This is a genomic window from Delftia sp. WSY_16 (assembly GCF_043104415.1).
Taxonomy (GTDB): Bacteria; Pseudomonadota; Gammaproteobacteria; order Burkholderiales; family Burkholderiaceae_C; genus Comamonas; species Comamonas tsuruhatensis.
Map to the genome: position 1 here is coordinate 114,030 of NZ_JBICKS010000019.1, position 227,772 is coordinate 341,801.

Here is a 227,772-nt window from a genome sequence, read left to right on the forward strand (position 1 = left end):
CGACCAGTGGTTCACGCGCGACGAGGCCGAGGCTGCCCTGGCGCGCGAGCACTACGACGCCGTGGTGCTGGACATCGAGCTGGGCCGCGAGCGCCATGCCGGCGTGGCCCTGATCAACGCCATCAACAAGCTGGGCCAGGGCACGCCGGTGCTGGTGGTGTCGGCCATGCCGGCCGCCATCTACCGCAGCATCATGAAAGCGCTGGACGCCTGGGACTACCTGCAAAAGACCACCTTCGAGGAGGCGGACTTCATCGAGACCTTCCTGGACATCCTGCGCACCACGCAGCGCGCGGCGCCCGTGGCCGCGCAGGCCGCCGCAGCGCCCGCAGGCGATGCCCTGGTGCTGGACCCGCTGTGGCAGCGCACGCCCACCTGGCGCGGAGAGCGCATCAACCTGCCGCTGACGGCCCAGCGCATCCTGGCCACGCTGCACCAGCGCAGCGGCGAAGTGGTGTCCTACGACGAGCTGTTCGAGGTGGTCAAAAGCGGCCGCAACCGCGACAACGTGCGCAAGCACGTCAGCACCATCCGCGAGGCCCTGCGCGAGGTGGACCCGGGCTTCGAAGGCATAGAGAACGTGCCCATGCGCGGCTTTCGCTGGGTGGGCCAGGCCGGCGCCGCCGCCCGCGCATGAAGCGCCTGCTCAACCCCAAACTGGAGCTGCCCCGGCTGGAAGTTCCGCGCCTGGGCCTGGCCGCCTTCCGCCAGCGCATCCTGCTGCGCGGCGTGTTCGTGCTGCTGGCCGTGGCCACGGTGGCGCTGAGCGTGGTGGTGCTCAAGGACGAGAAGGAACGCGCCTGGCAGGCCTACCAGCACGGCTTTGTGCGCAGCCAGGCCGAGGTCATGGCGCGGCTGCGCCATCCTTCGGGACGCTTGGCCCTGCTCAATGCCGGACACCTGGGCCAGGGCGTGACACCGCTGGCGCCGCTGCTGCTGCCCTACGCGGCCATCGACTTCGACGATCCGCAAAAGTCCCAGCAGGCCGTGGAGATGGCCGGCTGCTCGGTGCAGTATCCCGATGGCGCCTCGCTGTGCGCGGCCATCGGCAACAATCCCTACGCAGGCGGCTTCATCTATCTGGTGGGCAGCTTCTTCGCAGGCGAGCTGACACCGCGCGAGCGCGGCTCGCGCGAGCCCGCCCAGGCGCACCGCACCCGCATCACGCTGGACATGCGCGGCAGCACCTACCGCTGGATCGCCCCCTATGAGGCCATGCCGCAGCAGGGCAACAAGTCCGGCAACGGCGAGCACGGCCGGCTCACCGGCTTTGTGGACAACGGCACGCCCCAGCTTGACGCCCGCGCGCGGCCCGTGCGCGATTTCCGTGGCTGGCTCTGGCAGAACGGCCATTGCCGCGACCTGCCGCCTGGCGTGCAGGGCCATGCGGGCAATGACAAGACGCCCCCTGCAGCCGATTGCCTGCGCCGCACGCACTACTCCATCCGCCTGCCGGTCGAGCTGTTCCGCGAGGCCCTGTTCCGCAGGGACGTGCGCCCCGTCTGGCCGCCCGAAGACCTGGGCAGCATGCGTGTGCGCGTGGAAATGCTGGCCCCGGGCGAAGCGGCCGCGCCCCTGTTCGACAGCAATGCGCCGGGGGCACAGCTGGCCGCCTCGCTCAACGACATCTCGCGCAGCCTGCTGCCCGGCGAGCGCGTGCAGATCCGCAAGGTGGGTGCCGACGAAGCCAGCGCCATCACCCTCAAGGGCGTGGATGTGCAGGCCGCGCCGTCGGCGCCCTGGCTGCTGCGCCTGATCAGCTGGCTGCCGCTGCATGCGGCCGGCGTCTCCGCCGCCACCATGACCCCGGCCGTGCCCACGGGCCAGGACATTCTGGACACGCCCACGGGCAACTACACCGTCAGCTTCACCGGCCACCCGCGCGATGTGGAGCAGGGCCTGGCCGCCGTGGCCACGCGCCTGTCCTGGTACCTGGGCGCCATGCTGGCCGCCATTGCGCTGGCCTGGCTGATCGTCGAGCTGGGGCTGATCCGCCGCGTGACCGCCCTCACCCGGCGCGCCGCCGCCGTCTCCTACAACGTGCAGGACGGCCATGTCGGGCCACGCCTGGGCGATCTCGAAGTGTCGGACCTGCGTGGTTCCGACGAGCTGGGCATTCTGGCCGGCGGCCTGGCCGACCTGCTGCAGCGCGTGAAGGACGACCTGCAGCGCGAGCAGCTGCGCGCCCAGCAGGAACGCGACATGTGGCATGCCGTGGGCCACGAGATCATGTCGCCCCTGCAATCGCTGATGGTGCTGTACGGCCCCGACGACCCCGGCCACCGCTATGTGCAGCGCATGCAGCAGGCCGTGCATGTGCTCTACGGCACGGCATCGCCGGCCGAGGCGCTGCAGGCCGCCACCGTGCCGGAGGGCCGGCTGGACCTGGACGCCTTCCTCAGCCACGTGGCGGCCAACGCGCACTATGCGGGCATTGCCGATGTGGTCTACGAAGGCGGGAACAAGAGCGGGAGCGCGGGAGCCGCCGGCGCCGTGATCGTGCGCGCCGACGAATTTGCCCTGGAGGACGTGGTCACCCACATCCTGCGCAATGCCGACAGCTACCGTCCGGCCGGCACGGCCATCACGCTGTCGCTGTCGGCCTCCGAGTCCACCGCCAGCGCCACGCTGCACAACCAGGGCGCCACCATTGCGGAGGACCTGCTGGAGCGCATCTTCGAGCTGGGGGTGTCCGCGCCCCAGGAGCCTTCTGCCGCCAGCGGCGCCGAGCACCGGGGACAGGGCCTGTTCGTGGCCAGGACCTACATGGCCAAGATGGGCGGCACGATCAGGGCCCACAACACGCGCGATGGCGTGGCCTTCACGCTGACCTTCCAGCGCCTGGGCTGAGGGCCGGGCGCTGCCGGCCAGTGCCCCCGGGGCACGGCCGGATGGCCCCGCGAAGGCACAATACGCGGGTGTCCATTCCCCAATCGTTCATCCAGGAGTTGCTCGCGCGCGTCGACGTGGTCGACATCGTGGGCCGTTACGTACAGCTCAGGAAGGGCGGCGCCAACTTCATGGGCCTGTGCCCTTTCCACAGCGAGAAGTCGCCTTCCTTCACCGTCAGCCCCAGCAAGCAGTTCTATCACTGCTTCGGCTGCGGCAAGAACGGCAACGCCATCGGTTTTCTGATGGACCATGCCGGCATGGGCTTCGTTGAGGCCGTGCAGGATCTTGCCGGCCAGGTCGGCCTGCAGGTGCCGCAGGACGACATCAGCCCGGCCGAGCGCGAGCGCCAGGCCGCCCAGAAGCAGAAACAGGCCACCCTCACCGACGTGCTGGAAAAGGCCGGCGAATCTTTCCGCAAGCACCTGAAGGCCTCCCCCCAGGCCATCGAATACCTCAAGCGCCGCGGTGTCTCGGGCGAAACCGCCAGGCGCTTCGGCCTGGGCTATGCGCCCGCCGGCTGGCGCAACCTGGCCAGCGTCTTTGCGCATTACGACGATCCGCAGCTCGAAGAATCGGGCCTGGTCATCGTCGGCGAGGACGACGGCAAGCGCTACGACCGCTTCCGCGACCGGCTGATGTTTCCCATCCGCAACGTCAAGGGCGAGTGCATAGGCTTCGGCGGCCGCGTCTTCGGCGACGAGAAGCCCAAATACCTGAATTCGCCCGAAACCCCGGTGTTTCACAAGGGGCGCGAACTCTACGGCCTGTTCGAGGCCCGCACCGCCCTGCGCGACATGGGCTATGCGCTGGTCACCGAAGGCTATATGGACGTGGTGGCCCTGGCCCAGCTGGGCTTTGCCAACGCCGTCGCCACGCTGGGCACGGCCTGCACGCCCGATCACATTCACAAACTGTTTCGATTTACTGACGCCGTCGTTTTCAGCTTCGACGGCGACGGGGCGGGCCGGCGCGCCGCGCGCAAGGCGCTCGATGCGGCCCTGCCCTATGCCAGCGACACGCGCAGCGTCAAATTCCTCTTCCTGCCCGCCGAACACGACCCGGACAGCTTCATCCGCGAATACGGCAGCGAAGCCTTTGCCCGCTACGTGGGCGACGCGCTGCCGCTGAGCCGCTTTCTCATCGAGGCGGCCAGCGAAGGCTGCGACCTGGGCCAGGCCGAAGGCCGTGCCCACATGGCCAGCAATGCCCGCCCCCTGTGGACAGCCCTGCCTGACGGCGCGCTCAAGCGCCAGCTGCTGGGCGAGATCGCCGAACTCGTGCAGCTCGATGCGCGCGACCTCTCCGACCTGTGGTCGCAGGAAGCCGCCCGCAGCGGCCCGGCGCGGGGCTCCATGGCCGGCGGTGCTTCCCATCCGGGCCAGCAGGCCGGCCATGCACCGGCCGCGCCCGACTGGGGCCAGCCTGTCGAATACGGCGCGCCTTCGGGCTGGCACGAGCGTGGCGGCCATGGAAGCGGCGCGGGCGGCTGGCGCAGCGGCGAGCCCGGGCGCGGCGGCAAAAAGCCCTGGCCGCGCAAACCCTGGGACAAGAATGGCCGGGCCGACTTCAACCCGCCCCCCATGGGCCCGCGTGGCGCGCCAGCCACACGCACCGACCAGGCGGCACGCCTGCTCATGGCGCACATGGAATTCATGGAAGAACTCACCCACGAGGACTTCGAGGCACTGGCGCACTGCTCAGGCGAACATGGCGCCATGTTCCGCTGGATGGAGGCACAGTTCCAGGAATCCGGTGCCCGGCCCTTTGCCGTGCTGCGCGAACAACTGCGCGGCCTGCCTCACGAAACGCTGGCAGACAGGCTCATGAGCGGCCCCCACGCGCATCCCGAGGGCGAACTGCCCGAGCTGCGCCGTGAGTTGCGTGATGTCCTCAATCGCATGGTCATCGTCCACATCAAGGCCCAGATCGACGAAGCCTTGCGCGACATGGCACGGGACCCCAGCGCCGCCCAGCGCTATCGCGATCTCTTTGCCCGACAGCAGGCCCTGGAAAACCAGATGCGCACTTCCTCTTGAAATCGAGGTAAGCAGATATAATTGGGGGCTATCGGCAAGAGCGACAGCAGCACCTCCGGACCGGGCCCCGTGACGAACTCACGTGATTGCAGCAACTGCACGGCCCAATTTCCCGCAAGGACTGCACACCAAATGATCGCCCAGACATCTTGCCTGGAATATGTACGCTTCCCTGGCGGGCCTAGTCCGTCCGCGCGCGCTTAGGCGGCGCTTGTTTGAGTTTCCCTTTGTGTGTGTTCGCTCCCGACCGTGAGGTGCTCATGCCCGTTTCAAAGTCCGTGAAGTCCAAGCAGGCCCCCGAAGCTCCAGCGAAGCCCAAGACTTCGACAAACTCTTCAGCCCCGGCCGTCAAGGCCGGTGCCGGCAAAGCCGCTGCAGGACCGAAGAGCGCCGCATCTGCGGCCAAAGCAAAGAAAGATACCGACGTGGTAACCAAGTCCCAAGCCGAACTCAAAGCCATGGCCGACGAACTGCTCGCCGCCGCGACGCCCAAGCGTGGCCGCAAGAAGGCAGCCGAAGGCGACGACGCCCCCGCCCAGACAGAAAAGAAGCCTGCTGCCGCCAAGAAGGCGCCGGCCAAGGCCGCCACCTCCACCGCTGCAGCCAAGACTCCCGCCAAGCGCGGCCGCAAGCCCAAGGCCAAGGAAGCGGGCGACGACATGGACGACGCCGACCTGTCGGACATCGATGGCGACATCGATGGCGAAGTGGAAGGCGAAGTCGAGACCGAAGTGGAAGTCGAGGTCGAGGCCTCCTCGGCCCCGGCTGAAAAGGTCAAGCCCCTGCGCATGAAGATCAGCAAGGCCAAGGAACGGGCCTTGATGAAGGAATTCGGCCTGGACGAAACCGTCCTGACCGAAGAGGAAATGTCCACCCGCCGCCAGCGCCTGAAGGCGCTGATCAAGCTGGGCAAGACGCGCGGCTACCTGACGCACAGCGAAATCAACGACCACCTGCCCGACAAGCTGGTCGATGCCGAGACGCTGGAAGTCGTGATCTCCATGCTCAACGACATGGGCGTGGCCGTCTACGAGCAGACCCCCGACGCGGAAACCCTGCTGCTGAACAACACGGGCCAGTCCGCCACCACCGAAGAGGAAGCCGAGGAAGAGGCCGAAGCCGCCCTGTCCACGGTGGACTCCGAATTCGGCCGCACCACCGACCCCGTGCGCATGTACATGCGCGAAATGGGCACGGTGGAGCTGCTGACGCGCGAAGGCGAGATCGAAATCGCCAAGCGCATCGAAGGCGGCCTGATGGACATGATGGAGGCCATCTCGGCCTCGCCCGCCACCATCGCAGAAATCCTGGCCATGTCCGAGGAAATCCGCGAAGGCAAGGTCGTCATCTCCACCATCGTCGACGGTTTCGTCAACGCCAATGAGAACGACGACTACGTGGCCGAAGAAGACTTCGACGAATACGACGAAGAGGACGACGACGACGGCAAGGGCGGCTCCAAGGCACTGACCAAGAAGCTCGAAGAACTCAAGAACGAGGCGCTGCGCCGCTTCGACGCCATGCGCGAGAACTTCGACAAGATGCACAAGGTGTACGACAAGGAAGGCTACGGCACGCCCACGTACATCAAGGTGCAGAAGGCCCTGACCGAAGAGCTGATGACCATCCGCTTCACGGCCAAGACCATCGAGAAGCTGTGCGACCTCGTGCGTGCCCAGGTCGATGACGTGCGCAAGAAGGAACGCGAGCTGCGCAAGATCATCGTGGACAAGTGCGGCATGCCGCAGGAAACCTTCATCGCCCAGTTCCCGCCCAACCTGCTGAACCTGCAGTGGGTGGTGGAGCAGGTCGCGGCCGGCAAGCCCTGGAGCAGCGTGCTGGAGCGCAATGTCCCGCCCGTGCAGGAACTGCAGCAGAACCTGATCGACCTGCAATCGCGCGTGGTCGTGCCGCTGGACGAGCTCAAGCGCATCAACAAGCGCATGAACGACGGCGAGCGCGCCAGCCGTGACGCCAAGAAGGAGATGATCGAGGCCAACCTGCGCCTGGTGATCTCCATCGCCAAGAAGTACACGAACCGCGGCCTGCAGTTCCTGGACCTGATCCAGGAAGGCAACATCGGCCTGATGAAGGCCGTGGACAAGTTCGAATACCGTCGCGGCTACAAGTTCTCGACCTATGCCACGTGGTGGATCCGCCAGGCCATCACGCGCTCGATCGCCGACCAGGCGCGCACCATCCGCATCCCGGTGCACATGATCGAGACCATCAACAAGATGAACCGCATCTCGCGCCAGCATCTGCAGGAGTTCGGCTTCGAGCCCGATGCGTCCATCCTGGCGGCCAAGATGGAGATCCCGGAAGACAAGATCCGCAAGATCATGAAGATCGCCAAGGAGCCGATCTCCATGGAAACGCCGATCGGCGACGACGACGATTCGCACCTGGGCGACTTCATCGAGGACACCAACAACACCGCTCCCGTGGACGCCGCCATGCAGGCCGGCCTGCGCGACGTGGTCAAGGACATCCTCGACGGCCTGACCCCGCGCGAAGCCAAGGTGCTGCGCATGCGCTTCGGCATCGAAATGTCCACCGACCACACGCTGGAAGAAGTGGGCAAGCAGTTCGACGTCACGCGCGAACGCATCCGCCAGATCGAGGCTAAGGCCCTGCGCAAGCTCAAGCATCCGAGCCGCTCGGACAAGCTGCGCAGCTTCATCGACTCGCTGTAAGGCGCTGTGGATGCCGCCCCCCGGGCCGGCAACCGCCCCCTGGAAAGCCCCGCACTCCACTGCGGGGCTTTTTTGTTTGTGGCCGGCCATCTGCCGGGCAGGGCGATGGCGGCGCGATAGACTGCCGCCTTTGTCTGCAAGGGCATCAGCATGGCTCTCGAAATCGAACGCAAATACCTTGTGGCCGACCCCGGCGTCGTGACCGGCCTGACCGGCGTGCGCATGGCGCAGGGATACATCGCCGACAACGGCATGTGGGTGCGGGTGCGCATCGCCGGGGACACCGGATTTCTCACGCTCAAGGGGCCGGCACGCGGCATGAGCCGCGCCGAATTCGAATACCGGATTCCGCTGGCCGACGCCGAGACGCTGCTGGCCCAGCACTGCGCGCATGGCGCACTCGAAAAGGTGCGCTACATCGTGACGGTGGACGGCTTCGACTTCGAGGTCGATGTATTCGAAGGCCCGCTGGCCGGGCTGGTCACGGCCGAGATCGAACTGGCCAGCGAGGATATCCAGCCGCCCTCGCCCGCCTGGCTGGGAGCGGAGGTCACCGCTGATCTTCGCTACAGCAACGCGCAACTGGCCAAGACCCGGCAGGTGCCTTCACCGGCCGTGCTGCCGGGCTGATGCAGGACGGCCTTGTGGACGCCCCGGGGCTACGGGGGGGCTACACGGAGCCACCAGGGGGCGACAGAGGCCGCAGGGACTGACTGCCGGAACTTCCTGCGCTGTGCAGCGGCTCAGCCGCCGGCCCGGTCCAGGGCCATCGTCTGCACGCGCAGTTCGCAGCCCTCGCGCAGCGGCTGCAGCCCGCCCACAGGCCGGAAGCCGTTCGCCAGGTACAGGCGCATGGCGGGGGAGTCGGCATCGGTCACACCCAGCCGCACACGCTGCATGCCCTTGTGCCAGGCCCAGGCGACGGCCTGGGCCAGCAGGGCCTGGCCCACACCCCGGCCACGCACGGCGGGATCGACCCACATCTGGAAGAGATCGGCCACGCCGGGCTCGGGGGCACACAGCTTGCACCAGAGCAGGCCGCAGGCCTGGCCGCCGTTGACGGCGAAGAGCACCCTGTCCCTGCCGCCGGCAACGGCGGCCTGCAGCCGCGCAGCCCAGTCCGCGTCAACCCTTGCGGCCTCCGACTCCCAGGTGCTGCCGAAGGCGTCGGGTGCATCGCGCAGGGCACGCAGGCGGATATCCCGGTACTGCGGCCATTCATGGGGTTCAACGGGGCGGATGGAGATCATGGTGCGTCCTTAGGCAGACAAAAAAGGGTTGGCGTCGGGAGCCAAGGCGGCGCCTGGCCGGGTGGTCCGGCCCGGGCCTCAGCGCCGGCCATGCCGGGCTCCGAGCACTGCCAGCATGCGGAAGAAGGCTGCGCCTATCTCTTCCTCGGAAACGCAGGCGTACCCCAGCAGCAGGCCACGCCGCCGGTGCGGACCCGCGTAGTAGCGCGACAGCGGCTTGACGAAGATGCCGGCCTGCCGGAGGTCCTCGGCGAGCACGACATCATCGTCCTGCCCGGGCAGCTGCATCACGAAATGCAGCCCCGCGCCGCTGTCCACCCAGGGCAGGTGGTCGGCGCCCAGATAGCGCTCGATCAAGGCCATCAGCATGCGGCGGCGCTTGCCGTAGAGCAGGCGCATCTTGCGGATGTGGGCGGCGTAGTGGCCTTCCACGATCAGTTCGGCGATGACCTGCTGCGGCAGCTGGTGACCCTCTCGGTACAGCTCGGAATGGATGCGGCGCAGCGGCTCGGCCAGGGTCGGGGGCAGCACCATGTAGCCCATGCGCAGTCCCGGGTAGAGGGTCTTGCTGAAGGTGCCTATGTAGATGACGGGCGCGTCCTCCTCCATGCCCTGCATGCTGGGCACAGGGCTGCCGGAGAATCGGAATTCGCTGTCGTAGTCGTCCTCGACGATCCAGGCCCCCACCCGGCGCGCGTAGGCGATCAGCGCGCGGCGCCGCGCCATGCTCATGACGGCGCCCAGCGGGTACTGGTGCGAGGGAGTGACGAAGATCAGCCGCGGCACGGGCAGGCCGTCCGGCAGATGCATGCCCTCCTCGTCCACTGGCACGCTGTGCAGGCTCAGCCCGTGCTGCATGCGCAACACGTTGGCGATGCCCCAGTAGCCCGGCTCCTCCATCCAGACGCAGTCGCCAGGGTCGGCAAGGCTGCGCACCACCAGGTCGATGGCCTGGTGCACGCCTTCTGTGATCAGCACCTGGTCGGGCGCGCAGTTCACCGAGCGCGCCACGCGCAGGTGCTCGGCCAGCGCCTGCTTGAGCGCCTCCACGCCGCCGCGCGTGCCATAGGTGAGCAGCTGCGGCCCGGCGTGTCGCAGCAGGCGGTTGTGGATGCGCGCGTAGGCGGCGCGCGGGAACTGCGTCACGTCGGGCACGCCAGGCATGAAGGCGCCCCATTGCTGCTCCGAAGCCTGGGCGGTTTTCAGCAAGGCCTGTGCCTGCACGGACAGGCCGCCGCCAGGCGCAGGCGCTGCGGCGGCAGCGCGGCGGGCAGGTGCACGTCCGCCGCTCAGCAGCATGGCCGCAGGCAGGGTGTCGACCACCTGCGTGCCGCGCCCGACCTGGCTGCGCACATAGCCCTCCACCTGCAGCTGCTCATAGGCATGGTTGACGGTGTTGCGCGACACATCCAGCTCGCGGGCCAGGTCGCGCGAGGCCGGCAGGCGGCTGCCCGGCAACAGGGCCCCGCTGTCCACGGCCTGGCGCAGCGCCAGGTACAGGGCCCGGTTCAGGCGGACGCGGTCCCCGCCCAGCCCGCGCCAGTCCATCTGGAGGATGAGGTCCGCGCACACGGAGGGTTTTGCCATGTCTGCCTTGCCTGCGTTGCCTGCGTTGCCTGCCTTGTGGAAGCGATGGTGGCGAACTCAATTGGCACCATCATCTTTTCAAAAGATGGCTCCATTCATGGAACCAATCGCCACTATAACCGTAAGCATTGCAGCCACCTCAACGGAGACCTTCCCATGTCCAGCGCCGCCACCAACGACACCACCAGAGCCTCGTCCGTCAACCAGCAACTCCAGAGCCGGCGCACCGCCGCCATGCCGCGCGGCGTGGGCGTGATGTGCGGCTTCCACGCCGTGCAGGCCGACAACGCCTTGCTGACCGATGCCGAGGGCCGCCAGTACATCGACTTCGCGGCCGGCATTGCCGTGCTCAACACGGGCCACCGCCATCCGCGCGTGGTGCAGGCCGTGCAGCGCCAGCTGGAGTGCTTCACGCACACGGCCTTCCAGATCGTTCCCTATGAAAGCGCCATCGCACTGGCCGAGCGCATCAATGCACTGGCGCCCATCGACGGCCCGGCCAAGACCGCCTTCTTCACCACGGGCGCCGAGGCGGTGGAAAACGCCGTCAAGATCGCCCGCCATGCCACGGGCCGCTCGGCCGTGATCGCCTTCCAGGGCGCCTTCCACGGCCGCACCCAGCTGGGCATGGCGCTGACGGGCAAGGTGGCGCCCTACAAGCAGGGCTTCGGCCCCATGCCGGGCGAAGTCTTCCACGCGCCCTTCCCCAGCGATGTGCAGGGCATCAGCGTGCAGCAGTCGCTGGACGCCATTGCCATGCTGCTCAAGACCTCGGTGGACCCGCAGCGCGTGGCAGCCATCATCGTGGAGCCCGTACAGGGCGAAGGCGGCTTCAACCCCGTGCCTGCCGCGCTGTTCACGGGCCTGCGCCAGCTGTGCGACCAGCACGGCATGCTGCTGATCGCCGACGAGGTGCAGACCGGCTTTGCACGCACGGGCAAGCTGTTTGCCATGGAGCACTACAGCGTGCGGCCCGACCTGATCACCATGGCCAAGAGCCTGGGCGGCGGCCTGCCGATCTCGGGCGTGGTGGGCCGCGCGGCCGTCATGGACGCACCGCACCCCGGCGGCCTGGGCGGCACCTATGCCGCCAACCCGCTGGCCGTGGCCTCTGCCCATGCCGTGCTCGATGTGATCGATGAAGAGCGCCTGTGCGAGCGGGCCCTGGCACTGGGCAGCCAGCTGCGCTCGCGCCTGCAGGCATTGCAGACGCAGGATGCCGGCATCGCCGAAGTGCGCGGCCTGGGCTCGATGCTGGCCGTGGAATTCCACATTCCCGGCAGCGGCGAGCCCGACGCGCAGCGCGTGGCCGCCATCGTCCAGCGTGCGCAGCAGCAAGGCCTGCTGCTGCTGACCTGCGGCCTGTACGGCAACGCCATCCGCTTCCTCTATCCGCTGACGATTCCAGAGCCGCTGTTCGGCAAGGCGCTGGACATCATCGCCAACGCCATCACCCAGACCGCGCCCCAGCCGGTCGCGGCCTGAATCCATTCCACAGCCTGAGCCTTCCCGCACCATGAGTCTTTCACTGCAACGCCCCGATCTGTTCCGCCAGGCCTGCCTGCTTGCCCAGGGCTGGCACCCCGTGGGCTCCGGCCCCGCCATCGATGTCTTCAACCCCGCCACAGGCGAGCGCCTGGGCCAGGTACCCGCCCTGCAGGCCGGCGCGGCCGAGGCCGCCATCGCCGCCGCACAGCGCGCCCTGCCCGCTTGGGCCGCGCTGACGGGCAAGCAGCGCGCCGGCATCCTGCGCCGCTGGTTCGACCTGATGCTGGCGCACCAGGACGATCTGGCGCGGCTGATGACGCTGGAGCAGGGCAAGCCCCTGGCCGAGGCGCGCGGCGAGATCGCCTATGCGGCCTCCTTCATCGAATGGTTTGCCGAGGAAGGCAAGCGCGTGGACGGCGAGCTGCTGCAGTCGCCCAACGCAGGCCAGCAGCTGCTCACGCTGCGCGAGCCCATTGGCGTGTGCGCCGCCATCACGCCCTGGAATTTCCCGGCCGCAATGATCACGCGCAAGGCCGGCCCGGCGCTGGCCGCCGGCTGCACCATGCTGGTCAAGCCGGCCGAAAGCACGCCCTTCACGGCCCTGGCCCTGGCCGTGCTGGCCGAGGAGGCCGGCATTCCCGCCGGCGTCTTCCAGGTGCTGACCGGCCATCCGCAGGACATCGGCCAGGCGCTGACGCAAAGCCCCGTGGTGCGCAAGCTCAGCTTCACGGGCTCCACGACCACCGGACGGCTGCTGATGCGCCAGTGCAGCGACACGGTCAAGAAGCTGTCGCTGGAGCTGGGCGGCAATGCACCGTTGATCGTGTTTGACGATGCCGACATCGACCAGGCCGTGGCCGGCATCGTGGCCTCCAAGTTCCGCAACGCCGGCCAGACCTGCGTGTGCGCCAACCGCATCTATGTGCAGGATGGCATCCACGACGAACTGGCCCGCCGCCTGGCCCGTGCCATGGCGGGCTTCAAGGTCGGCAATGGGCTGGAGCCCGGCGTGACCCATGGCCCGCTGATCAACGAGGCGGCCGTGCAGAAGGTGGAAAGCCATGTGGCCGATGCGCTGTCCAAGGGCGCGCGCCTGCTGGCGGGCGGCAGGCGCCCGGTGCCGGGCCAGCTGTTCTTCGAGCCCACGCTGCTGGTCGATGTGAACGACAGCATGCAAGTCTGCGAGGAAGAGACCTTCGGCCCGCTGGCGCCGCTGTTCCGCTTCCATGACGAGGACGAGGTGGTGCGCCGCGCCAACGACACCATCTACGGCCTGGCCGCCTATCTGTTCACCAACGACAACCGCCGCATCTGGCGCGTGTCGCGCGCGCTGGAGTACGGCATGGTGGGCATCAACACCGGCCTGATCTCCAACGAGGTCGCGCCCTTCGGCGGCGTCAAGCAGTCCGGCCTGGGCCGCGAGGGCTCGCGCCACGGCATCGAGGAATACCTGGAGACCAAGTACCTGTGCCTGCAGACGGCATGAGGGTTGCCTGACGTCCGCAATGGCACCCGGCAGGGAAGACGGCATGGGCCTTCGACGGCAGCCTGGCTAGACTGGGCGCCATCAAAGGCCCATCCGATCTGCACCATGGACGCTTCTTCCGCCCGCCTCCCCTCTCCTTCCGAACCGCTGCGCATCGCCGTCATGGGCGCAGGCGCCGTGGGCTGCTATTTCGGCGCACTGCTGGCGCGCGCCGGCCACCAGGTCACGCTGATCGGCCGCCCCGCCCATGTGCAGGCCGTGCAGCAGCATGGCCTGCGGCTGGAGACGGCGACGCTGGACATCCAGGTGCCCATGCAGGCATCGACCGAGGCCAGCGCCGTGCGCGATGCCGATGTGGTGATGTTCTGCGTCAAGTCCACGGCCACCGAGGAAGCGGCCCGCGAGATGCAGCCGCACCTGGCGCCGGGCACCCTGGTGCTGACCATGCAAAACGGCGTGGACAACGACGAGCGCGTGCGCGCCGTGCTGGGCCCGTCCGTGGCCGTGGCCGCCGCCGTGGTCTACGTGGCCACGGCCATGGCCGGCCCCGGCCATGTGCGCCATTTCGGCCGCGGCGAGCTGGTCATTGCGCCGTCTGCACTCAGTGAACAGGTGGCCCTGCAGTTTGGCAAGGCAGGCATTGCCGTGCAGGTATCGCCCGACGTGCGCGGCGCGCTGTGGGCCAAGCTGGTGATCAACTGCGCCTACAACGCGCTGTCGGCGCTGTGCCAGCTGCCCTACGGCCCGCTGGTGCAGTCGCCCGGCGTGACGGACGTGGTGGACGACGTGGTGGCCGAATGCCTGGCCGTGGCCAGGGCCGACGGCGTGGCCCTGCCCGGCGACGTGCCCGCTGCCGTGCGCGGCCTGCCGGCCACCATGCCGGGCCAGTTTTCGTCCACCGCCCAGGACCTGGCGCTGGGCAAGCCCAGCGAAATCGATCACCTCAACGGCTACGTGGTGCGGCGCGGCGAGGCCCTGGGCGTGCCCGTGCCGCTGAACCGCACGCTGCAGGTGCTGGTCAGGCTGGCCCCTTCACGCATGCAGGCCAGCCAGGCGCCCCGGAACCCGCCTCAGAACTCGTAGTTGGCAGACACCCACAGGCGGCGGCCTTCCTGGTTGTTCGCGTAGCGGTTGCCAAAGATCACGGTGCCCTGGACCTGGCCCGGTACGTTGTAGGGCTGGTAGTCCACGAAATCCTTGTTGAACAGGTTGTAGATGGCCGCGTTGATGGTGAACTGCTTGCTCACGCGGTAGCTGCCGCCCAGGTGGAACTGGGTATAGGCCTTGTAGTTGCCCAGCGCGGCCTTGGCGGCCTGGGAGCTGGCGCTGGTGCCGGGGTCACGGTAGCGCTCGCTGCGGTACTCGGCGCGCAGCCACAGGTTCCACTGGGCACCCGGCTCCCAGTTCAGGCGGGCGTTGAGCGCGTGCCTGGGTGTGTCGCTCAGCGGGTTGCCACGGTTGGGGCCGCTCTTTTGCTCGCTCTTGGTGAAGGTGTAGTTGGCGCTGGCGTTCCAGCCGCGCGCCAGCGGCATGCGCGCACTCAGCTCCAGGCCGCGCGTGACGGCCTCGTCCACGTTGATGGACTGGCCGAAGGCATCCACCAGGGGCCAGTCGCCGAAGCTCACGCAGCCGGGGCGGTTGGGCGCTGCCGCAAAGTCGCAGTTGATCAGGCCCGGGCCGCTGGTGATCTTGTCCTTGAACTCGTTGTTGAACACCGTGGCGCTGCCCGCAAAGCCCGTGGGGCTGTCGAAATAGACGCCCAGTTCGGTGGTGCGGCTGGTTTCGGGCTTGAGGTTGGGGCTGCCCACCAGCGGCAGGCGGCCCTGCTGGCCGAAGCCGTTGATGCCGGGCGCCAGCTGCTCCACGCGCGGCGTCTTGTAGCCGTTGCTGACGCCGCCCTTCACGGTCCACTGCGGCGCGGCATTCCACACGCCGTAGATACGCGGGCTGAGCTTGCCGCCGAAGAGGCTGTGGCGGTCATAGCGCGCGCCCATGGTGAGCTTGAAGGCGTCGGTCAGGCTCCATTCGTCCTCGGCAAACAGGGCCTTCTGCGTGAAGGCGAACTTGTTCGGCGCCACGCCGTCCTTCATCTCGGCATCCCACCACTGGCCGCCCAGCGTGGTCAGGTGGGCACCCCAGGGCAGGACCAGCTTGCTGTCCAGCACCTTGCTTTCCACCTCCAGCGTGCGCGCGGCACCTGGCGTCGCGCCCGGGGTTCCCCGGGGAATGGTCCGGCCGATGGTCTCGGTCCGGTTGACCATGAAGCTGGTGTCCCAGGTTCCGAAGCCGTAGCGACCGGTATGGGCCAGCGTGAGCTGGTCACGGTTGTATTTCTGCTCGGGGCTGTAGCCTCCCGTGCCCAGCGTGCCCAACTGGCCCTGCGAGTTGTCATAGGTCTGGCGGCCCGAGTCCAGGTCCAGCGTGATGTCGTGGTGCCTGTTGGGCGTGAGCGCCAGGCGCAGGCCCAGGTTGTTGATCTCGGACTTGACGGGGTTGCCGCCCATGATGGGAACGGCTGGCTGGCCGTTGGCGCCCGCATAGGTGATGTCCGAAGCGGCCCGGCGCTGGGTGCTGCCGCGGATCGACAGGCCCAGCAGGTCCTCCTTGATGGGGCCGCTCAGGTAGAACTTGCCGGACTTGATATCACCGAACTCCGACTCTTGCTGCAGCGTGTAGTCGGCGCTGACGCTGCCCGTCCAGGTCTTGCCGACCTTGCGCGTGATGATGTTGATCACGCCGCCCATGGCGTCGGAGCCGTAGAGCGTGGACATGGGGCCGCGGATGACCTCGATGCGCTCGATGGCGCCGATGGGCGGCATGAAGCTGGTCTGCGTCTCACCAAAGCCGTTGGGCGTGACATTGCCGGCCGAGTTCTGGCGACGCCCGTCGATCAGCACCAGCGTGTAGTCGCTGGGCATGCCGCGGATGCTGATGTTCAGGCCGCCGGTCTTGCCCGCGGGGGCGCCTACGTCGATGCCTTCCACGCTCTCCAGCGCGTCGGTCAGGCTACCGAAGCGGCCCTTGGCCAGTTCCTCGCGCGGAATGACGGTGATGGAGGCCGGCGCCTCCTTGATGTCCTGCTCGAAGCCCGATGCAGAGACCACGACTTCGCGCAACTCGGTGGCGGCAGCCGCATTGCTTTGCGATGGGGTCTGTGCCGATGCGGCACCCGAAGCACAGATGGCGGCCACCAGGAGGGCCAGAGGGGAAGGACGCGACGGAAGAACGCCGCGCAGATCGCGATACGACATGCAAACACTCCAGAAACGGAAAACGGGCTGTGAGGCCCGTGCAACTCGCTTTGAAATCTTTGGTTATGCGATGGGATGGGGATATGTAACGAAATTATATGAACATTGAGAATCATTTCCATTCTCATGATCACAATAGGATTTATCTGTCGCACGGATGCTACTTTCCTAGGAGCAGAAAGCGCTGACGGCACCAATGCTTGCGCTGGCGCAAGCTGCTCTCACCACCTCAATACACGTCACGCCGGTAGCGGCCGCTGCGCACCAGCTGGTCCATTTGCGCCTCACCCAACACGGCGTGCAACGCCTGGTCCACGCCCTGGGCCATACCCTGCAGGCTGCCGCACACATAGATGGCGGCGCCCTGCGCCACCCATTGGCGCAGCACATCGCCGGACTGCGCCAGCAGGTCCTGCACATAGGCGCGCGGCGCGCCTTCGCTGCGGTCGCGCGAGAAAGCCAGGTCCAGGCGCTGCAGCACGCCGCCCTCGCACCAGGCCTGAAGCTCGTCGCCGTACAGCCGGTCGTGCGCGGCATTGCGCTCGCCGAACAGCAGCCAGTTGGGCCCCAGGCCTGCTGTGGCACGCGCACGCAGGTGGCTGCGCAGGCCGGCCAGGCCCGTGCCGTTGCCGATCAGCACCAGCGGGCGCTGCAGGTTGTCTTCCAGCCGGAAATTGCGGTGCGCACGCAGCCTCAGGGTGATGGCTGCACCCAGGGGCGCGCCCTGCGTGAGCCAGCCCGAGGCCAGGCCCGGCGAGCCATCCTCGCGCCGCGCCTGGCGCACCAGCAGGTGCACGCAGCCATCCTGGGCGATGGAGGCGATGGAGTACTCGCGCGGATGCTGCGGGTCCGCAGGAATGCAGACCTGCGCCAGGTCGCCGGACTCCCACAGCGCCGGCTCCGTTGCAGGGGGCTGCAGCTCGATGTGGAACACCGGCTCGCCTGCGCTGCCCGGGTTCATATGCCGGCGCGCGGCCAGCGTCCATTCGCTGAATACCGGCATCTCCCACGCAGGCATGTCACCCAGGCTGCTGATCTGGGTCAGCTGGTGCTGCCAGGCGGTGAGCGCCTGGGGCGCGCCGTTGTCCATTTCAATGCGCTCGAACCAGGGGCTGGCGCCTGCGGCGCGCAGCCAGCCGTCCAGCGCGCGGCCAAAGCCGCAGAACTGCGCGTACTGGCGATCACCCAGCGCCAGCAGGCCGTATTGCAGATGGGACAGGCCCTGCGCCTGCGCCATGGAGTGCGCCAGGAACAGGGCTGCGTTGTCGGGCGGATCGCCCTCGCCATAGGTGCTGGCGATGAACAGCGCCCTTTGGGTCTGCGCCAGCAGCTTCACATCAACGGCATCGAGGGCGCACAGATGCACGCTCTCACCGGCCGTATGCAGCAGCCGCGCAGTCTCGCGTGCCAGCTCCTCTGCCTGGCCCGTCTGGCTGGCATAGGCCACAAGCAGGGGGAGCGCGCCCTCGCGCGCCGAGGCCAGCGCCGCGGCTTCGTGCTGCGCCCGCGCGCGCTGGCGGCGCTCGCGCCACCAGATGGCGGCGCACATGGCCACATACAGCAGTACCAGGACAGCGGCTGCGAGTATGCGCAGCCCGGATTCGGACAGGAACATGGCGTGACCGGAAAATCTACACGGCGCAGAAAAGGTTAGGGGCGCTCACGGCGCCAGCGCGGCAAACGCCGTGGTCATCGCCATGGCAGGGCCCTGCGCCGTGCGCTCGCACAGCAGTGCGGCCACGCCGTGCTGCTCGGCAAAGTCCAGGCCCGCACGCGGCCCCAGCACGGTGAGCACGGTGGCCAGGGCGTCGGCCTGCATGCATTCGGCATGCAGCACGGTGACGCTGGTCAGGCCGTGCGCCACGGGCTCGCCGCTGCGCGGATCGATGGTGTGGGAGTAGCGGCGCCCGCCCTGCTCGAAGGCATGCCAGTGGTCGCCCGAGGTGGCGATGGCCATGTCGCGCAACGGCAGCGCCAGCGGCGTGGACTGGTCCGCCATGCTGGCCACGGCCACGCGCCAGGGCTGGTTGCCAGGGCGCTGACCGCAGGCCCGCAGCTCGCCGCCCACCTCGACGAGGAAATCGGTATGGCCCAGCGCCTGCAGGCGCTCGGTGACCAGGTCCACCGAATAGCCTTTGGCAATGCCGCTGAAGTCCACATGCACGGCGCCGGGCTGCAGCGCGCGCCGGCCTGCCAGGTCCAGCACGATGCGCTGGTAGCCCACGCGCTCGCGCACCCGCCGCAGTGCATCGGCATCGGGGATGCCGGCGCCCTGCGCCTTTTCCGCACGCGGGCCGAAGCCCCACAGCTCGACCAGCGGCCCCACGGTGGGGTCCCAGGCGCCGCCACTGGCCTGCGCCCAATCGAATGCACAGGTCAGCACGGTGAAGAATTCGGCAGGCAGCACATGCCAGCTGCCCGCCTCTGCGCGGTTGAAGCGCGAGATGTCGGAATCAGCCTCCCAGTTGCTCATCTGGCGCACGACCAGGGCCAGCGCAGCCTCTATGGCCTGGCGCGCCTCATCGAGCGGGAGGAAACCCGGGTTGTGCAGGCGCACGCTCCAGGTCGTGCCCATGGCCTCGCCGGTGAGTGTTTGCAGCGCGGCGGGGTCTGCCCGCCGCACGGCCTGCGGCGCGTAGCCGGAGACGGCAAAGGACGCCGCGCCCGTGGACACAGGCGCGGCGAGGCTCCGGCCTGCGCTGCCCTGCAACAGGGCGGGCGCGAAGCTCACGCGCACGGGCGCAGGCGCGGGCGGGGCCCCGGGTGGGGACGCAAGGCTCAGGGCAGCACCTCGAACGTGCCCACATAGGACAGGCGGCGCTCCTTGGCCTGGGGCAGCGAGGTCTTGTTGTCCTGGGCGTCGGCGTCCACCCAGTACATGCCGGCGGTGGGCCAGGTCACGCTGAACTCGCCCTTGGCGTCGGTCGTGGCCTTGATCTCGCCCTTGCTGTCGCGGTAGCGCGTGGCGCCGGGCACCAGCACGACTTCCAGGTTGGCGGCGGGCTTGCCGTCCACATGGAAGGCGAAGGTGGCCTTCTCGCCCTTGACCAGATCGTTGGGATGGGTCACGGGCACCAGCTCCAGCCCCTTGCCCGAAGCCTTGACGGCGCTGGGCTTGCCCACGGTCACGAAGGTCTCGATGCGGCCCACGGACTGGGTCACCTTCAGGTCCTGCGCGTCGGCGGGCACATCGGCGGCGAACTTCTCGGGCGAGCCGCGCCAGCGGCGGTTCTGGCCCGTGGCCTTGTCCTTCCAGGAGGCGAACAGGCCGTCGTTGACGATGGCCAGGCGGTAGGTCCCGCTTTGCTGCAGGTCCAGGTCGAACACGCTGCGCAGCTTGCCGCGATGGGCATTCTGCGGCGCGACGGCCGAGCCGTCCGGTGCCGAGACAACGAGGTTGTCCAGGCCCAGCGGCACGTGGTTGAAGAAGAACAGGTCGTTGGAGACGGCGGCATCCACCGTGATCCATTCGGCCTTGGACAGCACCGTGGTCGAGGGCAGCAGCCACAGGTTGTGGGCCTGGGCGGACTGGAAGGCGCCGCAGGCAATGGCGAGGCTGGCCGCCAGACGGATGGCAAAGCGGGTCTTGGACTTCATGAAGATTCTCCTTGGTTCGTGGATGGGGCTGGCACATGGGTGCCCCGCAAGATGCGTGGCCCGCCCACATGCGGGGCCCAGTTCAGGGATGCCGGGCAAGGGCCTGGCCGGCCGCGCCGCCCCGCAGCAATGGCGTCACCCGCCTCGTGAGGGGGAAGACGCGCAAGGCCTCAGGGGGTTTCAATTTCAAGGCTTGAGCTCGACGCTGATCTCGCCCAGCTCGCTGCTGCCCTTGGCGCTCAGTTGCTCGGCCTTGGCGGCAGGCCACTTGAAGGGCACGGTGACCACTTCGCGGCCGCCGACTTCGCGCGCGGCCTCGACCACGAGCTTGTACTCGCCGGGCGGCAGCTTGGCGAAGGGGTTGGCGCCTTCGGTGAAGCTCAGCTGGTGCTTGCCCACGGGACGCGTGGGGCTGGTCACGCCATCGATGGGCAGCGTCAGGTCGCGGCCCGTGCGGCGCCACCACTGGCGCATGTCCTTGAGCCACTTCGTGCCTTCGGCATTGCGCATCTTCACGTCGTACCAGACCGACAGCGTGGCGGCCACCGAGGCGTCGGCGCGCTCGATCCACACGGCCACATAGGGGCGGTGGTACTCGGCGACATCCAGGCGCGGGACCTCCACGCCCACGTTCAGGCCGGCGGCAAAGGCCGGGGCCGCGCCCAGGCAGGCGCCAAGCGCCATGGTGTAGCGCAGAGAGAAGTGCGGATTCATAGGCAAGGCTCTTTCGGTTCTCAGTGGATCAACAGGAGGGCCAGCAGCATGGGAATCACCAGCCCCATGCCGACCATGGGCCAGGTGAAGGGACGGTTGCCCGCGTGCATCTTCAGGATGAACAGCCCGGTGACGGTGAACACCAGGCAGGCTGCGGCAAAGATATCGATGAACCAGCTCCAGGCAGCGCCCGTGTTGCGGCCCTTGTGCAGATCGTTCAGATAGGCGATCCAGCCCCGGTCGGTGCGCTCGTATTCGGCCTCGCCATCGGCCAGGGCCACGCGCACCCAGGCATCGCCACCGGGGCGAGGCAGGGACACATACAGCTCGTCGGCCGTCCATTCGGCATCGCGGCCCTCGGCTTCAAGCCCCCACTGGCCGCGCACCCAGTCCGCAAATGGCGCAGGCACGGGAGCACGGTCGCGCGACTGGCTGGCCTGCTGCCGGACCAGCTGCACGCGCAGCGCGTCCGGCAATGCCGCCTCGCCGCGCACGATGCGCGGCTTGGACTCGATCTGCCCCGCATGGTTGAGCGTGAACCCCGTGACGGCGAACAGCAGCATGCCGATCAGGCACAGCGCAGAGCTGACCCAATGCCACTCGTGCAGTGTCTTGAGCCAGTAGGAACGGCGCCGAGGGTCCGGTTTGGGGGATGTCATCGCAACAGAGGCAGGCGGCAGCACCACGCGGCCACAACCATCACGGCGGCGGCCACGGGGAGCACAGGAAAGAAAAAGGCCGGGGGATTCTACCGCCCACGAATAAGAATTGATCGCATTTACACAAGCTTTACCGGCTTAATCGACATCTGTGTCACGGCGCTCCATCTCCGCTCCTTGCCCCCGGAGCGCGCATGCCCCCACGCATCCCGGGACAGCGATGCACCGTCGGTGGGCCCTCGCCTGAAGCATCTGGCACCCATGCCGCCAGACAGCCTGCGTTATGTCAACTAGCTGACGCACATGCTTACATAATCTGCTTTTCTGATTCATTTGCGCCCACAATGGCGCGCGAACCCGATTGGAGACTGCATGCGCCTTCCGAGCTTTTCGCAAACCACTGCCAACGCCGCCCCCTCCGGTGACGGCACGCGCCAGAACCGCCGCCAGCTGCTGGCACAGGGCGCAGCCCTGGCCATGCTGTGCTCCCCGCTGGCCCATGCCGCGCCGCCCACTGCAACGCCTGCGGCCCATGCGCCGCGCGCTGCCGCCGGGGGCCAGCGCGTGGCCGCCAGCCTGCGCATCGTCATTCCGGCCAATGCCGGGGGCGGCTGGGACCAGACCGGCCGCGCACTGGGCGCGGCCCTGGTGGCCTGCGGCGCGGCAGATCGCGTGGAGTATGAAAACCTGGGCGGCAAGGGCGGCACCATCGGCCTGGCACAGTTTGTCGAACGCCATGGCCAGGACCCCGATGCGCTGCTGATCGGCGGCATGGTCATGGTCGGCGCCGTGGCGCTGCAAAAGCCGGCCGTGAACATGTCGCACGTGCAGCCGATTGCCCGCCTGACCAGCGACTATCTGGTAGTGGCCGTGCCTGCCGACTCCCCCATCCGCAATGCCAAGGACCTGGTCGCCGCGCTGCGCAGCGATCTGGCCCACCAGTCGTTTGCGGGCGGCTCGGCCGGCGGCGTGGACCACATGTTTGCCGGCCTGCTCACGCGCGCCGCCAAGGCGGCGCCCGAGCAACTGGTCTACAAGCCCTTTCCGGGCGGCGCCCAGGTGGTGGAGGCCTTGCTCAAGGGCGATGCGCGCATGGGCGTGTCCGGCTACAGCGAGTTCAGCGAAGCCCTGGCCAGCGGCAGGCTGCGCGCCATTGGCGTGTCTTCGCGCCGCAGCCTGTTCGGCCTGCCTTCGTTCCGCGAACAGGGACTGGATGCCGACATGGCCAACTGGCGCGCCGTCTTCACGGGCAAGCAGGTCAGCACCGCACGCGCCCAGGCCCTGCTGGGCGCCGTGGAGCAGGCGACCCAGCACGAAAGCTGGCAGCGCGCCCTGCGGCAGAACCGCTGGGAGCCTTCGTGGCAGGCAGGCCGCGATTTCAGCGGCTTTCTGGAGCTGGAGCACACCACGGCCAGCGTCATGACCTATCTGCTCAAACTCAAGAGCTGAGAAACCGAAGTCCAGCGGGCAGGTTGCGTGGCGGGCCTGCAACACTGGTTCGGAGATTCGCGTATTCCTCTAGCGAAGCGCATTGCCGCTGTGGGTTTTGAGCTACCAAACTTGTAGCAGAATGGATCCAGAGCTATAGTTCCCCGGGACTTGGCTCGGCGCGCGTCCCACCCGGATGCCCCCGCCGGCTCACACACACCATTGCGCAAGGAGAAGCGTCATGAGCTCCAAGGAAAACGCCGCCATCAACCAGCTGTTCGAGAAACTCGAATGCCGCTACGCGTTGCGCGTGCTGTGGGCTTTGCGTGACGGCCATCCTCAGACCTTTCGACTGCTGCAAGACAGCGTGGGCGGCATCACGCCCAACACGCTGAACACCCGCATCAAGGAACTGCGCGAATGCGGGCTGCTGGAGCATGGCTCCGACGGCTATACCGTGACGCTGGCCGGCCAGGACCTGCTCAAGCGCCTGTCCGATGTGCAGGCATTCGCCAACCGCTGGGTGGCCGCGCGCGCTAAGAAGTGATTCTTGCGGCCAGGCCCTTCGCCCTCTTGCCGCCGGACAGTCTTTTTCCCCCACCGTTTCTCTCTCAAGGAATACCACCATGGCTTTCACCACCACCGCATCCGGCCTGCAGTATGAAGACACCGTCGTGGGTGACGGCGCCGAGGCCCAGCGCGGCCGCAGCGTGACCGTGCACTACACGGGCTGGCTCTACAACAACGGCGTGCAAGGCGCGAAGTTCGACTCCAGCAAGGACCGCAACGATCCCTTCGTCTTCCCCCTGGGCGGCGGCATGGTGATCAAGGGCTGGGACGAAGGCGTGCAAGGCATGAAGGTGGGCGGCCAGCGCACCCTGATCATCCCGGCCGAACTGGGCTACGGCGCACGCGGCGCTGGCGGCGTGATCCCGCCCAACGCCACGCTGAAGTTCGATGTGGAGCTGCTGGCCGTCTGAGCCTGCACCCGCTGGCCCACGCAAGGGCAAGGCGCGAAGGCGCCTTGCCTTTTTTCATTTCCGGAGCGTCCAAAGAGCCCCCAGGAGCATCTGACCTTGCGCGGCAAGGACAGCGTGGGGGCGGCTTCTCGCTCAGGGGGCTTTGCCGAACAGCGCCTCGTGCAGCGGCACATAGCTGGCGGGGCTGGCAGCCTCGCGCAGGCGCGGGGCCAGCGCCACGAGCTGGTCGTAGCCCATGGCCGCCTCCACGGCCAGGTTGAGCCGGAATCCCTTGAGCCCCATATTGGCCGTGATGGCCACCGCCAGCGGATAGGCGTTGCGGTAGCGCACGGCCAGCGAAGGCTCGGATGGCGCAGACGCATCGCCGGCAGGCTGGGCCGGCGATGCGGCGGCAGCAGTGACGGCGGGCGCCGCAACGGCCACCACGCCCAGCCGGGGTTCGGCTGCATCGCGGGGCGCCAGCCATTCGCGCTCCACCAGCGCCAGGATTTCGTCCTGGGTCACGCCCATGCCGGCAACGGCCTGCAGCACCTGCGCCACGCTGCGTTGGCCGTCAAACAGCAAAAAGGCCGAGCGCAGCCGGGGAGAGAGATCGGCATGGCGTTCCTTGAATGCCTGTTGGCCGGCGGACGTTTTCACAAGATGCATGGCGGACGCAATTCTCTGCAGGGGATCGGATCGGACACGGCTCGCAGCGTGTCATGAGCCTCCGGCTCCCAAAAGCGGGTTTTCCAGCACGCGCGGGCTTCAGTTGGGCCGGGACTGATCCAGATCTGCCATCAAGACAAAAATTGGCAATTTCGTTGGCAATGACGTCGGCCCATGGAGCCCATGCCGCGTCAGGCCACGCGCCCTGGCACGGAGCGCGCCGCAGCGCGCCGGCGCGGGTCCAGGCAGCTGACCAGCCAGGTCACCAGCAGGCCCGCCGGCACGCCGAAGACACCCGAGGAAATCGGCTGTATGCCCCACCACAGGCGGGCATGCAGCGCCTCGGGCAACACAGGCTGCAGCGCGGGCACGTGCGAGACCATGTAGTAGACGGTGATGCCCAGGCCGGCCAGCATGCCGGCCACCGCCCCGCGACGCGTGGTGCCGCGCCAGAAGATGCCCAGCACCATGGCCGGAACAAAGGCCGATGCCGCCAGCGAGAACGAGGCCGTGACCATGGGCAGGATGTCCGAGGAACGGCGCGAGGCCACGAAGGCGGCCGACAGCGCCACCACCAGCAGCGCGAACTTGGACAGGATCACGCGCTGCTCGGGCGAGGCGCGGCGCCGCCGCGCGCGAAAGTACAAGTCGCGCACCAGCGCATTGCTGATGGTCAGCAGCAGGCCATCGGCCGTGGACAGCGCGGCGGCCAGGCCGCCCGCCGCGACCAGGCCCGAGACCACGTAGGGCATGCCACCCAGCTCGGGCGTGGCCAGCATGATGAGGTCGGCGCCCATGCGGATCTCGCCGAACTGCAGGACACCGTCGCCATTGACGTCTTCCACGGCCAGCAGCGAGGCATCGACCCGGGCCCACTGCGCCATCCAGGTGGGCAATTCATCGAAGCGTATGCCCACCAGGTTGTTCATGACCTCGAACTTGACCAGCACGGCCAGGGCCGGCGCGCTCATGTACAGCACGCCGATGAAGAACAGCGTCCAGCCCACCGAGGCCCGCGCCCCCGACACCGAGGGCGCCGTGTAGTAGCGCGTGAGCAAATGCGGCAGGCCTGCCGTGCCGGCCATGAGACAGAACATCAGCGCCAGGAAGTTGCGCCGGCTGTCCTCGTAGACCTGACGTTCCTCGGCCGATCCATCGGGGTTGCCGGCAAAGGGCAGGCTGTGCAGCGGAATGCCGCCCAGCGGCTTCTCGCGCTCGCGCATCTCCTGCAGCTGGCGTGTCCACAGGGCGCGCGCAGTCGCTTCGTCGCGCGGCATGGCGGCCAGTTCGCGGCTGGCCGCCATGATGGCGCCAATGTCGCCGCTGCGCGTGCGCAGATCGCGTATGCGCTCGGAAAGCTGCTGGCGCTCGGCGGCCAGCACGCGCGGCACGTCCTTGAGCTTGTCCTCCAGCACCTCGGCGCGCAGGCGGTAGGCGGCGACCACTTCCTGTTCGGCCGGCGAATCCAGCAGGCGCTGCTCCATCTCCGCGATCTGGCCGAGCTGGGCCGTATAGGCCAGCGGCGCCACGGGGTTGCCCATCTGCCGGTAGGCCAGCCAGGACACGGGGATCAGAAAGGCCAGCAGGATGACCACGTACTGCGCGACCTGGGTCCAGGTGATGGCACGCATGCCGCCCAGGAAGGAGCACAGCAGCACGCCGCCCAGGCCCAGCATGATGCCGATCTCGAACTGCACGCCCGTCAGCCGCGAGGCAATCAGCCCCACGCCGTAGATCTGGGCCACCACATAGGTGAACGAGCAGGTCACGGCAGCCAGCGCCGCGATCACGCGCGGCCAGCGCCCGCCGTAGCGCTGCTGGAAGAAGTCGGGAATGGTGTAGAGCTTCATCGCCCGCAGGTGCGGCGCGATCAGCATGGCGACCAGGCAAAAGCCGCCCGTCCAGCCCAGCAGGTAGGCCAGTCCGCCGGCCTGCCCCGGCACGCCGGCAAAGCCCTGCAGGTACAGCGCCCCCGACAGGCTGATGAAGGACGCCGCGCTGACCCAGTCCGCCGCTGCCGCCATGCCGTTGTAGAAGGGCGGGATGCGCCGGCCCGCGACGTAGTACTCCTCGGGATCGCTGGTGCGCAGGTACACGCCGATGGCCGCGTAGACCATGACGGTGAAGAACAGGAAGATGGGGCCTATCCAGTGGCGCGACAGGCCTTGCTGCTCGGCCCAGAACATGAGGGCCAGAAAGCCGAGCACGCCCAGCGTGTACAGGGCCACGATGCGGTGCAGCCGCCAGCGGGAGGCGGCCGTCAGCAGCGAGCGCTCAGCCATGGCCGGGAGGCGACGGCGGGGCGGGCGGTTGCGGGGCGGCGGGTTCAGACGGGGCAGCGGCCCGGGCCTCGCGGCGCTCGAAATGGTCCATGGACAGACAATAGACGATGACGATGGCCAGGAACATCAGGACTGCCCCCTGGGCCGCGAACCAGTAGGCCAGCGGCCAGTCGGGGACCAGCGCCTGCAGGTCGCGTGCGTAGTAGCAGGCACCGAAGGAGACGGCGACCCAGACCGCGAGCAGCACGGCCTTGAGCCACAGATGGTGGATGTCGTGCAGGTCGGGGGCGAAGGTCTCGCCTTCGGACGGTCCCCCGACTGCGTCGTCATGCAAGTGCGCGTCCGGCGTATGCATGGCGACGCTGCCAGCCCTTACTGCGCCAGGCGCTGCCAGGTGGCGACCACGCTGTCGGGATTCAGCGAGATGGAGGCAATGCCTTCGTCAGCCAGCCATTGGGCGAAGTCCGGGTGATCGGACGGGCCCTGGCCGCAGATGCCCACGTACTTGCCCTGGTCCAGGCAGGCCTTGATGGCGCGCGACAGCATCTTGCGCACGGCGGGGTCGCGCTCGTCGAAGTCGGCGGCCAGCAGCTCCAGGCCGGAGTCGCGGTCCAGGCCCAGCGTGAGCTGGGTCAGGTCGTTGGAGCCGATGGAGAAGCCGTCGAAGAACTCGAGGAACTCGTCCGCCAGGATGGCGTTGGAGGGCACCTCGCACATCATGATGAGCTTGAGTTCGTTGTCGCCGCGCTTGAGGCCGTTGGCCGCCAGCAGCTGGGTGACGCGCTCGGCCTGCTTGAGCGTGCGCACGAAGGGAATCATGATCTGCACGTTGGTCAGGCCCATGTCCTCGCGCACGCGGCGCAGTGCCTCGCACTCCATGCGGAAGGCCTCGCCGAAGTCCTCGGAGATGTAGCGCGCCGCGCCACGGAAGCCCAGCATGGGGTTCTCTTCCTCGGGCTCGTAGCGGCTGCCGCCGATGAGCTTGCGGTACTCGTTGGACTTGAAGTCCGACATGCGCACGATCACGGGCTTGGGCCAGAAGGCGGCGGCAATCGTCGCCACGCCTTCGGCGACCTTGTCCACGTAGAAGGCGCGCGGCGAGGCATGGCCACGGGCCACGGACTCCACGGCCTTCTTGAGGTCGGCATCCACGGCGGGATAGTCCAGGATGGCCTTGGGGTGCACGCCGATGTTGTTGTTGATGATGAACTCCAGGCGGGCCAGGCCCACGCCCTCGTTGGGCAGCTGGGCGAAGTCGAAGGCCAGCTGGGGGTTGCCCACGTTCATCATGATCTTGGTCTTGATGGCGGGCATCTCGCCGCGCTGCACCTCGGTGACCTCGGTCTCGATCAGGCCGTCATAGATCTTGCCGGTATCGCCTTCGGCGCAGCTGACGGTGACCAGGGTGCCGTCCTTGAGCAGATCGGTGGCGTTGCCGCAGCCGACCACGGCCGGAATGCCCAGTTCGCGCGCAATGATGGCCGCGTGGCAGGTGCGGCCGCCACGGTTGGTGACGATGGCCGAGGCGCGCTTCATCACCGGCTCCCAGTTGGGATCGGTCATGTCGGTCACCAGCACGTCGCCGGGCTGGACCTGGTCCATGTTGGCGATGTCATTGACCAGGCGCACCGGGCCCGTGCCGATCTTCTGGCCGATGGCGCGGCCTTCGGCCAGCACATTGCCCGTGCCCTTGAGGGCATAGCGCTGCTCGGCCTGGCCCTTGGCCTGGCTCTTCACGGTCTCGGGACGGGCCTGCAGGATGTAGAGCTGGCCGTCCGTGCCGTCCTTGCCCCACTCGATGTCCATGGGGCGGCCATAGTGCTGCTCGATGACCAGGGCATAGTGGGCCAGCTGCTGCACGTCCTCGTCGGACAGCGAGTAGCGGTTGCGCAGCTCATGGGCCACGTCGGTGGTCTTGACCAGGCGGCCGCTGGCGGCCTTTTCCTCGGGCGAGGCAAAGACCATCTGGATCAGCTTGGAGCCCAGGTTGCGGCGGATCAGGGCCTTCTTGCCGGCCTTGAGCATGGGCTTGTGCACATAGAACTCGTCAGGATTGACGGCGCCCTGCACCACGGTCTCGCCCAGGCCGTAGCTGGAGGTGATGAAGACCACGTCCTCGAAGCCCGATTCGGTGTCGATGGTGAACATCACGCCGGCCGCGCCCAGGTCGGAGCGCACCATGCGCTGCACGCCGGCCGACAGGGCCACCACGTCATGGGCAAAGCCCTTGTGCACGCGGTAGGAGATGGCGCGGTCGTTGTAAAGGGAGGCGAACACCTCCTTCATCTTGTGCAGCACCGACTCGATGCCCACCACGTTCAGGAAGGTTTCCTGCTGGCCGGCGAACGAGGCGTCGGGCAGGTCTTCGGCCGTGGCCGAGGAACGCACGGCGAACGAGGCTGCCTCGTTGCCGCCCTGCAGGCGCACGAATTCCTCGCGGATGGCCTGCTCCAGATCGGCCGGGAAGGGCTGGTTCTCGACCAGGGCACGGATCTCGGCACCGACCTGGGCCAGGGCGCGGACATCTTCCACGTCCAGGGCGGCCAGCTTGGCAATGATCTTGTCGGCCAGGCCGTCGTGGGCCAGGAACTGGCGGAAGGCATGGGCCGTGGTGGCAAAGCCCGTGGGCACGCGCACGCCCTGCGGCAGCTGCGAGATCATTTCGCCGAGCGAGGCGTTCTTGCCGCCTACGGACTCGACATCGGTCATCCTCAGTTGTTCAAACGGAACGACGAGGGCGGTGGCCTCGAACAGTTGAGACATGGGAAAGCTCCAGAAGTTGAAAACCGTAGTGCGCCGCCCCGGCTGCCAAAGCCGGGCACGGTCGATCCACCCACGCAGGCGTGCGCGAGGCTTTGCTGTTCTGGTTGGAGGCCGGCAGCGAGCATGGATGGGAAATTGGGAATAATGGGCGCCATTGTAGGCGTTTGCCGTGAACCGACGGCAGCCCCCTGTCCAGAGCCCGACCACCATGCACACCCACACCATCTTCGTCATCTCCGATGGCACTGGCATTACAGCCGAGACCTTTGGCACGGCCATCATGGCCCAGTTCGACACCAAGTCGCGCCTGGTCCGCATCCCCTTCGTGGACACCATGGACAAGGTCCACCAGGCCGTGCGGCAGATCAACCATGTGGCCGAGTCGGAAAGCCACAAGCCCATCGTCTTCACCACCCTGGTCAACCAGGACATGCTCGACCTGATCGAGAGCCAATGCAAGGGCAAGGTATTCGACATGTTCGGCACCTTCGTGCGGCCGCTGGAGCTGGAGCTGGGCCAGAAGTCGCTGCACCGCGTGGGCCGCTTCGCCGACATCAGCGAAAGCAAGGAATACCTGGAGCGCATGGAGGCCATCAACTACACGCTGGCCCATGACGACGGCCAGACCCACCAGGACCTGACGGGCGCCGACGTGATCCTGGTCGGCGTCTCGCGCAGCGGCAAGACGCCCACCAGCCTGTACCTGGCCATGCAGTTCGGTCTCAAGGTGGCCAACTACCCGCTGATTCCCGAGGATTTCGAGCGCAAGCAGCTGCCGCCCGCCCTGGTGCCCTACCGCAAGAAGCTGTTCGGCCTGACCATCGACCCCCAGCGCCTGTCCAGCATCCGCAACGAGCGCCGGCCCGACTCCAAGTACGCCAGCCTTGCCAACTGCCGCTACGAGGTGGCCGAGGCCGAGTCCATGATGCGCCGCAGCGGCATCCAGTGGCTGTCCAGCACCACCAAGTCCATCGAGGAAATCGCCACCACGATCCTGCAGGAAGTCCTGCCGCAGCACCTGGGGCACTGAACCCTGTCTCAGGCCGAGGCGTTCCAGCGCAGCATGGGCTGCTGCGGCAGCGTCTCGACCAGGTAGTCCACCAGGGCACGCACCTTGGTCGGCACGTACTGGCGGTCGCGAAAGCAGGCGAAGAAATCCAGCGTGGTGTCATCGAAGTGCAGCTGCCCCTTGCGCGCCGGGCCCAGGGCCAGCGGCTGCAGCAGCCCTTCGCGCATGTACCGGTGGGCGATGAAGCTGCCGATCCAGACGATGCCGCCACCGGCCACGGCCATTTCGGTGAGTGCATCGACATCGCTGGCGATGGCGGTCACGCGCAGCTGCGGGTCCACGCGCTTGCCGTCGCGCGAAAACGGCCAGCGCATGAAGCGGCCATCGGCCTCGCGCCGGTACAGCAGGCAGGCATGGTCGAGCAGGTCCTGCGCGGTCTGCGGCCTGCCGTGGGCCTGCAGGTAGGCCGGCGAGGCGCACAGCACGCGCGGCACGGCCGCCAGCTGGCGCACGGCCATGCCGGGCTCCAGCACATCGCGGTAGCGCACGCTGATGTCCACGTCTTCCTTGAGCACATCCACCTGCCGGTCCACCACCAGCAACTCCAGCTCCAGCCGGGGATGCCGCGCGGCAAAGGCCGGCAGCAGCGGCGCCAGCACATGGCGGCCAAAGGCGGCCATGCAGGCGATGCGCAGCCGGCCCTGCAGTTCGCCATGCAGCTGCGACAGGTCGGACTGCGCTTTTTCCAGCTCCTGCAGCACAGGGCCCACACGTGCCAGATAGCGCTCGCCGGCTTCGGTCAACGCCATGGAGCGCGTGGTGCGCGTGATCAGGCGCGTGCCCAGTTCGCGCTCCAGCCGGGCGATGTTCTGGCTGGCCGCTGCAGGAGAAATACCCAGCTGGCGCGCGGCCGAGGCGATGGAGCCGCCTTCCAGGGCTTTGACGAAGGTCTCGATGGAGCGCAGATTAGGCACAAAAACCTATGGATGAAAAATCAATTCATCAATATAGCTTACGAGTGCACCAAGCTGCAGCCCTCTACACGGCGGTCCGGGCCTTGCCTACAGTTGCGCACTTGCCGCGCCGAATCGACAAGCGGCCTGACCGGATACGCCTTCATGCCCGATACCTCTGCCTCCATCGCTCCCGCAACCCCTGCGGCGCCGCGCAGCCGCAAGCTGCACCGCCGCTTCGCGCCCATCGTCTTTGCCTTCTACATGTCGGCCATCATGGCGTTTCTGATGTGCTGCGCCATCGTCGGCGCCAACAGCGGCCTGGGCGCCGACTACCTGCGGCGCGTGATGCAGACCTATGTGCTGGCCATGCCCGTGGCCTTTGTCTGCGTGATGGTGGTGCGTCCGCTGGTGGGCAGGCTGGTGGCCGCCACCGTGCATCTCTGAGGCGGCCCGGCCGGCTCTTTCCAGGGCCTGGGCCGCTCAGGCCAGTGTCTGCACTGCCAAGCGCGGCAAGCCCGCCACCAGCTCGCGCCATCCCGGCAGTTCGGCTAGGCCCGGTTTGCGCTCGCCAAAGAACATGGCCATCAGATCGCCCTGCGCGTCGAAGGCCTCGACCGAGGTGACCACGCCATCGGCCGTGGGCTTTGGCACGGCCCAGACGCTGGCGATCATGTCGCAGCGCAGATGCAGGTTGAAGCCCGGGTCCAGCACATTGATCCATTGCGCGCCGCCGGGCGTGCCCATGGGCTGGATGTTGTGCACGGGGCCGGTATGGATCTGGATGCAGCCGCCGCTGTCCACGAAGACCATGATGGGCAGCCCGTCCACCGCCGCATCGCCCAGCAACTGGGCCACGGACTCGGGTGCCAGCCGCGCGCAATGGCCGGGGACCAGGCGGAAGGCTTGCTGGCGCTCCACGCCGAACCGGCGCAGCAGGTCGAAGAATTCATGCGTGTCCTGAAGGGCATCCCAAGCGGCGCTCAGGCCGTGCACGTCGATGACCTTGTCGGACTGCGGCAGCGCTCTGGGCCGGGCATGGCGAAACAGGTATCCCGCGCTGGGCTCGGCAAAGCGCCGTACCAGCGCATCCCACGCTGCCATGTCGGTGGACTCGCGCGCATGGACCTTGTGCACGGCGCGGCCGTGGGCATTGAAGAACTGCAGGCTGTGCGTGGCCGGCCTTCCAGCCTGGGCGGGCTGCTCGGTCACGGCATAGCCGGCATGCCATTGGGCAAAGAACAGGCGCAGGTCGATCTCGCGGCCCAGCGCCAATCCCACGCCACCGCTGGCCGAGAGCTTCTGGTACACGCCCGTCTTCTCATGCACCGTGGACTCATTGCGCGTGAGCGCCATCACGGTGCCGCAGTCCTGCAGCGCGCGCAGCACCTGCAGCCACTGCGCGCGCAGCGGCACGACCTGCAGGCCGCCGTCATGCAGGCCCGCGTGGGCGCCGATGGCGGCGCCTTCGGGCAGGCCCATGGATTCGGCGGCCTCCTTGGCACGCAGGCCGCTCTGGCGTGCCTGGGCAAAGCGCTGGCGCACGTCGGGCGCATTGACGGGAATCAGCAGGTCATCGCAGGCTGCGGCGGCGGTGGTGATCATTGCAGGGTCTCCAAAGGGGCATGCCAGAGCGCGTGGGCAACGGAGGGATGGCGGGTCTCGGCCGCCGCCTCGGCCCGGGGTGCGCGCTGCGCGGCGCTGGCCTCGGAGACCGCCTGCCAGCGCCGCTGCAGGCGTTGCAGCAAGGCCCGCATGTCCGGCGAAAAGCTGCTGTCGCCGGACAGGCCCTGCAGTTGATCGGCCACCTTGCCGGCAATGGCGGGCCGGTGGGCCTCGCAGCAACCGTGGCCGAAGCCGGTCATCAGCGCCAGCGTGGCGGCCAGCTGGGCCTCGCCTTCGGCCAGCAGGTATTCCTCGTCACGGGCAAGGCTTTCACTCTCGGTACGGTGCATGGGGCTCTCCTTGCGTTGCAAAACATCGTTGGGACACGGGTCGCGGCACCTGGCCTTCAGGCGCCGGGCTTCAGAAATCCTTGATCAGCGAGACGCGCGCATGGCGCCCCGGCTGGCTGTAGGCGTCGGCAATCGCCGTGGTGGCCAGCAGGCCGCGCACATCGGACCAGCGCCAGTACTTCCTGTCGGTCAGGTTGTAGATGCCGGCGTTCAGGCGCAGGTCGGGACGGATGCGCCATTGCGCGCTCAGGTCCAGCACCGTGGCCGAGGGGCTGAGCCAGGCCGTGCTGCCGTTGGACACGTCGCCGGCCTTCTTGCCGCTCCAGTGCGAGACGTTGAACTGCACGCCCACGACAGAGCGCTCGTAGCGCACGCCCAGCACCAGTTGCTGGGGCGAGATGGTGTCCAGCGGCTTGTCGGACTGCGTGTCCTTGCCGTCGGTGTAGCCGTAGGCCAGGCGCGTCTGCCAGTCGCCGCCGGCCCAGCGGCCCCAGTCGTAGTCGGCCTTGAGTTCGAAGCCGCTGATGCGGGCGCGGCCCACGTTGATGGACTGGTAGATGGCGGGGTTGGCCGCGTTGCCGGGCTGGCCCGCAACCAGTTGCTGGTCGACGATGAAGTCCTTGTAGCGTCCCGTGAACACGGCGGCGTCCAGGCGCAGCCTGTCCATGCGCCCGCGCAGGCCCAGCTCGAAGGTCTGGCTCTTTTCGGGCCGCAGGTCGGGATTCGGAATGTTGCGGTAGAACGCCACCGGGTTCTCGAAGAAGGCGTTGATCTGCCCGGCGTTGGGCGCCCGGAAACCTGCCGCATAGTTGCCATAGACGGACCAGACCGGGCTGGCCTGCAGCATCACGCCCAGCTTGGGCGAGAGCGCGGAGTCCGAGTTGCTGACCACGGTGGGCACAAAGCCGTTCTGCCGGGGCTTGATGCTGTAGTGCTCGGCGCGCAGGCCCGGGGTCACGCTCCAGGGGCCGTTGTGCAGTTCGGCCTGGGCGAACAGGGCGGTGGCGCTTTCGGTGGTGTCGGGGAAGCGCTTGAGCGGGAAGCTCTCGCCCGCGGGCGGCGTGATGCCGTTTTGCACGTTGACCACCTTGTTGCGGAGGTAGTCCAGCCCGTAGGTGAACTTGCCGCTGGCCGAGGAACTCCAGCGCAGCAGGCGGCTGGCCTGGGCGTGCAGCTGGATCGAGTCCTCGTCATAGGTCACGTCGCGCTCGCGGTACGGCAGACCGATGCGCGTCTCGGTGACGAATTCGCGCGCGTCGGACTTCTGGTAGCTGGCCATCAGCTGCAGTTCGTCGGCCAGCGCCGTGCCCAGCTGCTGCCACTGACCCTGCCAGCTGGCCCGCCAGCGCTTCATGTCGGTGCGCGAGTCGGAATTGGCCACGGTGGCCGAGCGCGCGGACAGCAGGGCGTAGTCGGCGCGCTTGTCCACGTTCTCGAAGGTGAAGACATGCTTTTGCACGGCGCTGGGCGTGAAGACCAGGCGGCCCATCAGCGATTCGCTGCGGTCTTTCTCGGGATTGGGCGTGGTGCGCGCCGCGCCCGTCACGTTGTTCGTGCCCATGTTCTCCAGCGCACGGGAGCGGCCCAGGCCCGCCGACAGCAGCCAGGCCCATTCGGGGCTGACTCGGCCCGCCACGGTGGCGCCCAGCTTGCGGCCGTTGTCCGAGCCGTCATAGCCGGCAGCCACGCGGCCGGCGATGCGCTTGTCCCTGCCCAGCAGATCGTCCGGCTGCACGGTCACGAAGTTGACCAGGCCGCCCATGCCGTCCGATCCATACAGCGCGGGCGTGGAGCCGCGCAGGATTTCCACGCGCTGCACCAGGCCCAGGTCCAGGTAGTCGCGGCCGAAGCTGTTGGCGCTGAAGCTGTAGCTGCGCGGCAGGCGCACGCCATCGACCAGCATGAGCACGCGGTTGCCATCCAGGCCACGGATGTTGAAGCCGCTGTTCTGGTCACGCCCGGCCGACGAGGCCGCCAGCGAGAAGCGGGCCGGGGCGCGCGGCACATCGACATTGGGCAGCAGGTTGACCATCTCGCGGATGTCGCTGGCCTGCTCGCGCTCCATGCGGCCGGCGTCGATCACGTCGATGCTCATGGGCAGGGTGTCAGGGTCCTGCACCTCGCGCGAGGCGCTGATCACCATCTCCTTGAGGGCCGGGGCACGGGTCCGTGCCCCGGGTGCGGCCTGCGCCAGCAATTGCGTGTCGGCATCTCCGGCGTTTGCGGCATTTGCCGCGTCTGCGGCGGCCTGCCCCGGCCCCTGGGCCAGGGCAGCGGAGGCGCACAGCAGCGCGCAGGCGGCGGCCAGGGGATGGCGCGCCCGCCGGGCGCATGATTGCATTTCGAAGTCGTAAGCCATTGCGAAGCCCTCTCTCTCTGATCAACATGGATGTGCGAGAGCTGGCTTCTGGTTGCAGCGGCTGGCGGTTGGCCCGCCAGCCGTTGGCGCGTCATGTGCTGGCTGGATGAAGAAAAATTATATGCGAATAGTTCTCATTCATTGATTTGATCTGGCGCATAGGCCCTGGAGCAATCCCTGCTGGCATACCGGGCTGCTGGACAGCCATCTGTGTGCCACCTGCGCCGGCAAGGCACGCGCCTGACAGCGCCGGAATGAAAAAAAGCCCGGATGCCGAGGCATCCGGGCCCTTTCTCACGCCTGTTCAGCTCAGTGGCGGATCAGGTGGTCGAAGGCCGACAGCGCAGCCGTGGAGCCGGCACCGGCAGCGATGATGATCTGCTTGTACGGCACGTTGGTGCAGTCGCCTGCGGCGAACACGCCGGGCACGCTGGTGTGGCCCTTGGCATCGATCACGATCTCGCCGAAGCGGGTCAGCTCCACCGTGCCCTTGAGCCAGTCGGTGTTGGGCAGCAGGCCGATCTGCACGAAGATGCCTTCCAGCGCCACGGTCTTGACCTCTTGCGTCGTGCGGTCCTTGTAGGTCAGGCCGGTGACCTTCTTGCCGTCGCCGTTGACCTCGGTGGTCTGGGCGTTGAGGATGACGGTCACATTGGGCAGGCTCTTGAGCTTCTTTTGCAGCACGGCATCGGCCTTGAGCTCGCTGGCGAACTCCAGCAGCGTCACGCTGCGCACGATGCCGGCCAGGTCGATGGCCGCTTCCACGCCCGAGTTGCCGCCGCCGATGACGGCCACATTCTTGCCCTTGAACAGCGGTCCGTCGCAGTGCGGGCAGTAGGTCACGCCCTTGGTGCGGTACTTGTCCTCGCCCGGCACGTTCATGTTGCGCCAGCGCGCGCCGGTCGAGAGGATGACGGTCTTGGCCTTGAGGCTGGCGCCCGAGGCGGTCTGCACCTCGATCAGCCCGCCTTCCGTGGCAGCCGGAATCAGTTTGGACGCCGTCTGCAGGTTCATGATGTCCACCTCGTAGTCGCGCACATGGCGCTCCATGGCGGCGGCCAGCTGAGGGCCTTCGGTCTTGGAGACCGAGATGAAGTTCTCGATGTCCACGGTGTCCAGCACCTGGCCGCCGAAGCGCTCGGCGGCAATGCCGGTGCGGATGCCCTTGCGTGCCGCATAGATGGCAGCGGCCGCGCCGGCGGGGCCGCCACCGACGATCAGCACGTCGAAGGCGTCCTTGGCGGAAATCCTGGCCGCTTCACGCGAAGCGGCGCCGGTATCGACCTTGGCGACGATCTCGGCCAGCTCCATGCGGCCCTGGCCGAAGCGCTCGCCGTTCACAAAGACGGTGGGCACGCCCATGACTTCGCGCTGCTCGACTTCCTTCTGGAACAGCCCGCCGTCGATGGCGGTATGGCTGATCTTGGGATTGAGCACGGACATCAGGTTCAGCGCCTGCACCACGTCGGGACAGTTGTGGCAGGACAGCGAGTAATAGGTCTCGAAGTGCAGCGGCACGTCGATATTGCGCACCTGCTCCAGCAGTTCGGCCGATTCCTTGGACGGATGGCCGCCGACCTGCAGCAGGGCCAGCACCAGCGAGGTGAATTCATGGCCCAGGGGGACGCCTGCGAAACGCACGCCGCTGTCCACGCCGGGATTGGTGATCAGGAACGAGGGCTTGCGCACCTCGGCGTCGTTGTGCTCGACGACGGTGATCTTGTCGCTCAGCTCGCGGATTTCCAGCAGCAGTTCCTTCAGCTCGCGCGCACCCTGGCTGTCATCCAGCGAAGCCACCAGCTCCACCGGACGCTGCAGGCGCTCCAGGTAGGCCTGCAATTGGGCTTTCAGGTTGTTGTCAAGCATGTCGGACTCCTAGGGAAATACGAATTTTCGGAAAAAAAAGCCCGGGCGCCAGGCACCCGGGCGTCTTCAACAGTTCAACTGTGAACAGGAAGCGGTGTACCGCTTAGATCTTGCCGACCAAGTCGAGCGAAGGAGCCAGGGTCTTGTCGCCTTCTTCCCACTTGGCGGGGCAGACTTCACCGGGGTGGTTGCGGACGTACTGGGCAGCCTTGACCTTGCGCAGCAGATCGACGGCGTTGCGGCCAATGCCTTCGGCGGTGATTTCCACGGCCTGGATCACGCCATCGGGATCGACGATGAAGGTGCCGCGGTCAGCCAGGCCCTGGCCGGGACGCAGGACTTCGAAGTTGTTGCTGATTTCCCAGGTGGGGTCGCCCAGCATCGTGTACTTGATCTTGCGGATGGTGTCAGACGTGTCGTGCCATGCCTTGTGCACGAAGTGGGTGTCGGTGGACACGGAGAACACTTCCACGCCCAGCTTTTGCAGTTCGTCGTAGTGGTCGGCCACGTCGCCCAGTTCGGTGGGGCACACGAAGGTGAAGTCAGCGGGGTAGAAGAAGAACACGGCCCACTTGCCCAGGACGTCCTTTTCGGTCACTTCGATGAACTTGCCATTCTTGAAGGCCTGCGTCTTGAAGGGCTTGATTTGGGTGTTGATCACGGACATTGCTGTTTCCTTTGTGGTTGGTGAGTGAACACAGGACGAAGTCTAGGCCCAGGCCATCGATTGATCCAATGAATTGATTGAATTCATCTGATTGCCAAAAACTATGTGAACATCCCTGTCTCCAGGCCTGCGGGCTTGACCAGCCCGCCACCGGCCTGAAGAGGCTATTTTGGGCCGAAATATGACAAGGCAATGCAGCAACCCCGCAGCCGCGTCAGCATGCCGGCCCGCAAACGAGAACGCGCCTCATAAGCAGCCAATGCGTGATAACAGGGGTTTGCTTGATCTGACGCAGAAACCCTAGACAATCCACACCTATAGCGGCCGGCGATCGGCGCGGTCCCCCACGTACAACAAAGGAGTTCCCCATGCAAGGCGACGCACAAGTCATCACCTGGCTGCAAGCCCAGCTCAAGAACGAGCTGACGGCCATCAACCAGTACTTCCTGCACTACCGCATGTACAAGCACTGGGGCTTCGACAAGCTGGCCAAGAAGGAATACAAGGAGTCCATCGGCGAGATGAAGCACGCCGACTGGCTCATGGACCGCATCTTCGTGCTCGACGGCCTGCCCAACCTGCAGGACCTGGGCAAGCTGCAAGTCGGCGAGGACGTGCCCGAAGCCCTGGCTTGCGACCTGAGCAGCGAGAAAACCGCGCAGCAGACCATCAAGGACGGCATCGCCCACTGCGAAAGCGTGCGCGACTACGTCTCGCGCGACCTGCTGCAAAAGATCCTGGACGATACCGAGGAGCACATCGACTACCTCGAAACCCAGCTGGACCTGATCGACAAGGTCGGCATCCAGAACTATCTGCAGTCGCAGATGGACGAAGAGTCCTGAGCACCGGACTCAGGGGCGGCGGCACAGGCCGCGCCCCGCACGCGAAACGACGGGCCTGTGTGCCCGTTTTTTCATCTCCTGGCCCAGCTATCGGTCACTCGTCGGCGTATCGCAGCGGAAACAGAAGCAGAAAGGTCGTGCCGGTCTGCGCGGCCGACTGCACCTCGATCGTGGCGTCCAGCAATTCCGCCAGCCGCTTGACGATGGACAGGCCTATCCCCTCGCCTGCGCCGCTGCGGTAGCGGGCCGCCGCGACGCCGGGCCGTGGCTCGCCCCCGGCGCGGACCTCTGCGGAGGCCGCCGACATCAGATGGCCCGAAGGGTCCAGGTCCGTGGCGTGCTTGAGGGCAGCAACCAGGGGCGCCGCCGGCTCCATGCCTGGACCCGTATCCCCGATGGAGAGCATCCAGCGGCGCTGGTCCTCCCCATCACCAAGGGCCCACTTCACCGTGACGCCGCCCTCCTGGGTGTACTTGAGCGCGTTGAGCACCAGGTTCTGCGCGATGCGGCGCAGTTTCAAGGCATCCCCCTCCACCGGCATCGTCCCCGGCCCCTGCAGGTGCAGGTACAGGCCGCGATCGTTGGCCAGGGCCTGCAGTCCCTCGCACAGATGGGTGATCACCTGGGCTGCGTCAAAGGAGGTCAGCTGGCGATGCTCGCGCCCGGCATGCAGCTTGGCCAGCTCCGTCACGTCATCCAGCAGATGTCGCAGCGACTGGACGTTGCGGTCCAGCATGCGCAGGAGTTTCTCGCGCGACTGCGCCGGCGCATGCTGCATGCCCAGGCCATGCGTCACATTGGCCACCACGCCGACGTTGCTGCGCAGGTCATGCGCAACCTGCTCCCACAGTTGTGAGCGCTGCAGGTCCAGCGCGCTCAGGTCATGCAGCGCCGCTTCCAGGTCCCGGACATGGCCCTCGGCCTCCTGCTGCTGCAGGCGGAAATACTGGGTGCTGCTGTCCTGAACGTCGCGGGTATAGGTGGCGGCCCAGGCCTTGCGCGCAACGGGCATGGCGACGTGCGCATCAGGGCGCCCCTGGGCATAGTCCTCCAGCTGCGCCACCATGACTTCGTTGAGCAGCCCCAGCTCGCGCACGACTTCATGCAGGTCATAGCCCTGCTGCCAGCGGTGCAGGCCGTGGGCGGCGGCCTGCTCGCCATCGCCCGGCGGCTCGGCGGTGTCTGCCGGTGCACCGCCCAGTGTCCGCAGTTGCTGCTCGAACGCGGCCAGCACGGCCGGGATGTGATCGTTCAGCTGGGTTCGGGGAAGCGCCTCACCAGCGGTCAGCGCCGGGTCCCGCCTGACGGCCTTGCGCCATGTCTGCAAGAGTCCTTCGCGCTGCGCCTCTAGGGCGTCTGCCAGTATGCAGAGTTCATTTCCTTGGCTTGTCATGGATCGGCATCCGGGCGGTCTGTAGATAGGGAAAAAATGCGCTGCGCCGATGATGGTAAGGCCAAAAACCCGGCCGATCAGGCACGGGCTGGCGTGCCTACAGGCCGGTGGGAAAGTGCACGCCCGCGCGCTGGGCCGCCTGCACGATGTGGGTGGCCATGGCCTGCTGGGCCAGCTCGGGATGGCCGCGGGACAGGGCATCGATGATGGCCGCATGCTCCTCGGTGGTCGCATGCCGTGCGCCCCGCTTGTAGAACGGCAGGCGCTGGCTTTCCTGCATGACCTCGCCGCTGCCGCGCAGCACGTCGGCGATGGCATGGTTGCCCGAGATGGTGGCGATCTGCAGGTGGAACTCGAAATCCAGTCGCGTGGCCTGCACGAAATCGGCCCGCTCTATGCTCTGCTGCATGGCCTGCAGATTGGCCTGCAGGGCCTGCACATCCTCAGGCTGCACCACCAGGGCCGCCAGGCGCGCCACAAAGCCCTCCAGCGCGTAGCGCAGCTGATAGACATCGGTGAGCGCATGCGAGTCGGCAAAGCGCCAGGCGTCTGCGGCCGCAGCCTCGGGCGCCTCGGTCACGTACATGCCCTTGCCAGGCCGGGCCACGACCAGGCCCAGTCCCTGCAGCGTGGACAGCGCCTCGCGCAGCGAGGTGCGGCTGATGCCCAACTGCTCCGACAGGTCGCGCTGCGAAGGCAGGAGCGAGCCCACCGGATACACGCCGCCCTCGATCCACTCGCGGATCACGCGGGCGGCATTGCCGGCAACGGCGGTGCTGGCAGGGTTGCCGGCGGGTGTGCTGATGGCGGTGCTGGGTTCCATGCGTTGGCGGATCTCTGGCCCGGGGGCGGTGCGCCGATCTTAGCGACTGCGCGCCTCGCCCGCCGGTTCACGCGCCCTGTCCGGCGCTACTTGTTGACCAGTTTGGCGGGCACGGTATAGGTCAGGAAGGCCCCGAACAGCAGCACGCCGGCCAGCACGAACATGGCCGCATTGGTGCTCTGCGTCGCATCCTTGATGAGGCCGATCATGTAGGGGCTGATGAAGCCGGCCAGGTTGGCGAAGGAGTTGATCAGCGCAATGCCGGCCGCAGCGCCTGCGCTGGACAGGATGGCCGTGGGCAGGCTCCAGAACAGTGGCGAGGTTGCCAGGCTGCCGCCCGCGGCCAGCGCCAGGGCGGCCAGCGACAGGTAGACGTTGCCGCTGAAGATGGCCGACAGCATCAGGCCCGCCGCGCCCACGCAGAACGGAACGATCAGGTGCCAGCGGCGCTCGCGCATGCGGTCCGAGCTGCGGCTGACCAGGTTCATGGACACCACGGCCACCGAAAACGGCACGGCCGTCAGCAGGCCGATCTGGAAGGCACCCTCCACGCCCGACTGGCGGATCAGGCTGGGCAGCCAGAACGTGAGCCCGTACTGGCCCATGACGGTGCAAAAGCAGATCATGGCCATCTTGATGATGCGCGGGTCGGAAAACAGTGCGCGCAGCGTGACGTGGCTGTCGCTCTTGCTGGCGTTCTCGCGAGCGATGTTGCGCTCCAGCAGGGTCTTTTCCGCCTCGGTCAGCCAGCGCGCTGCGCGGATGCTGTTATCCAGGTACCAGAGCACGGCCAGGCCCAGGATCAGCGAGGGAATGGCCTCGATCAGGAACAGCCATTGCCAGCCGCGCAGCCCCGCCACGCCCTGCATCAGGTCCATGATGCCGCCCGACAGCGGTCCGCCCAGGATGCCCGAGACCGGGATCGCGCACATGAACAGCGCCACCATGCGGGCGCGCCGGTACGAGGGAAACCAGTAGGTCATGTACAGGATCATGCCGGGGTAGAAACCGGCCTCGGCCGCGCCCAGCAGGAAGCGCAGCACGTAGAACTGCGTGGGCGTGGTCACGAACATCATGGCCGCCGAGATCAGGCTCCACATGATCATGATCCGCGAGATGGTGGCCTTGGCTCCTATGCGGTGCATCAGCATGTTGCTGGGCACCTCGAAGAAGAAATAGCCGATGAAGAACAGCCCCGCGCCCAGGCCGTACATGGCCTCGCTGAACTGCAGGTCGGCCAGCATGTGCAGCTTGGCAAAGCCCACGTTCACCCGGTCCAGATAGGCCGCCACGTAGCAGGCCATGATGAAGGGAAGCAGGCGCCAGGCCACCTTGCGGTAGACGGCTGCCTCGGCCGGCGTTTCGCTGGACAGCGCCGGGGCCGCGCCGGCGGCCTCGGCGGATGCGGGAAGTGATGACATCAGGAAGTCCTTGGTTGAAGGGTTGCGATCAACTGGTATGACCGGTCTGAAAATACGGAGCGAATGTTGCCCTTCCCGCCGGCCAATGCACACTCGCATTTACCCGAACCACCGCAAATGACGCGCAGGGCATAGGCTGGCGTCACTCAGATTTGACAAAATCCCCAGGCAACAGCAAACTGGTAATACCAGTATGAAAACAAGAGGCAGTACTTCGTGAATACCTTGTCAGAGACCCGCCCCGCCCGCCTTCGCCTGCGCGTCCAACCGCTGACCGCCGAAGCCTTTGCCGAGTTTGGCGAGGTCATCGACAGTGCAGGCCACACGCCGCTGCTGATCAATGACGGCATGACCGAGCGCTACCATGCCCTGGCCCGCGTGGACACGGGCGGCAGCGAGGGCCATGCGCTGATCAACCTGTTCCACGCCCGCCCCTATGCGCTGCCCCTGCAGCTGACGAGCATGGAGCGCCATCCCCTGGGCAGCCAGGCCTTCATGCCGCTGGACGCCCAGCCCTTCATCGTGGTGGTTGCGCCCCTGGGAGAGCAGGTGGCGCCCGGCGACCTGCGCGCCTTCATCACCAACGGACGCCAGGGCGTGAACTACCGCCGCGGCGTCTGGCACCACTCGCTGATTGCCCTGAACGCGCCCGCGCGCTTCATCGTGGTGGACCGGGGAGGCCCTGGCGACAACTGCGACGTGGTGCCCATCGGCGATGCCGAAGGCGTTGTGCTGGAGCTGGACAGCGCGCAGGACTGAATGGCCCTGCCCCAATGAACAAAGCCGCCCGAGGGCGGCTTTGTTCATTGGGCGACGGCGGCTCAGGCAGGCACCAGGAAGTCGCGGCTGATGCCCTGACCCAGGTCGTGCACGCGATCCAGGAACTGCGTGAGATAGGCGTGCAGGCCCGTGGCCAGGATTTCGTCGATGCGCGCATAGCGCAGGTCAGCCAGCAGGCGGCCCGCCTTGCGCTGGGTCTCGCGCGACTGGTCGTTGGCCACGCTTTCCAGGTTGGCCACCACTTCCAGCATGCTGGCCAGCAGCGAGCGCGGCATGTCGCTGCGCAGCATCAGCAGCTCGGCCACGCGCTCGGGCGTGATCACGTCGCGGTAGACCTTGCGGTAGACCTCGAAGGCCGAGACGCTGCGCAGCAGCGCGCTCCAGTGGTAGAAGTCGAAGGGCGTGGCCCCTTTGCCCGACGCTCCGTTGCGCGCGCTGCCATGGTAGTCGCGCTCGATGGCGTGGAATTTCACGTCCAGCAGGCGCGCCGTGTTGTCGGCGCGCTCGATGAAGGTGCCCAGGCGCAGGAAGTGGAAGGCCTCGTCCTGCAGCATGGTGCCCAGTGTCACGCCGCGCGACAGGTGCGAGCGGTGCTTGACCCATTCGAAGAACTGGCCCGGATCGCGCTCCCAGTCCCCCTCGGCCAGCAGGCGCTTGAGTTCCAGCCAGGTCTGGTTCTGGGTCTCCCAGGCCTCGGTGGTCAGCGCCCCGCGCACGGCACGCGCATTCTCCCGCGCAGCGCGCAGGCAGGAGGCGATGGACGAGGAGTTGCTCTCGTCGCGCACCATGAAGTGCAGCACGGCCTCTCGCTGCACCTCGCCGTGGCGGGAGGCATAGGCGGGGATCAGCTCGCTGATGGACAGCACGCCCTGCCAGGCCTTGCGCGCCGCCTGAGGCGCCTGGGGCAGCATGGAAGTGTCATAGGAGACGTTGAGCATGCGGGCAGTGTTCTCCGCACGCTCCGTGTAGCGGGACATCCAGTACAGATGATCGGCAGTACGGCTGAGCATTCAATGTCCTCCCTCGTTTGACTCACCGGCCCCGAGCACCCAGGTGTCCTTGGTGCCGCCGCCCTGTGATGAATTGACCACCAGCGAGCCTTCCTTGAGCGCCACGCGCGTGAGGCCGCCGGCCACCATGCGTACCTGATTGCCGCTGAGCACGAAGGGACGCAGGTCGATATGCCTTGGCGCGATGCCCTGCTCCACCAGGGTGGGGCAGGTGGACAGCGCCAGCGTGGGCTGCGCGATGTAGCCGCCGGGATTGGCGATGAGCGCGCGGCGGAAATCCTCTATCTCGCCGCGCGAGGCGGCAGGCCCGATCAGCATGCCGTAGCCACCGGCGCCATGGACTTCCTTGACCACCAGCTCATCCAGGTGGTCGAGCACGTAGCGCAGGTCGTCGGGCTTGCGGCACAGCCAGGTCGGCACGTTCTGCAGAATGGGTTCCTCGCCCAGGTAGAAGCGGATCATCTCCGGCACATAGGGATAGACCGATTTGTCGTCGGCCACCCCCGTGCCCGCCGCATTGCAGATGCTGACGTTGCCCGCGCGGTAGGCGCGCATGAGGCCGGGGCAGCCCAGCGTGGAGGTGGGACGGAAGACTTCGGGGTCCAGAAAATCATCGTCCACGCGCCGGTAGATCACGTCCACGCGCTGCAGGCCGCGCGTGGTGCGCATGTAGACCACGTCCTTGTCCACCACCAGGTCCTGGCCCTCGACCAGCTCCACGCCCATCTGCTGGGCCAGGAAGGCGTGCTCGAAGTAGGCGCTGTTGTACATGCCGGGCGTGAGCACCACCACCGTGGGCTCGGGCGTGCCGGCCGGAGCGCTGGCGCGCAGCGTCTCCAGCAGCATGTCGGGATAGTGGGCCACGGGCTCCACGGGATGACGGGAGAACAGGTCGGGGAACAGCCGCATCATCATGCGGCGGTTCTCCAGCATGTAAGACACGCCCGAAGGCACGCGCAGGTTGTCCTCCAGCACGTAGTACACGCCCTCGCCCTGGGCATTGGCGGCACGCACGATGTCGATGCCGGCGATGTGGGCGTAGATGCCGCCCTGCACGGCAAGGCCCCGCATCTCGGGGCGGTACTGGCTGTTGTTCAGCACCAGCTCGCGCGGCAGCAGGCCCGCGCGCAGGATTTCCTGGTCGTGGTAGACGTCGTGCAGAAAGCGGTTGAGCGCCGTCACGCGCTGCACCAGGCCTGCCTGCATGCGCTCCCATTCATGGGACGGGATGACGCGCGGAATCAGGTCGAAGGGAATGAGGCGCTCGGTGCCGGCGCCACTTTCATCCTTGTCGCCGTAGACGGCGAACGTGATGCCTACGCGCCGGAAGATGATCTCGGCCTCGGCGCTGCGCGCTCGCAGCGTCTGTTCGGACTGGCGCGCAAGCCATTGCGCATAGTCCTTGTAGTGCAGGCGCACATCGCTGCCGTCGAACGGCGTCATCGTGTACATCTCGTCAAATGGATGCATTCGTCACCTCCTGTCGCTGCATGTGTACGAGGTAAAGCAAGCTGCGGGCCAGCCCTCGTATCGCACCAGTGTAGCGATAGGTAACCTCAATCCGGACAAGCGGTATCCAGCATATGCCGGCTGCGCGGCCATCGGCACCCGTCCTATCCGCCCTGCCTCTGCGTGATGTGCCTGACGTGCGTGACATGCATGTCCCAGTAACGGCGCGCCCGCTCCCGCTCGCAGACCAGCTGTGCGGGATCGGCAGAGCGCCAATGCGCTGCGCCGCAGCGGGCCGACTGCACCACGCTGGAGCCGTTGGCCTCATAGCGCCGCACCACCTCGGGGACCGGGTGTCCATAACGGCTGCGGTATCCCGCCTGAACCATGGCCCAGCGCGGTGCCAGGGCCTGCACCAGAGCAGTGCTCGATGAGGTGCGGCTGCCGTGGTGCGGCACCAGCAGCCACTGCACGGGCGTGAGGGCGCCTGCCTGCGCCAGCGCCCTTTCCTGTGCAGCCTCGATATCGCCGGCCAGCAAGGCCTGCACCCCGGATGCCGAACGCAGCAGCAGCACGCAGCTGCCCGCATTGGCGTGGGCCAGGGCATGCGCGGCCGGCAGCGGTTCGCCCGCGGGTGGATGCAGCACCTGCATCTGCACGCCATCCCACTCCCACTGCTGGCCGGCCTCACATCGGCGCACGGCGCCCAGGCCGGCCAGAGCGGGGTCCAGGATCACGGAGTCCGATCCCCAGACCTCGGCCTGCGGCTGCGCGGCATGCACGGCCAAGGCACCGCCCGTATGGTCGCCGTCGCGGTGGCTGAGCCACAGCGCATCCAGGCGCAGCCCCAGGGCCTGCAGCAGCGGCACCAGCACCCGTTCGCCGGCATTGCTGTCCATGCCGTACTGCGGACCCGTGTCATACAGCAGGGCGTGCCGGGCCGTGCGCAGCAGCACGGCATTGCCCTGGCCTATGTCCACGGCCATCAAATCGAACTCGCCATGTGCCGGTGCGGCCGGCGGCCACCACAGGGCCGGCAGGCACATGGCCAGGCCCCAGCAACGCCATCCGGCCGGCACCGGAGCCACCAGCGCCAGGCCTGCACCCAGCGCAGCCAGCCCCGCCCACAGCGGCGGCTGCGGCAGCTGCAACACGGCCCAGCCCCACCGGTCCAGCCACTGCAGCAGTTCCAGCAGCGGCGCCAGCGCCAGCGCCGCGCCCGTCCAAAACGGGGGCCACAAGGCCCCCAGCAAGGCCAGTGGCGTGACCACGAAAGTCACCCAGGGAATCGCGGCCAGATTGGCCAGCAGCCCCGACAGCGACAGCTGGCCAAACAGCATCAGCCCCAGCGGCGCCAGCGCCAGAGTGATGCGCCACTGCTCACCCCACAACGCCAGGGCACGGGCGGGCAGCGACGGCCGCACCGCGGCCTGCATGCGTGCATCGGTCGCCAGCAGCACGCCCACGGCGACGAAACTCAGCCAGAAGCCCGCCTGCCACAGGGCCCAGGGATCGAGCACGACAACCACGGCCAGCGCCAGGCACCACACGGCGGGCCAGGGCCAGCGCAGCCCTGTGACGCGCAACGCGGCCACCGTTGCCAGCATGCACACCGTGCGCTGCGCCGGCAGACCCCAGCCGCTGAACAGGGCATAGCCGCCCGCCAGCAGCACGCCAGCCAGCAGGGCCGCCTGCGGCGCCGGGCACCACAGGCAGGCCCGGGCACTGCAACGCCACAGTCGCCCCACGACCAGCGCAGCCAGCCATGCGAACAGGGTGATATGCAGTCCGGAAATACTCATCAAATGGGCCACGCCGGTATGGCGGAACAGCGTCCAATCGTCACGCGCAATGGCCTGCTGATCGCCCATGGCCAGGGCGGCCACCACGCCCAGCATGCGCGGCGACTGCGCGGGGTCCATGCCTACGCGCTTCATGGCTTGCGCGAGTGCGGCTGCCCGGTTCACGATGGCCTCGCGCATCTGCTGGCGCCAGCGCTGCAGGGCGTAGGCGCCGGTGTCGGCCAGCAGGTTCGCCGCAGGCTGTTCGCGCACATAGCCCGTGGCCTGCACGCCCTGCTCCCACTGCCACAGCTCATAGTCGAAACCGTGGGGATTGCGCGCGCCATGCGGGCGCTTGAGCCGCACGGTCAGGTCCCAGCGCTGGCCCGGGCGCAGGACGGGCAGCGACGCTGCGGCGCCCTTGGACGCCCGGCCCCGGGCTGCGTACCAGGACAGCTCGATCAACCCGGGAAACGGCGCCAGGGCCTCTTCGCTGCCCGCGATCTGCGCCTGCTCCACGGCCATGCGCCAGCGCATGCCCTGGGCCATGTTCTGGGGCAGCGATGCCACGACGCCGACTATGCGCAGGTCACGCCCCTCCAACGGCGGAGACAGCGCGTGGCCCGCAAAGTCCTGGGCACGCCAGCCTGTCAACCCGCCCACCAGCAAGGCGGCGCAGACAGCGGCCCACAGGCCTTGCACAACACGGCAGCGCCGGCCTGCCCATGCCCGCCACGCCCTCCATGCCAGGCCTGCCAGCCCCACGCACGCCAAGAGCAGATACATCCACAGCGGCCACAGGCGCGGCTGCGTGACCTGCCAGGCCGCACCGGCCACGCAGCCGAGCAGCAGGGGCGTCCAGGAAGACGGCGAGAGAGTTTGGGCAGCTGCCGCAGGGTGCATCCACACATGCTAGGAGCGGATGCCGCGCAGCCACCATGCACCGCCTCGGATTCAGACAACAATCAGACTGACGGAAGCCCAGGCCCTGACATGCCAGGGTGCACGGGGGCTGTGTCACACTGTCCGCCACCCCGGCACTGGCGCCGGATTTTTCTTGTCTCGAAGGAATCAACGATGAGCGTTTACGAACAACTGAAGGCCCTGAACATCGAACTGCCGTCGCCTGCCATCCCGGCGGCAGCCTACGTGCCCTATGTGCAGACGGGCAATCTGGTGTTCCTGAGCGGACATATCGCACGCAAGGACGGCAAGGTCTGGGCAGGCCAGCTGGGCCGTGATCTGCAGACTGCCGACGGCCAGCAGGCCGCGCGCGCCATCGCCATCGACCTGATGGGCACGCTCCAGCACGCCGCCGGCGGCGACCTGGGCCGCGTGCGCCGCATCGTCAAGCTGATGTGCCTGGTCAACTCCACGGGCGACTACACCGAGCAGCACCTGGTGGCCAATGGCTGCAGCGAGCTGCTGGGCCAGGTCTTCGGCGATGCCGGCACGCATGCGCGCAGCGCCTTCGGCGTGGCCCAGATCCCGCTGGGCTCCTGCGTGGAAATCGAGCTGATCGCCGAACTGGCCTGATCGGCATGCCGCCGCACGGCGCCGCCGTGCTCGCAGGCGGCTAGAAACTCTCCCATTGGCCATCCTCGGCTGCCGGTGCGGCGGGCCGGGGCGCCGAGGCCAGCTTGGGCGCCGCCTCCCTTGCTGCGGCAGGCCGCGCGGCAACCGGCCCGACAGCCGCAGGCGCCACGGCTGCTGCCGGCCGCCTTGGCGCTGCGGCCGCGCTGTGCGCAGTGCGCACCGCCGGCGCAGCCTGCCTTGCGAGCGTCGTCGGCGAGGGCGCCAGGTGCGCCACCTTGAACACCGCCACAGTCCGCGACAGCTGCTCGGCCTGCTCACGCAGGCTTTGCGCCGCGGCCGCGCTTTGCTCGACCAGGGCCGCGTTCTGCTGCGTCATCTGGTCCAGCTGTCCCACGGCCTGATTGACCTGGGCCACGCCCGCGCTTTGCTCCGAAGAGACCGCCGTGATCTCGCCGATGGTGTCGGCCACGCGCTGCACGGACTGCACGATGCCCTCCATGGTGGTGCCGGCATCGCCCACCAAGCGGGCGCCGTCCTCCACCCGTTCCACCGAAGCGCCGATGAGCTGGCGTATCTCCTTGGCAGCCGCCGCGCTGCGCTGGGCCAGCGTGCGCACCTCGCTGGCCACCACGGCAAAGCCCCGGCCCTGCTCGCCGGCGCGGGCCGCCTCCACGGCGGCGTTCAGCGCCAGGATATTGGTCTGGAAGGCAATGGAGTCGATGACGCCGACGATGTCGGCAATCTGCCGGCTGCTGTCGTTGATGCCTTTCATGGTCTCGACCACCCGGGCCACGACCTCGCCGCCGCGCTGCGCCACCTGTGACGCGCCCGCCGCCAGGCTGCTGGCCTGCTGCGCACTGCGGGCGCTTTGCTGCAGCGTGCTGGTGAACTGCTCCATGGCGGCTGCGGTCTCCTGCAGGTTGCTGGAGGTCTGCTCGGTGCGCACGGACAGGTCGTGGTTGCCGGTGGCAATCTCGGCACTGGCGATGGCAATGCTGTCCGTGCTCTGGCGCACCTGCTGCACCATGCCCGACAGCGATTCGCTCATGGCCTGCAGCGAGCGCAGCAGGTCGCCGAATTCGTCAGCGCGCTGTGTCTGTCCCTGCGCCGCTGCGCTCAGGTCGCCTGCGGCAATGCGTTCGGCCAGTTCCCTGGCCTGGGCCAGGGGACGGCGGATGCTGGCAATCAGGAAATGGGCGCCGATGACGATGCACAGCAGCAGCACGCCCACGGCCGCAGCGGCAAAACCCACGGTGAGCCTGCGCGAGGCTGCCGTCTCTTCCTGGCTGCTGCGCACCACCTGCTCCTGCATCTGCACGAAGTCGCGCAGCGACTGCAGATAGGCATCCACGGCAGGGTTGTAGGATTGCTTGACCAGGGCCAACGCCTGCTCCTGCCGGCCATCGGCCTTGAGCTGGCGTGCCTGGGCACGCAGTTCGATCATGGTCTTGCGGGCTGCCGCAATCCTGGCCATCTGCGCCTTGTCTGCGTCGGACAGGGGCATGGCTTCCAGTGATTTCTGCACCTCGGTGATCCGCGCCGAGGTGGCGCTGATCACGTCCTTGAACTCGGCCTCGACGGCAGCATCACTGCTGACCACCAGGGCCTGTGTGCGGGCCGCATTGGTTTCGGTCAGCCCCATCCAGCGCACGGCGGCCTGGACCCGCGCCTGCATCTCCTGGGTGACGGCCTCGGACCGGGCCTGGACCTGGGCCGAGCGATAACCCGACAAGCCGACCACGCCCACCAGCGCCACTACGATGGCGGCCACGGCAAGCCACAGCTTGTGTGCCATGCGAAGTCGCAGCATATCCAGTCTCCCTCATGTTGGAAGACTCCATGTTGAGGCCTGCAGCAGGGCCCGGAGGCCGGAAAAACCCAGAGAAAACCCCTGATCCGCCCCTTTCGCGGAAGGCATTGCAGGGGCAGATGCGCTCTTTACTCCACGCGCGTCACGCTTTGCGGCTTGAAGCCCAGGTCGGCCGACTTGCCCTTGCGGCCGCGCGTGCCACGGGCATTGTTGAGACTGCGGATCTCCAGCGTCTCGCTGCGCTCCTTGCCGCCGCGGCCCAGGCCATCGATGCGGATGCTGCGCGTGTAGGCGGCAGCGCCCGCCAGGGTGTCCTTGTCCTCCAGATCGAGCAGCATCAGCCCGCGACCGCCCTTGGCCATGTGCTTGAGGCTGGCGATCTCGAAGGTGAGGATGCGGCCGCCCGTGGAGGCGCAGATCACATGCGTGGCCGGCAGCAGCAGGCCCGCGCCCTGCTCGCCTTCCTGCGGCTCGGCGCGTGCGCCCATGGGCACGCCGTAGGCCGTGGACGGGGCGCACAGCGTCTCGCCGTCGGCCAGCGTCACGAAGGCCTTGCCCGCCTTCTGGCGCGAGACCATGTCGCCCACCATGGCCACGAAGCCGTAGCCGCCCGACCCCGACAGCAGCAGCGCCGTTCCTTCGGCTCCCGCGAAGTAGTACAGGATCTGGGTGCCGGCCTCCAGCTCGATGAGCGTGGTCACGGGCTGGCCATCGCCGCGCCCGCCGGGCAGCTGCGACACCGGCACCGAATAGACCCGGCCATTGCTGCCGAAGGCCAGCAGCTGGTCCACCGTGCGGCACTCGAAGGTGCCGTGCAGGCTGTCGCCGGCCTTGAAGCTGAGCGTGCCCGCATCGACGCCATGGCCCTGGCGCGTGCGCACCCAGCCCTTGTCCGAGATGATGACCGTCACGGGCTCATCGACCACCTTGACTTCGGCGACCACCTTCTTTTCTTCCTGGATCAGCGTGCGGCGCGCATCGGCGAACTGCTTGGCGTCGGCCTCGATCTCCTTGCAGATCAGGCGGCGCATGACGCTATCACTGCCCAGGATGTCTTCGAGCTTGCCCTGCTCGACGCGCAGTTCCTTGAGTTCCTGCTCGATCTTGATGGCCTCCAGCCGCGCCAGCTGGCGCAGGCGGATTTCCAGAATGTCGTCGGCCTGGCGCTCGGACAGCGCAAAGGCATTGATCAGCGCCTGCCTGGGCTCGTCGCTGGCCCGGATGATGGCGATGACCTTGTCGATGTTCAGCAGCACGGCCTGACGGCCTTCGAGGATGTGGATGCGGTCCAGCACCTTGGCCAGCCGGTGCTGGCTGCGCCGCGTGACCGTGGTCTGGCGGAAGGCGATCCATTCCTCGAGCATCAGGCGCAGGCTTTTCTGCACCGGCCGGCCATCCAGGCCGATCATGGTCAGGTTGATGGAGCTGGACGACTCCAGGCTGGTGTGCGCCAGCAGCGCCGTGACCAGCTCCTGCTGCGGCACCTTGCCGGTCTTGGGCTCGAAGACCAGGCGCACGGGCGCATGCTTGCTGGACTCGTCGCGCACGCCATCGAGCACCGCCAGCATGCTGGCCTTGAGCTGGGTCTGTTCCTGGCTCAGCGCCTTCTTGCCGGTCTTGACCTTGGGGTTGGTGATGTCCTCGATCTCTTCGAGCACCTTCTGCGCAGAGACGCCGGGCGGCAGCTCGGTCACCACCATCTGCCACTGGCCGCGCGCCAGCTCCTCGATCTTCCAGCGCGCGCGCAGCTTGAGGCTGCCGCGCCCCGTGCGGTAGGCATCCTGGATGTCGGAGGCGCTGCTGATGATCTGCCCGCCGCCCGGATAGTCGGGGCCGGGGATGATCTGGAACAGTTCCTCGTCGCTGAGCTGCGGCCGCTTGATCAGGGCCACGCAGGCGTCGGCCACCTCGCGCAGGTTGTGGCTGGGGATTTCCGTGGCCAGGCCCACGGCAATGCCGCTGGCGCCGTTGAGCAGGGCGAACGGCAGGCGCGCGGGCAGCTGCTGCGGCTCCTGCGTGCTGCCGTCGTAGTTGGGCACGAAGTCCACCGTGCCCATGTCGATCTCGTCGAGCAGCAGGCCCGTGATCTTGGACAGGCGCGCCTCGGTGTAGCGCATGGCCGCTGCGCCGTCACCGTCGCGGCTGCCGAAATTGCCCTGGCCATCGACCAGCGGATAGCGCTGGTTGAAGTCCTGGGCCATGCGCACCAGCGCGTCGTAGGCCGACTGGTCGCCGTGCGGGTGAAAGCGACCCAGCACATCGCCGACCACGCGCGCGCTTTTGACCGGCTTGGCCGCCGTGTTGTGGTTGGGGCCGCTGTAGCTCAGGCCCATGCGGTCCATGGCGTACAGAATGCGCCGCTGCACGGGCTTGAGGCCGTCGGTGACATCGGGCAGTGCCCGGCCCTTGACGACAGACAGTGCGTATTCAAGGTAGGCGCGCTGTGCGTACTGGCCCAGGTCCAGGGCATCGCCGGCCGCCTGTTGGGCCAGATCCAGAGTGTTTTGATCGCTCATGAAGAAATTCGTGATCTCAATAAATGCAGTGAAGGCCGCTCATCGCGGCGATGGCAGCCCTGTGGACAAGGTCATCCGTATCCGGGGCGCTGTGCCAGGCTGTGCCGCCACCGGCGCTGCCTGGCCCGCACGCTGGCGCCCGCCCTGCAGCTGCTCGTAGATACCGAGCACGGCCTTCACGTAATTGCGGGTTTCCTGATAGGGAGGAATGGCCTGCCCCGCACGCCGCACGGCACCCTCGCCCGCGTTGTAGGCGGCCAGCACCAGGTCCAGCCGCCCGGGGAACAGCCCCATCAGATGGTTGAGGTAGCGCGCGCCGGCCGGCACGTTGATGGCCGGGTCGGCCAGTTGCTGCTGCACGCTGCGCTGGCGGCTGGCCTCCACGCCGAAGCGCTGGGCCGTGGCCGGCATCAGCTGCATCAGGCCGACTGCGCCCTTGGGCGAGATGGCCTGCGCGTCAAAGCCCGACTCGACGGCAATCACGGCCTTGAGCAGGTCGTAGTCCACCCCCGTGTGGTCCGCCGCCTTGCGCAGGTGGCCGCGCACGCTCTTGTAGCGCGGCGAGATGTCGAAGAAGCTTTGCATCCGCGTGCTCGCCTGCAGCCTGCGCCCGGCATCGCTGCCGCCGTCATCGTCGGCAGCGGCCTCGGCTTCCACCAGCGGGGGCTTGAGTCCCTGCTCGGTGCTGTCATACAGCGAGCCGCGGAAGTAGAGCTTGTAGCGCTCGTCCAGCGCCTGCGCGGCGAAGTGCGTGATGCCGCGCTCGTCCACGAAGGCCCAGAGATCGGCATGCGCGGGCTGCGCCCCCCCCCACAGCGCCAGGGCCGCGCCCAGCGCTGCAAGCGCGCGCGCGGCAGCGGCGCGCGCAGGGTGCGGGCGGTGCGGAAGGTGCTGTGGGGCAGCCGGGCGCAGGGGCATGGGGATCAGATATCCACTTCGATGGCGTCGCCGTGCAACTCCATCAGCTCGCGGCGCGCCGCAGCCTCGCCCTTGCCCATCAGCTTGGTGACGACCTGCTCGGCCGCCGCAAAGTCCAGATTCATGAACTGCACGGGCAGCAGGCGGCGCGTGTCGGGGTTGAGCGTGGTTTCCCACAGCTGCTCGGCATTCATCTCGCCCAGGCCTTTGAAGCGGCTGATCTGGCATTTCTCGCGCGGCACGCCATCCTTGGCGGACTTGTCGAGGATGGCGGTCAGCTCGCCCTCGTCCAGCGCGTACATCTTGGCTGCTGGCTTCTTGCCGCGCGCAGGCACATCGACGCGGAACAGCGGCGGAAGCGCCACATGGATGTGGCCGGCCTCGATGAGCTTGGGGAAGTGGCGGAAGAACAGCGTGAGCAGCAGCACCTGGATGTGCGAGCCGTCCACGTCGGCATCCGAAAGAATGCAGATCTTGCCGTAGCGCAGGCCGGACAGGTCGGGCGTGTCATGGGGGCCATGCGGGTCCACGCCGATGGCCACCGAGATGTCGTGGATCTCGTTGTTGGCGAACAGGCGGTCACGGTCGACTTCCCAGGTGTTGAGCACCTTGCCGCGCAGGGGCAGCACGGCCTGGGTTTCCTTGTCGCGTCCCATCTTGGCGCTGCCGCCGGCCGAGTCGCCCTCGACCAGGAAGACCTCGTTCAGGCTCAAGTCGCGGCTTTCGCAATCGGTGAGCTTGCCGGGCAGCACGGCCACGCCCGAGCCCTTGCGCTTTTCGACCTTCTGGCCCGCCTTCTGGCGGGTCTGGGCGGCCTTGATGGCGATCTCGGCCAGCTTGCGGCCCCATTCCACATGCTCGTTGAGCCACAGCTCCAGCGCAGGGCGAACGTAGCCGCTGACCAGGCGCACGGCATCGCGCGAGTTCAGGCGCTCCTTGATCTGGCCCTGGAACTGCGGGTCCAGCACCTTGGCATTGAGCACGTAGCTGGCGCGCGCGAAGACGTCGTCAGGCATGAGCTTGACGCCCTTGGGCAGCAGCGAATGCATCTCGATGAAGGCCTTGACCGCCTGGAACAGGCCGTCGCGCAGGCCGCTGTCGTGCGTGCCGCCGGCCGTGGTGGGGATCAGGTTGACATAGCTTTCGCGCAGCGGCGCGCCATCCTCGGTGAAGGCCACGCACCAGGCGGCGCCCTCGCCTTCGGCAAAGCTGTCGTGGTTGCGGTCGGCAAAGCCCTCGCCTTCGAACAGGGGGATGACGGCCTCGCCATGCAGGCTTTGCTGCAGATAGTCGCGCAGGCCGCCCTTGAACTGCCAGGTCTGGGTGTCGCGCGTCTTCTCGTTGACCAGGGTCACCGACACGCCGGGCATGAGCACAGCCTTGCTGCGCAGCAGATGCATCAGCTCGCCCATGGGCAGCTGGGAGGATTCGAAGTAGCGGGCATCGGGCCACACGCGCACGGTCGTGCCCTGCTTGCGCTCGCCCGCGGCCAGCGGCCGCGATTGCAGGGGCTCGACCACGTCGCCGCCCGAGAAGGCGATGGTGGCCACCTTGCCCTCGCGGTGGATGCAGGCCTCAAGGCGCGTGGCCAGCGCATTCGTGACCGAGACGCCCACGCCATGCAGGCCGCCCGAGAAGCTGTAGGCGCCGCCTTTGCCCTTGTCGAACTTGCCGCCCGCATGCAGGCGGGTGAAGACCAGCTCCACCACGGGCGCCTTTTCCTCGGGGTGCATGCCGAAGGGGATGCCCCGGCCGTCGTCCTCGACGCTGTAGGAGCCGTCGGAATGCAGGGTGAAGCGGATTTTCTTGCCGAAGCCGGCCAGCGCCTCGTCGGCCGCGTTGTCGATCACCTCCTGCAGCACATGCAGGGGGTTGTCGGTGCGCGTGTACATGCCGGGACGCTGCTTGACGGGCTCCAGGCCCTTGAGCACGCGTATCGAGCCTTCGGAGTATTCGCTGGCGGAAGTGGGAGATGGTTTGACTGCCATGGGGGCGGATTGTAGTGCGCGGCCCGGCTCAGTGCTGGATACATTCACAGTCATTGACATTGACTATCCCGAAAAGGCCAGTGCCGCCAAGGGCTACGAAGTGCCGCGCTGGCGCATGGGCGACCCATGCGTCGCAGCGCAAAACCCGGAGTTTCGCTAAAGTTTGCCGCATGCACAAAAACAACCAACCCATGTCCATGGTGCAGATACTGCTGTGCGGGGGCGCAGTCGTGACGCTGTCCATGGGAATCCGGCACGGCTTCGGCCTGTGGCTGCAGCCCATCACCCAGGAGATGGGCTGGACGCGCGAGTCCTTCGCGCTGGCCATTGCCATCCAGAACCTGTCCTGGGGCGTGCTCGGCATCTTCGGCGGCATGCTGGCCGACCGCTTCGGCGCCTTCCGCGTGCTCCTGGTGGGCGCGCTGCTGTATGCGCTGGGCCTGGCCGGCATGGCCATGGCGCCCACGACAACCTGGTTCGCCCTGACGGCCGGCGTGGTGATAGGCGCAGCCCAGGCCGGCACCACCTATGCCGTGATCTACGGCGTGCTGGGCCGCCAGATTCCCGTGGCGCGGCGCAGCTGGGCCATGGGCGTGACGGCGGCGGCGGGCTCCTTCGGCCAGTTCTTCATGGTGCCCGTGGAAGGCAGCCTGATCTCGAACTTCGGCTGGTCCAACGCCCTGCTGCTGCTGTCGCTGTGCGCCCTGATGATCATTCCGCTGGCCTTCGGCCTGCGCGAGCCGGGCTTCACGGCCGGCAATACCCGACCCGTGCGCGACCAGAGCGCGGGCCAGGCCGTCGCCGAAGCGCTGCGCACGCCCAGCTTCGTGCTGCTGACGGCCGGCTACTTCGTCTGCGGCTTCCAGGTGATGTTCATCGGCGTGCACATGCCCAGCTACCTCAAGGACTACGGCCTGGCACCGCAGGTGGCCAGCATCTCGCTGGCGCTGGTGGGGCTGTTCAACATCGTTGGCACCTACGTGGCCGGCAACCTGGGCCAGCGCCTGCCCAAGCGCTACCTGCTGTCCACCATCTACTTCACGCGCTCGGTGGTGATCGTGCTCTTCCTGCTCGCGCCGCTGACGCCCTGGTCGGTCTACATCTTCTCGGCCGCCATGGGACTGCTGTGGCTGTCCACCGTGCCGCTGACCAATGCCACCGTGGCCCAGATCTTCGGCGTGCAGCATCTGTCCATGTTGAGCGGAATGGTGTTCTTCAGCCACCAGGTCGGCAGCTTTCTGGGTGTCTGGCTGGGCGGCTATCTGTATGACCACACCGGCAGCTACCAGGTGGTCTGGTACCTGGCCATCGGCCTGGGCGTGGCCGCCGGCCTGCTGAACCTGCCGATACGCGAAGCCCCGGTGGCAAGGCCGCGTGCGGCGCAGGCGGCGGCCTGACATGACGACAGCCACCACGCCCCGCCCACAGCTGCTGCGCAGGCTGGCGCTGTGGGCCGCCGTGCTGCTGGTGCTGGGCCTGGTCTTCATGCTCTATCTGCAGCCCGAGTTCATGCTGGGCATGGCCGACCAGCTCTGGGCCTGCTTCTGAAATTGAAGCGCGGCAAAGGCCTGGCGGCACAATGGCGGCCGCTTTCAATTCATTTCCGAAATTTCACATGCACGCAGCCACGCCGCCTTCGCCCTGGATCCAACGCTGGTCGCATCTTCTGGCACCCGAGGCCACCGTGCTCGACGTGGCCTGCGGCCCTGGCCGCCACATGCGCTGGTTCCATGCACGCGGCCATGCAGTGACGGGCGTGGACCGCGATGCCCAGGCCCTGGCCGGCCTGCAGGGCGTGGGCGAGCTGCTGTGCGCCGACATTGAAAACGGCCCCTGGCCCCTGCCCGGCAGGCAGTTCGGCGCCGTGGTCGTGACCCACTATCTGTGGCGCCCGCTGTGGCCGGCGCTGCTGGGCAGCGTGGCCCCCGGCGGCGTGCTGCTGTACGAAACCTTTGCCCAGGGCAACGAGGCCTTCGGCAAGCCTTCCCGGCCCGATTTCCTGCTGGCGCCCGGCGAGCTGCTGCAGGCCTGCGCGGGCTGGCACATCGTGGCCTACGAGCACGGCCAGCTGGGCGAGCCCGATCGCGTGGTCCAGCGCATTGCGGCACTGCGCCCCGATACAACAGGCCGGGAACCCGTGGCCATGCTGGCGCATCAGAAGGCGTCAGGCTCTGCAATCGCCTGAATCCCTACAGGCGACCGCCTTGGGCCTGCCTCCGACACTCGTTAGAATGATCCTTTCCCGTTTTTTCTTGCGGACATGACATCCTCCTCCGTCGCTCTCACTGGCAGCATCGTTGCCCTCATCACGCCCATGCACGAGGACGGTAGTGTTGACTACCCGGCGCTGCGAAAACTCATCGACTGGCATGTGGCCGAGGGCACGGACTGCATCGGCGTGGTGGGAACGACAGGCGAATCCCCCACCGTCAACGTGGAGGAACACTGCGAAATCATCCGCGTGTCCGTCGAGCAGGCTGCGGGCCGCGTTCCCGTGATGGCAGGCTGCGGCGCCAACAGCACGCACGAGGCCATCGAGCTGGCCCGCTACGCCAAGAAGGTCGGTGCCGACAGCCAGCTGCAGGTCGTGCCCTACTACAACAAGCCCACGCAGGAAGGCCAGTACCAGCATTTCAAGGCCATTGCCGAAGCGGTGGGCGACCTGCCTGTGGTGCTCTACAACGTGCCCGGCCGCTCGGTGGCCGACATGCAGCACGACACCGTGCTGCGCCTGGCGCAGATTCCCGCCATCATCGGCATCAAGGAAGCCACGGGCAACATCGAACGCGCCCAGTGGCTGATCCGTGAAGTGCCCGAAGGCTTCGGCGTGTACTCCGGCGATGATCCGACCGCTGTGGCACTGATGCTGTGCGGCGGCCACGGCAACATCAGCGTCACGGCCAACGTGGCGCCGCGCCTGATGAGCGATCTGTGCAAGGCGGCCCTGGCCGGCGACGTGCGCACCGCCATGGACATCCAGATGCGCCTGATGCCTGTGCACAAGAACCTCTTCGTCGAGGCCAACCCCATTCCCGTCAAGTGGGCCGCAGCCCGCCTGGGCCTTTGCGGCCCGGCCATGCGCCTGCCGATGACACCCCTGAGCAAGAATCTGGAAGCCACCGTGGAAGCCGCCCTGAGCTCCGCTGGCCTGCTGTGAGGCGCCCCGCCCCACCGACCGAACGCACCAAGGATATTCGCGTGAAACAGCCCATTGCACGTCTGAGCCTGCTGAGCCTGGCCATCGGCCTGACAGCCTGCACGACCACGTTCCAAGAGAGCAAGATCGACTACAAGAGCGCCGGCAAGCAGCAGGCGCCCACCCTGGAAGTCCCGCCAGACCTGACACAGCTGTCCACGGACTCCCGCTACGCCGTGCCCGGCGGCGTGGTCTCCGCCGCCGCCATGGAAGCCAACTCCAAGGCGCAAAAGCCGGCAGAGGGCCGAACGGCCACCGCCGCCCTGGGCGATGTGCGCATCGAGCGCAATGGCGAGCAGCGCTGGCTGGTGATCAAGCGTCCGGCCGACCAGCTGTGGGAGCCCGTGCGCGACTTCTGGCTGGAAAACGGCTTCATCTTCACCACTGAAGACCGCCAGCTCGGCATCATCGAAACGGATTGGGCCGAGAACCGCGCCAAGATCCCGCAGGACGTGATCCGCAAGACGCTGGGCAAGGTCTTCGATGGCCTGTACTCCACCAGCGAGCGCGACAGGTTCCGCACCCGCCTGGAGCGCTCGGCCGACGGCTCCACCGAGGTCTACATCACGCACCGCGGCATGCAGGAGGTGTACACCAGCGCCCAGAAGGACCAGACCATCTGGCAGCCGCGCCCCTCCGATCCGGAACTGGAAACCGAATTCCTGCGCCGCCTGATGGTCAAGCTCGGCGTGAGCCAGGAGCAGGCCGACGCCGTGGCCAAGGCCAACACCACCACGGCAGCCGCCACCGGCAGCGTGCGCATGGAATCCGCCAACGGACAGCCCGTGCTGCAGATCGACGAAGGCTTTGACCGCGCCTGGCGCCGTGTCGGCGTGGCCCTGGACCGCACGGGCTTCACCGTGGAAGACCGCGACCGCAGCCGCGGCATCTACTTCGTGCGCTATGTGGCGCCCGATGCCAAGGTCGAGCCCAAGGGATTCTTCAGCAAGCTGTTCAGCCGCTCGCCCGACGCGGCCGCGCCGGTCAAGTACCAGATCCAGGTGCGCAGCGAGGGCGACAAGTCCACGGTCACCGTGCTCAACACCCAGGGCCAGCCAGAGACCTCGGCCAATGCCCAGCGCATCGTGCGCGTCATCACCGACGACATGAAGTAGGCGATCCTCACGTCGGGATTAAGGCGGCAGCCCTCGCCTGCAGCCACCGCGCATTCACTTGCCGGTGGCTTTTTTGCATCCGGGCCGTCGTGCATAAGCCATGGATTTGCATGACCGGGCCCCGGTGGACGAAAAAAAACCGCAGCCCGAAGGATGCGGTTTTTTCGCAGCACAAGCCTAAGCCTGTGCCATCGGCGAAGGCCGGATTACTGCTTGGTGGCTTCCTTGGCGGCAGCGTCGGCAGCCGCCTTGGCGGCGTCTGCAGCAGCGCCTTCAGGAGCAACCGCTGTAGGTGAAGCTGCGTCAGCGGCGGGCGCTGCGGGAGCAGCTGCGTCGGCGGCGGGAGCAGCAGGAGCGGCTTCTGCGGGAGCGGGAGCTGCCGGTGCGGGAGCTTCAACAGCAGGAGCGGGAGCGGGGGCCGGAGCCTCTTCCTTCTTGCCGCAAGCGGCCAGAGCTGCAGCAGCGATCACGGTAGCCAGGATCAGAGAGTTCTTCATCACAGTTTCCTAGAGAGTAGGTAAGAAGACAGTAAACAGGAGGGCCCCGCCATTGCGACGCCGGATGCAGGCAACCGGAGCGCTACGGCCAAGCCGCGTCAAAACATTCATTTGACTCGCGTCAGATTATAGGGAGGTTTTCCCGAAGCTGACCGAAACTGACAGCCTCAGAACAATTCCGCACAAATCCTCTTGCAAAGTCCGGATGGGGCAGTGGATTGACTGCCTTGACATGCACTGTGTAACAAAAGCAGGTGGCTGTCAATTTACTGACGGACTCAAGACAATTCTTTACAAATCTAACGAAGTCCGCCCTTGTTCAGCAGCACGCTGTCAACAGTGAATGCCCGAACTTAGCATGCCTGTGGCGCAGCGTCTACCCGGTTCAGGACAGCTTGCCGCCACGCACCCAGCCTGCGTCAAACCACGAGGACAGCAGCTCCAGCGCATCGTCGCTGGCCTTGGCCAGATCGGTGCGCGACAGCGCGCGCGTGTCGGCCAGCTTGCGCATCAGCGTGGCATCGCGGCCACCGGCCAGATAGCTTTCTCCGTTGATGAAGATGTGCCTGGCGTCATACATCATGCGGGTGCGGCGGTCCAGGACCACGCTCTCGAACATGCCGTTTTCCTCGCCATGCTCGAACCACACATTGGCCTTGGGCTCGGTCATGTACTCGCCCAGAGCGCGCTCCAGCGCCAGCGGCTCGGCCAGCGCGCGTTCCAGCGACTTGCGGGCGAAATCGTGCAGGCTGGCGGGAATCTCGCCCGGGGCTTCGACGGCCGGCTGGTCGGGATCGCGGTAGACGACCGGCACTTCGGGCTCATCGGGCTCGTCGGACATGCGCAGCAGCAGCTCGCGGGCCAGCTCGTCGCGCGCGGGCGAGCGAAAGCCGATGGAGTACGTCATGCACTCGCCTTCGGCGATGCCGTCATGGGCCCACTTCGGGGGCAGGTAGAGCATGTCGCCGGGCTCGAGCACGAATTCCTCTTCCGGCTCGAAATGCGAGAGCACCTTCAGCGGCACATCGGGCTGCAGCGACAGGTCCTTCTGGCGGCCGATGCGCCAGCGCCGGCGGCCATGGGCCTGCAGCAGGAAGACGTCGTAGCTGTCGAAATGCGGGCCGACGCCGCCCTGGTCGGTGGCAAAGCTGATCATCAGGTCGTCCAGCCGCGCCTCGGGCACGAAGCGGAACTGCTGCATCAACTGGTGCACGCCGTCGTCGTGCAGGTCCACGCCCTGCACAAGCACGGTCCAGCCGGGCTTTTGCAGCGAAGGCAGGCTGCGGCGCGACAGCGGGCCGTGGCTGAGCTTCCAGCTGCCGCCGTCGTGCTGCTGGATCAGGCGCGATTCCACCCCGTCCTCGCCTGCCATGGCCAGCAGCCTGGCGCGCGGAATCAGGGGCTTGAAGCCCGGGATCGCCTGGCGCACCAGCAAGGGCTTCTTGTGCCAGTGGCGGCGCATGAATTGGGAAGCGGTAAGCCCGCCCAGCAGGGCAAGCGGGGTGTTGGTGTCCATGGAATGGTCCGAAATGAGCAGAAAGACAGGGCGGCATTGTCCTATGCGGCCATTGCCCTGTCCTGGCGCCAGCGCAAGCCGGCCCGAAATGGCCGGACGACGCTCAGCCCGCAGCCTTGCGCATGGCCCTGAAATCCGAGGGCGCCAGGCCCGTATAGGCCTTGAAGGCCCGGCTGAAATGCGCGCTGCTGCCAAAGCCGCAGTCCATGGCGACTTCGGTGATGGTGCGCTGCGCGTGCTCGGGCAGCAGCAGCTCGCGCATGCACAGCTCCAGCCGGCTGTGCTGTATGAAGGCGCCCAGGCTGGTCTGGCTGTCCGCAAAGGCGTTGTGCAAATGGCGCTTGCTGCAGTTGAGCGCGGCGGCCACGGACTCCACCGACAGGCCCGGATCGCGCAGATGGGCCACCACATGGGCGCGTATGCGGTCCTGCAGCGCCAGTTGCTGGGTGCCTGCCGTGCCCTGCCCGGCCAGCTCCTGCAGCGAAAGGTGGACCATGTCCACCAGCAGCTCGCCCGCGCGGCGCGCCAGATGCGGGGCCATGCCGGGCAGCTCCTGGTAGGTGCTGCGCATGGTCTCCAGCGCGATGCGGGCGATGCCCGAGCTGCCGCCCACGTTGCGCCCCATCAGTCCTTCCAGCCGGACGCCCCGGTCCACGATGGCCTGGCGCGGCAGCATCACGATGAGGTGCTCCGACCATTCGGGATTGGCCACCTCGTACTCCTGCGCCGTGTCATAGATGACCCAGCTGCCCTTGCGCACGCTGGCCTCGCGGTTGTGCTGGCGCACGCTGGCCACGCCCTCCCAGGGCGCGACGATCTTCAGATAGGGGGACTCATGGGCGCGCAGGCCCTGCATGCTACGCATGACGCGGTGGCGGCCCGCCTCCAGCCGGGTCAGCACCACATCGCCGGCATTGGCCACGCGCACATGGCCTTCGAACAGGCGTTCGCCATAGAGATCGGTATCCAGGCCCGCAAACAGGCTCGACATCCAGGCATGCCAGGCCGACGCCGTCTCGCCGGGCGGCAGTCCGTCGGTGCTCAACACCATGGCATCGGTCATGTGCGGTCTCTCCTGATCGCCGCACGGGTGAAGGATCTTTGTGCGGCCATGGACGTGATTATGGGAAAGTGCAGGCCCGTCGCGCCCCATGGCTTTCCCCGCGGACAGCCAGGACAAGGGTAAACCCCGGAGCCCGTGCACGATCCGTCATGCGCTTTGTGCGCCCAGCGGGCTGCCTGCGCCATCGCCTGCTTCTACGATGACCGGCACGCCCGGCTGCGCCAACGCCCAGGCCACAACCGCATACCAAGGAGACAGTCATGATCGAACAAACCATGCTCATCGCAGGCCAGGCCGTCCAGGCCGGCAACGGCGCCACCTTCGAGCGCCGCAATCCGCTGGACGGATCGGTGGCCACGCGCGCCCCGGCCGCGACGCCGCAGGATGCCGTGCGCGCGGTCGAAGCCGCACAACAGGCCTTCCCCGCCTGGGCCGCGCTGGGCCCGACCGAGCGCCGCCAGATGCTGATGAAGGCATCGCAGGCGCTGGAGGCCAAGACCGAGGCCTTTGCCGCCGCCATGGCCGCCGAGACCGGCGCCTCGGGCATCTGGGCCGGCTTCAACGTGCACCTGGCCGCCAACATGTTCCTGGAGGCCGCATCGCTGACCACCCAGATCAATGGCCAGATCATTCCCTCGGACGTGCCCGGCAGCCTGGCCATGGCCGTGCGCCAGCCCGCTGGCGTGGTGCTGGGCATTGCGCCCTGGAATGCGCCCGTCATCCTGGCCGTGCGCGCCATCGCCACGCCGCTGGCCTGCGGCAACACCGTGGTGCTCAAGGGCTCGGAGCTGTGCCCCGCCACGCACGGCCTGATCATCGAGGCCCTGCAGGAAGGCGGCCTGCCGCCCGGCGTGGTCAACTTCGTGACCAATGCGCCCGAAGATGCCGGCGCCGTGGTCGAGGCCATGGTGGCCCACCCGGCCGTGCGCCGCGTGAACTTCACGGGCTCCACGCGCGTGGGCCGCATCATCGGCCAGACCTGCGCCAAGTACCTCAAGCCCGCCATTCTGGAGCTCGGCGGCAAAGCGCCCTTCGTGGTGCTGGACGATGCCGACATCGACGCCGCCGTGGCCGGCTGCACCTTCGGTGCCTTCGCCAACTCGGGCCAGATCTGCATGTCCACCGAACGCATCATCGTGGACGAGGCCGTGGCCGGGGATTTCCTGGACAAGCTGGTGGCCCGTGCCACCTCGCTGCCGCTGGGCGATCCGCGCAAGGGTCCCGTGGTGCTGGGCTCGGTGGTGGACATGGCCACCGTGGAGCGCGCCAACCGCCTGATCGACGACGCGCTGGCCAAGGGCGCAAAGCTGCTGTGCGGCGGCAAGGCCACCAACACCCTGATGGCCGCCACGCTGATCGACGGCGTCACGCCCGAGATGGACATCTTCCGGGAGGAAACCTTCGCCCCCGTCAAGGCCATCGTGCGCGTGCGCGGCGAGAAGCAGGCCATCGCCATGGCCAATGACAACGAATTCGGCCTGTCCTCGTCCGTCTACACCCGCGACACCGCACGCGGCTGGCGCGTGGCGGCGCGCATCGAGGCCGGCATCTGCCACGTCAACGGCCCCACCGTGCATGACGAGGCACAGATGCCCTTTGGCGGCGTGAAAAACTCGGGCTACGGCCACTTCGGCGGCCAGGCAGGCATCGATGCCTTCACCGAGACGCGCTGGATCACCATGCAGACCACCCCCCGCCACTATCCGTTCTGATCGGCAGGACTCGCCGCCCGGCCTGCGCAGCAGCCGGGCAGCCGTGGGAAAATCGCGCCAACGCGGCCGCCGGCACGCCTTCGTCAAACACGGGCGCGCGCGGCGGTCTTTCTTTTTCCCCACCGCGGCATGGGCCGCACAAGCTGCACACCATGGAAATCACAGAACAATGCGTGGTCGCTCTGACCTGGACCCTCAAGGACACCCTGGGCGAGGAACTGGACGTGCTCGATGAGCCCGTGGAGTTCCTGGTCGGCGGCGACGATCTGCTCAAGCGCATCGAGGAAGCCCTGCAGGGCCACGGCCAGGGCAAGACCCTGGACCTGCACCTGGAGCCCGAGGAAGCCTTTGGCGACTACAACGAAAGCCTGATCTTCCTGGAGCCGCGCGCCCTGTTCCCGGCCGAGCTGGAGGAAGGCATGAGCTTCGAGGCCAGCGCCCTGCCCAAGAGCTGCAGCGCCGTGCAGCCCGACCTGCTCTACACCGTCACGGAAATCTATCCCGAGCATGTGGTGCTGGACGGCAACCATCCGCTGGCCGGCATTGCGCTGCGCCTGCACCTGAAGGTCGAAGGCGTGCGCGAAGCCACCGAGGAGGAAATCGGCCGCGGCTCGGCCGGCACCGGCTTCTTCCGCATCCAGCCCATGGCGCCGGGCAACGACACGCTGCACTGAAATTGCCGCGCTGAAATGGCAAAGGGCTCCCTCCGGGGAGCCCTTTTGCATGGAGCGAGCCTGGTACTCAGCGAATCAGCTGGTTGTTGTCCACGCGCACGCTCTCGCCTATGCGCAGCTGCGGATTGTTCTGGTAGTCGAACACGCGCGTGCTGCCGTCGTTCAACTGCACGGTGACGCGGTAGACATCGCGCAGGTCGCCAGGGCCGGTGTTCTTCTCGATGGCATTGCCCGCCATGGCACCGCCCACCACGCCCGCAATGGTGGCGATGTCGCGCCCACTGCCCTTGCCCACCTGGCGGCCCAGCACCCCGCCGACCACGCCGCCCACCACGGCCCCGGCGCCTATGCCCGAGCCGCCAATGCCGCTGGGCTGCTGGATCTGCACCAGTTGCACATTGGTCACACGCCCCTGCTGCACATAGCTACCGCCGCCCGGGTAGGCCGTGCCGGGCTGGCCGCCGCCGGGATAGCCACCGCTGGGGTAGCCGCTGGTCGGATAGCCCCCGGCTGGATAGCCGCCGGCAGGGTAGCCGCCACCCGGGTATCCGCCCTGCTGGGGGTAGCCCGCGCAGGCGCTGAGCATCAGCGCGGCAATGCAGCCGGCGCCCATGGCGCTCAAGCGATGAATGGAAGGCATGAGAATCTCCTGTGTACTGTCCGTGGATCGATCAAGGGCAGCCACCGGACCGGCCAGCGGCTGCATACCGCTTCAACGTCCCAGGCCCCATGCCTGCCGACCGGACAGAACACTTGCTGACAAAAATCAGCCTGCCCTCCCGGCCTCAATTGCGTGCGCGGATGCTGAGCACGTTGCCGTTGTTGCCATCGACGTAGAGCTTCACAGGGCGGCCATCGCCGGTCTGGCCCTTGACCTGGTAGAGGCCGTCCTCCCACTCGATCTCGCGCAGGTCGCGGTAGCCCAGGACTTCCATGCGTTCGAAGACTTCGCGGATGCTCAGCCCCGGCCCCTGGAAGGCGCCGCGCACGGAGGCCACCGTGGTCGCCACGGCCTCGCCGGCCTGTACGGTCACGGAAGGCCCGCCCGTGGCGGCGGCCTGGGCCTGCACCTGGGCGACCAGCCCGGCAGTGGCGATCAGAACAATGCCCAGGCCCGTCAGGCCGTGGCGTGCAGCACGGGAAATCAGTTGTCGGATGGAAGGCATGAGGTTCTCCTTGGCATGTGAAGGTCGGCGATTGGGCCGGCAATTGGGTCGGCGATTGGGCTGGCGATGCATCTGAAAAGGCCGCATCTGCCGGCTGCTGCGCCTTCGTTTCCGGTGGATTGCGACGGCGTGCAGCCATTGTTCGATGCAGGCCATGAACGCAAGCTGAAGCAGCCGTTCATCCGAGGTTCATCCACGCTGGGCTATAAAGTTTTCCATGCCCACTCCATCCTTCTCCATTCCTCGCAGGTCCTGGATGCTGCTGGCCGCACTGCTGCTGATGGCGGCGGCCCTGGCCTCCTGGTCCACGCCCTCGGACGCCGGCGACAGCGACCATGAACTCGCACGCCAGGCCCTGCAGCAAGGCCGCGTGCTGCCGCTGCGCACCGTGCTCGACCAGGTCGAGCGCGACTACCAGGGCCAGGTCATCAAGGTCGAGTTCGAGCATGACGACGGCCGCTTCATCTACGAGATCCGGCTGCTGCAATCGGGCGGCCGCGTGGCCAAGCTCAAGATCGATGCACGCGATGGCAAGGTGCTGAGCTTCAAGCGCAAGGACTAGACGCAGATGCGAATCCTCGTGGTGGAAGACGAGCCCACGCTCTGCGGGCAACTGGTACAGGCCTTGCAGCAGGCAGGCCATACGGTGGAGACGGCCGCGGACGGCGCAACGGCCCAGTACCTGGGCGAGGTCGAGGAATTCGACGCCGCCGTGCTGGACCTGGGCCTGCCCGTGCGCGACGGGCTCACCGTGCTGCGCGCCTGGCGTGCGCAGGGCCGGGTCATGCCGGTGATGATCCTCACGGCGCGCGGCGCCTGGCATGAGAAGGTGGCCGGCATGGATGCCGGTGCCGACGACTATCTGGCCAAGCCCTTCCACATGGAAGAGCTGATGGCCCGCCTGCGCGCCCTGCTGCGCCGGCTCAGCCCACACGCCAGCGCCCAGTGGCAATGCGGCCCGATCGTGCTGGACTCGCGCCATGCCCGCGTGAGCGTCGCCGGCCAGCCGCTCACGCTCACGAGCCATGAATTCAAGGTGCTGGCCCTGCTGATGCAGCGCGTGGGGCAGGTGATATCGCGCACCGAACTGTCCGAACACATCTACCCGCAGGACAGCGACCGCGACTCCAACACCATCGAGGTCTTCGTCGGCCGCCTGCGCAAGAAGCTGCCGGCCGGCAGCATAGAGACCGTGCGCGGACTGGGCTACCGGCTGGTGGAAGGCGCGCCCGCTGCATGAACGCACCACAGGAAAGACAGGTATCCCGGCTTGGCGATTCGCTGCGCCTGCGCCTGCTGGCCGGCACGCTGGCCTGGGTGCTGGCGGCCGTGCTGCTGGCCGGCTGGGGGCTGCGCGGCCTGTTCCGCGACCACATCGCGCAGCAGTTGCAGGCGCAGCTGGTGATGCAGCTCGACCAGCTCAGCGCAGCCGTCAACAGCCTGCCCGGAGGGCGCATCGAGGTCGGGCTGGCCGTGGGCGACCCGCGCCTGGCGCAGCCGCTGTCAGGCCTGTACTGGCAGATCGACCAGGTGAGCGATGGGGCGGGCCCACCCGAGAAGGCCGGCCTGCTGCGCTCTCGTTCGCTGTGGGACCAGACACTGGACTGGCGCCAGTTCCGTGCCGATGCCGGCAATCCCGGCGAACACCGGGAAGACACGGCGTTGAGCACGGGCATGCTGCCCGATGGTCAGGGCCACCCGCTCGTGGCCGTGGCACGCCCCCTGCAATTGCCCGAAGCCGAGGCGCCGCCGCTGCGCCTGATCGTTGCGGCCGACAGCGCCCTGCTGGCCGAGCCCATGCAGCGCTTCACCACCATGCTGATCGCCGCACTGGGCACGCTGGCGGCCGGGCTGGCTCTGGCCGTGGTGCTGCAGCTGCGCCTGGCGCTGCGGCCGCTGCAGTTGCTGCGCACAGGCCTGGCCGACGTGCGCAAGGGGGCAACGCCGCGCCTCGAAGGCCGGTTTCCGCAGGAACTGCGGCCCCTGGTGCAGGAATTCAACCATGTGCTGGATGTGAACGCCGACATGGTGCAGCGCGCGCGCACGCAGGCCGGCAACCTGGCCCATGCGGTGAACACGCCGCTGTCCATCCTCGGCAATGCCGCCGCGCAGGAAGGCGGGGCGCTGGCCGAACTGGTCCGCGAGCAGGTTGCCAGCGCCAGCCGCCAGGTGGACCACCATCTGGCACGCGCCCGCGCTGCGGCCCGCCAGGCCACAGGCCTGCGCACGCCGCTGGAGCCGCCGCTGGCCTCGCTGGTGCGCACCATGGAGCGGCTGCACGCCGGCCGCGGCATCCGCTTCGCGCTGAAGGGCGATGCGCAGCCTTGGGACTTTCTGGGCGACGGCCAGGACCTGATGGAAATCCTGGGCAACCTGCTGGACAACGCCGGCAAATGGGCAGCCCAGGCCGTGAGCCTGGAAGTCCAGGGCCTGGAGCACGATCAGGCCGGCGGCCCCTTGCTGCTGACGGTGGACGATGACGGCCCTGGCATCGAAGACGCCGACCTCGACCGCATCTTCGAGCGCGGCGAGCGCCTGGACGAGCGCAGGCCCGGCGCAGGGCTGGGCCTGGATATCGTGCGTGACCTGGTGCAGACCTATGGCGGCAGCATCGCAGCCAGCCGCTCGCCGCTGGGCGGCCTGCGCATGCAGCTGCACCTGCCCGGAGCGCGACGAGAGGCATGAGCGCGGGAGGCCGCAGGGCAGCGGCTCACCCCCCTCTCAGCGCGCGCAGCACCTGCACCAGGGTGTCTGCCTGGGGAAACAGCCAGTCGGCCGCAGCACCCAGCGCCACGGCGGCCACCAGCGCGCCCAGCACCGGCTTCCAGCTCAGGCGCAGCGCGGCCAGCAGCCAGCCTTCGCGCTCCACCACGTAGAGCGTGCGCGCCATCAGCAGCGCAAAGGCCACCTCCACCGCCACGGCCAGGAACAGGTCGGCCCCAAAGACCAGCCACAGCAGCGACCCGGCGCCCGTGACCGCGACCAGCAGCGCCGCAAACACCAGCAGCACCGGCACCAGGACGACAGCGCCTTCGTCCAGCCCATCGATGCCGGGCACGTCAAAGCCTTGCGACGCCGAGGAAGCGGCTTCGGACATGGCACCGGCGTCGTCCCAGCTGCCGCTGGAGCCACCGCCGCCATAAGAGCCGCCCTGCCCGCTCTCGAATCCGCCAGCCTCGGGCGTGCGGGCCGGTGAAGAACCGCTGCCGCCGGGCGTCACATCGGGAACATCGGACACCTCCCAGTCGCGGCGCAGCATGCATTCGGCCCACAGGCGCAGCAGCAGCAGATACAGCAGATAGCCGCAGACCAGGGCCACGCCGTAGCGCAGCGCCATGCTGTGCAAGCCCGCATGCAGCAAGGCCAGGCTCAGCAGCGACATGCCGGCCAGGCTGAGGCCGCCCGTCAACGCCGCATGCAGTCGCAGCCGGTGGCGCTGCTGCAGGCGGCGGCGCATGCGGTCTTCCTGCGTGAGCACCACGCGCGTCCACGACGCGGATGGGCGATGGCGCGTGCGCCGGGATGGCCTGGCCATGCGGACTCCTCCCTGAAGCGATGCCCTGGCAGCGCAGCTGCGGGCGATGTCTGGCGGAAAGCCTTATTGCTTGCCGGTGGAGCCGTAGCCGCCCGCACCGCGCTCGGAGGCCGACTCGAACTCCTCGACCACATTGAAGCTGGGCTGCACCACGGGCACAATGATCAGCTGGGCCAGGCGGTCCATGGGCTGCAGCGTGAAGGCCGTGGCCGAGCGGTTCCAGGCGCTGACCATGAGCTGGCCCTGGTAATCGCTGTCGATCAGGCCGACCAGGTTGCCCAGCACGATGCCGTGCTTGTGGCCCATGCCCGAGCGCGGCAGGATCATGGCCGCGTAGCCGGGGTCCTTGAGGTACATGGCCATGCCAGTGGGCACCAGTTGCCATTGGCCGGGCTCCAGCGTCAGCGGTGCATCGATGCAGGCGCGCAGGTCCAGGCCCGCGCTTCCCGGCGTGGCGTAGGCGGGCATGTTCTCGCGCAGGCGCGCGTCAAGGATCTTGATATCAACGTTCATGGAAACAATCTGGGGAGCGCCTCACGGCAGGCTCTCTTGAAAAGCAAAGCGCGCATTGTGCCCCGCGCCGTCACCCGGACGACTTGAGCCCGCTGCGAAAGCCTTTGACGATGGCATTGATGATGGTGAGCAGCAGGATGAAGGGGCCGATGCCCGGAATCACCACGGCCAGGATCAGGCCGATCACGATACCCAGCAACTGGCCCGGACCTATCTTGAAGACCGTCTTCTTGACAGCCTTGGCGGCGGAGGAGGCCTGGGCTTGCTGTGCCCGCGCCGCCTGCCGGCCGCGATCGGCCCTGCCACCATTCCTGTCGCCGTTCCTGTCGCCTGCAGACGGCGGGCGCCCCGGCAGGGCAGGCACCGACGCCTGCTGCGCAGCAATGCGCGCCTTCTCGGCCGCAGCCTGCACCTGCTCGCGCACGCGCTCGACCACGGACTGGGACTGCGCGCCCGGAGTGGCCACCGCGTCGGTGAAATCGCTGCGTCCCTGCGCCATCCAGCCGTGCGTCGCAGAGCGGTACAGGGGGCTGGCGCGCAGCAGCTCATCCACATAGCGCACATAGTCGCCGTGGCGGGGACCTTCGTAGGTGTTCTGTGACATGCGGGCCTTCGGTGGTGTCAAGGGGCGGGCGGCAGGCGCCGGGCGATCTCGGCCACCAGCTGGCGCGCCAGCAGGGACTTGGAGGCGTGCGGCAACTCCTGGGTGCCGGACTCGTCGATCAGCAGCAGGGCATTGTCATCCCGCCCAAAGGTTGCGGGACCGATATTGCCCACCAGCAGCGGCACCTGCTTGCGCAGGCGCTTGGCGCTGGCGTGCTGCAGCAGGTCATGGCTTTCGGCGGCGAAGCCCACGCAGTACAGCCGTCCGCTGCGTGCGGGCTCGGACTGCGCGGCGGCCGCCAGGATGTCGGGGTTCTCGACGAAGGTCAGCGTGGGGGTCTGGCCCGAGCCGTCCTTCTTGATCTTCTGGTCTGACGCCGTGGCCGGGCGCCAGTCGGCCACGGCCGCCGTGGCGATGAACACGCCAGCCTGGGGCAGTTGCTGCTGCACGGCATCGAACATCTGCTGCGCCGACTGCACGTCGATGCGCTGCACGCCACGCGGCGTGCGCAGGTGCACGGGCCCGGCCACCAGGGTCACCTGGGCGCCCGCCTCGCGGGCGGCGCGCGCAATGGCAAAGCCCATCTTTCCGCTGGAATGGTTGGTGATGCCGCGCACGGGGTCGATGGCCTCGAAGGTCGGGCCCGCCGTGACCAGCACCCGGCGGCCCTGCAGCAGCTTGGGCGTGAAGAAGGCGGCCAGCTCCTCCATGATTTCCTCGGGCTCCAGCATGCGGCCGTCGCCCACCTCGCCACAGGCCTGGTCGCCCGTTCCCACGCCCAGCACCAGCGCGCCGTCGGCGGCCACCTGCGCCAGGTTGCGCTGCGTGGCCGGGTGTGCCCACATCTCGCGGTTCATGGCCGGAGCCAACAGCAGGGGCACGCGGTCCATGGGGCGCGCCAGGCACATCAGGCTTAGCAACTCGTCGGAGCGGCCCTGCACCAGGCGCGCGATGAAGTCGGCGCTGCAGGGCGCGATCAGCATCGCGTCGGCCTCGCGGCTGAGGTTGATGTGGGGCATGTTGTTGGGCTCGCGCGCGTCCCACTGCGATCCGTAGACAGGGCGGCCCGACAGCGCCTGCATGGTCACCGGCGTGATGAACTGCTCGGCCGCCTCGGTCATCACCACCTGCACGGTGGCCCCGGCCTGTACCAGCAGGCGCACCAGCTGGGCAGATTTGTAACAAGCCACGCCTCCGGAGAGGCCGAGCACCAGATGTTTACCAGCGAACACTTCAGTCATGGCGCGCAATTTAGCAGAGCCGCAACGTCCGAGCAGCCCCGCGCGGCGCGGCGAATTCGGCGGCGCATCTATAATCCTGCTTTACCACCACCAATAAAAGACATGACCAAATTTGTCTTCGTCACAGGCGGTGTGGTGTCTTCCCTGGGCAAGGGAATCGCCTCAGCCTCCCTTGCTGCGATCCTCGAATCGCGCGGCCTCAAAGTCACTCTCATCAAGCTGGACCCGTACATCAACGTGGACCCGGGCACCATGTCGCCCTTCCAGCACGGTGAAGTGTTCGTGACCGACGATGGCGCAGAGACCGATCTGGACCTGGGCCACTACGAGCGTTTCATCGAAACGCGCATGAAGCAGTCCAACAACTTCACCACCGGCCGCATCTACCAGAGCGTTCTGGAGAAGGAGCGCCGCGGCGACTACCTGGGCAAGACCGTGCAGGTGATCCCTCACGTGACCAATGAAATCCAGGAGTACATCAAGCGCGGCGCCGGCATCGGCACGCCGGATGCCGTGGACGTGGCCATCTGCGAAGTCGGCGGCACGGTGGGCGATATCGAGTCCCTGCCCTTCCTCGAAGCCGTGCGCCAGCTGGCCCTCAAGCAGGGCCCCAACAACACGGCCTTCGTGCACCTGACCTACCTGCCCTGGATCGCCACGGCTGGCGAGCTCAAGACCAAGCCCACGCAGCACACCGTGCAGAAGCTGCGCGAGATCGGCATCCAGCCCGACGCCCTGCTGTGCCGCGCCCAGCACCGCGTGCCGGACGAGGAAAAGGAAAAGATCTCGCTGTTCACCAACGTTCCCGAATGGGGCGTGATCTCCATGTGGGACGTGGACACCATCTACAAGGTGCCCCGCATGCTGCACGAGCAGGGCCTGGACGGCCTGATCTGCGACAAGCTGCGCCTGAACACGCCGCCCACCAACCTCAAGCGCTGGGATGACCTGGTCCACGAGACCGAGCACCCGCAGGGCGAGGTCAAGATCGCCATGGTCGGCAAGTACGTCGAGCTGTCGGACGCCTACAAGTCCGTCAACGAGGCGCTCAAGCACGCCGGCATGCAAAGCCATGTGGCCGTGAAGATCACCCATGTGGACTCCGAGACCATCAGCGACGCCAATGCGCGCGACAAGCTCTCGCAGTACGACGCCATCCTCGTGCCCGGCGGCTTCGGCTCTCGCGGCGTGGAAGGCAAGATCTCCACGGCCCGCTACGCCCGCGAAAACAAGGTGCCCTACCTGGGCATCTGCCTGGGCATGCAGGTGGCCACCATCGAATACGCCCGCCATGTGGCCGGCCTCGAAGGCGCCAACTCCACCGAGTTCGACCCCAAGTCCGCCAACCCCGTGATCGCCCTGATCACCGAGTGGAAGGATGCCGACGGCACGGTCAAGACCCGCGACGAGAACTCCGACCTGGGCGGCACCATGCGCCTGGGCGCGCAGTCCTCCGACGTGCAGGCCGGCACGCTGGCCCACAGCATCTACGGTGACGTGGTCACCGAGCGCCACCGCCATCGCTATGAAGCCAACGTCCAGTATCTGGACCAGCTGCGCGAAGCGGGCCTGGTGATCTCGGCGCTGACCCAGCGTGAGCAGCTGACCGAGATCGTCGAACTTCCCAAGGAAGTTCACCCCTGGTACATCGGCGTGCAGTTCCACCCCGAGTTCAAGTCCACGCCGTGGAGCGGCCACCCGCTGTTCAATGCCTTCGTGAAGGCTGCGATCGAGCGCCAGAAGGCACCGCGCAAGTCCTGAGCCCCGCAACGCCGCCCACCATTTCCCAAGGAATCCCCACCATGAAACTCTGCGGCTTCGACGTCGGCCTCGACCGGCGCTTCTTTCTCATTGCAGGTCCCTGCGTCGTCGAGTCCGAACAGCTGCAGATGGACGTGGCGGGGCAGCTCAAGGAAATCACGGCGGCCCTGGGCATCCACTTCATCTTCAAGAGCAGCTACGACAAGGCCAACCGCAGCTCGGGCGCCAGCTTTCGCGGCCCGGGCATGGACAAGGGCCTGGAGATCCTCGCCAAGGTGAAGAAGGACCTGCAGGTCCCCATCCTGACCGACGTCCACACCGAGGCCGAGATACCGGCCGTGTCCCAGGTCGTGGACGTACTGCAGACGCCGGCCTTCCTGTGCCGCCAGACCGACTTCATCCGTGCCGTGGCCCAGTCGGGCCGGCCGGTGAACATCAAGAAGGGCCAGTTCCTGGCCCCGCATGACATGAAGAATGTCATCGACAAGGCCCGCGCCGCCGCCAAGGAGGCCGGCCTGCCCGAGGACAGCTTCATGGCCTGCGAGCGCGGCGCCAGCTTCGGCTACAACAATCTGGTCTCGGACATGCGCAGCCTGTCCATCATGCGCGAGACCGGTGCGCCCGTTGTCTTCGATGCCACGCACAGCGTGCAGCTGCCCGGCGGCAACGGCACCAGCAGCGGCGGCATGCGCGAGATGGTGCCCGTGCTCTCGCGTGCGGCCGTGGCCGTGGGCGTGGCGGGCCTGTTCATGGAAACCCATCCCAATCCTCCCTGCGCCCTCAGCGACGGCCCCAACGCCGTGCCGCTCAAGCACATGAAGGCCCTGCTCGAAACCCTGGTCGCGCTCGACGACGTGACCAAGAAGAACGGCTTCCTCGAAAACGACTTTGGAGTCTGACCCATGGCCAGCGGCTACATCATTGCGTCCGTCACCGTCACCAAGCCCGAGCAGTACGAGGAGTACCGCAAGTGGAGCACCGAGGCCATGCGCGCGCATGGCGCCGAAGTCTGCGTGCGCGGCGGCAAGGTCGAAGTGCTCGAAGGCGACTGGAATCCCGGCCGCACCGTGATCCTCAAGTTCCCCAGCTTCGAGGCCGCCAAGGCTTTCTACGACACGCCCGAGTACCTGCGTGCCCGCGAAGCCCGCGAAGGCGCGGCCATCATGCGCATGGTCTGCGTCGAGGGTGTCTGACCGCGGCCAGCGATACCCGGCCCGTCAAGAGCGCAGCGCATACAAAGCCATCCACCCAATTTGTGCACAATGGCCGCCGCCCGATCGCAGATACTGCGCCGCGGAGCATGGCCGTGCACGGTGGCGCGGCAGCCTGCCACGCCACCGACCACCCATACCGCTTGCCCGGCAAGCACCAGGGCGCAACCTCACCGGAACCCGCCTGCACACCGATTTCAAAAACCGCAAAGGAAATGCCATGAGTGCAATCGTTGACATCGTAGGCCGCGAAGTGCTGGACAGCCGCGGCAACCCCACCGTCGAGTGCGACGTGCTGCTGGAATCGGGCGTGATGGGCCGCGCGGCCGTGCCTTCGGGCGCGTCCACCGGCTCGCGCGAAGCCATCGAGCTGCGTGACGGCGACAAGAGCCGCTACCTGGGCAAGGGCGTGCTCAAGGCCGTCGAGCACATCAACACCGAGATCTCCGAAGCCGTGCTGGGCCTGGACGCCTCCGAGCAGGCCTTCCTGGACAAGACCCTGATCGACCTGGACGGCACGGACAACAAGGGCCGCCTGGGCGCCAACGCCATGCTGGCCGTCTCCATGGCCGTGGCCCGCGCCGCCGCCGAAGAGGCCGGCCTGCCGCTGTACCGCTACCTGGGCGGCATGGGCGGCATGCAGCTGCCCGTGCCGATGATGAACGTCATCAACGGCGGCGCACACGCCAACAACAGCCTGGACCTGCAGGAATTCATGATCATCCCCGTGGGCGCGCCTTCGTTCCGCGAAGCCGTGCGCTGGGGTGCCGAAGTCTTCCACGCGCTCAAGAAGATCATCCACGACAAGGGCATGAGCACGGCCGTGGGCGACGAAGGCGGTTTTGCGCCTTCCGTGGAAAACCACGAAGCCGCCATCCAGCTGATCCTGCAGGCCATCGAAAACGCAGGCTACAAGGCCGGCGAACAGATCGCCCTGGGCCTGGACTGCGCCGCCAGCGAGTTCTACAAGGACGGCATGTACGTGCTGGCCGGTGAAGGCAACCTGACGCTGACCGCCACCCAGTGGACCGATATGCTGGCCGGCTGGTGCGACAAGTACCCCATCATCTCCATCGAGGACGGCATGGCCGAAGGCGACTGGGATGGCTGGAAGATCCTGACCGACCGCCTGGCCGCCAAGGTCCAGCTGGTGGGCGACGACCTGTTCGTCACCAACACCAAGATCCTGAAGGAAGGCATCGACAAGAAGATCGCCAACTCCATCCTGATCAAGATCAACCAGATCGGCACGCTGACCGAAACCTTCGCCGCCATCGAAATGGCCAAGCGCGCCGGCTACACGGCCGTGATCTCGCACCGCTCGGGTGAAACCGAGGATTCGACGATTGCCGACATCTCCGTGGGCACCAACGCAGGCCAGATCAAGACCGGCTCGCTGAGCCGTTCGGACCGCATCGCCAAGTACAACCAGCTGCTGCGCATCGAGGAAGACCTGGGTGACATCGCCCACTACCCCGGCCGCGAGGCTTTCTACAACCTGCGCTGAAAAGCGTTAGGCTTGCAAGCCATCGGGCCTGCAAGCCTTTTTCCTGTCAGCGATATCTGCCCCCATGGTCAACCGCGTCGTCCCCATTGTCCTGCTCGCCCTGCTGGCTGCCGTGCACGCGCAGCTGTGGCTGGGCCACGGCAGCGTGGCCTATGTGAAGGAACTGCAGCAGCAGATCCACGACCAGAACGTGGCCAACGCGCTGGAAAAAGCCGAGAACGACCGTCTGGCCTCCGAGGTCAACGACCTCAAGGACGGCCTAGCCATGGTCGAGGAGAAGGCCCGCAGCGAACTGGGCATGGTCAAGCCCAACGAGATCTTCGTGCAGATCGTGCGGCGCTGAGGATTGGGATTTCCTGCACCAAGGCCGGCTTCATGCCGGCCTTGTGTTTTTGCAACAAGGCGCCTGCGCCCCTTGCCCGGGCCTGCGCGCAAGCCGAGACAGGTACTTGGACACAGACCGCTTGCCCCCGCCCCCGGTGATTCTTCTGGGATCGCCACCCGCGCTCGCGCTTTCCATGGCCCATGCACTGCGCCAGGCCTGGCGGCACCACGGAGCATCTCCTGCCGACTGGCAATGCCTGGCGGCCGAGCCGGGGCAGTCTCTGCCGGAACATGGGGCCGTCTACCTACTGGGACTGGATTGGAGAGCCTCCGTCACCGAGCACGAAGGGGTGAGCGATGGCCCTGCCGCACAGCTCCAGCATTGGCGCGACCAATTGCAAAGCCAGTCACGCGACTACGTGGTGCTCTACGGCAATACCGCCCAGCAATGGCAACAGCTGGCCGAGTCGCTCAGGCTCAAGGCTCCGCAAATGGACTGGTCCTGGCTGCCCGCAAGCCCCGCGCAACGCGGCGCCCGCCTTCGCCCCTACGGCTGCGAGCAATGCAGCGACCCGGACTGCGAGCGGCGATTGTTCGACGCGCTGCGCAGCGGGCGAGACTGAAGCCGGGCGTATTTACTGCACGTTCTTCGAGGTCGGCGGCTGCTTGCCGGCCTCGGTGAACAGCTGGGCTGCGTCGATGGGATCGAATTCGTACTGCTTGCCGCAGAAGTCACAGCCCACCTCAATGCTGCCGCGCTCCTCCAGGATGCTCTCCACCTCTTCGGAGCCCAGCGACACCAGCATGGACGCCACACGGTCACGGCTGCAGGTGCACGCAAAGCGCGGATGCTCCTCGTCCTGCTGGGGCACGAAGCGCATCAGCTTCTCTTCCCAGAACAGGCGGCGCAGTATGGTCTCCACATCCAGCGTGAGCAGCTCGTCGCGCGTGAGGCTGGAGGCCAGCGTGGCGATACGGTTGTAGTCCTCGTTCAGCCCGATGGCATCCTGACCCGACTGCTCGCTTTCGGTGGCAGCGGCCAGGTTGGCCTCACCCTTGACCGGCATGCGCTGGATCAGCAGGCCGGCGGCCACCTGGTCGTCGGCCGCCAGCACCAGCACGGTGTCCAGCTGTTCCGACTGCAGCATGTAGTGCTGCAGCGCGTCGGACACCTTGGTGAAGCGCCGGCCCTGCGCATCCTGCAGCGGCACCACGCCCTGGTAGGGCTGCTGGCCCGGCTGGCGCCCCTTGGGGTCCAGCGTGATGGCGCAGCGGCCGCCGCCGTGCACATTGAGCAGTTGTTCCAGCGTGGCGCCTTCGGGAGGGTCGCCGATCAGGGTGGCGGTGGCGCGCAGGCCGAAATCGGACTGCACCTCGGCCACAGCCAGCTTGACCGGGCCATCGCCCATGACCTGGAAGACCAGGGCGCCGTTGAACTTGATATTGGACTGCATGAGCACGCCCGCAGCCGCCATTTCTCCCAGCAGTTCGCTCACGGCAGCGGGGTAGGCGCCGGTCTCGCCGTTGCCCGCGCGGCGCTGCAGGATTTCCTGCCAGGCATCGGTGAGGCGAACGATGGAGCCGCGCACGGGCAGGCCTTCGAAGATGAATTTATGCAGTTCAGACACGCTGATGGATTCCGTAAAAAAGTGCCGGGCCTCGCTCAGCCCAGCTTGCGCAGCCCGGTCTTGAACCGTCGCGCATTGTCGACATAGTGTTGGGCGCTGCGGCGCAAGCCCTCGATCTGCTCGGGCGTCAATTGGCGCACGGCCTTAGCCGGGCTGCCGATGATCATCGAGCCATCGGGAAATTCCTTGCCTTCGGTGATGAGTGCTCCGGCGCCGACCAGGCAGTTGCGGCCGATCTTCGCGCCGTTGAGCACCACGGCACCGATGCCTATCAGCGACTCGTCGCCAATGGTGCAGCCATGCAGCATGACCTGGTGGCCCACGGTCACGTGGCGCCCCACGACCAGCGGCTTGCCCAGGTCGGCATGCAGCACGCTGGCGTCCTGGATGTTGCTGCCCTCACCGATGGTGATGCTCTCGCAGTCGCCGCGCAGCACGGCGCCGAACCAGATGCTGGCGTCTTCGGCCAGCTGCACATTGCCCATCACTTCGGCGCTGTCGGCCACCCAGGCCGACGCCGCCACTTCAGGGGCCACTCCATCCAGTTCATAGATCGCCATGGGTCTTTGTCTCCGTCAATTATTGGTGATGGCAGGAAACCTAGAATTGTAGGGATGGAGTTACGTCACCGCGCCCTTGAGGTCTTGTGCCTCACGGACCCCGAAGAAAAGGCCGCCGCCGCGTTGGACATGTATGCGCGGCAGGCGCTTTATTCAATAGCACCGCAGGCACCGGCCCTGCCGGATCCCGCGCCGGACCTGCCGGGCCGCCCGCTGCGGCCCGAGCTGCGCCACCACACCGCCGTTGCAAGGCGTTCGCCGGCGACGCCGGAAGGCCGGGCCGTGCTGATCCACGCCATAGCCCACATCGAGTTCAACGCCATCAATCTGGCGCTGGACGCCGTCTGGCGCTTTGACGGCATGCCGCAGCAGTACTACCTGGACTGGCTGCAGGTGGCCGCCGAGGAGGCCAAGCACTTTCGCCTGCTGCGCGAGCATCTGCGTGCGCACCTGGGCCACGACTACGGCGATTTCCCGGCCCACCAGGGCCTGTGGACCATGTGCGAGAAGACCGCCCATGACGTGGTGGCCCGCATGGCCCTGGTGCCGCGCACGCTGGAGGCGCGCGGCCTGGACGCCACGCCCCAGATCCAGAACAAGCTGCGCAACACGCGCGCGCCCGATGCGCTGGCGGCGGTGGACATCCTCGACATCATCCTGCGCGAGGAAGTGGGCCACGTGGCCATAGGCAATCATTGGTACCGCTGGCTGTGCGAGCGCGAAGGCCTGGAGCCCGAGGCCCACTACCAGGCGCTGACCCTGCGCTACGAGGCGCCGCGCCTGCGCCCGCCCTTCAACGAACGCGCACGCCGCGCCGCAGGCTTCACCGATACTGAACTGGCCTGGTTGCAGCAGGTCTGAAGAAAGCCTGCCTGCGCCGTGCGGACAGGCCCAGGCCGCTCGTGAAGCCACACAATGGTTTACAAACTAGGATGGGTCCGACTCCGCAATCGGACTTGTCCCAGCAGACACTGCCTGTCGGCATATTTATTCAGAACATTCCTACAATCAGATCTGCTGCTTCCCGTGTCCCTTCGACCGAACACTCCATGACCGAATTGCCTGTCCATCTCTTCAACGATGCCCCTGTGGCCAGCCCCGCGTCCACGGATCGGGGAATGATTGCGCGCCAGGCCATCGTCAACGGGGTGCAGCAGATCATCGGCTATGAGCTTTTCAACCGTTCGCGCGCCTACCCGGACCATACGGCGGCCTCGGATGTGTCCCTGGTGTTCACGGCCCTGTCGCATGCGGGCGAAGAAGATCTGGTTGGCACCAAGCTGATGTTCGTCAACTGCACGCATGAAAGCCTGGCCGGCGGGCATCTGGAGCTGCTCAACCCCGACAAGGTGGTGCTGGAGATACCGCCGCTGGGCCTGGCCGCCCAGCAGGAGGTACAGGCCCGCCTGCCCATCCTCAGCAATCTGCGCGCACGCGGTTTCAACCTGGCCTTCAATCACACGGTGCTGGAGTCCGCCTATGCAGCCTGGCTGCCCCTGGCCGACTACATCAAGTTCGACCTGTCCGTGCTGGCCCCTGACCAGTTGGCCGTGCTGGTCAATTTTGCCGGCCGCCACACGCGCGCCGAGCTGATCGCCGAGAAGGTGGAAAGCGCCCAGCAGCATGAGCAGGTGGGCCGCCTGGGCATACAGCTGTTCCAGGGCTTCTGGTTCGCGCGGCCCACGGTGGTGCGCACCAAGCTGCTGTCGCCCTCGCAGCAAAGCATTGTCCAGCTGCTGAATCTGGTGCGCCAGCAGGCCAGCACCGATGCCATCGAGGATGTGCTCAAGAAAGATGCGGGCCTGGCCTTCAACCTGATGCGCCTGATCAATTCCGTGGGCTTCGGCGTGCAGCGCGAGATCACCTCGTTCCGCCAGGCCGTGATGCTCATGGGCCTCAAGAAGCTGTTCCGCTGGGCGGCCATGCTGCTGACCGCATCGCGCAACGGCGGCCCGCCGCCGGCCATCGGCCAGACCGCCGTGATCCGAGGGCGGCTGATGGAGCTGCTGGCCCAGGAATCGCTGAGCGAGGAAGACTCCGACCAGGCCTTCGTCGTCGGCATCTTCTCGCTGCTGGGCAGCATGCTGGACCTGCCGCAGGACGTGGCCATGAGCCTGATCCCCGTGCCCGACGCCGTCTCCGCCGCCGTGCTGCGCCACGAAGGCGTGCTGGGCGAGCTGCTGATCCTGGCCCAGGCCTGCGAAGCCAGCGACGATGCAGCCTTCCACCGCAGCGCAGGCGCGCTGCGCCTGAGCAGCCAGCAGATCAACTGGGCCCATCTGCAGGCCCTGGCCTGGACCGACCAACTGGCAGACAGCTCGCTATAGCTATAAGCTATAGAACGCCATCGAAAGCCATCGCTCATCCATCTTTCTCAGCTTCCAAATGACTACCAACGACAACTCCTCCGCTCCGCCGCCCCCCCTGCCAGCCGGGGTGGAGGACGGGCAGGTGGCCGTCATTGCGCGCCAGGCCATCGTCAACGAGGCGCGCGATGTCTTCGGCTATGAGCTTTTCGACCGCTCCACGGCCCAGCATGCGCACACGGCGGCCTCCGATGCCGCCCTGCTCTTCAACGCGCTGTCGTATGCGGGCGCCGAAGCGCTGGTGGGCAAGAAGACAGTCTTCATCAACTGCACGCATGACAGCCTGGCCGGCGGCCACCTGGAACTGATCCACCCCGACAAGGTGGTGCTGGAGGTGCCCACGCTGGGCGAGAACGCCACGGCTGCCGATATCGAGGAACGCCTGCCCACCTTCCAGGCCCTGCGCCAGCGCGGCTTCCGCCTGGCCTTCAACCAGCACCTGCTGCGCCGCGCCTATGCCAGCTGGCTGCCTGCGGCCGCCTTCATCAAGCTGGACATGCAGACCTTCGCACTGGCCGATGCCGAGACCCTGGTGAAGTTCGCGCGCGCCCATACCAATGCCCAGATCGTGGCCGAAAAGGTCGAGACCTCCGAGCAGTTCGAGCGCATGCGCGACCTGGGCGTGCGGCTGTTCCAGGGCTTTTGGTTCGCCCAGCCGCAACTCGTGCAGGCGCGCACCATCCGCCCCACGCAGGCCACAATCATCCAGCTGATCAATCTGGTGCGCCAGCAGGCCAGCACGGACGAGATCGAAGCCCTGCTCAAGAAGGATCCCACGCTGTCCTTCAACCTGCTGCGCTTCATCAACTCCTCGGGCTTCGGCCTGTCGTGCGAGATCACCTCGTTCCGCCACGCGGTGATGATCCTGGGCCTCAAGAAGCTGTTCCGCTGGGCGGCCCTGCTTTTGACCACTTCGCGCGCGGGCGGCACGCCGCCGGCCGTGGGCCAGACCGCCGTGGTCCGCGGGCGCCTGATGGAGTTGCTGACGGCCGAGCTGCTCTCGCCCGAGGAGTGCGACAACGCCTTCGTGGTCGGCGTGTTCTCGCTGCTGGACGTGATGCTGGGCCAGCCCATGGAAAAGGCGCTGGAGTCCATCGCCCTGCCCCAGCCCGTGATCGATGCGCTGGTGCACAACAAGGGCGTGTTCGCGCCCTTCCTGGAGTTGACGCGTGCCTGCGAAAGCGGCGATGACGAAGGCTTCGCGCGCGCAGCCAATGCACTGCAGCTGTCCAACCACCAGGTCAACTGGGCGCATCTGCAGGCCCTGGCCTGGGCCGACAATCTCACGGCGGACGAGCCCATGGCATAGGCGGGCCCCGCACATCCGGCACCAAAGACAAAGGGCTTGCGGCCATGACGGCTGCAAGCCCTTTTTGCATGGGCGCCGGTGGCGCCCTGCGCTCCATCAATTGAGCTTGATGCCGGCTGCGCGAATGATGCGCGCGTTGGACTGGGACTCGGCCTCGATCTGGCGTGCAAAGTCCTCGGCCTTGCCGCCCATGGCCACGTTGTCGGTGGCCTCCAGCTTGGCGCGCATGTCCGGCTGGGCCAGCACCTGGTTGATCTCGGCATTGAGCTTTTGCAGCACGGGCGCAGGCGTTCCAGCGGGCGCGAAGATGCCGAACACCGAGGTCATGTTGGCGCTCTTGTAGCCCAGTTCGGCCAGCGTGGGAACGCCGGGCAGCGACTCCAGGCGCTGGGGTGCGCCCACGGCCAGGGCCTTGAACTTGCCCGCCTTGATGTGCTGCAAAACGGCCGGGCCGGCATTGGTGGACAGCACTTCGAACTGCGCGCTCAGGCCGTCATTGAGCTGCTGCCCGCCGCCCTTGTAGGGAATGTGCGTGATCCGGACCTGCGAGGTATGCATGATCTGCTCGAGCATGATGTGGCCCAGCGAGGCCAGGCCGGCCGTGGCCCAGCGCACTTCGCCGGGCTGCGCCTTGGCCTGGGCCACCAGCGCATTGAAGTCGGCCGCCGTGGAGCGGGCCGTGCCCAGCAGCAGCACGGGCGAGTACATCACGCTGGTCACGGGCACCAGGTCGCGCTGCGGATCGAACAGGGGCTTGCCCAGGTGCGGGCTCAGCGTCAGCGGGCTGATGGAGGAAAAGCCCAGCGTGTAGCCATCGGGTGCGGCCTTGGCCACCAGGTCCAGGCCGATGGCGCCGCCGGCGCCGGCCTTGTTGTCCACCACCACGGGCTGGCCCAGGCGGGCGGCCAGCTTCTCGCCCAGGGCGCGGGCTACCACATCGCTGACGCCGCCGGCCGGGTAGGAAACCACCACGCGGATGGGCCGGCTGGGCCATGCCGCATCGGCAGCCGACGCAGACATCGGCAGGGCCGCGGCAGCCACCGTCGCCGCCAGCATGGAAGTCACCAGCACATGCCGGCGCAGGAAATCAGTCATCGAGAACTCCGCAGAAACACATCGAACACGGCGGTGATTGTTGTGCAAAGCACATATCCCCGAGGCGGGCTTTGCCACTTCGACGGTTTCAACGCCAGAAATAGGCAATCCGGCGAACCGACCACATCCAATCAACCACGCGGATGGTGCAAAGCGTGCAGGGCCTTGAGCCGCTCGCGCGCCACATGGGTGTAGATGGTGGTGGTGGAAATATCGGCATGGCCCAGCAGCATCTGCACCACGCGCAGGTCAGCGCCGTGGTTGAGCAAATGCGTGGCGAAGGCATGGCGCAGCGTGTGCGGCGACAGCGGTGCCGCAATGCCGGCCATCTGCGCACAGCGCTTGACGATGACCCAGAACATCACGCGGCTCATCGCAGCCCCTCGCTGGGTCACGAAGACCGCATCGCTGCGCTGCCCGCCCAGGATGGCGCCGCGCGCCGTGGCCAGATAGCGCTCCAGCCACCAATGTGCCTCCTGGCCGAAGGGCACCAGTCTTTCCTTTTGCCCCTTGCCGGTCACGCGCAGCACGCCCGAGCGCAGATCGATGCCATGCATCGGCAGATCCACCAGCTCGCTCACGCGCAGGCCGCTGGCGTACATCAGCTCCAGCATGGCGCGGTCACGCAGGCCCAGCGGCGTATCGACATCGGGCGCCTTGAGCAGCGCCTCCACCTGAGCCTGCGTCAGCGTATGCGGCACGCGCGGCGGCTGCCGTGCCGCCAGCATGCGCACCGTGGGATCGGCCGCAATGCGCTGCTCGCGCAGCGCCCAGTGGTAGTAGCGGCGCAGCACCGTCAACCGCCGGTTGGAAGAACTGGCCTTGGTCTGCTCCACGCGCACCGCGAAATAGCCCTGCAGTTCCAGCTCGCCCGCCGCATCCAGCGCCAGCGGCGGCCGCTGGTGCGCCAGCCACCGCCCCCAGGCCGTCAGATCGCGGCGGTAGGCCGCCAGCGTATTGCGCGACAGCCCGTCCTCCAGCAGCAGCGCATCCATGAAAAGGTCCAGCGCATCCAGGCTGGCCGGCAGCGGCGCGGGCCAGGATGCAGGATCGGCAGCAGGTTCGGCTTCGGCAACCGAGGGGGACATGATGGAAGCGGCAGGCACTTGGGACATCCCATCAAGCCTACAACGAAAAAACCCGAGGTCCGCAAGGAGCCTCGGGTTCTGAGCCAACCGCTCAGGGCGGTGCTTACTCCAGCGTGAGTTTTTGCTGGGCAACCACCTTCTTGTAGGTCTCGTACTCGTCCTTGATCTGCTTGGCGAACTCTTCAGGCGAGTTGCCGATGACCAGGGAGCCCGTGTCCTCGATGCGCTTGCGCACGGCCGGGTCCTGCAGCACCTTGCGCACGGCGGCGTTGATCTTGTCCACCACATCCTTGGGCATGTTCTTGGGGCCCAGGATGCCGTAGTAGGCCATGCGGTTCACCGGCTCCAGGCCCACTTCCTTGAAGGTGGGCACATTGGGCAGCACGGCCAGGCGCTGGGGCGCGGCCACCACGATGGGCACCAGGCGGTTGTCCTTGATGAACGGCAGGGCCGAGGGCAGGTTGTCCAGCACCATGGGCACCTGGCCCGCCACCACGTCGTTGAGCGCAGGGCCCGCGCCGCGGTAGGGGATGTGGGTGACGAAGGTGTTGGTCAGGCTCTTGTACAGCTCCATCAGCATGTGCTGGATGCCGCCCGTGCCCGAGGACGCATAGGAGTACTTGCCCTGGGACTTCTTGAGTTCGGCCTCGAAGCTCTTGTAGTCCTTGGCGGGGAACTTGGGGTTCACCGCAATCACGTTGGGCGTGGCCGCCACGTTGATGATGGGCGTGAAGTCCGTCAGCGTGTTGTACGAGATCTTGGGGTTGATCGCGGGGTTGGTCGCCGTGGTCGAGACCGTGGCGATGCCCAGGCTGTAGCCATCGGGCTGCGAGCGCGCGGTTTCCATGGCGCCGATGACGCCACCGCCGCCGCCGCGGTTGTCCACCACCACGGGCTGGCCCAGTTCCTTGGTCAGGGGTTCGGCGATCACGCGGGCGATGATGTCGGTCGTGCCACCGGGGGCGAAGGGCACCACCAGCTTGATCGGCTTGGTGGGGTAGGCCTGGGCCAGGGCTCCGGTGCTTGCGAGGACCAGGGTCAGTCCCATCCAGCTGCGACGATTCATACAGGATCTCCTTTTGGGGGTCGTGTTGACGAAGAGGTTTTCATGGACATCCGCAAGGCCGTGCCTGCGGATGGATGGTCTGCGAAACGGAGGCTCGCAAACGCTGCCACGGAACAGCCATGTTGGGGCCTGGAGCCCGCTGCGCGCTTGACGGTCGTCAGGACCTGCGCTTTCGGATTGGCTGTGTGGACCCCAGCGATGCTAAGGCCCGGGGCCCGGTTGTCACAGTTTGTCGCAGCACTGATTTCCCGGTGTTTACCCCTAGCCTCGCGCCATGGTTTCTCGGGAGACGCGGCGACTGCGGGGTTGCGCTTATGCTCAGCCCCCGTGAACTACGCCGTGCTGCTCTTCCCCGATTTTTCGCTCATCGTGCTTGGCTACGTGCTGTGCCGCTTCACACAGCTCAATCGCACGGTCTGGCAGGCGGTGGAGGCGCTGGTGTACTACCTGCTGTTCCCGGTGCTGCTGTTCCACTCCATCGTCAAGAGCCCGGTGGACTGGGGTGCCACCTCCCACTTGCTGGCCGCTGGCGTGTGTGCGGCCCTGGTCGGCATCGGCCTGGCCTACAGCCTGCCCTGGTGGCCGGGCCTGCGCGGCCGCATCGATGTGCGCGAGCATGCCGGCGCCGTGCAGGTGGCGTTTCGCTTCAACTCCTTCATCGGCCTGGCGCTGGCCAGCCGACTGGCGGGGCCTGAGGGCCTGCTGTTCATCTCGGTGCTGATAGGCGTGAGCGTGCCGCTGTGCAATATCGCGGCCGTCTGGCCCATGGCGCGCGGCAGCAACCAGCACTTCCTGGGGCAACTGGTGCGCAATCCGCTGATCGTGGGCACGCTGTCGGGCCTGGTGTTCAGCGCGCTGGGGCTGAAGCTGCCCGCGCTGCTCGAGCCGTCAGTCTCCCGCATAGGCGCAGCCTCCATCGCGCTGGGCCTGATGTCGGCCGGCGCCGGCATGCAGTTCGGCGCGCTGGCCGCCGGCAAGCTGCTGGCCGTGTGCCTGCTGGCCGTGCGGCATCTGGTGCAGCCGCTGATCGCCTATGCCATGGTGCGGGCATTTGGCCTCAGCGGTGCGCAGGCGCTGATCCTCATGGCCTTCTCGGCTCTGCCCACCGCATCGTCGTGCTATGTGCTGGCCGCGCGCATGGGCTACAACGGCTCGTATGTGGCGGGGCTGGTCACGCTGTCCACGCTGCTGGGCGTGCTCAGCCTGCCGTTTGCGCTGAGCCTGCTGCAGTTCTGATGCCGCTGTGCCGCGGCGCCCCTACAGCACGGCACGCATGTCGTCCGTGAAGGCGGCCGTGATGTCGTCCTGGCGTGCGCGCTTCCTGGCCACCATGGTGATGTCCACGTCATAGCTGAAGAGGGATTCGTCCAGCGCATGCAGCAGGCCGGCAGCCACATAGGGCGCTGCGTAATGTTCTGGCAGGTAGCCCAGGTGGGCGCCTGACAGGATGAGGATGGCGGCCGCCTCCATGTTGTCCGCCTCCGAGGTGACATGGCGCGGGCGCCCCGTCAGCGGCGCCTGCGGCAGTGGATAGGTGCGCCAGGTCCAGTCGGCTTCGCCCGCCTCCTGCGCGCCGATGCGGCCCGCGCGCGCGGCAAAGGGATGGCTGGCGCTGCAATAGGCCACCTGCCTTTCGCTGAACAGCCGCGTGTATTCCAGCGCCGGGGCGCGGTGCAGGAAATAGCCCACGGCGACCTGCAGCTCATCGCGCAGCAGCATTTCCTCCAGCTCGCGCGGCCCGCGCACCAGCACAGACAGGCGCACGGCCTCGTCGCGCTGGCGAAAGCGCTGTATGGCCCGCCCCATCAACGCGTTGTATTCCGTGGGTGCATTGCCGATCAGGCCGATGGCCAGGCTGCCGACCAGTTGCCTGTGCATGTTGCGCGCCTGCGCGCTGAATCCTTCCAGGCCCTGCAGCGCAGCGCGGGCCAGGTCGACGAAGCGCCGGCCCTTGGCCGTCAGGCGAAAGCCGCCGCGCCCGCGCTCGCACAGGCTGAACCCCAGGCGTGTCTCCAGCGTGGACAGCTGGCTGCTGAGCGTGGACTGCCCCACGCCAAGAATGGCCTGCGCAGCCGATACACCGCCCGCGTCGACGATGGCCAGAAAAACGCGCAGCAGCCGCAGGTCGAGATCTGAAACGGTATGGAGCATGGGGTTTTCACTCAGCAAAGATCGATGTTCATCGATGTTTGTAGATGGAACTTGAAATGGATGCAAGCCCGGCTGCTGTCTAGCATTCACGGCTGTTGCGGCGCGCTTCGGTTCACCGGAGCACGCTGCCAGCGCAGAACAAGAGGGGCGGTCCGTGACATTCACTTGCGTGAATACCGCTGTTTCAGAAGGACCCTGCACACGGGGTCGGAACAAAAGGGGAGAGAGACCATGGTGCTTGATATCTCGGTGGTAGTGATCTACGCGGCAGCCATGCTGCTGCTGGGCTGGTACGGCATGCGCCGCGCGAAGACGCAGGAGGACTTTCTCGTGGCGGGCCGCAACCTCGGGCCGGGCCTGTACATGGGCACCATGGCTGCCACGGTGATCGGCGGGGCCAGCACGGTGGGCACGGTACGCCTGGGCTACGTGTACGGCATCTCGGGCTTGTGGCTGTGCGCGGCTCTGGGTGCGGGCCTGCTGGTGCTGAACCTGTTCCTGGCCAAGCCCCTGCTCAGGCTGCGCATCTGCACCGTGACCCAGGTGCTGGAGCGGCGCTACAGCGCCCGCACCCAGCAGGCCAGCGCACTGGTGATGCTGGCCTATGCGCTGATGCTGGCGGCCACGTCGGTGATCGCCATCGGCACCGTGATGCAGGTGCTGTTCGACCTGCCTCTGTGGATCTCCATCCTGGTGGGCGGTGGCGTCGTGGTCATCTACTCGGCCGTGGGCGGCATGTGGTCGCTGACGCTGACGGACATCGTGCAGTTCGTGATCAAGACCGCGGGCCTGATGCTGATCCTGCTGCCCATCTGCCTGTACCGCGTGGGCGGCTGGGACCAGCTGGTTGCACGGCTGCCTGCGTCCAGCTTCGATGTCACATACATCGGCTGGGACACCATCGCCACCTACTTCGTCATCTATTTCTTCGGAATCATGATCGGCCAGGACGTGTGGCAGCGCGTGTTCACGGCCCGCAGCGAACGCGTGGCCGCCGTGGCGGGCAGCCTCGCCGGCCTGTACTGCGTGGTCTACGGGCTGGTCGGCGCCCTGGTGGGCATGGCGGCGCGGGTGCTGCTGCCGGAACTGGACAATCCCAACAACGCCTTTGCCGCCATCGTGCAGGCCAGCCTGCCGGACGGCGTCCGCGGCCTGGTGATCGCTGCCGCGCTGGCCGCCATGATGTCCACCGCCAGCGCGGCCATGCTGGCGGGCTCCACCGTGCTGGCCGAAGACCTCGTGCCCCTGCTGCGGCAAGGCAAGCCGCTGGCCGATGTGCGCTGGCACCGGCTGCTGACGCTGCTGGTGGGCCTTGCCGTGCTCGGCATCGCCCTGGTGGTGGACGACGTGCTCAATGCCCTGACCACCGCCTACAACCTGCTCGTGGGCGGCATGCTGGTGCCGCTGATCGGCGCCATCTACTGGCGCCGCGCCACCACGGCGGGCGCCATTGCCAGCATGCTGCTGGGCTGCGCCACGGCAGTGGTCTTCATGGTCCGCGACGGATTGGCCGCCAACACGCCGATCTACGCCAGCCTGGCCATGAGCACGGCCAGTTTCATCCTCATCAGCCTGGCGCAGCGCTCGCAGCAGCGCTCCCTGTCGGGCATCCAATCCTGAACCAAGGGACACCCATGACCCTCTTTACTGCAGACAGGCTGGCCGCGCTGCGTGCGCGCTTCGGCGGAGACAACGAGTCCGTCATCCACGATCCGCATTTCCGCACCGTGGCCGCTCACATCATCGACGCCAGCGGCACGCGCAGCGCACCCTACGCAGGCATTCCCACGCTGCTGGATGCCCCCATGCACCCCATGGACTGGAGCCGCCCGGACTTCGGCGAACTGCAGGCCGCGCTGATCGGCGTGCCCATGGACCTGGGCATCAGCAACCGCAGCGGCTGCCGCTTCGGGCCCAGGGCGCTGCGCGCGATAGAGCGCGTGGGCCCCTACAACCATGTGCTCAGATCCGCGCCCACGCGCGAGCTGCGCGTGGCGGACATCGGCGACGTGCCGCTGTCCAGCCGCTACAGCCTGGAGCAGTCGCACCGCGACATAGAGTCGACCTTCGCGAAGATCCATGCGGCCGGCGTGATTCCGCTGTCTGCAGGCGGAGACCACTCCATCACCCTGCCCATACTGCGCGCGCTGGGCCGCGACCGGCCAGTGGCCCTGGTCCACTTCGATGCCCACTGCGATACTGGCGGCCCCTTCGACGGCAGCCGCTTCCACCACGGCGGCCCCTTTCGCCAGGCCGTGCTGGATGGCGTGCTCGACCCCACGCGGACCATCCAGATCGGCATACGCGGCGCGGCCGAATATCTCTGGGAGTTCTCCTACGAGTCGGGCATGACGGTGATCCACGCAGAGGACCTTCCCGCGCTGGGCGTGGACGGCGTCATTGCCCGCGCACGCGAGGTGGTGGGTGATGCGCCCGTCTACGTCTCCTTCGACGTCGACTGCCTGGACCCGGCCTTTGCGCCCGGCACGGGCACGCCCGAGGTGGGAGGCCTGACGGTGCGCGAAGCCCAGGCCATGGTGCGCGGCCTGGCCGGCATCCACATCGTGGGCGGTGACGTGGTCGAGGTCTCGCCCGCCTACGACGCCACCACCAACACCGCCCATGCGGGCGCGCAGATGCTGTTCGAAATCCTCAGCCTGATCTGCGCACGCCACGCCGACCGAGGCGCCGCAAGCCCTGTCTAGGTGCCCGCCCCGTCCCCGTGCCAGGTGGACGGCCCCATGCCCTCCGCCCCCGGCTTACGCAGCAGCTCCAGCGGCGTGCTGCCGTAGCGTGCCCTGAAGCGCCGGGAAAAATGCGCGAGCGAGTTGAAGCCGCAGCGCTGCGAGATTTCCGTGACGCCCAGCGTTCCCGGCTTCGCTGTGCGCAGCAGCGCATGGGCGCGCTCCAGTCGATAGTCCATGAGTTCGGCGCTGAGGCTGGTGCCTTCGCGCGACAGCCGCGATTGCAGCGAGCGCACGGAAAGTCCCAGCCTCGATGCCACGCGCTCCGGCCCCAGCGCCGGGTCCGGATATTGGCGGGCGATCAATTGGCGCACCCGGCACAACAGCACGTGCATGGGCGCGTCAGGCCGGGCTGCAGCCATTTCGGCCCCAGCCTGCAGCACGGTCTTCAAGGTGTTGATGACCAGATCGGAAAGCTGCGCGGACTCGCCCTCGGGCAGGGGCGCCTGCCATGCATGGATCAGTTGCATCTGCTGGACGAGCAGCTGCAACGACGCGCAGTCAGGCAGGCTGCGTGCCAGCAGTTGCGAAGCCATGCCTGCGCACGAATCGATCAGCGCCAGCGGCACGGCCAGCACGAGCAGGTCCACGGCTTCGTCCTGCCAGATGCGGTAGCCGCACCGCTCGTCCAGCAGGAACAGTTGGCCGGGCTGCGCATGCGACTCGCCGCCCGCAACCGCCGCGCCCGGCCCATCGAGCGCAGACACCCGGGCGCGGCCCTTGAGGTAGAGCAGGCACAGCAGGCTGGCCGGGCTCGCGCGCTGGCAACCCGCCTGCAGGCGCTGCATGCCGTGGCCCGCCGCCATCTGGATGCGGTTGAACACCACCGCGCCCACGCCACGCGATGTGAGCACGGCCTCGAAGCGCTCGGGCCGCGCCACCAGGGGCGTGTGCGGCATCTGCGCCTCACGGCTGGCATCGCTCCAGAATTGCGCTCGCCCCAGGGGAGCGACATGCATCGTGGACCACCGGTTGTATGTCATACATTCCTCGCCCGGCGCGCAGCGCGCGGCCTGTTTTTGTGAGGGGCTGTGCGGGGAAGTCGATCGCGCCCCGGGGACTCGGGCAGACGGACCGACGACAGGGCCACGCGGCAGCATGAACCCTGGATTTTCGGGATTCCGGCGCCATCAGGCCATTGGACCATTCTGAAAATCGGCAGTTGACCGGGATGAATTCCTAGGCCGTTGCGCCAAAGCGGCCCGGATCACCGCGCGATGGCTGGCAGCCGCTCGCTCCACAGCGTGGACTGGTTGCGGCCATTGCGCTTGGAGTAGTACAGCGCTGCGTCGGCACGCTCCAGGCAGCCCTGGGCCGAGGCATCGCTGCGCTGCAGCTCGTACACGCCCAGGCTGATGGTGATGTGCAGGTCTCCGGCCTTGCCCGCATCGATGGCCTGCCCGGCAATGGCTTCGCGCAGGCTTTCGGCGCGCCGCAGGCCCACCTCCGCATTGGTGTCGGACAGCAGCACGGCGAATTCCTCGCCGCCCAGCCGTCCCACCATGTCTTCCCTGCGCATCTCCTGCGCCACCGAGGCCAGCAGTTCCTTGAGCACGATGTCGCCCACCGCGTGGCCGTAGCCGTCGTTCACCTGCTTGAAGTGGTCTATGTCCAGCATGATCAGCGTGGAATGCGCGACCAGGCCGCTGCGCAGATGGTCCAGCTCCATCGCCAGCCGCTCCAGGAAGGCGCGGCGGTTGGGAATGCCCGTCAGCGCATCGGTCAGCGCCAGCGTTTCCAGCTGGGATTCGCGCTGCTGCCTCTCCGTCGCATCGTGGAAGACCCAGCAATGGCCGATGGAGCGGTCACCGTCGCGCAGCTGCATGCCCTCGATCTCCACATAATGGCCATCGGGCAGCGCATGCAGGGAGCGGCCGGCCACGGGCCCTGCGCTGAGCACGCCCGCCACCGACGCCGGCAGCAGCTGGATCAGCGCCGGCATGCCCAGCCCCACAAGGGCGGCAGGCGCCATGTCCAGTTGCAGGGCAGCGGCCAGCATGCGGTTGGCCGCCAGCACATGGCGGCCCTGCGCGTCGGTGACCAGGATGCCTGCGGGAAAGCGGTCGATGATGGCCTCCAGCCGGTGCTGGGTCTCGGCCAGCGCGGTCTCGGCGCGCCGGCGCGCATCGGTGTCGATCATGGTCCAGATGACGCGGCCATCGTCCTCGTCGGGGTCCAGCAGCGAGCCCTGCATGTCGAACCAGTGGTCCGAGCCCGACGGCATGCGCAGAATCCATTCCGTGCGCACCGTGCCGCGTGCGTTGAGCTGCCCGTACAGCTGGCCGAAGCGTTCGAAACTCTCGTCGCTGACATGCAGCGAGCGCAGGTTCACGCCACCGGGCAGCCGCTCCGTCTCGATCTGGAAGGTCTGCGCCGCGCGCTCGTTGGCATAGAGGATTTCGCGCTGGGGACCGGCCATCACGATGAGGGCGCTGCCCCGGTCCAGCAAGGCCTTGATCAGGCGGGACTGCTCCACGCGCTGCTGTATGTCGGTGTGCGTGCCCAGCATGCGCACGGGCTTGCCGTCGGCATCGCGCTGGGTGATCTCGCCGCGCGACTCCACCCACAGCCAGCTGTCGGCCGAGCCGCGCAGCCGCATCTCCACACGGAAGTCGGCACCGGCCTCGGCATGGCGCTGCAGCCGCGCCAGCACGCGCGCCCTGTCCGAGGGATGGACCATCGCGCAGAAGGCGTCGTAGTTCATGGGGAACTGGCCTGGCTCGAAGCCCAGCATCTGGTAGCAGCGCGCATCCCACTCCACATGGCCGCTGCGGCAGTCCCACTCCCACAGGCCGTCACGCACGGCGCCCACCGTCAGGCGCAGGCGCTCCTCGCTGTGGCGTATGGATTCCTGTATGGCCTGGTCCTGCGTGACGTCGTGCACATAGCCATGCCACAGCAGCGAGCCGTCTTCCTCCTGCTGCGGCCGGGCGTGGCCGTGCAGCCAGCGCAGCTCGCCTCCAGGCCCGTAGACGCGGTATTTGTGCTCCCAGACATCCTTGCGCCCCACGCTGTCCTGCACCGAGGTCGCCAGGGCGGGCAGATCCTCGGGGTGCACGCGCTTGAGCAGTTCATGGTCGGCGAACCGGACGGCGTCAGCCCTTGCGCCATGCAGCTCGAAGAACCCCGGGCTGGTGAAGGGAAACTGGAACTGGCCATCCGCGCCGATGCGGAACTGGAACAGCCCCCCGGGCACCTCCTGCGCCAGCCGCGCGAAGCGCCGCTCGCCCTGCAGCCGCATGCGCTCGCTGAGCTGGCGCTGGCGCGCCAGCCACAGCGTCAGCAGTACGGCCAGCAGCAGCACCGCCGTGCCTATGCCATTGCGCAGCAGGCCGCGCTCCAGCGATTCCTCCAGCGATTCGAAGATGGCCTTCTTGTCCAGCCCTGCGCTGACGATCAGCGGATAGCCCTCCACCCTGCTCCAGGCATACATGCGCAGCACGCCATCGACCGAGGACTCGGCCTCGTAGGTGCCGCGCTCCATGGCCGGCGCGAACTGTGACACGCGCACATCGGAGACCGAACGCCCCATCACCTCGTCCTGTCCCTGAGAGCGCGCCAGATAGACACCGTCGGTGCGCAGCAGCAAGATCACGTCCTTGGCGCCATCGAAGATGGACTGGAAATACCCCGAGATGTAGTCGGGCGACAGCGACAGCACCAGCACGCCCGAGAAGCGCCCCTGGCGGTACAGCGCGCGGCTCAGCTGTATGGTCCATTTATGGGAGACGCGCCCCTGCACGGGCCGGCCGATGAACATCCCCATGGTCTCGCGGTTGGCATGGACCTGGAAATGCTCCCGGTCGCGGATCGAGACCTTGGCGGCCCGGGTCTGCGCATCCTGCTGCAGATTGGAGTAGACGATGTCCCCGCTCTCGTCGGCCACGGCGATCTGCAGGAAGGTACCGGCCGGATAGGCATCGAAGGTGGTCTGCACGGCATGCTGAAAGACGTCGGCCTCGCCATCGGCAAAGTCGGACTCCAGGCCGCGCATGGTGTAGTCCAGGCCGGACAGCAGGGTCTGCACCTGCACCGAAACCGCATGCGACATCTGCCCCACGCGCAGCCAGGACTGGGCTTCGGTGAAGTTTCGCTGCGTGCGATGGCTGTCCACCAGCACCGTCCAGTACGCCACCGTGGCCAGCAGCACGCAGCACAGGCCTACCCAGACGGCCACGGCGGTCTGGGTGAGAGGTTCGGCGTTCAGCAGACGGAAAGGCTTTGCGCGCATATCGAACACCATGTTGAGTCACACAGACCCCGCGCCCTCAGGGGCGGTGGCCCGCAACAGGCCGCCGGGGAGCCCTCAGACTGAGCGCAACAATTGTTTCATACACCAGCGCCCCGGCTTATCAGCTCAATCCGATCTTTGCGACAGTGCCCAGGCCACATGCTCGCGCACCATGGCGTCGGGATGTTCGGCGCGGCTGGCCAGCGCCTGGCGCAGTGCCGTATCGCCGGTTTCACGCCAGGCGTTTCCCAGCGCCACGGCCACGTTGCGCAGCCAGCGCGCATGGCCTATGCGCCGGATGGGGCTACCTTCGGTCAGGCGCAGGAAGGTCGCCTCGTCCCAGGCGAAGAAGTGCACCAGTTGCCCGCCAGCCAGGATCTCGCGCGCATCGAAATCAGGCAGGCGGCTGGGCTGGGCAAACTTGTTCCAGGGGCAGGCCAGCTGGCAGTCGTCGCAGCCGTAGATGCGATTGGCCATCAGCGGCCGCAACTCCTCGGGAATGGCGCCCGCATGCTCGATGGTCAGGTAGGAGATGCAGCGCCGCGCATCCACCCGGTGCGGCGCCACGATGGCGCCCGTGGGGCAGGCCGTGATGCAGGCTGCGCAACTGCCGCAGTGCGCGTTCACCGGCGCCGTGGGCTCCAGCGCCAGGTCCACATAGATCTCGCCCAGGAAGAACATGGAGCCTGCCTCGCGGTTGAGCACCAGCGTGTGCTTGCCACGCCAGCCCTGGCCGCTGCGCCGGGCCAGCTCGGCCTCCAGCACGGGAGCGGAATCGGTGAAGGCGCGGTGGCCGAAGGGGCCGACCTCCTGGGCGATGCGCTCTGCCAGCTTCTGCAGCCGGTTGCGCAGCACCTTGTGGTAGTCACGGCCCCGGGCATAGACGGAGACGATGCCCTCGGCAGGCCGCTGCAGCCTCTCCCACTCCATGGCCTGCCAGGCGCCGGGCGCGTCGGCGGGCGTGTCGCGCGGCAGGTAGTCCATGCGGGCCGTGATCACGCTCACGGTGCCCGGCACCAGCTCGGCAGGCCGCGCGCGGCGCAGTCCGTGGGCCTGCATATAGTCCATCTCGCCATGGAACCCCTGGGCCAGCCACTGCATCAAACCCGGCTCCGCAGACGACAAATCCACGCCAGCCACGCCAATTTGGGAAAATCCCAGTTCGCGGGCCCAGCCTTGCATCAAAGGAACCAATTGACTGCTGCACAACATACTCCCTCGATTGTAGAAAGCGCCCGGCCGCAGGATGCGGAAACTGCGGGCCATCGCTGGATATGGGGCAGCGAGGAAGACACGCAGCGGTTTGCGCAGCAGCTCGCGGACCATCCGGCGCTGCGCAATGCCTACGTCACGCTGCACGGCGACCTGGGCGCCGGCAAGACCACGCTGGTGCGGCACTGGCTGCGCGCACTGGGCGTGCAGGGCCGCATCAAAAGCCCCACCTATGCCGTGGTGGAGCCGCACGAGGCGCCGGGCCTGTCCATCTGGCATTTCGACTTCTACCGCTTCGACGATCCGCGCGAGTGGGAGGATGCAGGATTTCGCGATATTTTCGCCAGCCCCGGTCTCAAGCTGGCAGAATGGCCCGAAAAGGCCGCAGCGCTTACGCCTGCGGCAGATATAGCTATTCATATCGAAGCAATCGACGAGACGCAGCGCCAGGTGAGCCTGATCGCCGGCACGCCCGTCGGACGCGCCGTGATCGAAGCACTCAAGGCATGAGCGACGCCCAATCCTTCTCCTATCCGTCCGGCCTGTCGCGCCGCAACCTGCTGCAGGCGGGCTCCATCGTGCTGCTGCTGGGCCGCCAGCACATTGCGCACGGCGCCACCATCGTGGCCGTGCGCGTCTGGCCTGCGCCAGAGTACACGCGCGTGACCATCGAGTCCGACCGGCCGCTGGCTGCCAAGCAGTTCTTCGTGGACCAGCCGCCTCGGCTGGCCGTGGACATCGAAGGCATCGACCTCAATCCCGCGCTGCGCGAGCTGGTCGCCAAGGTGCGCTCCGACGACCCCAACATCGCATCCATCCGCGTGGGCCAGAACTCGCCCAGCGTGGTGCGCCTGGTGATCGATCTCAAGCAGCCCGCCAAGCCCCAGGTCTTCACCCTGCAGCCGGTGGCGGCCTACAAGCACCGGCTGGTGTTCGACCTGTACCCGGCCAAGGCCGTGGACCCGCTGGAAGCGCTGATCAGCGAGCGCCTGCGTGATGCCTCCAGCGACGACACCGCCGTGGCGTCGGCACCTCCACCACCTCCTGCACCCGCAATGCCCCGCCCCCCAGGCGCCGCGGCGCCGGCCCCCGACCCTCTGGGCGACCTGATCGCCCAGCACAGCGGCGGCCCGGGCGGCAAGACGCCTGCGCCGCCGCCTGCCGTGATCGCGCAGGCGCCGGCTCCCGCGGCTGCGCCGCGTCCTCCTGCCCCAGCGCCTGCGCCCGTTCCGGCCCCTGCCCCCATTGCCGCGCCCAACATCGCCACCTCGCGCCAGACCGACCGCATCATCATCGTGGCGCTGGACCCGGGCCACGGCGGCGAGGACCCCGGCGCCACCGGCCCCAGCGGCACGCGCGAGAAGGATGTGGTGCTCAAGATCGCCCACCTGCTGCGCGATCGCATCAATAACACCCGCATCGGCGGCAGCCCCATGCGCGCCTTCATGACGCGCGACGCCGACTTCTTCGTGCCGCTGGCCACCCGCGTCGAGAAAGCCCGGCGCGTTCAGGCCGACCTTTTCATCAGCATCCATGCCGATGCCTTCACCACGCCGGCCGCGCGTGGCGCCAGCGTCTTTGCGCTCAGCGACAAGGGCGCCTCCAGCACGGCCGCGCGCTGGCTGGCCAACAAGGAAAACCAGTCCGACCTCGTGGGCGGGCTGAACATGGGCTCGCAGGACCAGCACGTGCAGCGCATGCTGCTGGACATGAGCACCACGGCCCAGATCAAGGACAGCCTCAAGCTCGGCGGCGCCCTGCTGGGCGAGATCGGCAACATGGCCAAGCTGCACAAGCCGCGCGTGGAGCAGGCCGGCTTTGCCGTGCTCAAGGCGCCCGACATCCCCAGCGTGCTGGTGGAGACCGCCTTCATCAGCAACCCCGAGGAAGAAGCCCGGCTGCGCAGCAGCGCCTACCAGGTGCAGCTGGCCGACGCGCTGATGCGCGGCATCCGCAACTACTTCGCGCACAACCCGCCGCTGGCCCGCAGCCGCTCCGTCTGAGCCGCGAGGGTTGCCACAGGCACGGCGGCATGCCGTCCGCCGCCGCTGTCGGACAGGCAGGACCGGACGCTTCCAAACCGCCCGGCCCCAGCTCGGGCAACTCTCCTACCACGGCCGCAGGCCGTGAATGAGAGCATGCCAACATGTTCCACACAATGCTTGCGCCACCATCCATCCGCCGAAGCAACGCAGGCCACGACAGGAGATGAACATGAAGACACGCATTTATTCCATTGCCGCCGCTGCCGCCATTGCCTTGTTCTCTGCCGGCTGTTCCACCAACCCCAGCAACGCCCAGATCGGTACCGGCGTCGGCGCCGTGGCCGGTGGTGTGGTGGGTGACGCACTGTTCGGCAGCACGCTGGGCACCGTGGGCGGCGCAGCCGCTGGCGCACTCATCGGCAACGAGGTGGGCAAGCGCAACGACCGCCGCTGACCCCTGCCGCCGCCGTTCGGCCACTGAACGAAAAAGCCCCTTGCGCCATCACGGCTCAAGGGGCTTTTTGCTGGGCGCTGAAGGCTCAGGAAGCCGTCTTGGGCGCGCGGCCCGCGCGCCATGCGCCGAAGATGGCGATCAGGCCCGGCACCAGGATCAGGCCCCAGATGATCTTCTCCAGGTTCTCGCGCACCCAGGGCAGGTTGCCGAAGAAATAGCCGGCGGCGCTGATGCCGAACACCCAGACAATGGCTCCGCCCACGTTGAAGGCCGTGAACTTGCCCCGGTCCATGGCAGCCACACCGGCCACGAAGGGGGCAAAGGTGCGGATGAACGGCATGAAGCGCGCCAGCACGATGGTGATGCCGCCGTAGCGCTCGTAGAACGCATGGGCCTGGTCGAAGGCACGCCGGTTGAACCAGCGCGAATCCTCCCACTGGAACACCTTGGGCCCTATGTAGCGGCCTATGGTGTAGTTGCACTGGTCGCCCAGCACGGCCGCCACCAGCAGCACGGTGCAGGCGATCGAATAGTCCATCAGCCCCACGCCGCACAGCGCGCCGACGATGAACAGCAGCGAGTCGCCGGGCAGAAAGGGCATGACCACCACGCCCGTCTCCACGAAGACGATGAGAAACAGCAGCGCGTACACCCAGGGTCCATAGGCCACGACGAAGGCCTCCAGGTGCTTGTCTATGTGCAGGATGAAGTCGATCAGGAACTGAATGATTTCCAAAAGAAGGTCCTCCGCGGCGGGCGCCGCACCGGCCCGTACTGTACTTCGCCGGCATGCCCCCACAGCCGAGCCAGAGCCGATCGCACCGCCGCGCACACCGGCGCTTGCATGGAACTACAAATGCTTGGAATCGCGCCTGTTTTGTTACACAACTTGATAAAACTCTACGAAAAACTCACGAGTGCGTCAGCTTTTTGCAGGCAAAGTCCTTGCATGCCGTCGGCACCGCCGGCCCGGCCTCACCACCATCATCAGGACAAAAGGAAGCAAGCCATGAACAAGACCCTTCGCACCTTCGAGCGCATGACTGAACGCAAGTCGGGCACCACCATGGGCCGCAGCCTGGCCGTCGCCGCCCTTGTGGCCGGCGCGCTGGCCCTGGGCGGCTGCGCCCACCGTCCCAACAACGCGCAGCTGGGCACGGGCGTGGGTGCCGTGGCCGGTGGCGTGCTGGGCAGTGCCCTGTTCGGCACCACGCTGGGAACCGTGGGCGGCGCGGCCGCCGGTGCGCTGGTCGGCAACCAGATGGGCAGCAACAGCGACCGTGCCGGCCGCCGCCGCTGAGGCCGCGCGGCCCCGGCCGCTCTCATCAAAGAGTGCCCCCGGCTCTGGCCTTTGTGGCCGGGGACGCCTCTTGGAGCCGCCTGTGCGGCTCCTTTTTTTGCGCGTGCCCAAGGCACTCCGACCCCATTCCCACAGGCACCAAGCGGTGGATGCGAGCCCCTAGAATTGCCCTGTGAACGCCTCCACCCCCTCCCCCGACACCCTTCCCCGCCGCCCCATCCGCGACCTGCCCGACGAGCTGATCAGCCAGATCGCGGCCGGCGAAGTCGTCGAGCGTCCTGCCTCGGTGGTGCGCGAACTCGTGGACAACGCCCTGGATGCCGGTGCCCGCCAGATCAACGTGCGGCTGCTGGCCGGCGGCGTGCGGCTGATCTCGGTGGAGGACGACGGCGGCGGCATCCCGCGCGATGAGCTGCCCGTGGCATTGCGCCGCCATGCCACCAGCAAGATCACCGATCTGCACGATCTGGAGACCGTGGCCACCATGGGCTTTCGCGGCGAGGCGCTGGCGGCCATCTGCTCGGTGTCGGAGGCGTCCATTCTCTCGCGCCCTGCGGGCCAGGACTCGGCCTATCTGCTCGACGCGCGCAGCGGCGAGCTGCGCCCCGCCGCGCGCAACCAGGGCACGACGGTCGAGGTCAAGGAGCTGTTCTTCTCCACGCCGGCCCGCCGCAAATTCCTCAAGAGCGATGCCACGGAGCTGGCCCACTGCATAGAGTCCGTGCGCCGCCATGCCCTGGCCCGGCCCGACGTGGGCTTTGCCATCTGGCACGAAGGCAAGCTGGTCGAGCAGTGGCGTGCCGCCGGCAGCATGTCGGATGAAGCCCTTGCGCGCCGCCTGGGCGATGTGCTGGGCGACGCCTTCGTGCAGAACTCCGTGACCGTGGAGCACTGGTCGGGCGCCGTCCATGTCACGGGCCGCGCGGGCATTCCCGATGCGGCGCGCTCCCGGCCCGACCACCAGTTCTGCTACGTCAATGGCCGCTTCGTGCGCGACAAGGTGCTGACCCACGCCTCGCGCAGCGCCTACGAGGATGTGCTGCACGGCCACAAACAGCCTGTCTATGCGCTGTATGTGGAGATCGACCCTGCGCGCGTGGACGTGAACGTGCACCCCACCAAGATCGAGGTGCGCTTTCGCGACAGCCGCGAGGTGCACCAGGCCGTGCGCCACGCCATAGAGAACGCGCTGGCCGCACCGCGTGCCGCCGCAGCAGCCGCTGCGGCTGCCGAAGAGGCCGGGCGCACGCCCGAGCTTGCGCCCGCCGCTGCGGCAGCGCCGGCCACGGCGCCCAAGGCATCCATGCCCGCCTGGCCCCAGGCCCGCATGAGCTTTGGCGATGAGCAAGGCGGCCACAAGGTCAGCAATATGGCGGGGCTGTGGGCCCCCATGCGCGAGGCCGCAGCCGCAACGGTTGAAAGTCCGGCCCAGGCCTTGGCCGCCGAGCAGCCAGCCGTGCTCGCTGTACCCGCTGTGCCCACTGCTGCCCTGGCCCCCGTCAGCTACGCGCCCCCGGCTTACGCGCCGGCCGTCCAGTCCCCGACTGTTGCCGTTGCCGAGCCTGCTCCTGCGGATTTCTCTGCGCCCCGCACATCATCCGCAGCGGCCCCGGCAGCGTCCGACGAGCCCGTCTGGCCCCTGGGCCGCGCCGTCGCCCAGATCCACGGCGTGTACATACTGGCCGAGAATGCCCAGGGCATGGTCGTGGTGGACATGCATGCGGCGCACGAGCGCATCGTCTACGAGCAGCTCAAGAATGCCGTCAATGCGGCAGAACAGATCCCCAGCCAGCCGCTGCTGATTCCCGCCACCTTCGCCGCCACGCCCGAGGAAGTGGCCACGGCCGAGGCCCATGGCGACACGCTGCAGGCGCTGGGCATGGAAGTCTCGCCCTTCTCTCCCAAGACGCTGGCCGTGCGTGCCGTGCCCGCCACCCTGGCCCAGGGCGATGCCGTGGAGCTGGCGCGCAGCGTGCTGGCCGAGCTGGCCCAGCACGACGCCAGCACCGTGGTGCAGCGCGCGCGCAATGAGATCCTGGCCACCATGGCCTGCCACGGCGCCGTGCGCGCCAACCGCCGCCTGACGCTGGACGAGATGAACGCCCTGCTGCGCCAGATGGAAGTCACCGAGCGATCCGACCAATGCAACCACGGCCGCCCCACCTGGCGGCAGATGAGCATGAAGGAACTGGACGCGCTGTTCCTGCGCGGCCGGTAAACCGCCCCGGCAACACTCAGTCGCGCATTTTTGCGAAGGCCGCGAGCTGCTCGTACTTGCGGTCTTCCTCGGCGATCAGGCGCGCCAGGTCCTCGCGGCCCGAGGCGGGCACCATGCCTGCATCTTCCAGGCGCTTGCGCACGGCGGGCTCGGCCAGCGCCTCCTGAAGGGCCGCCGTGATGCGCTGCGCGGTGGCGGCGGGCAGCCCGCGCGGCGCCATCAGCGCAAACCAGCCCACCAATTCATAACCGCGCAGCGGCGCCAGCTCGGCCATGGCCGGAACCTGGGGCAAGGCGGACAGTCGCTGCGCGCTGGTGACCGCCAGCGGCACGATGCGCCCGCTCTGCAGGAACGGTTGCGCCGCCGTGGGCGAGAGTATGGCCAAGTCCAGGCTGCCGCCCGCCAGGTCGCTGGTCAACGGCGCCACGCCGCGGTAGGGCACATGGGTGATGGAAACACCCGCGCGCTGCTTGAACAGCTCTCCCGCGAAATGCAGGGTCGACCCCACGCCCGAGCTGCCGTAGCTGAGCTTGCCGGGCTGGCGCTTCGCCAGCTCCAGCAAGTCGGCCATGCTTTTCACGCCCAGGCCCGGGCGTGCGGCCAGGATCAGCGGGCCGGTGGCCACCAGGCCCAGCGGCGTGAAATCGCGGCGGCCGTCGTAGCGCTGCGCGGGGTTGACGATGCGCGTGGCCACCAGCTCGTTGCTGGCCCCCACCAGCAGCGTGTAGCCATCGGCCGGTGCCGAGGCCACGCGCTGGGCCGCAATGGCGCCGGCCGCCCCGCCCACGTTGTCCACCACCGCCGTGCCGCGCAGCCGCGCGGCCAGCGCATCGCCCACCACGCGGGCGACTAGGTCCACCGAACCACCGGCCGGGTATCCGACGACCAGCTTCAAGGGCTTGGCAGGAAAGCCGACCTGTGCAGCAGCCGGCAGGGCCAGCCCCAGCGCAGCGGCGCCCAGAAGGCTGCGGCGGCTCAGGACCTGGCGGGCCTCGGAGGAGAGAGGAAATGCAGTGCGCATGGTGGCAATCGCAGGTGAAGTCGTGAAAGGAATTCGGTGCGGGCGCGGCGCCTCAGGCGGCGGACAGAAAGCGCCGGGCCAGCTTCACCCAGTAGGTGGCGGCCAGCGGCAGGATGCGGTCGTTGAAGTCGTAGCCGGGGTTGTGGACCATGCAGCCGCCCGTGCCATGCGTGTCGCCCACGCCGTTGCCCACGATCAGATAGCTGCCAGGGCACTGTTCGAGCATGAAGGAGAAGTCCTCGCTGCCCGTCAGCGGCTGCAGGTCGGGGATCAGCGCCTGCTCGCCCAGCCAGTCGTGCGCCACCTCGCGGGCGAATGCCGTGCTGGCCGTGTCGTTGACCAGGGCCGGATAGCGCCAGCGGTAGTCCACCACGGCCTCGGCCCCCAGCGTGGCGGCCTGGGCATGGGCCAGCGCGGTGATGCGTTCGCGCAGCAGGGCACGCACCTCGGGCCGGTAGGCGCGCACTGACAGGCGCAGCTCCACCTCGCCGGGGATGACATTCGGTGCATCGCCGCCATGGATGGCGCCCACGCTGACCACGGCCATGTCGCGCGGATCGACATTGCGCGAGACCACGGTCTGCAGCGCCAGCACCAGGTGGGCCGCCGCCACCACCGGGTCGGCCGACAGGTGGGGGGCCGAGCCATGGCCGCCCTTGCCGCGCACGGTGATGATCACCGTGTCCGACGAGGCCATGAACGAGCCCTCGCGAAAGCCGAACTGCCCCTCGGCAAAGCCCGGCATGTTGTGCAGCGCAAAGATGGCATCGCAGGGGAAGCGCTCGAACAGGCCGTCCTCCACCATCTTGCGGCCGCCGCCCAGGCCCTCCTCGGCCGGCTGGAAGATCAGGTGCAGCGTGCCGTCGAAGCCGCGTGCCTGGGCCAGCTCGCGCGCGGCGGCCAGCAGGATGGCGGTATGGCCGTCGTGCCCGCAGGCATGCATGCGGCCCGCATGGCGGCTGGCGTAGGGCAGGCCGGTCTGCTCGTGGATGGGCAGCGCATCCATGTCGGCGCGCAGGCCCAGCCGGCGCGTGCCCGAACCGCAGCGCAGCGTGCCGACCACGCCCGTGCCTCCCAGCCCTCGATGCACTTCATAGCCCCAGGAGGCCAGGCGCTCGGCCACCAAGTCGCTGGTGGCGAACTCCTCGAAAGCCAGCTCGGGATGGGCATGCAGGTGATGGCGCAGGGCCACCATCTCGGCCTGCGTGGCGCGTATGCCGGGCAGCACCGGATCGGCGGCTTCGGCCGTGGTGGAAACGGGCGGTTCAATGTTCATGCCCGCAGTCTAGGAAGCGTGGGCAGCGGGCGGAAGACCGCCAGCGCCTGCCCTGCCAGGCATTGCCTGTCATCCCCTGAACACCTGCACGCGCCAATCACGGGCATGGCACACATGGCACGAAACCTGCAAGATCGGCCCATGCATTCCCAGCCCCACCCCGATGCCGGTCCCGCCATGAAGCTGCACCAGATGCGCTACCTCGTCGCCGTGGCCGGCTGCGGCAGCGTGCGCGCCGCGTCACGCGCGCTGGGCATCACCCAGTCGGCCATCACCCAGGCCCTGCGCGAGCTGGAGGAAGGCCACCGCCTTGCGCTGTTCGAGCGCCAGAGCAGCGGCATCGTCCTCACGCCGGCCGGGCGCACGCTGCTGCGCCATGCCCAGCTGATCACCGGGCAGATGGCCCAGGCCGAGGATGAAATGGCCCGCCTGCGCGACACCTGCGCCGTGGCGCGCCTGTGCGTGGGCGTGACGCCCTGGGTGGGCCAGAGCCTGCTGCCCCATGTGCTGCGCGCCTTCCGCGCCGAACTGCCCCAGGTGCGGCTGGAGCTGTTCGAGGGCCTGTCGGCCGTGGCCCATCCGCGCCTGCGCGAAGGCACGCTGGACCTGCTGATCGGCCGCGTGCCCTCGGGCCCCTCGGGCGGCGACCTGCACGGCACGCCGCTGTTCCGCTATGACGCCACCGTCGTGGCCCGCACGGGCCATCCGCTGGCAGGCGCCCGCTCACTGGCCGAGCTGATGGACTGCGACTGGCTGCTCAACTACACGCCGCCTGAAGAAGACGACCTGGTGCGGCGCCTGTTCCTGCGCCACGGCCTGCCCGTGCCAGTGGGCCACATCCACCTGGTGCATTCGGCATCGCTGCTGCTGCACCTGATCGCGCACAGCGACATGCTCTCGTTGTGCCCCTGGCCGCTGATCGAATCGGGCGTGCCCCAGGGCACCCTGGTGCCGCTGTCCCTGCGCGAGCAGTTCGAGCCCCACACGGTGGGCGTGGTCCAGCGCGGCCACGGCCCCCTGCCCTGGGTGGCCGAGCGCTTCGTGCACCACCTCATGGAGCAGGTCCACGCCTGCCGCCACAGCCCGGACCCGGTGCTGCAGCGCGTGTTCCGCTCCATTGACGTGCTGGCCTGAGGGTGCCTCAGCGCAACGTGGCCTGGGCCACCGGCACGTTCGCCGATTCACCGGCCGGCACGTCAGCCGGCACATCCCAGCCCCCGCCCAGCGCGCGGATCAGGCCCACGGCGGCCTGGTACTGCGCGGACTTCACCTGCAGCGCCTGGCGGCGGTTGCGCAGTTCGCTGCGGCGCGCATCCAGCAGATCCAGCTGGCTGACGTAGCCGTTGCGGTAGCGCGTGTCCGACAGGCTGGTGGCGCGCTGGGCGGCCACCACGGCCTGGCCCTGCACGGTGGACTGCTCCTGCAGGATGCGGATGGACGACAGCTGGTCCTCCACCTCCTGGAAGGCCACCAGCGCCTGCTGGCGGTAGGCGGCCAGCGCGGCATCGAGCTGCGCGCCGGCAGCCTGCACGCCGGCCTCGCGCCGGCCGCCGTCGAACAGCGGCAGCGACAGCAGGGCGCCCACGCCCCAGGAGCGCATGGACCACTTGAACAGGTCACCGACCTCGGGCGAGGCGTGGCCGGCCGCGCCGGTCAGCGAGATGCTGGGGAACCATGCCGTCTTCGCCACGCCCACGCGCGACTGGGCGGCGAACACGGCGCGCTGGGCGGCCGAGATGTCGGGCCGGCGCATGAGCACCGTGGCCGGCACTCCGGCGGGAATAGAAGGCAGTGCCGTGGTCCAGGCGCCTTCGCCCAGGCCGAAGCGCGAGGCCGAGTCGCCCACCAGCACGGCCAGCGCATGCTCGACCTGGGCGCGCTGGCGGTCCAGCGCCAGCGCGTCCGATTCGGTGGCCGACAGCTCGGCCTGGATGCGCGCCACGTCCAGTTCGGCAATGTCGCCGGCCTGCAGCCTTCGCTCCGACAGGCGCAGCGTGTCGCGGTAGGCCTCCACGGTCTCGCGCATCAGGGCGCGCTCGGCGTCCAGTGCGCGCAGTTGCAGATAGGTCTGTGCGACCTCGGCCTGCACGGCCAGCCGCGTGCTTTGCAGCAGGGCCTCGCGGCCCTCGGCGTCCAGCCGCGATGCGTCGGCCGCCTGGGAAATGCGGCCGAACAGATCGACCTCGTACGACAGGTTCAGCCCCGCATTGACCAGGGTGGCAGGCCGCGTGCCCGAGGCCTTGTCCAGCCCCGCGCCGCGCGTGGCCCCTGCGCCCAGGCCCAGTTGGGGCAGGCGCTCGGCATTGGCGCTGCGCGCCAGGGCGCGGGCCTCGGCCAGGCGTGCGGCCGCGGCCTGGATGCTCTGGTTGTCCAGCGTGGCCTTGTCCACCAGCGCGTCCAGCGCCGGGTCGGCAAAGGCCAGCCACCATTGGCCGCGTGCCTGGGCTTCGGCGGGCAGGGCCTGGGTCCAGCCCGCCTGCGGCGCGGCGCCTTGCTCCTTGAAGGCGGGGGCGGCCGGCAGCTCGGGCAGGCTCTGGGACACGCTGGCGCAGCCGGCCAGGGCCAGCGCCGCCACCAGGGGCAGCAGACGCCTGGACAGTTTCGAAAGCGATGGGATCTTCATGATCGGTTCCTGTTCTTGTGGTGTGGGCTCATTCATGCTCGCCACGCGCGGCAGAGGGCATGGGCAGCGCGCCGCCACCCGAGGCATGGCCGTGGGCAGGTGCCTGTGCAGGGGCCTCTTGCTCCATCTCGGGCCCATGCTGCTTGAGCGGCCGGTTGCCTGCCAGGCGGCGCATCAGCACGTAGAACACGGGCGTCAGGAACAGGCCGAAGGCCGTCACCCCGATCATTCCCGAGAACACGGCCACGCCCATGGCTCGGCGCATTTCCGAGCCAGCGCCCGTGGACAGCACCAGGGGCAGCACGCCCATGACGAAGGCCAGCGAGGTCATCAGGATGGGGCGCAGGCGCAGCCGGCTGGCCTCGATGGCGGCCTGTATGGGCGTGCGGCCCTCGAACTCCAGCTCCCGTGCGAACTCCACGATCAGGATGGCGTTCTTCGCACTCAGCCCCACCAGCACGATGAGCCCGATCTGCGTGAAGACGTTGCTGTCGCCGCCCGACAGCCAGACGCCGGTCATGGCCGCCAGCAGGCCCATGGGCACGATCAGGATGATGGCAATCGGCAGGGTCAGGCTCTCGTACTGCGCGGCCAGCACCAGGAACACCAGCAGGATGGCCAGCGGGAACACCAGCACCGCCGAATTGCCGGCCAGGATCTCCTGGTAGGTCAGGTCGGTCCATTCGAAGTCGATGCCCTTGGGCAGGGTCTCGGCCGCGATGCGCTTGATGGCGTCCTGCGCCTGGCCCGAAGAGAAGCCCGGTGCGGCACCGCCGTTGATGTCGGCCGTGAGGTAGCCGTTGTAGCGCATGGCGCGCTCGGGGCCGAAGCTGGAATCCACCTTCATCAGCGCCGACAGCGGAATCATCTCGCCCGAGCTGGAGCGCACCTTGAGCATGCCCACGTCCTCGGCACGCGCGCGGTAGGGCGCGTCGGCCTGCACGCGGACGCTGTAGGTGCGGCCGAACTTGTTGAAGTCGTTCGCATACAGGCTGCCCAGGTAGATCTGCATGGTGTCGAAGATGTCCGTCACCGGCACGCCAAGCTGGCGCGCCTTGGTGCGGTCGATGTCGGCATACAGCTGGGGCACGTTGACCTGCCAGCTGGTGAACATGCCGGTCAGCTCGGGCGTCTGGTAGGCCTTGGCCATGAAGGCCTTCACGGCCGCGTCCATCTGGTCATAGCCCAGGGAGGCGCGGTCTTCCAGCTGCAGCTTGAAGCCGCCCGTCGTGCCCAGGCCCGCCACGGGTGGCGGCGGGAACATGACGATGAAGGCGTCCTGGATGCCTGCGAAGGCCTGGTTGAGCTGGCCGGCCACGGCACCGCCGCTCTGGTCGGCGCGCTTGCGCTCGTCAAAGGGCTTGAGCGTGGCGAAGACGATGCCCGAGTTGGAGCTGTTGGTGAAGCCGTTGATGGACAGGCCCGGGAAGGCGATGGTGTCCTCCACGTTGGGGTTGTCCTTCATGATCTCGCCCATGCGGCGGATCACCTCGTCCGTGCGGTCCAGCGTGGCGCCGTCGGGCAACTGGGCAAAGCCGATCAGGTACTGCTTGTCCTGCGCGGGCACGAAGCCCGAAGGCACGGCCTTGAACAGGCCGAAGGTCACGGCGATCAGCGCCAGGTAGATGGCCAGCATCAACGCCTTGCGCGAGATCACGCGGCCCACGCCGCCGCTGTAGGCCTCGGAGCCCCGGTGGAACATGCGGTTGAAGCCGCGGAACAGCCAGCCGAAGGCCCGGTCCATGCCGCGCGTCAGCGCGTCCTTGGGCGCATCGTGGCCGCGCAGCAGCAGGGCCGCCAGCGCGGGCGACAGCGTCAGCGAGTTGATGGCCGAGATCACCGTGGAGATGGCGATGGTCACCGCGAACTGCTTGTAGAACTGGCCCGTGAGGCCGCTGATGAAGGCCAGCGGCACGAACACCGCCACCAGCACCAGGGCGATGGCGATGATGGGCCCGGACACTTCGCGCATGGCGCGGTAGGTGGCGTTGCGCGGCGTGAGACCGGCCTCGATGTTGCGCTCCACGTTCTCGACCACGACGATGGCGTCATCCACCACGATGCCGATGGCCAGCACCAGGCCAAACAGGCTCAGCGCGTTGATGGAAAAGCCCAGCAGATGCAGCACGGCGAAGGTGCCGATGACCGACACCGGCACGGCCAGCAGCGGGATGATGGAGGCGCGCCAGGTCTGCAGGAACAGGATCACCACCAGCACCACGAGCACGATGGCCTCCAGCAGCGTGTGCACCACCGATTCGATGGAGGCGCGCACGAACTGCGTGGGGTCGTAGGCGATGCGGTACTCCAGGCCCTCGGGCATGTTCTTGTTCAGGGCCTCCATGGTCTTGCGCACGTTGGCCGAGATCTCCAGCGCATTGGAGCCCGGCGCCTGGAACACGCCCATGCCCACGGCCGGGTCGTTGTTCAGCAGCGAGCGCAGCGAATAGTCGGCCGCGCCCATCTCCAGGCGGCCGATGTCGCGCAGGCGGGTCACGGCGCCGTCGGAGCCGCTCTTGACGATGATGTCGCCGAAGTCTTCCTCGCTTTGCAGGCGGCCCTGGGCGTTGATGGACAGTTGCATGTCCACGCCCGGTAGCCCCGGCGATGCGCCGACCACGCCGGCCGCAGCCTGCACGTTCTGGCCACGGATGGCGGCCACCACATCGCTGGCCGACAGGCCGCGCTGCGCCACCTTCTGCGGGTCCAGCCACACGCGCATGGCGTAGTCGCCGCCGCCGAAGATCTGGATCTGGCCCACGCCCTCGATGCGTGCCAGCGGGTCCTTCACATTCAGCACCGCGTAGTTGCGCAGGTAGTTGATGTCATAGCGCTGGTTGGGCGAGACCAGGTGCACCACCATGGTCAGGTCGGGTGCGCTCTTGACCGTGGTGATGCCCAGGCGGCGCACTTCCTCGGGCAGGCGCGGCTCGGCCTGCGAGACGCGGTTTTGCACCATCTGCTGCGCCTTGTCGGGGTCGGTGCCCAGGCGGAAGGTGACGGTCAGCGTCATCACGCCGTCGCTGGTGGCCTGGCTGCCCATGTAGAGCATGCCTTCGACGCCATTGATCTGCTCTTCCAGCGGCGTGGCCACGGTCTCGGCGATCACCTTGGGATTGGCGCCCGGGTACTGGGCGCGCACCACCACGGATGGCGGCGCGACCTCGGGGTATTCCGAGATTGGCAGCCCGCCCATGGCGATCAGGCCGGCGATCAGCATCAGCAGCGAAAGCACGCCCGCGAAGATCGGCCGGTCAATGAAGAATTTGGATAGGTTCATGGTGTTTGGCTCCGCCACGGCAAAGCGCGGCCCATGCCGCCTGCGGTCAGGCGGCATTTCAGAGGCAGGAAAGGTGTGCGGCTAGATCAGGACTTGGTTGCGTCAGCCACTTGTTCGGCTGCCTGCCGGGTGCCCGGCTGGCGGGCATCGGCCCGCGCATCCATGGACACCTCCTTGGGCGCGACCAGGGCGCCGGGGCGGATGTGCTGCAGGCCGTTGACCACCACGCGCTCGCCAGGCTGCAGGCCCTGGGTCACGTTGCGCAGGCCGTTGACCGAGGCGCCCAGCACCACCTCGCGGTAGACGGCCTTGTTGTCGCCGCCCACCACCATCACGTACTTCTTGCTCTGGTCCGTGCCGATGGCGCGCTCGCTGACCAGCAGCATGCTGCTGTCGCGCGCCTGGCCCATGCGGATGCGGGCGAACTGGCCGGGCATGAGGGCGCCGTCCTTGTTGTCGAAGGCGGCGCGCACGCGCACGGTGCCGCTTCGGGCATCGACCTGGTTGTCGATCAGCTGCAGCCGGCCCTCGAAGGGCGTGCTGCCGGCCGTGGCCGTGCCCATCTGCACGGGAATGCTGTCGATCCTGGCGCGGTTGCCCGCGCCGCCGCCCAGCTCCTTGAGCGCGCGCGTGATGACCTGCTCATCGGCATCGAAGCTCGCATAGATGGGGCTGACCGAGACCAGCGTGGTCAGCACCGGCGCGCCCGGGCCTGCGGCCACCAGGTTGCCCACGGTGATCTCGCGCTTGCCGATGCGGCCCGACACGGGGGCGCGCACCTGGGTGTAGCCCAGGTTCAGCCGCGCCGATTGCAGGGACGCCTGGGCCGCGCGCAGATTGGCCTCGGCCTCGCTGCCTGCGTTGATGCGCTCGTCCAGCTCGCGCTGGGCAATCGCCCGCTCGTCCCACAGGCGGCGTGCACGCTCCTGCTCGCTGCGCGCATAGGACTGGCGTGCCTGGGCCGAGGCCACCTGCGCTTCGGCCCGCTCGACCTCGGCCGCATACGGTGCGGGATCGATGGTGATCAGCAGGTCGCCCTGCTTGACCAGCGCGCCCTCGCGAAAGTGCACGGCCTGCACGGCGCCGGCGACGCGGGAGCGGATGTCCACGCGCTCCACGGCTTCAAGGCGGCCCGAGAACTCGTCCCAGGCGGTGACCTCGCTTTCGGCGACCGTGGCCACCGACACAGGCGTGGCGGCGGGCTGGGCGCTGGCGGGCGCGTCATCGGCCTTGGCATCGAAGCCGTGCAGGCCGAACAGGCCGGCGCTGACGGCGAGGATGGCCGCAGCGGCGGCCGGCAGCTTCCAGCCCTTGCGCTGGGCCGAGGCGGAAGAAGAGGGTGAGGAGGATGAGGTGGATTGGGTGGACATGGTGTTTTTTGCGTAATTCAGGGAACACGATGCCCGCCCGGCGCCTGAACGCGCCGGGAAGGCGGAATCGAAATGGAAAAACGGGGGCAGCAAGGTTCGCCGGCTGCGGCGGCGCGGGGCCTAGCCCGGTGCTGCGGGCTTGTTCATGGTGGCCTCGAAGAAGTCGTGCACATGCTGGGACACGGCGGCGCTGCAGGCCGTACAGGCCTCGGCCTCGGACAGGGCCTGCGGCCAGTTCGACGCGCTGGGCAGCACATGGCTGCTGGCCGTCACGCCGGCCGCGCGCAGGCGGGCCGCATAGGCCTGGGCCTCGTCGCGCAGCGGGTCATCACCACCCACCAGCACCAGAGCCGGCGGCAGCTGGGCCAGGCGCAGCGAACTGCCGGGCACGGCATAGGGATGCATGGCGTCCTTGGGGCAGCTCAGGTACTCGCGCCAGCCCGTGGCCCAGCGGCATTCGCCGGCCTCGGGCGTGGCCTCGCGCTGCGAGGCGGTGCCGGTGCAGGGATCGAGCATGGGCGACACCAGGATCTGGCCTGCCAGCGGAGGGTGGCCCCGGTCTCGCGAGATCACGGCCACGGCGGCGGCCAGGTTGCCGCCGGCTTCTTCACCCGCGAGGAACAGCGGCGCGCCCTTGCCCGCCATCTTCACGCGGTGCTTGTACAGCCACTGCAGCACGGCGTAGCCCACCTCGATGGGCTGGGGAAACGGATGCTCGGGCGCCAGCGGATAGGCCAGCGACACCACGACGGCGCCCGCCTCGGCCAGCAGCCGGCCGATGTAGCGGCCGTTGTCCAGCGTGCCGCAGACAAAGGTGCCGCCATGGAAATGCAGCACCAGAGGCGAAACCGTGCCGGGCCTGCGCTGGCCATAGGCGCGCGCAGCCACGGTGCCGTGCTCGGGCAGCTCGATGGAGAATTCTGTTTCGGCAATCTGCGCCCCGGCGGCGGGGCCGTTCGGAGGCGACGAGGAAGTGGACATGGCGCGAACCTGCGGCAATGGTCGATGGTTGGAATATAGGCGGCGCCGGCCATGTCTGAAATAGCAACGCAGCCATCGCTCTGTTTCCGTTTCACGAACAATCGCCCGATACCGCGCATGTGAGAATTCCGCCGAGCCGGCATTCCCTTGCCGGGCGCTGCAGGAGCAACTTTCCATGGACCAGATCCAGGCCATGCGTGTCTTCGTTCGCGTGGTGGAAGCCGGCAACTTCACCCGCGCCGCCGATTCGCTGGACCTGCCCAAGGGCACGGTCACCAAACAGATCCAGGCGCTGGAGGCGCGCGTGCGCGTCAAGCTGCTCAACCGCACGACGCGGCGCGTCACCGTCACGCCCGATGGCGCGGCCTACTACGAACGCGCGGCACGCCTGCTCAACGACTTCGACGATCTCGAAGCCAGCATGGTCAACACCCAGACCGCGCCCAGCGGGCGGCTGCGGCTGGACGTGGGCAGCTCCATGGCCCGGCTGATCATCATTCCGGCGCTGACCGAATTCTGCGAACGCTATCCCGACATACAGATCGACCTGGGCGTGGGCGACCGCCTGGTGGACCTGATCAGCGACAACGTGGACTGCGTGATCCGCGGGGGCGAGCTCAGCGACCAGTCCCTGGTGGCGCGCCGCATCGGCTCGATGAACTGGATCACCGTGGCCTCGCCCGCCTACCTGGCACGCCATGGCGTGCCCCAGCATCCGTCCGAACTGGATACGAAGCACCAGATCGTCGCCTTCTTCTCGGGCCATACGCGGCGCATGTACCCGCTGGAATTCCAGCGGGGCGATGAATCCATCGAGGTGGCGGGCAACTACCGCATCGCGGCCAACGACAGCAATGCCTACACGGCCGCCGTGCTGGCGGGCTTTGGTATCGCACAGCTGGTCACGGCCTTTGCCCAGCCGCTGATCGACAGCGGCGAACTGGTCGAGGTCCTGCCCGATTGGACCCAGCCGCCGCTGCCCATTCACGTGGTCTACCCGCCCAACCGCCACCTCAGCGCCAAGGTGCGGGCCTTCGTGGACTGGGCGGCCGACCTGTTCGCGCGCCATCCCCAGCTGCAGCGCAACTGAAAGGCCGGCGATGGGATGGCCGGGCGGGCCCAAGCCCCGTCCGGCTGCAAGGCCTTCCCAGCCATTCTTCATGTCAGCGGGCATGGCGCCAGCCATTCCCATTCGCCATGACCATGCACGCCACCGGATACGGCCGATCCAGGGGCCTGCCTGCCCGCCCACTGCTGCACGCAGCTTTCTGCCATGCACCAAATACTGTCAACCCCCTCTGAAGATGCACCGAAACACGGCACGAAGGCACCAAGCTCGGGCGCCGTTCACCAAAACGATGCATGACGGCATAACTTTTAGGCATAATCTTGGTTTGCACTCACCCCTTCCCGCAGCCGTTTTTAGTCAGAGGTTTTTTCCATGAAGTACGAGTCCGTCGGCCAGTTCCTTGATGAAGTCGCGCAACGCAATCCCGGCCAGCCCGAATTCCTGCAAGCCGTCACCGAAGTGATGGAAAGCCTGTGGCCCTTCATCGAGAAGAACCCCAAGTACGCCGAGCACGGACTGCTGGAGCGCCTGGTCGAGCCCGAGCGCGTGGTCATGTTCCGCGTGAGCTGGACCGACGACAAGGGCCAGGTGCAGGTCAACCGCGGCTTCCGCATCCAGCACAGCATGGCCATCGGCCCCTACAAGGGCGGCCTGCGTTTCCACCCCTCGGTCACGCTGTCGGTGCTCAAGTTCCTGGCATTCGAGCAGACCTTCAAGAACGCGCTGACCACGCTGCCCATGGGCGGCGGCAAGGGCGGCTCGGACTTCGATCCCAAGGGCAAGAGCCCCGCTGAAGTCATGCGCTTTTGCCAGGCCTTCGTCACCGAGCTGTTCCGCCACGTGGGCCCGGACACCGACGTGCCGGCAGGCGACATCGGCGTGGGCGGCCGCGAAGTGGGCTTCATGGCCGGCATGTACAAGAAGCTGTCCAACAGCGCCGCCAGCGTGTTCACGGGCAAGGGCCTGTCCTTCGGCGGCTCGCTGATCCGCCCCGAAGCCACCGGCTACGGCACCGTCTACTTCGCCCAGGAAATGCTGGCCACGCGCGGCCAGTCCTTCGCAGGCAAGACCGTCTCGGTCTCGGGTTCGGGCAACGTGGCCCAGTACGCCGTGGAAAAGGCCATGCAGCTGGGCGCCAAGGTGGTGTCGGTCTCCGACTCCTCGGGCACCGTGTATGACCAGGACGGTTTCACCACCGAGAAGCTGGCCATCCTGATGGACGTGAAGAACCACCGCTACGGCCGCGTGGACGAGTACGCCAAGCTGGTGGGCGCCGAGTTCCTGCGCGGCAAGACGCCGTGGCACCTGAAGGTGGACGTGGCCCTGCCCTGCGCCACGCAGAACGAACTGACCGAGGAAGATGCCAAGGTGCTGATCGCCAACGGCGTGGTCTGCGTGGCCGAAGGCGCCAACATGCCCTCGACCATCGAAGCCGCCAAGGCCTTCGAGAAGGCCGGCGTGCTGTACGCACCGGGCAAGGCCAGCAATGCCGGTGGCGTGGCCACCTCGGGCCTGGAGATGAGCCAGAACGCGGCCCGCCTGTCCTGGCCCGCCGAGGAAGTCGATGCCCGCCTGCTGCAGATCATGCAAGGCATCCACGCCGCCTGCCTGAAGTACGGCAAGCGCGAGGACGGCACGGTCAGCTACATCGACGGCGCCAACATCGCCGGTTTCGTCAAGGTGGCCGATGCCATGCTGGCCCAGGGCGTGATCTGAGCGTCAACGCTCCCCATCCCTGACGAAAGCCCATGCAGCCTGCTGCATGGGCTTTTTTCATGGAAAGAGATGGATTCGCGCGCCTTACCTGTCGCGCACCGCATCGGCCAGCGCCGCCCAGGCCTTGAGCGTCAGCGCATGCGTGAAGGCCGCGCCCGCCACCGGGTGCGATGACAGCTTGACCACCACCATCTGCGCGGCCGGGTTCACGTGGATGAACTGGCCGTGAATGCCGGCGGCCTCGTAGGCGCCATCGGCGTTGTGCAGTACCCACCATTGGTTGCGGTAGCTGTAGCCGGGCCGCGCGGCCTGGATGCCGCGGAACTTGAACTGCTCGCGGTCGCCGCCGCGCGCAATGTCGTCCAGCACCGCCTTGTCGAATATCTTGTGGCCGTTGAAGCTGCCGCCCAGGCGCAGCATCTCGCCCACGCGCGCCAGGTCACGCGCCGTGGCGTTCAGGCCCGCGCCCTGCAGCGGCGTGCCGGTGCTGTCCACCATCACATAGGCGTCTTCCTGCATGCCCAGCTTCTGCCAGATGTTCTCGCTCATGAGATCGCTCCAGCGCCGGCCCGTGACGCGCGAGACGATCCAGCCCAGCACCTCGGAATGCACGGTGCGGTAGACAAAGCCCTCGCCATGCGTGCCTTCCTTGGGCAGCGTCTTGAGGAAGTCGTACACATTGGTCGGCCCCGCGTAGCCGGGCGGGCGCGGCAGCATGCCCGAGGCCCATGAGTAGCCGAAGATCTCGGTCTTGGGGTCGGTGTAGTCCTCGCGAAAGCGCACGGCCCCGGTCATGTCCATGACCTGGCGCACCGTCATGTCGCCCCAGGCCGAGCCTTCCAGCTCGGGCACGTATTTCGTGACCAGGGCCTGGGGGTCGATGCGCCCCTCGTGGGCCAGTTGCGCGGCCATCAGGCCGGTGAACGATTTGGTGACCGAGAACAGCAGGTGGGGCGAGCTGGCCTGCATCTGGTTCTGGTAGCGCTCGAAGACCACCCGCCCCTTGTGCAGCACCACGATGGCATCGGTATAGGTGCGGTCCAGCCACTGGTCCACGGTGATGGGCTGGCCCTTGTCGTCGTCAAAGCGCAGGCCGCCCAGGGCCATGGGCGCTTCGGGCAGTGCCGAGGGCGCCGCCGCGCCGCGCCGGATGTTCTGCGTGGGCTGGATTTCGCGCAGGTGCTGCACCACCCAGCGCAGCTGTGGATAGCGGTAGCCGTTGGACACGTCCACGCGCTTGTCGGCGGCCGGCGGAAAGCCCTGCATCAGCCCCAGTTGCTCCAGGCGCACGCTGTCGGGCGGCGGCAGCGCGGGCGCTGCGGGGGCCTGTGCCTGGGCCGCCACCCAGCCGGGCAGTAGCACCAGCAGGGCCAGCAAGGCCATGGCATGCCGGGAACGCCGAAAGAGCGGACTGACCATCGTTGTCTCCTTGGTTTTGGAAACGGCCAGTCTTGCAGAAAGCCCTCGGCCGGTCACGGGTGTTCGCCCGCCCGCAGGCCGGCGGGCTGTCGTCTGCGTGACGAAGGTTTCAGCGGCGCATCAAGGCCGCATCGCACCAGCGCTGCGCCACGGCCGGAGAAGTGGTGCAGACCGTGTCGTGCGTCACCGTGGTCACGGCGCGCTCCAGCAGCTGGATGTCGGCCTCGTGCTGGCGCGCCACATGCGGGTCCTCGAAGAAGATCACGCGCTGGCAGCGGCGGTCCAGCACCAGGTCGGCGATCTGCGCATCGCCGCCCAGCGGGCCGCTGTTGTAGCGGTCCACCCAGGGCCGGTCCTCGGGCCAGCCACGGCTCCAGGCCATTTCGTTGAGCCTCTGTCCCGTGGTGCCCGTGCCCACGCGCCGGCCAAAGCGCGACAGCAGCTCGAAGTTGCGCGCCGCGAAATCCAGCATGGTGGGCTTGAGCGCATCGTGGGCGATCAGCGCCAGCGTCTGCTGTGCGTAGTCGTGAAAGCGCTGCGCACCGGCATCCTTGGGCAGACCTGCCTGGATGCGCTCCATCTCGACCCAGTCCCGCGCCGAGGCCACGGTGGACAGGAAGGGCTTGCCATGGATCACGCACTGGCGCTTGAGCGCCACGGCCTCGGGAAAGATGGAGGACGGATCCACCGGGTCGGTGAAATAGATGGCCCCGTCGATGGTGCGCTCGTCACCTTCCACGCCCACCACCTCGGCCACCAGTTTCATCAGCCCGCCTTCGCGGCCATAGGGATAGCGGCGCAGGCCCCGGTAGGACGCCAGCATGCCAGCCGCCTGGATGGCATCGAAGGTGCGGCCCACGGCATGCAGGCCCAGCTGCAGCTCGCGGATGCCGGACTCGCAGGCGCGCAGCCAGCCGAACAGTGCGGCATCCTCGGTTTGGTGGTGGATTCGGTTGGCGGCCAGGCCCAGGCGTATCGGCATACAGGTTCACTCATCAACAGTGGGGAGAGGCCCGTGCAGCCAGGACAGCCTGCGGACCAGCGGCAAGAATAGCGCCAATCCATGACAGCGCCGGCCGGCACGGCAGCGGCGCTGAACTTTTGGCCGGCCCGTGCATCCATTGTTGCGTCATGCCCTCACTGCTTTCCCATCTGTGGCCCCGACGGCGCCTGCACCGGCTCACGGCAGCGCTGGGCGTGGCCGCGCTGCTGGCGGCCAGCGGCTGCTCCGTTCTGGATACCAAGCAGCGCGAATGGATCTTCCAGCCCAGCGACCGCAGCTGGCCCGGCGCCAACACGGCCGGCATGGAAGATGTCTGGATCGACATGCCAACGCAGGACGGCGCCCGCCTGCATGCGCTGTGGCTGCCCCAGCCGGCCACGGCCGGCAACGCCCCCGTGCTGCTGTACCTGCATGGCGCGCGCTGGAACGTTGCCGGCTCCTCGCCGCGCATCCGGCGGCTGCACGAGCTGGGCTTTTCGGTGCTGGCCATCGACTACCGGGGCTTCGGCAAGAGCAGCGCCGGCCTGCCGTCCGAGGAATCGGCCGCCGAGGATGCCCGCGCCGGCTGGGACTGGCTGGGCCGGCACGCTCCGGACCGGCCGCGCTTCATCTTCGGCCATTCACTGGGCGGCGCCATCGCCATCGACCTGGCGCGCAGCGTCCAGGATGAGGCCGGCGTCATGGTCGAGGCCACCTTCACCAGCATTCCCGACGTGGTCCGCAGCTTCCGCTGGGGCTGGCTGCCCGTGGGGCCGCTGATCACCCAGCGCTTTGCCTCCATCGACAAGGTGGCCGGCATAGGCTCGCCGCTGCTGGTCGTGCACGGCAGCGCCGATCCGCTGATCCCCGCCACGCTGGGCCGCCAGTTGTTCGACGCTGCCAGCGAGCCCAAGCGCTTTGTGCTCATCGAAGGCGGCAACCACCACAACACCCAGTCGCGCGCCATGGAGCAATACCGGCAGGCGCTGGGCGAGCTGTTCGGCCTGCGCCTGCTCGCACAGGCGCCCACCGCGCCTGCAAGCCCGCGCTGAGCGGCGCAGCCTGCGCTGCCTTCCGCGCTACGGGCAGCTTGCCGCGTTCTGCGAGATCACGGCACGCAACTGCCGCGTGGTGGTGCTGTCATCCGGGCCCAGGGTGTTGCGCGTGTAGCGGCAGCCATAGGTCGGCGCGGCCACCGTGGCGGCCGTCTGCACATCGTCACCGCCCGGCTTGGCGCCGCCCTGCTCCCACTGCACCATGGCATCGAAGGCCTCCACCTGCTCGGCCACGGTGAAGTCGCAGTGCGATGCGCCGCGGATGGCGCGCTGCACCAGCCAACGGTCCTTGCCCTTGTCGGCCACGCGTCGCTGGTAGATCTGCTGCATGCTGAACGGCACATACAGGTCGCCCAGCGTGTGCAGCGTCACCACGGGAATGCCGATGTCGCCTGGGCTCACGGGAATCCAGCGCAGGCCGTCGCGGCGCAGCCGGTTGGCATCGGGCGCGGCCGTGCGCTTTTGCGCGGCGGCATTGAGCGCGGCCGAGGCCGCTGCATCCCCATCGATGCGGTAGGTGAAGCGGTTGGTATCGGTCACGTTGCGGTTCAGGATGCCGTTGACCGAGCCGTCGCTACCGAACACGCCCCAGACCGGAGCGAACGAGCCGCCCACGGCCACCCCCAGGTCGAACAGCGGGCGCGGACCGCCCGTGAGATTCTGGATCACCGACAGATAGGCGCGGCCCGTCGCGGTAGGTGCAGACGGGAAGGTCGTGAACAGGGCCGATGTCACCTTGCCCTGGATGGCCGCCCAGTCGGTGACGACATGCTGGGCCTCGCCCGCCAGGGCCTGGGCAGTGACCTGGGCTGCCGCGAAGTAGTCGAACAGTTGGGTATCGCCCATCACGCCGCACATGGGCACGGCGCCCTGGTAGCGCACCTTGTTGCGGGCCGTTGACTGGGCTTCGGCCTCGATGGCCGCCGCCGTGACATGGCCGCCCATGGAATGGCCGGTGATGTACAGGCGCTGCGGCTGCGCCAACGGCCGGCCGTGGGATGCGGCCAGGCGGTTGAAGGCCAGCGCCAGCGCATTCGTGTCCTCCACGCCGGCGCGCACGTCGTAGTAGTTCTTGCTGTAGCTGGACGCCGCCCAGGCATAGCCGTTCTGGATCAGGTACCGGCGTATGGACGGGTTGGTGACGTTGAGCGCACTGCCCTCGCCCGCATAGCCGTGGGCATACATCACCAGGCGGCCATTCCAGTTGGCCGGCACCTCGATGCGGTAGGCCGCGCCTTCCAGCACACCGGCCCAGCGGCTGGTGCTGGCGTTGTCGACCACATCGCCCGAAGCGGCGGCCAGCGCGTCGAAGCTGGTGGCCGAAGGATTGGCAGGCGCAAAGCTGCGGCTGTCCTGTGCCCGCGTCTCCTCGGGCGCATCACCGTCCCCCCCGCCGCAGGCCGCAAGGCCCGTGACCGCCAGCAGACCGAGATACTTCCAACGATTCCAACGCAGGGCTCGCATAAGACTGTCTCCTTGGGATGAAGGTTTGAAGGGGAACGCGCGCAAAAAATCCGTTTCAAGGGGGAGTGCCGACGCAGCCTATGCCAGACAACTGGCCCGCCATGCGGGTAGGAACCCGCAAGCAGGGGCTGCCGGCTGTCACCCAGATGACTGTCGCCTTGCGATAACATCCGCGCTTGCGGTGCAGGCCGCACCCGGACCTGCGGGAAGGGTTGAACCCACCTGTATGCGCCTCTCGGCGTTTTTCTCTTGCCAAATGCCTTTGTGCGCCAAGCTGCAGGTCATTGGCCTTCGTGCACGGAGGTATCCCTGTGAAACGCATCCCCGCCCGGCCCGACATGGGCCATCTCAAGAAACAGGCCAAGCAACTGCTGGCCGCCTATCGCGCAGGCTCGGCCCAGGCCATGGAGCAATTGCGCGCCCACCTGCCCGCTGCCCGGGGCCGCACGGATGAAGCACTGGCCGCCATGGACCTGCGGCTGCACGACGCCCAGTCCGCCGTGGCGCGCGAGCACGGTTTCGCCTCATGGAGCGAGCTGTCAGGCTACGTCGAGGCATGCCAGCGCCTGGCGGCGGACCCAGAGACATCCCGGCTGCACTGGCTGGCCCTGGTCTATGCCGGCGATGTGGCGGGCGGCACGCACCGCGCGCAGCCCGCGCTGGCCCGGCGCCTGCTGGACGAGCGGCCGGAGCTGCCGGGCAATGATCCCTGGATGGCCTGCGCCATCGGCAACCTGGCCGCGCTGCGCGAAGCCACGCACAGAGATCCCGGCTGGCTGCAGCGCGCAGGCGGGCCGCTGGGACTGCCGCCGCTGGTCGCCGTCACGCACTCGTGCCTGCTGCGTCTGCCCGAGTTCGCCGAGCCGCTGCGCGCCTGCGCGCGCTGGCTGCTGGACGCGGGAGCCGACCCGCTGCAGACCGTGGGCAATCGCTGGCCGCCGGCCTCGCTGCAGGCGCCCTCCGAGACCGAGCGGCTGTCAGCACTCTATGGCGCAGCAGGCCAGAACCATGATGCGCAACTGACGCAGATGCTGCTGCAGGCCGGGGCCGACCCCAACGACGGCGAATCGCTCTACCACTCTCTGGAAGGCACGCCGGCCAGCCGCGAATGCACGCGGCTGCTGCTGCAGGCGGGCGCGCGCGCGGAGGGCAGCAATGCCCTGTTCCGCGTGCTGGACCTGGACGATGTGCAGGCCCTGCGCCTGCTGCTGGACCACGGCGCCGATCCGAACGAGGACAACGGCCAGGGCGAATGGGGCCGCCCGCTGCTGTGGGCCATACGCCGGCTGCGCTCGCCCGCCCACGTGCAGGCCTTGCTGGATGCAGGAGCCGACCCGGCCACCCGCACACCGCAAGGCCTGGGCGCCGCCCGCCTGGCACGGCGCTTTGGCCTGGCCGACGTGGCCGTCCTGCTGGAACAGGCCACGGGCGCTGAACCCGCCACGCCCGAAGAACAGTTCGTTGCCGCCTGCGCCATGGGCGACCGGGCCCGGGCCGGAGGGCTTCTCGCGTCCCACCCGGGTCTGCTGCAAGGACTGTCTCACGAGCAGCTGCGCATGCTGCCCGAACTGGCAGCCCTGGGCCGCATGGAGGCCGTGCGCTGCATGGTGGAACTGGGCTGGCCCATCGCTGCGCGCGGCGGCGACTGGGATGCATCCGCACTGAACCAGGCCGTTTTCCGTGGCGATGCCGCCATGGCGCGCTTCCTGCTGGAGCACGGCGCACAGTGGACCGAACGCCACGCCTATGGCGACAACTGCGCAGGAACCCTGTGCTGGGCATCGCTGAACCGGCCCGAATCCACGGAACCCGGCGGCGGCGACTGGCTGGGCTGCGCCCAGGCCCTCATCGACCACGGCATGCCCCTGGCCAGGCCCGACCCCGAGGCGCCCGGCTGCGTGCTCATCGACGGACGTCGGCAGCGGTATCCGGAGGAGATCGCGGATCTGCTGCTGGGTGTGGCTGCCGGCTGAAGGCCCTCAGTCCCGGCTGGCCTGCCAGCGCCGCAGCACGAAACCCAGCCACAGCGCCGTGAACACGGCCGCGCCAAAGACCCAGCCCGACAGCGCGCCCGCCATGCTGCCCGACAGCAGCGTGCCGATGGTGCAGCCCAGCCCCGTCATGGCGCCCCAGCCCAGCAAGGCGCCACCGGCCAGGCCGCGTGCCGCATCGCGCCAAGTGGGGCGGCGTGGCGTCCACTGGCGGCTGGCCACGGCAGCGCCCCAGGCACCGGCCACCAGGCCCAGCAGCAGCACGGCATGGGGCGTGAGCAGGCTGTTGAGCACGGCCGTGGCGCATCCGCCCAGGGTGTCCAGGCCGTGCAGGCGCTCGGGCACCCAGCCGCCTGCCTGGGCCCAGCCACGCACGGTGCTGCCCAGCGTGGTGGTCACGCCCAGCGGCCTCATGCGCACGATGGCGGCGGCCGCGATCAGGCCCACGGCCAGGCCGCCCAGCGCGGCGTTCCAGCGGCCTTGCCACAGTGACAGCCACAGCTGGCACAGGCCCGGTGGCTGCGCCGGTTCTGCCGCAGGCCGGGGCCGTGCGCGGCCCGAGCGCCCATGAATGCGCCAGACCCAGGCCGCCAGCAGGCCCAGCACGGCCAGTTGCAGCGCCAGCGCGCCGCCATAGCCCAGATGGGCCGGCAGCCAGATGACGGGCGCATCGGCAATGGCCAGGCTGTACAGCGGGTTCCAACTGCGAAACCCCAGCACGAAGCCCAGGCCCGTGCCGACCAGGGCAAACGGCGCCACGGGCGAGCCCTCGCCCAGCCGGTACCAGTGGGCACTGATGCACGAGCCCGAGACCGACATGCCCGCGCCAAAGGCGAGGCCCGCAAGGACCAGCACCCAGCTCACGGGGCCTATGTGCATGTCGGGCGGCAACTGGCCCGGCTGGGGCACGGCCACCCAGCTACCCAGCACCACGGTCATGCCCGCCGATCCCACGGCCAGCGCCAGCAGGATGGAGAGCACGCCGCGCGGGTCGCCAAACTCGAACCAGTCGCGCGCATGGCAGTAAAAGCAAAAGCGCGAGCGCTGCAGCACCAGCCCCAGCAGCAGGCCCAGCGCCAGCGCAAAGACCAGGGTGCGCCCGCCGCCTTGCAGCTGCAGCTGCGCCGCCACAGGCCAGGCTGCGGCCAGCACGGCGGCCAGGGGCAGCCATCTGGTCCAGTCCCTTGCCCTGTGCCTGCCATTCACGTTCTGCGTGTGCTCACCGGTCACGCTTGTCATTCCTGCCCCCCCTTTGTTGCCATCCACGCATAAAAAAAAGGGGCCCGCAGTCTGCGGGTCCCAAAGGAGCCGAGCTTTTGCCAAAGCCACTCGTCACCACCCCTGATCCGTCGAACCAAGAGCACCGACACCCCTCGCCCGGCCCCCGCCTTCAAGACAGGTTGATCGACGGCGGAATCATTTCGCGGCCCAGACCGTACCGGCCGGGTTGTTGATGGGCACGCCCACGGAGTTGCCGTATTCGGTCCACGAGCCGTCGTAGTTGCGCACCTGGTAGCCCAAGATCTTGGACAGCGCAAACCAGGTGTGGCTGGAGCGCTCGCCGATGCGGCAGTAAGTGATGACGGGCTTGCTGCCGTCGATGCCCACGCCCGCATAGAGCTTCTTGAGTTCTTCGGCGGACTTGAAGCTGCCGTCCTCGCGCACGGCCTGGCCCCAGGGCACGTTGACGGCACCGGGGATGTGGCCGGCGCGGATGGCCAGCTCCGGCACGCCGGCCGGGGCGAAGACCTTGCCCTGGTATTCGTCGGCCGAGCGGATGTCGACGAGCCTGGCGTCGCTGCGACCTTCGGCCGAGGCCAGCGCATCGGTCAGGCGCGCGCGCAGCGCGGTGTTGACCTTGCCCACGCGGTAGATGGTGGCCGCATATTCCGGAGCGCGGTTGTTGAGGGGGCGGTTTTCGGCCTCCCACTTCTTGCGGCCGCCGTCCAGCAGCTTGACGTTCTGCACGCCATAGATGTCGAAGACCCAGGCCCCCCAGGCCGCGAACCAGTTGTTGGTATCGCCGTACAGCACGACCGTGGTGCCGTCCTTCACGCCGGCCTGCGACAGCAGTTTCTCGAACTGCTCCTTGCCCACGATGTCGCGGCGCACCTTGTCGTTGAGATCGTTGTGCCACGAGAAATTGACCGCGCCCGGCACATGGGAGCGCTCGTACAGGCCGGGGTTGACGCTGACTTCGACGATGCGCACGTCGGCGCGGTTGAGGTTGGCCGCCAGCCATTCGGTGCTGACCAGCGGACCTTCGGGAACGGGCGCATTGGCATGGGCCGTGCCGCCGATCAGGGCCGCGACGTACAGCACGGTGCAGGCACCCTGGCGCAGGGTGGCGGGGATGGTGGAGAAAGCGGTCGGCGTTGCCATCACGGTCCTTTGTTCGCAGTTGCGTTGATTGCTCGGTTGGGGTCGGGTTGCTCTGCAATGCAATGTAGGCAGGGGCGGGCCGGTTCCCAACTGCGCAATCCGCAGATGGATATGCGCCGCCAAGGCATGGACAGCGGCACCCCGGGTTCTCTGCTACCCTCGGGCGCCTATGTCAGCGCCCCTGTCTCCCGCCGTCGCGCAAGCGCAGCCGGCCATGTCCCCCGTCCTGGTCGTCATCCTGCTCGGCCTGCTGCTGGGGCTTCAGCCGCTGGCCACAGATCTGTACCTGCCCGCCCTGCCCTCGATACAGGCGGCCTTCTCCACCCAGGTGTCCCAGGTGCAGCTCACGCTGACGGCCTTCCTGCTGGCCTTCGGCTGCTCGCAGCTGGCCTGGGGGCCGCTGTCCGACCGCTTCGGGCGCAGGCCCATCCTGCTGGCAGGCATGTCCATCTATGTGCTGGCGGCCCTGGGCAGCGGCAGCGCCGAGACCATGGAGTCGCTGATCGCCTGGCGCGCGCTGCAGGGGGCATCGCTGGGCGCCGGCGTGATGTGCGCGCGCGCCATGGTGCGCGACCTGTTCGCTCCGCACCTGGGCGCCCAGGTCATGTCCAAGGCGCTGACCGGGCTGGGCGTGATCGCCTTCCTGAGCCCCGTCAGCGGCAGCCTGCTGGTGGATTCGCTGGGCTGGCGCGCCACCATGCTGGCCCAGGCGGTGATGGGTGCGCTGGCCCTGCTGCTGGTGGCCCTGCGCTTCACGGAGACACTGGCCCGCACCAATCCCACGGCGCTGCAGCCGCTGGCCCTGGCGCGCAACTGGATCACCATCTTGCGCCACCCGGGATTCCAGTCCTACCAGTTGCTGACCTGCTGCACCTATGCGGCCCTGTTCACCAATCTGGCCGCATCTTCCTTCACCTATATCCATGTGCTGGGCGTGAGCCGCACGGGCTACGGCCTGCTGATGGGCAGCAATGCGCTGTGCTACATCGCGGGCACCTTCCTGTGCCGCTGGCTGCTGCAGCGCATGGATGTGCGGCGCGCCGTGCAGATTGCCGGGCTGGCCAGCCTGCTGTCGGCCACGGCCATCGGCATTGCGGCGCTGGCCGATGCGCGCAGCCTCTGGGCCTATGCCCTGCCCTTCTATATCTTCCAGATCGCCCATGGCGTGCACATGCCCTGCGGCCAGAGCAATGCCATCGCGCCCTTCCCGCAGTCGGCGGGCACGGCCTCGGCGCTCAACGGCTTCACCATGATGCTCATCGCCTTTGCCATGGGACACTGGCTGGGCCTGCACCTGGACGGCCAGTCCACCCGGCCCATGGCCTTCGGCATCTGGTTCTGGGGCGTGTGCACGGCCCTGGTCGCCTGGGGGCTGGTGCGCCGCCACGGCGGGGTCGATGGCCACCGCTGATTTTCATTTCCTGCGTTTGCGTTTTTTGAATGTCCACCGCTTCCCCGCTCCCCTGCCTGGCCATCGCCGGCCCCACCGCTTCCGGCAAGACCGCTGCCGCCCTGGCCCTGGCCAGGCTGCTGGCCGAACGCGGCCAGGCCGCAGAAATCATCAGCGTGGACTCGGCCCTGGTCTATCGCGGCATGGACATCGGCACGGCCAAGCCCACGCCCGAAGAACTGGCTGCCTGCCCCCATCACCTGATCGATATCCGCGACCCGCTGCAGGCCTACAGCGCGGCCGAGTTCGTGCAGGACACGCAGCGCCTGGTGGCCGAGATCCACGCGCGCGGCGCCCTGCCGCTGCTGGTGGGCGGCACCATGCTGTATTTCAAGGCCCTGCAGGATGGCATTGACGACATGCCGGCCGCCGACCCCGCCGTGCGCGAGCGGCTGGACGCCCAGGCCGCGCAGATCGGCTGGCCCGCCATGCATGCGCTGCTGGCCCAGGTCGATCCCGCAACGGCCGCGCGCCTGGCGCCGGCCGACAGCCAGCGCATACAGCGCGCGCTGGAGGTCTGGCATGTGTCGGGCAAACCGCTGTCCAGCTTTCATACGCGCAGTGGCAAGAATGCCGAACAGGGCCTGATCAGCCCCGGCGGCTTCTTCTCGCTGGAGCCGCAGGACCGCGCCTGGCTGCATGCGCGCATCGCCCAGCGCTTCGACGCCATGCTGGACGCCGGTTTCATCGACGAAGTGCAGCAACTGCGCGCGCGCGGCGACCTGCACCTGGACCTGCCCTCCATCCGCTGCGTGGGCTACCGCCAGGCCTGGGAATCGCTGGACGGCCTGTACCCCATGGACTCGCTGCGCGAGCGCGGCATTGCCGCCACGCGCCAGCTGGCCAAGCGCCAGATCACCTGGCTGCGCAGCATGCCCGCCCGCCATGCCATTGCCTGCGATGCGCCCGATGCCCAGTCGCAACTGCTGCAGGCAGCGATGGCCGTGGTGGCCGCAGCAACCCAGGCCCGCAACGGCTGAACAGGAAACCGCCTTCATGACTGCCGTACTCCAGGACAACACGCCGCTGACTCAGCCGCCGCTGCTTCAGGTCCAGGGCCTGGCGCGGCGCTACCGCAACGACGGCGGCACGGAAACCGCCGTCTTCGAGAACGTGGACTGCAGCGTGGCGCGCGGCGAGTTCGTGGCCATCGTGGGTGACTCGGGCGTGGGCAAGTCCACCTTTCTCAACTGCCTGGCCGGGCTCGATGAGTGGCAGCAGGGCCGCGTGCTGCACGAAGGCCAGGACCTGTCGGCCCTGGATGAAACCGGCCGTGCGCTGTGGCGGCGCAGCCATGTGGGCTTCGTGTTCCAGGCCTTCCATGTGCTGCCGCACCTGGATGTCTGGCACAACGTGGCCCTGCCGCTGATGCTGCTGCAGCGGCTGGATGCAGCGGGCCGCCAGCGCGTGCAGCAACTGCTGCAGGCCGTCGGGCTGCAGGGGCTGGAGCAGCGCCTGCCCTGGCAGCTCAGCGGCGGCCAGCTGCAGCGCGTGGCCATTGCACGCGCCCTGGTCCACGGCCCGGCCCTGCTGCTGGCCGACGAGCCCACCGGCAACCTGGACCCCGGCACGGCCGCACAGGTCATGGAACTGCTGCTGCAGCAGACCCGGGAACACCAGGCCGCCCTGGTGCTGGTCACGCACTCCATCGAGGCCGCGCGCCGTGCCGACCGCGTGCTGCGCCTGACCGCGCAGGGCATGCAGCCCGCCTAGCACCAGAGACCATCCGCCCATGCTCGCCCTGCTTCGCACCTTTTCCTGGCAGGAGCTGCGCCAGCATCCCTGGCGCACGGCCACCGCCCTGGTGGCCATCATGCTGGGCGTGGCCCTGGGCTTTGCCGTGCACGTGATCAACCAGTCCGCGCTCGATGAGTTCTCGCGCGCCGTGCGCACGGTCAGCGGCCAGCCGGACCTGGAGCTGCGTGCCATGCAGGGCGGCTTGCCCGAATCGCTGTATGGCCGTGTTGCGCAGCAGCCCCAGGTCAGCCTGGCCGCACCCTGGATCGAAGCCACGGCCCTGGCCGGCACCGCCACGCCGGTGCAGTTGCGCGTGCTGGGCGGCGATGCGCTGCGGCTGGCGCCCGTGGCGCCTGCGCTCATGCCCCGGCTGTTCGATGGCGGCGGGCGGCTGGACCTGTTCGCGCCCGATGCGGTCTTCCTCAATGCAACGGCACTCGAAGCCCTGGGCCTGACGCCGGAGCAGGCGCGGCACACACCCCTGCCATGGCAACTGGGCGGGCGCGCGCAGACCCTGCGCATCGCGGGCACGGTCGCCGCATCCGGCCCGCCGCTGGCCGTGATGGACATCGGCGCGCTGCAGGACAGCCTGCAGCGCTGGGGCCAGGTGGACCGCATCGATGTGCTGCTGGCCGAAGGCGCCACGCGCGAGTCCCTGCTGGCCGAACTGCGCCGCCTGCCCGACTGGCCCGCCCAGGCCCTGGCCAGCCGCCCCGGCGACGACCAGCAGCGCATTGCCGAGATGTCGCGCGCCTACCGCGTCAACCTCACGGTGCTGGCCCTGGTGGCGCTGTTCACGGGGGCGTTCCTGGTGTTCTCGGTGCTGGCGCTCAGCGTGGCCCAGCGCGCGCCGCAGTTCGCCCTGCTGGCCGTGCTGGGACTGACACCGCGCCAGCGCCTGGGCCTGGTGCTGCTGGAATCGCTGCTGCTGGGACTGTTGGGCAGCGCGGCCGGCATTGCCCTGGGCGCGGGATTGGCCTGGCTGGCCCTGCACCTGCTGGGCGGTGACCTGGGCGGCGGCTACTTTGCAGGCGTGCAGCCCGCGCTGCAGTGGAGCGCCGGCGCCGCGCTGACCTTTGGCCTGCTGGGCGTGGCCGCCACCGTGGCTGGCGGCTGGTGGCCGGCGCGCCAGGCCATGGAGTTGCCGCCTGCGGCCACGCTCAAGGGCCAGGGTGCGGGCTCCGAACGCGCGGCGCGCGGCCTGCCGGCCCTGCTGCTGATGGCAGCCAGCGTGGCCCTGGCCTTTGTGCCGCCCGTGGCCGGCATTCCCCTGGCCGCCTATGTCGCCGTGGCCCTGCTGCTTCTGGGTGGCATGGCCGCCCTGCCCTGGCTGTTGGGCCAGCTGTTGCGCCTGGTGCCGCAATCGCTGCTGCGCCAGCCGCTGGCCCTGCTGCCCGTGGAGCGCGCACGGCGCATGCGCCGCAGCACCACGGTGGCCGTGGGCGGCGTGGTGGCCAGCCTGAGCCTGGCCGTGGCGCTGACCGTGATGGTGGCCAGCTTCAGGGACAGCATGATCGCCTGGCTGGATGCCGTGCTGCCCGCCCCGCTGTACCTGCGCACGGCCGGCAGCGCAGGCCGTGCCGATGCCGCGCCCCTGCCCGCCGATCTGGCCGCGCGCATTGCCGCCCTGCCTGGCGTGCAGCGCGCCCAGCCCATGCGCAGCACCAGCCTGTGGCTCAGCCCGGATCGCCCCGCCGTCAACCTGCTGCTGCGCCCGCTGCATGGCCCCCAGGGCCAGCAGTTGCCGTGGATACAAGGCCCCGTGCAAGCGCCCGCTGGCAGCACGCCCGTCTATGTCAGTGAAGCCGTGGCCCAACTCTATGGCGTGCGGCCGGGCCAGGAGTGGCCGCTGCTGGCCCAGGCCCTGCCGTCGGAAGATTCCCGCGTGTTTGTGGCCGGCATCTGGCGCGACTATGTGCGCCAGTTCGGCGCCATCGCCATGGACTGGGATGACTACCAACGGCTTGCCGACGGCAGCGCCACCACGGCAGGCCCCACCGAAATCGCCATCTGGCCGGACGGCGACGACACGGCCACGGAGCAGCAGCTGCAGGCGCGTATCCAGTCGCTGATGACCGGGCCGGGCGCCGCGCAAGCACTGGAGTTCGCCAGCAGCGGCGCGCTGCGCGAGCGCTCTATGCGCATCTTCGACCGCAGCTTTGCCGTGACCTACTGGCTGCAGGCCGTGGCCATCGGCATCGGCCTGTTCGGCATCGCGGCCAGCTTCAGCGCCCAGGTGCTGGCACGGCGCAAGGAATTCGGCCTGCTCGCCCACCTGGGCCTGACGCGGCGCGACATCCTGGCCGTGGTGGCCGGCGAAGGCATGGCCTGGACCACGGCGGGCGCCATCGCGGGCAGCCTGCTGGGCCTGGGTGTGGCCGTGATCCTGGTGCATGTGGTGAATCCGCAAAGCTTTCACTGGACCATGGAGCTGTCCCTGCCCTGGCCCCGCCTTTTGGCGCTGGCTGCCAGCGTGATCGCGGCAGGCACGCTGACGGCCTGGCTGGCCGGGCGTGCGGCTGCAGGGCGCGAGGCAGTGCTGGCGGTCAAGGAGGATTGGTAAACCCCATCCCTCCGCGCAAACCGATAGCCTGCAAAAAATGAAAACGCATAATCAATTGTTAATTTTTCTTACAAGAGAATCATTTTCTATCTGATCATTCGCCCGACTTCGGCAGTGCTGCGCCCTATCCACGGGGGTGCCTGCCTCTACAAAAATCAGACAGGCGCATTGCCGTCTGTACGCGGGAGATCGGACTCATGGCAGGTTTCGGAAAACGTTGGGCTGCGTCGCTGGCCCTGGGCGCGGCAATGTGCGGCTCGGCCTGGGGGCAGATTGTCTTTCCTCCAGGCTCCAGCATCGATCTGGCTGGCGGTTCGTTCAATTCGTTTTGCGTCCCCGTTTCGATGGGCGGGGAACTGGCCCTGGGCACGGGCACCTTCGATTCGGGGTCCTTTGCCTTTGACGCGGGCTCCACGGTGACCGGCACGGGCGGCCAGCTCAACATCGGCGGCGACCTGACGAGCGCGGCGGCACTGAATCTCGGCACCAGCAGCGTTGTGCTTTCAGACACCTGTGCACCCGGAACGACCCTGACACTCAGCGGAAATATCGTCGTGAAGGATCTGACACTGATCAGCACCGGCCCGACACCCCCGACCATCGTTCTTCCCGCAGGTACCAACCTCACCGTGCTGGGCACGCTCACGCTGGGCTCTCCCGGCAAGCCGGTGGTGCTGACCTCGTCCGGTCCCGGCACTGCCGTGGTCACGCTAGGCCCCTTGGCCACAGTGTCCAACCCCAGCGGAAGCGGGATCCCTGGCAACGTGCAGATTGGCGCACCGGTGGTGGTGGCTCCAGCCAGCATCCCCACGCTCAGCACCTACGGGCTGATGCTGATGAGCCTGCTGCTCGGCGGCATGGCCCTGCACCGCCAGCGCCGCGCAACACGCCTCTGAGCAGGCCGGGCGCCCCGGCATCCGGCCCCTGGGCCGGCCCATTCTTCTTCCATCCTGGCGCCCGCCACGCGGGTGCCGGCTTTCCGCGCGTATTCATCCAAGCAGCATCTGAACCATGGACCGTCGCAACTTCCCCATCCCTCCCCGCCTTCTCTGGTCGCTGTGCATCAGCGCGGGAATCTTCAGCCCGGCAGCCCATGCCGCCGACGTGAGCATCACTATGCCGGCCGGTGGCAATTTCGTGATCAAGAATTCTGCGGGGGCCGAACGCTTGCGGGTACAGAACACAGGGGAGGTGCTGGTACCAGCCCTGCCTGCCGATGCAGCCACTGGCAACCAGCTGCTGTGCGTTGACGGCGCCACGGGGCAATTGGTGCATTGCGCGCCGGGTGTGGGCGGCGGGGCAACTGGCGCTACGGGAGCCACAGGGGCGGCTGGCGCCACAGGGGCAACAGGTCCTGTAGGCGCGACAGGCGCCACAGGGGTGGCTGGTCCGTCAGGCGCAACGGGAGTCACAGGTCCAACTGGGGCCACCGGTGCGGGCACCCCAGGCACCACGGGTTCGACGGGGGCCACTGGCGCGACTGGACCCACCGGACCTACAGGGGCCACGGGTGCAACCGGCCCGACGGGCCCGACCGGCATGACAGGGGCTACGGGCGTGACAGGGGCCCAGGGTGACACAGGTCCCACAGGGCCCCAGGGCGCGCAAGGCATTCAGGGAATCCAGGGCATCCAGGGCGTGACGGGTGCCACAGGAGCTGGACTTCAAGGCCCCACAGGCCCTGCAGGAGTCCCGGGGCCTGCAGGCTCGGGTGGGTTTTTCCAGACGTATACAACTCCTGCCCGCGGCAACAGCGCTGGCAACGGCACAATTTATTTGTTTGCCAACGGCGGCGGTAACACATTCGAGACCGATGCGCAGCGCATGGTACACACCTCATGCACCAATGCTTCATTGCGCGCCATGCTGACAGAGAACAGGGCGTTGAGCCTGACGCTGCAGCTGCGTCGAGGCGTGAACGAGAACTTCTCCAATGTGTCGGGCGTGCCAATCTGTACGCTTTCCAATGCCAACCCCACATGTGATGTGTCCGGCCCCGCCACTTACGCACCAGGCGACACCATGACTGTGCAGTTGGTTGGCACCCAGGCCTTCAATACGGCGGTTACCGGTTTGATCGTGGTGGCCTCCTGCCAGTGAGCTCGCTATGCGACCTGCGCGCCGCGTCCATATCTGCCTGAACATGATCGTCAAGAACGAGGCCCCGGTGATCGCGCGTTGCCTGGCCTCGGTCAAGCCGTGGGTAGACCATTGGGTGATCGTGGACACGGGCTCCAGCGATGGCACGCAGGACCTGGTGCGCCAGTGCATGGAGGGCATACCCGGCAGCCTGCACGAGCGGCCCTGGGTGGACTTCGCCCACAACCGCAACGAGGCGCTGGAGCTGGCGCGGCCGCACGGTGACTACCTGCTGTTCATTGATGCCGACGAGCAGCTGCGCGTGCCCGAAGGCTTTGCATGGCCGGCGCTGGAGGCGGACGGCTGCATGCTGTCCTGCCACATGGCGGGCACCGAATACCAGCGCAATGCGCTGATCGCCACGCGCGTGGACTGGCGCTGGGAAGGCGTGCTGCACGAGTACCTGACCGCCCCGGCGCACCAGGCCTGGCAGATGCTGGCGGGGCCGTACATCGATGTCTCGCACGACGGCGCGCGGGCGCGGGACCCGCAGACCTACCTGCGCGACATCGCCGTGCTCGAAAAGGCCGTGCGCGAGCAGCCCGGCAACACGCGCAACGTGTTCTATCTGGCGCAAAGCCACCGCGACGCGGGCCAGATCGAGTCCAGCCTGCATTGGTACCGGCAGCGCGCCGCCATGGGCGGCTGGGCCGAGGAGCAGTGGTTTGCGCTGTTCCAGATCGGCGTGCTGCTGGAGCGCTCGGGCGCCGAGCCGGCCGCCGTGCGCGAGGCCTATCTCACCGCCTATGCCGCGCGACCGCAGCGGGCCGAGCCCCTGTGCGAGCTGGCGCGCTACCATCGCGAGCGGTCCGAGTTTGCCCTGGCATGCCTCTATGCGCGCCAGGCCGCCGCGCTGCCGCGCCCGGCCGAGGACATCCTGTTCATCGACGCCCAGGTTTATGCCTGGCGCGCACTGGACGAGCTGGCCGTCAGCGCCTTCTACACCCCGCTGCGCGACCTGGGCCGCGCCGCGCTGCAGCAGTTGCTGGCCGAACGCCGCTACCCTGCCAGCGAGCAGGCACGCATCGAGGCCAATCGCCCCTTCTATGGCCTGTAGCCGCCTGGGCCGGGCAGCCTGCGACAATGGCCGCCATGCCGCACACCACCTCCCCCTGGCTGCATGAAGCCATCAACCGCATCGAGGCCGACTACCAGCGCAGTGCCGACACGCACCTGATACCGCTGCCCCTGCCCGGCTTTGCCGGCCTGGGGATCGATCTCTACCTCAAGGACGAATCCACCCATCCCACGGGCAGCCTCAAGCACCGGCTGGCGCGCTCGCTGTTTCTCTATGCGCTGTGCAATGGCTGGGTGCACGAGGGATCGACCATCGTCGAGGCATCGAGCGGCTCCACGGCCGTGAGCGAGGCCTACTTCGCGCGCCTGCTGGGCCTGCCCTTCGTGGCCGTGATGCCGCGCAGCACCTCGGTGGAGAAGATTGCACTGATCGAGTTCTACGGCGGCCGCTGCCATCTGGTGGACAGCGCCGCCCAGGTCTATGACGAGGCACGCGCCGTGGCCGCGCAGGCCGGCGGCCACTACATGGACCAGTTCACCTATGCCGAGCGCGCCACCGACTGGCGTGGCAACAACAATATTGCGGAGAGCATGTTCACCCAGATGCGGCGCGAGCGCCATGCCGTGCCGCGCTGGATCGTGGTGGGCGCGGGCACGGGCGGCACCAGTGCCACCATCGGCCGCTACGTGCGTTTCCAGCGCCATGCCACGGGCATCTGCGTGGCCGACCCCGAGGGCTCGGTGTTCGCCGCCTACCACCGCACGGGCGATGCCACCCTCACCGCGCCGGGCTCGCGCATCGAGGGCATAGGCCGCCCGCGCGTGGAGCCCAGCTTCGTGCGCACTCTGGTGGACCGCATGGAGGAGGTGGCGGACTGCGATTCCCTGGCCGCCATGCGCAGCCTGTCCGCACTGCTGGGCCGGCGCGTGGGGCCGTCCACCGGCACCAACTACGTGGCCATGCTCAGGCTGGCCAGCGAGATGCGCCAGCGCGGCGAGCAGGGCTCCATTCTTTCGCTGCTGTGCGATGCGGGCGAGCGCTACCTGCCCACCTACCATGATGCGGACTGGGTGATGCAGCGCATCGGCGACTGCGGGCCGGCCCAGGCGCGCATCGCGCAGTTGCAAGGCTGATCCATGATGCCCCTGCCCCGCCGCCATCTGCTGGGCCTGGCTGCCGGCCTGGGCCTGGGGGCGGCAGGACTGCCCGCCCAGGCACTGCCGCCACGCACGCTGGTCTTCCCGCGCGACCACGGCAGCCACCCCGGGCTGCGCACCGAGTGGTGGTACATCACCGGCCAGGCACGCGCAGCGGGCCGGGCCTGGGGTTTCCAGATCACCTTCTTCCGGTCGCGCGTGCAGGCCACGCAGGAGCTGCGCTCCGCCTTTGCGGCGCGCCAGTTGCTGTTTGCCCATGCGGCGCTGTGCGATGTGCAGGGCGCTCGCCTGCACCACGACCAGCGCATTGCGCGCGCAGGCTTTGGCATTGCCCAGGCCAGCGAGGCCGATGCCGACGTGCGGCTGCAGGACTGGTCGCTGGCCCGCACCGATGAAGGCGCTGCCGAGCGCTATACCACGCGCCTGCGCAGCAGCACATTCGCCCTGGACCTGCGCTTTGACACCCGCCTGCCCCCCTTGCTGCAGGGCCGCGCCGGCCTGTCGCGCAAGGGTCCCGAACCCGATCAGGCCAGCTACTACTACAGCCGCCCGCAGCTGCAGGTGAGCGGCACGCTGGAGCTGGCAGGCCAGCGCATGGCGATAGAAGCCGCACGCGAGCCCGGCGACAACCGCGCCTGGCTGGACCATGAATGGAGCCAGGCCCTGCTGCACCCCGAGGCCGTGGGCTGGGACTGGATAGGCATGAACCTGTTCGACGGCGGCGCGCTCACGGCCTTTCGCGTGCGACGGGCGGATGGCAGCGCGTTGTGGGCCGGCGGCTCGCTGCGCGGTGTGGATGGCACGCTGCAGGTCTTCGCCCACGATGCAGTGCAGTTCACGCCGCTGCGCCACTGGAGCAGCCCTGCCAGCGGAGCGCGCTACCCCGTGCAATGGCAGGTGGACACGCCCGCTGGCCGCTTCACCGTGAACGCCCTGGTCGATGACCAGGAGCTGGACAGCAGCGCCTCCACCGGTGCCATCTACTGGGAGGGCCTGTGCAGCCTGCAAAAGCCCACCGGCCCGGGCCAGGAGGCGCGAGCCGGTCAGGGATACCTGGAGATGACGGGCTACGCCCGGCCGCTGCAGTTGTAGCTATGGCAGTCAACAGCATGGGCACGTAGCCCACCCCCTTGAAACCGTCCCAACCCGGCTCTCAAGGGGTACGCTTTTTCTGCAGCCGGACGATCAGCTCGCCCATGATGCCCTTGCGGAACAGCAGCACGCAGACCACGAAGATCAGGCCCGTGACGATGGTCACCGACTCGCCCAGCGTGGAGAACCACTCCACGCCCGTGAGGCGCTGCAGGAAGAGGCCGAACTCGCCGATCTTGTTCTCCAGCATGACCACCACGGCCGATCCCAGGATGGGGCCGGACAGCGTGCCCAGGCCGCCCATCAGCGTCATCAGGATCACGTGGCCGGAGGTGGTCCAGTGCACATCCGACAGCGTGGCAAAGCCCAGCACCACGGTCTTGAGCGAACCGGCCAGGCCCGTGAGCGCGGCCGAGATCACGAAGGCCAGCAGCTTGAAGCGCGCCACGTCGTAGCCCAGCGAGGTCGCGCGCGGCTCGTTCTCCTTGATGGCCTTGAGCACCTGGCCGAAGGGCGAGTGGATGGTGCGCACGATCAGCAGGAAGGCCAGGACCACGATGACCAGCGTGACGTAGTACATGGTCATGTCGCTGGCCAGGTCGATGAGGCCGAACAGCTTGCCGCGCGGCACGCCCTGCAGCCCGTCCTCGCCGCCCGTGAAGGGCGCCTGCAGGCACACGAAGAACAGCATCTGGGCCAGCGCCAGCGTGATCATGGAAAAGTAGATGCCCTGGCGGCGGATGGCCAGCCAGCCGAAGATCAGCCCCAGCAGCGCGCCGCCGGCCGTGCCGGCCAGCATGGCCAGCTCGGGCGTGAAGCCCCAGCCCTTGATGGCGTAGCCCGTCACATAGGCCGCGCCGCCCAGGAAGGCCGCGTGGCCGAAGGACAGCAGGCCCGTGTAGCCCAGCAGCAGGTTGAAGGCCGAGGCGAACAGTGCGAAGCACATGAGCTTCATCACGAACACCGGATACGCGCCCAGCAGGGGCGCCGCCAGCAGGCCCAGCAGCAGCAGGCCATAGCCCCAGGGGGCAATGCGTTGAACGAGAGTCTTGGATTTCATGTGGTCGGCCCCTTGTCCTCGTTCTTGTTATTTCTCTTTGCCGAACAGGCCGGCGGGGCGGATGAGCAAAACGATGACCATGATGAAGAACACCACGGTGGACGATGCCTCGGGCCAGAAGACCTTGGTCAGGCCCTCGATCACCCCCAGGCCCAGGCCGGTGAGGATGGAGCCCATGATGGAGCCCATGCCTCCGATCACCACCACGGCGAAGACCACGATGATGAGGTTCTGCCCCATCAGCGGCGTGACCTGGTAGACGGGCGCCGCCAGCACGCCGGCAAAGGCGGCCAGGGCCGCGCCGAAGGCATAGGTCAGCGTGATCATCACGGGCACGTTGACGCCGAAGGCCTCGACCAGGCGCGGGTTCTCGGTGCCGGCCCGCAGGTAGGCGCCAATGCGCGTCTTCTCGATCATGAACCAGGTGGCCACGCAGACCACGATGGAGGCGAGCACCACCCATGCGCGGTAGTTGGGCAGGATCATGAAGCCCAGGTTGGTCGCGCCCTCCAGCAGCTCGGGCGTGTCATAGCCCAGCCCCGAGACGCCGTAGACCGAGCGGAACAGGCCCTCGATCAGCAGCGACAGGCCCAGCGTCAGCAACAGGCCGTAGAGATGGTCGAGCTTGTAGATCCAGCGCAACAGGAAGCGCTCGATCAGCACCCCCAGCAGGCCCACCAGCAGCGGCGACAGCACCAGCATCACCCAGTAGTTGATGTTGAAGTAGCTCATGGCCATCCAGGTGACCATGGCGCCCAGCATGAACAACGCGCCGTGGGCGAAGTTGATCACGTTGAGCAGGCCGAAGATCACCGCCAGCCCCAGGCTGAGGATGGCGTAGAACGAGCCGTTGACCAGCCCCAGAAGGAGCTGGCTCATCAGGCCTGGCAGGGAAACACCAAAGATTTCCATGGGATGCAGCTGTCGTGGTTGGCCGGGTGGCGGTTGGGGGTCAGTGGCGGCGCGGCGTTACTTCCACAGCGCGCACTTGGTCTCGGCCTTGGTGGTCCAGACCTGGTCGGCGGGCAGCGTGGCCACGACCTTCAGGTAGTCCCAGGGCTTCTTGGACTCGGCGGGCTTCTTGACCTCGACCAGGTACATGTCGTGGGCAAAGGTGCCGTCGGGACGGATCGAGCCCTTGCCGTAGAAATCGTCGATGGGCGTGCTCTTGAGATGGGCCATGACCTTGTCGGCATCCGTGGACTTCACGGCCTGCACGGCCTTGAGGTAGCTGGTCACGGCCGAGTAGTCGGCGGCCTGGATGGAGGTAGGCATGCGCTTGGTCTTGGCAAAGAAGCGCTCGGCGAACTTGCGCGCCGCGTCGTTCTGGTCCCAGTACCAGCTGGTGGTGAACTGCATGCCTTCGGTGTTCTTCAGGCCCAGGCTATGGATGTCGGTCAGGAACACCAGCAGGCCCACGGTCTTCATGCTCTTGTTGATGCCGAATTCCTTGGCCGCCTTGATGGCGTTGATGGTGTCGCCACCGGCATTGGCCAGGCCCAGGATCTGGGCCTTGGAGGCCTGCGCCTGCAGCAGGAAGGACGAGAAGTCCGAGGCGTTGAGCGGATGCTTGACGCCGCCCACCACCTTGCCGCCCTTGGCCTTGATCACCGCCGTGGTGTCGTTCTCCAGCGCGTGGCCGAAGGCGTAGTCTGCCGTCAGGAAGAACCAGTCCTTGCCGCCGCGCTCCACCACGGCCGTGCCCGTGCCCTTGGCCAGGGCCACGGTGTCATAGGCGTAGTGCACGGTGTAGGGATTGCACTGCTCGTTGGTCAGCGCCGACGAGCCTGCGCCGCTGTTGAAGTGCACGCGCTTTTTCTCATTGGCCACCTGCGACACCGCCAGGGCCGTGCCGGAGTTGGTGCCGCTGAACACCAGCGAGATACCCTGCGTGTCCACCCACTCGCGCACCTTGGAGGCGGCGATGTCGGCCTTGTTCTGGTGGTCGGCGCTCAGCAGCTCGATGGGCTGGCCCAGCACCTTGCCGCCGAAGTCATCGATGGCCATCTGCATGGCGGTGACGGCATTCTTGCCTTCCACGTCCGCATACAGGCTGGACATGTCGGTCACGAAGCCGATCTTCACCTTCTCCTGTGCCATGGCAAGCGGGCTGGCCAGGCCGGCGGCGGCCAGCATGCACGACAGTGCGGTCAGTTTTGCTTTCATTGGTGTCTCCTTCGCGTTGATGTCTTGGGTTTTTTGTCACAGGGCCATGGCAGGAATGCAGCCGGCGAGCCCCAGGCGCCAGCCACGATGGATATCCGGGTCAGACTCCGAGCAGTTCGTTGAGCACGGGCATCTTGGCCTGCAGCTCGGCCGCGCCGAAACGCTCGACCACATGGCCGTGCTCGACCACGTAGAAGCGGTCGGCCAGCGGCGCCGCGAAGTGGAAGTTCTGCTCCACCATCACCACGGTGTAGCCCTTGGTGCGCAGCATGGTGATCATGCGGGCCAGCGCCTGCACGATGACGGGGGCCAGGCCTTCGGAGATCTCGTCGAGCAGCAGCAGCCGCGCGCCGGTACGCAAAATGCGCGCCACCGCCAGCATCTGCTGCTCGCCGCCCGACAGGCGCGTGCCCTGGCTGTGGCGGCGCTCGGCCAGGTTGGGGAACATGGCGTAGATCTCATCCACGCTCATGCCCTGCTGGCCGGTCTTGAGCGGCGGCGGCAGCATCAGGTTCTCCTCGCACGAGAGGCTGGAGAAGATGCCGCGCTCTTCCGGGCAGTAGCCCACGCCCAGGTGGGCAATGCGGTGCGTGGGCAGGTGGATGGCCTCCACGCCATTGATCCTGATCGAGCCCTTGCGTGCGCCCGTCAGCCCCATGATGGCGCGCAGCGTGGACGTGCGGCCCGCGCCGTTGCGCCCCAGCAGCGTGACTACCTCGCCGGGCTGGACCACCAGGTCCATGCCGTGCAGCACATGGGATTCGCCATACCAGGCCTGCAGGCCCTTGATTTCCAATGCCGGTACAGTCATCTCAATGCGCTCCCTGCAACTGGCCGTCGGTGGTGCCCATATACGCTTCCATCACTTGCGGGTTGCGCGAAACTTCCTCGTATGGCCCCTCGGCCAGCACGGCGCCGCGCTGCAGCACCGTGATGCGGTCGGCGATGGTGGAGATCACCTTCATGTTGTGCTCCACCATGAGAATCGTGCGACCTGCCGAGACCTTCTTGATCAGCTGGGTCACGCGGTCCACGTCTTCGTGGCCCATGCCCTGGGTGGGCTCGTCCAGCAGCATCAGCTCGGGCTCCATGGCCAGCGTGGTGGCGATCTCCAGCGCGCGCTTGCGGCCATAGGGCAGGTTGACGGTGACCTCGTCGGCCAGGTCCTGCAGGCCGACTTCGGACAGCAGCTGCATGGCGCGGTCATTGAGCATGGACAGGCTTTTTTCGCTGCGCCAGAAATGGAACTCGGTGCCCAGCTTGCGCTGCAGGCCGATGCGCACGTTCTCCAGCAGCGTGCAATGCGGGAAGACGGCCGAGATCTGGAAGGACCGGATCACGCCACGGCGCGCGATCTGCGCCGGCGCCTCCTGCGTGATGTCCTCGCCGTTGAAACGGATGGTGCCGGAGGTGGGCTCCAGGAACTTGGTCAGCAGATTGAAGCAGGTGGTCTTGCCTGCGCCATTGGGGCCGATCAAGGCATGGATGGAGCCGCGGCGCACCGAAAGGTCCACCTTGCTCACCGCCGTAAATCCCTTGAACTCTTTGGTCAGGTTCCGGGTTTCGAGAATAACGTCGCTCATGTGCGCTTCGCCTGCTCCGTTGATGCTGCCAGCCGCCAACGCGTCGCCAGAGGCTCTGGTGGGCGTTGTGCAGGGTCGGACGCATCGTAGGCTTGCCGACGTTGTGCACCGCAGCGGGAAAACGCCTACGTAGGTGCTCCTAAGCACAGGCCCTGCCCCGCACTGCAGCATGGCGCATCAAGACGAGTCGCCGCAAAAACAAGAAGCAACCACTCACACTTGAAATAATCAAGCAGTCACGGGGCTGCAAGGCGCCGCGGCTGCAGGCGGGCCCTAGGGTTCTCCATCACCTCGGCCCGGCGACGCCCACGCGGAAGGCCAGAGCGCTTCCAAAGAGATAGCAAACTACCCTTTTTGCGGCTTGGCAGACAGCGACCAATGTCTGCTGCCTTACGGGAAACACCCAGGTGGGCAATCTCCCTGTGGCCTGCTCAGTCACTATGCGAAAAGCCGCGGATATGCTTGGGTTTGTCGCCCCATCAATTGAATGGCGACAAAGCGACTCAAAGCGCTATTCAATTAATAGCACCAGGTGATTGCCTGGCATGGGAATTGGCGATCGATCGCCATGAGCGCAATTGTCGCCGCCAAGACAGCATGTGCCCGGAGCAAGTTACTGCAGCGTTTCCTTGCTGCCTTGCGGCAAGGCCAATGGAACCACGGCAATGCCTTCGTCCAGCAATTGCATGGCCTGCTCGGGACTGGCCTTGCCGCGGATGGCGCGCTCTTCGGTCTCGCCATAGTGCATGCGGCGGGCTTCATCGGCAAAGCGTTCGCCCACGTCCTCGGTCTGCTGCGCGACCTTGCGCGACCACTGCAGCCAGGCGGCCTGCATGGCCTGCAATTGCTCACGCGCCTGGGGCGGCATGGCCGTTGAAGCAGCGGCTGCCGCGCTGGCGGCGGAGGCGGCTGCAGCAGGCTCTGCCGCCGCAGCCGGGGGCAAACTTGCAGGCTTGGCGCCAAGATTGATGCGGGGGGCGCTCAGGCGCTTGGTGATGTCGCTGTGGCCGCAGACGGGGCACAGCACCAGCTGGCGCTGCAGCTGGCTCTGGAAATCCTCTTCCGAGGCGAACCAGCCCTCGAAGAGGTGGCCCTGCGGGCAATGGAGGTCGAGCACTTTCATCGCGCACCCTCATCCATGAAGCAACCGGCACCGCGGCCTCAGCCGCGGCGGTGAATCAGGAAACGATAGACGAAACCCGGGAATGCCAGTGTCAGGAACAACGCCCCCGTGATGGCATAGAACTCCCAGCCCTGGGGTGCAATCTGCCCCACGCGGCGCTCCAGCAGCAGCGCCACGCCGCCGACGATGAAGTACAGCAGCACCATCTCCAGCAGGCACAGGGCCAGCGGCTTGCGCTGGGTGCGCAGCGGCCCCAGCTGCAGCCAGCGGGGGTTGAAGAAAGGCAAATTGGCTGCCACAAAGGCAGCCAATATCACGAGCCAGATCGAAGCGGTTTGCGACAAGCCGATGTCCTCACCGCAGGGCCTTGCGCGCAAGGCCCTGCACAGGGAAAGTGGATCAGGAAGCCAGGGCGCGCACGACGGCGTCGGCGCACAGGGCCATCAGGCCGCCGGGCAGGATGCCCAGACCCAGCACCAGGGCGCCATTGAGGGTCAGCACCACGCGCACGTCCAGCGAAGCGGAAACGCTGGTGGCGGTGATGGGCTCATCAAAGTACATGACCTTGACGACGCGCAGGTAGTAGAAGGCGCCGATCAGCGACATGACCACGGCGAACACGGCCAGGGCGATGTACAGGCTGTGGCCCGAAGCCACCAGCGCCTGCAGCACCGACAGCTTGGCGTAGAAGCCGACCAGGGGCGGAATGCCGGCCATGGAGAACAGGCAGATCGCCATCACGCCGGCATACAGCGGGCTACGCTGGTTCAGGCCGGCAAAGTCGGCGACCTCTTCGCTCTCGAAGCCTTCGCGGGCCAGCAGCTGGATCACGCCGAAGGCGGCCAGCGTGGTCAGCACATAGGTCACCACGTAGAACATGGCCGAGCTGTAGGCGTTCTCGACGGTGGCCGGATCGACCTTGCCGTCGACCACACCCGACATCAGGCCCAGCAGCACGAAGCCCATCTGCGAGATGGTCGAGTAGGCCAGCATGCGCTTGAGGTTGGTCTGCTGCAGGCCGGCCAGGTTGCCGACCAGCAGAGAGGCAATGGCAAGCACGGCCAGCATCTGCTGCCAGTCGATGGCCAGCGGCAGCAGGCCGTCCACCAGCAGGCGGATGACGATGGCGAAGGCCGCCAGCTTGGGCGCGCCACCGATCATGGTGGTGATGGCCGTGGGAGCGCCCTGGTACACGTCGGGGACCCACATGTGGAAGGGAACCACGCCCAGCTTGAAGGCCAGGCCGGAGACCACGAAGACCAGGCCGAACACCAGCACCTGGTGCTTGATTTCGCCCGAGTTGATGGCCTTGAACACCTGGCCGATGTCCAGCGAACCGGTCGCGCCGTAGAGCATGGACATGCCGTACAGCAGGAAGCCGCTGGCCATGGCGCCAAGCACGAAGTACTTCATCGCGGCCTCGACCGAAGCCGTGTGGTCGCGGCGCAGCGCCACCAGGGCGTAGCTGGACAGCGTCAGCAGCTCCAGGCCCAGGTAGATGACCAGGAAGTTGTTGCCCGAGATCATGATGAACATGCCCAGCAGCGCGAGCATGGCCAGCGTGAAGAGCTCGCCGCCGCGCAGCATGTCGCGGTCAGCGGCATAGGGTCGGCCGTAGACCAGGGTGACCATCATGGCCACGGTGGCGAAACACTTGAGCCAGTTGCCCATGGCGTCGGAGACGACCATGTTGCCCCAGCCATAGAACGTGTTGCCACTGGAGGCATACATGCCTTGCAGCACGGCCACCACGCCCAGGGTCAGCAGTGTCAGAACATAGGTGCCCGTGCGGCGCGGGCTTTTGACGCCCAGGTCCACCAGGGCGATCACGCAGGCCATGACCAGGAGAAGGATCTCCGGATAGATGGCCAGCCAGCTGATGTTGTCAATCATCTCGATTCTCTCGTTTCAGTCTGGTCACTGCAGCTTGCTCATGGCCACATGCTTGAGCAGCTCGGCCACGGACACATCCATCACGTCAGTGAAGGGCTTGGGATACAGGCCCATGTACAGCACGGCGATGGCCAGCAGACCCAGCACCAGGAACTCGCGGTTGCCGATGTCGGTCAGGCCGCGCACATTGTCATTGGTGACAGGACCCAGGTAGACGCGCTTGTACATCCACAGCGTGTAGGCCGCGCCGAAGATCAGCGCCGTGGCAGCGCCCAGGCCGATCCAGAAGTTGTATTGCACGGCGCCCAGGATCACCATCCACTCGCCGACGAAGCCGGCCGTCGCGGGCAGGCCGCAGTTGGCCATGGCGAACAGCAGCGCGAAGGCCGCGAACTTGGGCATGGTGTTGACCACGCCGCCGTAGGAAGCGATTTCACGCGAGTGCACGCGGTCGTAGAGCACGCCGATGCACAGGAACATGGCGCCCGACACGAAGCCGTGGGCAATCATCTGCACGATGCCGCCAGCAATGCCCAGCGGATTGAAGATGAAGAAGCCCAGGGTCACGAAGCCCATGTGGGCCACGGACGAGTAGGCCACCAGCTTCTTCATGTCCTTTTGCACCAGGGCGACCACGCCCACGTAGATCACGGCGATCAGCGACAGGGCGATGACCAGCCAGGCCCACTTGTGCGAGGCATCGGGTGCGATGGGCATGGAAAAGCGCAGGAAACCGTAGGCGCCCAGCTTCAGCATGATGGCGGCCAGCACGGCGGAGCCGCCGGTGGGCGCTTCCACGTGCACGTCGGGCAGCCAGGTGTGGACCGGCCACATCGGCACCTTCACGGCAAAGGCCGCGAAGAAGGCGAAGAAGATCAGCGTCTGGGCCGTCATGGACAGCGGCAGCTTGTGCCAGTCGAGGATCTCGAAGCTGCCACCCGACTGGGTGTACAGGTAGATCACGGCGACCAGGGTCAGCAGCGAACCCATCAGCGTGTACAGGAAGAACTTGAAGGCCGCATAGATGCGGTTGGGACCGCCCCAGATGCCGATGATGAGGTACATCGGGATCAGCGTGGCCTCGAAGAACACGTAGAACAGCAGGCCGTCCAGCGCGCTGAACACGCCGACCATCAGGCCGGACAGGATCAGGAAGGCGCCCATGTACTGGTTCACGCGCTCGGTGATGTTCTCCCACGACGCGATCACGACGATCACGGTGATGAAGGCGGTCAGCGGCACGAACCAGAACGAGATGCCATCCACGCCCAGGTGGTAGTGGATGTTGAAGCGCTCGATCCACAGCGCCTTCTCCACGAACTGCATGGCAGCCGTGCTGTTGTCGAACTGCTGTATCAGCGGCAGCGTGACGGCCAAGCCTGCCAGCGCGCCGACCAGGGCCAGCCAGCGCACTGCCTTGACCTGATCCTCGCGGCCCAGGGCCAGCAGGAGGGCGCCGAAGGCGATCGGCACCCAGATTGAAAGACTCAACCAATGCATTTTTGTTCTTCCCCTACTACTTGTTGAGCCACACGAAATACGTCATGAGAGCGAACACGCCCAGCAGCATGACCAACGCGTAGTGATAGAGATAGCCCGACTGCAGCTTGCGCACCCACTGGCCGATGCGGCCGATGAGCTTCCACGAGCCGTTGACGATGCCGCCATCGATGATGGCCTGGTCGCCGACCTTCCAGAAGAAGCTGCCGAAGGCGCGTGCGCCGCGGGCGAAGATGTTCTCGTAGACCCAGTCCACGCCGTACTTGCCTTCCAGTGCCTGGTAGACACCGATCTTCTGCATGGACGACTTGATGGCGGCAGGCACTTCGGGCTTGACCATGTAGAACAGGTAGGAGACGACGACGCCTGCCAGTGCAAGCCAGAACGGCGCGGCCGTGAAGCCGTGCAGCGCCATGGGCACCCAGCCGTGGATCTTCTCGGCCAGCTCGGCCATGGCGCCGTGCTTGCTGCCATCGACGTGGATCACACCCTTGAAGAAATCACCGAACAGCATGGGCATCAGTGCCAGGGCACCGATCACCACCGAGGGGATGGCCAGCAGCATCAGCGGGCCGGTCACGACCAGTGGCGACTCATGCGGCTTGGCATCGTGGCCATGGCCGTGGTGGTCGTCATGGGCGTGGTGGTCATCGTGGCCATGGTGGTGCGCATCGGGATTCTGGTCGTAGCGCTCCTTGCCGTGGAAGACGATGAAGTACAGGCGGAAGGAGTAGAAGGCCGTGATGAACACGCCGGCCAGCACCGCGAAATTGGCGAAGCCAGCACCCGGCAGGTTGGTGGCATGCACGGCCTCGATGATGGCGTCCTTCGAGTAGAAGCCCGAGAAGAACGGCGTGCCGATCAGCGCCAGGTTGCCCAGCAGGAACGTGATCCAGGTGATGGGCATGTACTTGCGCACGCCGCCCATCCAGCGGATGTCCTGGTTGTGGTGCATGCCCATGATCACCGAGCCGGCGCCAAGGAACAGCAGGGCCTTGAAGAAGGCGTGGGTCATCAGGTGGAACACGGCCACCGAGTAGGCCGAGGCGCCCAGGGCCACGGTCATGTAGCCCAGCTGCGACAGCGTGGAGTACGCGATCACGCGCTTGATGTCGTTCTGGATGATGCCCAGCACGCCCATGAACAGCGCCGTGATGGAGCCGATCACCAGGATGAAGCTCAGCGCGGTGTCCGACAGCTCGTACAGCGGCGACATGCGCGAGACCATGAAGATGCCGGCCGTCACCATGGTGGCGGCGTGGATCAGTGCCGAGATGGGGGTCGGGCCTTCCATCGAATCGGGCAGCCAGGCATGCAGCGGGAACTGGGCCGACTTGCCCATGGCGCCGATGAACAGGCAGATGGCCGTCACCGTCACCAGCAGCCAGCCGGTGCCCGGCAGCAGGGTGTTCTGGATCTCGGGCAGCTTGGCGAAGATCTCGCCATAGTTCATGGTGCCCGTGTAGGCAGCGATCAGGCCGATGCCCAGGATGAAGCCGAAGTCGCCCACGCGGTTGACCAGGAAGGCCTTCATGTTGGCGAAGATGGCCGAGGGCTTGTTGTAGTAGAAGCCGATCAGCAGATACGACACCAGGCCCACGGCTTCCCAGCCGAAGAACAGCTGCAGCAGGTTGTTGCTCATGACGAGCATCAACATGGAGAAGGTGAACAGCGAGATGTAGGAGAAGAAACGGTTGTAGCCGTCATCTTCCTGCATGTAGCCGATGGTGTAGATGTGCACCATCAGCGACACGAAGGTCACCACGCACATCATCATGGCCGTGATGCTGTCGATCAGGAAACCGACTTCCATCTTCAGCCCGCCGATTTCCATCCAGGTGTAGATGGACTGGTCGAAGCGCGCCCCGTCGAAGATCACGCTGTTGAAGGTGATGGCCGACAGGATGAAGGCGATCAGCACGCCCAAAATCGTGAGGGAATGGCTGCCGCCGCGACCGATCTTGTTGCCGCCGAAGGCCGTGCCCCAGATACCCGCGAGCGCGGAACCCGCCAGCGGTGCCAGCGGCACCGCCAGGAGCATGGATGCAGAGAGTGTTTGACTCATTCTTAAGAACCTTGCAAGTTACGGCGGACTCAACCCTTGAGGGAGTTGAGATCTTCCGCATTGATGCTGGTCTTGTTGCGGAACAGAAGCACCAGGATCGCCAGACCGATGGCCGACTCGGCCGCTGCCACTGTCAGGATGAAGAACACGAACACCTGTCCGTGCATGTCACCCAGATAGCTGGAGAAGGCCACGAAGTTCATGTTGACGGCCAGGAGCATCAGCTCGATGGCCATCAGCAGCACGATCAGGTTCTTGCGGTTCAGAAAAATGCCAACGACGGAGAGCGCGAACAGCATGGCGCCCAGCGTCAAGTAATGGCCCAAAGTCAGCGTCATGCTTTTGTCTCCACGGCGGGGGTTGCCTCGGCGGCCGGTGCCTGCGGCGCCTGGGTGACCGGCACCTTGACCAGCTCGAGGCGATCCTTTGCGCGCACGCGGATCTGCTGGGCCGGGTTCACTGCCTTGCTGTCCTTGCGCTTGCGCAGGGTCAGGGCGATGGCGGCGATCATGGCCACCAGCAGGATCACGGCAGCGATCTCGACGGGGTACAGGTATTCGGTGTACAGCAGCTTGCCCAGGGCCTGGGTGTTGGAGTACTGCACGGTCTGGCCGGCAGCGTTGACCGTGGCCGCAATGGCCTTGGGCTCCTCGACACCGCTGAAGCCGCCCATCAGCACCATGCCCATTTCAAAGGCGATCAGTGCGCCGATCAGGGCAGCGAAGGGGAAATGCTTCCAGAAGCCCTGGCGCACGGCGTCGATGCGGATGTCCAGCATCATCACCACGAACAGGAACAGCACCATCACGGCGCCCAGGTAGACCAGCACCAGGGTCACGCCCAGGAACTCGGCCTTGAGCAAAAGCCAGATGCCGGCAGCCTGCGAGAAGGCCAGGATCAGGTTGAGCACGGCGTGCACGGGGTTGCGCGCCGTGACGACCCGGAAGGCTGCAAACAGCAGCACGACCGAGAACAGATAGAAGAAACCAGTTTTGGCGTCCATGGATCGAATCTTTTCAAGTGATCAAGGAGCCGCTTCAGCGGTACTTGGCGTCCGCAGCCTTGGCGGCGGCAATCTCGGGTTCGTAGCGATCGCCAACGGCCAGCAGCATGTCCTTGGTGAAGTACAGGTCGCCGCGCTTTTCTCCGTGGTATTCGAAGATATGCGTCTCGACGATGGAATCCACCGGGCAGCTTTCCTCGCAGAAGCCGCAGAAGATGCACTTGGTCAGGTCGATGTCGTAGCGCGTGGTGCGGCGCGAGCCGTCGTCACGCACATCGGACTCGATGGTGATGGCCATGGCCGGGCAGACCGCTTCGCACAGCTTGCAGGCGATGCAGCGCTCTTCGCCGTTGTCATAACGGCGCAGGGCGTGCAGTCCGCGAAAACGCGGCGACAGAGGTGTCTTTTCTTCGGGGAACTGCACCGTGACCTTGCGGCGGAAGGTGTAGCGGCCAGTCAGGGCCATGCCCTTGGCCAGTTCCCAGAGCATGAAGCTCTTGAAGAAATCTTTGATCGAAAATGGGGTAGCAGCAACCGCAGACATTCTTGCTCCGCTCAGTTCCAGATGTTCCAAGGCGAGTGCATCCAGCCACCCACGATGACCAGCCACACCAGGGTGACGGGAATGAAGATCTTCCAGCCCAGACGCATGATCTGGTCATAGCGAAAGCGCGGGAAGGTGGCACGGATCCAGATGAACATGGACACGACCAGGAAAGTCTTCGCCGCCAGCCAGATCCATCCGGGGATGAACGACAGGAAGTCGAACGGAGGCAGCCAGCCGCCCAGGAACATGATCACGGCCAGGATGGACACCAGCCACATGCTGGCGTACTCGGCCAGGAAGAAGATGGCAAAGCCCATGCCCGAGTACTCGACCATGTGGCCGGCCACGATTTCGGCTTCGCCTTCGACCACGTCGAAGGGGTGGCGGTTGGTCTCGGCCACGGCCGAGATCAGGTACACCACGAAGATCGGCAGCAGCGGCAGCCAGTTCCACGACAGGACGCTGGCACCCATGCTGGCGAACTGGCCCTGGCCCTGGCTCAGCACGATCTGCGTCAGATTCATGCTGCCCGTGACCATGATCACCACCAGGAAGCAGAAGCCCAGCGCGATCTCGTAGCTGACCATCTGCGCCGAGGCGCGCAGCGCGCCCAGGAAGGCGTACTTGGAGTTGGAGGCCCAGCCGGCAATGATCACGCCATAGACTTCAATGGACGTGATGGCCATGATCAGCAGCAGGCCGGCGTTGACGTTGGCCAGCGCCACTTCGGGGCCGAAGGGGATCGCCACCCATGCCGCCAGGGCGGGCATGATGGCCATCACGGGACCCACGTAGAACAGGCCCTTGGCGGCGGCCGTGGGCTGGATCAGTTCCTTGGTCAGCAGCTTCAGGCCGTCGGCCAGGGGCTGCAGCAGGCCGAAGGGACCCACGCGGTTGGGACCCATGCGAACCTGCATGAAGCCCAGCAGCTTGCGCTCCCACAGCGTCAGGTAGGCCACGGCGCCCATCAGCGGGGCGACGATGGCGACGATGCCCAGCAGGATCCAGAGCACGGGCCAGGCCACGTCGGTCCACCAGGGGGCGGCGATCAGGCCGGCACCGGCCGTCTTGAGTGCGTCAATCATGCGGCGCCTCCCTCACGAGCCTGACGTGCATCTGCCGTCAGTTGCAGCGACGTCGCGCGGCGCACGATGCTGTCGAGCTGATAAATGCTGGCCACCACGGGCGCGGCATGGCCGGCGCCGTTGGCGATGGAATTCACGGCAGGCGCGCCATTACCCAGCAGGTTGGCCGGCACGCTGGTGGCGCCGGCGGTGGCGGCTGCGAGCACGTCCTGCGACGTCTCGTAGTCCACGCCCTGCACGCCCAGCAGGTTGGCCAGAACGCGCAGCACCTTCCAGCCCGGACGGGCTTCGGCCAGCGGCTTGACCACGGCATGGAAGCTTTGCAAGCGGCCTTCGGCGTTGACGAAGCTGCCCGAGGTTTCCGTGAACGGGGCGATGGGCAGCAGCACGTCGCTGAATTCCATGTTGGCCTTGAACGGGCTCAGGGTCACGACCATCTCGGCCTTGCCCAGTGCCTCTGCGGCGCGGGCGCCGGCAGCGGAGTCGAACACGGGTTCGTTGTTCAGCAGCAGCACGGCCTTGAGGCCGCCGGCCAGCATCTGGCCTGCGTTCAGGCCCGAAGCGGCAGGCTGTGCGCCCACCCACTGCGCGCCCACCGTGTTGGCGGCTTCGGTCAGGTAGCCGACCGAGGCGCCGGTCTGCTCGGCAATCCAGTTGGCCAGCGACAGCAGGGTCGATGCCTGTGCGTGGTGCGCAGCGGCATTGCCCAGCAAGATGGCCTTGCGCTCGCCGCGCAGCAGCGCGGTGGCAATGGCCTGGGCCTCGGCATGCACGTTGGCGGCGGCCACGGGAGCGGCAACACCTTTTTCCTGCGCCACGGCGGCGGCCACATCGGCCAGCGCCTGGGCCCAGTCCGGGGCTGCCACGATGGACGCCGTCACCGGCATGGCCCAGTCGTAGACACGCTCATTGATGGCGAGCACGGTGCAGCCCTGCTTGGCCGCCTGGCGGATGCGCTGCGCGAAAAGCGGATGGTCCTTGCGCAGGTTGGAGCCGAGCACCAGGACGCCTTGCAGCTTGGAAAGCGAGGCGATGGGCGTGCCCAGCCACTGCACGCCCTGGGCGGCGGTGAACTCGGCGTTGCGCAGGCGATGGTCGATGTTCTCGCTGCCCAGGCCGCGCACCAGCTTGCCTGCCAGGAACAGCTCTTCCAGCGTGCTGTGCGGGCTGACCAGCGCGCCGATGGCGGAGGCGCCATGGTCGTTCTTGATCTGGCGCAGGCCATTGGCCACGTATTCGAGGGCCGTCTGCCAGTCGACTTCCTTCCACTCACCGCCCTGCTTGAGCATGGGGCGGGTCAGGCGTTCGTCACTGTTCAGGGCTTCGTAGGAGAAGCGGTCGCGGTCGGCGATCCAGCACTCGTTGACCTCTTCGTTCTCGAAGGGCACGACGCGCAGGACCTTGTGGTTCTTGACCTGGACGATGAGGTTGGCACCCGTGGAATCATGGGGCGAGACCGACTTGCGGCGCGACAGCTCCCAGGTGCGGGCGCTGTAGCGGAAGGGCTTGCTGGTCAGCGCGCCCACGGGGCAGATGTCGATCATGTTGCCCGACAGCTCGGAGTCCACCGTATCGCCCACCACCGTGGTGATCTCGGAGTGCTCGCCGCGGTTGATCATGCCCAGCTCCATCACGCCGGACACTTCCTGTCCGAAGCGCACGCAGCGGGTGCAGTGGATGCAGCGGCTCATCTCCTGCATGGAGATCAGCGGGCCCACGTCCTTGTGGAAGACCACGCGCTTTTCTTCCTCGTAGCGCGAGGCGGAGCTGCCGTAGCCCACGGCCAGATCCTGCAGCTGGCATTCGCCGCCCTGGTCGCAGATCGGGCAGTCCAGCGGGTGATTGATGAGCAGGAACTCCATCACCGATTGCTGTGCCTTGATCGCCTTCTCGCTCTTGGTGCGCACGATCATGCCCTGCGTCACGGGCGTGGCGCAGGCGGGCATGGGCTTGGGGGCCTTTTCCACGTCCACCAGGCACATGCGGCAGTTGGCGGCGATGGAAAGTTTCTTGTGGTAGCAGAAATGCGGGATGTAGGTGCCTGCCTTCTCGGCTGCATGCATGACCATGCAGCCCTCGGCGACCTCCACCTTCTTTCCGTCCAGTTCAATTTCAACCATATGCTTTTCTCGCGATCAGGCGGCGTGGACCGTCTGCTTGGAAGCGTTCTGGATCTTCGCTTCAAACTCGTGGCGGAAGTGCTTGATCATGGCGCGCACCGGCATCGCTGCCGCATCGCCCAGCGCACAGATCGTGCGCCCCATGATGTTCACGGACACCGAGTCCAACAGCTCGATGTCTTCAGGACGGCCTTCGCCGTGCTCGATTCGGTTGACCACGCGCCACAGCCAGCCCGTGCCTTCGCGGCAGGGAGTGCACTGGCCGCAGGACTCGTGCTGGTAGAAGTAGGACAGGCGCAGCAGGCTCTCGACCATGTCGCGCGAGTCGTCCATCACGATCACGGCGCCCGAGCCCAGCATGGAGCCGGCCTTGGCGATGGAGTCGTAGTCCATCGTGCATTCCATGATGATGTCGGCCGGCAGCACGGGCGAGGACGATCCGCCGGGGATCACGGCCTTGAGCTTGCGGCCCGTACGCACGCCACCGGCCAGCTCCAGCAGCTTGCTGAAGGGCGTGCCCAGCGGCACTTCGTAGTTGCCGGGCAGGTTGACGTCGCCGCTGACCGAGAAGATCTTGGTACCGCCATTGTTGGGCTTGCCGCACTCCAGGTACGCAGCACCGCCGTTGCGGATGATCCAGGGAACGGCCGCAAAGGTTTCGGTGTTGTTGATGGTGGTGGGCTTGCCGTACAGGCCGAAGCTGGCCGGGAACGGCGGCTTGAAGCGCGGCTGGCCCTTCTTGCCTTCCAGCGACTCCAGCAGCGCAGTCTCTTCGCCGCAGATGTAGGCGCCGAAGCCATGGTGCGCGTGCAGCTGGAAGCTGAAGCTGCTGCCCATGATGTTGTCGCCCAGGTAGCCGGCAGCGCGGGCTTCCTCCAGCGCGGCCTCGAAGCGCTCATAGGCCTCGAAGATTTCGCCGTGGATGTAGTTGTAGCCCAGGGAGATGCCCATCGCGTAGGCCGCGATGATCATGCCCTCGATCACGATGTGGGGGTTGTGCACCAGGATGTCCCGGTCCTTGCAGGTGCCCGGCTCGCCTTCGTCAGAGTTGCACACCAGGTGCTTCTGGCCCGGGAACTGGCGGGGCATGAAGCTCCACTTCAGGCCCGTGGGGAAACCTGCACCGCCGCGGCCGCGCAGTCCCGACTCCTTGACGGTGGCGATCACCTGATCCTGCGTCAGGCCTTCGCTGCCGTCCTTGCCCAGGATCTTGCGCAGCGCCTGGTAGCCGCCGCGTGCCTCGTAGTCCTTGATGGACCAGTTGGCGCCGGTCAGATCGGCATAGATCTGGGGATTGATGTGGCGGTCGTGGAAGCAGGTCTCGCTGCCCGAGGCGGCAAACCTGGCCAGGACCGATTGTGCGGCGGCGTTCATGCCTTGCCCTCCGCGGCGCGCAGGCCGTCGATCAGTTCGTCGAGCTTTTCGTTGCTCATGAAGCTGCACATGCAGCGGTCGTTCACCAGCATCACCGGCGAATCCGCGCAGGCACCCAGGCACTCGGACTGCTGCAGCGTGAACATGCCGTCGGGCGTGGTCTCGCCCATCTTGATGCCCAGGCGGGATTCCAGATGGTGCAGCGCCTTGTAGCCGTCGCGCAGCTGGCAGGGCAGGTTGGTGCAGACGTTCAGCTTGAACTTGCCCACCGGCCGCTGGTTGTACATGTTGTAGAACGTGGTGACTTCGTGCACCGCGATCTCGGCCATGCCCAGGAACTCGGCGATCACGGCCTCGCTCTCGGGACTGACCCAGCCCTGCTCCTGCTGCACGATGGACAGGCAGGCCATCACGGCCGACTGCTTCTGGTCGGCCGGGTACTTGGCCACCTCGCGCGCAAAGCGCTCCTTGGTCGCTTCGGTAATCATCGGTCAACGTCTCCAAACACGATGTCCAGGGTACTCAGCACCATCACGGCGTCGGCCAGCATGTGGCCTCGGCACAGTTCGTCCATGGCGGACAGATTGGCGAATCCCGGCGGACGGATCTTCAGGCGGTAGGGCTTGTTCGCCCCGTCGCTCACGATGTAGATGCCGAACTCCCCCTTGGGGTGTTCGATGGCCGCGTAAGCCTCGCCTTCGGGCACGCGGAAACCTTCGGTGAAGAGCTTGAAGTGGTGGATCAGCTCTTCCATGTTGGACTTCATGCCTTCGCGCGGCGGCGGGGCGATCTTGTGGTTGTCCACGATCACCGGGCCCGGGTTGGCACGCAGCCAGTCCACGCACTGCTTGATGATGCGGTTGGACTGGCGCATTTCGGCCACGCGCACCAGGTAGCGGTCGTAGCAGTCGCCGGTCTTGCCCACGGGCACGTCGAAGTCCATGCGGTCATAGACCTCGTAGGGCTGCGACTTGCGCATGTCCCAGGCCACGCCGGAGGCACGCAGCATGGGGCCGGTCAGGCCCAGGTTCATGGCACGCTCGGCCGTCACCACGCCGATGTCCACGTTGCGCTGCTTCCAGATGCGGTTGTCGGTCAGCAGGGTCTCGTACTCGTCGGCGCACTTGGGGAAGCGCTGCGTGAAGTCGTCGATGAAGTCCAGCAGCGAGCCCTGGCGGTTGCGGTTCATGACCTCGACCGAGCGCGCATTGCGCACCTTGCTGGCCTTGTACTGCGGCATGGTGTCGGGCAGGTCGCGGTAGACGCCGCCCGGACGGAAATAGGCCGCGTGCATGCGCGCGCCGGAGACCGCCTCGTACATGTCCATGAGGTCTTCGCGCTCACGGAAGGTATAGATCAGCGTCGTGGAGCTGCCTGCATCGTTGCCGCTGGAGCCCAGCCACATCAGGTGATTCATGATGCGGGTGATCTCCGAATACATCACGCGGATGTACTGGGCGCGAATGGGCACTTCGATGCCCAGCAGCTTCTCGATGGCCAGGCAGTAGGCGTGCTCGTTGCACATCATGGACACGTAGTCCAGCCGGTCCATATAGGGCAGCGACTGGATGTAGGTCTTGCTCTCTGCCAGTTTTTCCGTCGCGCGGTGCAGCAGACCGATGTGCGGGTCTGCACGCTGCACCACTTCACCGTCGAGCTCCAGCACCAGGCGCAGCACGCCGTGCGCTGCCGGGTGCTGCGGACCAAAGTTCAGGGAATAGTTCTTGATTTCAGCCATGGTCGTCCATCAAAAAGGCGCCTGCAGCGCCTTCAGTGCAGGCCCCCGTAGTTGTCTTCGCGGATGATCCGCGGCGTGATCTCGCGGGGCTCGATGGTGACCGGCTGGTACACCACGCGCTGCTGTTCGGGGTCATAGCGCATCTCCACATGGCCCGACAGCGGGAAGTCCTTGCGGAAGGGATGGCCGATGAAGCCGTAGTCGGTCAGGATGCGGCGCAGGTCGTCATGGCCATCGAAGACGATGCCGAACAGGTCGAACGCCTCGCGCTCGAACCAGTTGGCGCCGGCCCAGATGGGAGTGACCGAAGCCACCACCGGAAAATCGTCGTCGGTACAGAAGACGCGAACGCGCAGGCGCTGGTTCAGGCTGATCGACAGCAGGTGGGACACCACGGCAAAGCGCGGCCCTTCGCGGCCGACTTCCGCATAGGTGGAATAGTCCACGCCACATAGGTCCACCAGAACCTCGAACCGGCAATCCGGGGCGCTGTGCAGAACCTGCATGGCCTCCAGATAGTTGGCAGCGGACACTTCGACCGTCACCTCGCCCAGGGCCACGGTCACGCTGCGCGCCTTGTCGCCCAAGGCAGCAGCCACCACATCCCGAAGCACTTCGGGGTGAATCGCAATAGCAGTCATCATCTAGCCCTTAGACGCGAGCGATGGTATGGGTGCGGCGGATCTTCTGCTGCAGCTGGATGATGCCGTAGATCAGGGCTTCCGCCGTGGGGGGGCAGCCAGGCACATAGACATCGACCGGCACGATGCGGTCGCAGCCACGCACCACGGAATAGCTGTAGTGGTAGTAGCCGCCGCCATTGGCGCACGAGCCCATGGAGATGACCCAGCGGGGCTCGGACATCTGGTCATAGACCTTGCGCATGGCGGGCGCCATCTTGTTGCACAGGGTGCCGGCCACAATCATCAGGTCCGACTGGCGGGGGCTGGCACGGAAGACTTCCGAGCCAAAGCGGCCAATGTCGTAACGCGCCGCCGCAGCGTGCATCATCTCGACCGCGCAGCAGGCCAGACCAAATGTCATGGGCCACAGCGAGCCCGTCTTGGCCCAATTCACCACCGAGTCGTAACTCGTGGTGATGAAGCCTTCCTTCATCACGCCTTCGATCATCGTGTTTCCTTAGTGAACCCGCATCAGTCCCAGTCCAACGCACCCTTCTTCCATTCGTAGACAAAGCCCACGACGAGAACGGTCAGGAAAATCAGGACAGCGGCGAAACCAGCCCCACCCACGTCCCGAAGCGCAACGGCCCAGGGCAGCAGAAAGGCGATTTCCAAATCAAATAGGATGAACAGGATGGCGACGAGGTAGTAGCGCACATCGAATTTCATGCGCGCGTCTTCAAAGGCCTCGAAGCCACATTCGTAGGGAGAGTTCTTGGCGGCATCGGGCCGGTTCGGACCCAGCACATACCCCAGTACCAGGGGGACTACGCCGACACCCATGCCGACGAGAATGAACAAGAGAACGGGAAGATACTGGTCGATGTTCATCGTGTGCGGCTACCTTGAAAGGCATGCCCGCACCGATCAGCCTGATCAGCAGGGCAGGCTCTTAGTTATATCTTGGTGCCGTCGGCGAGACTCGAACTCGCACAGCTTTCGCCACTACCCCCTCAAGATAGCGTGTCTACCAATTTCACCACGACGGCTACGTCTCGATTTCGGCTGGCTCTTTATCTTCGTTGCAAAGATTCCGCCTACCGAACAATCTCTAGATTCTACTCTGAAAAACCCTCGGACCAGGAGGACCGAGGGCTTTGTTCGAAATTATTTCGTGGGGATCTGGGCCGCACCTTCAGCACCGGCAGCAGGCGCCTGACCTGCCGCAGGAGCAGGCACTTCGCCAGCAGCGCCAGGGACGGCGGGAGCCGGTGCCGTGATGGGGGCCGCGCCTTCCAGCACGCTGCCCGAGCTGACGGGGCGCGCATTGCTCAGATAGGCCAGCGCCAGCGTGGTCACGAAGAACACCGTGGCCAGGCCTGCCGTGGAGCGCGACAGAAAGTTCGCGCTGCCCGAGGCACCGAACAGGCTGCCGGAGCTGCCGCTGCCGAACGAGGCGCCCATGTCGGCGCCCTTTCCGTGCTGGATCAGGATCAGGCCGATCATGCCGAGTGCCGACAGCATCTGGACGGCGAGGATCACGCTTGCGAATGCATTCATTGGTTGTACCTGCTAGTAACGCGAGAGCTAAAAAAGCGAATGGAGAAACTGCTCCGGCTCACTGGGCCGCAGCGATGATGGTCAGGAAATCCGGCGCCTTGAGCGACGCCCCGCCCACAAGACCACCGTCAATGTCGGCCTGGGCCAGAAGCTGGGCTGCATTGGAGGCGTTCATGCTGCCGCCGTAGAGCAAGGGGATGCGGTCAGCCTGCCGGCTGGCAGCCGCCAGCTGGGCGCGCAGCACGGCATGCACCTGCTGCGCCTGCTCGGGTGTTGCGGTCCTGCCGGTGCCGATGGCCCAGACAGGCTCGTAGGCCACGACCAGCTCACTGATGCACTGCCCCACCTGATGGATCACGGCTGCCAGCTGGCGCTTGACGACTTCCTCGGTCTGCCCCGCCTCGCGCTCTGCCAGCGTTTCGCCCACACAGACGATGGGCGTGACGCCCTTGGCCAGCGCAGCCTGCGCCTTCAAGGCCACCACGGCATCGGTTTCACCATGGTATTGGCGACGCTCCGAGTGCCCCACCAAGGTGTAGCGCACGTCAAAATCCTGGAGCATGGCAGCCGAAAGCTCGCCCGTGTAGGCGCCCGAGTCATGCTGCGACACATCCTGCGCAGCCACGCCAATGGACGACCCTGCAAGCTCGGCCTGGGCCTGGGCCAGATAGGCGGCCGGCACAGCCACCACCACACCCGCATTTCCACCTTCGGGCAGCCCCTGCTTGAGGGCCTTGAGCAACACGGCATTGGCAGCCAGGCTGCCATTCATCTTCCAGTTGCCGACGATGAGTTTCTTCTTCATGGTTACCACGTCAAAACGATTTTGCCGGTGTGCTGACTCGACTCCATCAGCGCGTGCGCCTTGTCGGCATCAGCGGCAGCAAAGGTGCTGTGAATCACAGGGCGGATACCGCCTGCCTCGATGAGCGGCCAGACCTCGCGCCGCAGCGCCTGGGCGATGGCCGCCTTGAAGGCGACAGGACGCGGACGCAGCGTGGAGCCCGTCACCAGCAGGCGACGGCGCAGGACCAGGCCCGCATCGAACTCCGCCTTGATGCCGCCCTGCACCGCAATGATGACCAGACGGCCATCCTCGGCCAGGCTCTGCACTTCGCGCGCCACATAGCTGCCCGCCACCATGTCCAGGATCACGTCCACGCCCTTGCCGTCGGTGATGCGCTGCACCTCCGCGGCAAAGTCCTGGGTACGGTAGTTGATGGCATGGTCGGCGCCCAGCTTCAGGCAGTCGGCGCATTTGGCATCGGAGCCAGCCGTCACGATGACCGTGGCGCCACGCGCCTTGGCCAACTGGATGGCCGTCACGCCAATGCCGCTGCTGCCGCCCTGCACCAGCAGGGTTTCGCCCGCCTGCAAGGCGCCGCGATCGAACACATTGCTCCAGACGGTGAAGAAGGTTTCAGGCAATGCCGAAGCCTCCACCTCGCTGAGCCCCGCCGGGATGGGCAGGCACTGGGCCACTGGCGCAACGCAGTACTCCGCATAGCCACCACCGGCCAGCAGCGCGCACACGCGGTCGCCCACGCGCAGGCCTGCCAGCCGCATGGCGTCGTCGTCACCCGACACGATCACCCCGGCCACTTCCAGCCCGGGCAGATCCGAGGCACCGGGCGGCGGGGCGTAGTGCCCCTTGCGCTGCAACACATCAGGACGATTGACACCGCTGGCCGAGACCTGGATCAGCAACTCCTGCGCGCCGGCCACGGGCAGCGGACGCTCGCCCAGGCGCAAGACCTCGGGACCACCAAAGTCCGTGAGTTCCACGGCACGCATGATTTGCTTTTCCATTTTTCGACCTCGCAATCCCTGTCAAAAATGCCACAAGCGCTGAACAGGTCAGCGCTTTTTCCAGTCACCGCATGCACCTGCAAGGCCACCCCCCCTTTTTGGGGAACGGCCTTGCCGGGCATTACTGCTGCTGTTGCTGTTGCTGCTCGCCCTCGGCAGCCGGACGGCCGCCGTCACGGGGCTCGCGAGGTTCACGCGGCTCGCGGTACTCGCGTTGCTGGCGGGGCTCACGCGGCTGGCGGAACTCACGCTCGGCAGGCGCGGGGCGCTCGCTGCGCTCCATGCCGGCAGGACGCTCGGTCAACGCCTTCAGCGACAGCTTGACACGACCCTTTTCGTCGGTCTCCATGACCTTGACCTTGATGATCTGGCCTTCCTGCAGGTAGTCGGCGACGCGCTCCACGCGCTCGTGGGCAATCTGGCTGATGTGCAGCAGACCGTCCTTGCCGGGCAGCAGGTTCACGAGAGCACCGAAGTCCAGGATCTTGGTGACCGGGCCTTCGTAGATCTTGCCGATTTCGACTTCGGCCGTGATCTCTTCGATGCGGCGCTTGGCTTCGTCGGCCTTGGCGGCATCGCTGGAAGCGATGGTGATGGTGCCGTCTTCGCCGATGTCGATCTGCGTGCCGGTCTCTTCGGTCAGTGCACGGATGGTGGAGCCGCCCTTGCCGATCACGTCACGGATCTTCTCGGGGTTGATCTTCATCGTGTACAGCTTGGGAGCGAAGGACGAGATCTCGGCCTTGGCTTCACCCATGGCTTCCTGCATCTTGCCCAGGATGTGCATGCGCGCTTCCTTGGCCTGGGCCAGGGCGACCTGCATGATTTCCTTGGTGATGCCCTGGATCTTGATGTCCATCTGCAGCGCAGTGATGCCGCTGGTGGTGCCAGCCACCTTGAAGTCCATGTCGCCCAGATGATCTTCATCACCCAGGATGTCGGTCAGCACGGCGAAGCGGTTGTCTTCCTTGATCAGGCCCATGGCGATGCCGGCCACGTGGGCCTTCATCGGAACGCCCGCATCCATCATCGACAGGCAGCCGCCGCAGACCGAGGCCATGGACGAGGAGCCGTTGGACTCGGTGATTTCCGACACCACGCGGATGGTGTAGGGGAATTCTTCCTTGCTGGGCAGGCAGGCCGCCAGGGCGCGCTTGGCCAGACGGCCGTGGCCGATTTCGCGGCGCTTGGTCGAGCCCATGCGGCCCACTTCGCCGGTGGCAAAGGGAGGCATGTTGTAGTGGAACAGGAAGCGGTCCTCGAACTCGCCAGCCAGCGCGTCGATGCGTTGTGCATCGCGCTCGGTGCCCAGCGTGGACACGACCAGGGCCTGCGTCTCGCCGCGCGTGAACAGGGCCGAGCCGTGCGTGCGGGGCAGCACGGAGTTGCGGATTTCGATGGGACGCACGGTGCGCGTGTCGCGGCCGTCGATGCGCGGCTCGCCGGCCAGGATCTGGCTGCGAACGATGCGTGCCTCGATGTCGAACAGCATGCCTTCGACCTTGACGCCGTCGAACTCCACGCCCTGGGCCGTCAGGCCGGCCTTCACGGCGGCGTAGGCTTCGCGGCAGGCCTGCGTGCGGCTTTGCTTGTTGCGGATCTGGTAGGCCGCGCGCAGGGCTTCGTCACCCAGTGCGGCCACCTTGGCGATCAGCTCTTCATCCTTGGCGGGAGCGACCCAGTCCCAGACGGGCTTGCCGGCTTCGCGCACCAGTTCATGGATGGCGTCAATGGCGATGCGACCTTGCTCGTGGCCGAAGACCACGGCGCCCAGCATCACGTCTTCAGGCAGTTGCTGCGCCTCGGACTCCACCATCAGCACGGCAGCTTCAGTACCGGCCACGACCAGATCCATCTGCGAATCCTTGCGCTGGGTCTGGCCGGGGTTGAGCACGTACTCGCCATTGATGTAGCCCACGCGGGCTGCACCGATGGGCCCGTTGAACGGAATGCCCGACACGGACAGGGCGGCCGACGTGGCGATCAGGGCGGCGATGTCGGCATCGACTTCGGGGTTCAGCGACACGGTGTGGATGACCACATGCACGTCGTTGTAGAAGCCTTCGGGGAACAGCGGGCGGATCGGGCGGTCGATCAGGCGGCTGGTCAGGGTTTCGAGTTCGCTGGGCTTGGCTTCGCGCTTGAAGAAGCTGCCGGGGATCTTGCCTGCGGCGTAGGTCTTCTCGATGTAATCGACGGTCAGCGGGAAGAAGTCCTGGCCGGACTTGGCCTGCTTGGACGCCACCACGGTGGCCAGCACCACGGTGTCATCGATGTTGACCAGCACGGCGCCGGAAGCCTGGCGGGCGATCTCGCCGGTTTCCATGGTGACCGTGTGCTGGCCCCACTGGAAGGTCTTGGTGACTTTGTTGAAGATGGACATTGTTGCTCCTAGGGAATGTTGGCCAGATGCACTCATCCGGCCATGATGGAGAGCAATTCAGAACACGATGCCATTCCATTGCTGGATTTTTTGCTATCAAATCCGCAGCAATGGAATGACACAGCTTCGCTCTGTCTTGCTTTCTCCGAAGTAAAAAACGCCTGAGCTAGACAGGCTAACTCAGGCGTTTCGATCTCCCACCGTGCTTACTTGCGCAGGCCCAGCTTGGCGATCAGTGCGGTGTAGCGATCAGCGTCCTTGGACTTGAGGTAGTCCAGCAGCTTGCGACGGCGGCTCACCATGCGCAGCAGGCCACGGCGACCGTGGTGGTCCTTGGCGTGTTGCTTGAAGTGAGGGGTCAGCTCGTTGATGCGTGCGGTCAGCAGGGCCACTTGCACTTCTGGGCTACCAGTGTCGTTGGCAGAGCGTGCGTTGGACTTGACGACTTCAGCCTTCACGGAAGATGCGATCATTTTTTTTCCTTGGAAATTGGCGCCTCAAAGACAAAAGCAAGGAGGCAGCCTTGGTTACTTGCGCCGGGACTGGAAAGGCCCCGACGTGCGTCTTGCACCATGCAAAACCCTGGGATTATAACAAGCACGCCCGGACCGGCATCCACACCTGATTTGCGCCCTTTGCCACTTCGGCCTGCTGGCCGCCCAGAATCCCGCAAAGCCCGCGCCAAAGGCATGCCGTCACGAAGCACGGATATGTGGTGCGCAGGCATTCCATACACCAAGGGAGGGCCACGCCATGGCAGTGCGTTTTTCATTCATTCCATCGACCCGACAAGCGCAGCTGCGGCAATGCACCCTGCTCTGCCTGGTCGCGGCCCTGGGCCTGGCCCTGCCTGCCCAGGCTGCGTCCCATCGCGCCGACGCATCGGCTGCGCAAGGCTCCAAGCGCAAAAAGGGCGGGCAGCGGGTCCGGGTGCCGACGCAGCGCAGCAGCTCAGACGAGTCGCCCGAGCAACGCGACAAGCGGCTTTACCGCGAATGCCAGGGCAGGCACAACGCCGGAGCATGCGCCGGATACACCGGGCAGCCGCCGGGCAGACGCCAGCGCTGACACGCTCCCAGAAACAGTCCTAGGCCGGCCTCGAATACCCAAAAATCCGGCAAAGCCTTGCCATCATTGGATTTTTTCGCACCTCTGCACGCCTGAATTCAGCCCCATTCACTGCACAACTCCTATTTTTTGACCAAAGAAACAGATTGGTCTGAAAGACATGCACGAACAACCCCAATAGATTGAGCGGCGCACGAAACAAGCAGCAACAACCAGCGTTGCGCAAGCCAATCGACGGGGAGGGATTCAAGACATGTCATCGACCAGGCCTCAGGCTCGCCCGGGCGCCGAAGGCTTCACTGCCATCGAGTTGATGGTGGTCGTCGCCATCCTCGCCGTGCTCACCACGCTGGCAGCTCCCAGCTTCAACCTCATCATCGAGCGCTGGCGTGTTCGCCAGACCGTCGAGGCCCTGCAATCGACGCTGCAGTACGCGCGCTCCGAAGCCGTGCGTCGGGGTGGGGGCGTTTTCATCCAGAAACTGCCCCAAGGCACCAAGGGCTGCACCCTGGCGGCGCAGCACGCCGACTGGGGCTGCGGCTGGGTGGTGTTCGCCGACCGCAATGGCAACAGGCACTGGGATCCCAAGGAGGAGCTGCAGCGCTTCGACACGCCCGCCCGCACCCTCGTCACCCGCTCCCGGTCTGCCTCCATCATCAGTGTGGACCGCTGGGGTCAGTTGGGCGGACTCACCGCCATGGGTTTCGCCATTGCGCCATCTCCGGCCGGAATCACTTCCGCCGCAACCCAAGGCATTTGCGTTTCGTCCGGCGGACGCATCCGGGTGGTCGGCCAGGAGGGTATTCCATGCGCCTGACTCGTACCCGCAATCGGCATCCCAATGGCTTTACCCTGATCGAAACCCTGGTCGCCACCGTCATCACGGCCCTGGGTGTTCTGGGAATCCTGGGACTGCAGATGCGCACCCTGGCCGACAACCAAAGCGGCGTGCGCCGCGCCCAGGCCATCCGGCTGATCGAGGACCTCAGCGAGCGCACGCACGCCAACCCCAACTCCCTCGGACAGATCGGCCGCTACGTTTCCGACTGGAATCACACCCCCGAATCCGTCGCCGACTGCAGTGCCGCCGCATGCGGCCCGGACGCAATGGCCAGCTACCACCTCGCACGATGGAAGGCATCCGTTCGCCAACTACTGCCAGGCGGGGCCGCCAAGGTCTTCCTCGCAGGAGACGAGGCAGCCGCCAGCGCCGGCAACGGGCGCCAGCTGGGGATCATGATCAGTTGGCGCGAGAACGAAAAGTCCGGCAAGGCCGACTACAAGGACCCCATCGGGCTTGATGGCGATGGCGATCGCATGCACAGCGATCAGGCCATGGCCTGTCCTGCAGGCAGAACCTGCCACCTGCAATACATCGCACTCAGCGCTCGCTGCGCTCCCTACCTTGCAAACAACGCAGTCCAGCTCTTCTGCGCAGGCCCATGAATCCCCATCGCATCGCCACCGCCATTGCGGCCAGACCGCGTCAACGCGGGCTGAGCCTCGTCGAACTGCTGGTCGGACTTTTCCTGGGACTGCTGATCATCGGCGTGGCCATGGGCGCACTCATGGCGTCACGCGCCGTGTCCGCCACCATCAGCGATGCCAGTCAGTTGCAACAGCAGGCTTCCCATCTCTTCCGTGTCATGGGCCGGCAGATCCGGCAGGCGGGGTCCCTGCGGCTGCTTCTTGCATCACACAAGAAGGCAACAGAAGCCATTGACGTGGCAGACCCCGTTGCATTCGAGGCGGGCGCACTGGACTTCAACCCCACGCACGACACCATCCAGGGCCTCGATGCACCCGGGCGCTCCCAATACAAGCTCGCCGTGGGCTACAGCAACTACACGCAGCCGCTGCACACATCGGCCATCGAGACCTCACTGCAGCGCAATTGCCTGGGGCAAACCAACAGCGACAGCCTCATCCTGAGCCGCTTTGTCCTGGACGCCAGTAAAAACACCCTGCGCTGCGCCGGAGCGCCCTCCGCGGGTGCCCAGCCCCTTGCCAGGAACGTCGCCAACTTCCAGGTGCGCTACCTGATCCAGGCGCCGGGGGGCTCCGCCCGCATCCAGTATGTCAACGCAGCCGCCGTAGGCCAGGACTGGCCTCGCGTCGTCGGCGCCGAGGTCTGCCTGGTGCTCTTCGGCAACGAGGCCATCGACATGCCCGCCAACAGCAGCTATACCGACTGCGCCGACAGCGACGGTACGGCCGAATCCATCCACATGGCCACGCTGCCTGCGCCCAGGACGCGGCGCCTGCACATGGTCTTTCGCAGCGTGTACCAGTTGCGCAGCCAGGGGTTGGCCGGATGACGCACAAGGCTGCAGGCATGCGACATGCCCACACCTGCGCAGCGCAGCGCCAAAAAGGCATCGCCCTGTTCATCGTGGTGGTCCTGGTCATGCTGTCCATGCTGCTCGCCCTGTGGGCGTCGCGCAGCGCACTGTTCAACGAAATGTTCGTGGGCAACGATGCCGACTACCAGCGTGCCCTGGAGGCTGCACAGGCCTTGCTGCAGGATGCCGAACTGGATATTCGGGGCGAACAGGCCAGCGGCGCCGCCTGCGCCGCCAGCAGCAGCCAGCCATCCGTCTGCCGCAGCGGTGCAGGCATCGCACAGTTCCCCCGGGAAACCGGGGAAGTCGGCCTGCTGCTGGCCAGCCTCGCTGAGGCCACACCCACTGGATGCCGCGATGGCCTGTGCACCAAGCGCACGGGACCTCAGGACTTCTGGAACAACGCGGACGAAGGCCAAGGGATCACGCTGGGCCAGATGACGGCCGCTGACGTCGGCGCACGCTACGGCCAGTTCACGGGCGCCATCGCTGGCGGAAAGAGCGACTCCATCCTGGCAAATCGTGAGGCAGGAAAGGGCGGCTGGTACTGGATAGAGATCCTGCCCTATGACGTCAACGCAGGGAACTCGGGCGTCATCGCCAATGGCTCACCCCGACTGGCCCTTTACATGCAGCCTCAGGTGATCTATCGCATCACGGCCATTGCCCATGGCCGCAAGAGCAACACCCAGGTGGTGATGCAGCAGACCTATGCCCGGCAGAAACGCCGCGACTGACTCAGGACACCTGACATGCCCCACCTCTGCCATCCCTGGCTCCGGCGCATCCTGCTGCCAGCGCCGACAGCCGCAGCCATGGTCGCTGCAGTCCTGGCCGCGCAAAACAGCCAGGCAATGGATATGACCCAGTCGTCGCTTGGACCCCGAGTCAAGGTCACGATAAAGCCTGGCCTGCCGGCACCCATCCAGGTCCAGCAGATCTCGGAGGCAGACACTCCAGTTGCCAGGGTTCAGGCAGATGGCACCGAATTCGCCGCGCCCATTGAAGACTGCCCGGCCGGACAACAGGCAGATGCCAAGGGCCGCAGCAGCTCCATGGCCTCCAGCGGCAGCGTGATTACGCGGGCCGGCGTGGACATATTCAGCGCCCGCTACAGCGCAAAAGCGGCCTGGAGCGGCTGGATCAGCGCAGAAACCGTCCAGGCCGATGGCAGCCTCACCGCAACAGCCGGCTGGCAAGGCAAAACCACGGCCGGCCACCTGGATGCACTCAGCGACGAACAGGCAATCAATGACCGTCTGATCCTGACCTGGAGCGACAGACTGCAAAGAGGCGTGTCCTTCAAGTGGAATGAACTCGACCACCGGCAGAAAGCCTCCCTGGGCATCGATGTCGAAGGAAGAGCAGACAACCTGGGCAAGCACAGGCTCAACTTCATACGCGGCGACCGCCGCATGGAAGCGCCGGGACAACCGCCGCGCGTTGGCCCCACCCGTCCTTTTCGCCAGCGCAGCTCGCGCCAGGGCGACATCGTCAACTCCCAGATCTGGCATACCGGTCATCCCGTGGACAACTGGCCCCTGCCGGGCTATGCCGCCTATACCCTCGCCCAGCAGAACCGCCAGCCCATGATCTATGCAGGCGGCAATGACGGCATGCTGCATGGCTTTTCGGCCACCGACGGCAGGGAAAAGATCGCCTACATCCCACGAGGCGTGATCTCCGGACTGGCAAGACTTTCCGACCCCGACTATGACGCCCGGCATCGCTACTTTGTGGACGGCTCAGTCATGAACGGCGACATCCCCTCGGGCAGCGTTGCGTCCTCGCAGTGGCGCACTGTGCTGGCTGGCATGGCAGGCGCCGGAGCCAAGGGCTACTTCGTGCTGGACATCACCCATCCGGAGGCTTTCAGCGAGTCCGGTGCCAGCTCGCTGGTCCTGCTCGACCGAACCCAGACACGCAACAGCGATCCCGGCGACTGCGCCAGCCTGGATGAGATGCGCCAGCGCGCCACTTGCCAGGAAAACAAGGACCTGGGCCATATTTTTGCGGCGCCCGTGCTGGACGATGCCAACCCGCAACGCAGCACTCAGATCACGCAGTTGAACAACAACCGCTGGGCACTGGTGACGGGCAACGGCTACCACAGCACCAACCAGCGGCCCGTGTTGCTGATCCAGTATCTCGATGGCAACCAGGAGCTGTTGCGCCTCGTTGCCACGGGCAATACCCCAACCGGCACCACCCCCGAGACCACCCACAACGGACTCTCCGCCCCGCGCCTTGTGGACATCAATGGAGACGGCCGGCCCGATGTGGTCTACGCAGGTGACATCCAGGGCAATCTGTGGAAATTCCTCATCGCCAGCGGTGCCTCCTCCCGCTGGGGCGTGGCCTTCGACGGCCGGCCGCTGTACACAGCCTGGGGTGGCAGTTCTCCATCGGCCACTCGCAACCTGCGTCAAGCCATCACCGCCCCTCCTTCCGTACGCGCCAATGACCGGCGCAGGGCCAGCAAAAATGCCAAAGAAGGGCGCGAGCGCTTGACGGCAGGCGGCATGCTGGTGGCATTCGGTACCGGACGCCACATCACGCGGCAGGATTCTGGCAACACAGCGGTCCAGAGCATCTATTCCATCCTCGACAGCACCCGCTACAGGCTGCTCGCGGACGGCAGAGTGCAAGCTTGCCTCGATGGCAGGGATTCGGACTGCAGGCAGCCTGACGGACAGCGAGCGGCACCCGTTTCAGGCATCGGAGAACTGGCCAGGCGCTCGGTGAACCATCAGCCGGCAGGGGCGGCCGGCCAAGGCTTCTGGCGCGTTGACTCCACGACCGACCTCGACTGGACGCGGCACAAAGGCTGGTACATGGACCTGCCCCTGCCGGGCGAGCGCCTGCTCAAGCCAATGGGCTTCCACGACGGCAGCAACATCCTCGCGATCTACAGCCAGATACCTGCCGGATCCCCCAGGCGCCCCGGCGAAAGCGCAAGCCCGCCCGACGCCTGCAATGCGAGCGAGGAGCGCCAATTCCTGACATTCATGAACATCATGGATGGCAAGCGACCCGGCGTTCCGTTGATGGACAGCAACGGCGATGGGGTCTACGGCACGGCAGATGAGGAGGTCTCGCGCGCAAGCGTCGCCAGGGGATCCCAGGCCCTGCTCCACAAGGGCCATCACGCCATCGGCTACGACGCCGAAGGCCGCCGCAATGTACTCGCCCGCATGCCGGAGCAATCCCTGCGCCCCAGCTGGCGCCAAATGAAATGAGGCACCACATGCGCCGCCCTCGATCCCCAGGATTCACGCTCATCGAACTCATGATCGTCGTGGCCGTCATCGTCATCCTCGGCACGGTCGCCGTCCCCAGCTACAACGAGTACATCCGCGCAGTCCACCGCGCCGACGCCCGCGCCGGCCTGCTCCAGGCCCAGCAATGGCTGGAGCGCGCCGCCACCGCCAACGGCACCTACCCCACCGAGCTGCCTGCAGACCTGACCTGGGCCCACGACTCCAGCAAGCGCTACACCATCGACTTCCTGTCAACCAGCGGCCACGACGACGACACCTACACCCTGATCGCCACACGCCGCGGCTCCCAGTTCGGTGACCGATGTGGCGATTTCACGCTGACCCATACCGGAGAGCGCAGTGGTGCGAATGTGGCCTCCAGCACCACAGCCGCTGAATGCTGGGGCAGATAACCCTGCGCATACCAGCCCTGTTTCCCAGGCAATCACCCAGGGTCCATTGCGATCAACGGGCCCCATGCACCCTCGTGATGCGGGAACTACCCGCAGTTCCGCCAGCCACTCATCCCGAGGTTGCATCCATTCATCCGGCTCCTTCGCCTGCCTCTGGACACAATGCCTAGCATCCGGGTATGCATGCATTGTCTCCACGACGGCCACCACGAACCAGGTCTCCCAAACAGGGCTCCAGAGGGTTCACCACCCTGGAACTGATGGTGGTGGTAGCCATCCTGGCCATACTCACAGCGCTTGCTGTGCCCAGCTTCACCTTGATCATTGAACGCTGGCGCGCGCGCGGAGTGGTTGAGGACCTGCAAGCAACGATCTACCTTGCGCGTTCTGAGGCCATCAAGCGCGGCGGCAACGTCCTCATCGACAAACTAGCCAGCGGCAATGGTTGCACCAGCACCGTCGGCAACACCTCCTGGGACTGCGGCTGGCGCGTAGTAACCAGCGGCGGCACCGTGGTACAGCAAAGCTCTGCGCCCAACCGCGTAGAAGTCAATCTGACCAACCTCACGGGCAGCATTGCCGTGGACCGCTGGGGCATGCTGACTAGCGGTGGCGCAGACGCCACGGCCATGGCCATGGAGTTCGTCATCGTCCCCAAAGGCAAAGATGTCAGCGACAACAGCGCGATCCGCCTGTGTGCAGGCATGGGCGGACGAATCGTTCAGGCAAAGGGCAGCGAAGCATGTCCCTGAATTCAACCCGAGACCATCCCATGCACCAGCCGAAACACACCCGGCCAACCCCGCACCGCCGACAGAGTGGCATCACTTTGGTCGAGTCCCTGGTGGCCATCGTGGTGGCTGCCCTGGGCATTCTTGGCATTCTAGGCACACAGATGCGTACGCTGACCGATACGCAAACCACCCTACGCCGCGCGCAGGCCATTCGTCTGATAGAAGACCTGAGCGAGCGGATGAGGGTCAACCCCAACGCATTGGCCAGTCTTGACGCCTACGTTTCCGACTTCTCCAGCAGCCCTTCGCCCGGTGACTGCCGCAACACTGCGTGTACTCAGGATCTGCTGTCCACCTACGACATAGGCTCATGGAAGCAGTCCGTCAGAGACACACTTCCGCTGGGCCGGGCCAATGTGTTCATTGCACCAGCAGATACTTCCGCCACGAATCGTCGGCAACTGGGCGTTATGGTCGGCTGGCGTGAAAACGAGCGGGACATTGCCAACGCAGCCGACAAGAAAACCTACAAGGACAACATAGACGCCACCCAGGTGCGGGCAGCCGACGGCACCCTCAGTTCCGGGGCAGGCACAGCTGCCACCTGCCCGGATGGATTCACCTGCCATCTGCAATACATCCCCATCGCAGCCCGCTGCGCGCCTTACCAACCTCTAGGCAATCCAGTCCAGTTCTACTGCCCGGGAGCCTAACCATGGCCACACGAATCCAATTCTTTAAAACCCCGCGGCCCGGCGCACTAAGTGCTAAGCCCGCGCTTGCAAGCCCTCGGCGCGCCATGGCGCAACGCGGCGTCACCCTGATTGAATTGATGGTGGGCATTGCTATAGGCCTGCTGGTCGTGGCTGTGTCCATGGCGGCACTGATGGTGTCGCGCGGTGTCTCCGGCACAGTGAGCGATGCCAGCGGCCTGCAGCAGCAGGCCGCCTACGCCTTACGCGTCATCGGCCTACAGCTGCGCCAGTCCGGCTCTCTGTATCTCAACCTCAACCCGACCAGCGCGATCGCGGCCAACAGTTCCGCCGCTCCGGTGGCATTCGAGACCAAGGCGGAGTCAGTGAACAAGGGAAATACCTTCGATCCGGTCACCAATGCCATTCTGGGCACAGCCAGCCCGACCACACTCGCGGTGGGCTATCGCCGCTACAAGGAGCCTGTCTACAGCAGTGCCGACGAGCAATCGCTGGCGCGCAATTGCCTGGGAGGCCCTGCCAATGCCAGCACCGATCAGCGCGTGGAAAGTGTGTTCCAGCTCAGTGGCAGCCAACTCCAATGTCAGGGTAATGGGTCACCCCCTCAGACCCTGGCGCAGAACGTCGCCAGCTTCCAGGTTCGCTACTCGTTGCAGGACAACACGACCTTGGGCAAACCCAAGATCCAGTATGTGACTGCCACGAACGTGGACAACTGGGGCAAGGTGCAAGCGGTAGAGGTATGCCTGGAGATCTATGGCAACGAGCCCGTGGACATGCCCGCCGGAAGCACCTATGTGAACTGCAACGGTGCGGCCGTCGACATGACGACGCTGGCCGCCCCTCGGACCCGACGCATGCACCTGACGTTCCGCAGTGTCTACCAGCTCCGCAGCCAAGGGCTGGTGGGGACCGTGCTGTGACCCTTTTTGCCAACTCCTCCATGCACCTGCGCATGCAACTCTATTCAAAGGACCGCCGGCAGCGTGGCGTGGCGCTGTTCGTCGTCCTCGTGTTCGTCATGCTCTCTATGCTCCTGGCATTGTGGGCCACCCGCACCTCGCTGTTCAATGAGATGGTGGTCGGCAACGATGCCGATTACCAGCGCGCCTATGAGGCCGCCCAGGCACTGCTGCAGGATGCCGAGTTGGATATACGCGGCGAACAGTCCAACGGCGCGGAATGCAGTGGCAGCGGCGATGTCTGCCGCAAGACGACCGCAGACAAGATCCCTCTGGAGGCACAGGACGTCACTCCTTTGCTGGGCCAACTGGAAGCACAGCCCACCCGATGCCGCAATGGCCTTTGCGCCAAGCGCACGGGCAAGCAGGATTTCTGGAACAACTCGGACGAATCTCAGGGGCCCACGTTGGCACAGATGACGGCCAGTACGGTTGGTGCGCGCTATGGCCAGTACACGGGCGCAGCGAAAGGCTCCAGTTCCCAGCCCGCCAACCCCATCCTGACGGACACAGGCAGCGCCAATCGGGGAGGCTGGTACTGGATGGAGGTTCTTCCCTACCAGGACAACAAGAATTCCAGCCTCATCATGGGCGGCCCGCACAACCTGCTGCCGCTGAACCTCAAGCCCTTCGTGGTGTATCGCGTCACGGCGCTGGCCTATGGGCGCAAGCCGAACACCATGGTGGTCCTGCAGCAGACCTACGCACAGCAAAAACGCAAAAACTAGGCCAACACGCCTTGCCATCCGCCAAGGCATGCAAACCCTTCCACATTCACCATATTGACACTAAGAGGAGCAAGCGCCATGAAATGCAAGCCCCCCGTTTCGCTGCACACCTTCCGCCGGACCTTGCTTTCGCTGGCCGCGGCAGCCGCGCTGCTGCCGCAAGGCGCCATGGCGCTGGATCTTTCGCAGTCGCCGCCCGGCACTAAGGAACCTTACGTTTCACCCAACGTCATCATCTCCATTGACGATTCGGGAAGTATGAATTTCCGGCTCGACAGCGAAAGCACCAGCGGCGCGAGCAACCAGACCACACCCAACTCGGATGGTACTTGGCCCATGAGCAGCCGCCGTGTCAACGTACTCAAGTACGCACTCATCGGAAACAATGGATCCGGCGGTATCTTCCGAGACACCACGCTGCTGCCCGACAAGAAAATCCGGCTGGCCTGGCAGGCCATGTGGAACAACGGTCGCTCTTCCGATGCCGGCAATGTGGACAGCGGCAGTGGCAGAAGCGCCGTCCAGATGAATACGAACTCCATGCGCCCGCTGCAAGGTTCGCATCGCACGAACTTCATCTCCTTCATCAACAACCTGAGCCCCAGCAACGGCACACCGTCGCACCTGATGTTCAGTCAGGCGGACAGTTACATGCGCCGCGCAGTCAGCAAGGACGGACCGTGGGCCAGCGATCCAGGCAATACCGGCGCGCCTTACCTTGCCTGCCGACGCAATTACCACATCATGATGACCGATGGCCGCTGGAATGGCACAGCTACCAATGTCCCCAATACGAATTGGAGAGACAATGCGACCAACCTGAAGTTCAGCGACAACATGGTGTACGGCGGCAGCACGGCGGACCAAAAGAAATCCGCCCTCTACCGTGACGAATCCAAAGGTACGACCTTGGCCGACTGGGCGTTCTACAGCTGGGCCAATCCGCTGCAGACTTCGGGGTTGACAGGGACCATGCAGCCTACCGCCGACTACCGCAAGGCCTCCTCCACCGAAACCTTCACCAATGCCAGCGGCACCTCTGTCACGCTGGATCGCTATTGGAATCCACGCTACAACCCGGCCACCTGGCCCCACATGGTGACCTACACCATCGGCTTCAGCAAGATGGCGTTCGAATGGAGCTATTCATCCATCACGCGTCCGACACAAATGGTACCGTTTGGCTACGACGGAAGTTTCCCAGGCTTGGCCAACGGCACCATCGGCTGGCCTGACCTGACCGCCAACACGGAGTCGCGCAATGCCCTGGATCTGTGGCATGCGGCACTCAATGGTCGCGGACGCTTTTATGCCGTGGAAAAAGGCGAGGATCTGGAAAAGGCCTTCCGTGAGATCTTTGGTCAGATCAACACGCAGACCGAACCCGACCTGACATCCACTGCCACCAGTGGCTCCAACGCCTCACGCAACGATGTCGGCAAATTCACCGGTGCCTATGAGCCGCAGAACGCCTGGAAGGGCTTCGTGACGGCAGAGACCGTGCAAAAGGATGGCACGACGATTTCCGCCCCCGGATGGGGCGGAAAAAATACGGCAGACAAGCTCGATGCGCTGACCAGCGTGGCCAGCCGTCTGATCCTGAGCTGGAGCGACAAATGGGACACCACCAAATACAAAGGAGGCACGTCCTTCAAATGGGCCAACGATGAGGCCAATCTGAGCACGGCGCAAAAGGCAATGCTGGGGCTCAACCCCAGCGACACCAGTGTCACCGTGGCAACGAACGGACAGAACCGGCTCAACTTCATCCGGGGTGACCGCAGCCTGGAAGGCTCTGACAACAATGGCTACACCACATCCCAACCATTCCGCGAACGCAAGAGCCGCCAGGGCGATATTATCAATTCCGTGGTGTGGTATCTCGGCAAACCTTCGAGCAGCTATGCCCTGACCGGCTATGCCGAATTCACACGCAACAATGCCGATCGCCCCCCCATGATCTATGTGGGCGGCAACGATGGCATGCTGCACGGTTTTTCGGCCGCCGACGGCAGCGAGAAAATTGCCTATGTCCCCCGCGGCGTGATTCCCAACCTCAAGCTGCTGACATCTCCCGATTACAACAGCACGCACAAATACTTCGTGGATGGCTCGCCAATGACTGGCGATGTGGACCTGGGCACTGGCATCCAGGCGACCGACGATCCTAACTATGCGATCAACTACGCGGCCAAATGGCGTACGTTGCTGGTGGGAGCCCTTGGCGCCGGAGGCAAGGGCTACTTCGTGCTGGATGTCACCAATCCAAACTCAGCCACCACCACGGATGGCGCTCTGGGCTTCACCGAAGCCAATGCCTCGCAACTGGTGAGACTCGACCGTACCCGCGGCGCTGGGGAGACGGTGCTTGACTGCGCAAGAACGGGTATAGGCGTGTCCGAGAAGGCCGCATGCCTGAAAGCCGTGGAAGAGGACAGGGATATCGGCCATATTACCGCCCGCCCCGTGCTCGACGAAAACGACCCCATGCGCACCACGCAGATCACACGCATGAACAACAACCGCTGGGCAGTGGTGATGGGCAATGGCTACAACAGTGCCAATCAACGCCCCGTGCTGCTGGTCCAGTATCTGGATGGCGCACAGGAATTGGTGCGTATCCCCGTCACCACGGAAACGGCTGGCACAGGCAAGGCGGCAGACAACGGCCTGTCGGCCCCGCGCCTGGTGGACATCGACGGCGATGGCCGACCCGACGTCATCTATGCCGGAGACAACCTGGGCAATCTCTGGAAGTTCGATGTGACCAGCATCAACGATTCCAACTGGAACGTGGCCTTCAGAGGTCAGCCCTTATTCACGGCAAAGGGGCCGACCGCACTGAACTCGTCCGCACGCACCAATGTACAGCCCATCACGGTCGCACCTACGGTGCGCACCAATGACCGCACCATGACGATAGGCACGGGAACAAATGCCAAGACGGTCCCCGTGACCGGCATGATGATCGCGTTCGGCACGGGCCGCAACGTCACCCAGGACGATCCCAACAGCGTACAGGTGCAAAGCCTTTACTCAGTTCTTGACAACACACGCTACCGCATCATCGACACCGCCAAAGGCAAGCGCCTGGAGGTGCACCCTGGCGACGGGGTCTGCGCGCCATCAGCAACCACCTGCGTGCCTTCACCGTTGGCCTTGGGCGAAGGCGTAGCCAATGCCAAGCTGGCCGAACAGAAAATCAGCGAACTCGGCAACGGCGAATACGGCACGGTGGATGCAAGGAATGCGGAAAACGAACTTAAGAAGGAAACCTGGGCCAACTACAACGGCTGGTTCATGGACATGCCCGCCATTGGGGAACGCCTGCTCAAGCCAATGGAGTTCTATGACGGAAGCAACATCCTGACGGTGTACTCGCAGGTGCCGGCCAAAGGTTCGAACGTGGATCTCAGCGTAGAAAGCTGCGAGTCCACTTCCGTGGATGAGGAGCGCCAGTACCGCACGCTGATCAACATCATGGACGGCAAGCGGCCGACCGTGCAGATCGTGGACAAGAACAAGGATGGCTTCTTCAATGTCAATGATGGCGGTGTCTCGCGCGCACAGGTCAGCAAGGGATCGCATACCGTGCTCTCCAGCAGCAAGATAAATATCGATATTGATTCGAAAAACGAGAAGGAGAAGCTCGCACCCATGCCTGAAGAATCCCTGCGCCCCAGTTGGCGCCACATCAAGTAGGCTTGCGGATGTTATCTTTCATCCCAGTTGAGCAGCCATATATGAAACGCAAGAACCAAGGCTTCACCTTAATCGAGATGATGATCGTGGTGGCGGTCGTCGGCATCCTCACGGCCATTGCCATACCCAGCTACTCCGAGTACATACGCCGCGGACACAGGGCCGATGCCCGTGCGGGGCTGCTGCAGGCCCAGCAGTGGCTGGAAAGGGCTTCCACCGCCACGGGCGTCTATCCCACTGCACTGCCGGCCGCCCTCACCTGGGCAGGCGACAACAGCAAACGCTACACCATCGGATTCGCAGCAAACAATAGCAACGCAAGCTACACCTTGACGGCAGTGCCCCGTGGCCCGCAGACAGGCGACAAATGCGGAACCTATACGCTGAGCAACACCGGGCTGCGCGGCGCCGATGGAAAGGTCTCGTCGGACTCGGCATTCAACGCCGATTGCTGGGGCAAGTAAGACACACAGCCAAGCTGCCTTACCATGCTGGCCATGGCAGATTCCCCTCGACACATGCACCAAGCGCTTGGGCTCGCCGCCCAGGCGCTTTTTCTTTCCTCCCCCAATCCGCGCGTAGGCTGCGTACTGGTGGCACCTGATGGCCGGGTCGTTGGCCAGGGGTTCACCCAGCAGGCTGGTGGCCCACATGCCGAAGTGATGGCGCTGCGCGATGCCGCAGCACAGGGCGAGGATGTGCGCGGAGCAACCGCCTATGTGACGCTGGAGCCTTGCTCGCACCAGGGCCGTACAGGTCCCTGCTGCGATGCCCTGATCGCTGCAGGCGTTGCCAAGGTGGTAGGCGCACTCACCGATCCCAATCCCCAGGTAGCTGGCCAAGGTTTTGCGCGGCTGCGTGCTGCAGGTGTACAGGTGGAGGTGGGACCAGGTGCAGCCGAATCGCGCGAACTGAACATCGGCTTCTTCAGCCGCATGCTGCGCGGCATACCGTGGGTGCGCATGAAGGCCGCCAGTTCCCTTGACGGCGCAACCGCATTGCACAACGGTGTCAGCCAATGGATCACCTCGCCCGAGGCACGTGCCGACGGCCATGCCTGGCGCGCGAGGGCCTGCACCCTGCTGACGGGCATAGGCACGGTGCTGGAAGACGATCCGCGTCTGAACGTGCGTGAAGTGCCTACCCAGCGCCAACCGCGCATCGCGGTGGTGGATAGCCGGCTGGACACGCCGCTCACCGCCCAGGTACTGAAGACGCCCGGCGGCTGCCTTATCTACACCAGCAGTCAGGATACTTTGCGGTCCGAAGATTTGCAGGCGGCTGGCGCGACGATCATCCACATGCCCAACGCGCACGGCAAGGTGGACTTGGCCGCCATGCTGCGTGACCTGGCCGCGCGCGGTACGAACGAGCTGCATGTGGAAGCAGGCTTCAAGCTCAATGGCTCGCTGATACGCGAAGGGCTGGTCGATGAACTGCTGCTGTACCTGGCCCCCAAGCTGCTGGGCACGGGTGGCATGGGCATTGCCAGTTTCGGGCCACTGGACGCGCTGTCCGAGGCCCTTGCGCTGGAGTTGCACGATGTGCAGCGTATAGGGCCGGATCTGCGCGTTGTCGCTCGTGTTGAAGGGCGCGCCAGCTTCTGACGCGGACAGCAGCTTCCTGGACCAGCGGCTGGCGCAGCCGTCCGACACCCGATTGACCGATCCTTGGGCCAAATCTTCGAATCATGTCCGGCGCTCGCAACCTACAGCCTCTTCCATCCGTCAGCCTCTTCCGAGGCCTGCGGACCACGCTTGTCCTGCTGGTGTCCGCCGTGGTCTGCGGCTGCGCCAGCAGCTTGCCCTCTCAGGTCGATCGCCCCGTCACTGGCGCCTTGGAAGCCCCGCAAAGCACGCCATTGGGCTCTTTGGTGCAGCAATTGCGGCCAGCCAGCGTCAGGCCTCAAACCTCCGCCTTCACCCTCCTGTCCGGCGCCCAGGCCGCCTACGGCGCACGGCTGGCCCTGGTCGAGGGAGCGCAGCAGACGCTGGACCTGCAGTACTACGCCATCCATGCCGACGAGAGCACGCAGCGCCTGCTGCGCGGCGTGGTGGAGGCGGCGCGGCGTGGCGTGCGGGTGCGGGTGTTGCTGGACGACTTCCACAGCACGGGTGCGAATGCGCAGGTCATGCGGCTGGCCTTTGTGCCGGGCATAGAGATGCGCATGTTCAACCCGCTGGCGGGCGCACGCAGTTCCGTGCTGGGGCGGGCCTATACGCTGCTGACGGATTTCCAGCGGGCGCAGCAGCGCATGCACAACAAGCTCTTCATTGCCGACAACGCCATGGGCGTGATCGGGGGGCGCAATCTGGGCGATGCGTATTTCGACGCGGACAGCGCCAGCAATTTCGTGGACCTCGACGTGCTGGCTGCGGGGCCGGTGGTCGGCGATCTGTCACGCAGCTTCGACAGCTATTGGAACAACCCGCGCGCCTATCCGGTTCAGTCGCTCATCAGTCTCAAGGAGCTCAAGCAGCTGCGCGAGCGCTTTGCCGATGATGGCGATCAGGCGCAGGACGAGGACCCTACGCCTGCCGTTGCCGCCAAAGAGGCAAAGACGGCTGAGCAGGCCGCCGAACACAGCCGCATCATCTGGGACCAGCAGCCCATGGATTTGCGCAAGGCGCCATGGACCTGGGCCTCGGCCGCCGTGCTGGTGGACCAGCCGGCCAAGATCCCGCTGGACAGGGATGACAGCCCGAGCACCAGTGCGGACGCGTCTGCGCCAGCCACACCCGCCCCGAACAGCCCGCAGGCCAAGCCTGCTGGCACGCTGCCCATGGGCCAGCCAACTCCGGCCTTGCGCCAGGCGGCGCGCCCAGTGCTGGAGGCCGATTCGGTAGTGGACGGCCTGCTGGCCCTGGTCCGCAAGACGCGGCGCGATCTGCTGGTGGTCTCGCCCTATTTCGTGCCCGGTCCGGACATGATGGAGGCGTTTCGCGGCGCGCGGCAACGCGGGGTGCGCGTGCGCATCCTGACCAATTCACTGGCCTCCAATGACGCGCCCCTGGCCCATGCCGGCTATGCACGCCACCGCAAGGCGCTGCTGGAGATGGGCGTTGAACTCTATGAGATGCGCAGCACGGCGGCCAGTGTCCGCTCTGCGTTTGGCTCGGGCAGCAGTGGCGGTGGCGGTCCTTCAGGCGCCACGGGTGCCTCGCGCGCCATGCTGCATTCCAAGCTGCTGGTGGTGGATGGTCACCTGGTGGCAGTCGGCTCGATGAATCTGGACCTGCGCTCGCAACTGCAGAACACCGAGATCGCCCTGCTCATCGCCAGCCGCGAGTTCGGCAGGCTGGCCACGCAAAGTATTGACGAGGGCCTGCAGGACGGCAGCTGGCGCGTGGAGATCGACAAGGATGGAGGACTGGTCTGGCGGGCCTCGGAAGACAGCGACCGCGCCGACGAGCACAGCGAGCCCGATGCCAGCTGGGGCCTGCGCCTGATGCTCAAGCTCCTGGGCCCGCTGGCGCCGGACCACCTGCTGTAGGCGGGCGACAGCGCTACAACCCCGCCCACTCCTGGCGCCGAGCCAGCGCCTGGACCCAGAGGGTGATCTCGCGCTGATCGGTCTGGGTGCGCACCTCCTGATAGGCCTGCTCGGCCTCGGGAAAGCGGCGGCGCAGCAGGTTCAGCCATTGCTTGAGACGGCCTGCGCGCTGGCGCGGCTCCAGGTCCTCGCAGACCATGTCCCAGAAGCGCTGAACCTGGGGCACGAGGTCGCTCCAGTACACCTCGGCGGCCGGGGTCTGCTCACCTTCAACGGCGGCGCGAATGGCCAGCGCCAGGCCCGGGTCGGCAACGATTCCCCGCCCCAGCATCAGGTCGCTGCAACCCGATTGCTCGCGGCAGCGCAGCGCCTCCTGCACCGTCCATATCTCGCCGTTGGCCACCACGGGCACGGTCACGGATTCGCGGATGCGCGGGATCATCTCCCAGTAGGCGGGCGGGCGGTAGCCATCGAGCTTGGTGCGGGCATGAACGACGATTTCGCAGGCACCGCCGGCCTGCATGGCCTGGGCGCATTCGGTCATCAGGGCGGTGTCATTGAAACCCAGCCGCATCTTGGCCGACACGGGCATGGCCGCTGGCACGGCGGCACGCACGGCGCCCACCACGCGCGCAATTTGTTCCGGGTCCTGCAGCAGCGCAGCGCCGCCGCCGTGGCGGTTGACCACCTTGGCCGGGCAGCCGAAGTTCAGGTCGATGCCCTCCGGCCCCAGGCGCGCCAGATTGGCCGCGTTGGCCGCCATGCTGTCCGGGTCCGATCCCAGCAACTGGGCCCGCACGGGCACCCCCGCCAGCGTCCGGCTGCCATTGTTTAATTCCGGCATGGTGCGCAGGAATACCTTGTCGGGCAGCAGCGTCCCCGTGACGCGGATGAACTCAGAGACGCAGCGGTCCGCACCGCCCACGCGCGTGAGCACATCGCGCAGCACGAAATCAAGCAAGCCCTCCATGGGCGCCAGCAACAGTCTCATCAGCTGTGTTCCGGGACCTGCAGCCCCGTCTTCCTGTTACAGATCAAACAATATTCCTGCGGCCCGTATTGGCCGCCTGCCCCTTCGAATCGCCCCTCATCAAGGCGGCGGCAGGCGATTGTGCCCTTGCCGCAGCAAGTTGCACCGGACCAGTTGTCATGGCTTTTTCACGCCACGGTCATTCATGTAACGTGCAATCGGGGCTTGTCGGACTCCCCTGCCCTAACCATGCTGCTGCAAAAAACCGCCAAGGCCCTTGAAGAGCTGCAGCCCGGCCGGCGCAGCCTGCCGCTGCGCGAGCGCTCGGTGCTGCTGATGGCCGATGGCCGCACCGAGGAGCAGCTGCAGCAGGTGCTGGGTGCCCAGGCCAGGGAGCTGGTACAGCAACTGATAGACAGCGGCCATCTTCAGCGCCTGGCCGGCAATGCCATCGAAACATCGCCCCAGCCGCATGGCCCCGCGATGGCGCCAGCCGCTGCCAGGGAACCCGCTTCACCAGGCCCTGCCGCCACGCTGAATCTGGCCGGCACACGCATGTATCTGTTCGACCTGTGCGAGCGCATGTTCGCCAACCGCCATGAGGACAAGGCCCAGGTGCTGCGCCATCTGCTGCGCGAAGCGCGCGACCTGGCGGCTCTGCAGGCCGCCGCCTTGCAGCTGCTGCAGACCGTGCAGGAGCATGCCGGCAACGAGCGCGCGGATGCGCTGCGCGAGCGGCTGCAGCATCTGCTGCCCCAGGAGGCAAACGAGTCAATGGCAGCGCAAGGCGCCTGACCGGGATGAAAGCGTGGGTGCCGGCGATCAGCGAGGCGCCAGGCGCCACAGCGAGGTGACTTCGGCAGCGCGTGCGGCGTGCAGCGGATCGGCAGCGTCCGCAGCCTTCCCATGGCGTGGGCGGATGTCCTCTCGGCCCAGGACCTGCAGGCCAGCGGCCTCGATCCACTCCAGCAATTGCTCGCGCGAGCGCAGTTGCAGATGCTCGGCCAGATCCGACAGGATCAGCCAGCCTTCGCCGCCCGGCAGCAGATGCGCTGCAAGGCCTTGCACAAAGCCGCGCAGCATGCGGCTGCCTTCGTCGTAGACGGCCTGCTCCAGCAGGGAGCTGGCCTTGCCCGGCAACCACGGTGGATTGCAGACCACCAGGGCGGCCCGGCCTTCGGGGAACAGGTCTGCCTTGCGCAGGCTCACGCGCTGCGCCAATCCCAGTCGCTGCAGGTTGTCTTGCGCACAGGCCAGGGCCCGGTCGCTCAGGTCGGTGGCCACCACCTGCCGCACGCCACGGTGCAGCAAGAGAGCGGAAAGCACACCCGTGCCCGTGCCGATATCCCAGACTGCGGCATCGGACTGCTGGGCTGCGGCCGGCAGGGGCGCCTGCGCCACCAGATCCAGGTACTCGCCGCGCACCGGGGAGAACACGCCGTAGTGCGGATGAATGCTGAACTCCGGCATGCCCGGCACAGCCAGGGCCACGCCCTTCTTGCGCCACTCATGCGCGCCCAGCGCGCCCAGCAGTTCACGCAAGGGAACGATGACGCTGCGCGCACCCTGATCGGCGGGAATGTCGCCCCAGGCCTCGCGGCAGGCCTCGCTCCAGTCCGGGGCGCGGCGCAGGGCGCAATGCCAGCTGGCATCGAGCTCGATCATCACGCTGGACAGAATGCGTGCCCGCTGCGCCAGCGCCTGGCGGTGCAGGTGGAAGGCATGGGGAAAGACAGGCTTGGCGTCTTCCTTGCCGGCCCGCCGATGGCGAGCCTTGGCGGACGTCTCACGTGCAGGCTTGTCCAGGCGGCGGCCCAGCGCCGACAGCAATTGCCTGGCATTCTGAAAATCGCCGCGCCACAGCATCGCCTGGCCTTCGCAGGCCAGGCGGTAGGCGCTGTCGGCAGACAGGCTGTCGTCGGCGATGACGATGCGGCGCGGTGCGGTCATGGTGCTGTCCGCGCGCCACAGCGCTGCCTGCGTGGCCTCGTTCTCCTGCCTTTGCAGCAGGGACCAGTTCTGGGAAGAGGACAAGGCCTGCTGCTCCGTGAGTGATTTAGGGGGAAAGCGGGTCGGAGACCCGATCAGTTCAGTGCGCGCTTGAGCCGCACTTCCTCGATCTTGAGACCGCCCACCTGGGCCGTCTTGGCGGTGGACATTTCGCGCTTGAAGCCGGCGAGCTCGTGAAAGCGCAGCGCGCGTTCATTGCGCAGCGGCACCCACGACGTGACATTGGTGCAGCCTTCTTCAAGCAGGCCGTCGCGTGCGGCGTCCCACAGGGCCACACCCACACCCTGATTCCAGTGGGTAGGTGCAGCATAGATGGCCCAGATTTCACCGGTGGTCTGGCGCGACTTCTCATCGCGCGAGCGGTCGAAGCCGACGAAGCCGACGATCTTGTCGCCATCGATGGCGACCTGAACCTGGGGCTCGCAAAATTCAATGGCTTCGCGCCAATAGGCCTGGCGTTTTTCTACCGACGACATGCTCTTGAGCTGGTCATCGGGAACCAGACCTCGGTAAGCCTCCATGGCGGAAGCAGTATGGATCTGGGCAATCGCTTTTGCATCGCGGAGAGTGGCTGGACGAACCTGGATACTAGACATGGAAAAACCGAAACGAAAACAGGTGAAAATAGAAGGGCGTGATTTTCACCGGAATCGCGCTTTTTGCGTGCATCGAGCCCCTTAGCCATGCACGCAAGTACGGCTGTGCTCGTTTTCTTGCCCTCGGCTATCGGATGTGCTATGTGCTCTTCAAAAAAGAGCAGCTAGTGCATGCAACACAAGGCTCGCCAAGGAATCAGTTGACAATTCCTCACGATGCAGGCATGCCCGGCAGCACGCCCGATCGAGCCCTTGCTCACAGCCAGCGGCGCATCAGTTCCATGATGCGATCGAACTTCGCACCATAGGGCGGATACAGCATGGCGGCCCCTGACCAGCGCGACTGCACGAACACCGCCTTCTGATGGCTCAGCCGCGCAAAGCCCTGCTCCGAATGATAGGCACCCCAACCGCTGTCCCCCACGCCACCAAAGGGCAGGTTCTCGTGCGCGAAGTGCAGCAGGGTGTCATTGACCGTCACCCCGCCGCTGATGGTGCGTGACAGCACCGCATCACGCACCTTCTCGTCGCGGCCGAACCAGTACAGCGCCAGCGGCCTGGGCCCGGCGTTGATGGCCGAGACCACGTCGTCCAGCCTGTCGTAGCTGATCACGGGCAGGATGGGGCCGAAGATCTCCTCCTGCATGAGCTGCATCTGGCTGGTGGCATTGAAGACCAGGGCCGGTGCCATCTGGCGCTCCACGGCATCACCCCAGGCCATGTCCGCCCCCTCCTGGCTGGCGCCGCCGTCCTCCATCCATTCGACATGGGCGCCCATGCCCTGGGCCTGGCGCAGCATCTGCCGCAGGCGGGCCAGGTGGCGCTTGGTGAGGATGGCGGCATAGTCCGGGTTGCCGGCAAAGCGCGGGAACAGCCGCTGCGCGGCGGCGCGAAAGGCCTCGGCGAATTCGGCCTCCTGTCCACGCGGCAGCAGCACGTAGTCGGGGGCAATGCAGGTCTGGCCTGCGTTGACGAGCTTGCCATGTGCGATCTTGAGCGCCGCCTCCTTCAGGTCGCAGTCGGTGGAGACGATGCAGGGCGACTTGCCGCCCAGCTCCAGCGTGGTCGGCGTCAGGTGCGCTGCGGCCGCCTGGGCCACGCGCCGGCCCACGGCCGTCGATCCGGTGAACAGCAGATGGTCGAAGTGCAGGCCCGAAAACTGCGTGGCCACGCTCACATCGCCTTCGATCACGGCGAACTCCTCGGGCGCAAAGAACTGCCCCACCAGCGCGGCCAGTTGCGCCGACGTGTGCGGCGTGAGTTCGCTGGGCTTGAGCATGACGCGGTTGCCCGCTGCCAGGGCCGTGATGGCAGGCCCCAGCGCCAGCTGCACCGGATAGTTCCACGGAGAGATCACCCCCACCACGCCCAGCGGCTGGCGCTCTATCCACCCACGGCCCGGCATGAGCATCAGCGGCGTGCGCACCCGCTGGCGCCCCGACCAGCGCGCCAGATGGCGCAGCGTGTGCTTGAGCAGGTTGCGCAGCACGAACAGCTCCACCATCTCGGTCAACCGTGGCGAGCGCATGCCGAAGTCGGCCTGCACTGCGGCAGCCAGCACGGGGCCGTGCTCGTCCAGCAGCTTTTGCATGCGCAGCAGCCTCTCGCGGCGCACCAGCAGCGGCACGTCCACCTGCGCCCGGCTGGCCTGGTACTGAAGTTCGAAGACGCGATGAAGATCCATCTGGGTCATAGGGCTCAATGGTAAGAAGACGCGGCAGACGCTCTCGTGCTGCACAGGCCGCCTGCGGGTTGGCTGGATACGACGGCAAGCAGCCAGAACGGCTCGGAGAAAAAAAAGGGAGCCTTGCACGGGCTCCCGAGGGTTACAGACTATACGGGCCGATATGCGCGGCCTGGGCGCGAAGATGCGCAGGCCGCGTAAAGGCTGCAGCAAGACGCTTCAGGGCTCGCGCACTTCACGGGGCTGAACATCGGTCACCTCGCCCGCTCCCGGCAGCACGCCTGCGCCTGCACCTGCGCGACGGCCACCGCCTTCAGCCGCGCCGTAGGCGCGCTGCGGGCGCTGGGCCATCCACTCGGAGCCGGAGCGGTAGACGGTCTGCCAGCCAGCCCGCGGGCTCATGCGCATGGCCCAGGGCATGACCGGCTGGCCGGTGAGCCTGGCCCACAGCGCCCGCACGGCCCAGACCAGGGCCAGCAGCGCCGCTGCGGTGAGCAGGCTGACAAAGAAGACCAGGCCCACAAGCATCAGCAGGATGCGAACGGCCCAGCGGGTCAGGGTGGCGACGAAATCGTTCAAAGCAAAGCCTTTCTTGGCTGGCCCGGTGCGTCAGGCGGAGTCTGCCGCATCGAACCGGAATACGCCCGGTTCCTGTACCGGGTCCACATGCACCGCAATCGTGCTCTTGGGCGGGAAGCGCCCTTCGAGCAGCAGTTTCGACAACGGATTCTCGATCCGCTGCTGTATCGCGCGCTTGAGCGGCCGGGCCCCGAAAACGGGATCGAAGCCCACCTTGGCCAGTTCGGCCAGTGCTTGGTCGGACACCTGCAGCGCAAGGTCCATTTTCTCCAAACGCCGCTCCAGCAGCTTGAGCTGAATCCTTGCGATCGACTCGATATTCTTCGCGTCGAGCGCGTGGAACACCACGGTCTCGTCGATGCGGTTGAGGAATTCGGGTCGGAAATGGTTCTTGAGTTCCCCCCAGACCGCGTCTTTCACATCATCGTAATCCTCGCCGACCATGGCCTGGATCAGCAAAGAGCCTATGTTGCTCGTCATCACGATGACCGTATTCTTGAAGTCCACGGTGCGGCCCTGGCCGTCGGTCAGCCGGCCGTCGTCCAGTACCTGCAGCAGCACGTTGAAGACGTCGGGATGGGCCTTCTCCACCTCGTCGAGCAGCAGCACGCTGTAGGGCTTGCGGCGAACGGCCTCGGTCAGGTAGCCGCCTTCCTCGTAGCCCACGTAGCCGGGCGGCGCGCCGATCAGGCGGGCCACGGAATGCTTTTCCATGAACTCGCTCATGTCGATGCGCACCAGATGGTCTTCGCTGTCGAACAGGAAGCCGGCCAGCGCCTTGCACAGTTCCGTCTTGCCCACGCCCGTGGGGCCCAGGAACAGGAAGGAACCGGTGGGCCGGTTGGGATCGGACAGGCCCGAGCGCGAACGGCGTATGGCGTTGGCCACGGCCGAGATGGCCTCGTCCTGGCCGACGACGCGGTCATGCAGTCGGTCTTCCATGCGCAGCAGCTTGTCCTTCTCGCCCTGCATCATCTTGGCCACGGGAATGCCCGTGGCACGGCTGACCACCTCGGCAATCTCCTCGGCGCCCACATGGGTGCGCAGCAATCTGTGGGCGGGCGCACCGCCCTGCCCCTGCTCGCTGGCCTGGGCTTCGTTGAGCTGCTTTTCCAGCGAGGGCAGCTTGCCGTACTGCAGCTCGGCCACCTTGTTGAAGTCGCCCTTGCGCTTGAGCTCGTCGATCTGGATGCGGATCTGGTCGATCTCCTTGCGGATCTGCTCGGAGCCCTGGGCGCTGGCCTTTTCGCTCTTCCAGACGTCTTCGAGGTCGGCGTACTCGCGCTCCAAGCTGCCGAGTTCTTCCTCGATCAGTTGCAGGCGCTTTTGCGAGGCCTCGTCCTTTTCCTTCTTCATGGCCTCGCGCTCGATCTTGAGCTGGATCATGCGGCGCTCGAGCTTGTCCATGACCTCGGGCTTGGAGTCGATCTCGATCTTGATCTTGGCCGCAGCCTCGTCGATCAGGTCGATGGCCTTGTCGGGCAGGAAGCGGTCGGTGATGTAGCGGTGGCTCAGCTCGGCCGCGGCCACAATGGCCGGGTCGGTGATGTCCACGCCGTGGTGGGCCTCGTAGCGCACCTGCAGGCCGCGCAGGATGGCGATGGTGTCCTCGACCGAGGGCTCCTCGACCAGCACCTTCTGGAAGCGCCGCTCCAGCGCCGCATCCTTTTCGATGTACTTGCGGTATTCATCGAGCGTGGTCGCGCCGATGCAGTGCAGCTCGCCGCGCGCCAGCGCAGGCTTGAGCATGTTGCCCGCGTCCATGGCGCCATCGGCCTTGCCGGCGCCGACCATGGTGTGGATCTCGTCGATGAACAGGATGATGCGCCCCTCTTCCTGGGCCACTTCCTTGAGCACGGACTTCAGGCGTTCCTCGAAGTCGCCGCGGTACTTGGCGCCGGCCAGCAGGCCCGCCATGTCCAGCGACAGCACGCGCTTGTTCTTGAGGCTTTCGGGCACCTCGCCGGCCACGATGCGCTGGGCCAGGCCCTCGACGATGGCGGTCTTGCCCACGCCGGGCTCGCCGATGAGCACGGGGTTGTTCTTGCTGCGGCGCTGCAGCACCTGGATGGAGCGGCGGATTTCGTCGTCGCGGCCGATCACCGGATCGAGCTTGCCGATGCGCGCGCGCTCGGTCAGGTCCATGGTGTATTTCTTGAGGGCCTCGCGCTGGCCTTCGCCTTCGGCGCTGTCCATGGTCTGGCCGCCGCGCACGGCGTTGATAGCGGACTCCAGCGTGGAGCGCGTCACGCCGCTTTCCTTGAGCAATTGGCCCGCACGCGTGGAGGCGCCGCTGCTATCGGTCAGCGCCAGCAGGAACAGCTCGCTGGCAATGAACTGGTCGCCCCGCTTGAGGGCTTCCTTCTCGGTCACCTGCAGCAGGCGGCCCAGCTCGGAGCCGACCTGCACCTGGTCCTGATGCTGCACGCGCGGCAGGTCTGCCAGAGCCTTCTCGGCTGCGGCCTGCAGCTGCCCCACGTTGGCGCCGGCACGCTGCAAGAGCGAGCGCGGACCGTCGTCCTGGCGCAGCAGTGCCACGAGCAGGTGCAGGGGTTCGATGTTGGATTGGTCACCGCCCAGGGCCAGCGTTTGCGCGTCGGCCAGGGCTTCCTGGAACTTGGTTGTCAGTTTGTCGATTCGCATGGTGTTTCTTTTCGCTCCTGAAACAGGGTCATTGCGATTTATCTGATACCGGCAGGGCAAATTTCAAGCCATGCCCGGCCCGCAAGGACAGACGCTTGCGCCAGATCAAGGCCGGCGAGGCCGGCCATCCTTCTCAAGCATTGCGCTGAAAGATCGAGAACTGCGTAGGCGTAACGCCCAAATGCGCCCGGAAGCTGCGCACCAGGTGGCTGGCGCTGGAAAAGCCGCAATCCAGCGCCAGCTCGGCCAGCGGCGGCACGTTGCGCGCAGACAGGGCGCGCCGTGCCCGTGCCAGGCGCTGCTGCAGCACCCATTCGTGCACCGTGCAGCCCATGCTCTGGCGGAACATGCGTGCGAAATGGAATTCCGAAAGGCAGGCCTGTCTCGCCAGTGCCGGCAGCGACACGGCCTTGGAGTCATGCAGATGCGCCTCGATATGGGCAAGCACCCTGCGCCGCACGGCCGCAGAGAGCCCGCCCAGCGGCCGCTGCAGCGCCTGCACCTGGCGCGGCGTGGCGGACTGCAGCACCAGCCGGTCCACCAGCTGCTGGCCAATGGCATCGGCCGCCAGTTGCTGCTGCGGGTCCTGCCAGTCCAGCTGCATCAGCGCACGGGCACCGGCGTGGAAGGCCTGATCGTCCCCGTAGATCTGCGCACGCAAGGTGCGCGAGCGGGGCTCGGCATCCAGCATGCGGACCACGCGCCCCGCCCAGGCCAGGTCGGACACATACAGGTGCAGGAACTGCACGGGCGATCGCACCAGCCAGTGCGATTCGTCCTCTGGCGTGAAGATGCAGATGCGCCCCGGCGCCCCCATGGCCTCGGGCCGCGCCTTGAGCTGCGAGCCCTCGCCGCCGGCCAGGTAGACCGACAGCGTGTGGTGACCGGGCTGGCAGTAGCGCACCTCGTCGTCCACATTGGCCCAGACGGCCAGCTCCACCCCCTCGCTCAGGCGCACGCGCCGCTGCAGCAGGGCCTTGGAGCGTGACAGCACCTGGCACAGGTGGCTGGATGGCAGCTCGGGCAGCGGCGTGGGCGTCATGGCAGCGATTGTCGTCCCGCAGCCATACCGACGCATGGCGCCAGGCCATCAAACCGCAGGAATCTGCCATGCCCGCCCAGCCTGCGGCGCGATCATCACCGGCCATGACTGCCACCCTCTATGCCCTGGTCGTGCTGATCTGGGGTTCGACCTGGATCGCCCTGAAGCTGCAGCTGGGCACCGTGCCCGTGGAGCTGTCCATTGCCTACCGCTTTGCGCTGGCCGCCGTGCTGATGTTCGCCTGGCTGGCCTGGTCGCGCCAGCTGCGCGTGCCCCGCGGCCCGGCGCTGCCGCGCGTGCTGGCCCAGGGCCTGTGCCTGTTCAGCTTCAACTTCGTGTGCTTCATGCATGCCAGCGAGACGCTGGCCAGCGGCCTGGCCGCCGTGGTGTTCTCCAGCGCCAATCTCTGGAACGCGCTGCTGGCGCGCATCATCCACGGCCGCAGGCTGGCGCCCCATGTGCTGGCCGGCAGCCTCTTCGGCCTTGCAGGCCTGGTGGCGCTGTTCTGGCCCGAGCTGCGAGAAGGCCGGCATGCCAGCCTGCCCGGCCTGGCCTGGGCCGTGCTGGGCACGCTGTGCTTTTCCTGCGGGAACATGCTGTCGGCCTCGCTGCAGTCCATGGGCTGGCGGCCGGCCCAGACCAATGCCTGGGGCATGCTGGCCGGCACGCTGCTGCTGACCGGCTATGCGCTGGTGGCGGGCCTGCCCTGGCGCTTCGATGCCAGCTGGACCTATGTGGGCTCCTGGCTGTACCTGGCCATTCCGGGCTCGGTGATCGCGTTCACGGCCTACCTGACCCTGGTCGGGCGCCTGGGCCCCGAGAAGGCGGCCTATGCGACGGTGCTGTTCCCCATCGTTGCGCTCAGTATCTCGGCCCTTTTCGAAGGCTATGTGTGGACGCCGCTGGCCGTGGGTGGCCTGCTGCTGGTGATGTTCGGCAACCTGCTGGTGTTCCGGCCGCCGCAATGGTTGCGGGGTGCCGCACTGCGCAGGGCCTGAAGCGTCAGCTCACTGGCGCCAGCGCGCCAGCGCCTCTTCGTCGCTGACGCGCGCATCCACCCAGCGCGCGCCCTCGGGCGTCTGTTCCTTTTTCCAGAAAGGCGCCAGCGACTTGAGGTAGTCCATGATGTATTCGCAGGCCTGGAAAGCCATGCCCCGGTGCGATGCGGTGACGGCCACGAGCACGATCTGGTCCATGGGCTGCAGCGGGCCGATGCGGTGGATGACGCGCGCGCCATGGATGCCGAAGCGCTGCACGGCCTCGTCGATGATGGCCTCGATGGATTTCTCGGTCATGCCCGGATAGTGCTCCAGCTCCATGCTGGCCACGGCGGCGCCCTCGTTGCGGTCACGCACCGTGCCTATGAAGCTGCAGACCGCCCCCACGCGGGCGTCGCCGGAGCGCAGGGCGGCGAGTTCGGCCGATACGTCGAAATCCTCGGTCTGGATGGATACACGGGCTGCTTGCATGCCCGCATTGTCGCAGGGCGGCGGCGCGCCAGAAGGCGATGAACGCGGTAGCATTGCCCTCCCCCGCCCCCAGCGCTTTTTTGCTGCGGCGGGCCACGCATGGCCACACTCACGATCACCACCCCCGAATACATGCTCTACCCCTCGCCGCGCAACGAGCAGCGCGTGGTCTACGAGCACCAGCTGTTCGTGCCCCATCCCTACACCATCATCCACCTGCCCGACTACGGCTTTCGCGGCAAGGCCACGCTGTTTGCAGCCCACCGGCTGGGCGACGGCAAGATGGGCCAGCTGGTGAGCTGCGAGCTGGCCGAAGACATCGCACGCTTCGAACGCCTGTTCGAACCCGATTGAGGCGCGCCATGGACGAGACCAGCCAGATACAGCCGCCGCCGAGCTTTGCCGCCCTGTATGCCGACCGGCACGGCCGGCTCAAGGCATCGATTGCAGACGTGGTCGGGCGCTATGAACTGTGCGAGGACCTGGCCAGCCACCTGGTCGAGCAGGCGCAGACGCTTTACCACTCCGGCAACTCCTCGGAGCAAGGCGTGCTGCTGGGCATGCACGCGGGCCTTGCGGCCGATGGCTCCATCGTCAGCCCTGGTGAGGCGCGCTGGATCGTGCAGCGCCTGGCCGAGCTGCTGGAGTGGCAGGCACCGCTGCTGCCCGATGCATCAACCCCTCCCGGCGCCGAAGGCGCAGCCTGAAGGTCACCACCGAGGCGCTCAGGCGCGCTACACTGCGCGCCATGCCTGCAATCTTTGCCTTCCCCACATGCCACGGCGATGCCGTGTGCCTGTGCCTGGGCAAAGCCTGCAAACCCCAGCTCGTCTGACCGGAGCTGAGGTTCCGTCCAGATGAGCGACGGAACCGGCCCGGCAGCCTCCATCTCCCCTTCCCGCATCCCTTCAGGCGCCTGCCTTTCCGCCCTCGGTCTGGCCGGTGGCTGCGTCCGGTCGTTCATTGTTTGAATCACCCGAAGGGATCTTCCATGTCTTTGCCTTCCACCACCTCGCCGCAAGCCCGATTCCAGGGGCTGTGGCTTCCGCTGGTCACGCCCTTTCTTCCTGGAGATGAGGCGGCGGTGGACCACGGGGCGCTGCGCGCCCTGGTGCAGCACTACAACGCCAGCGGCATCGCCGGCTACGTGGCCTGCGGCTCGACCGCCGAGGCCGCCGCGCTGAGCGAAGCGGAGCACGATGCCGCCCTGTCCACCATCCTCTCAGCGGCCCAGGGCATGCCCGTGGTCATGGGCGTTTCGGACTGCCACCTGGGGCATGCGCTGGCCCGCGTTCAGGCACTGAACGCCCTGCCGCTGGCAGGCATTCTGGTGCCCGCGCCGCATTACATACGCCCGTCGCAGGCAGGCCTGCTGCAGTGGTTCACGGCGATTGCCGAGCGCAGCGCCCATCCGGTCATCGTCTACGACATTCCCTACCGCACCGGCGTGGTGCTGGAGCTGGCCACGCTGCGTGCGCTGGCCGCACATGAGCGCATCGTGGCCATCAAGGATTGCGGGGGCGATGCCGCCAAGACCCAGGCACTGATCGCCGATGGGCAACTGCAGGTGCTGGCCGGCGAAGACGCGCAGATCTTTTCCACGCTGGCCCTGGGCGGCGCGGGAGCGATTGCTGCCAGCGCGCACGCGCATACAGGGCACTTCGTCGAGCTGATGCAATGCCTGGAGCGCGGCGACCTGCCCGCTGCCCGTGCGCTGTGGCAGCCGCTGCAGCCGCACATCGCCGCCTGCTTTGCCGAGCCCAACCCCGCCCCCATCAAGGCCTTGCTGGCGCAGCAGGGCCGAATGCGGGCAACGCTGCGGGCGCCCATGCAGCCGGCATCGGCCGCGCTGGCGCAGCGGCTGGCCGGGATTCAGCTGCCGCTGCTGCCGTCCGCAGACAGTGTTGCCGAACGCAGGTCGGCGTAGCGGTTCAGGATGCGCTGCACCTGACCGTGCGTCCACTCGCCACCCCGGGCCGCGGCAATGCCGCGCGCATTGAGTTCGGCGGCCATGGCGCGGTGCGTCAGGCCGCGCGCCTGCAGTTCGGCGAACAGCGCCTCATGCTGCTGGGCGAAGGCATCGGCCGTGGATTTGCGCTTTTCCACGGTGGCGCGCAGGTTGTCTGCGCCTGCGCGGCCCAGCTGCACGCCGCGCGCCTTGGCTTCGGACAGGGCCTTGCGCGTGCGTGCGCTGATGGCCTGGTCCACGGGCTTGTCGGTGGTCATTTGGGTCAACCTCCGGTCACGGGGGGGAAGAAAGCCACCTCGTCCCCCTGCCGAATGGCGGCACCGGCATCGCACAGGACCTGGTTCAGCGCCATGCGCACGGCCTTGCCAGGGGCCAGCGCTTCGGTGGCGGCACCGCCACGCGCAATCAGTTCCTCACGCAGCGCGCCCACGGTGGCGGCCTCGGTGGACAGGGTTTCGCTGCCCGTGCCCAGGGCTTCGCGGATGGAGGCGAAATAGCGCACGGTGATGGTGATGGCGGTGGGGACGGCCTGGCTCATGACAGCAGCTCCGAAAAGGCGATGAAGCGCACCCGGTCGCCCGGCGCTATGGCCTGGCCTGGCGGGTTGTCCACCACGCCATCGCCCCAGGCTGCCGAGGTCAGCACGCCCGAACTCTGGTTGCGGAACAGCTCCAGGCCACCGCCCTCGTTGTAGCGCACGCGCAGGAATTCGCGGCGCTTGTCCCCGCGAGGCCAATGGAAGTCGGCGCGCACCTCGACCGAGCGCGGCAGCGCCTGCTGCACGCCCTGCAGGCGCAGCACGAAGGGGCGCACCAGCAAAAGGAAGGTGACGAAGCTGGAGACCGGGTTGCCGGGCAGGCCGATGAAGTGGGCAAAGCCTTCGCCCTCGCGGTTCACGCGGCCATAGGCGAAGGGCTTGCCGGGCTTGACGGCGATCTGCCAGAGGTCGAGCTGGCCCAGCGCCTGCACGGCGGGCTTGACATGGTCTTCCTCGCCGACCGACACCCCGCCGCTGGTCAGGATCAGGTCATGCGCGCGGGCCGCCTCGCGCAAAGCATCCACAGTGGCCTCGCGCCGGTCGGGGACGATGCCGAAGTCGGTGACCTCGCAGCCCATGCGCTGCAGCAGGGCGCGAAGGAAGAATCGGTTGCTGTTGTAGATGCTGCCGGGCGGCATCTGCTCGGGCGCCACGGTGCCCGGCATGACCAGCTCGTCGCCCGTGGAGAACAGGGCCACGCGCGGCTTGCGTGCCACGCGCAAAGAGGCCAGGCCGATGCTGGCGGCCAGGCCCAGCTCGGCCGGCGACAGGCGCGTGCCGGCCGCGATGACGGTGGCGCCGCGCCGGATGTCTTCGCCCGAGCGGCGTATCCATTGCCCGGCCTCGGGCCGCGCCTTGATGCGCACGCGACCGTCTTCCAGGACTTCGCAGTCTTCCTGCATGACGATGGCATCGGCACCTTCGGGCACCGGAGCCCCCGTGAAGATGCGCGCCCCCGTGCCCACGGCCAGCGGCTGGCCCACGGCGCCTGCGGGGATGCGCTGCGAGACGGGCAGCTCGGCATTGCCCTGCGTGCATTCGGCGCTGCGCACGGCGTAGCCGTCCATGGCGCTGTTGTCCTGGGGCGGCACCTGCAGCGGCGAGACGGCGTCGACCCGCAGCACGCGGCCATCGGCGTCAAAGCAGTCCACGGTGTCATCGCCAGCCAGCGGCAGTGCCTGGGCCAGCAGTTCGGCCAGCGCTTCATCGAGGGGCTTGAGCGGGGCTCGCATGGTTTTTCTCCTAGTCTTGGCCGCTGTCAGGTGCACGGTAGCGCAGGCGCTCCCCCTGATCCAGCAGCCATTGCAGTATCTGCGCTGGCGCGTTGAGGTCCAGCACGGGCTGGCGCGGCGGCTCGGGCAGGCGGGCCGGCGCATCGGTTGCCACGGCCAGCACATGGGGATCGTGCGGGAACAAAGGCGCCTGGGTCTTGCCGGCGCTGGTGCGCTCGGGCTGCTCGCGCCAGATTTCTATCTTGGGCAGGTCGGCGTGCTTGAAACCTTCTACCAGCACCCAGTCCACGAGGGGGTCCAGCTCGGCCAGCATGTCGTGCACCGACAGCTCCGTGGGCCGGGGGAATTCGCGCATCAGCGCCAGACGGCGATCGGAAGCCAGCACCACCTCATAGGCACCCGCCTTGCGGTGGCGCCAGCTGTCCTTGCCCTCGTGATCGACATCGAAATGGTGGTGGGCATGCTTGACCACCGAAACGCTGAGCCCCTGCGCACGCATCAGCGTGATCAGGGGCTCCACCAGGCTGGTCTTGCCCGAGCCGGAGTAGCCGGCGAAGCCGATGACCTTCATCGCCATGCACTCCAGCTGCGGACCTGCGGACAGCCCGGCCGTGGCATCAGTCGCAATGCCGGGCGATGTAGGCCTTGACCTGCTCGGCGTCGGCCGGCAAGTCGGTCACGCGCTTGGGCAGGTCCTCGATGCCTTCGAACTTGGCCGGGCGATCGGGCAGGCGGCCCAGGGCCTCCTCGATGGTGGCGGCGAACTTGATGGGCAGTGCCGTCTCCAGCACGATCATGGGCACGCCGGCCTGCAGCTGCTCGCGCGCCACCTTGACGCCGTCGGCCGTGTGCGTGTCGATCATGGTGCCGAAGCGCTCGAAGGTATCGCGGATGGTGGCCAGGCGGTCGGCATGCGTGCTCTTGCCGCTGACGAAGCCGTAGCGGGCAGCAGCTTCCTGGAACAGCGGGTTGCCGCCCAGGTCGAAGCGGCCCTGGCGTGCCACGCCCTCGGCGAACAATTCGCGCGTGGCCTGTCCATCGCGACCCAGCAGGTCGAACACGAAGCGCTCGAAGTTGCTGGCCTTGGAGATGTCCATCGAGGGGCTCGATGTCTCGTAGGTGTGCTCGCTGCCGCGCACCACGTAGGCGCCCGTGCGGAAGAACTCGTCGAGCACATCGTTCTCGTTGGTTGCCACCACCAGGCGCGCTATCGGCAGGCCCATCTGGCGCGCCACGTGGCCGGCGCAGATGTTGCCGAAGTTGCCACTGGGCACCGTGAAGCTGACCTTCTGGTCATTGCCCTGCGTGGCCTGCAGGTAGCCGGCGAAGTAGTAGACGACCTGGGCCAGCAGGCGGGCCCAGTTGATCGAGTTGACCGTGCCGATCTTGTACTTCGCCTTGAAGGCGTGGTCGTTGGAGACGGCCTTGACGATGTCCTGGCAGTCGTCGAACACGCCTTCGATGGCGATGTTGTGGATGTTGGCATCCTGCAGGCTGAACATCTGGGCCTGCTGGAAGGGGCTCATGCGGCCGCGCGGGCTGGTCATGAACACGCGCACGCCCTTTTTGCCGCGCATGGCGTACTCGGCGGCGCTGCCGGTGTCGCCGCTGGTGGCGCCCAGGATGTTCAGCTCCTCGCTACGGCGGCCCAGTTCGTACTCGAACAGGTTGCCCAGCAGCTGCATGGCCATATCCTTGAAGGCCAGCGTGGGGCCGTTGGACAGGGCTTCGAGCCACAGGCCGTCTTCCAGCGGGCGCAGCGGCGTGATCTCGGCCGTGCCGAACACCTGCTGCGTATAGGTCTTGGCGCACAGGGCGCGCAGATCCTCGGCCGGAATGTCGTCGATGTACAGGCTCAGGATCTCGAAGGCCAGGGCCGCGTAGCCCTGCTCCTTGTAGATGCTGCGCAGCTCGCCCAGGCGGGCGGCATCGATCTGCGGATAGCGCTCGGGCAGGTACAGCCCGCCATCGGGCGCCAGGCCCTCGAGCAGGATGTCGCAAAAGCGCTTGCGGTCCGCGTGGCCGCGCGTGGAAAGATAAAGCATGTCGCTTCCTCGTCAGTATTCTGTGAGACGGGGCGCGGCCGATGCCAGGGATGCCGAGCAAGGGCCGCCCCGCAGCGAGGGCGTCGTCCCCCTCCCGCGTGCGAGAGAGGGGGAAGCGGCGCAGCCGCTCAGGGGGTGTCTTAGTTCAACTCTTCCTTGCGGATGCGGTTGATAGGGGCCAGCACCGTGGGCAACTGCTGGATCTGCGCCAGGGCAGCATCCATGTCGCCTTCGCGCGTGGCGTGGGTCAGGATGATCAGGTCGGTCTGCGGCACGCCCTGGCTGCCTTCGCTGTCGCCGCTCACCTCGCCAGCCTCGCGCTGCAGCAGGGCATCGATGCTGATGCCGGCACCGGCGAGGATGCTGGTGATCTTGGCCAGCACACCGGCTTCGTCGGCCACGCGGATGCGCAGGTAGTAGCTGGTGACCACCTCGCTCATGGGCAGCACGGGCAGCTCGCCACCTGCGGCGACCAGCGTGTTCGACTGGAAGGCCAGCGGGGGCACGCGGTGCTCGGGGTCGGCCGTGTGCAGGCGGGCAATGTCCACCAAGTCGGCAATCACGGCGCTGGCCGTGGGCTCGGAGCCCGCGCCCTTGCCGTAGTACAGCGTCGTGCCCACGGCGTCGCCATGGACGACGACGGCGTTCATCGCGCCTTCCACGTTGGCGATCAGGCGCTTGGTCGGCACCAGGCTGGGGTGCACGCGCAGCTCGATGCCCTTGTCCGTGCGCTTGGTGATGCCCAGCAGCTTGATGCGGTAGCCCAGTTGCTCGGCGTACTTGATGTCGGCCGCAGACAGCTTGGTGATGCCTTCCACATGCGCCTTGTCGAACTGCACGGGAATGCCGAAGGCGATGGCGCTCATCAGCGTGACCTTGTGGGCGGCGTCCACGCCTTCGATGTCGAAGGTCGGATCGGCTTCGGCATAGCCCAGGCGCTGGGCCTCCTTGAGCACCACGTCGAAGTCCAGGCCCTTGTCGCGCATCTCGGACAGGATGAAGTTGGTCGTGCCGTTGATGATGCCGGCCACCCACTGGATCTGGTTGGCCGTCAGGCCTTCGCGCAGCGCCTTGATGATGGGAATGCCACCGGCCACGGCCGCTTCGTAGGCCACCATCACGCCCTTCTCGGCGGCGGCCTTGAAGATTTCGCTGCCATGCACGGCCAGCAGGGCCTTGTTGGCCGTGACCACATGCTTGCCGGCGGCAATGGCCTCCAGCACCAGGGCCTTGGCAATGCCGTAGCCGCCGATCAGCTCGATCACCACGTCGATCTCGGGGTTGGCGATGATCTCGCGCGCATCGCCGACCACCTTGGCCGTGTCGCCCACGACGGAGCGTGCGCGTTCCGTATCCAGGTCGGCCACCATGGCAATCTCAATACCGCGGCCCGCGCGGCGGCGGATCTCTTCCTGGTTGCGCTGCAGCACGTTGAAGGTGCCGCTGCCCACGGTGCCAATGCCCAGAAGGCCTACTTGGATCGGTTTCATAAACTACTTGCCAGTCAAAAAATGCTGCGGCGCCCAGAGGGTGCGCGCCGGCAGCCGGTAAAAAGCGATGGTCGGCGCAAGGCCCTCTCCCCCGCCGGCCCCCGCACAGTTCAGCCGCGGTCCGTGCCGTGGCGCTTGCGGTATTTCTCGAGGAACACGGCCAGGCGGCGGATGGCCTCGCGCAGGTCGGTGTCGTGCGGCAGGAAGACGATGCGGAAATGGTCGGGGTGCGGCCAGTTGAAGCCTGTTCCCTGCACCAGCATGACCTTGGTCTCCTGCAGCACTTCCAGGAAGAACGCCTGGTCATCCTTGATCGGGTAGATCTCGGGGTCCAGGCGCGGGAACATATACAGCGCGGCCTGCGGCTTGACGCAGCTCACGCCGGGGATTTCGGTGATCAGTTGGTAGGCCAGGTCGCGCTGCACGCGCAGCCGGCCGCCTTCCTGCACCAGCTCGTCGATGCTCTGATGCCCGCCCAGCGCCGTCTGCACGGCCCATTGGCCAGGCACATTGGCGCACAGGCGCATGTTGGAGAGCATGTTCAGGCCCTCGATATAGTCCTTGGCCGCCTTCTTGTCGCCCGAGACCACCATCCAGCCGGCGCGGTAGCCGCAGCTGCGATAGGCCTTGGACAGCGAGTTGAAGGTCAGCGTCAGCACATCGGTGGACAGGCTGGCCAGCGGCGTATGCACGACGTCGTCGTAGAGCACCTTGTCATAGACCTCGTCGGCGAAGATCACCAGGCCATGCTCGCGGGCCAGCGCCACGATGCTTTGCAGCAGCTGCTTGCTGTACAGGGCACCTGTCGGATTGTTGGGGTTGATGACGACGATGCCCTTGGTGCGCGGCGTGATCTTGGCGCGGATGTCGTCCAGATCGGGCATCCAGCCGTTGGACTCGTCGCACATATAGTGCACGGGCGTGCCGCCGGACAGGCTGGTGACGGCGGTCCACAGCGGATAGTCGGGCGCCGGCAGCAGCATCTCGTCGCCGTCGTCCAGCAGCGCGTTCGTGGCCAGGCTGATCAGCTCGGATGCGCCATTGCCCAGGTAGATATCGTCCAGCGTCACGCCCAGGATGCCCTGGCGCTGGGTCTCATGCATCACGGCCTTGCGCGCCGCGAAGATGCCCTTGCTGTCCGAGTAGCCTGCCGAATTGGGCAGGTTGCGGATCATGTCCTGCTGCACTTCCTCAGGAGCGTCGAAGCCGAACACGGCCAGATTGCCGATATTGAGCTTGATGATCTTCTGGCCGTCCTCTTCCATCTTCTTGGCCGCGTCCATGATGGGCCCGCGGATGTCATAACAGACGTTGGCTAGTTTTGCGGATTTGAGAACGGTTTTCATGCTGAGAATATGAAAATGGCCGGCGCGGGCTTGCGGCCTTCATGCACGCCAAAGTGCCCCATGCACCCTGGTGAAACCTATAATTTGACCACAGTTCCGCAATGCAGCATCGCCCTGGCCCCGACCCATGTGGCGGCCACCCCCATCGCGCAGACCGCGCCACCCTCATCCATGAAATTCCACGCCGACAAATCCGAAGCACAGAGCATCACGGGCTATGGCCCCGGCTGGGTCGCCGTGGACCGGGAAAAGTTCGAACACAGCCTGCTTGTCGGTGCCAAAGGCCTGCGCCAGGCCTGGGACTGTGCCCGCTTCGAAGACCTGACGCCTGAGCATTTCGAGGCCCTGTCCCAGCTGGATGCAGAGGTCATCATCCTGGGCAGCGGCCAGCGCAACCGCTTCCCGCCAGCGGCCTGGCTGCGCCCGCTCATGGCCCGACGCATCGGCCTGGAAAGCATGGATACGCAGGCCGCGTGTCGCACCTACAACATCCTTGCCAGCGAAGGCCGTAACGTCGTCGCGGCCCTACTCTTGGAGTAGACTCCTGCCCCCCTGATTGGGAGAAATTCCGTTTTCAGGGTAAAATTGCAGGTTGCGGTTGGGGGCATTTCCGATAAAAGCAAAAACACAAACACGGCCCTCGGCATTTCAACGACTACACCCGAGAGATATAAGCGCATGGCGATCGTTGTCAACAAACCCCTTCCCGAATTTGAAGCCAACGCTACCGGCGGGATCAAGGTGACCAACACCTCCCACACGGGCCAGATTCTGATCCTGTATTTCTACCCCAAGGACAATACGCCTGGCTGCACCACCGAAGCCATGCAGTTCCGCGACAAGTACAAGGACTTCGTGAAAGCTGGCGCCACCGTGTTTGGCGTCTCGCGCGACAACATGAAGTCGCACGACGACTTCAAGGAAAAGCTGGAACTGCCGTTCGAGCTGATCGCCGATACGGAAGAGAAAATGTGCCACATGTTCGGCGTGGTCAAGAACAAGATCATGTACGGCAAGAAGGTGAAGGGCATCGAGCGCTCCACCTTCCTGGTCGGAGCCGATGGCCTGCTGGTGCAGGAATGGCGCGGCCTGAAGGTTCCCGGCCACGTTGACGAGGTACTCAAGGCTGTCAAGACCCTGAAGGCATTGAAGCAGGCTGCCTGATAGCAACAATCCGACAGGTGACAGAGTGCCGGCCGACATATTCAGGCCGTCCGCCTATGCATAATGGGGCAATGCCTCTTAGCAAAGACGCTTTTCCCTGTCACCCCTCCAAAGCCGCCTCGGTTTCCAGGCGGCTTTGTGCTTTTTGATCCTTGTTGAGGAACGGTTCGTCCACCATGCCCCTGCCCCCCGCACCCGGCCGCCGTGCCGCCAAGCTCTCCCCCGAAGCCTTTCTTCCCGTGCGCGGTGCCCAGCACGCAGACCCCCTGCCCGCTGACGATCTTCCCGATGCAGTCGAGGCCGTAGCTGCCGCCGCGCCACGCAAGCGCAAGCCGGCCCCGGCCTCCGCCTCCAACACCACCGTCACAGCCGCAAAGCCCGCACCGGCACGCGGCCGCAACGCCAAGCCCGCATCACCGGCACCGGCTCCTGCGGCCGCGACTGCAGCCCCGGCCCATCGGCAGCGCCGTGCAACCGACAATTCCAACGCAACGGCAGCGCCGTCCAGCACCCGGTCGGCCAACAGGTCGGCCACGGAAGCCAAGCCGGCAGCACTGCTGGCAGCGCCGGTTCGCCCACGCCGCACGCGCACAGGCCCGAAGACGCTGTTCGTGCTCGACACCAACGTGCTGCTGCACGACCCGACCAGCCTGTTCCGCTTCGAGGAGCACGACATCTTCCTGCCCATGGTGGTGCTGGAAGAGCTCGACGGCCACAAGAAGGGAATGACCGAAGTGGCGCGCAACGGCCGCCAGGTCAGCCGCACGCTGGATTCACTGGTCGCCTCCCAGCCCTCCGAAACGCTGGACAAGGGCCTGCCGCTGAATGCCACGGGCCAGCGCAGCGCCACGGGAATGCTGTATTTCCAGACAGAACCGCTGGAGACCTCGCTGCCCGACAGCCTGCCCCAGGGCAAGGCGGACAACCAGATCCTGGGTGTTGTCGCCGCGCTGCGCAAGAAGTTCAGCGAGCGTGAAGTCGTGCTGGTGTCCAAGGACATCAACATGCGCGTCAAGGCACGCGCCCTGGGCCTTGCGGCCGAGGACTACCAGAACGACAAGGTACTGGACGACGGCGACCTGCTGTACGCAGGCGCCCTGGCCCTGCCCCAGGACTTCTGGGCCAAGGCCGGCAAGAACGTCGAAAGCTGGCAGGAAGGCGCCATCACCTACTACCGCATCAGCGGCGCCATCGTCGACCAGCTGATGATCAACCAGTTCGTCTACCACGAGGCACCGGGCGAGCCCAGCCTGTTCATGCGCGTGACCGAGATCCGCGACAAGACGGCCGTGCTCAAGACGCTCAAGGACTTCGGCAATCCCAAGTACGCCGTCTGGGGCGTCACGGCGCGCAACCGCGAACAGAACTTCGCGATGAATCTGCTGATGAACCCGGACATCGACCTGGTCACGCTGACCGGCACAGCCGGCACGGGCAAGACCCTGCTGGCCCTGGCCGCCGGCCTGTCCCAGGTGCTGGACGACCGCCGCTACACCGAGATCATCATGACGCGCGCCACGGTCAGCGTGGGTGAGGACATCGGCTTCCTGCCCGGCACCGAGGAAGAGAAGATGGGCCCCTGGATGGGCGCCCTCGACGACAACCTCGAATTCCTGGCCAAGGGCGATGGCGGCAATGCCGGCGAATGGGGCCGCGCCGCCACCAACGAGCTGATCCGCAGCCGCATCAAGATCAAGAGCATGAACTTCATGCGCGGCCGCACCTTCCTGAACAAGTACGTCATCATCGACGAGGCCCAGAACCTGACGCCCAAGCAGATGAAGACCCTGATCACGCGCGCCGGCCCCGGCACCAAGATCATCTGCATGGGCAATCTGGCGCAGATCGACACGCCCTACCTGACCGAGGGATCGTCGGGACTGACCTACGCCGTGGACCGCTTCAAGGGCTGGCCCCACAGCGGCCACATCACGCTGGCGCGCGGCGAGCGCTCGCGCCTGGCCGACTTCGCCAGCGAGGTGCTGTAAGCCATGGCGATCAGCTGGATCACGGCGCTGAAGCTGGTGCCCTGGGGCGATGTCATCGAGGCCACCCCCCAGGTCGTCAAGGCAGCCAAGAGCCTGCTGCGCAAAAAGGATGCGGAGCAGGCGGTCGTCGCGCAGCCGGCTGCGGCCGGCGAGCCGCTGGCAGCTCCGCGCTCGGCTGGCGAACAGGCTCTGCTGCTGATCCAGGCCCAGGAAGCCCGCATCACGCAGCTGGAGCAGTCACAGCGCCAGTCGCTGGAACTGATCGAGAAGCTGGCCGAGCAGAATGCCCAGATCGTGGCCACCGTGGGTGCGCTGCGCACGGGCGCCCAGCGGCTGGCCTGGGCCTGCGCCATCCTCGGCGCCTGCGTGGCAGGTCTGCTGATCCATGCCTGGCGTACATAGACCGCCCACTGCAAAAAAAACCAAACGGCCCCTCGGGGCCGTTTTTCATGGAAAGCCTGAAAGCCAAGTGCTGCAATCAGTACTCGTCGCCACCACCGTAGCCCACGGCCAGGTTCTCGAAGCGCGTCTGGTTTTTCTGAAAGAACAGCTTGACTGTGCCGGTCGGGCCGTTACGCTGCTTGCCGATGATGACTTCGGCGATGTTGGGCTCCTTGCTGTCCTTGTTGTAGTAGTCATCGCGGTAGATGAACATGATGATGTCGGCATCCTGCTCGATGGCGCCCGATTCGCGCAGGTCGGACATCATGGGGCGCTTGTCGGTGCGCTGCTCCACCGAACGGTTGAGCTGGGACAGGGCAATCACCGGGCACTGCAACTCCTTGGCCAGCATCTTCAAGCCCCGCGAAATCTCGCCCAGCTCGGTCGCACGGTTGTCGGAACTGGCGGCCGAACCCGAGCCGCTCATCAGCTGCAGATAGTCGACCACGATCAGGCCCAGCTTGCCGCAGGTACGCGCCAGGCGCCGCGCATTGGCGCGCAGCTCCGTAGGCGACAGGCCGGGCGTCTCGTCGATGTGCAGGGACACCGTGCGCAGCCGCTCGATGGCTTCCGTCAGGCGCGGCCACTCGTCATCGTTGAGCTTGCCCGTGCGCAGATTGCCCTGGTTGACGCGGCCGATAGAGCCGACGATACGCACCGCCAGCTGGGCCGCGCCCATTTCCATGGAGAAAATGGCGACCGGCAGGCCTTCGTTGAGCGCCACGTGCTCGGCGATATTCACCGCAAACGAGGTCTTGCCCATCGAGGGGCGTGCGGCCAGCACCACCAGGTCGCCAGCCTGCAGGCCACTGGTCATGCGGTCAAGATCGACAAAGCCCGTTGGCACGCCGGTCACGTCCATGGGGTTGTCGGCCATCTCCTGGACACGGTCCAGCAGGTCCACCACCAGCGTGTCGAGCGACTGGAAGCCCTGCTTGTTGCGCGCCCCCTCCTCGCCGATGGCCAGGATCTTCTGCTCGGCCTCGTCAAGGATGCGGTCCACCGTCTTGCCCTGCGGATTGAAGGCATTGGTGGCGATGTCATCACTGGCCGTCACCAGCTTGCGCAGGATGGAGCGCTCGCGCACGATCTCCGCGTAGCGCCGGATGTTGGTGGCACTGGGCACGTACTGCGCCAGCTGGTTCAGGTACAGCAGGCCGCCAATTTCCTCGGCCTTGCCCATGCCCTGCAAATGCTCGTACACCGTGATCACGTCGGCCGGCTTGCTGGCATTGATCAGCTTGCCGATGGCCTCGTAAATCAGCTTGTGCTCATGGCGGTAGAAATCACCATCCACCAGCAGATCGCCCACGCGGTCCCAGGCACTGTTGTCCAGAAGCAGGCCACCCAGCACGCTGGACTCGGACTCCATCGAATGCGGCGGCACGCGCAACTGCGCGACCTGCTGGTCGCCAGCGGGCAGCAGCGGTGCGAACGCATCATCGAGATCGAGCGGGGGCATTACGGACGACATGGAATTCCTGGAGATGAGCCCGCCATCGTAGCGGCAGGCAAAAGGCCGCGCCACCCGGCGTCATCACCCGGGCGCGGCAAAGCAAAAAGCCGCCCGAAGGCGGCTTTTTGGTGATACGGAACAAGCCCCGGATCAGGAGTGGTCGCCGTAGACCGACACCGACACTTCGACGCTGACGTCGGTGTGCAGTGCCACGACCACGGTGGCGTCGCCCACGGTCTTGATGGGACCGTTGACCAGGCGAACTTGCGACTTGGCAACGGCAAAACCGGCCTTGGTCAGTTCTTCGGCGATGTCGGCATTGGTCACCGAACCGAACAGGCGGCCGTCAACGCCAGCCTTCTGGGTCAGCTTGACGTTCACGCCGTTGAGCTTTTCGCCCAGTTGCTGGGCAGCAGCCAGCTTTTCAGCCGCTTGCTTTTCCAGTTCGGCGCGCTTGGCTTCGAACTCGGCCTTGGCGGAAGCCGTGGCGCGACGGGCAGCGCCCGTGGGGATCAGGAAGTTGCGGGCGTAGCCGTCCTTGACCTTGACGATATCGCCGAGGCCACCGAGGTTCACAACCTTGTCGAGCAGAATGACTTGCATGGGTTGTATTCCTTAGATCTTGTGCTGGTCAGAGTAAGGAACCAGAGCCAGGAAGCGGGCGCGCTTGATGGCAGTGTTCAACTGACGCTGGTAGATGGCGCGCGTGCCGGTCAGGCGAGCGGGGACGATCTTGCCGTTTTCACCGATGAAGTCACGCAGGGTGTCCACATCCTTGTAGTCGATTTCTTCGACGCCGGCGACGGTGAAGCGGCAGAAGCGCTTGCGCTTGAACAGCAGCGACTGCGTGTTGCGCTTGGGGCGCTTGTCCTTGTTGAATTTCTTGAACGTGGCCATTTCTGGACCTCTTGAAAATTAGTTTTGTTGAATGTCCTGGATGTGAAGAACCAGCAATTTGCCGTTGCGGGGCGTTGCCAGGAAGCCTTGGAACTTCCACTGGCTGCCGAGCGCCTGGCGGGCCAGCTTTTCAGCCAGCGCGCCAAAGGCCACCGCCTTGACAGATGCCGTCACGCTGCGCTCGCTTCCCGCCTCTTTCTGCCGCGACGCATGCTCGAGTCGCAGTTCAAGGGCTGGCAGCCCTGCCGGCGTGTAGCGCAGTGCTTGAAGCTCTGCGATGGCGGCCGTCAGTACAACGTGGTTCTCCACTCCTTCAGGTTCTGACAGGGCTGGGCTCAGGCCTGTTCGGTCTGGCTGGCCTTGCGGGCCTCTTCACGCTCGACGGTCTTCATCATCGAGGAAGGAGCCGTATCGGCCTTCTTCTTCTGAACCGTCAGGTGACGCAGCACGGCATCGTTGAACTTGAAGGCATGCTCCAGCTCAGCCATCACAGCCTGGTCGGCTTCGATGTTCAGGCACAGGTAGTGGGCCTTGGCGAGCTTGTTGATCATGTAAGCCAGTTGGCGACGGCCCCAGTCTTCTTCGCGATGGACCTTGCCACCGCCAGCGGTGATCATGCCCTTGTAGCGTTCCAGCATGGCGGGAACCTGCTCGCTCTGATCCGGGTGGATCAACAAAACGATTTCGTAATGACGCATATCGACTCCTTTTGGGAAAACGCCGCCCACTGCGTCTTGTAGCGGTGCGGCAAGGCAAAGCATTGGATTCTAGCGCAGCCCTCTTCCATCTGTACACTTCGCACTGCCCGAGACCCCGGATCTGTGTGGGGCTTTTGCCCCGTCGCCCGGCTTTTGCCCTCACCGTGTACCTCTGCCGCGCGGATGCACATGCACAAAGCCCTTGAAAATACACCGATCCGCTCGCATCTCGATTCAAGATCGTGCAATCGCCTGGCCTCCAGTCTGGCGACCGCTTTGTTTTGTAGCTGAAGTCTCTATCCATGTCTGAACAAAACTCCAACCCCTTGCAAGACGCAGCCCCGGAAGAAATCGAAGCCGCCATGGCGGCCAATGCAGCCGACGAGCTGCAGCGCCTGCAGGCCGAGCTGGCCGAACTCAAGGCCAAGAGCGCCGAGCTGGCAGACCAGTTCCTGCGCGCCAAGGCCGAGGCCGAGAATGTGCGCCGCCGCGCAGAAGACGAAGTCTCCAAGGCGCGCAAATTCGGCATCGAGAGCTTTGCCGAAAGCCTTCTGCCTGTCTGCGACAGCCTGGATGCCGCCCTGGCCATTCAACAGGCCACGCCGGAACAGCTGCGCGAAGGCGCCGACGCCACGCTGCGCCAGCTGACCTCGGCCCTTGAGCGCAACAAGGTCGTGACCATCAATCCGGCTGCCGGCGAGAAATTCGACCCCAACCTGCACCAGGCGATCAGCATGGTGCCTGCACAGCAGGAAGCCAACACCGTGGTATCGGTGCTGCAAAAGGGCTACCTGATCGCCGACCGCATCCTGCGCCCGGCCCTCGTGACCGTGGCCCAGCCCCAGTAAGCGGGCACTCACGGCAGCACTGACAAAAAAGGGGACAAGCCCCTTGAAGCTGCGCGAGCCGGCCACAAGTTAGCAGTCATTCAAACATTTCACAGAACGCGGAGAGAACTCAAAATGGGAAAAATCATCGGTATTGACCTGGGCACCACCAATAGCTGCGTGGCCATCATGGACGGCAACACCACGCGCGTGATCGAGAACAGCGAAGGTGCGCGCACCACGCCGTCGATCATTGCGTACCAGGAAGACGGCGAGATCCTCGTCGGCGCCTCGGCCAAGCGCCAGGCGGTCACCAACCCCCGCAACACCATCTATGCCGCCAAGCGCCTGATCGGCCGCAAGTTCGACGAGAAGGAAGTGCAAAAGGACATCGACCTGATGCCCTACACCATCTCGCGCGCCGACAACGGCGACGCCTGGGTGGAAGTGCGCGGCCAGAAGCTGGCCCCGCCGCAGATTTCCGCCGAAGTGCTGCGCAAGATGAAGAAGACCGCCGAGGACTACCTGGGCGAGCCCGTGACCGAGGCCGTGATCACCGTGCCCGCTTACTTCAACGACGCCCAGCGCCAGGCCACCAAGGACGCCGGCCGCATCGCCGGCCTGGAAGTCAAGCGCATCATCAACGAACCCACGGCGGCGGCCCTGGCCTTCGGCCTGGACAAGACCGACAAGGGCGACCGCAAGATCGCCGTGTATGACCTGGGCGGCGGCACCTTCGACGTGTCCATCATCGAAATCGCCGATGTGGACGGCGAAAAGCAGTTCGAAGTGCTGTCGACCAACGGCGACACCTTCCTGGGCGGCGAAGACTTCGACCAGCGCATCATCGACTACATCATCACCGAGTTCAAGAAGGAACAGGGCGTCGATCTGTCCAAGGACGTGCTGGCGCTGCAGCGCCTGAAGGAAGCCGCCGAGAAGGCCAAGATCGAGCTGTCGAACTCGGCCCAGACCGACATCAACCTGCCCTACATCACGGCCGATGCCTCGGGTCCCAAGCACCTGAACATCAAGCTGACCCGCGCCAAGCTGGAAAGCCTGGTCGAGGACCTGATCGAGCGCACCATTGCGCCCTGCCGCACGGCCATCAAGGACGCAGGCGTGTCCGTGTCCGACATCGATGACGTCATCCTGGTCGGCGGCATGACCCGCATGCCCAAGGTGCAGGAAAAGGTCAAGGAATTCTTCGGCAAGGATCCCCGCAAGGACGTGAACCCCGACGAAGCCGTGGCCGTGGGCGCCGCCGTGCAGGGCCAGGTTCTGTCGGGTGACCGCAAGGACGTGCTGCTGCTGGACGTGACACCGCTGTCGCTGGGCATCGAGACGCTGGGTGGCGTGATGACCAAGATGATCACCAAGAACACCACCATCCCGACGAAGTTCGCACAGACCTTCTCGACGGCCGACGACAACCAGCCTGCCGTGACGATCAAGGTGTTCCAGGGCGAGCGCGAAATGGCTTCGGGCAACAAGATGCTGGGCGAGTTCAACCTCGAAGGCATCCCGCCGGCCGCGCGTGGCGTGCCCCAGATCGAAGTGGCCTTTGACATCGACGCCAACGGCATCCTGAACGTGTCCGCCAAGGACAAGGCATCGGGCAAGGAAAACAAGATCACCATCAAGGCGAACTCCGGCCTGTCCGAGGAAGAGATCCAGAAGATGGTCAAGGACGCCGAGCTGAACGCCGCCGACGACAAGAAGAAGCTGGAACTGGTCCAGGCCCGCAACCAGGGCGAAGCTGCCGTGCACAGCGTCAAGAAGAGCCTGGGCGAGCATGGCGACAAGCTCGACGCTGGCGAGAAGACCGCCATCGAGAGCGCCGTCAAGGACCTGGAAGAAGCGCTCAAGGGCGAGGACAAGGACGCCATCGACGCCAAGACCACGGCGCTGATGACGGTCAGCCAGAAGCTCGGCGAGAAGATGTACGCCGATGCACAGGCAGCGGGCGCCCCCGAGGCAGCCGCCGCCGCAGCAGCCGCCGGTGCTGCAGGCGCCTCGGCCGGTGCTGCAGCCGCTGACGACAACGTCGTCGACGCCGAAGTCAAGGAAGTCAAGAAGGACTGAACCCAGCGCGTGGTCCCTTGACGACCGCTTGCCGCCGCGCTCGGCCCTGCCAAGGGGCTGACGCGGCGTTCCTGTTCTCACTGACTGGCTAGCAAACACCATGTCCAAACGCGATTTTTACGAGGTCCTCGGCGTTGCCAAGAACGCCTCGGACGACGACATCAAGAAGGCTTATCGCAAGCTGGCGATGAAGTACCACCCTGACCGCAACCAGGGGGATGCCGCACGCGAGGCGGAAGAGAAATTCAAGGAGGCCAAGGAGGCCTACGAGATGCTCTCCGACAGCAACAAACGCGCGGCCTACGATCAGTACGGCCACGCAGGCGTGGACCCCAACCGCGGCATGGGCGGCGGCGCAGAAGGCTTTGGCGGCTTTGCCGAGGCCTTTGGCGACATCTTCGGCGACATGTTCAACCAGGGCGGGCGGCGCGGCGGCGCAGGTGGCGGCCGCCAGGTCTACCGTGGCAACGACCTCAGCTATGCCATGGAGATCACGCTGGAAGAGGCTGCCCACGGCAAGGATGCGCAGATACGCATCCCCAGCTGGGACAGCTGCGACATCTGCCACGGCAGCGGCGCCAAGCCCGGCACCAGCGCCAAGACCTGCACCACCTGCAACGGCATGGGCAGCGTGCAGATGCGCCAGGGCTTCTTCAGCGTGCAGCAGACCTGCCCGCACTGCCGAGGCACCGGCAAGATCATTCCCGAACCCTGCACCAGCTGCGGCGGCCAGGGCAAGGTCAAGCGCCAGAAGACGCTGGAAGTGAAGATTCCCGCAGGCATCGACGACGGCATGCGCATCCGCTCCTCGGGCAATGGCGAACCCGGCACCAATGGCGGGCCTGCAGGCGATCTCTACATCGAGATCCGCATCAAGGACCACGACATCTTCGAGCGCGATGGCGACGATCTGCACTGCAACGTGCCCGTGAGCTTCATCACGGCAGCGCTGGGTGGCGAGATCGAGGTACCCACCCTCTCGGGCAAGGCGGCCATCGACATCCCCGAAGGCACCCAGGCCGGCAAGCAGTTCCGCCTGCGCGGCAAGGGCATCAAGGGCGTGCGCTCCAGCTACCCCGGTGACCTGTACTGCCACATCGTGGTCGAGACGCCCGTCAAGCTGACCGAGTACCAGCGCAAGCTGCTGCGCGAGCTGGAGGAATCGCTCAAGAAGGGCGGCGCCAAGCATTCGCCCAGCGGCGAGAGCTGGACCGACAGGCTCAAGAGCTTCTTCAGCTGATGCAGCACTGAGCCCCCAACAAAAACGCCTCTTCCGAGGCGTTTTTCATTGGTGCATCCTCAACAGGACTCAGGGAGCGGGTTTGGCCTTCCAGGCCGCCGCCTGCCGCTCGGCACGTGCGCGCTCTGCCGCGCTCAGCGGCTGGGCCATGCTGTCGCGCTTGGCCGCGAGAGAGCTGTCCTTGCCCGCTGCCAGCAGCATCCAGAAATAGGCCTGCGACGGGCTGCGCTCCACGCCCTTGCCCGAGGAATAGAGGCTGGCCAGATTGGACTGCGCCAGCGCGTCGCCCTGCTGGGCGGCACGCTCCAGCCAGCGCGCGGCCTGCTTGTCGCTGGCAGGCACGCCCTGGCCATTGGCATACAGAACGCCCAGGTTGGACTGGGCTGCGGCACTGCCCTGCTCGGCCGCCTTCTCCAGCCAGTGTGCGGCCTGCGCCATGTCGCGATCGACCACGCCACCCTCGGCATAGAGCATGCCGGCGTTGAATTGCGCATCGACATGGCCCTGGCCTGCCGCCGCCACAAACCAGCGCAGCGCCTGCGCCACATCCTCGGCCACGCCCCGGCCCGTGGCATACATCACGCCCAGGCTGTACTGGCCGGCCGCCTCCCCCTGTTCGGCAGAGCGCTGGAACCATTGCACGGCCTGGACGGGATCCTTGGCGGCTCCGCGCCCCTCGGCCAGCATCAGGCCCAGGTTGTTCTGTGCCACGGCGTCACCCTGCTCGGCAGCCTTGCGATACCACTGCACAGCCTGCGCATCGTCGCGCACCACGCCACGGCCATTGGCGTACATCAAACCCAGGTCGGACTGAGCCGGCGCATAGCCTTGCTGGGCCGATTTCTCATACCACCGGGCGGCAGTCTCCGCATCCAGGGCAACGCCCTGGCCGCGCTTGTACAGCGAGCCCAGCGCGTACTGGGCGCTGGCCTCCCCCTGCTCGGCATGCTGCTGCAGCGCTGCAAGCTCGGCAGCGCTCAGGCCGGACTCACCCTTGGACACGCCGCCACCTGCGGCTGCAGCTGCAGCCCCCGCTGCGGCAGCGCCGCCCACCACGCCTGCAGCGGCGGCCGCCTTGGCAGGTGCGCTGCGGGTGGTGGCAGGTGCCGGCTTGCCCTTGGATTTGACGGCGATCTTGCCTGTCGGCCTCGCAGCTGCCTTGGCCGCAGGCTTGGCGGGGGCCTTCGCGCCGCTCTTGGCCGTGTTCTTCGCTGGTGGCTGCGGCTTGGCAGACGCCGGGACGGCCATGCAGGACAGGGCTGCGGCCAGCAGCAATGACAGGCCTGCAGGCAGGGCTCGCAGGCCCGTCGGGTATCGATCGTTCATATGCTCTTATTTTTGCAGCAATCCATGCAGGCGACTGGCGCAAAGATTGACAAATTCTTTCAGTATGCAACCGGCGTTCCGGCGGGCATGGCTGCCCGCAGCCATCGCCACGAGGCATGACCCCCATCTCCATGAAATCGCACGACATCACCAAAGACATCGCGCTTGAAGATGACAGATCGATGACTTGTGCGAGAAAATCCATTCAACTTCTCCTAATGAGAAGCCTGAACCCCACCACATGAAGAATTCAGAGCGCAGTTTTGCACGGCGCATAGACCTTACCTCCTTGCAGCTGTTCGTGGCTGTCTGCGAACTTGGCAGCATCGGACGAGCGGCAGAGCGTGAGTTCATCGCCGCTTCGGCGGTGAGCAAGCGCCTGTCCGACCTCGAGGCCACCGTGGACACGGCCCTGCTGTATCGCCACAGCCGTGGCGTGACACTCACTCCTGCCGGCGAAAGCCTGCTGCACCACGCGCGCAACGTGCTGTATGGCCTGGAGCGCATGCAGGGCGAGCTGTCCGAGTACGCCGATGGCGTGCGCGGCCATGTACGCATCCACGCCAATATGTCGGCCATCGTGCAGTTCCTGCCGGAAGACCTGGGCGTCTTCGCGCGCAAGCATGGCCAGGTCAAGATCGACCTGCAGGAGCAGCTCAGCCCCGCCGTGCTGGCGGCGGTGCAGGAAGGCACGGCCGACATCGGCATCTGCTCCATGGCATACATGCCGCTGGGCAATGGCCAGGCCACTCCCGCGCTGCAGCACCGCCCCTACCGCGAGGACCGGCTGGTCGTCGTGGTGCCCGAGCAGCACGCGCTGGCGCACAGCGACAGCGTGGCCTTTGCCGATGTGCTCGAATGGGACATCGTCAGCCTGCAGGCCGGCTCCTCCATCAGCCTGGCCATGCGTGCGGCTGCGGCCCAGGCCGGGCATGCGCTGCACCAGCGCATCCAGGTCACCAGCCTGGATGCCATGTGCCGCATGATCGACAACGGCCTGGGCGTGGGACTGATCCCCGACCGCGCCTTCGAGCTCATGCACGGCGTGGGCCATCTGCGCGCCCTGGAGCTCAGCGACGACTGGGCACGGCGCGAGCTGAGCATCGTGGCGCGCGACTTCGACGCGCTACCCGTTACGGCCCGCCTGCTGGTGGAGCACCTGAGCCCGCCGGCCAGCGCATCCTGAAGGCCCCTTGCCCGCCGGATGCACATCCAAGAATTTCCCCACGACACCAACCATTCGAGAACGCCATGGGACGCACCCTCTACGACAAGATCTTCGACGAGCATGTCATCCACACCGAGGATGACGGCACCGCCGTCCTCTACATCGACCGCCACCTGGTGCACGAAGTCACCAGCCCCCAGGCCTTCGAAGGCCTGCGCATGGCCGGCCGCAAGCTGTGGCGCATCAGCTCGGTGGTGGCCACGGCCGACCACAACACACCCACCGACGGCTGGGAGCGCGGCTATGACGGCATTGCCGACCCCATCAGCAAGGAACAGATCACCACGCTGAACACCAACATCGGCGAGTTCGGCTCTGCGGCCTTCTTTCCCTTCATGGACAAGGGCCAGGGCATCGTCCACGTCATGGGTCCCGAGCAAGGCGCCACCCTGCCCGGCATGACCGTGGTCTGCGGCGACAGCCACACGTCCACGCATGGGGCCTTCGGCGCACTGGCCCACGGCATCGGCACCTCCGAAGTCGAGCACGTGATGGCCACCCAGACCCTGCTGGCCAAGAAGGCCAAGAACATGCTGATCAACGTCAGCGGCAAGGCGGCGCCCGGCATCACGGCCAAGGACATCGTGCTGGCCATCATCGGCAAGATCGGCACGGCAGGCGGCACGGGCTACACCATCGAGTTCGCAGGCGAGGCCATCCGCGACCTGAGCATGGAAGGCCGCATGACGGTCTGCAACATGGCCATCGAAGGCGGCGCACGCGCCGGCCTGGTGGCCGTGGACGACAAGACCATCGCCTACGTCAAGGGCCGCCCGCTGGCCCCCACCGGCGCCGAATGGGACGCCGCCGTCTCCTACTGGAAGACGCTGCACTCCGATGCCGATGCGAAGTTCGACCGCGTGGTCGAGCTGCAGGCCAGCGAGATCGTGCCGCAGGTCACCTGGGGCACCTCGCCCGAAATGGTGCTGGGCGTGGATGCCCGCGTGCCCGATCCCGACAAGGAAAAGGATGCCAGCAAGCGCGGCGCCATCGAGCGCGCGCTGACCTACATGGCGCTGGAACCCGGCAAGGCCATCGACGACATCTTCGTGGACAAGGTCTTCATCGGCTCGTGCACCAACAGCCGCATCGAAGACATGCGCGAAGCCGCCGCCGTGGTCAAGAAGCTGGGCCAGAAGGTGGCACGCAACATCAAGCTGGCCATGGTGGTGCCCGGATCGGGCCTGGTCAAGGAGCAGGCCGAGCGCGAAGGCCTGGACCAGATCTTCAAGGCGGCAGGCTTTGAATGGCGCGAACCCGGCTGCTCCATGTGCCTGGCCATGAACGCCGACCGCCTGGAGCCCGGCGAGCGCTGCGCCTCCACCAGCAACCGCAACTTCGAAGGCCGCCAGGGCGCGGGCGGACGCACCCACCTGGTGAGCCCCGCCATGGCCGCTGCCGCGGCCATCCACGGCCACTTCGTGGACATCCGCAGATTCTCCTGAACCCGCAACTGCCCCGCCAGCACACCATGAAGCCTTCCTTCTCGATCCTCCTGATCGGCCTGGCCTTCACCCTGGCCGCCTGCAATACCGTCAAGGGCATTGGCCAGGACGTGCAAAGCGCGGGCAGCGCCATCGAACGCGCCGCCCGCTGAACCCTGAATTCGATACTGCCATGCAACAATTCACCGTGCACAAGGGCCTTGTCGCCCCCATGGACCGCGAAAACGTCGACACCGACGCCATCATTCCCAAGCAGTTCCTCAAGTCGATCAAGAAGACCGGCTTCGGCGTGAACCTGTTCGACGAGTGGCGCTACCTGGACCATGGCGAACCCGGCCAGGACCCGGCCTCGCGCAAGCCCAACCCCGACTTCGTGCTCAATCAGCCGCGCTATGCGGGCGCCTCCATCCTGGTCGCACGCAAGAACTTCGGCTGCGGCTCCAGCCGCGAGCACGCGCCCTGGGCCCTGGACCAGTACGGCTTTCGCGCCATCCTGGCACCCAGCTTCGCCGACATCTTCTTCAACAACTGCTTCAAGAACGGCCTGCTGCCCATCGTGCTGCCCGAAGCCACGATCGACATGCTGTTCAACGAGATCGCGGCCTTCCCCGGCTACGAGCTGACCATCGACCTGGACCGCCAGGTGATCGTGCGCCCGCAGGGCGAGGAGATCCCCTTCGACGTCATTGCCTTCCGCAAGTACTGCCTGCTCAACGGTTTTGACGACATCGGCCTGACCCTGCGCCATGCCGACAAGATCCGCGCCTACGAGGCTGAGCGCCTGGCCACCAAGCCCTGGCTGGCCCACACGCTGGTGCAGCGCTGATCGATCTCCACTTGCGCGCATCAATGGGCCGCAGGCGTTGCTGAACCAGCCGCCGGCGGCCTTCCACCATCCGAACAGTCTCTCAAAAGGAACACCATGAAAATCGCAGTCTTGCCCGGTGATGGCATCGGCCCCGAAATCGTTGCGGAAGCCGTGAAGGTGCTGGGCGCCCTGGGCCTGGACTTCGACATGCAGACCGCCCCCGTGGGCGGCGCTGCCTACGAAGCTGCCGGCCACCCGCTGCCCGAATCCACGCTGAAGCTGGCCATGGAGTCCGACGCCGTGCTGTTCGGCGCCGTGGGCGACTGGAAGTACGACACGCTGGACCGCCCGCTGCGCCCCGAGCAGGCCATCCTGGGCCTGCGCAAGCACATGGGTCTGTTTGCCAACTTCCGCCCGGCCATCTGCTATGCGGAGCTGACCCATGCCTCCAGCCTCAAGCCCGAACTGGTCGCAGGCCTGGACATCCTCATCATCCGCGAGCTGACCGGCGACATCTACTTCGGCCAGCCGCGCGGCCGCCGCGTGGCCACCGACGGCCACTTCCCCGGCGCCGAGGAAGCCTTCGACACCATGCGCTACTCCAAGCCCGAGATCGAGCGCATCGCCCACGTGGCCTTCCAGGCCGCGCAAAAGCGCAGCAAGCGCGTGACCAGCGTGGACAAGGCCAACGTGCTGGAAACCTTCCAGTTCTGGAAGGACGTGGTCACCGAGGTGGGCCAGCAGTACCCCGACGTGCAACTGGACCACATGTACGTGGACAACGCCGCCATGCAACTGGTCAAGGAGCCCAAGCGCTTCGACGTGGTGGTCACGGGCAATATGTTTGGCGACATCCTGTCCGATGAAGCCTCCATGCTCACCGGCTCCATCGGCATGCTGCCCTCCGCCTCGCTCAACGCCAAGGGCCAGGGTCTGTACGAGCCCAGCCATGGCTCGGCCCCCGACATTGCGGGCAAGGGCATTGCCAATCCGCTGGCCACCATCCTGTCGGCTGCAATGATGCTGCGCTTCTCGCTGAACCAGGAGGCTGCTGCACAGCGTATCGAAGCCGCCGTGCAAAAGGTCCTGGCCCAGGGCCTGCGCACGGCCGACATCCACAGCGAAGGCACGACCAAGGTCTCCACCCGCGAGATGGGCGATGCCGTGGTGGCCGCGCTGGCCTGACGTCCACGACAGCCGCGAGCCTCCGGGCTTGCGGCTGCCTGGCCTGGCCTGGCCTGGCCTGGCCTGGCCAGGATTTTCCAGAACTTGGCAAAGCGTCAAAACAGACGTCTGCTTTTCGCCATTTCGACGAAGATATTCATCAAACAGACATTCTCTTTCCTGGCGTATTCGCTAGAATGACTGCTCTTATGTTTGCCGCCCGCCCGTTCCTCCTGCTGAACATTGCACCCGCCGCCCAGGCTGGTGTGGCCGTGCGCGCAATCACATCCACAACCATTACGACAATCAAAGGCTGACCCAGCCCGGTTCGTCGTGCGCCCTCACCTGGCCCAGACGAGCCGGGCGACAACAGTCTTGATCCAGCACTGTTTTCACACTGAAAGGGCGTTTCAAAAATGAGCAAGCAATTGGTAGGCCTGGTGGGCTGGCGCGGCATGGTCGGCTCCGTGCTGATGGACCGCATGCAGGCAGAGGGCGATTTCGACCTGATCGAGCCCGTTTTCTTCTCCACCTCCAACGCCGGCGGCAAGGCCCCGGCCATGGCGAAGACCCACACCGAGCTGCGCAATGCCAACGACATTGCCGAGCTGTCCAAGTGCGACATCATCATCACCTGCCAGGGCGGTGACTACACCAAGGAAGTCTTCCCCCAGCTGCGCGCCTCGGGCTGGAACGGCCACTGGATCGATGCCGCATCGTCGCTGCGCATGGAAGGCGATGCCGTCATCGTGCTCGACCCCGTCAATGAAGGCCTGATCCAGTCCAAGCTCGCCGCGGGCGGCAAGAACTGGATTGGCGGCAACTGCACCAACTCCATCCTGCTGATGGGGCTGGGCGGCCTGTTCAAGGCCGGTCTCGTGGAATGGGTCAGCTCCATGACCTACCAGGCAGCCTCCGGTGGCGGCGCCAACCACATGCGCGAACTGCTCAAGGGCATGGGCGTGGTGCATGCGGCCGTGGCCGACGAGCTGGCCACGCCCGCCTCCGCCATCCTGGATATCGACCGCAAGGTGGCTCAGACCATCCGCACCGATGTGCCCACCGAATTCTTCGGCGCGCCTCTGGCTGGCGGCCTGATCCCCTGGATCGACGCACAGCTGGACAACGGCCAGTCCAAGGAAGAGTGGAAGGGCCAGGCCGAGGTCAACAAGATCCTGGGCACGGAGCAGACCATTCCCGTCGACGGCCTGTGCGTGCGCATCGGCGCCATGCGCTGCCACAGCCTGGCGCTGACCCTCAAGCTCAAGAAGGACCTGCCCCTGCAGGAGCTGGAAGCCATCATCAAGTCCGGCAATCCCTGGGTGAAGTGGGTTCCCAATGAACGCGCCATCACCGTCAAGGAACTGACGCCCGCCGCCATCACCGGCGGCCTGGAAGTCGGCGTGGGCCGCGTGCGCAAGCTGAACATGGGCCCCGAATACCTGTCGGCCTTCGTGATCGGCGACCAACTGCTGTGGGGAGCCGCCGAGCCGCTGCGCCGCATGCTGCGCATCCTGCTGGCCGCCTGAGCACCGCCGGCTTGAGCCAACACAAAAAGCGCCATGTCCTGGCCCGGGACATGGCGCTTTTTTCGGCTTTAAACCCTGTGCGATTGGGCACAATGCCCAAGTCTCTTGTCCCCTGACTGTAGGCGGTTGCCTACAATCACCGAAGATACATTGTGTTTCTTCTCGTTGCCGTTCGACAACAACTGGCAGCGTTCACCGGCAACCAGACGCTTGCGATCCTATAGCGTGGCCGACAATGCGACCCAAGCACCTTGGTATATGGCGTGCCATCTATCCCCGGGTAAATTTCAATTACATGTGCAAACGCGGGCATCCTCACAATAACAATAGTGCCCGCCCAATTGCATCCACACAGGTTTGACGCTTTATGCATCGTTGGAAACTCTCTGTGCTGGCCGCTGCGGCCGTCGTCTCGGTCGCACTGCCCGCCTCCGAGGCCTGGGCACTGGCTCTGGGCCGGGTGAACGTGCAATCGGCCCTGGGCGAGCCCCTGCGTGCCGAAGTCGAAATCCCCCAGATCACGGCGGCTGAAGCCGAAGGCCTGCGCGTGGGCGTGGCCTCTCCCGGCGTCTTCCGCACCCAGGGCATGGAGTACAACGCCACGGCCAGCCAGGTGCGCGTCAGCGTGCAGCGTCGCGCGGACGGATCGGCCGTGCTGCGACTCACAAGCACCCAGCCCGTCAACGAGCCCTTTGTCGATCTGGTGATCGACGCCAGCTGGGCCTCGGGCAACCTGCAGCGCAACTACACCCTGCTGCTGGATCCGCCCACCCTGCAAAAGCTGCCGCCTGCCGTGACGGCTGCGGCCCAGGCCTCCGCCCCCGAACCGGGCGCCGCGCCGGCCCCCTCGCCAGCTGCCGCAGGCAACACCGAGGAAAGCCGTCCAGCCCCTGCTCCGGCAGCCCCGCGCCGGAGCACCGCATCAGCCCGCGAGCGCGCTGCTGCAGCGCCGGCACCGTCCGAAGCATCCGAGGTCCGCATCAAGACCGGAGACACGGCCGGCCGCATTGCCGCCGCCCACCTGCCCGCAGGCGTTTCGCTGGACCAGATGCTGGTGGCCATGCTGCGCTCCAACCCCAAGGCCTTCATCAACGGCAATGTGAACCGCATGCGCTCCGGCGCCGTGCTCACCGTGCCTGACGAGGCCACGGCACAGGCCACCTCGCCGCGCGAGGCGCGCCAGATCGTTGCAGCCCAGTCCCGGGATTTCAACCAGTTCCGCCGCCAGCTGGCCAGCGCCGCACCGGCCGCGCCCGTGGCATCGGCCAATCGTGAAGCATCGGGCAGCGTCCAGGCCCAGGTCGAAGACCGCAAGCCCTCCACCGCCGCACCCGACAAGCTCACCCTGTCCAAAGGTGCTGTCAAGGGCGTGGAGGCAGACGAGCGCCTGGCCAAGCAAAAGCAGTCCGACGACCAGGCATCGCGCACGGCCGAACTGCAGCGCAACATGTCCGAGCTGAGCCAGATCGCCGCCGCCACCAAGCCCGCCGAAGGTGCTGCTGCAGCACCTGCCTCGGCAGCCGGCGGCACGGCAAACGGCGTGGCTGTGCCGGGCGCGCCGACCGTGCCTGCAGCGCCTGAAGCTGCAGCGCCCCAGACAACGCCCCCGGCCCCGGCGGCGCCTGCCGATGCAGCCGCTGCGGCCGCTGCCGCCACCGCTGCTGCTCCAGACGCCGCAGCCAATGCTGCCGGCCCGGCAGCGCCCGCGGCAGAAGCCGTGCCCGCCACGCCCGCTCCTGCCGAGCCGCCGAAGCCCAAGCCGGCACCCGCCCCCGTCGCACCGATCGCCGAGCCCAGCTTCATCGATACGCTGATGGAAGATCCCACCATCCCGCTGGCCGGCGCCGCCTTGCTGGCCCTGCTGCTGGGCTATGGTGGCTACCGCGTCATGCAGCGCCGCCGCGCTGCCGCAGCCTCCAGCGAAAGCGCCTTTGGCGACAGCCAGCTCGCCGCCGATTCCTTCTTTGGAGCCAGTGGCGGCCAACGCGTGGATACCGGCACATCGAGCCAGCTGTCGGGCACCTCCATGCACTACTCGCCCAGTCAGCTCGATGCCGGCGATGTGGACCCCGTGGCCGAGGCCGATGTCTACCTGGCCTATGGCCGCGACCTGCAGGCAGAGGAAATCCTCAAGGAAGCCCTGCGCACCGATCCCAGCCGCACCGCACTGCACCAGAAGCTGGCCGACATCTACGCCAAGCGCCATGACCGCAAGGCCTTCGAGGCCGTCGCGCAGACCCTGCACGGCCTGACCCAGGGCAAGGGCGTGGACTGGCAGCGCCTGGCCGACCAGGGCCGCATCCTGGACCCGGAAAACGCCCTCTACCAGCCTGCCGGCGCCGCGCCCCTGTCTGCTGCCGCCGTTGCCGGCGGCGCCGCAGCGGCAGCTGCCGGACTGGCGGCCGCCTCGCTGGCCAGCCACCCCCTGGACATGGAGGCGCACCGCGAAGGCCCTGCCACCCTGCCCATGGACCTGGACATGGACCTCAACATGGACCTGCCCGGCGGCCTGGCCGACGCCAGCCTGCCCGCGCAGCACGCCAGCCCGCTGCCCGCACCGGCCCCCATGCCCAGCGAACAGGACTTCGCTGCGCTGGAGCCCACGCTGCGCGCACCACTGGAGCCCATGCAGCCCGCAGCAAGCGAGGCGCCTCGCATGGATCCCCGCGTGGAGCCGCCTGCTGCATCGCTGGACATGCCCGGCTTCCAGCCCACGGCCCATGCCTCGCTGACGGATGCCCTGAACCACAGCAGTGCCATGAGCGACATGCAGCCGACCGAGATGCTGCCGCTGGACATGCCCGTCACACGGCAGGTCACGGACAGCTTCCCGGCCACCGAACCCTCGCCCCTGACCGGTTCCACCACGGACGACAGCCACGCCAGTACCGATCTGCTGTCGCTGGACGCCATGGAGTTCAACCTGGAAGACCTGGGCACCGAGGCGCCAGCCCAAGCGCCGGCAGCAGCGCATTCGGGCGGCGTGCTGGAAACGGCGGCCAAGGCCAAGCCGGAACCGGCCGAATCGCTGGAATTCGACTTGGGCAGCCTGTCCCTGGACCTGGGCAATGACACTCCCACGGCCGCAACGCCGCCTTCGGCGCCCGAGGACCCGCTGGCCACCAAGCTCGCCCTGGCCCAGGAATTCAATGCCATCGGCGACAGCGACGGAGCCCGTACACTCATCGAGGAAGTGATCTCCGAGGCCCACGGCGATCTCAAGGCCAAAGCCCAGCGCCTCCTTGCCGAGATAGACTGAAGCCCGACGGCGCCTGCCCAGGCGCCGCGTGCCGGTTTCGCGTGACAGGGTGGTACATGCCACCATGGAAAACTGACAACTTGATGCACACCCAACCCATGCCGGAGGCCTCGCCATGCGCGTAGCCCTCGGCGTCGCCTACAACGGCCAGCGCTACAGCGGCTGGCAAAGCCAGCTGTCTGGCAACACCATTCAAGACCATCTCGAAGCGGCCCTGGGCCGCTTTGCCGCTCAGGAGGTCCACACCCTCTGTGCGGGCCGCACCGATGCCGGAGTGCACGGCCTCATGCAGGTCGTCCACTTCGACACGCCGCTGGACAGGGCCCCGTTCTCCTGGGTCCGTGGCACCAACACCTTCCTGCCGCCGGACATCGCCGTGCAATGGGCCCAGCCCGTGCCCGACTCCTTCCATTCACGGGCCTGCGCCACAGCCAGGCGCTATGCCTATGTGCTGCTGCAGTCGCCCGTGCGGCCCAGCGTGGAGGCCGGGCGTGTGGGCTGGGTGTTCCATGCACTCAACGGTGACGCCATGCAGGCCGCCGCCCAGCACCTGCTGGGAGAGCACGATTTCAGCTCGTTCCGCGCTTCGGGTTGCCAGGCCAAATCCCCCGTCAAGACACTGCACCGCCTGTCCATCACCCGCCGCATGGCAGGCGACGGCGCCCAGATGGCCGCGGCCAGCTCCATGCGTCCCGGGGATGCAGCCATGGAATGCTGCTACTGGCGATTCGAGTTCGAGGGCAGCGCCTTCCTCCACCACATGGTGCGCAACATCATGGGCTGCCTGCTCGCCGTAGGCCAGGGCACACACGCGCCGCAGTGGATGCAACAGGTGCTGGAGGCGCGCTCCCGCGATGCCGCCGCGCCCACCTTCTCGCCGGACGGCCTGTACTTTCTGGGTCCCGTATACGATCCTTCATGGGGCCTTCCTTCGCGCAGCCCGGCCTATGATTGGCTCCCGTGAACGAGCAGGCCTTCCCCCATTCTTCAGCCCCCATGCAGCGCACCCGAATCAAGATCTGCGGACTCACCCGCGAACAGGATGTGGACGCAGCCGTGGCCGCCGGCGCCGACGCCGTGGGCTTTGTCCTCTACGCCCCCAGCCCGCGCGCCGTGACGGTGCAGCGTGCCGCCGAGCTGGCGCGGCGCCTGCCGCCCTTCGTGACACCGGTGCTGCTGTTCGTCAATGAAAGCGCCGCCAACGTGATGGCCGCCTGCGCCGCCATACCGGGCGCCTGCGTGCAGTTCCACGGCGACGAGTCGCCCGAGGACTGCCTTGCCGCCACATCGGGCGGCACCCGCGCCTTCCTGCGCGCCGCACGCATTCCCCTTGGTCCCGATGCCGCGCGCTTCGACCTCGTAGAATATGCCCAGCGTTACTCGAAAGCCCAGGCCATACTGCTCGACGCCCATGTCGACGGCTATGGTGGTGGCGGAAAAGCATTCAATTGGTCACTCCTTCCACCAAACGTCGCCTCTCACCTCGTTTTGTCTGGTGGACTCACGCCTGCAAACGTGACCGATGGCATCTTGCAAGTGCGCCCGCGAGGACTCTCGCTGGCCGTTGATGTCAGTTCCGGCGTCGAGGCCGATGGTCCCGACGGCAAGCCCCTCAGGGGCATCAAGGACGCCGGCAAGATACACCGATTCATCGCCGCCGTGCGCGCGGCCGATGACCAACTTTTGCAGACAAGCCATGTTCGAATACCAGTACCCTGACGCATCTGGCCACTTTGGCCGCTTCGGCGGCAGCTTTGCCAGCGAAACTCTGACACACGCTCTGACCGAGCTGCGCGACGCCTACGCCAAGTACCAGAACGACCCGGAATTCGTTGCCGAATTCCAGTCCGAGCTGGCCCATTTCGTCGGCCGCCCCTCGCCCGTCTACCACGCGGCGCGCATGTCGCGCGAGATGGGCGGCGCGCAGATCTACCTCAAGCGCGAAGACCTCAACCACACGGGCGCGCACAAGATCAACAACGTGATCGGCCAGGCCATGCTCGCCCGGCGCATGGGCAAGCCCCGCATCATTGCCGAGACGGGCGCCGGCCAGCACGGCGTGGCCACGGCCACCATCTGCGCGCGCTACGGCCTCGAGTGCATCGTCTACATGGGCTCCGAGGACGTGAAGCGCCAAAGCCCCAACGTCTACCGCATGCGCCTGCTGGGCGCCACCGTGGTGCCGGTGGAATCGGGCAGCCGCACGCTCAAGGATGCGCTCAACGAGGCCATGCGCGACTGGGTGGCCAACGTGGACAACACCTTCTACATCATCGGCACCGTGGCCGGCCCCCACCCCTATCCCGCGATGGTGCGCGACTTCCAGAAGGTCATCGGCGAGGAATGCCTCACGCAGATGCCCGAGTTCCTGGGCGCCGACCGCCAGCCCGACGCCGTGGTCGCCTGCGTAGGCGGCGGCAGCAATGCCATGGGCATCTTCCACCCCTACATCCCGTTCGAGAACACGCGCCTGATCGGCGTCGAGGCTGCGGGCGAGGGCCTGGACAGCGGCAAGCACTCGGCCTCGCTGCAGCGCGGCAGCAGCGGCGTGCTGCACGGCAACCGCACCTTCATCCTGCAGGACGAGAACGGCCAGATCACCGAGACGCACAGCATCAGCGCCGGCCTTGACTATCCCGGCGTCGGCCCCGAGCACGCCTGGCTGCAGGAACTGGGCCGCGCCCAATACGTGGGCATCACGGACCAGGAGGCCTTGGACGCCTTCCACTACCTGTGCCGCACCGAAGGCATCATTCCCGCCCTGGAGTCCAGCCATGCCGTGGCCTATGCCATGCAACTGGCCAAGACCATGCGCGCCGACCAGTCCATCCTCGTGAACCTGTCCGGTCGCGGCGACAAGGACATCGGCACCGTGGCCGATCTCTCGGGCGCCGACTATTACGACCGTCCCTCCATGCGCGGGCTCACGGTCAAGGGAGGAGCAGCTCAATGAGCCGCATCACCACGACTTTCACCAAACTCCAGGAAGATGGCCGCAAGGCCCTGATCCCCTACATCACCGCGGGCTTCCCGTTCGCGGCCATCACGCCGTCGCTGATGCACGGCATGGTGGAAGCTGGCGCCGATGTGATCGAGCTGGGCGTGCCCTTCTCGGACCCCATGGCCGACGGCCCCACCATCCAGAAGGCTGGCGACCGTGCCATCGCCAACGGCGTGGGCCTGGTGCAGGTGCTGGCCTATGTGCGCGAGTTCCGCCAGAAAAACCAGACCACGCCCGTGGTGCTGATGGGCTATGCCAACCCGGTGGAGCGCTACGACCAGATCCACGGCAAGGACCGCTTCGTGGACGATGCGGCCGAAGCCGGCGTCGACGGCCTGCTCATCGTGGACTACCCGCCCGAGGAGTGCGAGGCATTCGCCGCGCAACTGCGTGCGCGCGACATGGACCTCATCTTCCTGCTGGCACCCACGTCCACCACCGAGCGCATGCAGCAGGTGGCGCGCGTGGCCAGCGGCTATGTCTACTACGTCTCGCTCAAGGGCGTGACCGGCTCGGGCGCGCTCGACACGGCAGCCGTGGAAGCCATGCTGCCGCGCATCCGCGAGCACGTGAGCATTCCCGTGGGCGTGGGCTTCGGCATCCGCGACGCGGCCACGGCACAGGCCATCGGCCGCGTGGCCGATGCGGTGGTGATCGGCAGCCGCATCATCGAGATGCTGGACGGCCAGCCCCACGAAAAGATCGTCCCCCTGACCATCGACTTCCTGCGCGGCGTGCGCAAGGCACTCGACGCGTAGGTCGCATAATGCAGCCCTTGCATGCGGCCCGCTGCCGCATGCCCTGCGCCTGAAAAGGAAACACCATGTCCTGGCTTGAAAAACTCCTGCCTGCCAAAATCCAGCAAACCAACCCTACGGATCGCCTCCAGCAGATCCCCGAAGGTCTGTGGATCAAGTGCCCGAGCTGCGAGACCGTGCTCTACAAGGCCGATCTGGAGAAAAACCAGAACGTCTGCCCCAGCTGCAGCCACCATCACCGCATCGGCGCGCGCGCCCGCCTGAACCATTTCCTGGATGCCGAAGGCCGCTATGAGATCGGCCAGGAAGTCATTCCTGTCGACGCCCTGAAGTTCAAGGACAGCCGCAAGTACCCCGAGCGCCTCAAGGAAGCGCTGGAGAACACCGGCGAGACCGATGCCCTGGTCGTCATGGGCGGCGCCATCAAGAGCGTCAACGTGGTCGCAGCCTGCTTCGAGTTCGAATTCATGGGCGGCTCCATGGGCTCCGTGGTCGGCGAGCGCTTCGTGCGTGGCGTCGAGACCGCCATCGAGCAGAAGGTCCCCTTCATCTGCTTCACCGCCACCGGCGGCGCGCGCATGCAGGAAGGCCTGCTGAGCCTGATGCAGATGGCCAAGGCCAACGCCGCGCTCACACGCCTGGCCAAGAAGGGCCTGCCCTACGTCTCGGTGCTGACCGACCCCACCTTCGGCGGCGTCTCCGCCAGCTTCGCCTTCGTGGGAGACATCGTCATTGCCGAGCCCAAGACCCTGGTCGGCTTCGCCGGCCCGCGCGTGATCGAAACCACGGTGCGCGTGAAGCTGCCCGAAGGCTTCCAGCGCGCCGAGTTCCTGCAGGACAAGGGCGCCGTGGACATGATCGTGGACCGCCGCGAGCTGCGCGACCGCATCGCCGCATCGCTTGCCATGCTGCAGCGCCTGCCGGCCGACGCTGTTCAGTAAAGCCTCGCGCAGACACAAAAAAGCCGCCGCAGGTGGGTGCCTGCGGCGGCTTTTTCACGTCCGGGAAACTGGGGAAATCAGGCCAGCAGCATCAGGCCCGAGCCCTGGATATAGCCCAACACCATCAGCGCGATCTGCAGCAGCACCAGAGCCACCAGTGCCGACAGATCGATACCGCCGATCAGGGGCACGATACGGCGAATGGGCCGCAGCATGGGTTCGGACAGGCGCTGCAGCACGCCGTACATCGGCGACTGCGGCTGCACCCACGACAAGATGACATAGATCAGCAGCACGCCCACCATGCCCGACAGCGCCACGCGCGCCAGGCCGCACAGGGCCAGCCACGGCAAGGCGAGCACATTGGACTGCCCGCCCATCAGCAGCCACAGCAGCACGAACTGCAGCATCTGCAGCAGGAAGGCCGCGATCAGGCTGGACATGTCCCAGCGCCCGGCCGGCTTGATGACGCGGCGCAGCGGCATCACGATCCAGTCGGACAGCGCAAACACCAGTTGGCCGACCGGGTTGCCGAAGGGAATGCGCTGGGCCTGCATGTACATGCGCAACAGGCAGACGCCGGTCAGCAGGCCAACGACCACGTCGAGCAAAAAGGAAACGATCTGAAAAAGCATGGCGTTGTAGGACTGCGAGAGGAAGATCGGACCACGGCCAGCCGGCCTTGGCACAGCATGGGATGATAGCTGCCGCATCCCGCCCATCACATGACCGCCCATACCGCACTGCACTCCCTGCCGCTTTTCCCCCTGGGCAGCGTCCTTTTTCCCCAAGGCCTGCTGAGCCTTCGCGTCTTCGAGGTCCGCTACCTGGACATGATCCGCAAGTGCGAGCGCACGGGAGCCCCCTTCGGCGTGGTGGCATTGCAGGCCGGCAGCGAAGTGCGCAAGGCCGGTGCTGCCGCCGAGCAGCTGCATGCCGTGGGCACGCTGGCACGCATCGTCCAGCTGCAGCAGCCCCAGCCCGGCCTGCTGCACCTGCAGTGCGAGGGCACGCAGCGCTTTCGCATGCAGGATCACCGGCAGCTGCCCCACGGCCTGTGGGTGGCCGATGTGCAGATGCTGCCTGCCGACGCCGCCGTCCCCGTCCCCGATCACCTGCTCGCCACGGCCCAGGCCCTGGCCCAGGTGCTGATGCAGCTGCACGCACGATCCACCGACGCCGACCATGCCCGGC

Annotated in this window: 202 protein-coding genes and 1 tRNA gene (2 of these 203 running past the window's edge); 96 read left to right on the top strand and 107 right to left on the bottom strand. The window is 66.6% G+C overall.

What is annotated here, in order from left to right:
• The 5 genes from ACF8O7_RS09970 to ACF8O7_RS09990 all read left to right on the top strand — a co-directional run.
• Positions 1-637, top strand: partial view of a response regulator transcription factor gene (locus ACF8O7_RS09970; protein WP_016447581.1) — the 3' portion only. The gene continues 89 nt to the left of window position 1, outside the view; 637 of the gene's 726 nt are visible here — the last part of the coding sequence; its start codon lies off the left edge, out of view; the stop codon is at positions 635-637.
• Positions 634-2,850: a sensor histidine kinase gene (locus ACF8O7_RS09975; RefSeq protein WP_392414708.1), complete on the top strand. Its 2,217-nt coding sequence runs from the start codon at positions 634-636 to the stop codon at positions 2,848-2,850. The genes ACF8O7_RS09970 and ACF8O7_RS09975 overlap by 4 nt, the downstream gene beginning before the upstream one ends.
• A gap of 41 nt (positions 2,851-2,891) precedes the next feature.
• A complete protein-coding gene (dnaG, locus tag ACF8O7_RS09980; RefSeq protein WP_016447583.1) occupies positions 2,892-4,928 on the top strand; it encodes a DNA primase in 2,037 nt (678 codons plus the stop codon).
• Between the two features lie 260 nt (positions 4,929-5,188).
• The gene (gene rpoD / locus ACF8O7_RS09985) at positions 5,189-7,624 is read left to right on the top strand and encodes an RNA polymerase sigma factor RpoD (RefSeq protein ID WP_392443255.1); all 2,436 of its coding nucleotides are present in this window, start codon (positions 5,189-5,191) and stop codon (positions 7,622-7,624) included.
• 150 nt (positions 7,625-7,774) lie between these two features.
• Entirely contained in the window at positions 7,775-8,254 is a 480-nt protein-coding gene (locus ACF8O7_RS09990; RefSeq protein WP_016451277.1) for a CYTH domain-containing protein, read from the top strand.
• A gap of 113 nt (positions 8,255-8,367) precedes the next feature.
• Here ACF8O7_RS09990 and ACF8O7_RS09995 read toward each other — a convergent pair whose 3' ends face one another.
• Positions 8,368-8,874, bottom strand: coding sequence for a GNAT family N-acetyltransferase (locus ACF8O7_RS09995; RefSeq protein WP_046985634.1), 507 nt, complete (start codon positions 8,872-8,874; stop codon positions 8,368-8,370).
• 78 nt (positions 8,875-8,952) lie between these two features.
• Positions 8,953-10,461 carry a PLP-dependent aminotransferase family protein gene (locus tag ACF8O7_RS10000; protein WP_046985635.1) on the bottom strand — a complete coding sequence of 503 codons (1,509 nt, stop codon included), beginning with the start codon at positions 10,459-10,461 and terminating at the stop codon, positions 8,953-8,955.
• Positions 10,462-10,617: 156 nt separating this feature from the next.
• Here ACF8O7_RS10000 and gabT point away from each other — a divergent pair, with 156 nt between their 5' ends.
• From gabT to ACF8O7_RS10015, 3 genes are all read left to right on the top strand, one after another.
• Positions 10,618-11,946 carry a 4-aminobutyrate--2-oxoglutarate transaminase gene (gene gabT / locus ACF8O7_RS10005; protein WP_046985636.1) on the top strand — a complete coding sequence of 443 codons (1,329 nt, stop codon included), beginning with the start codon at positions 10,618-10,620 and terminating at the stop codon, positions 11,944-11,946.
• Between the two features lie 31 nt (positions 11,947-11,977).
• Positions 11,978-13,435 carry an NAD-dependent succinate-semialdehyde dehydrogenase gene (locus tag ACF8O7_RS10010; protein WP_046985637.1) on the top strand — a complete coding sequence of 486 codons (1,458 nt, stop codon included), beginning with the start codon at positions 11,978-11,980 and terminating at the stop codon, positions 13,433-13,435.
• A 105-nt stretch (positions 13,436-13,540) separates the two neighbouring features.
• Positions 13,541-14,518 carry a ketopantoate reductase family protein gene (locus tag ACF8O7_RS10015; RefSeq protein ID WP_046985638.1) on the top strand — a complete coding sequence of 326 codons (978 nt, stop codon included), beginning with the start codon at positions 13,541-13,543 and terminating at the stop codon, positions 14,516-14,518.
• Here ACF8O7_RS10015 and ACF8O7_RS10020 read toward each other — a convergent pair.
• The 6 genes from ACF8O7_RS10020 to ACF8O7_RS10045 all read right to left on the bottom strand — a co-directional run bounded on the left by ACF8O7_RS10020 (position 14,506) and on the right by ACF8O7_RS10045 (position 21,656).
• Positions 14,506-16,686, bottom strand: a complete 2,181-nt coding sequence (locus tag ACF8O7_RS10020) for a TonB-dependent receptor domain-containing protein (protein ID WP_046985639.1) — start codon at positions 16,684-16,686, stop codon at positions 14,506-14,508. The genes ACF8O7_RS10015 and ACF8O7_RS10020 overlap by 13 nt on opposite strands.
• Before the next feature lie 229 nt (positions 16,687-16,915).
• A complete protein-coding gene (locus ACF8O7_RS10025) occupies positions 16,916-18,301 on the bottom strand; it encodes a sulfite reductase subunit alpha (protein ID WP_126310703.1) in 1,386 nt (461 codons plus the stop codon).
• Positions 18,302-18,346: 45 nt separating this feature from the next.
• Positions 18,347-19,423, bottom strand: a complete 1,077-nt coding sequence (locus ACF8O7_RS10030; RefSeq protein WP_126310705.1) for an FAD:protein FMN transferase — start codon at positions 19,421-19,423, stop codon at positions 18,347-18,349.
• Between the two features lie 41 nt (positions 19,424-19,464).
• On the bottom strand, positions 19,465-20,283 hold the full coding sequence (locus tag ACF8O7_RS10035) for a DUF4198 domain-containing protein (protein WP_126310707.1): 819 nt from the start codon (positions 20,281-20,283) through the stop codon (positions 19,465-19,467).
• Positions 20,284-20,469: 186 nt separating this feature from the next.
• Entirely contained in the window at positions 20,470-20,997 is a 528-nt protein-coding gene (locus ACF8O7_RS10040) for a DUF2271 domain-containing protein (RefSeq protein WP_016447595.1), read from the bottom strand.
• Between the two features lie 20 nt (positions 20,998-21,017).
• Positions 21,018-21,656: a PepSY-associated TM helix domain-containing protein gene (locus ACF8O7_RS10045; protein WP_126310709.1), complete on the bottom strand. Its 639-nt coding sequence runs from the start codon at positions 21,654-21,656 to the stop codon at positions 21,018-21,020.
• 372 nt (positions 21,657-22,028) lie between these two features.
• On the opposite strand from ACF8O7_RS10045, the gene ACF8O7_RS10050 reads away from it, so the two are divergent.
• The 3 genes from ACF8O7_RS10050 (at position 22,029) to ACF8O7_RS10060 (ending at position 24,064) form a co-directional block, all read left to right on the top strand.
• A complete protein-coding gene (locus ACF8O7_RS10050; RefSeq protein WP_126310711.1) occupies positions 22,029-23,105 on the top strand; it encodes a tripartite tricarboxylate transporter substrate binding protein in 1,077 nt (358 codons plus the stop codon).
• Positions 23,106-23,325: 220 nt separating this feature from the next.
• On the top strand, positions 23,326-23,631 hold the full coding sequence (locus tag ACF8O7_RS10055) for a helix-turn-helix domain-containing protein (RefSeq protein ID WP_012206858.1): 306 nt from the start codon (positions 23,326-23,328) through the stop codon (positions 23,629-23,631).
• 79 nt (positions 23,632-23,710) lie between these two features.
• The gene (locus ACF8O7_RS10060; RefSeq protein ID WP_012206859.1) at positions 23,711-24,064 is read left to right on the top strand and encodes an FKBP-type peptidyl-prolyl cis-trans isomerase; all 354 of its coding nucleotides are present in this window, start codon (positions 23,711-23,713) and stop codon (positions 24,062-24,064) included.
• 132 nt (positions 24,065-24,196) lie between these two features.
• Here ACF8O7_RS10060 and ACF8O7_RS10065 read toward each other — a convergent pair whose 3' ends face one another.
• From ACF8O7_RS10065 to ppsA, 4 genes are all read right to left on the bottom strand, one after another.
• Positions 24,197-24,712 carry a hypothetical protein gene (locus ACF8O7_RS10065; RefSeq protein WP_016451268.1) on the bottom strand — a complete coding sequence of 172 codons (516 nt, stop codon included), beginning with the start codon at positions 24,710-24,712 and terminating at the stop codon, positions 24,197-24,199.
• A 191-nt stretch (positions 24,713-24,903) separates the two neighbouring features.
• Positions 24,904-26,994 carry a VC_2705 family sodium/solute symporter gene (locus ACF8O7_RS10070; protein WP_016447599.1) on the bottom strand — a complete coding sequence of 697 codons (2,091 nt, stop codon included), beginning with the start codon at positions 26,992-26,994 and terminating at the stop codon, positions 24,904-24,906.
• The gene (locus ACF8O7_RS10075) at positions 26,987-27,349 is read right to left on the bottom strand and encodes a DUF4212 domain-containing protein (RefSeq protein WP_016447600.1); all 363 of its coding nucleotides are present in this window, start codon (positions 27,347-27,349) and stop codon (positions 26,987-26,989) included. The genes ACF8O7_RS10070 and ACF8O7_RS10075 overlap by 8 nt, the downstream gene beginning before the upstream one ends.
• A gap of 17 nt (positions 27,350-27,366) precedes the next feature.
• On the bottom strand, positions 27,367-29,757 hold the full coding sequence (gene ppsA, locus ACF8O7_RS10080) for a phosphoenolpyruvate synthase (protein WP_126310714.1): 2,391 nt from the start codon (positions 29,755-29,757) through the stop codon (positions 27,367-27,369).
• Positions 29,758-29,965: 208 nt separating this feature from the next.
• Between ppsA and ACF8O7_RS10085 the strand changes: the two genes are divergently transcribed.
• Positions 29,966-30,787 carry a pyruvate, water dikinase regulatory protein gene (locus tag ACF8O7_RS10085; RefSeq protein WP_016447602.1) on the top strand — a complete coding sequence of 274 codons (822 nt, stop codon included), beginning with the start codon at positions 29,966-29,968 and terminating at the stop codon, positions 30,785-30,787.
• Between the two features lie 8 nt (positions 30,788-30,795).
• Here ACF8O7_RS10085 and ACF8O7_RS10090 read toward each other — a convergent pair whose 3' ends face one another.
• Positions 30,796-31,740 (bottom strand): LysR family transcriptional regulator, encoded by a 945-nt coding sequence (locus tag ACF8O7_RS10090; protein WP_043791855.1) that lies wholly within the window; start codon positions 31,738-31,740, stop codon positions 30,796-30,798.
• A 144-nt stretch (positions 31,741-31,884) separates the two neighbouring features.
• Here ACF8O7_RS10090 and ACF8O7_RS10095 point away from each other — a divergent pair, with 144 nt between their 5' ends.
• Positions 31,885-32,166, top strand: coding sequence for a DUF2798 domain-containing protein (locus ACF8O7_RS10095; protein ID WP_016447604.1), 282 nt, complete (start codon positions 31,885-31,887; stop codon positions 32,164-32,166).
• A 36-nt stretch (positions 32,167-32,202) separates the two neighbouring features.
• On the opposite strand, the gene ACF8O7_RS10100 is transcribed toward ACF8O7_RS10095, so the two are convergent.
• The 5 genes from ACF8O7_RS10100 to ahpC form a co-directional block, all read right to left on the bottom strand.
• Positions 32,203-33,324 carry a hemin-degrading factor gene (locus tag ACF8O7_RS10100; protein ID WP_126310716.1) on the bottom strand — a complete coding sequence of 374 codons (1,122 nt, stop codon included), beginning with the start codon at positions 33,322-33,324 and terminating at the stop codon, positions 32,203-32,205.
• Entirely contained in the window at positions 33,321-33,674 is a 354-nt protein-coding gene (locus ACF8O7_RS10105; protein ID WP_016447606.1) for a hypothetical protein, read from the bottom strand. Before ACF8O7_RS10105 ends, ACF8O7_RS10100 begins: the two co-directional genes overlap by 4 nt.
• A gap of 70 nt (positions 33,675-33,744) precedes the next feature.
• On the bottom strand, positions 33,745-36,033 hold the full coding sequence (locus ACF8O7_RS10110; RefSeq protein ID WP_126310718.1) for a TonB-dependent hemoglobin/transferrin/lactoferrin family receptor: 2,289 nt from the start codon (positions 36,031-36,033) through the stop codon (positions 33,745-33,747).
• 309 nt (positions 36,034-36,342) lie between these two features.
• A complete protein-coding gene (ahpF, locus tag ACF8O7_RS10115) occupies positions 36,343-37,899 on the bottom strand; it encodes an alkyl hydroperoxide reductase subunit F (protein ID WP_310041168.1) in 1,557 nt (518 codons plus the stop codon).
• A 103-nt stretch (positions 37,900-38,002) separates the two neighbouring features.
• On the bottom strand, positions 38,003-38,566 hold the full coding sequence (gene ahpC / locus ACF8O7_RS10120) for an alkyl hydroperoxide reductase subunit C (protein WP_012206871.1): 564 nt from the start codon (positions 38,564-38,566) through the stop codon (positions 38,003-38,005).
• A gap of 368 nt (positions 38,567-38,934) precedes the next feature.
• Here ahpC and bfr point away from each other — a divergent pair, with 368 nt between their 5' ends.
• Positions 38,935-39,411, top strand: coding sequence for a bacterioferritin (bfr, locus tag ACF8O7_RS10125; RefSeq protein WP_016447611.1), 477 nt, complete (start codon positions 38,935-38,937; stop codon positions 39,409-39,411).
• A gap of 94 nt (positions 39,412-39,505) precedes the next feature.
• Here the strand turns inward: bfr and ACF8O7_RS10130 are convergent, their stop codons facing one another.
• The 3 genes from ACF8O7_RS10130 to ACF8O7_RS10140 all read right to left on the bottom strand — a co-directional run bounded on the left by ACF8O7_RS10130 (position 39,506) and on the right by ACF8O7_RS10140 (position 43,048).
• Positions 39,506-40,804, bottom strand: a complete 1,299-nt coding sequence (locus tag ACF8O7_RS10130; RefSeq protein ID WP_126310720.1) for a sensor histidine kinase — start codon at positions 40,802-40,804, stop codon at positions 39,506-39,508.
• A gap of 97 nt (positions 40,805-40,901) precedes the next feature.
• A complete protein-coding gene (locus ACF8O7_RS10135) occupies positions 40,902-41,627 on the bottom strand; it encodes a FadR/GntR family transcriptional regulator (protein WP_016447613.1) in 726 nt (241 codons plus the stop codon).
• A gap of 86 nt (positions 41,628-41,713) precedes the next feature.
• Positions 41,714-43,048, bottom strand: a complete 1,335-nt coding sequence (locus ACF8O7_RS10140) for an MFS transporter (RefSeq protein ID WP_016447614.1) — start codon at positions 43,046-43,048, stop codon at positions 41,714-41,716.
• A 216-nt stretch (positions 43,049-43,264) separates the two neighbouring features.
• Here ACF8O7_RS10140 and ACF8O7_RS10145 point away from each other — a divergent pair, with 216 nt between their 5' ends.
• The gene (locus ACF8O7_RS10145) at positions 43,265-43,807 is read left to right on the top strand and encodes an ureidoglycolate lyase (RefSeq protein ID WP_046238231.1); all 543 of its coding nucleotides are present in this window, start codon (positions 43,265-43,267) and stop codon (positions 43,805-43,807) included.
• Positions 43,808-43,869: 62 nt separating this feature from the next.
• On the opposite strand, the gene ACF8O7_RS10150 is transcribed toward ACF8O7_RS10145, so the two are convergent.
• From ACF8O7_RS10150 to ACF8O7_RS10160, 3 genes are all read right to left on the bottom strand, one after another.
• Positions 43,870-44,838: an alpha-E domain-containing protein gene (locus tag ACF8O7_RS10150; RefSeq protein WP_016447616.1), complete on the bottom strand. Its 969-nt coding sequence runs from the start codon at positions 44,836-44,838 to the stop codon at positions 43,870-43,872.
• A complete protein-coding gene (locus ACF8O7_RS10155) occupies positions 44,839-46,308 on the bottom strand; it encodes a circularly permuted type 2 ATP-grasp protein (RefSeq protein ID WP_016447617.1) in 1,470 nt (489 codons plus the stop codon).
• Between the two features lie 143 nt (positions 46,309-46,451).
• Positions 46,452-48,971 carry a DNA internalization-related competence protein ComEC/Rec2 gene (locus tag ACF8O7_RS10160; protein ID WP_392443263.1) on the bottom strand — a complete coding sequence of 840 codons (2,520 nt, stop codon included), beginning with the start codon at positions 48,969-48,971 and terminating at the stop codon, positions 46,452-46,454.
• Between the two features lie 174 nt (positions 48,972-49,145).
• Between ACF8O7_RS10160 and ACF8O7_RS10165 the strand changes: the two genes are divergently transcribed.
• Complete coding sequence (locus tag ACF8O7_RS10165; RefSeq protein WP_012206880.1) at positions 49,146-49,604, top strand: RidA family protein; 459 nt, start codon at positions 49,146-49,148, stop codon at positions 49,602-49,604.
• A gap of 40 nt (positions 49,605-49,644) precedes the next feature.
• Here the strand turns inward: ACF8O7_RS10165 and ACF8O7_RS10170 are convergent, their stop codons facing one another.
• The 4 genes from ACF8O7_RS10170 to ACF8O7_RS10185 form a co-directional block, all read right to left on the bottom strand.
• Positions 49,645-51,414 carry a methyl-accepting chemotaxis protein gene (locus ACF8O7_RS10170; RefSeq protein ID WP_392443266.1) on the bottom strand — a complete coding sequence of 590 codons (1,770 nt, stop codon included), beginning with the start codon at positions 51,412-51,414 and terminating at the stop codon, positions 49,645-49,647.
• A 128-nt stretch (positions 51,415-51,542) separates the two neighbouring features.
• The gene (gene parC / locus ACF8O7_RS10175) at positions 51,543-53,930 is read right to left on the bottom strand and encodes a DNA topoisomerase IV subunit A (protein ID WP_392443269.1); all 2,388 of its coding nucleotides are present in this window, start codon (positions 53,928-53,930) and stop codon (positions 51,543-51,545) included.
• 39 nt (positions 53,931-53,969) lie between these two features.
• On the bottom strand, positions 53,970-54,848 hold the full coding sequence (locus ACF8O7_RS10180; protein WP_392443271.1) for a lytic transglycosylase domain-containing protein: 879 nt from the start codon (positions 54,846-54,848) through the stop codon (positions 53,970-53,972).
• Between the two features lie 5 nt (positions 54,849-54,853).
• Positions 54,854-56,836: a DNA topoisomerase IV subunit B gene (locus ACF8O7_RS10185; protein WP_016447623.1), complete on the bottom strand. Its 1,983-nt coding sequence runs from the start codon at positions 56,834-56,836 to the stop codon at positions 54,854-54,856.
• Positions 56,837-57,006: 170 nt separating this feature from the next.
• Between ACF8O7_RS10185 and ACF8O7_RS10190 the strand changes: the two genes are divergently transcribed.
• From ACF8O7_RS10190 to bamC, 5 genes are all read left to right on the top strand, one after another.
• Positions 57,007-58,233 (top strand): MFS transporter, encoded by a 1,227-nt coding sequence (locus ACF8O7_RS10190; protein ID WP_017404391.1) that lies wholly within the window; start codon positions 57,007-57,009, stop codon positions 58,231-58,233.
• Between the two features lies 1 nt (position 58,234).
• Positions 58,235-58,384, top strand: coding sequence for a hypothetical protein (locus ACF8O7_RS10195; RefSeq protein ID WP_016447625.1), 150 nt, complete (start codon positions 58,235-58,237; stop codon positions 58,382-58,384).
• 67 nt (positions 58,385-58,451) lie between these two features.
• On the top strand, positions 58,452-59,021 hold the full coding sequence (locus ACF8O7_RS10200) for a bifunctional 2-polyprenyl-6-hydroxyphenol methylase/3-demethylubiquinol 3-O-methyltransferase UbiG (protein WP_126310726.1): 570 nt from the start codon (positions 58,452-58,454) through the stop codon (positions 59,019-59,021).
• 75 nt (positions 59,022-59,096) lie between these two features.
• The gene (dapA, locus tag ACF8O7_RS10205) at positions 59,097-59,993 is read left to right on the top strand and encodes a 4-hydroxy-tetrahydrodipicolinate synthase (protein ID WP_016447627.1); all 897 of its coding nucleotides are present in this window, start codon (positions 59,097-59,099) and stop codon (positions 59,991-59,993) included.
• 41 nt (positions 59,994-60,034) lie between these two features.
• Complete coding sequence (bamC, locus tag ACF8O7_RS10210; RefSeq protein WP_016447628.1) at positions 60,035-61,147, top strand: outer membrane protein assembly factor BamC; 1,113 nt, start codon at positions 60,035-60,037, stop codon at positions 61,145-61,147.
• Between the two features lie 206 nt (positions 61,148-61,353).
• Here the strand turns inward: bamC and ACF8O7_RS10215 are convergent, their stop codons facing one another.
• From ACF8O7_RS10215 to ACF8O7_RS10225, 3 genes are all read right to left on the bottom strand, one after another.
• Positions 61,354-61,644, bottom strand: coding sequence for a hypothetical protein (locus ACF8O7_RS10215; protein WP_080649846.1), 291 nt, complete (start codon positions 61,642-61,644; stop codon positions 61,354-61,356).
• A 385-nt stretch (positions 61,645-62,029) separates the two neighbouring features.
• Positions 62,030-63,160 carry a cupin domain-containing protein gene (locus ACF8O7_RS10220; RefSeq protein ID WP_016447629.1) on the bottom strand — a complete coding sequence of 377 codons (1,131 nt, stop codon included), beginning with the start codon at positions 63,158-63,160 and terminating at the stop codon, positions 62,030-62,032.
• 103 nt (positions 63,161-63,263) lie between these two features.
• Positions 63,264-64,223: a helix-turn-helix domain-containing protein gene (locus ACF8O7_RS10225; RefSeq protein ID WP_279494603.1), complete on the bottom strand. Its 960-nt coding sequence runs from the start codon at positions 64,221-64,223 to the stop codon at positions 63,264-63,266.
• Positions 64,224-64,483: 260 nt separating this feature from the next.
• Between ACF8O7_RS10225 and ACF8O7_RS10230 the strand changes: the two genes are divergently transcribed.
• Positions 64,484-65,935, top strand: coding sequence for an aldehyde dehydrogenase (locus tag ACF8O7_RS10230; protein ID WP_392443274.1), 1,452 nt, complete (start codon positions 64,484-64,486; stop codon positions 65,933-65,935).
• Positions 65,936-66,087: 152 nt separating this feature from the next.
• Positions 66,088-66,609: a peptidylprolyl isomerase gene (locus tag ACF8O7_RS10235; RefSeq protein WP_392443276.1), complete on the top strand. Its 522-nt coding sequence runs from the start codon at positions 66,088-66,090 to the stop codon at positions 66,607-66,609.
• 67 nt (positions 66,610-66,676) lie between these two features.
• On the opposite strand, the gene ACF8O7_RS10240 is transcribed toward ACF8O7_RS10235, so the two are convergent.
• On the bottom strand, positions 66,677-67,249 hold the full coding sequence (locus tag ACF8O7_RS10240; RefSeq protein ID WP_392443278.1) for a glycine zipper 2TM domain-containing protein: 573 nt from the start codon (positions 67,247-67,249) through the stop codon (positions 66,677-66,679).
• Between the two features lie 145 nt (positions 67,250-67,394).
• The gene (locus tag ACF8O7_RS10245) at positions 67,395-67,775 is read right to left on the bottom strand and encodes a PepSY domain-containing protein (protein ID WP_017404382.1); all 381 of its coding nucleotides are present in this window, start codon (positions 67,773-67,775) and stop codon (positions 67,395-67,397) included.
• A 256-nt stretch (positions 67,776-68,031) separates the two neighbouring features.
• On the opposite strand from ACF8O7_RS10245, the gene ACF8O7_RS10250 reads away from it, so the two are divergent.
• The 3 genes from ACF8O7_RS10250 to ACF8O7_RS10260 are packed head-to-tail and all read left to right on the top strand — an operon-like array spanning position 68,032 to position 70,460.
• Positions 68,032-68,337, top strand: a complete 306-nt coding sequence (locus tag ACF8O7_RS10250; protein WP_392443463.1) for a PepSY domain-containing protein — start codon at positions 68,032-68,034, stop codon at positions 68,335-68,337.
• A gap of 6 nt (positions 68,338-68,343) precedes the next feature.
• Positions 68,344-69,015: a response regulator transcription factor gene (locus ACF8O7_RS10255; protein ID WP_012206898.1), complete on the top strand. Its 672-nt coding sequence runs from the start codon at positions 68,344-68,346 to the stop codon at positions 69,013-69,015.
• A complete protein-coding gene (locus ACF8O7_RS10260) occupies positions 69,012-70,460 on the top strand; it encodes a sensor histidine kinase (protein ID WP_392443281.1) in 1,449 nt (482 codons plus the stop codon). The genes ACF8O7_RS10255 and ACF8O7_RS10260 overlap by 4 nt, the downstream gene beginning before the upstream one ends.
• 25 nt (positions 70,461-70,485) lie before the next feature.
• Here ACF8O7_RS10260 and ACF8O7_RS10265 read toward each other — a convergent pair whose 3' ends face one another.
• From ACF8O7_RS10265 to coaBC, 4 genes are all read right to left on the bottom strand, one after another.
• Positions 70,486-71,310, bottom strand: coding sequence for a hypothetical protein (locus tag ACF8O7_RS10265; RefSeq protein ID WP_392443283.1), 825 nt, complete (start codon positions 71,308-71,310; stop codon positions 70,486-70,488).
• A gap of 63 nt (positions 71,311-71,373) precedes the next feature.
• Positions 71,374-71,823 carry a dUTP diphosphatase gene (dut, locus tag ACF8O7_RS10270; protein ID WP_017404378.1) on the bottom strand — a complete coding sequence of 150 codons (450 nt, stop codon included), beginning with the start codon at positions 71,821-71,823 and terminating at the stop codon, positions 71,374-71,376.
• A gap of 70 nt (positions 71,824-71,893) precedes the next feature.
• Positions 71,894-72,427, bottom strand: coding sequence for a hypothetical protein (locus tag ACF8O7_RS10275; protein ID WP_392443285.1), 534 nt, complete (start codon positions 72,425-72,427; stop codon positions 71,894-71,896).
• Positions 72,428-72,444: 17 nt separating this feature from the next.
• Positions 72,445-73,668 carry a bifunctional phosphopantothenoylcysteine decarboxylase/phosphopantothenate--cysteine ligase CoaBC gene (coaBC, locus tag ACF8O7_RS10280; RefSeq protein WP_392443287.1) on the bottom strand — a complete coding sequence of 408 codons (1,224 nt, stop codon included), beginning with the start codon at positions 73,666-73,668 and terminating at the stop codon, positions 72,445-72,447.
• A 102-nt stretch (positions 73,669-73,770) separates the two neighbouring features.
• Between coaBC and ACF8O7_RS10285 the strand changes: the two genes are divergently transcribed.
• The 6 genes from ACF8O7_RS10285 to ACF8O7_RS10310 all read left to right on the top strand — a co-directional run bounded on the left by ACF8O7_RS10285 (position 73,771) and on the right by ACF8O7_RS10310 (position 79,094).
• On the top strand, positions 73,771-75,429 hold the full coding sequence (locus tag ACF8O7_RS10285) for a CTP synthase (RefSeq protein WP_016447642.1): 1,659 nt from the start codon (positions 73,771-73,773) through the stop codon (positions 75,427-75,429).
• Positions 75,430-75,470: 41 nt separating this feature from the next.
• A complete protein-coding gene (gene kdsA / locus ACF8O7_RS10290) occupies positions 75,471-76,328 on the top strand; it encodes a 3-deoxy-8-phosphooctulonate synthase (protein WP_017404374.1) in 858 nt (285 codons plus the stop codon).
• A gap of 3 nt (positions 76,329-76,331) precedes the next feature.
• Entirely contained in the window at positions 76,332-76,622 is a 291-nt protein-coding gene (locus tag ACF8O7_RS10295) for a DUF1330 domain-containing protein (protein WP_016447644.1), read from the top strand.
• Between the two features lie 238 nt (positions 76,623-76,860).
• Positions 76,861-78,147: a phosphopyruvate hydratase gene (gene eno / locus ACF8O7_RS10300; protein WP_012206907.1), complete on the top strand. Its 1,287-nt coding sequence runs from the start codon at positions 76,861-76,863 to the stop codon at positions 78,145-78,147.
• A gap of 64 nt (positions 78,148-78,211) precedes the next feature.
• The gene (gene ftsB, locus ACF8O7_RS10305) at positions 78,212-78,490 is read left to right on the top strand and encodes a cell division protein FtsB (RefSeq protein WP_017404372.1); all 279 of its coding nucleotides are present in this window, start codon (positions 78,212-78,214) and stop codon (positions 78,488-78,490) included.
• A gap of 175 nt (positions 78,491-78,665) precedes the next feature.
• Positions 78,666-79,094 carry a hypothetical protein gene (locus ACF8O7_RS10310; protein WP_392443289.1) on the top strand — a complete coding sequence of 143 codons (429 nt, stop codon included), beginning with the start codon at positions 78,666-78,668 and terminating at the stop codon, positions 79,092-79,094.
• Positions 79,095-79,106: 12 nt separating this feature from the next.
• On the opposite strand, the gene ACF8O7_RS10315 is transcribed toward ACF8O7_RS10310, so the two are convergent.
• Together ACF8O7_RS10315 and ACF8O7_RS10320 are read right to left on the bottom strand one after the other, a co-directional pair.
• Positions 79,107-80,099, bottom strand: coding sequence for an Hsp33 family molecular chaperone HslO (locus ACF8O7_RS10315; protein WP_034399424.1), 993 nt, complete (start codon positions 80,097-80,099; stop codon positions 79,107-79,109).
• Positions 80,100-80,134: 35 nt separating this feature from the next.
• On the bottom strand, positions 80,135-80,659 hold the full coding sequence (locus tag ACF8O7_RS10320; RefSeq protein WP_016451248.1) for a gamma carbonic anhydrase family protein: 525 nt from the start codon (positions 80,657-80,659) through the stop codon (positions 80,135-80,137).
• A 54-nt stretch (positions 80,660-80,713) separates the two neighbouring features.
• Between ACF8O7_RS10320 and ACF8O7_RS10325 the strand changes: the two genes are divergently transcribed.
• From ACF8O7_RS10325 to ACF8O7_RS10335, 3 genes are all read left to right on the top strand, one after another.
• Positions 80,714-81,520 carry a ferritin-like domain-containing protein gene (locus ACF8O7_RS10325; protein ID WP_046240924.1) on the top strand — a complete coding sequence of 269 codons (807 nt, stop codon included), beginning with the start codon at positions 80,714-80,716 and terminating at the stop codon, positions 81,518-81,520.
• A gap of 188 nt (positions 81,521-81,708) precedes the next feature.
• Complete coding sequence (locus ACF8O7_RS10330; RefSeq protein WP_016451246.1) at positions 81,709-82,986, top strand: EAL and HDOD domain-containing protein; 1,278 nt, start codon at positions 81,709-81,711, stop codon at positions 82,984-82,986.
• A 58-nt stretch (positions 82,987-83,044) separates the two neighbouring features.
• On the top strand, positions 83,045-84,334 hold the full coding sequence (locus ACF8O7_RS10335) for an EAL and HDOD domain-containing protein (protein WP_016447651.1): 1,290 nt from the start codon (positions 83,045-83,047) through the stop codon (positions 84,332-84,334).
• 96 nt (positions 84,335-84,430) lie between these two features.
• Here ACF8O7_RS10335 and ACF8O7_RS10340 read toward each other — a convergent pair whose 3' ends face one another.
• From ACF8O7_RS10340 to ACF8O7_RS10350, 3 genes are all read right to left on the bottom strand, one after another.
• Positions 84,431-85,429: a Bug family tripartite tricarboxylate transporter substrate binding protein gene (locus tag ACF8O7_RS10340; protein WP_392443291.1), complete on the bottom strand. Its 999-nt coding sequence runs from the start codon at positions 85,427-85,429 to the stop codon at positions 84,431-84,433.
• A gap of 131 nt (positions 85,430-85,560) precedes the next feature.
• On the bottom strand, positions 85,561-86,517 hold the full coding sequence (gene xerD / locus ACF8O7_RS10345) for a site-specific tyrosine recombinase XerD (protein WP_392443466.1): 957 nt from the start codon (positions 86,515-86,517) through the stop codon (positions 85,561-85,563).
• 103 nt (positions 86,518-86,620) lie between these two features.
• Positions 86,621-87,583 carry a tripartite tricarboxylate transporter substrate binding protein BugE gene (locus ACF8O7_RS10350; protein WP_012206917.1) on the bottom strand — a complete coding sequence of 321 codons (963 nt, stop codon included), beginning with the start codon at positions 87,581-87,583 and terminating at the stop codon, positions 86,621-86,623.
• 327 nt (positions 87,584-87,910) lie between these two features.
• On the opposite strand from ACF8O7_RS10350, the gene ACF8O7_RS10355 reads away from it, so the two are divergent.
• Positions 87,911-88,819: an AEC family transporter gene (locus tag ACF8O7_RS10355; RefSeq protein WP_047219406.1), complete on the top strand. Its 909-nt coding sequence runs from the start codon at positions 87,911-87,913 to the stop codon at positions 88,817-88,819.
• 21 nt (positions 88,820-88,840) lie between these two features.
• On the opposite strand, the gene ACF8O7_RS10360 is transcribed toward ACF8O7_RS10355, so the two are convergent.
• On the bottom strand, positions 88,841-89,734 hold the full coding sequence (locus ACF8O7_RS10360; protein WP_016447656.1) for a LysR family transcriptional regulator: 894 nt from the start codon (positions 89,732-89,734) through the stop codon (positions 88,841-88,843).
• Positions 89,735-89,965: 231 nt separating this feature from the next.
• On the opposite strand from ACF8O7_RS10360, the gene ACF8O7_RS10365 reads away from it, so the two are divergent.
• Positions 89,966-91,354: a sodium:solute symporter gene (locus tag ACF8O7_RS10365; RefSeq protein ID WP_016447657.1), complete on the top strand. Its 1,389-nt coding sequence runs from the start codon at positions 89,966-89,968 to the stop codon at positions 91,352-91,354.
• A gap of 14 nt (positions 91,355-91,368) precedes the next feature.
• A complete protein-coding gene (speB, locus tag ACF8O7_RS10370; RefSeq protein ID WP_392443294.1) occupies positions 91,369-92,439 on the top strand; it encodes an agmatinase in 1,071 nt (356 codons plus the stop codon).
• Here speB and ACF8O7_RS10375 read toward each other — a convergent pair.
• The 3 genes from ACF8O7_RS10375 to queG form a co-directional block, all read right to left on the bottom strand.
• On the bottom strand, positions 92,436-93,461 hold the full coding sequence (locus tag ACF8O7_RS10375; RefSeq protein WP_392443296.1) for a helix-turn-helix transcriptional regulator: 1,026 nt from the start codon (positions 93,459-93,461) through the stop codon (positions 92,436-92,438). The two genes, speB and ACF8O7_RS10375, sit on opposite strands and share 4 nt — an antisense overlap.
• Positions 93,462-93,685: 224 nt before the next feature.
• Positions 93,686-96,721 (bottom strand): diguanylate cyclase, encoded by a 3,036-nt coding sequence (locus ACF8O7_RS10380; RefSeq protein ID WP_392443298.1) that lies wholly within the window; start codon positions 96,719-96,721, stop codon positions 93,686-93,688.
• 114 nt (positions 96,722-96,835) lie between these two features.
• On the bottom strand, positions 96,836-97,891 hold the full coding sequence (queG, locus tag ACF8O7_RS10385; protein WP_392443301.1) for a tRNA epoxyqueuosine(34) reductase QueG: 1,056 nt from the start codon (positions 97,889-97,891) through the stop codon (positions 96,836-96,838).
• Between the two features lie 12 nt (positions 97,892-97,903).
• Between queG and tsaE the strand changes: the two genes are divergently transcribed.
• From tsaE to ACF8O7_RS10400, 3 genes are all read left to right on the top strand, one after another.
• Entirely contained in the window at positions 97,904-98,431 is a 528-nt protein-coding gene (tsaE, locus tag ACF8O7_RS10390; protein ID WP_016447663.1) for a tRNA (adenosine(37)-N6)-threonylcarbamoyltransferase complex ATPase subunit type 1 TsaE, read from the top strand.
• Positions 98,428-99,924, top strand: a complete 1,497-nt coding sequence (locus ACF8O7_RS10395) for an N-acetylmuramoyl-L-alanine amidase (protein WP_392443303.1) — start codon at positions 98,428-98,430, stop codon at positions 99,922-99,924. Before tsaE ends, ACF8O7_RS10395 begins: the two co-directional genes overlap by 4 nt.
• Before the next feature lie 211 nt (positions 99,925-100,135).
• A complete protein-coding gene (locus ACF8O7_RS10400) occupies positions 100,136-100,360 on the top strand; it encodes a glycine zipper domain-containing protein (protein ID WP_279494584.1) in 225 nt (74 codons plus the stop codon).
• Positions 100,361-100,445: 85 nt separating this feature from the next.
• Here ACF8O7_RS10400 and ACF8O7_RS10405 read toward each other — a convergent pair whose 3' ends face one another.
• Positions 100,446-101,096, bottom strand: coding sequence for a DedA family protein (locus tag ACF8O7_RS10405; protein WP_016447666.1), 651 nt, complete (start codon positions 101,094-101,096; stop codon positions 100,446-100,448).
• A gap of 273 nt (positions 101,097-101,369) precedes the next feature.
• Here ACF8O7_RS10405 and ACF8O7_RS10410 point away from each other — a divergent pair, with 273 nt between their 5' ends.
• Both ACF8O7_RS10410 and mutL read left to right on the top strand, forming a co-directional pair.
• A complete protein-coding gene (locus tag ACF8O7_RS10410) occupies positions 101,370-101,660 on the top strand; it encodes a glycine zipper 2TM domain-containing protein (RefSeq protein ID WP_016451238.1) in 291 nt (96 codons plus the stop codon).
• A gap of 172 nt (positions 101,661-101,832) precedes the next feature.
• Positions 101,833-103,878, top strand: a complete 2,046-nt coding sequence (gene mutL / locus ACF8O7_RS10415; protein ID WP_126310749.1) for a DNA mismatch repair endonuclease MutL — start codon at positions 101,833-101,835, stop codon at positions 103,876-103,878.
• A gap of 16 nt (positions 103,879-103,894) precedes the next feature.
• Here the strand turns inward: mutL and ACF8O7_RS10420 are convergent, their stop codons facing one another.
• Together ACF8O7_RS10420 and ACF8O7_RS10425 are read right to left on the bottom strand one after the other, a co-directional pair.
• A complete protein-coding gene (locus ACF8O7_RS10420) occupies positions 103,895-104,899 on the bottom strand; it encodes a Bug family tripartite tricarboxylate transporter substrate binding protein (RefSeq protein WP_392443306.1) in 1,005 nt (334 codons plus the stop codon).
• Between the two features lie 52 nt (positions 104,900-104,951).
• Positions 104,952-106,175 carry a M20 aminoacylase family protein gene (locus ACF8O7_RS10425; protein WP_392443308.1) on the bottom strand — a complete coding sequence of 408 codons (1,224 nt, stop codon included), beginning with the start codon at positions 106,173-106,175 and terminating at the stop codon, positions 104,952-104,954.
• Positions 106,176-106,289: 114 nt separating this feature from the next.
• On the opposite strand from ACF8O7_RS10425, the gene ACF8O7_RS10430 reads away from it, so the two are divergent.
• On the top strand, positions 106,290-107,309 hold the full coding sequence (locus ACF8O7_RS10430; protein ID WP_063328582.1) for a LysR family transcriptional regulator: 1,020 nt from the start codon (positions 106,290-106,292) through the stop codon (positions 107,307-107,309).
• A gap of 7 nt (positions 107,310-107,316) precedes the next feature.
• On the opposite strand, the gene ACF8O7_RS10435 is transcribed toward ACF8O7_RS10430, so the two are convergent.
• From ACF8O7_RS10435 to ACF8O7_RS10450, 4 genes are all read right to left on the bottom strand, one after another.
• Complete coding sequence (locus tag ACF8O7_RS10435; protein WP_047326653.1) at positions 107,317-108,798, bottom strand: efflux transporter outer membrane subunit; 1,482 nt, start codon at positions 108,796-108,798, stop codon at positions 107,317-107,319.
• Between the two features lie 28 nt (positions 108,799-108,826).
• Positions 108,827-112,078, bottom strand: coding sequence for an efflux RND transporter permease subunit (locus tag ACF8O7_RS10440; RefSeq protein ID WP_252652828.1), 3,252 nt, complete (start codon positions 112,076-112,078; stop codon positions 108,827-108,829).
• A gap of 86 nt (positions 112,079-112,164) precedes the next feature.
• Positions 112,165-113,448: an efflux RND transporter periplasmic adaptor subunit gene (locus ACF8O7_RS10445; protein ID WP_016447674.1), complete on the bottom strand. Its 1,284-nt coding sequence runs from the start codon at positions 113,446-113,448 to the stop codon at positions 112,165-112,167.
• A 120-nt stretch (positions 113,449-113,568) separates the two neighbouring features.
• A complete protein-coding gene (locus ACF8O7_RS10450; RefSeq protein WP_047217348.1) occupies positions 113,569-114,429 on the bottom strand; it encodes an alpha/beta hydrolase in 861 nt (286 codons plus the stop codon).
• A 175-nt stretch (positions 114,430-114,604) separates the two neighbouring features.
• Between ACF8O7_RS10450 and ACF8O7_RS10455 the strand changes: the two genes are divergently transcribed.
• Complete coding sequence (locus tag ACF8O7_RS10455; protein WP_016451229.1) at positions 114,605-115,519, top strand: LysR family transcriptional regulator; 915 nt, start codon at positions 114,605-114,607, stop codon at positions 115,517-115,519.
• A gap of 351 nt (positions 115,520-115,870) precedes the next feature.
• Positions 115,871-117,214 carry an NADP-specific glutamate dehydrogenase gene (gdhA, locus tag ACF8O7_RS10460; protein ID WP_392443312.1) on the top strand — a complete coding sequence of 448 codons (1,344 nt, stop codon included), beginning with the start codon at positions 115,871-115,873 and terminating at the stop codon, positions 117,212-117,214.
• 84 nt (positions 117,215-117,298) lie between these two features.
• On the opposite strand, the gene ACF8O7_RS10465 is transcribed toward gdhA, so the two are convergent.
• The gene (locus ACF8O7_RS10465) at positions 117,299-118,633 is read right to left on the bottom strand and encodes a serine hydrolase domain-containing protein (RefSeq protein ID WP_392443314.1); all 1,335 of its coding nucleotides are present in this window, start codon (positions 118,631-118,633) and stop codon (positions 117,299-117,301) included.
• 109 nt (positions 118,634-118,742) lie between these two features.
• The gene (locus ACF8O7_RS10470; RefSeq protein ID WP_016447679.1) at positions 118,743-119,615 is read right to left on the bottom strand and encodes a methylglyoxal synthase; all 873 of its coding nucleotides are present in this window, start codon (positions 119,613-119,615) and stop codon (positions 118,743-118,745) included.
• 149 nt (positions 119,616-119,764) lie between these two features.
• Between ACF8O7_RS10470 and ACF8O7_RS10475 the strand changes: the two genes are divergently transcribed.
• Positions 119,765-120,667 (top strand): alpha/beta hydrolase, encoded by a 903-nt coding sequence (locus ACF8O7_RS10475; protein ID WP_047469514.1) that lies wholly within the window; start codon positions 119,765-119,767, stop codon positions 120,665-120,667.
• 27 nt (positions 120,668-120,694) lie between these two features.
• Here the strand turns inward: ACF8O7_RS10475 and ACF8O7_RS10480 are convergent, their stop codons facing one another.
• Positions 120,695-122,134 (bottom strand): alpha/beta hydrolase family protein, encoded by a 1,440-nt coding sequence (locus ACF8O7_RS10480; protein WP_392443316.1) that lies wholly within the window; start codon positions 122,132-122,134, stop codon positions 120,695-120,697.
• 311 nt (positions 122,135-122,445) lie between these two features.
• Here ACF8O7_RS10480 and ACF8O7_RS10485 point away from each other — a divergent pair, with 311 nt between their 5' ends.
• Positions 122,446-124,107, top strand: coding sequence for an ankyrin repeat domain-containing protein (locus ACF8O7_RS10485; RefSeq protein ID WP_392443318.1), 1,662 nt, complete (start codon positions 122,446-122,448; stop codon positions 124,105-124,107).
• A gap of 6 nt (positions 124,108-124,113) precedes the next feature.
• Here ACF8O7_RS10485 and ACF8O7_RS10490 read toward each other — a convergent pair whose 3' ends face one another.
• Together ACF8O7_RS10490 and ACF8O7_RS10495 are read right to left on the bottom strand one after the other, a co-directional pair.
• Positions 124,114-125,364: a YeeE/YedE family protein gene (locus ACF8O7_RS10490; RefSeq protein WP_392443321.1), complete on the bottom strand. Its 1,251-nt coding sequence runs from the start codon at positions 125,362-125,364 to the stop codon at positions 124,114-124,116.
• Positions 125,365-125,541: 177 nt separating this feature from the next.
• Positions 125,542-126,507, bottom strand: a complete 966-nt coding sequence (locus ACF8O7_RS10495) for a sulfurtransferase (RefSeq protein WP_392443323.1) — start codon at positions 126,505-126,507, stop codon at positions 125,542-125,544.
• A 214-nt stretch (positions 126,508-126,721) separates the two neighbouring features.
• Between ACF8O7_RS10495 and ACF8O7_RS10500 the strand changes: the two genes are divergently transcribed.
• The 9 genes from ACF8O7_RS10500 to ACF8O7_RS10540 all read left to right on the top strand — a co-directional run bounded on the left by ACF8O7_RS10500 (position 126,722) and on the right by ACF8O7_RS10540 (position 137,663).
• The gene (locus ACF8O7_RS10500; RefSeq protein ID WP_392443326.1) at positions 126,722-127,918 is read left to right on the top strand and encodes a multidrug effflux MFS transporter; all 1,197 of its coding nucleotides are present in this window, start codon (positions 126,722-126,724) and stop codon (positions 127,916-127,918) included.
• A gap of 29 nt (positions 127,919-127,947) precedes the next feature.
• On the top strand, positions 127,948-128,937 hold the full coding sequence (gene miaA / locus ACF8O7_RS10505; protein WP_126310762.1) for a tRNA (adenosine(37)-N6)-dimethylallyltransferase MiaA: 990 nt from the start codon (positions 127,948-127,950) through the stop codon (positions 128,935-128,937).
• 16 nt (positions 128,938-128,953) lie between these two features.
• A complete protein-coding gene (locus ACF8O7_RS10510; protein ID WP_126310764.1) occupies positions 128,954-129,670 on the top strand; it encodes an ABC transporter ATP-binding protein in 717 nt (238 codons plus the stop codon).
• A 19-nt stretch (positions 129,671-129,689) separates the two neighbouring features.
• On the top strand, positions 129,690-132,257 hold the full coding sequence (locus tag ACF8O7_RS10515) for an FtsX-like permease family protein (RefSeq protein WP_126310766.1): 2,568 nt from the start codon (positions 129,690-129,692) through the stop codon (positions 132,255-132,257).
• Positions 132,258-132,454: 197 nt separating this feature from the next.
• On the top strand, positions 132,455-133,153 hold the full coding sequence (locus ACF8O7_RS10520; RefSeq protein ID WP_016447689.1) for an IPTL-CTERM sorting domain-containing protein: 699 nt from the start codon (positions 132,455-132,457) through the stop codon (positions 133,151-133,153).
• 880 nt (positions 133,154-134,033) lie between these two features.
• Positions 134,034-134,357 (top strand): hypothetical protein, encoded by a 324-nt coding sequence (locus ACF8O7_RS10525; protein ID WP_082254695.1) that lies wholly within the window; start codon positions 134,034-134,036, stop codon positions 134,355-134,357.
• A gap of 7 nt (positions 134,358-134,364) precedes the next feature.
• Positions 134,365-135,453 (top strand): glycosyltransferase, encoded by a 1,089-nt coding sequence (locus ACF8O7_RS10530; RefSeq protein WP_074921023.1) that lies wholly within the window; start codon positions 134,365-134,367, stop codon positions 135,451-135,453.
• A gap of 26 nt (positions 135,454-135,479) precedes the next feature.
• Complete coding sequence (locus tag ACF8O7_RS10535) at positions 135,480-136,547, top strand: PLP-dependent cysteine synthase family protein (RefSeq protein WP_016447693.1); 1,068 nt, start codon at positions 135,480-135,482, stop codon at positions 136,545-136,547.
• Between the two features lie 3 nt (positions 136,548-136,550).
• The gene (locus ACF8O7_RS10540) at positions 136,551-137,663 is read left to right on the top strand and encodes a lipocalin-like domain-containing protein (RefSeq protein ID WP_126310770.1); all 1,113 of its coding nucleotides are present in this window, start codon (positions 136,551-136,553) and stop codon (positions 137,661-137,663) included.
• Positions 137,664-137,724: 61 nt separating this feature from the next.
• Here the strand turns inward: ACF8O7_RS10540 and ACF8O7_RS10545 are convergent, their stop codons facing one another.
• From ACF8O7_RS10545 to rpsO, 27 genes are all read right to left on the bottom strand, one after another.
• Complete coding sequence (locus ACF8O7_RS10545; RefSeq protein ID WP_016447695.1) at positions 137,725-138,723, bottom strand: branched-chain amino acid ABC transporter permease; 999 nt, start codon at positions 138,721-138,723, stop codon at positions 137,725-137,727.
• 27 nt (positions 138,724-138,750) lie between these two features.
• Complete coding sequence (locus ACF8O7_RS10550) at positions 138,751-139,635, bottom strand: branched-chain amino acid ABC transporter permease (RefSeq protein WP_012206960.1); 885 nt, start codon at positions 139,633-139,635, stop codon at positions 138,751-138,753.
• Positions 139,636-139,692: 57 nt separating this feature from the next.
• Positions 139,693-140,889, bottom strand: a complete 1,197-nt coding sequence (locus tag ACF8O7_RS10555) for an ABC transporter substrate-binding protein (RefSeq protein ID WP_016447696.1) — start codon at positions 140,887-140,889, stop codon at positions 139,693-139,695.
• A 100-nt stretch (positions 140,890-140,989) separates the two neighbouring features.
• Positions 140,990-141,700 (bottom strand): ABC transporter ATP-binding protein, encoded by a 711-nt coding sequence (locus tag ACF8O7_RS10560; RefSeq protein WP_126310772.1) that lies wholly within the window; start codon positions 141,698-141,700, stop codon positions 140,990-140,992.
• A gap of 1 nt (position 141,701) precedes the next feature.
• Positions 141,702-142,472 (bottom strand): ABC transporter ATP-binding protein, encoded by a 771-nt coding sequence (locus ACF8O7_RS10565; protein ID WP_016447698.1) that lies wholly within the window; start codon positions 142,470-142,472, stop codon positions 141,702-141,704.
• A 613-nt stretch (positions 142,473-143,085) separates the two neighbouring features.
• A complete protein-coding gene (locus tag ACF8O7_RS10570; protein ID WP_034363788.1) occupies positions 143,086-143,595 on the bottom strand; it encodes a DUF1178 family protein in 510 nt (169 codons plus the stop codon).
• 38 nt (positions 143,596-143,633) lie between these two features.
• The gene (locus tag ACF8O7_RS10575; protein WP_126310774.1) at positions 143,634-143,939 is read right to left on the bottom strand and encodes a DUF2818 family protein; all 306 of its coding nucleotides are present in this window, start codon (positions 143,937-143,939) and stop codon (positions 143,634-143,636) included.
• 55 nt (positions 143,940-143,994) lie between these two features.
• Entirely contained in the window at positions 143,995-145,488 is a 1,494-nt protein-coding gene (gene nuoN, locus ACF8O7_RS10580; RefSeq protein ID WP_016447701.1) for an NADH-quinone oxidoreductase subunit NuoN, read from the bottom strand.
• 24 nt (positions 145,489-145,512) lie between these two features.
• Positions 145,513-146,988, bottom strand: a complete 1,476-nt coding sequence (locus ACF8O7_RS10585) for an NADH-quinone oxidoreductase subunit M (RefSeq protein ID WP_046239124.1) — start codon at positions 146,986-146,988, stop codon at positions 145,513-145,515.
• Positions 146,989-147,004: 16 nt separating this feature from the next.
• The gene (nuoL, locus tag ACF8O7_RS10590) at positions 147,005-149,053 is read right to left on the bottom strand and encodes an NADH-quinone oxidoreductase subunit L (RefSeq protein WP_026062052.1); all 2,049 of its coding nucleotides are present in this window, start codon (positions 149,051-149,053) and stop codon (positions 147,005-147,007) included.
• 29 nt (positions 149,054-149,082) lie between these two features.
• Positions 149,083-149,391, bottom strand: a complete 309-nt coding sequence (gene nuoK, locus ACF8O7_RS10595) for an NADH-quinone oxidoreductase subunit NuoK (protein WP_016447704.1) — start codon at positions 149,389-149,391, stop codon at positions 149,083-149,085.
• On the bottom strand, positions 149,388-150,056 hold the full coding sequence (locus ACF8O7_RS10600; RefSeq protein ID WP_012206970.1) for an NADH-quinone oxidoreductase subunit J: 669 nt from the start codon (positions 150,054-150,056) through the stop codon (positions 149,388-149,390). Before ACF8O7_RS10600 ends, nuoK begins: the two co-directional genes overlap by 4 nt.
• Before the next feature lie 34 nt (positions 150,057-150,090).
• Positions 150,091-150,600, bottom strand: a complete 510-nt coding sequence (gene nuoI / locus ACF8O7_RS10605) for an NADH-quinone oxidoreductase subunit NuoI (protein ID WP_016447705.1) — start codon at positions 150,598-150,600, stop codon at positions 150,091-150,093.
• Positions 150,601-150,611: 11 nt separating this feature from the next.
• The gene (gene nuoH / locus ACF8O7_RS10610) at positions 150,612-151,688 is read right to left on the bottom strand and encodes an NADH-quinone oxidoreductase subunit NuoH (RefSeq protein WP_016447706.1); all 1,077 of its coding nucleotides are present in this window, start codon (positions 151,686-151,688) and stop codon (positions 150,612-150,614) included.
• On the bottom strand, positions 151,685-153,808 hold the full coding sequence (nuoG, locus tag ACF8O7_RS10615; RefSeq protein ID WP_126310776.1) for an NADH-quinone oxidoreductase subunit NuoG: 2,124 nt from the start codon (positions 153,806-153,808) through the stop codon (positions 151,685-151,687). The genes nuoH and nuoG overlap by 4 nt, the downstream gene beginning before the upstream one ends.
• 15 nt (positions 153,809-153,823) lie before the next feature.
• Positions 153,824-155,182, bottom strand: a complete 1,359-nt coding sequence (gene nuoF / locus ACF8O7_RS10620; RefSeq protein ID WP_016447708.1) for an NADH-quinone oxidoreductase subunit NuoF — start codon at positions 155,180-155,182, stop codon at positions 153,824-153,826.
• Entirely contained in the window at positions 155,179-155,670 is a 492-nt protein-coding gene (gene nuoE, locus ACF8O7_RS10625) for an NADH-quinone oxidoreductase subunit NuoE (RefSeq protein ID WP_016447709.1), read from the bottom strand. The genes nuoF and nuoE overlap by 4 nt, the downstream gene beginning before the upstream one ends.
• The gene (locus ACF8O7_RS10630) at positions 155,667-156,920 is read right to left on the bottom strand and encodes an NADH-quinone oxidoreductase subunit D (RefSeq protein ID WP_016447710.1); all 1,254 of its coding nucleotides are present in this window, start codon (positions 156,918-156,920) and stop codon (positions 155,667-155,669) included. Before ACF8O7_RS10630 ends, nuoE begins: the two co-directional genes overlap by 4 nt.
• Before the next feature lie 32 nt (positions 156,921-156,952).
• Positions 156,953-157,561 (bottom strand): NADH-quinone oxidoreductase subunit C, encoded by a 609-nt coding sequence (locus tag ACF8O7_RS10635; RefSeq protein ID WP_026062051.1) that lies wholly within the window; start codon positions 157,559-157,561, stop codon positions 156,953-156,955.
• A gap of 10 nt (positions 157,562-157,571) precedes the next feature.
• Positions 157,572-158,051, bottom strand: a complete 480-nt coding sequence (locus ACF8O7_RS10640; RefSeq protein ID WP_012206978.1) for an NADH-quinone oxidoreductase subunit B family protein — start codon at positions 158,049-158,051, stop codon at positions 157,572-157,574.
• A gap of 23 nt (positions 158,052-158,074) precedes the next feature.
• Positions 158,075-158,434 (bottom strand): NADH-quinone oxidoreductase subunit A, encoded by a 360-nt coding sequence (locus ACF8O7_RS10645; protein ID WP_012206979.1) that lies wholly within the window; start codon positions 158,432-158,434, stop codon positions 158,075-158,077.
• Positions 158,435-158,507: 73 nt separating this feature from the next.
• Positions 158,508-158,592: transfer RNA gene (locus ACF8O7_RS10650), tRNA-Leu, on the bottom strand.
• Between the two features lie 118 nt (positions 158,593-158,710).
• A complete protein-coding gene (gene secG, locus ACF8O7_RS10655; RefSeq protein WP_016447712.1) occupies positions 158,711-159,103 on the bottom strand; it encodes a preprotein translocase subunit SecG in 393 nt (130 codons plus the stop codon).
• Between the two features lie 58 nt (positions 159,104-159,161).
• Positions 159,162-159,908: a triose-phosphate isomerase gene (gene tpiA / locus ACF8O7_RS10660; protein WP_392443333.1), complete on the bottom strand. Its 747-nt coding sequence runs from the start codon at positions 159,906-159,908 to the stop codon at positions 159,162-159,164.
• A 2-nt stretch (positions 159,909-159,910) separates the two neighbouring features.
• The gene (locus tag ACF8O7_RS10665) at positions 159,911-160,912 is read right to left on the bottom strand and encodes an NAD(P)H-quinone oxidoreductase (protein ID WP_016447714.1); all 1,002 of its coding nucleotides are present in this window, start codon (positions 160,910-160,912) and stop codon (positions 159,911-159,913) included.
• A 121-nt stretch (positions 160,913-161,033) separates the two neighbouring features.
• Positions 161,034-163,295 carry a polyribonucleotide nucleotidyltransferase gene (gene pnp / locus ACF8O7_RS10670; RefSeq protein ID WP_016447715.1) on the bottom strand — a complete coding sequence of 754 codons (2,262 nt, stop codon included), beginning with the start codon at positions 163,293-163,295 and terminating at the stop codon, positions 161,034-161,036.
• 206 nt (positions 163,296-163,501) lie between these two features.
• Positions 163,502-163,768: a 30S ribosomal protein S15 gene (gene rpsO, locus ACF8O7_RS10675; protein WP_012206984.1), complete on the bottom strand. Its 267-nt coding sequence runs from the start codon at positions 163,766-163,768 to the stop codon at positions 163,502-163,504.
• Positions 163,769-164,616: 848 nt separating this feature from the next.
• On the opposite strand from rpsO, the gene ACF8O7_RS10680 reads away from it, so the two are divergent.
• The 14 genes from ACF8O7_RS10680 to ACF8O7_RS10745 all read left to right on the top strand — a co-directional run bounded on the left by ACF8O7_RS10680 (position 164,617) and on the right by ACF8O7_RS10745 (position 180,710).
• Positions 164,617-165,180 carry a GspH/FimT family pseudopilin gene (locus ACF8O7_RS10680; protein WP_016447717.1) on the top strand — a complete coding sequence of 188 codons (564 nt, stop codon included), beginning with the start codon at positions 164,617-164,619 and terminating at the stop codon, positions 165,178-165,180.
• On the top strand, positions 165,171-165,809 hold the full coding sequence (gene pilV, locus ACF8O7_RS10685; RefSeq protein ID WP_016447718.1) for a type IV pilus modification protein PilV: 639 nt from the start codon (positions 165,171-165,173) through the stop codon (positions 165,807-165,809). Before ACF8O7_RS10680 ends, pilV (ACF8O7_RS10685) begins: the two co-directional genes overlap by 10 nt.
• Entirely contained in the window at positions 165,806-166,681 is an 876-nt protein-coding gene (locus ACF8O7_RS10690) for a PilW family protein (protein WP_126310778.1), read from the top strand. Before pilV (ACF8O7_RS10685) ends, ACF8O7_RS10690 begins: the two co-directional genes overlap by 4 nt.
• A complete protein-coding gene (locus ACF8O7_RS10695; RefSeq protein WP_016447720.1) occupies positions 166,678-167,442 on the top strand; it encodes a PilX N-terminal domain-containing pilus assembly protein in 765 nt (254 codons plus the stop codon). Before ACF8O7_RS10690 ends, ACF8O7_RS10695 begins: the two co-directional genes overlap by 4 nt.
• Positions 167,443-167,457: 15 nt before the next feature.
• Positions 167,458-169,944 carry a pilus assembly protein gene (locus ACF8O7_RS10700; RefSeq protein WP_126310780.1) on the top strand — a complete coding sequence of 829 codons (2,487 nt, stop codon included), beginning with the start codon at positions 167,458-167,460 and terminating at the stop codon, positions 169,942-169,944.
• An 8-nt stretch (positions 169,945-169,952) separates the two neighbouring features.
• Positions 169,953-170,378, top strand: coding sequence for a type IV pilin protein (locus ACF8O7_RS10705; protein ID WP_016447722.1), 426 nt, complete (start codon positions 169,953-169,955; stop codon positions 170,376-170,378).
• 179 nt (positions 170,379-170,557) lie between these two features.
• Positions 170,558-171,130 carry a GspH/FimT family pseudopilin gene (locus tag ACF8O7_RS10710; protein ID WP_080649845.1) on the top strand — a complete coding sequence of 191 codons (573 nt, stop codon included), beginning with the start codon at positions 170,558-170,560 and terminating at the stop codon, positions 171,128-171,130.
• Between the two features lie 20 nt (positions 171,131-171,150).
• Entirely contained in the window at positions 171,151-171,825 is a 675-nt protein-coding gene (gene pilV / locus ACF8O7_RS10715; RefSeq protein ID WP_016447724.1) for a type IV pilus modification protein PilV, read from the top strand.
• A gap of 2 nt (positions 171,826-171,827) precedes the next feature.
• Positions 171,828-172,748 (top strand): PilW family protein, encoded by a 921-nt coding sequence (locus ACF8O7_RS10720; protein WP_082254115.1) that lies wholly within the window; start codon positions 171,828-171,830, stop codon positions 172,746-172,748.
• A 20-nt stretch (positions 172,749-172,768) separates the two neighbouring features.
• On the top strand, positions 172,769-173,515 hold the full coding sequence (locus tag ACF8O7_RS10725; protein ID WP_034363848.1) for a PilX N-terminal domain-containing pilus assembly protein: 747 nt from the start codon (positions 172,769-172,771) through the stop codon (positions 173,513-173,515).
• Between the two features lie 78 nt (positions 173,516-173,593).
• A complete protein-coding gene (locus tag ACF8O7_RS10730; protein ID WP_126310782.1) occupies positions 173,594-177,217 on the top strand; it encodes a pilus assembly protein in 3,624 nt (1,207 codons plus the stop codon).
• Between the two features lie 41 nt (positions 177,218-177,258).
• Complete coding sequence (locus ACF8O7_RS10735; protein WP_016447728.1) at positions 177,259-177,681, top strand: type IV pilin protein; 423 nt, start codon at positions 177,259-177,261, stop codon at positions 177,679-177,681.
• A 24-nt stretch (positions 177,682-177,705) separates the two neighbouring features.
• A complete protein-coding gene (ribD, locus tag ACF8O7_RS10740) occupies positions 177,706-178,824 on the top strand; it encodes a bifunctional diaminohydroxyphosphoribosylaminopyrimidine deaminase/5-amino-6-(5-phosphoribosylamino)uracil reductase RibD (protein WP_126310784.1) in 1,119 nt (372 codons plus the stop codon).
• An 83-nt stretch (positions 178,825-178,907) separates the two neighbouring features.
• On the top strand, positions 178,908-180,710 hold the full coding sequence (locus ACF8O7_RS10745; protein WP_126310786.1) for a phospholipase D family protein: 1,803 nt from the start codon (positions 178,908-178,910) through the stop codon (positions 180,708-180,710).
• A 13-nt stretch (positions 180,711-180,723) separates the two neighbouring features.
• Here the strand turns inward: ACF8O7_RS10745 and ACF8O7_RS10750 are convergent, their stop codons facing one another.
• Positions 180,724-181,701: a tRNA-dihydrouridine synthase gene (locus tag ACF8O7_RS10750; protein WP_047217374.1), complete on the bottom strand. Its 978-nt coding sequence runs from the start codon at positions 181,699-181,701 to the stop codon at positions 180,724-180,726.
• Between the two features lie 228 nt (positions 181,702-181,929).
• Here ACF8O7_RS10750 and ACF8O7_RS10755 point away from each other — a divergent pair, with 228 nt between their 5' ends.
• Positions 181,930-182,475, top strand: a complete 546-nt coding sequence (locus ACF8O7_RS10755; RefSeq protein ID WP_126310788.1) for a hypothetical protein — start codon at positions 181,930-181,932, stop codon at positions 182,473-182,475.
• Between the two features lie 27 nt (positions 182,476-182,502).
• Here ACF8O7_RS10755 and ACF8O7_RS10760 read toward each other — a convergent pair whose 3' ends face one another.
• From ACF8O7_RS10760 to ACF8O7_RS10785, 6 genes are all read right to left on the bottom strand, one after another.
• On the bottom strand, positions 182,503-183,714 hold the full coding sequence (locus tag ACF8O7_RS10760) for a methyltransferase (protein ID WP_392443342.1): 1,212 nt from the start codon (positions 183,712-183,714) through the stop codon (positions 182,503-182,505).
• 50 nt (positions 183,715-183,764) lie between these two features.
• Positions 183,765-184,286: a GNAT family N-acetyltransferase gene (locus ACF8O7_RS10765; RefSeq protein WP_026062042.1), complete on the bottom strand. Its 522-nt coding sequence runs from the start codon at positions 184,284-184,286 to the stop codon at positions 183,765-183,767.
• A gap of 256 nt (positions 184,287-184,542) precedes the next feature.
• Positions 184,543-185,979, bottom strand: coding sequence for an aldehyde dehydrogenase family protein (locus ACF8O7_RS10770; protein ID WP_016447735.1), 1,437 nt, complete (start codon positions 185,977-185,979; stop codon positions 184,543-184,545).
• Between the two features lie 210 nt (positions 185,980-186,189).
• Positions 186,190-186,549, bottom strand: a complete 360-nt coding sequence (locus ACF8O7_RS10775; RefSeq protein ID WP_016447736.1) for a hypothetical protein — start codon at positions 186,547-186,549, stop codon at positions 186,190-186,192.
• A gap of 30 nt (positions 186,550-186,579) precedes the next feature.
• The gene (gene clpB / locus ACF8O7_RS10780; RefSeq protein ID WP_017404083.1) at positions 186,580-189,192 is read right to left on the bottom strand and encodes an ATP-dependent chaperone ClpB; all 2,613 of its coding nucleotides are present in this window, start codon (positions 189,190-189,192) and stop codon (positions 186,580-186,582) included.
• A gap of 133 nt (positions 189,193-189,325) precedes the next feature.
• A complete protein-coding gene (locus ACF8O7_RS10785; RefSeq protein ID WP_016447738.1) occupies positions 189,326-190,234 on the bottom strand; it encodes an AraC family transcriptional regulator in 909 nt (302 codons plus the stop codon).
• Between the two features lie 68 nt (positions 190,235-190,302).
• Here ACF8O7_RS10785 and ACF8O7_RS10790 point away from each other — a divergent pair, with 68 nt between their 5' ends.
• Entirely contained in the window at positions 190,303-191,232 is a 930-nt protein-coding gene (locus ACF8O7_RS10790) for a DMT family transporter (protein WP_016451200.1), read from the top strand.
• A 9-nt stretch (positions 191,233-191,241) separates the two neighbouring features.
• On the opposite strand, the gene moaE is transcribed toward ACF8O7_RS10790, so the two are convergent.
• Entirely contained in the window at positions 191,242-191,703 is a 462-nt protein-coding gene (gene moaE / locus ACF8O7_RS10795; RefSeq protein ID WP_016447740.1) for a molybdopterin synthase catalytic subunit MoaE, read from the bottom strand.
• 99 nt (positions 191,704-191,802) lie between these two features.
• On the opposite strand from moaE, the gene ACF8O7_RS10800 reads away from it, so the two are divergent.
• From ACF8O7_RS10800 to dapA (ACF8O7_RS10810), 3 genes are all read left to right on the top strand, one after another.
• Positions 191,803-192,057 (top strand): hypothetical protein, encoded by a 255-nt coding sequence (locus ACF8O7_RS10800; protein ID WP_212644976.1) that lies wholly within the window; start codon positions 191,803-191,805, stop codon positions 192,055-192,057.
• A gap of 8 nt (positions 192,058-192,065) precedes the next feature.
• Entirely contained in the window at positions 192,066-192,410 is a 345-nt protein-coding gene (locus ACF8O7_RS10805) for a hypothetical protein (RefSeq protein WP_047217375.1), read from the top strand.
• 284 nt (positions 192,411-192,694) lie between these two features.
• Positions 192,695-193,630 carry a 4-hydroxy-tetrahydrodipicolinate synthase gene (gene dapA / locus ACF8O7_RS10810; protein WP_016451198.1) on the top strand — a complete coding sequence of 312 codons (936 nt, stop codon included), beginning with the start codon at positions 192,695-192,697 and terminating at the stop codon, positions 193,628-193,630.
• Here the strand turns inward: dapA (ACF8O7_RS10810) and ACF8O7_RS10815 are convergent.
• The 7 genes from ACF8O7_RS10815 to ACF8O7_RS10845 all read right to left on the bottom strand — a co-directional run bounded on the left by ACF8O7_RS10815 (position 193,576) and on the right by ACF8O7_RS10845 (position 200,323).
• On the bottom strand, positions 193,576-193,929 hold the full coding sequence (locus tag ACF8O7_RS10815; RefSeq protein WP_017404077.1) for a recombinase family protein: 354 nt from the start codon (positions 193,927-193,929) through the stop codon (positions 193,576-193,578). The genes dapA (ACF8O7_RS10810) and ACF8O7_RS10815 overlap by 55 nt on opposite strands.
• Positions 193,930-193,934: 5 nt before the next feature.
• Positions 193,935-194,210, bottom strand: coding sequence for a molybdopterin converting factor subunit 1 (gene moaD / locus ACF8O7_RS10820; protein WP_277848864.1), 276 nt, complete (start codon positions 194,208-194,210; stop codon positions 193,935-193,937).
• Positions 194,207-195,442 (bottom strand): gephyrin-like molybdotransferase Glp, encoded by a 1,236-nt coding sequence (gene glp, locus ACF8O7_RS10825; RefSeq protein ID WP_392414752.1) that lies wholly within the window; start codon positions 195,440-195,442, stop codon positions 194,207-194,209. The genes moaD and glp overlap by 4 nt, the downstream gene beginning before the upstream one ends.
• Positions 195,443-195,452: 10 nt before the next feature.
• The gene (gene mobB, locus ACF8O7_RS10830) at positions 195,453-196,013 is read right to left on the bottom strand and encodes a molybdopterin-guanine dinucleotide biosynthesis protein B (RefSeq protein ID WP_016447747.1); all 561 of its coding nucleotides are present in this window, start codon (positions 196,011-196,013) and stop codon (positions 195,453-195,455) included.
• Between the two features lie 46 nt (positions 196,014-196,059).
• Positions 196,060-197,487: a threonine synthase gene (gene thrC, locus ACF8O7_RS10835; RefSeq protein WP_392414753.1), complete on the bottom strand. Its 1,428-nt coding sequence runs from the start codon at positions 197,485-197,487 to the stop codon at positions 196,060-196,062.
• A gap of 140 nt (positions 197,488-197,627) precedes the next feature.
• Complete coding sequence (locus ACF8O7_RS10840; RefSeq protein WP_016447749.1) at positions 197,628-198,977, bottom strand: homoserine dehydrogenase; 1,350 nt, start codon at positions 198,975-198,977, stop codon at positions 197,628-197,630.
• A 110-nt stretch (positions 198,978-199,087) separates the two neighbouring features.
• A complete protein-coding gene (locus tag ACF8O7_RS10845; protein WP_016447750.1) occupies positions 199,088-200,323 on the bottom strand; it encodes a pyridoxal phosphate-dependent aminotransferase in 1,236 nt (411 codons plus the stop codon).
• A 171-nt stretch (positions 200,324-200,494) separates the two neighbouring features.
• On the opposite strand from ACF8O7_RS10845, the gene ACF8O7_RS10850 reads away from it, so the two are divergent.
• From ACF8O7_RS10850 to ACF8O7_RS10865, 4 genes are all read left to right on the top strand, one after another.
• A complete protein-coding gene (locus ACF8O7_RS10850) occupies positions 200,495-200,863 on the top strand; it encodes an Mth938-like domain-containing protein (RefSeq protein WP_017407848.1) in 369 nt (122 codons plus the stop codon).
• Between the two features lie 138 nt (positions 200,864-201,001).
• Positions 201,002-201,487 carry a peroxiredoxin gene (locus ACF8O7_RS10855; protein ID WP_012207021.1) on the top strand — a complete coding sequence of 162 codons (486 nt, stop codon included), beginning with the start codon at positions 201,002-201,004 and terminating at the stop codon, positions 201,485-201,487.
• A 176-nt stretch (positions 201,488-201,663) separates the two neighbouring features.
• On the top strand, positions 201,664-203,475 hold the full coding sequence (locus ACF8O7_RS10860) for a PhoH family protein (protein WP_047217378.1): 1,812 nt from the start codon (positions 201,664-201,666) through the stop codon (positions 203,473-203,475).
• Positions 203,476-203,478: 3 nt separating this feature from the next.
• A complete protein-coding gene (locus ACF8O7_RS10865) occupies positions 203,479-203,877 on the top strand; it encodes a hypothetical protein (RefSeq protein ID WP_047326624.1) in 399 nt (132 codons plus the stop codon).
• 76 nt (positions 203,878-203,953) lie between these two features.
• Here the strand turns inward: ACF8O7_RS10865 and dnaB are convergent, their stop codons facing one another.
• The 5 genes from dnaB to rpsF form a co-directional block, all read right to left on the bottom strand.
• Complete coding sequence (dnaB, locus tag ACF8O7_RS10870) at positions 203,954-205,390, bottom strand: replicative DNA helicase (RefSeq protein WP_016447754.1); 1,437 nt, start codon at positions 205,388-205,390, stop codon at positions 203,954-203,956.
• A 132-nt stretch (positions 205,391-205,522) separates the two neighbouring features.
• The gene (gene rplI, locus ACF8O7_RS10875; RefSeq protein WP_016447755.1) at positions 205,523-205,975 is read right to left on the bottom strand and encodes a 50S ribosomal protein L9; all 453 of its coding nucleotides are present in this window, start codon (positions 205,973-205,975) and stop codon (positions 205,523-205,525) included.
• 12 nt (positions 205,976-205,987) lie between these two features.
• Complete coding sequence (gene rpsR / locus ACF8O7_RS10880) at positions 205,988-206,269, bottom strand: 30S ribosomal protein S18 (RefSeq protein ID WP_012207026.1); 282 nt, start codon at positions 206,267-206,269, stop codon at positions 205,988-205,990.
• Positions 206,270-206,287: 18 nt separating this feature from the next.
• Complete coding sequence (priB, locus tag ACF8O7_RS10885; protein WP_016451191.1) at positions 206,288-206,578, bottom strand: primosomal replication protein N; 291 nt, start codon at positions 206,576-206,578, stop codon at positions 206,288-206,290.
• A 26-nt stretch (positions 206,579-206,604) separates the two neighbouring features.
• On the bottom strand, positions 206,605-206,967 hold the full coding sequence (gene rpsF, locus ACF8O7_RS10890; RefSeq protein WP_012207028.1) for a 30S ribosomal protein S6: 363 nt from the start codon (positions 206,965-206,967) through the stop codon (positions 206,605-206,607).
• Between the two features lie 302 nt (positions 206,968-207,269).
• Between rpsF and grpE the strand changes: the two genes are divergently transcribed.
• The 3 genes from grpE (at position 207,270) to dnaJ (ending at position 211,119) form a co-directional block, all read left to right on the top strand.
• On the top strand, positions 207,270-207,815 hold the full coding sequence (gene grpE / locus ACF8O7_RS10895) for a nucleotide exchange factor GrpE (protein WP_016447757.1): 546 nt from the start codon (positions 207,270-207,272) through the stop codon (positions 207,813-207,815).
• A 114-nt stretch (positions 207,816-207,929) separates the two neighbouring features.
• Complete coding sequence (dnaK, locus tag ACF8O7_RS10900) at positions 207,930-209,879, top strand: molecular chaperone DnaK (protein WP_016447758.1); 1,950 nt, start codon at positions 207,930-207,932, stop codon at positions 209,877-209,879.
• 100 nt (positions 209,880-209,979) lie between these two features.
• Positions 209,980-211,119, top strand: coding sequence for a molecular chaperone DnaJ (dnaJ, locus tag ACF8O7_RS10905; RefSeq protein ID WP_016447759.1), 1,140 nt, complete (start codon positions 209,980-209,982; stop codon positions 211,117-211,119).
• Between the two features lie 69 nt (positions 211,120-211,188).
• Here dnaJ and ACF8O7_RS10910 read toward each other — a convergent pair whose 3' ends face one another.
• Positions 211,189-212,445, bottom strand: coding sequence for a tetratricopeptide repeat protein (locus tag ACF8O7_RS10910; protein ID WP_227468439.1), 1,257 nt, complete (start codon positions 212,443-212,445; stop codon positions 211,189-211,191).
• A 241-nt stretch (positions 212,446-212,686) separates the two neighbouring features.
• Between ACF8O7_RS10910 and ACF8O7_RS10915 the strand changes: the two genes are divergently transcribed.
• From ACF8O7_RS10915 to accD, 12 genes are all read left to right on the top strand, one after another.
• Positions 212,687-213,631, top strand: coding sequence for a LysR substrate-binding domain-containing protein (locus ACF8O7_RS10915; protein ID WP_016447761.1), 945 nt, complete (start codon positions 212,687-212,689; stop codon positions 213,629-213,631).
• A gap of 65 nt (positions 213,632-213,696) precedes the next feature.
• On the top strand, positions 213,697-215,118 hold the full coding sequence (gene leuC, locus ACF8O7_RS10920; protein WP_126310800.1) for a 3-isopropylmalate dehydratase large subunit: 1,422 nt from the start codon (positions 213,697-213,699) through the stop codon (positions 215,116-215,118).
• 26 nt (positions 215,119-215,144) lie between these two features.
• Positions 215,145-215,270: an entericidin A/B family lipoprotein gene (locus ACF8O7_RS10925; RefSeq protein WP_012207035.1), complete on the top strand. Its 126-nt coding sequence runs from the start codon at positions 215,145-215,147 to the stop codon at positions 215,268-215,270.
• Positions 215,271-215,290: 20 nt separating this feature from the next.
• Positions 215,291-215,944, top strand: a complete 654-nt coding sequence (leuD, locus tag ACF8O7_RS10930) for a 3-isopropylmalate dehydratase small subunit (protein WP_016447763.1) — start codon at positions 215,291-215,293, stop codon at positions 215,942-215,944.
• Positions 215,945-216,040: 96 nt separating this feature from the next.
• Positions 216,041-217,111 (top strand): 3-isopropylmalate dehydrogenase, encoded by a 1,071-nt coding sequence (leuB, locus tag ACF8O7_RS10935; RefSeq protein ID WP_016447764.1) that lies wholly within the window; start codon positions 216,041-216,043, stop codon positions 217,109-217,111.
• 395 nt (positions 217,112-217,506) lie between these two features.
• Entirely contained in the window at positions 217,507-218,619 is a 1,113-nt protein-coding gene (asd, locus tag ACF8O7_RS10940) for an aspartate-semialdehyde dehydrogenase (RefSeq protein WP_016447765.1), read from the top strand.
• Positions 218,620-218,986: 367 nt separating this feature from the next.
• Positions 218,987-221,878 (top strand): FimV/HubP family polar landmark protein, encoded by a 2,892-nt coding sequence (locus ACF8O7_RS10945; protein ID WP_392443349.1) that lies wholly within the window; start codon positions 218,987-218,989, stop codon positions 221,876-221,878.
• Positions 221,879-221,993: 115 nt separating this feature from the next.
• Positions 221,994-222,842: a tRNA pseudouridine(38-40) synthase TruA gene (gene truA / locus ACF8O7_RS10950; RefSeq protein WP_016447767.1), complete on the top strand. Its 849-nt coding sequence runs from the start codon at positions 221,994-221,996 to the stop codon at positions 222,840-222,842.
• 32 nt (positions 222,843-222,874) lie between these two features.
• Positions 222,875-223,597 (top strand): phosphoribosylanthranilate isomerase, encoded by a 723-nt coding sequence (locus ACF8O7_RS10955; RefSeq protein ID WP_016447768.1) that lies wholly within the window; start codon positions 222,875-222,877, stop codon positions 223,595-223,597.
• Positions 223,575-224,831 carry a tryptophan synthase subunit beta gene (trpB, locus tag ACF8O7_RS10960; protein WP_016447769.1) on the top strand — a complete coding sequence of 419 codons (1,257 nt, stop codon included), beginning with the start codon at positions 223,575-223,577 and terminating at the stop codon, positions 224,829-224,831. The genes ACF8O7_RS10955 and trpB overlap by 23 nt, the downstream gene beginning before the upstream one ends.
• Positions 224,828-225,637, top strand: coding sequence for a tryptophan synthase subunit alpha (gene trpA / locus ACF8O7_RS10965; protein ID WP_016447770.1), 810 nt, complete (start codon positions 224,828-224,830; stop codon positions 225,635-225,637). Before trpB ends, trpA begins: the two co-directional genes overlap by 4 nt.
• A gap of 65 nt (positions 225,638-225,702) precedes the next feature.
• A complete protein-coding gene (gene accD / locus ACF8O7_RS10970) occupies positions 225,703-226,578 on the top strand; it encodes an acetyl-CoA carboxylase, carboxyltransferase subunit beta (RefSeq protein ID WP_016447771.1) in 876 nt (291 codons plus the stop codon).
• Positions 226,579-226,655: 77 nt separating this feature from the next.
• Here the strand turns inward: accD and ACF8O7_RS10975 are convergent, their stop codons facing one another.
• Positions 226,656-227,213, bottom strand: coding sequence for a YggT family protein (locus tag ACF8O7_RS10975; protein ID WP_016447772.1), 558 nt, complete (start codon positions 227,211-227,213; stop codon positions 226,656-226,658).
• Between the two features lie 90 nt (positions 227,214-227,303).
• Here ACF8O7_RS10975 and ACF8O7_RS10980 point away from each other — a divergent pair, with 90 nt between their 5' ends.
• A protein-coding gene (locus ACF8O7_RS10980; RefSeq protein WP_392443351.1) for an LON peptidase substrate-binding domain-containing protein crosses the window boundary here: on the top strand, positions 227,304-227,772 show its 5' portion. 206 nt of this gene lie beyond the right edge of the window; the window shows 469 of its 675 coding nt (coding positions 1-469); its start codon is at positions 227,304-227,306; its stop codon lies beyond the right edge, outside the window.

Bases quoted from the DNA above. Each gene is read 5' to 3' on its own strand.
- dnaK (WP_016447758.1), top strand. From the start codon at position 207,930: ATGGGAAAAATCATCGGTATTGACCTGGGCACCACCAATAGCTGCGTG.
- ahpF (WP_310041168.1), bottom strand. From the start codon at position 37,899: ATGCTTGACAACAACCTGAAAGCCCAATTGCAGGCCTACCTGGAGCGC.
- ACF8O7_RS10750 (WP_047217374.1), bottom strand. From the start codon at position 181,701: ATGAGACTGTTGCTGGCGCCCATGGAGGGCTTGCTTGATTTCGTGCTG.
- ACF8O7_RS10490 (WP_392443321.1), bottom strand. From the start codon at position 125,364: ATGACAAGCGTGACCGGTGAGCACACGCAGAACGTGAATGGCAGGCAC.
- ACF8O7_RS10195 (WP_016447625.1), top strand. From the start codon at position 58,235: ATGACGACAGCCACCACGCCCCGCCCACAGCTGCTGCGCAGGCTGGCG.
- ACF8O7_RS10365 (WP_016447657.1), top strand. From the start codon at position 89,966: ATGGTGCTTGATATCTCGGTGGTAGTGATCTACGCGGCAGCCATGCTG.
- ACF8O7_RS10860 (WP_047217378.1), top strand. From the start codon at position 201,664: ATGCCCCTGCCCCCCGCACCCGGCCGCCGTGCCGCCAAGCTCTCCCCC.
- ACF8O7_RS10230 (WP_392443274.1), top strand. From the start codon at position 64,484: ATGATCGAACAAACCATGCTCATCGCAGGCCAGGCCGTCCAGGCCGGC.
- ACF8O7_RS10710 (WP_080649845.1), top strand. From the start codon at position 170,558: ATGCATGCATTGTCTCCACGACGGCCACCACGAACCAGGTCTCCCAAA.
- moaE (WP_016447740.1), bottom strand. From the start codon at position 191,703: ATGCAAGCAGCCCGTGTATCCATCCAGACCGAGGATTTCGACGTATCG.
- ACF8O7_RS10265 (WP_392443283.1), bottom strand. From the start codon at position 71,310: ATGGCCAGGCCATCCCGGCGCACGCGCCATCGCCCATCCGCGTCGTGG.
- ACF8O7_RS10170 (WP_392443266.1), bottom strand. From the start codon at position 51,414: ATGCTGCGACTTCGCATGGCACACAAGCTGTGGCTTGCCGTGGCCGCC.
- ACF8O7_RS10360 (WP_016447656.1), bottom strand. From the start codon at position 89,734: ATGCTCCATACCGTTTCAGATCTCGACCTGCGGCTGCTGCGCGTTTTT.
- nuoE (WP_016447709.1), bottom strand. From the start codon at position 155,670: ATGATTACCGAAGCGACCAAGGAGCGCTTTGCGCGCGAGGTGGCCAAG.
- ACF8O7_RS10215 (WP_080649846.1), bottom strand. From the start codon at position 61,644: ATGAAGAACTCTCTGATCCTGGCTACCGTGATCGCTGCTGCAGCTCTG.
- ACF8O7_RS10065 (WP_016451268.1), bottom strand. From the start codon at position 24,712: ATGCATCTTGTGAAAACGTCCGCCGGCCAACAGGCATTCAAGGAACGC.
- ACF8O7_RS10220 (WP_016447629.1), bottom strand. From the start codon at position 63,160: ATGGACACCAACACCCCGCTTGCCCTGCTGGGCGGGCTTACCGCTTCC.
- rpsR (WP_012207026.1), bottom strand. From the start codon at position 206,269: ATGGCCACGTTCAAGAAATTCAACAAGGACAAGCGCCCCAAGCGCAAC.
- ACF8O7_RS10510 (WP_126310764.1), top strand. From the start codon at position 128,954: ATGACTGCCGTACTCCAGGACAACACGCCGCTGACTCAGCCGCCGCTG.
- ACF8O7_RS10465 (WP_392443314.1), bottom strand. From the start codon at position 118,633: ATGGTCAGTCCGCTCTTTCGGCGTTCCCGGCATGCCATGGCCTTGCTG.
- dapA (WP_016451198.1), top strand. From the start codon at position 192,695: ATGTCTTTGCCTTCCACCACCTCGCCGCAAGCCCGATTCCAGGGGCTG.
- ACF8O7_RS10025 (WP_126310703.1), bottom strand. From the start codon at position 18,301: ATGTTCCTGTCCGAATCCGGGCTGCGCATACTCGCAGCCGCTGTCCTG.
- ACF8O7_RS10425 (WP_392443308.1), bottom strand. From the start codon at position 106,175: ATGAACATTGAACCGCCCGTTTCCACCACGGCCGAAGCCGCCGATCCG.
- ACF8O7_RS10855 (WP_012207021.1), top strand. From the start codon at position 201,002: ATGGCGATCGTTGTCAACAAACCCCTTCCCGAATTTGAAGCCAACGCT.
- ACF8O7_RS10790 (WP_016451200.1), top strand. From the start codon at position 190,303: ATGCCCGCCCAGCCTGCGGCGCGATCATCACCGGCCATGACTGCCACC.
- dnaG (WP_016447583.1), top strand. From the start codon at position 2,892: ATGGCCCCGCGAAGGCACAATACGCGGGTGTCCATTCCCCAATCGTTC.
- ACF8O7_RS10475 (WP_047469514.1), top strand. From the start codon at position 119,765: ATGCCCTCACTGCTTTCCCATCTGTGGCCCCGACGGCGCCTGCACCGG.
- ACF8O7_RS10400 (WP_279494584.1), top strand. From the start codon at position 100,136: ATGAAGACACGCATTTATTCCATTGCCGCCGCTGCCGCCATTGCCTTG.
- ACF8O7_RS10765 (WP_026062042.1), bottom strand. From the start codon at position 184,286: ATGTCTAGTATCCAGGTTCGTCCAGCCACTCTCCGCGATGCAAAAGCG.
- ACF8O7_RS10560 (WP_126310772.1), bottom strand. From the start codon at position 141,700: ATGACTGTACCGGCATTGGAAATCAAGGGCCTGCAGGCCTGGTATGGC.
- ACF8O7_RS10055 (WP_012206858.1), top strand. From the start codon at position 23,326: ATGAGCTCCAAGGAAAACGCCGCCATCAACCAGCTGTTCGAGAAACTC.
- trpB (WP_016447769.1), top strand. From the start codon at position 223,575: ATGTTCGAATACCAGTACCCTGACGCATCTGGCCACTTTGGCCGCTTC.
- ppsA (WP_126310714.1), bottom strand. From the start codon at position 29,757: ATGTCTCAACTGTTCGAGGCCACCGCCCTCGTCGTTCCGTTTGAACAA.
- ACF8O7_RS10100 (WP_126310716.1), bottom strand. From the start codon at position 33,324: ATGATCACCACCGCCGCCGCAGCCTGCGATGACCTGCTGATTCCCGTC.
- kdsA (WP_017404374.1), top strand. From the start codon at position 75,471: ATGAAACTCTGCGGCTTCGACGTCGGCCTCGACCGGCGCTTCTTTCTC.
- ACF8O7_RS10915 (WP_016447761.1), top strand. From the start codon at position 212,687: ATGAAGAATTCAGAGCGCAGTTTTGCACGGCGCATAGACCTTACCTCC.
- ACF8O7_RS10450 (WP_047217348.1), bottom strand. From the start codon at position 114,429: ATGTCCACTTCCTCGTCGCCTCCGAACGGCCCCGCCGCCGGGGCGCAG.
- ACF8O7_RS10250 (WP_392443463.1), top strand. From the start codon at position 68,032: ATGCTGCTGGCCGCACTGCTGCTGATGGCGGCGGCCCTGGCCTCCTGG.
- thrC (WP_392414753.1), bottom strand. From the start codon at position 197,487: ATGCTTTATCTTTCCACGCGCGGCCACGCGGACCGCAAGCGCTTTTGC.
- ACF8O7_RS10015 (WP_046985638.1), top strand. From the start codon at position 13,541: ATGGACGCTTCTTCCGCCCGCCTCCCCTCTCCTTCCGAACCGCTGCGC.
- ACF8O7_RS10630 (WP_016447710.1), bottom strand. From the start codon at position 156,920: ATGGCTGAAATCAAGAACTATTCCCTGAACTTTGGTCCGCAGCACCCG.
- dapA (WP_016447627.1), top strand. From the start codon at position 59,097: ATGACATCCTCCTCCGTCGCTCTCACTGGCAGCATCGTTGCCCTCATC.
- asd (WP_016447765.1), top strand. From the start codon at position 217,507: ATGAGCAAGCAATTGGTAGGCCTGGTGGGCTGGCGCGGCATGGTCGGC.
- ACF8O7_RS10570 (WP_034363788.1), bottom strand. From the start codon at position 143,595: ATGAAAGTGCTCGACCTCCATTGCCCGCAGGGCCACCTCTTCGAGGGC.
- ACF8O7_RS10240 (WP_392443278.1), bottom strand. From the start codon at position 67,249: ATGCCTTCCATTCATCGCTTGAGCGCCATGGGCGCCGGCTGCATTGCC.
- xerD (WP_392443466.1), bottom strand. From the start codon at position 86,517: ATGTCCCCCTCGGTTGCCGAAGCCGAACCTGCTGCCGATCCTGCATCC.
- ACF8O7_RS10635 (WP_026062051.1), bottom strand. From the start codon at position 157,561: ATGACTGCTATTGCGATTCACCCCGAAGTGCTTCGGGATGTGGTGGCT.
- ACF8O7_RS10850 (WP_017407848.1), top strand. From the start codon at position 200,495: ATGAAATTCCACGCCGACAAATCCGAAGCACAGAGCATCACGGGCTAT.
- ACF8O7_RS10770 (WP_016447735.1), bottom strand. From the start codon at position 185,979: ATGACCCAGATGGATCTTCATCGCGTCTTCGAACTTCAGTACCAGGCC.
- nuoH (WP_016447706.1), bottom strand. From the start codon at position 151,688: ATGATTGACGCACTCAAGACGGCCGGTGCCGGCCTGATCGCCGCCCCC.
- secG (WP_016447712.1), bottom strand. From the start codon at position 159,103: ATGAATGCATTCGCAAGCGTGATCCTCGCCGTCCAGATGCTGTCGGCA.
- ACF8O7_RS10140 (WP_016447614.1), bottom strand. From the start codon at position 43,048: ATGTCATCACTTCCCGCATCCGCCGAGGCCGCCGGCGCGGCCCCGGCG.
- nuoF (WP_016447708.1), bottom strand. From the start codon at position 155,182: ATGAACGCCGCCGCACAATCGGTCCTGGCCAGGTTTGCCGCCTCGGGC.
- gabT (WP_046985636.1), top strand. From the start codon at position 10,618: ATGTCCAGCGCCGCCACCAACGACACCACCAGAGCCTCGTCCGTCAAC.
- ACF8O7_RS10310 (WP_392443289.1), top strand. From the start codon at position 78,666: ATGGCCCATGCACTGCGCCAGGCCTGGCGGCACCACGGAGCATCTCCT.
- ACF8O7_RS10925 (WP_012207035.1), top strand. From the start codon at position 215,145: ATGAAGCCTTCCTTCTCGATCCTCCTGATCGGCCTGGCCTTCACCCTG.
- ACF8O7_RS10725 (WP_034363848.1), top strand. From the start codon at position 172,769: ATGCACCTGCGCATGCAACTCTATTCAAAGGACCGCCGGCAGCGTGGC.
- ACF8O7_RS10095 (WP_016447604.1), top strand. From the start codon at position 31,885: ATGCCCGATACCTCTGCCTCCATCGCTCCCGCAACCCCTGCGGCGCCG.
- ACF8O7_RS10735 (WP_016447728.1), top strand. From the start codon at position 177,259: ATGAAACGCAAGAACCAAGGCTTCACCTTAATCGAGATGATGATCGTG.
- speB (WP_392443294.1), top strand. From the start codon at position 91,369: ATGACCCTCTTTACTGCAGACAGGCTGGCCGCGCTGCGTGCGCGCTTC.
- leuB (WP_016447764.1), top strand. From the start codon at position 216,041: ATGAAAATCGCAGTCTTGCCCGGTGATGGCATCGGCCCCGAAATCGTT.
- nuoN (WP_016447701.1), bottom strand. From the start codon at position 145,488: ATGATTGACAACATCAGCTGGCTGGCCATCTATCCGGAGATCCTTCTC.
- ACF8O7_RS10320 (WP_016451248.1), bottom strand. From the start codon at position 80,659: ATGGCGATCTATGAACTGGATGGAGTGGCCCCTGAAGTGGCGGCGTCG.
- ahpC (WP_012206871.1), bottom strand. From the start codon at position 38,566: ATGTCCGTGATCAACACCCAAATCAAGCCCTTCAAGACGCAGGCCTTC.
- parC (WP_392443269.1), bottom strand. From the start codon at position 53,930: ATGAGCGATCAAAACACTCTGGATCTGGCCCAACAGGCGGCCGGCGAT.
- ACF8O7_RS10705 (WP_016447722.1), top strand. From the start codon at position 169,953: ATGCGCCGCCCTCGATCCCCAGGATTCACGCTCATCGAACTCATGATC.
- accD (WP_016447771.1), top strand. From the start codon at position 225,703: ATGTCCTGGCTTGAAAAACTCCTGCCTGCCAAAATCCAGCAAACCAAC.
- nuoL (WP_026062052.1), bottom strand. From the start codon at position 149,053: ATGAGTCAAACACTCTCTGCATCCATGCTCCTGGCGGTGCCGCTGGCA.
- ACF8O7_RS10155 (WP_016447617.1), bottom strand. From the start codon at position 46,308: ATGCATCCATTTGACGAGATGTACACGATGACGCCGTTCGACGGCAGC.
- ACF8O7_RS10185 (WP_016447623.1), bottom strand. From the start codon at position 56,836: ATGGCAGTCAAACCATCTCCCACTTCCGCCAGCGAATACTCCGAAGGC.
- truA (WP_016447767.1), top strand. From the start codon at position 221,994: ATGCGCGTAGCCCTCGGCGTCGCCTACAACGGCCAGCGCTACAGCGGC.
- ACF8O7_RS10445 (WP_016447674.1), bottom strand. From the start codon at position 113,448: ATGTCCACCCAATCCACCTCATCCTCCTCACCCTCTTCTTCCGCCTCG.
- ACF8O7_RS10350 (WP_012206917.1), bottom strand. From the start codon at position 87,583: ATGAATCGTCGCAGCTGGATGGGACTGACCCTGGTCCTCGCAAGCACC.
- coaBC (WP_392443287.1), bottom strand. From the start codon at position 73,668: ATGACTGAAGTGTTCGCTGGTAAACATCTGGTGCTCGGCCTCTCCGGA.
- ACF8O7_RS09990 (WP_016451277.1), top strand. From the start codon at position 7,775: ATGGCTCTCGAAATCGAACGCAAATACCTTGTGGCCGACCCCGGCGTC.
- pilV (WP_016447724.1), top strand. From the start codon at position 171,151: ATGCACCAGCCGAAACACACCCGGCCAACCCCGCACCGCCGACAGAGT.
- ACF8O7_RS10500 (WP_392443326.1), top strand. From the start codon at position 126,722: ATGTCCCCCGTCCTGGTCGTCATCCTGCTCGGCCTGCTGCTGGGGCTT.
- ACF8O7_RS10800 (WP_212644976.1), top strand. From the start codon at position 191,803: ATGGCCACACTCACGATCACCACCCCCGAATACATGCTCTACCCCTCG.
- gdhA (WP_392443312.1), top strand. From the start codon at position 115,871: ATGAAGTACGAGTCCGTCGGCCAGTTCCTTGATGAAGTCGCGCAACGC.
- ACF8O7_RS10745 (WP_126310786.1), top strand. From the start codon at position 178,908: ATGTCCGGCGCTCGCAACCTACAGCCTCTTCCATCCGTCAGCCTCTTC.
- ACF8O7_RS10785 (WP_016447738.1), bottom strand. From the start codon at position 190,234: ATGACGCCCACGCCGCTGCCCGAGCTGCCATCCAGCCACCTGTGCCAG.
- ACF8O7_RS10700 (WP_126310780.1), top strand. From the start codon at position 167,458: ATGCCCCACCTCTGCCATCCCTGGCTCCGGCGCATCCTGCTGCCAGCG.
- nuoG (WP_126310776.1), bottom strand. From the start codon at position 153,808: ATGGTTGAAATTGAACTGGACGGAAAGAAGGTGGAGGTCGCCGAGGGC.
- glp (WP_392414752.1), bottom strand. From the start codon at position 195,442: ATGCGAGCCCCGCTCAAGCCCCTCGATGAAGCGCTGGCCGAACTGCTG.
- ACF8O7_RS10945 (WP_392443349.1), top strand. From the start codon at position 218,987: ATGCATCGTTGGAAACTCTCTGTGCTGGCCGCTGCGGCCGTCGTCTCG.
- ACF8O7_RS10085 (WP_016447602.1), top strand. From the start codon at position 29,966: ATGCACACCCACACCATCTTCGTCATCTCCGATGGCACTGGCATTACA.
- eno (WP_012206907.1), top strand. From the start codon at position 76,861: ATGAGTGCAATCGTTGACATCGTAGGCCGCGAAGTGCTGGACAGCCGC.
- ACF8O7_RS10260 (WP_392443281.1), top strand. From the start codon at position 69,012: ATGAACGCACCACAGGAAAGACAGGTATCCCGGCTTGGCGATTCGCTG.
- dut (WP_017404378.1), bottom strand. From the start codon at position 71,823: ATGAACGTTGATATCAAGATCCTTGACGCGCGCCTGCGCGAGAACATG.
- mobB (WP_016447747.1), bottom strand. From the start codon at position 196,013: ATGAAGGTCATCGGCTTCGCCGGCTACTCCGGCTCGGGCAAGACCAGC.
- ACF8O7_RS10565 (WP_016447698.1), bottom strand. From the start codon at position 142,472: ATGAGCGACGTTATTCTCGAAACCCGGAACCTGACCAAAGAGTTCAAG.
- ACF8O7_RS10540 (WP_126310770.1), top strand. From the start codon at position 136,551: ATGATGCCCCTGCCCCGCCGCCATCTGCTGGGCCTGGCTGCCGGCCTG.
- ACF8O7_RS10340 (WP_392443291.1), bottom strand. From the start codon at position 85,429: ATGACTGATTTCCTGCGCCGGCATGTGCTGGTGACTTCCATGCTGGCG.
- miaA (WP_126310762.1), top strand. From the start codon at position 127,948: ATGTCCACCGCTTCCCCGCTCCCCTGCCTGGCCATCGCCGGCCCCACC.
- nuoI (WP_016447705.1), bottom strand. From the start codon at position 150,600: ATGTCTGCGGTTGCTGCTACCCCATTTTCGATCAAAGATTTCTTCAAG.
- ACF8O7_RS10200 (WP_126310726.1), top strand. From the start codon at position 58,452: ATGCACGCAGCCACGCCGCCTTCGCCCTGGATCCAACGCTGGTCGCAT.
- ACF8O7_RS10130 (WP_126310720.1), bottom strand. From the start codon at position 40,804: ATGACAAGCCAAGGAAATGAACTCTGCATACTGGCAGACGCCCTAGAG.
- ACF8O7_RS10060 (WP_012206859.1), top strand. From the start codon at position 23,711: ATGGCTTTCACCACCACCGCATCCGGCCTGCAGTATGAAGACACCGTC.
- ACF8O7_RS10550 (WP_012206960.1), bottom strand. From the start codon at position 139,635: ATGGAAATCTTTGGTGTTTCCCTGCCAGGCCTGATGAGCCAGCTCCTT.
- ACF8O7_RS10865 (WP_047326624.1), top strand. From the start codon at position 203,479: ATGGCGATCAGCTGGATCACGGCGCTGAAGCTGGTGCCCTGGGGCGAT.
- ACF8O7_RS10600 (WP_012206970.1), bottom strand. From the start codon at position 150,056: ATGGACGCCAAAACTGGTTTCTTCTATCTGTTCTCGGTCGTGCTGCTG.
- ACF8O7_RS10050 (WP_126310711.1), top strand. From the start codon at position 22,029: ATGCGCCTTCCGAGCTTTTCGCAAACCACTGCCAACGCCGCCCCCTCC.
- ACF8O7_RS10955 (WP_016447768.1), top strand. From the start codon at position 222,875: ATGCAGCGCACCCGAATCAAGATCTGCGGACTCACCCGCGAACAGGAT.
- ACF8O7_RS10585 (WP_046239124.1), bottom strand. From the start codon at position 146,988: ATGCATTGGTTGAGTCTTTCAATCTGGGTGCCGATCGCCTTCGGCGCC.
- ACF8O7_RS10555 (WP_016447696.1), bottom strand. From the start codon at position 140,889: ATGAAAGCAAAACTGACCGCACTGTCGTGCATGCTGGCCGCCGCCGGC.
- trpA (WP_016447770.1), top strand. From the start codon at position 224,828: ATGAGCCGCATCACCACGACTTTCACCAAACTCCAGGAAGATGGCCGC.
- ACF8O7_RS10000 (WP_046985635.1), bottom strand. From the start codon at position 10,461: ATGGCAAAACCCTCCGTGTGCGCGGACCTCATCCTCCAGATGGACTGG.
- ACF8O7_RS10020 (WP_046985639.1), bottom strand. From the start codon at position 16,686: ATGTCGTATCGCGATCTGCGCGGCGTTCTTCCGTCGCGTCCTTCCCCT.
- ACF8O7_RS10235 (WP_392443276.1), top strand. From the start codon at position 66,088: ATGGAAATCACAGAACAATGCGTGGTCGCTCTGACCTGGACCCTCAAG.
- nuoK (WP_016447704.1), bottom strand. From the start codon at position 149,391: ATGACGCTGACTTTGGGCCATTACTTGACGCTGGGCGCCATGCTGTTC.
- ACF8O7_RS10690 (WP_126310778.1), top strand. From the start codon at position 165,806: ATGAATCCCCATCGCATCGCCACCGCCATTGCGGCCAGACCGCGTCAA.
- ACF8O7_RS10410 (WP_016451238.1), top strand. From the start codon at position 101,370: ATGAACAAGACCCTTCGCACCTTCGAGCGCATGACTGAACGCAAGTCG.
- ACF8O7_RS10285 (WP_016447642.1), top strand. From the start codon at position 73,771: ATGACCAAATTTGTCTTCGTCACAGGCGGTGTGGTGTCTTCCCTGGGC.
- dnaB (WP_016447754.1), bottom strand. From the start codon at position 205,390: ATGTCGTCCGTAATGCCCCCGCTCGATCTCGATGATGCGTTCGCACCG.
- ACF8O7_RS10135 (WP_016447613.1), bottom strand. From the start codon at position 41,627: ATGGAACCCAGCACCGCCATCAGCACACCCGCCGGCAACCCTGCCAGC.
- ACF8O7_RS10075 (WP_016447600.1), bottom strand. From the start codon at position 27,349: ATGCATACGCCGGACGCGCACTTGCATGACGACGCAGTCGGGGGACCG.
- rpoD (WP_392443255.1), top strand. From the start codon at position 5,189: ATGCCCGTTTCAAAGTCCGTGAAGTCCAAGCAGGCCCCCGAAGCTCCA.
- clpB (WP_017404083.1), bottom strand. From the start codon at position 189,192: ATGCGAATCGACAAACTGACAACCAAGTTCCAGGAAGCCCTGGCCGAC.
- ACF8O7_RS10255 (WP_012206898.1), top strand. From the start codon at position 68,344: ATGCGAATCCTCGTGGTGGAAGACGAGCCCACGCTCTGCGGGCAACTG.
- grpE (WP_016447757.1), top strand. From the start codon at position 207,270: ATGTCTGAACAAAACTCCAACCCCTTGCAAGACGCAGCCCCGGAAGAA.
- ACF8O7_RS10910 (WP_227468439.1), bottom strand. From the start codon at position 212,445: ATGAACGATCGATACCCGACGGGCCTGCGAGCCCTGCCTGCAGGCCTG.
- leuC (WP_126310800.1), top strand. From the start codon at position 213,697: ATGGGACGCACCCTCTACGACAAGATCTTCGACGAGCATGTCATCCAC.
- ACF8O7_RS10035 (WP_126310707.1), bottom strand. From the start codon at position 20,283: ATGAAGTCCAAGACCCGCTTTGCCATCCGTCTGGCGGCCAGCCTCGCC.
- ACF8O7_RS10070 (WP_016447599.1), bottom strand. From the start codon at position 26,994: ATGGCTGAGCGCTCGCTGCTGACGGCCGCCTCCCGCTGGCGGCTGCAC.
- ACF8O7_RS10295 (WP_016447644.1), top strand. From the start codon at position 76,332: ATGGCCAGCGGCTACATCATTGCGTCCGTCACCGTCACCAAGCCCGAG.
- ACF8O7_RS10840 (WP_016447749.1), bottom strand. From the start codon at position 198,977: ATGAAACCGATCCAAGTAGGCCTTCTGGGCATTGGCACCGTGGGCAGC.
- bfr (WP_016447611.1), top strand. From the start codon at position 38,935: ATGCAAGGCGACGCACAAGTCATCACCTGGCTGCAAGCCCAGCTCAAG.
- ACF8O7_RS10480 (WP_392443316.1), bottom strand. From the start codon at position 122,134: ATGCGAGCCCTGCGTTGGAATCGTTGGAAGTATCTCGGTCTGCTGGCG.
- ACF8O7_RS10040 (WP_016447595.1), bottom strand. From the start codon at position 20,997: ATGAATCCGCACTTCTCTCTGCGCTACACCATGGCGCTTGGCGCCTGC.
- ACF8O7_RS10530 (WP_074921023.1), top strand. From the start codon at position 134,365: ATGCGACCTGCGCGCCGCGTCCATATCTGCCTGAACATGATCGTCAAG.
- ACF8O7_RS10190 (WP_017404391.1), top strand. From the start codon at position 57,007: ATGCACAAAAACAACCAACCCATGTCCATGGTGCAGATACTGCTGTGC.
- ACF8O7_RS10515 (WP_126310766.1), top strand. From the start codon at position 129,690: ATGCTCGCCCTGCTTCGCACCTTTTCCTGGCAGGAGCTGCGCCAGCAT.
- ACF8O7_RS09995 (WP_046985634.1), bottom strand. From the start codon at position 8,874: ATGATCTCCATCCGCCCCGTTGAACCCCATGAATGGCCGCAGTACCGG.
- ribD (WP_126310784.1), top strand. From the start codon at position 177,706: ATGCTGGCCATGGCAGATTCCCCTCGACACATGCACCAAGCGCTTGGG.
- ACF8O7_RS10455 (WP_016451229.1), top strand. From the start codon at position 114,605: ATGGACCAGATCCAGGCCATGCGTGTCTTCGTTCGCGTGGTGGAAGCC.
- rpsF (WP_012207028.1), bottom strand. From the start codon at position 206,967: ATGCGTCATTACGAAATCGTTTTGTTGATCCACCCGGATCAGAGCGAG.
- ACF8O7_RS10375 (WP_392443296.1), bottom strand. From the start codon at position 93,461: ATGACATACAACCGGTGGTCCACGATGCATGTCGCTCCCCTGGGGCGA.
- ACF8O7_RS10645 (WP_012206979.1), bottom strand. From the start codon at position 158,434: ATGAACATCGACCAGTATCTTCCCGTTCTCTTGTTCATTCTCGTCGGC.
- ACF8O7_RS10680 (WP_016447717.1), top strand. From the start codon at position 164,617: ATGTCATCGACCAGGCCTCAGGCTCGCCCGGGCGCCGAAGGCTTCACT.
- ACF8O7_RS10815 (WP_017404077.1), bottom strand. From the start codon at position 193,929: ATGACCACCGACAAGCCCGTGGACCAGGCCATCAGCGCACGCACGCGC.
- ACF8O7_RS10380 (WP_392443298.1), bottom strand. From the start codon at position 96,721: ATGGTGTTCGATATGCGCGCAAAGCCTTTCCGTCTGCTGAACGCCGAA.
- rpsO (WP_012206984.1), bottom strand. From the start codon at position 163,768: ATGATCGCATCTTCCGTGAAGGCTGAAGTCGTCAAGTCCAACGCACGC.
- ACF8O7_RS10545 (WP_016447695.1), bottom strand. From the start codon at position 138,723: ATGAAATCCAAGACTCTCGTTCAACGCATTGCCCCCTGGGGCTATGGC.
- ACF8O7_RS10535 (WP_016447693.1), top strand. From the start codon at position 135,480: ATGGCCGCCATGCCGCACACCACCTCCCCCTGGCTGCATGAAGCCATC.
- ACF8O7_RS10495 (WP_392443323.1), bottom strand. From the start codon at position 126,507: ATGGCAACGCCGACCGCTTTCTCCACCATCCCCGCCACCCTGCGCCAG.
- pnp (WP_016447715.1), bottom strand. From the start codon at position 163,295: ATGTCCATCTTCAACAAAGTCACCAAGACCTTCCAGTGGGGCCAGCAC.
- moaD (WP_277848864.1), bottom strand. From the start codon at position 194,210: ATGAGCCAGGCCGTCCCCACCGCCATCACCATCACCGTGCGCTATTTC.
- ACF8O7_RS10640 (WP_012206978.1), bottom strand. From the start codon at position 158,051: ATGATCGAAGGCGTGATGAAGGAAGGCTTCATCACCACGAGTTACGAC.
- tpiA (WP_392443333.1), bottom strand. From the start codon at position 159,908: ATGAAGAAGAAACTCATCGTCGGCAACTGGAAGATGAATGGCAGCCTG.
- ACF8O7_RS10730 (WP_126310782.1), top strand. From the start codon at position 173,594: ATGAAATGCAAGCCCCCCGTTTCGCTGCACACCTTCCGCCGGACCTTG.
- leuD (WP_016447763.1), top strand. From the start codon at position 215,291: ATGCAACAATTCACCGTGCACAAGGGCCTTGTCGCCCCCATGGACCGC.
- dnaJ (WP_016447759.1), top strand. From the start codon at position 209,980: ATGTCCAAACGCGATTTTTACGAGGTCCTCGGCGTTGCCAAGAACGCC.
- ACF8O7_RS10520 (WP_016447689.1), top strand. From the start codon at position 132,455: ATGGCAGGTTTCGGAAAACGTTGGGCTGCGTCGCTGGCCCTGGGCGCG.
- ACF8O7_RS10470 (WP_016447679.1), bottom strand. From the start codon at position 119,615: ATGCCGATACGCCTGGGCCTGGCCGCCAACCGAATCCACCACCAAACC.
- ACF8O7_RS10325 (WP_046240924.1), top strand. From the start codon at position 80,714: ATGGAGTTACGTCACCGCGCCCTTGAGGTCTTGTGCCTCACGGACCCC.
- ACF8O7_RS10245 (WP_017404382.1), bottom strand. From the start codon at position 67,775: ATGCCTTCCATCCGACAACTGATTTCCCGTGCTGCACGCCACGGCCTG.
- ACF8O7_RS10435 (WP_047326653.1), bottom strand. From the start codon at position 108,798: ATGAAGATCCCATCGCTTTCGAAACTGTCCAGGCGTCTGCTGCCCCTG.
- ACF8O7_RS10165 (WP_012206880.1), top strand. From the start codon at position 49,146: ATGAGCGTTTACGAACAACTGAAGGCCCTGAACATCGAACTGCCGTCG.
- ACF8O7_RS10335 (WP_016447651.1), top strand. From the start codon at position 83,045: ATGACTACCAACGACAACTCCTCCGCTCCGCCGCCCCCCCTGCCAGCC.
- ACF8O7_RS10010 (WP_046985637.1), top strand. From the start codon at position 11,978: ATGAGTCTTTCACTGCAACGCCCCGATCTGTTCCGCCAGGCCTGCCTG.
- ACF8O7_RS10720 (WP_082254115.1), top strand. From the start codon at position 171,828: ATGGCCACACGAATCCAATTCTTTAAAACCCCGCGGCCCGGCGCACTA.
- ACF8O7_RS10275 (WP_392443285.1), bottom strand. From the start codon at position 72,427: ATGTCACAGAACACCTACGAAGGTCCCCGCCACGGCGACTATGTGCGC.
- ACF8O7_RS10330 (WP_016451246.1), top strand. From the start codon at position 81,709: ATGACCGAATTGCCTGTCCATCTCTTCAACGATGCCCCTGTGGCCAGC.
- ACF8O7_RS10110 (WP_126310718.1), bottom strand. From the start codon at position 36,033: ATGGCTTACGACTTCGAAATGCAATCATGCGCCCGGCGGGCGCGCCAT.
- ACF8O7_RS10045 (WP_126310709.1), bottom strand. From the start codon at position 21,656: ATGACATCCCCCAAACCGGACCCTCGGCGCCGTTCCTACTGGCTCAAG.
- ACF8O7_RS10440 (WP_252652828.1), bottom strand. From the start codon at position 112,078: ATGAACCTATCCAAATTCTTCATTGACCGGCCGATCTTCGCGGGCGTG.
- ACF8O7_RS10665 (WP_016447714.1), bottom strand. From the start codon at position 160,912: ATGGAAAAGCAAATCATGCGTGCCGTGGAACTCACGGACTTTGGTGGT.
- ACF8O7_RS10695 (WP_016447720.1), top strand. From the start codon at position 166,678: ATGACGCACAAGGCTGCAGGCATGCGACATGCCCACACCTGCGCAGCG.
- ftsB (WP_017404372.1), top strand. From the start codon at position 78,212: ATGGTCAACCGCGTCGTCCCCATTGTCCTGCTCGCCCTGCTGGCTGCC.
- ACF8O7_RS10975 (WP_016447772.1), bottom strand. From the start codon at position 227,213: ATGCTTTTTCAGATCGTTTCCTTTTTGCTCGACGTGGTCGTTGGCCTG.
- ACF8O7_RS09975 (WP_392414708.1), top strand. From the start codon at position 634: ATGAAGCGCCTGCTCAACCCCAAACTGGAGCTGCCCCGGCTGGAAGTT.
- ACF8O7_RS10160 (WP_392443263.1), bottom strand. From the start codon at position 48,971: ATGCACCCTGCGGCAGCTGCCCAAACTCTCTCGCCGTCTTCCTGGACG.
- pilV (WP_016447718.1), top strand. From the start codon at position 165,171: ATGCGCCTGACTCGTACCCGCAATCGGCATCCCAATGGCTTTACCCTG.
- ACF8O7_RS10395 (WP_392443303.1), top strand. From the start codon at position 98,428: ATGAGCGACGCCCAATCCTTCTCCTATCCGTCCGGCCTGTCGCGCCGC.
- ACF8O7_RS10180 (WP_392443271.1), bottom strand. From the start codon at position 54,848: ATGCCCCTGCGCCCGGCTGCCCCACAGCACCTTCCGCACCGCCCGCAC.
- ACF8O7_RS10755 (WP_126310788.1), top strand. From the start codon at position 181,930: ATGCTGCTGCAAAAAACCGCCAAGGCCCTTGAAGAGCTGCAGCCCGGC.
- ACF8O7_RS10105 (WP_016447606.1), bottom strand. From the start codon at position 33,674: ATGCACCGTACCGAGAGTGAAAGCCTTGCCCGTGACGAGGAATACCTG.
- ACF8O7_RS10845 (WP_016447750.1), bottom strand. From the start codon at position 200,323: ATGAAAACCGTTCTCAAATCCGCAAAACTAGCCAACGTCTGTTATGAC.
- ACF8O7_RS10150 (WP_016447616.1), bottom strand. From the start codon at position 44,838: ATGCTCAGCCGTACTGCCGATCATCTGTACTGGATGTCCCGCTACACG.
- ACF8O7_RS10420 (WP_392443306.1), bottom strand. From the start codon at position 104,899: ATGCGCACTGCATTTCCTCTCTCCTCCGAGGCCCGCCAGGTCCTGAGC.
- ACF8O7_RS10805 (WP_047217375.1), top strand. From the start codon at position 192,066: ATGGACGAGACCAGCCAGATACAGCCGCCGCCGAGCTTTGCCGCCCTG.
- rplI (WP_016447755.1), bottom strand. From the start codon at position 205,975: ATGCAAGTCATTCTGCTCGACAAGGTTGTGAACCTCGGTGGCCTCGGC.
- ACF8O7_RS10225 (WP_279494603.1), bottom strand. From the start codon at position 64,223: ATGACCGATGCCATGGTGTTGAGCACCGACGGACTGCCGCCCGGCGAG.
- queG (WP_392443301.1), bottom strand. From the start codon at position 97,891: ATGCAAGGCTGGGCCCGCGAACTGGGATTTTCCCAAATTGGCGTGGCT.
- ACF8O7_RS10430 (WP_063328582.1), top strand. From the start codon at position 106,290: ATGGCACGAAACCTGCAAGATCGGCCCATGCATTCCCAGCCCCACCCC.